At 69.3% G+C, this 226488-nt stretch carries 216 protein-coding genes, 2 tRNA genes, 1 pseudogene and 1 riboswitch (2 of these 220 running past the window's edge); of the genes and pseudogenes, 107 read left to right on the top strand and 112 right to left on the bottom strand.

Translation table 11 applies throughout. The annotated features are described in order from the left end of the window. The 3 genes from A3862_RS29350 to A3862_RS29340 all read right to left on the bottom strand — a co-directional run. Positions 1–372: the start of a phospholipase D-like domain-containing protein gene (locus A3862_RS29350; protein ID WP_100793898.1), read on the bottom strand. It extends 1035 nt beyond the left edge of the window; the window shows 372 of its 1407 coding nt (coding positions 1–372); it begins with the start codon at positions 370–372; its stop codon lies off the left edge, out of view. 210 nt (positions 373–582) lie between these two features. Next, positions 583–1245, bottom strand: a complete 663-nt coding sequence (locus A3862_RS29345) for a response regulator transcription factor (protein WP_043755526.1) — start codon at positions 1243–1245, stop codon at positions 583–585. A gap of 9 nt (positions 1246–1254) precedes the next feature. Further along, positions 1255–2595 (bottom strand): sensor histidine kinase, encoded by a 1341-nt coding sequence (locus A3862_RS29340; protein WP_111474247.1) that lies wholly within the window; start codon positions 2593–2595, stop codon positions 1255–1257. 175 nt (positions 2596–2770) lie between these two features. On the opposite strand from A3862_RS29340, the gene A3862_RS29335 reads away from it, so the two are divergent. Further along, positions 2771–3682 (top strand): MBL fold metallo-hydrolase, encoded by a 912-nt coding sequence (locus tag A3862_RS29335; RefSeq protein ID WP_043755530.1) that lies wholly within the window; start codon positions 2771–2773, stop codon positions 3680–3682. Between the two features lie 154 nt (positions 3683–3836). Here the strand turns inward: A3862_RS29335 and A3862_RS29330 are convergent, their stop codons facing one another. The 7 genes from A3862_RS29330 to A3862_RS29305 form a co-directional block, all read right to left on the bottom strand. Next, on the bottom strand, positions 3837–4292 hold the full coding sequence (locus A3862_RS29330) for a carboxymuconolactone decarboxylase family protein (protein WP_043755481.1): 456 nt from the start codon (positions 4290–4292) through the stop codon (positions 3837–3839). Positions 4293–4842: 550 nt separating this feature from the next. Then, complete coding sequence (locus tag A3862_RS31255) at positions 4843–5229, bottom strand: hypothetical protein (protein WP_124263039.1); 387 nt, start codon at positions 5227–5229, stop codon at positions 4843–4845. Between the two features lie 686 nt (positions 5230–5915). Continuing rightward, positions 5916–6941, bottom strand: a complete 1026-nt coding sequence (gene dctP, locus A3862_RS29325) for a TRAP transporter substrate-binding protein DctP (protein ID WP_111474246.1) — start codon at positions 6939–6941, stop codon at positions 5916–5918. A gap of 161 nt (positions 6942–7102) precedes the next feature. Continuing rightward, entirely contained in the window at positions 7103–9076 is a 1974-nt protein-coding gene (locus tag A3862_RS29320) for an aconitate hydratase (protein WP_111474245.1), read from the bottom strand. A 132-nt stretch (positions 9077–9208) separates the two neighbouring features. Further along, positions 9209–10687 (bottom strand): aldehyde dehydrogenase, encoded by a 1479-nt coding sequence (locus A3862_RS29315; protein ID WP_164706441.1) that lies wholly within the window; start codon positions 10685–10687, stop codon positions 9209–9211. A gap of 115 nt (positions 10688–10802) precedes the next feature. Further along, positions 10803–11996 (bottom strand): iron-containing alcohol dehydrogenase, encoded by a 1194-nt coding sequence (locus tag A3862_RS29310; protein ID WP_111474243.1) that lies wholly within the window; start codon positions 11994–11996, stop codon positions 10803–10805. 43 nt (positions 11997–12039) lie between these two features. Beyond that, entirely contained in the window at positions 12040–13692 is a 1653-nt protein-coding gene (locus A3862_RS29305; RefSeq protein ID WP_111474242.1) for an MFS transporter, read from the bottom strand. Positions 13693–14132: 440 nt separating this feature from the next. Between A3862_RS29305 and A3862_RS29300 the strand changes: the two genes are divergently transcribed. Then, positions 14133–14807, top strand: a complete 675-nt coding sequence (locus A3862_RS29300; protein ID WP_158498436.1) for a helix-turn-helix domain-containing protein — start codon at positions 14133–14135, stop codon at positions 14805–14807. Between the two features lie 276 nt (positions 14808–15083). Here A3862_RS29300 and A3862_RS32255 read toward each other — a convergent pair. Then, positions 15084–15212: pseudogene (locus A3862_RS32255) on the bottom strand (IS3 family transposase); the annotation flags it as partial. Positions 15213–15434: 222 nt separating this feature from the next. Then, on the bottom strand, positions 15435–15623 hold the full coding sequence (locus A3862_RS31250) for a hypothetical protein (RefSeq protein WP_124263038.1): 189 nt from the start codon (positions 15621–15623) through the stop codon (positions 15435–15437). Positions 15624–15957: 334 nt separating this feature from the next. Between A3862_RS31250 and A3862_RS31735 the strand changes: the two genes are divergently transcribed. Continuing rightward, positions 15958–16119 (top strand): hypothetical protein, encoded by a 162-nt coding sequence (locus A3862_RS31735; protein WP_158498437.1) that lies wholly within the window; start codon positions 15958–15960, stop codon positions 16117–16119. An 808-nt stretch (positions 16120–16927) separates the two neighbouring features. Here the strand turns inward: A3862_RS31735 and A3862_RS29290 are convergent. Next, positions 16928–17004: transfer RNA gene (locus A3862_RS29290), tRNA-Met, on the bottom strand. A 259-nt stretch (positions 17005–17263) separates the two neighbouring features. Between A3862_RS29290 and A3862_RS29285 the strand changes: the two genes are divergently transcribed. The 8 genes from A3862_RS29285 (at position 17264) to guaA (ending at position 24189) form a co-directional block, all read left to right on the top strand. Further along, positions 17264–17719, top strand: a complete 456-nt coding sequence (locus A3862_RS29285; RefSeq protein ID WP_043383623.1) for a CHRD domain-containing protein — start codon at positions 17264–17266, stop codon at positions 17717–17719. 74 nt (positions 17720–17793) lie between these two features. Then, complete coding sequence (locus A3862_RS29280) at positions 17794–18132, top strand: hypothetical protein (protein WP_043348958.1); 339 nt, start codon at positions 17794–17796, stop codon at positions 18130–18132. Between the two features lie 116 nt (positions 18133–18248). Next, entirely contained in the window at positions 18249–19154 is a 906-nt protein-coding gene (locus A3862_RS29275) for an aldo/keto reductase (protein ID WP_111474241.1), read from the top strand. Beyond that, positions 19144–19887 (top strand): NADPH-dependent F420 reductase, encoded by a 744-nt coding sequence (locus tag A3862_RS29270; protein WP_043755549.1) that lies wholly within the window; start codon positions 19144–19146, stop codon positions 19885–19887. The genes A3862_RS29275 and A3862_RS29270 overlap by 11 nt, the downstream gene beginning before the upstream one ends. Positions 19888–19993: 106 nt before the next feature. Beyond that, positions 19994–21367 carry an NTP/NDP exchange transporter gene (locus A3862_RS29265; protein WP_111474240.1) on the top strand — a complete coding sequence of 458 codons (1374 nt, stop codon included), beginning with the start codon at positions 19994–19996 and terminating at the stop codon, positions 21365–21367. A gap of 238 nt (positions 21368–21605) precedes the next feature. After that, positions 21606–22004: a hypothetical protein gene (locus A3862_RS29260; RefSeq protein ID WP_075381816.1), complete on the top strand. Its 399-nt coding sequence runs from the start codon at positions 21606–21608 to the stop codon at positions 22002–22004. After that, on the top strand, positions 22001–22420 hold the full coding sequence (locus A3862_RS29255) for a hypothetical protein (protein ID WP_043352116.1): 420 nt from the start codon (positions 22001–22003) through the stop codon (positions 22418–22420). The genes A3862_RS29260 and A3862_RS29255 overlap by 4 nt, the downstream gene beginning before the upstream one ends. A gap of 212 nt (positions 22421–22632) precedes the next feature. Then, positions 22633–24189, top strand: a complete 1557-nt coding sequence (gene guaA, locus A3862_RS29250; RefSeq protein ID WP_111474239.1) for a glutamine-hydrolyzing GMP synthase — start codon at positions 22633–22635, stop codon at positions 24187–24189. 134 nt (positions 24190–24323) lie between these two features. Here the strand turns inward: guaA and A3862_RS29245 are convergent, their stop codons facing one another. Continuing rightward, positions 24324–25016: an SGNH/GDSL hydrolase family protein gene (locus A3862_RS29245; RefSeq protein WP_111474238.1), complete on the bottom strand. Its 693-nt coding sequence runs from the start codon at positions 25014–25016 to the stop codon at positions 24324–24326. Then, entirely contained in the window at positions 25013–25510 is a 498-nt protein-coding gene (gene tsaA / locus A3862_RS29240; RefSeq protein WP_111474399.1) for a tRNA (N6-threonylcarbamoyladenosine(37)-N6)-methyltransferase TrmO, read from the bottom strand. The genes A3862_RS29245 and tsaA overlap by 4 nt, the downstream gene beginning before the upstream one ends. A 113-nt stretch (positions 25511–25623) precedes the next feature. Between tsaA and A3862_RS29235 the strand changes: the two genes are divergently transcribed. The 21 genes from A3862_RS29235 (at position 25624) to dprA (ending at position 46645) form a co-directional block, all read left to right on the top strand. Next, the gene (locus A3862_RS29235) at positions 25624–27117 is read left to right on the top strand and encodes an AMP nucleosidase (RefSeq protein ID WP_043383644.1); all 1494 of its coding nucleotides are present in this window, start codon (positions 25624–25626) and stop codon (positions 27115–27117) included. A gap of 149 nt (positions 27118–27266) precedes the next feature. Continuing rightward, positions 27267–27857 carry a hypothetical protein gene (locus A3862_RS29230; protein ID WP_111474237.1) on the top strand — a complete coding sequence of 197 codons (591 nt, stop codon included), beginning with the start codon at positions 27267–27269 and terminating at the stop codon, positions 27855–27857. A 214-nt stretch (positions 27858–28071) separates the two neighbouring features. Then, positions 28072–29373 (top strand): SLC13 family permease, encoded by a 1302-nt coding sequence (locus A3862_RS29225; protein ID WP_111474236.1) that lies wholly within the window; start codon positions 28072–28074, stop codon positions 29371–29373. Between the two features lie 129 nt (positions 29374–29502). Beyond that, positions 29503–29904 carry a succinate dehydrogenase, cytochrome b556 subunit gene (gene sdhC, locus A3862_RS29220; protein WP_111474235.1) on the top strand — a complete coding sequence of 134 codons (402 nt, stop codon included), beginning with the start codon at positions 29503–29505 and terminating at the stop codon, positions 29902–29904. A 10-nt stretch (positions 29905–29914) separates the two neighbouring features. Continuing rightward, the gene (gene sdhD, locus A3862_RS29215) at positions 29915–30334 is read left to right on the top strand and encodes a succinate dehydrogenase, hydrophobic membrane anchor protein (protein ID WP_043383655.1); all 420 of its coding nucleotides are present in this window, start codon (positions 29915–29917) and stop codon (positions 30332–30334) included. A gap of 32 nt (positions 30335–30366) precedes the next feature. After that, entirely contained in the window at positions 30367–32184 is a 1818-nt protein-coding gene (gene sdhA, locus A3862_RS29210) for a succinate dehydrogenase flavoprotein subunit (RefSeq protein ID WP_043352130.1), read from the top strand. An 83-nt stretch (positions 32185–32267) separates the two neighbouring features. Further along, positions 32268–33092 (top strand): succinate dehydrogenase iron-sulfur subunit, encoded by an 825-nt coding sequence (locus A3862_RS29205; RefSeq protein ID WP_024831121.1) that lies wholly within the window; start codon positions 32268–32270, stop codon positions 33090–33092. Positions 33093–33262: 170 nt separating this feature from the next. Next, positions 33263–33847, top strand: coding sequence for a protease inhibitor Inh/omp19 family protein (locus tag A3862_RS29200; protein ID WP_043352132.1), 585 nt, complete (start codon positions 33263–33265; stop codon positions 33845–33847). 91 nt (positions 33848–33938) lie between these two features. Beyond that, positions 33939–35804 (top strand): ABC transporter ATP-binding protein, encoded by a 1866-nt coding sequence (locus tag A3862_RS29195; protein WP_111474234.1) that lies wholly within the window; start codon positions 33939–33941, stop codon positions 35802–35804. A 197-nt stretch (positions 35805–36001) separates the two neighbouring features. After that, positions 36002–36571 carry a ubiquinol-cytochrome c reductase iron-sulfur subunit gene (gene petA / locus A3862_RS29190; protein WP_043760727.1) on the top strand — a complete coding sequence of 190 codons (570 nt, stop codon included), beginning with the start codon at positions 36002–36004 and terminating at the stop codon, positions 36569–36571. 13 nt (positions 36572–36584) lie between these two features. Next, positions 36585–37871 carry a cytochrome b gene (locus A3862_RS29185; protein ID WP_043351447.1) on the top strand — a complete coding sequence of 429 codons (1287 nt, stop codon included), beginning with the start codon at positions 36585–36587 and terminating at the stop codon, positions 37869–37871. 18 nt (positions 37872–37889) lie between these two features. Next, the gene (locus A3862_RS29180; RefSeq protein ID WP_043383665.1) at positions 37890–38801 is read left to right on the top strand and encodes a cytochrome c1; all 912 of its coding nucleotides are present in this window, start codon (positions 37890–37892) and stop codon (positions 38799–38801) included. Positions 38802–39097: 296 nt separating this feature from the next. Further along, complete coding sequence (locus A3862_RS29170) at positions 39098–39973, top strand: S-methyl-5'-thioadenosine phosphorylase (protein WP_043760730.1); 876 nt, start codon at positions 39098–39100, stop codon at positions 39971–39973. Positions 39974–40057: 84 nt separating this feature from the next. Beyond that, positions 40058–40645 carry an imidazoleglycerol-phosphate dehydratase HisB gene (hisB, locus tag A3862_RS29165; RefSeq protein ID WP_043755573.1) on the top strand — a complete coding sequence of 196 codons (588 nt, stop codon included), beginning with the start codon at positions 40058–40060 and terminating at the stop codon, positions 40643–40645. 73 nt (positions 40646–40718) lie between these two features. Then, entirely contained in the window at positions 40719–41198 is a 480-nt protein-coding gene (locus A3862_RS29160; protein WP_043760732.1) for a DUF2628 domain-containing protein, read from the top strand. A gap of 19 nt (positions 41199–41217) precedes the next feature. After that, positions 41218–41877: an imidazole glycerol phosphate synthase subunit HisH gene (gene hisH / locus A3862_RS29155; RefSeq protein ID WP_043755574.1), complete on the top strand. Its 660-nt coding sequence runs from the start codon at positions 41218–41220 to the stop codon at positions 41875–41877. A gap of 37 nt (positions 41878–41914) precedes the next feature. Then, on the top strand, positions 41915–42658 hold the full coding sequence (hisA, locus tag A3862_RS29150) for a 1-(5-phosphoribosyl)-5-[(5-phosphoribosylamino)methylideneamino]imidazole-4-carboxamide isomerase (protein WP_043755576.1): 744 nt from the start codon (positions 41915–41917) through the stop codon (positions 42656–42658). Positions 42659–42690: 32 nt separating this feature from the next. Next, on the top strand, positions 42691–43494 hold the full coding sequence (gene hisF / locus A3862_RS29145; RefSeq protein ID WP_012317478.1) for an imidazole glycerol phosphate synthase subunit HisF: 804 nt from the start codon (positions 42691–42693) through the stop codon (positions 43492–43494). After that, positions 43491–44795, top strand: coding sequence for a dihydroorotase (locus A3862_RS29140; RefSeq protein WP_043755578.1), 1305 nt, complete (start codon positions 43491–43493; stop codon positions 44793–44795). Before hisF ends, A3862_RS29140 begins: the two co-directional genes overlap by 4 nt. After that, on the top strand, positions 44795–45397 hold the full coding sequence (gene plsY, locus A3862_RS29135; RefSeq protein ID WP_043760737.1) for a glycerol-3-phosphate 1-O-acyltransferase PlsY: 603 nt from the start codon (positions 44795–44797) through the stop codon (positions 45395–45397). The genes A3862_RS29140 and plsY overlap by 1 nt, the downstream gene beginning before the upstream one ends. Before the next feature lie 36 nt (positions 45398–45433). Continuing rightward, complete coding sequence (gene dprA, locus A3862_RS29130) at positions 45434–46645, top strand: DNA-processing protein DprA (protein WP_043755580.1); 1212 nt, start codon at positions 45434–45436, stop codon at positions 46643–46645. Here dprA and ruvX read toward each other — a convergent pair. Both ruvX and A3862_RS29120 read right to left on the bottom strand, forming a co-directional pair. Further along, positions 46635–47141, bottom strand: a complete 507-nt coding sequence (gene ruvX, locus A3862_RS29125; RefSeq protein WP_043755581.1) for a Holliday junction resolvase RuvX — start codon at positions 47139–47141, stop codon at positions 46635–46637. The genes dprA and ruvX overlap by 11 nt on opposite strands. After that, positions 47138–47707, bottom strand: coding sequence for an SMI1/KNR4 family protein (locus A3862_RS29120; protein WP_043755582.1), 570 nt, complete (start codon positions 47705–47707; stop codon positions 47138–47140). Before A3862_RS29120 ends, ruvX begins: the two co-directional genes overlap by 4 nt. Before the next feature lie 172 nt (positions 47708–47879). Here A3862_RS29120 and A3862_RS31730 point away from each other — a divergent pair, with 172 nt between their 5' ends. The 5 genes from A3862_RS31730 (at position 47880) to gatB (ending at position 52027) form a co-directional block, all read left to right on the top strand. Continuing rightward, the gene (locus A3862_RS31730; protein ID WP_164706408.1) at positions 47880–48020 is read left to right on the top strand and encodes a hypothetical protein; all 141 of its coding nucleotides are present in this window, start codon (positions 47880–47882) and stop codon (positions 48018–48020) included. Positions 48021–48203: 183 nt separating this feature from the next. Next, positions 48204–48491: an Asp-tRNA(Asn)/Glu-tRNA(Gln) amidotransferase subunit GatC gene (gatC, locus tag A3862_RS29115; protein ID WP_111474233.1), complete on the top strand. Its 288-nt coding sequence runs from the start codon at positions 48204–48206 to the stop codon at positions 48489–48491. 78 nt (positions 48492–48569) lie between these two features. After that, on the top strand, positions 48570–50048 hold the full coding sequence (gene gatA / locus A3862_RS29110) for an Asp-tRNA(Asn)/Glu-tRNA(Gln) amidotransferase subunit GatA (protein ID WP_179698181.1): 1479 nt from the start codon (positions 48570–48572) through the stop codon (positions 50046–50048). Then, positions 50045–50344 (top strand): hypothetical protein, encoded by a 300-nt coding sequence (locus A3862_RS29105; protein ID WP_043354732.1) that lies wholly within the window; start codon positions 50045–50047, stop codon positions 50342–50344. Before gatA ends, A3862_RS29105 begins: the two co-directional genes overlap by 4 nt. 210 nt (positions 50345–50554) lie before the next feature. Continuing rightward, a complete protein-coding gene (gatB, locus tag A3862_RS29100) occupies positions 50555–52027 on the top strand; it encodes an Asp-tRNA(Asn)/Glu-tRNA(Gln) amidotransferase subunit GatB (RefSeq protein WP_111474232.1) in 1473 nt (490 codons plus the stop codon). A gap of 756 nt (positions 52028–52783) precedes the next feature. On the opposite strand, the gene A3862_RS29095 is transcribed toward gatB, so the two are convergent. The 5 genes from A3862_RS29095 to A3862_RS29075 all read right to left on the bottom strand — a co-directional run bounded on the left by A3862_RS29095 (position 52784) and on the right by A3862_RS29075 (position 57095). Then, on the bottom strand, positions 52784–53266 hold the full coding sequence (locus tag A3862_RS29095; RefSeq protein ID WP_043383682.1) for a DUF3280 domain-containing protein: 483 nt from the start codon (positions 53264–53266) through the stop codon (positions 52784–52786). A gap of 72 nt (positions 53267–53338) precedes the next feature. Then, positions 53339–54394 (bottom strand): efflux RND transporter periplasmic adaptor subunit, encoded by a 1056-nt coding sequence (locus A3862_RS29090; protein ID WP_043755589.1) that lies wholly within the window; start codon positions 54392–54394, stop codon positions 53339–53341. After that, entirely contained in the window at positions 54394–54588 is a 195-nt protein-coding gene (locus A3862_RS29085) for a DUF1656 domain-containing protein (RefSeq protein WP_043347071.1), read from the bottom strand. Before A3862_RS29085 ends, A3862_RS29090 begins: the two co-directional genes overlap by 1 nt. Before the next feature lie 24 nt (positions 54589–54612). Next, entirely contained in the window at positions 54613–56652 is a 2040-nt protein-coding gene (locus tag A3862_RS29080; RefSeq protein WP_043755591.1) for an FUSC family protein, read from the bottom strand. Between the two features lie 128 nt (positions 56653–56780). Beyond that, a complete protein-coding gene (locus A3862_RS29075; RefSeq protein ID WP_043347072.1) occupies positions 56781–57095 on the bottom strand; it encodes a hypothetical protein in 315 nt (104 codons plus the stop codon). Positions 57096–57335: 240 nt separating this feature from the next. Here A3862_RS29075 and A3862_RS29070 point away from each other — a divergent pair, with 240 nt between their 5' ends. Beyond that, positions 57336–57971, top strand: coding sequence for a glutathione S-transferase N-terminal domain-containing protein (locus A3862_RS29070; protein WP_043347074.1), 636 nt, complete (start codon positions 57336–57338; stop codon positions 57969–57971). 7 nt (positions 57972–57978) lie between these two features. Here A3862_RS29070 and A3862_RS29065 read toward each other — a convergent pair whose 3' ends face one another. Further along, positions 57979–58443 carry a DUF2147 domain-containing protein gene (locus A3862_RS29065; protein WP_043347075.1) on the bottom strand — a complete coding sequence of 155 codons (465 nt, stop codon included), beginning with the start codon at positions 58441–58443 and terminating at the stop codon, positions 57979–57981. Positions 58444–58711: 268 nt separating this feature from the next. Between A3862_RS29065 and ndk the strand changes: the two genes are divergently transcribed. Next, complete coding sequence (gene ndk, locus A3862_RS29060) at positions 58712–59134, top strand: nucleoside-diphosphate kinase (RefSeq protein WP_043073092.1); 423 nt, start codon at positions 58712–58714, stop codon at positions 59132–59134. A 168-nt stretch (positions 59135–59302) separates the two neighbouring features. Next, on the top strand, positions 59303–59668 hold the full coding sequence (locus A3862_RS29055; RefSeq protein WP_043383689.1) for a hypothetical protein: 366 nt from the start codon (positions 59303–59305) through the stop codon (positions 59666–59668). A 131-nt stretch (positions 59669–59799) separates the two neighbouring features. On the opposite strand, the gene purN is transcribed toward A3862_RS29055, so the two are convergent. Together purN and purM are read right to left on the bottom strand one after the other, a co-directional pair. Next, complete coding sequence (gene purN / locus A3862_RS29050) at positions 59800–60450, bottom strand: phosphoribosylglycinamide formyltransferase (protein WP_043755594.1); 651 nt, start codon at positions 60448–60450, stop codon at positions 59800–59802. Further along, positions 60450–61529 carry a phosphoribosylformylglycinamidine cyclo-ligase gene (gene purM / locus A3862_RS29045; protein ID WP_043755596.1) on the bottom strand — a complete coding sequence of 360 codons (1080 nt, stop codon included), beginning with the start codon at positions 61527–61529 and terminating at the stop codon, positions 60450–60452. The genes purN and purM overlap by 1 nt, the downstream gene beginning before the upstream one ends. Positions 61530–61668: 139 nt before the next feature. Between purM and A3862_RS29040 the strand changes: the two genes are divergently transcribed. The 5 genes from A3862_RS29040 (at position 61669) to A3862_RS29020 (ending at position 70629) form a co-directional block, all read left to right on the top strand. Beyond that, a complete protein-coding gene (locus tag A3862_RS29040; protein WP_043383693.1) occupies positions 61669–62793 on the top strand; it encodes an AI-2E family transporter in 1125 nt (374 codons plus the stop codon). A 13-nt stretch (positions 62794–62806) separates the two neighbouring features. Next, on the top strand, positions 62807–63517 hold the full coding sequence (locus A3862_RS29035) for a hypothetical protein (RefSeq protein ID WP_043350885.1): 711 nt from the start codon (positions 62807–62809) through the stop codon (positions 63515–63517). Positions 63518–63622: 105 nt separating this feature from the next. Then, the gene (locus A3862_RS29030; protein WP_111474231.1) at positions 63623–66001 is read left to right on the top strand and encodes an RNA degradosome polyphosphate kinase; all 2379 of its coding nucleotides are present in this window, start codon (positions 63623–63625) and stop codon (positions 65999–66001) included. A gap of 82 nt (positions 66002–66083) precedes the next feature. Beyond that, a complete protein-coding gene (gene ppx, locus A3862_RS29025; RefSeq protein WP_043755598.1) occupies positions 66084–67637 on the top strand; it encodes an exopolyphosphatase in 1554 nt (517 codons plus the stop codon). Positions 67638–68112: 475 nt separating this feature from the next. Then, on the top strand, positions 68113–70629 hold the full coding sequence (locus A3862_RS29020) for a methyl-accepting chemotaxis protein (RefSeq protein WP_111474230.1): 2517 nt from the start codon (positions 68113–68115) through the stop codon (positions 70627–70629). Positions 70630–70739: 110 nt separating this feature from the next. On the opposite strand, the gene A3862_RS29015 is transcribed toward A3862_RS29020, so the two are convergent. Both A3862_RS29015 and A3862_RS29010 read right to left on the bottom strand, forming a co-directional pair. Then, positions 70740–72182 (bottom strand): acetamidase/formamidase family protein, encoded by a 1443-nt coding sequence (locus A3862_RS29015; protein ID WP_043350875.1) that lies wholly within the window; start codon positions 72180–72182, stop codon positions 70740–70742. Between the two features lie 82 nt (positions 72183–72264). Then, on the bottom strand, positions 72265–74595 hold the full coding sequence (locus A3862_RS29010) for an NADP-dependent malic enzyme (protein ID WP_111474229.1): 2331 nt from the start codon (positions 74593–74595) through the stop codon (positions 72265–72267). Between the two features lie 78 nt (positions 74596–74673). Here A3862_RS29010 and A3862_RS29005 point away from each other — a divergent pair, with 78 nt between their 5' ends. After that, positions 74674–75324, top strand: a complete 651-nt coding sequence (locus A3862_RS29005) for a CatB-related O-acetyltransferase (protein WP_051044887.1) — start codon at positions 74674–74676, stop codon at positions 75322–75324. Next, the gene (locus tag A3862_RS29000; protein ID WP_043353490.1) at positions 75321–75572 is read left to right on the top strand and encodes a DUF3297 family protein; all 252 of its coding nucleotides are present in this window, start codon (positions 75321–75323) and stop codon (positions 75570–75572) included. The genes A3862_RS29005 and A3862_RS29000 overlap by 4 nt, the downstream gene beginning before the upstream one ends. On the opposite strand, the gene A3862_RS28995 is transcribed toward A3862_RS29000, so the two are convergent. Genes A3862_RS28995 through aspS form a run of 4 tightly spaced genes read right to left on the bottom strand, consistent with a single transcriptional unit; the run spans position 75542 to position 79695 of the window. Next, positions 75542–75874 carry a type II toxin-antitoxin system HicA family toxin gene (locus A3862_RS28995; protein WP_043755601.1) on the bottom strand — a complete coding sequence of 111 codons (333 nt, stop codon included), beginning with the start codon at positions 75872–75874 and terminating at the stop codon, positions 75542–75544. The genes A3862_RS29000 and A3862_RS28995 overlap by 31 nt on opposite strands. Next, entirely contained in the window at positions 75871–76947 is a 1077-nt protein-coding gene (locus tag A3862_RS28990; RefSeq protein WP_043755604.1) for an acyltransferase family protein, read from the bottom strand. The genes A3862_RS28995 and A3862_RS28990 overlap by 4 nt, the downstream gene beginning before the upstream one ends. Next, positions 76944–77816, bottom strand: a complete 873-nt coding sequence (locus A3862_RS28985) for a glycosyltransferase family 2 protein (RefSeq protein WP_053608682.1) — start codon at positions 77814–77816, stop codon at positions 76944–76946. The genes A3862_RS28990 and A3862_RS28985 overlap by 4 nt, the downstream gene beginning before the upstream one ends. 34 nt (positions 77817–77850) lie before the next feature. Continuing rightward, the gene (gene aspS, locus A3862_RS28980; protein WP_043760740.1) at positions 77851–79695 is read right to left on the bottom strand and encodes an aspartate--tRNA ligase; all 1845 of its coding nucleotides are present in this window, start codon (positions 79693–79695) and stop codon (positions 77851–77853) included. Between the two features lie 144 nt (positions 79696–79839). On the opposite strand from aspS, the gene A3862_RS28975 reads away from it, so the two are divergent. The 6 genes from A3862_RS28975 (at position 79840) to xoxJ (ending at position 86018) form a co-directional block, all read left to right on the top strand. Then, complete coding sequence (locus A3862_RS28975; RefSeq protein WP_442919049.1) at positions 79840–80238, top strand: hypothetical protein; 399 nt, start codon at positions 79840–79842, stop codon at positions 80236–80238. A 95-nt stretch (positions 80239–80333) separates the two neighbouring features. Then, a complete protein-coding gene (gene rnd / locus A3862_RS28970) occupies positions 80334–81521 on the top strand; it encodes a ribonuclease D (RefSeq protein ID WP_043383710.1) in 1188 nt (395 codons plus the stop codon). Between the two features lie 110 nt (positions 81522–81631). Next, the gene (locus tag A3862_RS28965; protein ID WP_043356694.1) at positions 81632–81919 is read left to right on the top strand and encodes a hypothetical protein; all 288 of its coding nucleotides are present in this window, start codon (positions 81632–81634) and stop codon (positions 81917–81919) included. A gap of 704 nt (positions 81920–82623) precedes the next feature. Beyond that, a complete protein-coding gene (xoxF1, locus tag A3862_RS28960; protein WP_043356691.1) occupies positions 82624–84429 on the top strand; it encodes a lanthanide-dependent methanol dehydrogenase XoxF1 in 1806 nt (601 codons plus the stop codon). Between the two features lie 132 nt (positions 84430–84561). Further along, positions 84562–85173, top strand: coding sequence for a c-type cytochrome, methanol metabolism-related (locus tag A3862_RS28955; protein ID WP_043383711.1), 612 nt, complete (start codon positions 84562–84564; stop codon positions 85171–85173). Continuing rightward, positions 85158–86018 carry a rare earth element methanol dehydrogenase accessory protein XoxJ gene (gene xoxJ, locus A3862_RS28950; RefSeq protein ID WP_043755612.1) on the top strand — a complete coding sequence of 287 codons (861 nt, stop codon included), beginning with the start codon at positions 85158–85160 and terminating at the stop codon, positions 86016–86018. Before A3862_RS28955 ends, xoxJ begins: the two co-directional genes overlap by 16 nt. Positions 86019–86064: 46 nt before the next feature. On the opposite strand, the gene folK is transcribed toward xoxJ, so the two are convergent. The 16 genes from folK to A3862_RS28870 form a co-directional block, all read right to left on the bottom strand. Next, the gene (gene folK, locus A3862_RS28945; protein ID WP_043356679.1) at positions 86065–86535 is read right to left on the bottom strand and encodes a 2-amino-4-hydroxy-6-hydroxymethyldihydropteridine diphosphokinase; all 471 of its coding nucleotides are present in this window, start codon (positions 86533–86535) and stop codon (positions 86065–86067) included. Further along, on the bottom strand, positions 86532–86909 hold the full coding sequence (gene folB / locus A3862_RS28940) for a dihydroneopterin aldolase (RefSeq protein ID WP_111474228.1): 378 nt from the start codon (positions 86907–86909) through the stop codon (positions 86532–86534). The genes folK and folB overlap by 4 nt, the downstream gene beginning before the upstream one ends. A gap of 2 nt (positions 86910–86911) precedes the next feature. Next, complete coding sequence (folP, locus tag A3862_RS28935; protein WP_111474398.1) at positions 86912–87748, bottom strand: dihydropteroate synthase; 837 nt, start codon at positions 87746–87748, stop codon at positions 86912–86914. A gap of 85 nt (positions 87749–87833) precedes the next feature. Continuing rightward, positions 87834–88196, bottom strand: coding sequence for a hypothetical protein (locus tag A3862_RS28930; RefSeq protein WP_043383718.1), 363 nt, complete (start codon positions 88194–88196; stop codon positions 87834–87836). Next, positions 88177–88902 (bottom strand): hypothetical protein, encoded by a 726-nt coding sequence (locus A3862_RS28925; RefSeq protein ID WP_043755615.1) that lies wholly within the window; start codon positions 88900–88902, stop codon positions 88177–88179. Before A3862_RS28925 ends, A3862_RS28930 begins: the two co-directional genes overlap by 20 nt. Beyond that, positions 88899–90044, bottom strand: coding sequence for a pyrroloquinoline quinone biosynthesis protein PqqE (gene pqqE, locus A3862_RS28920; RefSeq protein ID WP_043356145.1), 1146 nt, complete (start codon positions 90042–90044; stop codon positions 88899–88901). The genes A3862_RS28925 and pqqE overlap by 4 nt, the downstream gene beginning before the upstream one ends. Then, positions 90041–91123 carry a pyrroloquinoline-quinone synthase PqqC gene (gene pqqC / locus A3862_RS28915; protein WP_043755616.1) on the bottom strand — a complete coding sequence of 361 codons (1083 nt, stop codon included), beginning with the start codon at positions 91121–91123 and terminating at the stop codon, positions 90041–90043. Before pqqC ends, pqqE begins: the two co-directional genes overlap by 4 nt. Positions 91124–91475: 352 nt before the next feature. Then, on the bottom strand, positions 91476–92375 hold the full coding sequence (gene pqqB / locus A3862_RS28910) for a pyrroloquinoline quinone biosynthesis protein PqqB (protein ID WP_043755617.1): 900 nt from the start codon (positions 92373–92375) through the stop codon (positions 91476–91478). Positions 92376–92407: 32 nt separating this feature from the next. After that, positions 92408–92497, bottom strand: a complete 90-nt coding sequence (gene pqqA, locus A3862_RS28905) for a pyrroloquinoline quinone precursor peptide PqqA (protein ID WP_012317526.1) — start codon at positions 92495–92497, stop codon at positions 92408–92410. A gap of 224 nt (positions 92498–92721) precedes the next feature. Continuing rightward, positions 92722–93426, bottom strand: a complete 705-nt coding sequence (locus tag A3862_RS28900; RefSeq protein WP_043755618.1) for a response regulator transcription factor — start codon at positions 93424–93426, stop codon at positions 92722–92724. Then, positions 93423–95054, bottom strand: coding sequence for a sensor histidine kinase (locus tag A3862_RS28895; protein ID WP_043755619.1), 1632 nt, complete (start codon positions 95052–95054; stop codon positions 93423–93425). The genes A3862_RS28900 and A3862_RS28895 overlap by 4 nt, the downstream gene beginning before the upstream one ends. A gap of 66 nt (positions 95055–95120) precedes the next feature. Beyond that, positions 95121–95327, bottom strand: coding sequence for a hypothetical protein (locus tag A3862_RS28890; protein ID WP_043755620.1), 207 nt, complete (start codon positions 95325–95327; stop codon positions 95121–95123). Between the two features lie 84 nt (positions 95328–95411). Then, positions 95412–96206 carry a formylmethanofuran dehydrogenase subunit C gene (locus A3862_RS28885; protein WP_043357104.1) on the bottom strand — a complete coding sequence of 265 codons (795 nt, stop codon included), beginning with the start codon at positions 96204–96206 and terminating at the stop codon, positions 95412–95414. A gap of 3 nt (positions 96207–96209) precedes the next feature. After that, positions 96210–97157, bottom strand: a complete 948-nt coding sequence (gene fhcD / locus A3862_RS28880; RefSeq protein WP_043357106.1) for a formylmethanofuran--tetrahydromethanopterin N-formyltransferase — start codon at positions 97155–97157, stop codon at positions 96210–96212. Positions 97158–97184: 27 nt separating this feature from the next. Continuing rightward, a complete protein-coding gene (locus A3862_RS28875) occupies positions 97185–98831 on the bottom strand; it encodes a formylmethanofuran dehydrogenase subunit A (RefSeq protein ID WP_043755622.1) in 1647 nt (548 codons plus the stop codon). Further along, positions 98825–99895 (bottom strand): formyl transferase, encoded by a 1071-nt coding sequence (locus A3862_RS28870; protein ID WP_043755625.1) that lies wholly within the window; start codon positions 99893–99895, stop codon positions 98825–98827. Before A3862_RS28870 ends, A3862_RS28875 begins: the two co-directional genes overlap by 7 nt. A 445-nt stretch (positions 99896–100340) precedes the next feature. Here A3862_RS28870 and A3862_RS28865 point away from each other — a divergent pair, with 445 nt between their 5' ends. From A3862_RS28865 to A3862_RS28830, 8 genes are all read left to right on the top strand, one after another. Next, positions 100341–101318 (top strand): beta-ribofuranosylaminobenzene 5'-phosphate synthase family protein, encoded by a 978-nt coding sequence (locus A3862_RS28865; protein WP_043755628.1) that lies wholly within the window; start codon positions 100341–100343, stop codon positions 101316–101318. 86 nt (positions 101319–101404) lie between these two features. Continuing rightward, the gene (locus tag A3862_RS28860) at positions 101405–102298 is read left to right on the top strand and encodes an NAD(P)-dependent methylenetetrahydromethanopterin dehydrogenase (protein ID WP_043357114.1); all 894 of its coding nucleotides are present in this window, start codon (positions 101405–101407) and stop codon (positions 102296–102298) included. Positions 102299–102319: 21 nt separating this feature from the next. Next, on the top strand, positions 102320–103471 hold the full coding sequence (locus tag A3862_RS28855; protein ID WP_043755630.1) for an ATP-grasp domain-containing protein: 1152 nt from the start codon (positions 102320–102322) through the stop codon (positions 103469–103471). Further along, complete coding sequence (mch, locus tag A3862_RS28850; RefSeq protein ID WP_043357116.1) at positions 103468–104442, top strand: methenyltetrahydromethanopterin cyclohydrolase; 975 nt, start codon at positions 103468–103470, stop codon at positions 104440–104442. The genes A3862_RS28855 and mch overlap by 4 nt, the downstream gene beginning before the upstream one ends. A gap of 112 nt (positions 104443–104554) precedes the next feature. Further along, on the top strand, positions 104555–105463 hold the full coding sequence (locus A3862_RS28845; RefSeq protein ID WP_043383731.1) for an ATP-grasp domain-containing protein: 909 nt from the start codon (positions 104555–104557) through the stop codon (positions 105461–105463). Between the two features lie 26 nt (positions 105464–105489). Then, positions 105490–106323, top strand: coding sequence for a triphosphoribosyl-dephospho-CoA synthase (locus A3862_RS28840; protein WP_111474227.1), 834 nt, complete (start codon positions 105490–105492; stop codon positions 106321–106323). 238 nt (positions 106324–106561) lie between these two features. After that, on the top strand, positions 106562–107074 hold the full coding sequence (fae, locus tag A3862_RS28835) for a 5,6,7,8-tetrahydromethanopterin hydro-lyase (protein WP_043353182.1): 513 nt from the start codon (positions 106562–106564) through the stop codon (positions 107072–107074). 373 nt (positions 107075–107447) lie between these two features. After that, positions 107448–107777, top strand: a complete 330-nt coding sequence (locus A3862_RS28830) for a hypothetical protein (RefSeq protein WP_236961580.1) — start codon at positions 107448–107450, stop codon at positions 107775–107777. Positions 107778–107883: 106 nt separating this feature from the next. Here A3862_RS28830 and groL read toward each other — a convergent pair whose 3' ends face one another. Then, positions 107884–109524 carry a chaperonin GroEL gene (groL, locus tag A3862_RS28825; RefSeq protein ID WP_043755635.1) on the bottom strand — a complete coding sequence of 547 codons (1641 nt, stop codon included), beginning with the start codon at positions 109522–109524 and terminating at the stop codon, positions 107884–107886. A gap of 74 nt (positions 109525–109598) precedes the next feature. Next, positions 109599–109889, bottom strand: coding sequence for a co-chaperone GroES (gene groES / locus A3862_RS28820; protein WP_010682002.1), 291 nt, complete (start codon positions 109887–109889; stop codon positions 109599–109601). A 213-nt stretch (positions 109890–110102) separates the two neighbouring features. On the opposite strand from groES, the gene A3862_RS28815 reads away from it, so the two are divergent. Both A3862_RS28815 and A3862_RS28810 read left to right on the top strand, forming a co-directional pair. Further along, on the top strand, positions 110103–111089 hold the full coding sequence (locus tag A3862_RS28815; protein ID WP_043351732.1) for a CorA family divalent cation transporter: 987 nt from the start codon (positions 110103–110105) through the stop codon (positions 111087–111089). Between the two features lie 206 nt (positions 111090–111295). Continuing rightward, positions 111296–112756 carry a methyl-accepting chemotaxis protein gene (locus tag A3862_RS28810; protein ID WP_043755640.1) on the top strand — a complete coding sequence of 487 codons (1461 nt, stop codon included), beginning with the start codon at positions 111296–111298 and terminating at the stop codon, positions 112754–112756. Positions 112757–112877: 121 nt separating this feature from the next. Here the strand turns inward: A3862_RS28810 and pdeM are convergent, their stop codons facing one another. The 3 genes from pdeM to A3862_RS28795 form a co-directional block, all read right to left on the bottom strand. Next, the gene (gene pdeM / locus A3862_RS28805; protein WP_043351737.1) at positions 112878–113591 is read right to left on the bottom strand and encodes a ligase-associated DNA damage response endonuclease PdeM; all 714 of its coding nucleotides are present in this window, start codon (positions 113589–113591) and stop codon (positions 112878–112880) included. Positions 113592–113632: 41 nt separating this feature from the next. After that, positions 113633–116230: a ligase-associated DNA damage response DEXH box helicase gene (locus A3862_RS28800; RefSeq protein ID WP_043755642.1), complete on the bottom strand. Its 2598-nt coding sequence runs from the start codon at positions 116228–116230 to the stop codon at positions 113633–113635. 122 nt (positions 116231–116352) lie between these two features. Next, positions 116353–117309, bottom strand: a complete 957-nt coding sequence (locus A3862_RS28795; RefSeq protein WP_043383200.1) for an alpha/beta hydrolase — start codon at positions 117307–117309, stop codon at positions 116353–116355. Positions 117310–117596: 287 nt separating this feature from the next. Between A3862_RS28795 and A3862_RS28790 the strand changes: the two genes are divergently transcribed. Both A3862_RS28790 and A3862_RS28785 read left to right on the top strand, forming a co-directional pair. Continuing rightward, positions 117597–117950: a DUF6460 domain-containing protein gene (locus A3862_RS28790; RefSeq protein WP_043351744.1), complete on the top strand. Its 354-nt coding sequence runs from the start codon at positions 117597–117599 to the stop codon at positions 117948–117950. A gap of 130 nt (positions 117951–118080) precedes the next feature. Beyond that, entirely contained in the window at positions 118081–119439 is a 1359-nt protein-coding gene (locus tag A3862_RS28785; RefSeq protein WP_193376716.1) for an MATE family efflux transporter, read from the top strand. Positions 119440–119473: 34 nt separating this feature from the next. On the opposite strand, the gene A3862_RS28780 is transcribed toward A3862_RS28785, so the two are convergent. Further along, a complete protein-coding gene (locus A3862_RS28780; protein ID WP_043383204.1) occupies positions 119474–119815 on the bottom strand; it encodes a hypothetical protein in 342 nt (113 codons plus the stop codon). A gap of 215 nt (positions 119816–120030) precedes the next feature. On the opposite strand from A3862_RS28780, the gene A3862_RS28775 reads away from it, so the two are divergent. Beyond that, complete coding sequence (locus tag A3862_RS28775) at positions 120031–120924, top strand: HpcH/HpaI aldolase/citrate lyase family protein (protein WP_043383208.1); 894 nt, start codon at positions 120031–120033, stop codon at positions 120922–120924. A 92-nt stretch (positions 120925–121016) separates the two neighbouring features. Here A3862_RS28775 and A3862_RS28770 read toward each other — a convergent pair whose 3' ends face one another. The 4 genes from A3862_RS28770 to A3862_RS28755 all read right to left on the bottom strand — a co-directional run bounded on the left by A3862_RS28770 (position 121017) and on the right by A3862_RS28755 (position 125167). Continuing rightward, the gene (locus A3862_RS28770; RefSeq protein WP_043351746.1) at positions 121017–121292 is read right to left on the bottom strand and encodes a hypothetical protein; all 276 of its coding nucleotides are present in this window, start codon (positions 121290–121292) and stop codon (positions 121017–121019) included. After that, positions 121289–123586 (bottom strand): FdhF/YdeP family oxidoreductase, encoded by a 2298-nt coding sequence (locus A3862_RS28765; RefSeq protein WP_043755647.1) that lies wholly within the window; start codon positions 123584–123586, stop codon positions 121289–121291. Before A3862_RS28765 ends, A3862_RS28770 begins: the two co-directional genes overlap by 4 nt. Positions 123587–123743: 157 nt before the next feature. After that, positions 123744–124820 carry a quinone-dependent dihydroorotate dehydrogenase gene (locus A3862_RS28760; protein WP_043755649.1) on the bottom strand — a complete coding sequence of 359 codons (1077 nt, stop codon included), beginning with the start codon at positions 124818–124820 and terminating at the stop codon, positions 123744–123746. Further along, positions 124817–125167: a DUF952 domain-containing protein gene (locus A3862_RS28755; protein ID WP_043755651.1), complete on the bottom strand. Its 351-nt coding sequence runs from the start codon at positions 125165–125167 to the stop codon at positions 124817–124819. The genes A3862_RS28760 and A3862_RS28755 overlap by 4 nt, the downstream gene beginning before the upstream one ends. 315 nt (positions 125168–125482) lie before the next feature. On the opposite strand from A3862_RS28755, the gene A3862_RS28750 reads away from it, so the two are divergent. The 3 genes from A3862_RS28750 (at position 125483) to A3862_RS28740 (ending at position 128501) form a co-directional block, all read left to right on the top strand. Then, positions 125483–126115: a S24 family peptidase gene (locus tag A3862_RS28750; protein ID WP_043355978.1), complete on the top strand. Its 633-nt coding sequence runs from the start codon at positions 125483–125485 to the stop codon at positions 126113–126115. Positions 126116–126211: 96 nt separating this feature from the next. Further along, on the top strand, positions 126212–127309 hold the full coding sequence (locus A3862_RS28745) for a two-component system sensor histidine kinase NtrB (RefSeq protein WP_043355979.1): 1098 nt from the start codon (positions 126212–126214) through the stop codon (positions 127307–127309). A 220-nt stretch (positions 127310–127529) separates the two neighbouring features. After that, positions 127530–128501 (top strand): TIM44-like domain-containing protein, encoded by a 972-nt coding sequence (locus A3862_RS28740; RefSeq protein WP_043755653.1) that lies wholly within the window; start codon positions 127530–127532, stop codon positions 128499–128501. A 45-nt stretch (positions 128502–128546) separates the two neighbouring features. On the opposite strand, the gene rsmA is transcribed toward A3862_RS28740, so the two are convergent. The 5 genes from rsmA to lptF all read right to left on the bottom strand — a co-directional run bounded on the left by rsmA (position 128547) and on the right by lptF (position 135579). Then, complete coding sequence (rsmA, locus tag A3862_RS28735; protein ID WP_043755655.1) at positions 128547–129425, bottom strand: 16S rRNA (adenine(1518)-N(6)/adenine(1519)-N(6))-dimethyltransferase RsmA; 879 nt, start codon at positions 129423–129425, stop codon at positions 128547–128549. A gap of 10 nt (positions 129426–129435) precedes the next feature. Beyond that, positions 129436–130551 (bottom strand): 4-hydroxythreonine-4-phosphate dehydrogenase PdxA, encoded by a 1116-nt coding sequence (gene pdxA, locus A3862_RS28730; RefSeq protein WP_043755657.1) that lies wholly within the window; start codon positions 130549–130551, stop codon positions 129436–129438. 113 nt (positions 130552–130664) lie between these two features. After that, complete coding sequence (locus A3862_RS28725; RefSeq protein WP_051976088.1) at positions 130665–133244, bottom strand: LPS-assembly protein LptD; 2580 nt, start codon at positions 133242–133244, stop codon at positions 130665–130667. 77 nt (positions 133245–133321) lie between these two features. Beyond that, positions 133322–134410: an LPS export ABC transporter permease LptG gene (lptG, locus tag A3862_RS28720; RefSeq protein WP_043760753.1), complete on the bottom strand. Its 1089-nt coding sequence runs from the start codon at positions 134408–134410 to the stop codon at positions 133322–133324. Positions 134411–134418: 8 nt separating this feature from the next. Further along, positions 134419–135579, bottom strand: coding sequence for an LPS export ABC transporter permease LptF (lptF, locus tag A3862_RS28715; protein ID WP_043755659.1), 1161 nt, complete (start codon positions 135577–135579; stop codon positions 134419–134421). 287 nt (positions 135580–135866) lie between these two features. Between lptF and A3862_RS28710 the strand changes: the two genes are divergently transcribed. The 4 genes from A3862_RS28710 (at position 135867) to msrP (ending at position 141130) form a co-directional block, all read left to right on the top strand. Further along, the gene (locus A3862_RS28710) at positions 135867–137378 is read left to right on the top strand and encodes a leucyl aminopeptidase (protein WP_043755661.1); all 1512 of its coding nucleotides are present in this window, start codon (positions 135867–135869) and stop codon (positions 137376–137378) included. A gap of 49 nt (positions 137379–137427) precedes the next feature. Then, positions 137428–138162, top strand: coding sequence for a hypothetical protein (locus A3862_RS28705; RefSeq protein WP_043755663.1), 735 nt, complete (start codon positions 137428–137430; stop codon positions 138160–138162). A gap of 99 nt (positions 138163–138261) precedes the next feature. Continuing rightward, the gene (locus tag A3862_RS28700; protein WP_182591982.1) at positions 138262–140016 is read left to right on the top strand and encodes an AMP-binding protein; all 1755 of its coding nucleotides are present in this window, start codon (positions 138262–138264) and stop codon (positions 140014–140016) included. A gap of 160 nt (positions 140017–140176) precedes the next feature. Continuing rightward, entirely contained in the window at positions 140177–141130 is a 954-nt protein-coding gene (msrP, locus tag A3862_RS28695; protein ID WP_043755665.1) for a protein-methionine-sulfoxide reductase catalytic subunit MsrP, read from the top strand. Positions 141131–141254: 124 nt separating this feature from the next. On the opposite strand, the gene A3862_RS28690 is transcribed toward msrP, so the two are convergent. The 10 genes from A3862_RS28690 to carB form a co-directional block, all read right to left on the bottom strand. Then, complete coding sequence (locus A3862_RS28690) at positions 141255–141515, bottom strand: YARHG domain-containing protein (RefSeq protein ID WP_043356002.1); 261 nt, start codon at positions 141513–141515, stop codon at positions 141255–141257. A 42-nt stretch (positions 141516–141557) separates the two neighbouring features. After that, positions 141558–142448 (bottom strand): LysR family transcriptional regulator, encoded by an 891-nt coding sequence (locus A3862_RS28685; RefSeq protein ID WP_043356004.1) that lies wholly within the window; start codon positions 142446–142448, stop codon positions 141558–141560. 429 nt (positions 142449–142877) lie between these two features. Then, positions 142878–143693, bottom strand: coding sequence for an oxidoreductase (locus A3862_RS28680; RefSeq protein ID WP_043755666.1), 816 nt, complete (start codon positions 143691–143693; stop codon positions 142878–142880). Between the two features lie 110 nt (positions 143694–143803). Then, a complete protein-coding gene (locus A3862_RS28675) occupies positions 143804–144391 on the bottom strand; it encodes a TetR/AcrR family transcriptional regulator (RefSeq protein WP_043755668.1) in 588 nt (195 codons plus the stop codon). A gap of 101 nt (positions 144392–144492) precedes the next feature. After that, a complete protein-coding gene (locus tag A3862_RS31245; RefSeq protein ID WP_043755670.1) occupies positions 144493–144981 on the bottom strand; it encodes a hypothetical protein in 489 nt (162 codons plus the stop codon). Positions 144982–145020: 39 nt separating this feature from the next. Beyond that, the gene (gene trxB, locus A3862_RS28670) at positions 145021–146025 is read right to left on the bottom strand and encodes a thioredoxin-disulfide reductase (RefSeq protein ID WP_043755672.1); all 1005 of its coding nucleotides are present in this window, start codon (positions 146023–146025) and stop codon (positions 145021–145023) included. 376 nt (positions 146026–146401) lie between these two features. Next, complete coding sequence (locus tag A3862_RS28660; protein ID WP_043383257.1) at positions 146402–147451, bottom strand: mitochondrial fission ELM1 family protein; 1050 nt, start codon at positions 147449–147451, stop codon at positions 146402–146404. A 51-nt stretch (positions 147452–147502) separates the two neighbouring features. Continuing rightward, the gene (locus A3862_RS28655; protein ID WP_043356024.1) at positions 147503–148003 is read right to left on the bottom strand and encodes a hypothetical protein; all 501 of its coding nucleotides are present in this window, start codon (positions 148001–148003) and stop codon (positions 147503–147505) included. 3 nt (positions 148004–148006) lie between these two features. Beyond that, positions 148007–148483, bottom strand: coding sequence for a transcription elongation factor GreA (gene greA / locus A3862_RS28650; protein ID WP_170861838.1), 477 nt, complete (start codon positions 148481–148483; stop codon positions 148007–148009). Positions 148484–148573: 90 nt separating this feature from the next. After that, on the bottom strand, positions 148574–152047 hold the full coding sequence (gene carB, locus A3862_RS28645; RefSeq protein ID WP_043356025.1) for a carbamoyl-phosphate synthase large subunit: 3474 nt from the start codon (positions 152045–152047) through the stop codon (positions 148574–148576). A 334-nt stretch (positions 152048–152381) separates the two neighbouring features. On the opposite strand from carB, the gene A3862_RS28640 reads away from it, so the two are divergent. Next, positions 152382–152789, top strand: coding sequence for a pseudoazurin (locus A3862_RS28640; RefSeq protein WP_236952857.1), 408 nt, complete (start codon positions 152382–152384; stop codon positions 152787–152789). A gap of 35 nt (positions 152790–152824) precedes the next feature. On the opposite strand, the gene A3862_RS28635 is transcribed toward A3862_RS28640, so the two are convergent. Together A3862_RS28635 and carA are read right to left on the bottom strand one after the other, a co-directional pair. Beyond that, on the bottom strand, positions 152825–153202 hold the full coding sequence (locus tag A3862_RS28635) for a hypothetical protein (protein WP_043356030.1): 378 nt from the start codon (positions 153200–153202) through the stop codon (positions 152825–152827). Between the two features lie 162 nt (positions 153203–153364). Further along, positions 153365–154597: a glutamine-hydrolyzing carbamoyl-phosphate synthase small subunit gene (carA, locus tag A3862_RS28630; protein WP_043383260.1), complete on the bottom strand. Its 1233-nt coding sequence runs from the start codon at positions 154595–154597 to the stop codon at positions 153365–153367. Positions 154598–154789: 192 nt separating this feature from the next. On the opposite strand from carA, the gene A3862_RS28625 reads away from it, so the two are divergent. From A3862_RS28625 to A3862_RS28610, 4 genes are all read left to right on the top strand, one after another. Further along, the gene (locus tag A3862_RS28625) at positions 154790–155251 is read left to right on the top strand and encodes a GatB/YqeY domain-containing protein (protein WP_043356034.1); all 462 of its coding nucleotides are present in this window, start codon (positions 154790–154792) and stop codon (positions 155249–155251) included. 100 nt (positions 155252–155351) lie between these two features. Next, complete coding sequence (gene dnaG / locus A3862_RS28620; protein ID WP_043755675.1) at positions 155352–157244, top strand: DNA primase; 1893 nt, start codon at positions 155352–155354, stop codon at positions 157242–157244. Between the two features lie 198 nt (positions 157245–157442). After that, complete coding sequence (gene rpoD / locus A3862_RS28615; protein WP_043356038.1) at positions 157443–159425, top strand: RNA polymerase sigma factor RpoD; 1983 nt, start codon at positions 157443–157445, stop codon at positions 159423–159425. Between the two features lie 76 nt (positions 159426–159501). Next, entirely contained in the window at positions 159502–160761 is a 1260-nt protein-coding gene (locus tag A3862_RS28610) for an adenylate/guanylate cyclase domain-containing protein (protein WP_043383266.1), read from the top strand. A gap of 103 nt (positions 160762–160864) precedes the next feature. On the opposite strand, the gene A3862_RS28605 is transcribed toward A3862_RS28610, so the two are convergent. Together A3862_RS28605 and A3862_RS28600 are read right to left on the bottom strand one after the other, a co-directional pair. After that, a complete protein-coding gene (locus A3862_RS28605; RefSeq protein ID WP_111474226.1) occupies positions 160865–162019 on the bottom strand; it encodes a glycosyltransferase in 1155 nt (384 codons plus the stop codon). A 383-nt stretch (positions 162020–162402) separates the two neighbouring features. Next, on the bottom strand, positions 162403–162912 hold the full coding sequence (locus A3862_RS28600; RefSeq protein WP_236961578.1) for a TIGR02281 family clan AA aspartic protease: 510 nt from the start codon (positions 162910–162912) through the stop codon (positions 162403–162405). A gap of 233 nt (positions 162913–163145) precedes the next feature. Then, a riboswitch (TPP riboswitch) is annotated at positions 163146–163274 on the top strand. Between the two features lie 64 nt (positions 163275–163338). Between A3862_RS28600 and thiO the strand changes: the two genes are divergently transcribed. The 4 genes from thiO to A3862_RS28580 are packed head-to-tail and all read left to right on the top strand — an operon-like array spanning position 163339 to position 166218. Beyond that, on the top strand, positions 163339–164562 hold the full coding sequence (gene thiO, locus A3862_RS28595) for a glycine oxidase ThiO (RefSeq protein ID WP_111474397.1): 1224 nt from the start codon (positions 163339–163341) through the stop codon (positions 164560–164562). Next, the gene (gene thiS / locus A3862_RS28590; protein ID WP_111474225.1) at positions 164559–164771 is read left to right on the top strand and encodes a sulfur carrier protein ThiS; all 213 of its coding nucleotides are present in this window, start codon (positions 164559–164561) and stop codon (positions 164769–164771) included. The genes thiO and thiS overlap by 4 nt, the downstream gene beginning before the upstream one ends. Before the next feature lie 2 nt (positions 164772–164773). Further along, on the top strand, positions 164774–165577 hold the full coding sequence (locus A3862_RS28585) for a thiazole synthase (protein ID WP_043383279.1): 804 nt from the start codon (positions 164774–164776) through the stop codon (positions 165575–165577). Continuing rightward, positions 165574–166218, top strand: a complete 645-nt coding sequence (locus tag A3862_RS28580) for a thiamine phosphate synthase (protein ID WP_111474224.1) — start codon at positions 165574–165576, stop codon at positions 166216–166218. The genes A3862_RS28585 and A3862_RS28580 overlap by 4 nt, the downstream gene beginning before the upstream one ends. A gap of 152 nt (positions 166219–166370) precedes the next feature. On the opposite strand, the gene A3862_RS28575 is transcribed toward A3862_RS28580, so the two are convergent. From A3862_RS28575 to map, 6 genes are all read right to left on the bottom strand, one after another. Then, on the bottom strand, positions 166371–167123 hold the full coding sequence (locus A3862_RS28575; RefSeq protein ID WP_043356054.1) for a peptidase: 753 nt from the start codon (positions 167121–167123) through the stop codon (positions 166371–166373). Positions 167124–167167: 44 nt separating this feature from the next. Further along, a complete protein-coding gene (locus A3862_RS28570) occupies positions 167168–167995 on the bottom strand; it encodes a transglutaminase family protein (protein ID WP_043356055.1) in 828 nt (275 codons plus the stop codon). 21 nt (positions 167996–168016) lie between these two features. Next, positions 168017–168964 (bottom strand): alpha-E domain-containing protein, encoded by a 948-nt coding sequence (locus tag A3862_RS28565; RefSeq protein ID WP_043356057.1) that lies wholly within the window; start codon positions 168962–168964, stop codon positions 168017–168019. A gap of 65 nt (positions 168965–169029) precedes the next feature. Beyond that, positions 169030–170463 carry a circularly permuted type 2 ATP-grasp protein gene (locus A3862_RS28560; protein ID WP_043383289.1) on the bottom strand — a complete coding sequence of 478 codons (1434 nt, stop codon included), beginning with the start codon at positions 170461–170463 and terminating at the stop codon, positions 169030–169032. A gap of 96 nt (positions 170464–170559) precedes the next feature. Beyond that, a complete protein-coding gene (radC, locus tag A3862_RS28555) occupies positions 170560–171273 on the bottom strand; it encodes a RadC family protein (protein WP_051045073.1) in 714 nt (237 codons plus the stop codon). A 39-nt stretch (positions 171274–171312) separates the two neighbouring features. Continuing rightward, positions 171313–172140 (bottom strand): type I methionyl aminopeptidase, encoded by an 828-nt coding sequence (gene map, locus A3862_RS28550; RefSeq protein WP_043356063.1) that lies wholly within the window; start codon positions 172138–172140, stop codon positions 171313–171315. A 199-nt stretch (positions 172141–172339) separates the two neighbouring features. Here map and A3862_RS28545 point away from each other — a divergent pair, with 199 nt between their 5' ends. The 5 genes from A3862_RS28545 (at position 172340) to A3862_RS28530 (ending at position 174546) form a co-directional block, all read left to right on the top strand. Next, positions 172340–172597: a zinc-finger domain-containing protein gene (locus A3862_RS28545; RefSeq protein ID WP_043356067.1), complete on the top strand. Its 258-nt coding sequence runs from the start codon at positions 172340–172342 to the stop codon at positions 172595–172597. Positions 172598–172609: 12 nt separating this feature from the next. Continuing rightward, complete coding sequence (locus A3862_RS28540) at positions 172610–173803, top strand: FAD-dependent monooxygenase (protein WP_043755686.1); 1194 nt, start codon at positions 172610–172612, stop codon at positions 173801–173803. A gap of 33 nt (positions 173804–173836) precedes the next feature. Next, positions 173837–173923, top strand: a tRNA-Leu gene (locus tag A3862_RS28535). A 52-nt stretch (positions 173924–173975) separates the two neighbouring features. Next, positions 173976–174194, top strand: coding sequence for a hypothetical protein (locus tag A3862_RS31240; RefSeq protein ID WP_124263037.1), 219 nt, complete (start codon positions 173976–173978; stop codon positions 174192–174194). Between the two features lie 103 nt (positions 174195–174297). Beyond that, positions 174298–174546 (top strand): hypothetical protein, encoded by a 249-nt coding sequence (locus A3862_RS28530; RefSeq protein WP_043755687.1) that lies wholly within the window; start codon positions 174298–174300, stop codon positions 174544–174546. On the opposite strand, the gene A3862_RS28525 is transcribed toward A3862_RS28530, so the two are convergent. The 4 genes from A3862_RS28525 to A3862_RS28510 form a co-directional block, all read right to left on the bottom strand. Then, on the bottom strand, positions 174536–175234 hold the full coding sequence (locus A3862_RS28525; RefSeq protein ID WP_111474223.1) for a YoaK family protein: 699 nt from the start codon (positions 175232–175234) through the stop codon (positions 174536–174538). The two genes, A3862_RS28530 and A3862_RS28525, sit on opposite strands and share 11 nt — an antisense overlap. Positions 175235–175345: 111 nt before the next feature. Beyond that, complete coding sequence (locus tag A3862_RS28520) at positions 175346–175717, bottom strand: hypothetical protein (protein ID WP_043755691.1); 372 nt, start codon at positions 175715–175717, stop codon at positions 175346–175348. A 106-nt stretch (positions 175718–175823) separates the two neighbouring features. Then, a complete protein-coding gene (locus A3862_RS28515; RefSeq protein ID WP_043755692.1) occupies positions 175824–176057 on the bottom strand; it encodes a hypothetical protein in 234 nt (77 codons plus the stop codon). A gap of 150 nt (positions 176058–176207) precedes the next feature. Next, positions 176208–176843, bottom strand: coding sequence for a carboxymuconolactone decarboxylase family protein (locus tag A3862_RS28510; protein WP_051976090.1), 636 nt, complete (start codon positions 176841–176843; stop codon positions 176208–176210). A 163-nt stretch (positions 176844–177006) separates the two neighbouring features. Here A3862_RS28510 and hrpB point away from each other — a divergent pair, with 163 nt between their 5' ends. From hrpB to A3862_RS28475, 7 genes are all read left to right on the top strand, one after another. Then, entirely contained in the window at positions 177007–179472 is a 2466-nt protein-coding gene (gene hrpB, locus A3862_RS28505; RefSeq protein ID WP_043755694.1) for an ATP-dependent helicase HrpB, read from the top strand. 47 nt (positions 179473–179519) lie between these two features. Beyond that, a complete protein-coding gene (locus A3862_RS28500; RefSeq protein ID WP_043755695.1) occupies positions 179520–179945 on the top strand; it encodes a PaaI family thioesterase in 426 nt (141 codons plus the stop codon). A 74-nt stretch (positions 179946–180019) separates the two neighbouring features. Continuing rightward, the gene (locus A3862_RS28495) at positions 180020–181243 is read left to right on the top strand and encodes an SMP-30/gluconolactonase/LRE family protein (protein ID WP_043760765.1); all 1224 of its coding nucleotides are present in this window, start codon (positions 180020–180022) and stop codon (positions 181241–181243) included. 294 nt (positions 181244–181537) lie between these two features. Further along, positions 181538–182122 (top strand): DUF1285 domain-containing protein, encoded by a 585-nt coding sequence (locus A3862_RS28490; RefSeq protein WP_043351704.1) that lies wholly within the window; start codon positions 181538–181540, stop codon positions 182120–182122. Then, the gene (locus A3862_RS28485) at positions 182119–182790 is read left to right on the top strand and encodes a CoA pyrophosphatase (protein WP_043760768.1); all 672 of its coding nucleotides are present in this window, start codon (positions 182119–182121) and stop codon (positions 182788–182790) included. Before A3862_RS28490 ends, A3862_RS28485 begins: the two co-directional genes overlap by 4 nt. A gap of 10 nt (positions 182791–182800) precedes the next feature. After that, positions 182801–183058 carry a DUF6111 family protein gene (locus A3862_RS28480; RefSeq protein ID WP_043755696.1) on the top strand — a complete coding sequence of 86 codons (258 nt, stop codon included), beginning with the start codon at positions 182801–182803 and terminating at the stop codon, positions 183056–183058. Beyond that, positions 183055–184293: a CCA tRNA nucleotidyltransferase gene (locus A3862_RS28475; RefSeq protein WP_100793905.1), complete on the top strand. Its 1239-nt coding sequence runs from the start codon at positions 183055–183057 to the stop codon at positions 184291–184293. The genes A3862_RS28480 and A3862_RS28475 overlap by 4 nt, the downstream gene beginning before the upstream one ends. 7 nt (positions 184294–184300) lie before the next feature. Here the strand turns inward: A3862_RS28475 and A3862_RS28470 are convergent, their stop codons facing one another. The 7 genes from A3862_RS28470 to A3862_RS28440 all read right to left on the bottom strand — a co-directional run bounded on the left by A3862_RS28470 (position 184301) and on the right by A3862_RS28440 (position 191174). Further along, entirely contained in the window at positions 184301–184702 is a 402-nt protein-coding gene (locus tag A3862_RS28470) for a F0F1 ATP synthase subunit epsilon (RefSeq protein ID WP_043383318.1), read from the bottom strand. A gap of 149 nt (positions 184703–184851) precedes the next feature. After that, positions 184852–186306, bottom strand: coding sequence for a F0F1 ATP synthase subunit beta (gene atpD, locus A3862_RS28465; protein WP_043383320.1), 1455 nt, complete (start codon positions 186304–186306; stop codon positions 184852–184854). A gap of 42 nt (positions 186307–186348) precedes the next feature. Beyond that, on the bottom strand, positions 186349–187239 hold the full coding sequence (locus tag A3862_RS28460; RefSeq protein WP_043351709.1) for a F0F1 ATP synthase subunit gamma: 891 nt from the start codon (positions 187237–187239) through the stop codon (positions 186349–186351). 134 nt (positions 187240–187373) lie between these two features. Then, the gene (gene atpA, locus A3862_RS28455; RefSeq protein WP_043383323.1) at positions 187374–188906 is read right to left on the bottom strand and encodes a F0F1 ATP synthase subunit alpha; all 1533 of its coding nucleotides are present in this window, start codon (positions 188904–188906) and stop codon (positions 187374–187376) included. A 54-nt stretch (positions 188907–188960) separates the two neighbouring features. Further along, the gene (locus A3862_RS28450) at positions 188961–189533 is read right to left on the bottom strand and encodes a F0F1 ATP synthase subunit delta (RefSeq protein WP_043755699.1); all 573 of its coding nucleotides are present in this window, start codon (positions 189531–189533) and stop codon (positions 188961–188963) included. Between the two features lie 217 nt (positions 189534–189750). Continuing rightward, complete coding sequence (locus A3862_RS28445; RefSeq protein ID WP_111474222.1) at positions 189751–190440, bottom strand: DsbA family protein; 690 nt, start codon at positions 190438–190440, stop codon at positions 189751–189753. A 107-nt stretch (positions 190441–190547) separates the two neighbouring features. Continuing rightward, a complete protein-coding gene (locus A3862_RS28440; protein WP_043755705.1) occupies positions 190548–191174 on the bottom strand; it encodes a 2-hydroxychromene-2-carboxylate isomerase in 627 nt (208 codons plus the stop codon). A gap of 201 nt (positions 191175–191375) precedes the next feature. On the opposite strand from A3862_RS28440, the gene A3862_RS28435 reads away from it, so the two are divergent. Next, complete coding sequence (locus A3862_RS28435) at positions 191376–192614, top strand: argininosuccinate synthase (RefSeq protein WP_043356498.1); 1239 nt, start codon at positions 191376–191378, stop codon at positions 192612–192614. Between the two features lie 32 nt (positions 192615–192646). Here A3862_RS28435 and A3862_RS28430 read toward each other — a convergent pair whose 3' ends face one another. Further along, the gene (locus A3862_RS28430) at positions 192647–193291 is read right to left on the bottom strand and encodes a hypothetical protein (protein ID WP_043356500.1); all 645 of its coding nucleotides are present in this window, start codon (positions 193289–193291) and stop codon (positions 192647–192649) included. Between the two features lie 155 nt (positions 193292–193446). Between A3862_RS28430 and A3862_RS28425 the strand changes: the two genes are divergently transcribed. Continuing rightward, positions 193447–193680, top strand: coding sequence for an AbrB/MazE/SpoVT family DNA-binding domain-containing protein (locus A3862_RS28425; protein ID WP_100793906.1), 234 nt, complete (start codon positions 193447–193449; stop codon positions 193678–193680). 581 nt (positions 193681–194261) lie between these two features. Here A3862_RS28425 and mtgA read toward each other — a convergent pair. Continuing rightward, on the bottom strand, positions 194262–194906 hold the full coding sequence (gene mtgA / locus A3862_RS28420; RefSeq protein ID WP_043356502.1) for a monofunctional biosynthetic peptidoglycan transglycosylase: 645 nt from the start codon (positions 194904–194906) through the stop codon (positions 194262–194264). A 160-nt stretch (positions 194907–195066) separates the two neighbouring features. Between mtgA and A3862_RS28415 the strand changes: the two genes are divergently transcribed. Beyond that, positions 195067–196038: a polyprenyl synthetase family protein gene (locus A3862_RS28415; RefSeq protein ID WP_043755707.1), complete on the top strand. Its 972-nt coding sequence runs from the start codon at positions 195067–195069 to the stop codon at positions 196036–196038. Positions 196039–196343: 305 nt separating this feature from the next. On the opposite strand, the gene mmsB is transcribed toward A3862_RS28415, so the two are convergent. The 5 genes from mmsB to A3862_RS28390 form a co-directional block, all read right to left on the bottom strand. Then, positions 196344–197471, bottom strand: a complete 1128-nt coding sequence (gene mmsB / locus A3862_RS28410; protein WP_236962144.1) for a multiple monosaccharide ABC transporter permease — start codon at positions 197469–197471, stop codon at positions 196344–196346. 95 nt (positions 197472–197566) lie between these two features. Next, positions 197567–199102, bottom strand: coding sequence for a multiple monosaccharide ABC transporter ATP-binding protein (mmsA, locus tag A3862_RS28405; protein ID WP_043755711.1), 1536 nt, complete (start codon positions 199100–199102; stop codon positions 197567–197569). Between the two features lie 101 nt (positions 199103–199203). Next, entirely contained in the window at positions 199204–200265 is a 1062-nt protein-coding gene (chvE, locus tag A3862_RS28400; RefSeq protein ID WP_111474396.1) for a multiple monosaccharide ABC transporter substrate-binding protein, read from the bottom strand. 531 nt (positions 200266–200796) lie between these two features. Then, a complete protein-coding gene (locus A3862_RS28395; protein WP_043356509.1) occupies positions 200797–201021 on the bottom strand; it encodes a hypothetical protein in 225 nt (74 codons plus the stop codon). A gap of 117 nt (positions 201022–201138) precedes the next feature. Then, entirely contained in the window at positions 201139–201888 is a 750-nt protein-coding gene (locus A3862_RS28390) for an SDR family oxidoreductase (protein ID WP_043356518.1), read from the bottom strand. Positions 201889–202105: 217 nt separating this feature from the next. On the opposite strand from A3862_RS28390, the gene A3862_RS28385 reads away from it, so the two are divergent. The 5 genes from A3862_RS28385 to mutS all read left to right on the top strand — a co-directional run bounded on the left by A3862_RS28385 (position 202106) and on the right by mutS (position 208476). Next, entirely contained in the window at positions 202106–203839 is a 1734-nt protein-coding gene (locus tag A3862_RS28385; protein ID WP_111474221.1) for a patatin-like phospholipase family protein, read from the top strand. 101 nt (positions 203840–203940) lie between these two features. Beyond that, a complete protein-coding gene (locus tag A3862_RS28380) occupies positions 203941–204144 on the top strand; it encodes a hypothetical protein (protein ID WP_043356522.1) in 204 nt (67 codons plus the stop codon). Between the two features lie 70 nt (positions 204145–204214). Continuing rightward, on the top strand, positions 204215–205072 hold the full coding sequence (locus A3862_RS28375; RefSeq protein ID WP_111474220.1) for an alpha/beta fold hydrolase: 858 nt from the start codon (positions 204215–204217) through the stop codon (positions 205070–205072). 262 nt (positions 205073–205334) lie between these two features. Continuing rightward, entirely contained in the window at positions 205335–205628 is a 294-nt protein-coding gene (locus A3862_RS28370) for a hypothetical protein (RefSeq protein WP_043755719.1), read from the top strand. Positions 205629–205758: 130 nt separating this feature from the next. Then, the gene (gene mutS, locus A3862_RS28365; protein WP_043356527.1) at positions 205759–208476 is read left to right on the top strand and encodes a DNA mismatch repair protein MutS; all 2718 of its coding nucleotides are present in this window, start codon (positions 205759–205761) and stop codon (positions 208474–208476) included. A 37-nt stretch (positions 208477–208513) separates the two neighbouring features. On the opposite strand, the gene A3862_RS28360 is transcribed toward mutS, so the two are convergent. Beyond that, complete coding sequence (locus A3862_RS28360) at positions 208514–208942, bottom strand: response regulator (RefSeq protein WP_043356529.1); 429 nt, start codon at positions 208940–208942, stop codon at positions 208514–208516. A 57-nt stretch (positions 208943–208999) separates the two neighbouring features. Continuing rightward, positions 209000–210046 (bottom strand): histidine kinase dimerization/phosphoacceptor domain -containing protein, encoded by a 1047-nt coding sequence (locus A3862_RS28355; protein WP_043356531.1) that lies wholly within the window; start codon positions 210044–210046, stop codon positions 209000–209002. 234 nt (positions 210047–210280) lie between these two features. Here A3862_RS28355 and A3862_RS28350 point away from each other — a divergent pair, with 234 nt between their 5' ends. From A3862_RS28350 to A3862_RS28340, 3 genes are all read left to right on the top strand, one after another. Further along, positions 210281–211669, top strand: a complete 1389-nt coding sequence (locus tag A3862_RS28350; RefSeq protein ID WP_043356532.1) for an AmpG family muropeptide MFS transporter — start codon at positions 210281–210283, stop codon at positions 211667–211669. Positions 211670–211694: 25 nt separating this feature from the next. Further along, the gene (locus A3862_RS28345) at positions 211695–212633 is read left to right on the top strand and encodes an EcsC family protein (protein ID WP_043356534.1); all 939 of its coding nucleotides are present in this window, start codon (positions 211695–211697) and stop codon (positions 212631–212633) included. A gap of 82 nt (positions 212634–212715) precedes the next feature. Beyond that, positions 212716–213375 carry an MgtC/SapB family protein gene (locus A3862_RS28340; RefSeq protein ID WP_111474219.1) on the top strand — a complete coding sequence of 220 codons (660 nt, stop codon included), beginning with the start codon at positions 212716–212718 and terminating at the stop codon, positions 213373–213375. Positions 213376–213468: 93 nt separating this feature from the next. On the opposite strand, the gene ilvA is transcribed toward A3862_RS28340, so the two are convergent. The 5 genes from ilvA to A3862_RS28315 form a co-directional block, all read right to left on the bottom strand. Then, the gene (ilvA, locus tag A3862_RS28335; RefSeq protein ID WP_043383358.1) at positions 213469–214998 is read right to left on the bottom strand and encodes a threonine ammonia-lyase, biosynthetic; all 1530 of its coding nucleotides are present in this window, start codon (positions 214996–214998) and stop codon (positions 213469–213471) included. An 87-nt stretch (positions 214999–215085) separates the two neighbouring features. Continuing rightward, entirely contained in the window at positions 215086–215433 is a 348-nt protein-coding gene (locus A3862_RS28330) for a diacylglycerol kinase (protein ID WP_043356538.1), read from the bottom strand. Continuing rightward, complete coding sequence (locus A3862_RS28325; protein WP_111474218.1) at positions 215430–216488, bottom strand: AbrB family transcriptional regulator; 1059 nt, start codon at positions 216486–216488, stop codon at positions 215430–215432. Before A3862_RS28325 ends, A3862_RS28330 begins: the two co-directional genes overlap by 4 nt. A 110-nt stretch (positions 216489–216598) precedes the next feature. Continuing rightward, complete coding sequence (locus A3862_RS28320; protein ID WP_111474217.1) at positions 216599–218089, bottom strand: argininosuccinate lyase; 1491 nt, start codon at positions 218087–218089, stop codon at positions 216599–216601. A 93-nt stretch (positions 218090–218182) separates the two neighbouring features. Continuing rightward, a complete protein-coding gene (locus A3862_RS28315) occupies positions 218183–219118 on the bottom strand; it encodes a LysR substrate-binding domain-containing protein (RefSeq protein ID WP_043755729.1) in 936 nt (311 codons plus the stop codon). A gap of 133 nt (positions 219119–219251) precedes the next feature. Here A3862_RS28315 and A3862_RS28310 point away from each other — a divergent pair, with 133 nt between their 5' ends. Next, positions 219252–220841, top strand: a complete 1590-nt coding sequence (locus A3862_RS28310; RefSeq protein ID WP_043356544.1) for a catalase — start codon at positions 219252–219254, stop codon at positions 220839–220841. Positions 220842–220926: 85 nt separating this feature from the next. Beyond that, entirely contained in the window at positions 220927–221403 is a 477-nt protein-coding gene (locus A3862_RS28305) for a cupin domain-containing protein (RefSeq protein ID WP_111474216.1), read from the top strand. On the opposite strand, the gene A3862_RS28300 is transcribed toward A3862_RS28305, so the two are convergent. From A3862_RS28300 to A3862_RS28280, 5 genes are all read right to left on the bottom strand, one after another. Continuing rightward, positions 221355–222599 carry an MFS transporter gene (locus tag A3862_RS28300; protein ID WP_075379636.1) on the bottom strand — a complete coding sequence of 415 codons (1245 nt, stop codon included), beginning with the start codon at positions 222597–222599 and terminating at the stop codon, positions 221355–221357. The two genes, A3862_RS28305 and A3862_RS28300, sit on opposite strands and share 49 nt — an antisense overlap. Continuing rightward, positions 222596–224251 carry an apolipoprotein N-acyltransferase gene (gene lnt / locus A3862_RS28295; RefSeq protein ID WP_236961576.1) on the bottom strand — a complete coding sequence of 552 codons (1656 nt, stop codon included), beginning with the start codon at positions 224249–224251 and terminating at the stop codon, positions 222596–222598. Before lnt ends, A3862_RS28300 begins: the two co-directional genes overlap by 4 nt. A gap of 64 nt (positions 224252–224315) precedes the next feature. Beyond that, positions 224316–225449 (bottom strand): hemolysin family protein, encoded by a 1134-nt coding sequence (locus A3862_RS28290; RefSeq protein WP_043345718.1) that lies wholly within the window; start codon positions 225447–225449, stop codon positions 224316–224318. A gap of 36 nt (positions 225450–225485) precedes the next feature. Further along, entirely contained in the window at positions 225486–225965 is a 480-nt protein-coding gene (gene ybeY, locus A3862_RS28285; protein WP_043383933.1) for an rRNA maturation RNase YbeY, read from the bottom strand. Between the two features lie 2 nt (positions 225966–225967). Beyond that, on the bottom strand, positions 225968–226488 hold the end of the coding sequence (locus A3862_RS28280; protein WP_043345723.1) for a PhoH family protein. Its footprint extends 586 nt past the window's final position; the window shows 521 of its 1107 coding nt (coding positions 587–1107); its start codon lies beyond the right edge, outside the window; its stop codon occupies positions 225968–225970.

The following is a 226488-nucleotide window of genomic DNA, read 5'->3' as shown; positions in this document are numbered from 1 at the left end:
GAGCAGTTCGCGGTCGTCATCTGTACCTGGGAAGGCGCGTCCGTAACGGCTGCTCTCTGGATTCGGCCGCCAAAAAAGCACGCGCACGTCGAGCCCACGCGCCACGGCGTCATCCAGCATGTCGAAGAGGCTGCGTCCATCCGCGAATTGGAAGTCGTGCGCGTAGAACGTGACCGTCAGCCAAATACTGTGCCTTGCCGCCTCGATAGCCTCTGCGATGCGCCGAAAGGCCGGCTCACCATCCACGAGGGGTCGCACCAAGTTGCCTGCGCGCACCGGGTAAGCGCCGGCGACGGCGGGGATGTAGCCTCGACGTTCCTCGTCAGGAGACGATGGGTCGAGATCAGGTCCGATGTGGGGTGTCTGGCTCATGCGGAAACTATGCGCGCTAGGCACCGCACGTCGAGGATAATGGCGCTAACTGGTCCAATCCGGATTTACTGGCCGGCCGACGAATGACCGCTTCTGGTGAGCGCTGATGTTCGCCCGCATGGCCGAGTTGGGTCGCCACCAGAAGGGCCGTTTGGGGTGGATTTCCGCCGGTCCGCTTCTGGTCGAAAGGTCGTCAAAGCAGACGAAGTGCTAGGGCTCCTTCAGCGCCAGTTCCTCCGAGGGCGATACAAGCCCAGCTCCGATCGCGATCCAAACGAGATGCGCATCGGTGCGCGCCCCGAGCGTGGCGCGGATTACCGAAAGGTTGTTGTGCACCGTCTTGAGGCTCAGGCACAGCGCCTCGGCGACGGCCTGCGCGGTCATCCCGCCGGCGGTCAGACCTAGGATTTCAAGCTCCCGCGGGCTGAGGTCGTCTAGCGCCGTGCGCCCCCCAGCTACCTCATCCTGAGCGATAGCGCGCGCGATGTCGGCGCTCATCGCCCGCTCACCGCGGAGCACGGTCGCCACCGCCGACAGCAGCTCACGGGGTGGGCTCGCCTTGCTGACATACCCGCTCGCCCCGGCGGCGAAGGCTTGGCGCGCGATCATCGCCCCGGTGCGCATGCTGAACACGACGATGCGAGCTGACCCATCCCATTGGCGGATATGACGGATAGCCTCGATACCGCTTGGGCCCGGCAGCGACAGGTCGAGGATCACGAGATCGGGCGCGTGAGCCTTGTAGTGGGAATAGGCCATTGCCGCGTTCTCGGCTTCAGCGACCACGACCAAGCCCGGCTGTCGCTCGATCAGGCGGCGATAGCCCTCGCGCACGACTGGATGGTCGTCGACGAGCAGGATGGTTGTGGCCATGAGGCGATCTCAGCCGGCCGTCGGCACGGATGCACAGGCATGGATGCCTGAACCGGTGCCGGTGAGCGAAAAGCTTCCGCCCATGGCGGCGAGCCGCGCTCGGATGCCGACGAGCCCACGGCCCGTGTGAGAAGCTGTTCGGGACACATCGCCCCCACCGTCATCGTCGAGCGTCAGCGTCACCGTTCGTGGTCCGGCCTCCGACCGGCCGAGCCGCAGGAAGATCCGGCTCGGTTGGCCATGTCGCAAGGCGTTCGTCAGCAGTTCCTGCGCGATCCGATAGAGGCTCGCCGCCACGTTCTCGGATATGTCGGAGAGATCACCCCTGACATCGAGATGCAGGGCCGGCCCGGACCTGAGTTGTCCTCGCCAATCTGCCACGAGGCCACGCAGAGCCTCCTCCAATCCGGCTTCGGCGAGATCGGGCAGTTCGAGGCGGGCCAGGGCTCCACGCAGGCTCTCCCGCATGGTGGCGATGATGGCTTCGATACCCTGGGCGTCCTCGCGAAGATCGTCGCGCTCCGGGGGCGCAGCCAGTTCGATCGCTGCGGCACGTGCCCCCGCAGCGGCCAGGCACTGGCCGAAGGCATCGTGTAGGTCGCGCGCGAGGGCCTGCCGCTCTTCTTCTTGAACCGTGACGAGCCGCTGCATCAGGCCCGCGCGCTCGGCCTCAATGTGGGCAAGCCGGTCGGCGAGGGCGTTGCAGGCCCGGGCAATCCGGTCGAACTCGGTGGCGGCAAAGCTTGGCAGCGGCGGGCGGATGCCGGCCATATCGAGGTTTTCCAGCCCGTGCACGATCCGCCTAACCGGTGCGACGAGGCGCGTCACGGTGAGCCAGTTTAGAAGGAGCGTCGCCGCCGCCAAACCAAGGGCTAGTCCGCCTGCGAGGCGCGTGCGCCGCCAGAGACGAGCCGCCGATGCCATCGGATCGGGCCATGCCGTGACACTGCCGATGGTGCGTTCACGATACACGATCGCCCGGATCGTCGGCGCGGCAGCGGCCTCCCGGACGAGGGCTTCGCGGAACCACGCAGGGGCGGCATCGAGGCCGTCCCAGTCACCGCAAAAGCGGCGGGGCAATTCCACGCCGAGATGAATGTCGGCGCAGATGCCCGGCAGGAGCGTGACGATGGCCGGCGCGGCCTGCGGTGCGCTGGCGGGCATTGCAGCTGGTCCGGCGCTTCCGAGCCCCGGCTGACGCGCGAGCTGCGCGGCGATCCGATCTGCCGACATTGCAGCCTCCCAGCGGAGGCTCGCGTGAGCGTCCCAGGCGGCCCATGCGATCGCCCCCACTAGGCAGAGCGCGGCCACAACAAGAAGGCGCAGACCGAGATGTGTGGGCAGGCTCATGGATCAAGCAGCCGGGCTCGAAGCGAGGCTCTGATTTGGCACCGGGACCGTGAGGGTGCGCAAGCCATGGCTCACTCGGACGGGAAGAATGCCCGGGCTTCAGCGGGAGGACTTCCCTGGTCTGATCCCGCCACGATCCGGAGGATGGTGCTGTCCCCTCTCCACGGAGCCGACCATGTCGCTTCACCTGTCTCGCCGTAACCTCCTGGCTGCGTCCGCCCTGCTCCCGCTCGGATTTCACCTCCCTGCAATGGCCGCGCCCGTGAATGGCCCGTACCGGGTCGGCGCGTTCACGGTGACGCCGTTGCGCGACGGCCTCTTTCCGCTGGAGCCGAGCATGATCCCGGCCGCCGAAAGCCAGGCCGGACAAGCCTTGCTGGAGGGGGCCGGTCTTCCTGCGAAGGGCCCGTCGCCGGAGCCGGTCAACGCGTTCCTGATCCGACGCGGGGAACGGCACTGGCTGCTCGATGCGGGCTGCGGCACCGTCCTCGGGTCGGGCTTCGACAGGGTAACCGCGGCACTGGCGGCGGAGGGCGTGCGGCCGGAGCAGATCGAGACCATCTGGCTCAGCCATCTGCACGCCGACCATGCCGGTGGTCTCTTGACGCCGGACCGCCTCGCGCGGTTCGCAAACGCGGAACTCGTGCTGCAGGAGCGTGAGGTGGCCTACTGGTCGGATGCGGCTGCCAGAGCCTCCGCTCCGGCTCCATTGAGCCCGATGTTCGAGACCGCACAGGCGGTGCTGGCGGCCTATCCTGACAGGATCCGGCGTGTCTCCGGCGAGGCGGAGCTAGCACCGGGTATCCATGCGCTGCCGCTGCCCGGCCATACACCGGGACATATGGGCGTCTTGATCGCGGACGGCTCCGACGGCCTGCTGATCTGGGGCGACATCGTCCACTCGCGGATCCTACAGATGCCGCATCCGGATTGGACGGTGATCTGGGACACCGATCCAGCGGAAGCGATCACGACGCGACGGCGCATCCTCGACCGTGCGGCAGTCGACGGCTTGAGGGTGACCGGGATGCACCTCGCCACAAGTGGAAGGATCGAGCGTGCGGATACGGGTTATGCACTGGTCTAGCTGCGCCGCAACTAGGGGACCGCGGATGTCCGCTTTCGAGGTCTCTTCAATGGACAATTGGCGACCGCATTGGGTGGAAAGCTTCCGGTCTGCTCATCGATTGGCAGCCCGGGAAGCTGCCGTCGCCCCAGCCATGGTCGTGCTCGGAAGGGGCTCAGGCTTTCGCGACGACTGGAAGCCGGAAGGGCGCTCCGAGCCGATTGAATGCGTTCATCGCCGCGATGGCGATCGTGAGATCCACGAGATCCTTTGCCGTGAAAGCCGCGCTCGCGGCCGCATAGGCTTCGTCGGAAGCGTGCGTCTCGCTAACCAGTGTGACTTCCTCCGCCCACGCGAGCGCAGCTCGGTATTGGTCGGAGAACAGGTGGGGCACCTCGGCCCAGACTGGAACCAGGGCGACCTTCTCGAACGGCATCGTCTTGAGGAGATCACGGGAATGTAGGTCGATGCAATGCGCGCAGCCATTGATCTGCGACACGCGCAAGAAGACGAGGTGGATCAGTTCGTGGGGTAGGTCGGTGCCCGTGGTGATGTAGTGGTGGATGCCGAAGAGCGCCCTTGCGCCCTGCGGCGCCACCTCAGTCCAGACTAGCCGCTTGTTCTGACTCATGACGGATCCCAGTGCTCGGAACGCCGGAGATCGACGTTCGAAGCTACGACGAGCTGGCCCGCAAAGATGTGACATGCCACGCCACATTCCTGTTCGACAGGCGGACACGTGGCTCGTTCACGTTCGGACGTCCGCTTCGAAGCAGTCTCTCCGAGGCATTCGCCGACCGGATTGGGTCGTAAGCAGGATGGCCGCTTTTCCGAACGACTTTCTCCGAAGCGGACTGGCAGCTATCGGCCAGTTCCAGTCCCATCGACGAGCGCCTCTGAACGGCTGGGTTGGGTCGATAGCGGGAGGGCTGCTCAGGGTGGTTTCCCGCCAGTCGGCTTCGAAGCGACATAGGCTTCAATCCGGACGGAGCAGTTCCGCTCCCGCGAGACCGTTCTCGGATCGTGCCGTAAGCAACAGACCTTCAGCGTTGACGACGTCATCGACCAGCTTATGACAGGCTACGCTCTTTCAGAGGCACAACGGGCCTTGGGCAGTATGCATTTTTCCGTCGGAGCCGTGTTGGCAGTGGGGCAACAAGTCATTGCAACCGGCCGCAGAATTATAGGGTTGAACTACCTTCATAATCTTTTTTGGATGTGACCGCGATTAATATATTGAGGGCAAACGTAGCCAAAGCAACTGATGCACTTGCGATAACTGGATATTCAATTTTTTTAATGTTGCAATAACAGTACAAAAGTGCCACCATTCCCACGAAAGTGATCAGCAAAATGTAATTTATCAACGGGCGTTTGATGGCGCAGTTATAGGTAAGCGCCAATAAAGGCCAAACAAATGCCGCTGAAAACATCAAAGCTGGAACTATTGTTAATACGAAAGTGAGCGCATTCAGGGTATCGCCAGACCCATTTAATTTGAAAATTACTGCATACTGCATAACTAAATTGATGATAGTTAATACTGCCAGAGTTGGGCCGTTTGACATAACTAATTCGCTTTACATAACAGTTAGATGGCGCGTGCAGTTGAGTCGGATGAAATATATTCGATCGTCTTGCAAGGCAGGACGGCGAAATAGCAGCATATGGGTTTTGATCCGGCTGGGAATGAACCGTCAGCCTGAACTGAACTTTGATCATCTCCGCTTCGAGATCGGCTATCTTCTTCGCATCACATCACCTTCGTGATTGATAGTCCTATGGGCGGTGCGCCCCGTATAGCGCGAACCACGGCAATTTCCGATACCGCTCTGTAGGGCTAGCGTCCGCTTTCGAGAAACGGGCGAGAGCCGCCGAGTGGCTGAGTTGGGTCGATAGGAGGCCGTCCGGTTTTGCGGCGGCCCCTCTCCGAAGCGGACCGGCAGCTTTCGGCCAGACTGCGTCACGCCGGATCGTCAGCGCACGCAGGACCAGACATTCGGCATTGCGCCCAAACCGGTCTCTGGGTCGAAACGCGGACATCTCGAAAGCTGACCTGCGGCTTGAGCGGACATGCGGCTTGACGACCGCGCTGGGGGCCGCCGCGGAGGGCTTCGGAGGCATCCCTTCGGTCTCGACGCGCGTCGGCATTCAGGGGGTCGATGCCGCGCTCGCAGATCCCGGCAGACATCTCGGCGAGCGTCGGATATCGCTTATGCGTTCCGCAGGAGGCGGAGCCGCATCCGGGCGCACCTCACTGCACCTGCTCCGCGAGCCTGAGCAGCTCGGCGCACGAGGCGTTCTTGCCGGCGAAATCCTTCCAGGCCGTGTCGCGGGCCGCCTCACGCCATGTCTGAATGTGATCGGCCGTGAGTTCGTGGATCTTGGCACCGCGGGCGGCGTAGATCTTGGTGATCTCCTCGTCATCGGCCTTGGCGGCCGCGAAGGAGAAGACCTCCAGCTCCTGGCCGATCTCCTGAACAGCCCTCTGCTGCTCCGGCGTCAGCGCCTCGAACGTTGCCTTGGAGATGATCAGCGGCTCCAGGATGAACCAGAAGGAGCGCCCCCGGCCGGCGGTGAGGTTCTTGGTCAGCTCGTCGAGACGGAACGAGATCAGGCTCGTGGAGGCGCTCACCGCCGCCTCCAGCGCACCGGTCTGCATGCCGATATACATCTCGCTCGACGGCATGGTGGAGACGATGGCGCCGGAGGCCTGGAACACGAGGTCCATCTCGCGGCCGCCGCCGCGGATCTTTACGCCCTTCACGTCGGAGGGCACGAGGATCGGGTGGACGCGCGAGGCGACCGCTCCCGATTGCCAGACCCAGGTCACGATCATCACGCCCTTGTCGTTGAGCGTTTTGGCGAGCCGCTCTCCGACCGGGGCGGTGCGCCACCGGGCGGCCTGATCGTAGTTCGTCACCAGGGCCGGCATCAGGGCGATGTTGGCCTCCGGCAGCTCGCCGCCCGCGTAGGAGAGCGGCACGAGGCTCAGGTCGACGGCCCCTTTGCGCACCGCGCTGAACTGCGCGAGCGTCTTCACCAGCGAGGAACCCGGATAGACCTGTACCGTCAGGCTGCCGCCGGTGCGCTTCTCGAGCTCATGGCCGAAGCGGCGGCAGATGCGGTCGCGGGCGTCACCGGACTCCAGAGTGCCGCCCGGAAACTGGTGCGAGATGCGCAGCACCTTCGGCGCCTGTGCCCGCAGCACGGCCGGGCTGGTGATCAGGCCGGCGCCGATCGCCGCCGATCCGAGCAGGTTGCGGCGTGTGACGATCATGCTGAGTCCTCCATCTTTTCGTGACGGTGAAGCCTGTCACCGATAGACGTGTTCGATCTCGGGTTCTGGGGCGACCGGCCGGCGGCACCCGACCCGGGCCGGGAGCCAACGTGTGCGGCGCGCGCCTCACAGGTGCCGCTCGCCGGCCTGGTCAACAGTTCTCAGGCGACGGTGCGGGCGGGTTCGGGCTGGATGCGCCCGCGCAGCCAGTTGATCACGCCGCCCGCGAGCAGGATCTCGATCTGGCGCGGCGACAGGTCGTGCCGCAGCCGGATCGTCGCCTTGCCGCCCCGGACGGTCGCGGTGATCTCCCGGCCCGCCGCCAGCGCGTCGGCGACGCCGGTGATCTCCACCGTGTCGCCCATCTCCAGCCGGTCGTAGTCGGCCAAGTCCTGGAAGGTCAGCGGCAGGACGCCGAAATTTACGAGGTTCTGCCAGTGGATCCGGGCGAAGCTCTTGGCCAGCACGACCTCCAGCCCGAGATAGCGCGGGGCGAGCGCGGCGTTCTCGCGGCTCGAGCCCTGGCCGTAATTCAGGCCGCCGACGATGGCGTGGCCGGCGCGCTCCTTGCCGCCTTGCTTCGCCCGCTTCGGGTAGGTGTCGTCGATCGGCTCGAAGGTGAACTCGCTCGTCTTCGGGATGTTCGACCAATAGGGCATCACCCGGGTGCCCGCCGGCATGATGTCGTCGGTGGAGATGTCGTCGCCGGTCTTCAGCATCACCGGCACGCGGATGTCGGGCCCGAGCTTGCCGAGGTCGGGCAGCGTCGTGATGTTTTCGGATTTCTCCAGCCGCACCGCCCGGGCCTCCGCCTCGGCCAAGGGCGCCACCAGCATCGTGGTGTTGGCCGGCACCATCGCGGGCGGCACGATCCGCGGGTAGGGCATGTCGAGGGTGCGCGGATCGGTGATGATGCCGGTGAGCGCCGAGGCCGCAGCCGTCTCCGGGGAGCACAGGAACACGCTGTCCTCCCGGGTGCCGGAGCGGCCGGGGAAGTTGCGCGGCACCGTCCGCAGGGAGTTGCGCCCTGAGGCGGGGGCCTGGCCCATGCCGATGCAGCCGTTGCAGCCGGCCTGATGGACCCGAGCGCCGGCGTGGATAAGGTCGGAGAGCTGGCCGTCCCGGATCAGGGACTCCAGCACGACCCGGGTCGAGGGGTTGATGTCGAAGGACACCCGATCGTGGGCGGTGCGGCCCCTCACGATGGCGGCCGCCACGGCGAAGTCGCGGAAGCCCGGATTGGCCGAGGAGCCGATGTAAGCCTGGTAGATCTCGGTGCCGGCGACCTCCGAGACGGGCACGACGTTGCCGGGGCTCGACGGCTTGGCGATCATCGGTACGAGGGAGGACAGGTCGACCTCCTCGTGGTCGTCGTAAGCGCAGCCCGCGTCGGCCGCGAGCGGCGTCCAGTCGCCGCCGCGCCCGACACCGTCGAGGAAGGCCTTCGTCGACGCATCGGAGGGGAACACGCTCGTGGTGGCGCCCATCTCGGCGCCCATGTTGGCGATGACGTGCCGGTCCATGGCGGTCAGGCCCTCCAGGCCCGGCCCGTAATACTCGATGATCCGGCCGAACCCGCCCTCGACCCCGTGGCGGCCGAGCAGCGTCAGGATCACGTCCTTGGCGCTCACCCAGTCGGGCAGCGACCCGGTCAGCTTCACGCCCCAGACCCGGGGCATGCGCAGCTGCAGCGGCTCGCCCGCCATGGCGAGCGCCACCTCGACGCCGCCCGCCCCGAAAGCCAGCATGCCGAGCGAGCCGGCCGCGGGGGTGTGGCTGTCGGAGCCGACCAGCGTCTGGCCGGGCTTGCCGAAGCTCTGCATGTGGACCGGATGGCTGATGCCGTTGCCCGGCCGCGAGTACCAGACCCCGAATCGGCGGCAGGCCGAGCGCAGGAACATGTGCTCATCCGCGTTGAGCTGGTCGTTCTGGACAAGGTTGTGGTCGATGTATTGCGCCGCGAGACCGACCTTGACGCGCTCGACGCCCATCGCCTCCAGCTCAAGCATGACGAGGCCGCCGAGCACGTCCTGCAGGAGGGTTTGGTCGATCCTGAGAGCGATCTCGCCGCCCGGGGTGAGGTCGCCCTCGGCGAGGTGGGACTGGACGAGCTTCTGCGTCAGGTTCAACGCCATCGGGGGCCTCCCTCGTGATCCGTGTCGCGGGCTGCCGGGCCCTGGCCCGGGCTCCCGTCTTGTCGTCGCGTCCAGGCGCCAGGTCTTGCAGTATTGTCCAGCTTGGACCGGCGCGCTGTACCTATGGTTACATTATTGCAGAGTGAACGGGTTCGTGATGGACGATTTTGGATTGATAAAGACGCTCTTTGTCTCAAGGTACTCGTGGATCGCCGCGAGCCCGTTCTCCCGACCGATGCCGGAGTTCTTGAACCCGCCGAAGGGCGCGAGGTAGCTGACCACACGGTAGGCGTTCACCCATACGGTGCCCGCACGCAGGCGCCTGGGCAGGTTCAGGGCCCGTCCGAGATCCGTCGTCCAGAACCCGGCGGCGAGGCCGTAGGGCGTGTCGTTGGCGATCGCCACGGCTTCATCGTCGGTCTCGAACGTCATGATCGATAGCAACGGGCCGAACACCTCCTCGCGGGCGATCCGCATCTGGTTGGTCACGCCCGTGAAGATCGTCGGCTCGACGAACCAGCCCTCGCCGAGCCGGGGATCGCTCGCCCGCTTGCCGCCGAGCACGCAGCGGGCGCCCTCGGCCTTGGCGATCTCGATGTAGTCCAGAACCTTCGCGAGCTGCGGCTCGGTGGCGATCGGGCCGACATCGGTATCGGCCGCGCGGGGATCGCCGAGCCGGGCCTCCCGCATGCGCGCCACGAGCTTCTCGACGAAGGCGTCGTGGATCGAGGCGTGCAGCAGCAGCCGCGAACCCGCCATGCAGGTCTGGCCGGCGGCGGCGAAGATGCCGGAGATGACGCCCTTGACCGCCGCGTCGATGTCGGCGTCCGCGAATACGATGTGCGGGGACTTGCCCCCAAGTTCCAGCGACACGCGCTTGAACTGGCGGCCCGCGGCCTCCGAGATCTTGGCACCGCCGAGGTCGGAGCCCGTGAAGGCGATGCGCTCCACGAGCGGGTGCTCGACCAGCGCGCGGCCGGCCTCGGCCCCGTAGCCGGTCACCACGTTGACGACACCCTTCGGGAAGCCCGCTTCCGCGAACAGCCGCGCCAGCCCGAGCATGGAGGCCGAGGCGAACTCGGAGGGCTTGACCACCACGGTGTTGCCCGCCGCGAGCGCGGGTGCGAGCTTCCACACCGTCAGCAGGAGTGGCGAGTTCCACGGCGTGATCGCTCCGACCACGCCGATCGGCTCGTGTACGACGTAGTTGAACATGCCGACCTTATCGGTCGGCGGCACCGAGCCCTCAATCTTGTCGGCGAGACCGCCGTAGTATTGGAACCAGCGCGGCAGGTACTTCATCTGGCCGAGCATCTCGACCATGAGCTTGCCGTTGTCGCGGACCTCCAGATCGGCCAGCTCCTGCGCGTTCGCGGCGATCACGTCGCCGAGACGGTGGAGCAGCAGCCCGCGGTCGCTGGCGGTCATGCGCGCCCACGGACCGTCGGAGAACGCGGCGTGCGCCGCGCGGACGGCCGCGTCGACATCCGCGGCGCCGGCCTCGGGGATCCGCGCCCAGACCCGGTTGGTGTAGGGATCCTTGGTCTCAATCCATCGCCCGGTGGCCGAGGCACGCCAGTCGCCGTCGATATACATGTCCAGGTCGCGCACGCCGGCCTCCGGCCCGCGCTCCGACGCGGCGCTTGAACCCGGCTGGCCGGGGGTCGAGGACTCGTCCATCCCTGATCTCCTGATCTGTGTCTGGTTCCCGCGCGTCCCCTGGGCCTCAGCGGCCGAGGCAGCGCTCGTAGATCCGCGTCGCCTGCGCGACGGTCATCGGCCGGGCCGCCGGCGCGACGATGTGGGTATCCTCGTCGATGTGCGGCGGCGTCTGCGGCGCGTAGAGGCCCGGAACCGCGAGGCGGGCCATCTCGGCGCAGCGCTCCGGCGGCAGGTGATCCGGCGACAGATGGCGGGCGAAGCCGATGTCGTCGTAGAGGCGAAACAGGGCCGCGACGCCGGCCTCGACGGCCTGCGCGTCGGTGAGGCCGGCGACGTCGGCTCCGAGGGCCTCGGCAAGCCGTCGGCCCTTGGCGGGCACCGCCGCTGCGTTGTGGGCCATGGTCCAGGGCACGAGCGTCCCGACGCCGAGCGGGTGCGCGAGGTCGAGATGGCCTTCGAGGGGCAGCGACAGGGCGTGCGCGTGGCTGAGCCGGGCGTTGCCGCAGGCGATGTTGGACATGGCCGAGGCGAGCAGGTTGTCGGCCCGCGCGGTCTCGTCGCCGTCGAGGATCGAGGCGCGCATCGAGGCGGCCTGCAACCGGGCCGATTCCAGCGCCAGCGCGTCGGTGAGCGGCGAGGCGAGATCCGACAGGTAGGCCTCGATCGCGTGCGTCAGCGCGTCGACCGCGGGCAGGACCGCCGCGCTCCGCGGCAGCGTCGCCAGCACCGCGGGATCGAGGACGGCGACCGCCGGGAAGCTCAGCGGCCCGCCGGCGAGGAGCTTCAGGTGCCGTTCCTCGTCCTTGACGATGGTGAACTGCGAAACCTCCGACCCCGACCCCGCCGTGGTCGGCACCATGACCATCGGCAGCGCCGGCCGGTCGAAATTCCCGGCGCCCAGGTGATCGCGCAGGGTGGTGCCGTTGGCCGCGACGATCGCCACGCCCTTGCCGGTGCACATCACCGAGCCGCCGCCGACGCAGACGATGCCGTCGATCCGCTCCGCGCGGCAGCGGGCCGCCTGTTCGTCGATGTGCGCGAGCCGCGCGTCGATCCCGCAGGCGTCGAACAGCGCGGTCTCGAGCCCCGCCGCTCTCAGGCTGTCGAGGACGCGGGCGAAGAAGGCTTGCTTGCCGATCACCGGATCGGTGACGACCAGAACGTTGCGACATCCCAGGCCGTGGGTCGCCGGCCCGACGCCGTCGAGGGAACCGGGACCCCAGACGACCCGGGTCGGCATGAAGTAGGTCAGGCTCATGGCACGCTCCGCTGTGGCATCCGGCGTCAGGGCGCGGATTGGGTCAGGCCCGGGAGATGTCCGTCCCGCGCGTCTCGCGCGCGAACAGGAGGCTGAGGATCGCCGCGGCGACGGCGACGCCGATCGGGTAGTAGAGGCCGGAATAGACGTTGCCGGTGGCCGCCACGATCGAGAAGGCGGTGGCCGGCAGGAACCCCCCGAACCACGCCGAGCTGAGATTGTAGGGAAACGACATCGCCGTGTAGCGGATGCGCGAGGGGAACATCTCCAGTAACGCGGTGGTGGAGGCCGAGAAGGTCATGGTGCCGAAGCTCAGGAGGACGAACAGCAGCAGCACGATCATCGGCTTGTTGATGGCGTTCGGGTCCGCGTCGCCGAGCGGGTAGCCGGCGGCGGCCAGCGCGGCCTTCAGCTCGCGCTCGAACCGCGCCTTCTGGGTAGCCGCATCGGGCGTGTCGCCCGCGTAGCCGGCCACGCGCGCGGAGCCGACCTGCACCGTCGCCGGACCCGTGCCGCTGCGCCGGTCGTAGCTGAGGCCGAGCTTGGCGACCGCGTCCGTCACCACGTCGCAGGACGACGTGAACGTGGCGGTCCCGACCGGGTTGAACTGCACCGCGCACTCGGCGGGATCGGCCACCACGGTGATCGGCGCATTCTCCTGCGCTCGCGCCAGCGCCGGGTTCGCGTAGGTGGCGAGGGCGTGGAAGATCGGCAGGGTCAGCACCGCCGCCAGGACGAAACCCATCAGGAACACCGGCTTGCGGCCGATGCGGTCGGCCAGGGCGCCGAACACCACGTAGAGCGGCGCCGAGAGCGCGGTGGCGATGATCAGGAGCAGGTTGGCGGTCAGCCCCTCGACCTTGAGGACCTTGGTCAGGAAGAAGAACGAGTAGAACTGGCCCGTGTACCAGACTACCGCCTGGCCGGGGACGATGCACAGGGCCGCGATGAGGATCAGGCGCAGGTTGCGCCACTGGCCGAAGGCCTCGGCCACGGGGGCCTTCGAGCCCTTGCCCTCCGCCTTCATGCGCCGGAACTCCGGGCTCTCGTCGAGCATCAGCCGGATCCAGACCGAGATGGCCAGCAGGATCACCGAGACCAGGAATGGGATGCGCCAGCCCCAATCCGTGAACGGACCTGCCCCGAGGCTGAGGCGGAGCGGGATGATCACCCCGACGGCCAGCAGGAAGCCGAGCGCCGCGGTCAGGACCACGTAGCCGTTCCAGGCCGCACGACGGTCGGCCGGAGCGTGCTCGGCCACGTAGATGATGGCGCCGCCGAACTCGCCGCCGAGGGCCAGCCCCTGGATCATGCGCAGGGTGATGAAGGCGATCGGCGCCGTGATGCCGATGGTCGCGTAGGTCGGCACGAGGCCGACCACGAAGGTCGAGAGGCCCATCAGCAGGATGGTGACGAGGAAGGTGTATTTCCGGCCGACGAGGTCGCCGAGGCGGCCGAACACGACGGCGCCGAACGGACGCAGCAGGAAGCCCGCGGCGAATCCCAGAAGTGTGAAGATGAAGCCCGCCGTCGGGTTCACCCCGGAGAAGAAGGCTTTGGCGATCTCAGAGGCCAGCAACCCGATCAGGAAGAAATCGTAGAACTCGAACACCGTGCCGAGTGATGCGGCCACGATGACGCGCTTCTCCTTGGCCGTCATGCTCGCGGCACGACCCAACACAGCGGCTGTCGCCATCTCACATCCCCCCGGACGCTGAGGACAGCACTGTGAGGCCGCCCGTCCTGTTCTGAAGTTCGACATCCGAACAAGGAGGTTCGGTGGTCGAGTGCTCAAACTCCGGGGCGGAGTCGGTCTGGGTGAGGCCAGGCTTCGGACGACGTTCGGGCGAAGAGTCTCGCGCCAGCACCGCACGGCCCCGGATCTACGGATCCAGGGGGCATTCTAGGCGCTTCCTCCCCGATCGGCCGTCTCGGCCTTGTTCACCCCGCCCGCGCATTCACGGCCGGAATTGGTGATTCGCGATCACATTTTTCTTCTATAGAAGAATTCACTGGATTGATAGGGGATGATGGAACGGCCCGCGGGCTCATCTTTTCGACGACGCTTGGATCGCCGGTGTAAAGCCCTGTATGGCGGCCCGTACTGCCGGGATCCTGGGATGTGGCTCGCCTTCGATGAAGACCTCGCCCGATCGTGATCGTGCTTTGACGGCCGACATCGGTCCATCACCGCTCGGCGACGAGAGCAGCAAGCACGACAGGGACGCTGAGTCGCAGGGGCGACTGGGCGAAACGGTCTCGAAAAATCTCGGCGGGCGCGTCCGTGACCTGCGCAAGAAGCGAGGCTTGACGCTCAACGAGTTGTCCGGGCGCTCTCAGGTGAGCCGGGCCTTCCTCTCCGCGATCGAGCGGAGCGAAAAGTCGCCGACCCTGCCGATCATCGTGCGCATCGCGCGAGGGTTGAACGTTTCGATGTCGGCCCTGCTCGGCGTCGAGCCGGCGGCGACCGGGGTCGCGTCGAACCGGAGCGCGGACCAAGTCACGTTCCGCGATCCGCAGAGCGGCTTCGAGCGGACGGTGCTGTCGCCCCTGCGCGAGGGTGGGGGCGCCGAGATCGTCAAGCACTGCATTCCGCCCGGCCAATCATCCGGGCTTCTGCCCGTCTATCCGACCGCGGTCGAGAAACATATCCTGATGCAGGAAGGCGAATTGACCGCCCTGATAGATGACCGAGAGTACAAAATCTCATCCGGGGACACCCTCTCCTTCATGATCGAGTCGTCTTACCGTCTGTGTAACGAGGGGTCTGTCCCCTGCGTGTACATCGTCGTCATGGTGGAGAGGGGCTAGCGCGGGCAGCTGGGCGGGTCCGGCGGCCTGCGAGTCGTAGCGGCCTATGCGGCGGCCCATGCTTCACTTGCGCCGGGCCCGGGGCGAACCCGGCCCCGTGAACCGGCCAGCCACGACGGGGGCGGCGTTCGGGATCCGGCTTACGGCCGGATAGATCGGGTCTGCTTTCGCGGCGTGTCTCCTCCGGAGCGGACCAGCCGATATCGGCCAGACTACGTCATGCCAAATCGCCATCGCGCGCAGAACCGGACGTTCGGCTTCACGCCCATCTCGGTCGCCGGCCTCAGTAAGGCGCTCAGTGTAGCGGATGCTGACGTAGTGCGAGCTGCGGTCGGAGTGGCAGACGAGGCCACTACCAGCGGAGGGGCGGCGCTCGTGCCTGGCCTGCTCCAGGACATAGAGGAGGCCTTGCTCCGCCCACATCGTCTTGTCCGCCGACGTTCGCAGGTAGTCGCTCACCGCACAGGACGTTTCGTCCAGCCCCGCCTCGATGGTCTCGAGCTAGCGGACGAACGTAGGTCGCACGGCTAACAGGGCTTCTATGTCGCCCGGCACGGGCTTGGGAGCCAGGGAGATCAGAAGCTCCGGCAGGTTGAGCCTTCGGACGAAGGAACGGAACTGCCGCTTTTAGGCATCTCCTTCGATGATCGCCGGCCTGCCTTCGCGGATCAATTCGTCGGCCCATTCCTTCGCGATGCCGATGGCGCTTTTGGCTATGGCCAACGCGAGTTCCGGCGGAACCGTCACCTCGATGAGTTTCAGCAAAGGCGAAACGGGAGAGTGGTCGCCGTTCTCCAGACGGAACCGAGCAATCACGCATGCTCGAAGGTCCTTGTCCGCGGCTAGATATCTTTTCAGATGCGATGCGCACGCGGCGGATGTCGCGGTATTCTAGACCAGTCTTCCGACCTTCGCGTCGACCGAAGCCACCTCGTCTTCGCTGCGGGCTTCGTGAAGCGCCTGGACCAACTTTCCTGTCCGCGTCGGCACCACGTAGAGGCTGAACCGCGCCTTCAAGACGTCGATGCTGCCGCGCCGGCACCCTACAAGCCAATGCGAAGGTCTTCCAGAGATCGGCCGTCCTGTCGGGCACCGGATTCTGCCTGGGCCCGCTCTTGCATTGCTCAAGCAGTACGGAGCCGTCCGGGTAGTGAACGGCGACATCGTCCCGGTGCTCGAGCGGGACGAGCGCTCCCGGCGGAGCCGTCAGAAGGTGATGGCAGAAGCGCACCGGCTGAAGCGCGAAGCCATTATACTGGCCAGGCGCCGCATGCGCGGCTTGCTTCGAGGCGATGTCCATTTCGTACCTTGAGGAACAGTTCCGCAAGAGAGAGGGAAGGTCATCTCCCTCGAGGTGCCCGTCACCCGATTTCCGTCGTCCTCCGCAGGTGCCGATGATGAGCCGCTGCCCCCGACTCGGCGAGCTCTGATGCAAGCCACGCGGGAGCACGCTTCCGGAGAGGCGGTGGGAGGCGACGATAGGACGTCCGCCGACTTGCGATCGGATGCCTCTCCCCTCCGTCCTTTGGATGGGAGGAGGATGCCGCCTACAGGACCCGTCGTCGATGGCGACACCTTCCAGGTGCGACGGCGCAGATCGTCGCCGTTGCCGGTCACGCCGCACGGTTCCTTCCGGCCGCCTGGCTCAGGCCGGTTTAAAGGAACCACTGTTCCTTTATTTCGAGCGAATCAGTTGTGTCTCGGCGCTTGGCGGTGCGAGACCGGTGTACCTTCAGAAGCTGGAGCCGGTGCCGCCGTGGGGGGACAAATCAGGATCAAACCGCGAATCTAACTTTCGCAAAATCCAGCAACCGCAGCGACTTAGATGATGTCGAGTCATGCTGGCGGAGACGGAGGAAGTCGAACCCTCCTTCCAGCTTGGAAGATGCAACTACAAAAAGATGCCGATGCGACTCCCTTGCTGGCGCAGGACCGGTGGCCGACGTGCCACCACCATCGGCGCGGTTGCCGGTCGTTGATCGCTTGAGCTGAAAGAACGAAAGCGCCATTTTAGAGCAATGGACCTGAAGCGGTCTATGCACACAGGCGACATCGGTACCAATCCGATACGAGTTTACAGGTCGGATCGTCCGTGGCGCCGAAAAGCTCAATAAAATCAGTGGTAGCGAGGGAGGGATTTGAACCCCCGACACAAGGATTATGATTCCTCTGCTCTAACCAGCTGAGCTACCCCGCCACGCGGCACGACCGTCCGCGAGGACGATGCGTGCAGTGGCCGCGGTATAGGAAGAGCGGGCGCTCGCTGTCAACGGTTTTGGGTGCGCAAAGCGCGCGTCCGGATCGGGCTCGATCCATGTCCCGCCGATCGCGGACGGGACAGCCCGGCTGTCACCGGAAGTCGACCGTCGCCGATGCGGCGGCCATGTGCGGTCCGTCTAAGCCCGCTAGGTTGACACACGGGCCGCCTGAAGGCCCGTCACATCGCGGAGCGTTCGATGACAGCGCGCACGAACCATCGTTGGAACACCAGCCTCGCCGCCCTTCTCGTGCTGGGCGTGCCGCTCCTCGCCGGCCCGGCCATCGCGGCGGGCAACGACGCCACCTATCGCGCGGCCCTCACCGGCAGCAGCGAGGTCCCGGCGACCACAGGCGCCGGCACGGGCGAGATCACCGCGACCTTCGATCCTGCCGCCAAGCGCCTCAGCTGGTCGGGACGATACAGCGGTCTGACCGGCCCGGTCACGGCCGCCCATTTCCATGGTCCGGCCAAGGCCGGTGAGAATGCCGGCGTGCTGGTTCCGGTGACGGCAGCGAGCAGTCCCTTCTCCGGCGAGGCGATCCTCGACGACGCGAAGGCCGCCGATCTCGCTGCGGGCCGCATCTACTTCAACCTTCACACCGCCGCGAACCCGAAGGGTGAGATCCGCGGCCAGCTGGAGCGCGCGCCCTGATCCGGAACGGCGAGAGCCTCGACGTTCCCGATCGCGCCCGGTAGGCGGATCCCATCCTCCTGCCGGAGCTTTCGATGAAGCAGATCGACGCCATCATCGCCTGGACGCCCCTGCGTTGGGCAGAGCTGAAGCCGGAAACCGCCGGGCAGGTCGTCGTCCTGCCCGCACCCGACACGGCGGGCGAGGCGAAGCGCTACATGATGCGCGCCGGCGCCAGCTCGTCCGCCCTAGCCGCCCTGTCGGAAGAGGCGCGCATCGCCCGCCTCTTCATCGACTTCCAGACCCTCGTGGTCCGCGACGGGATCGACCCGCAGGCGGCCCACCGGGCGTTTCTGACGATCGACGAATATCGGTTCCGCATAGCCCCCGACACCGAGGGTGCGGAGTTCGAGGATCCGCCCGAGGAGGATTAGCCTTCTGCCCGGGGCCGGCCGTTGCGTCGTGCTCACGCAAGCGTGAGAATTATGAATGCACACAGGCCGAAGCCGCCCTATCTTCCGATGGGTCGTGATTTCGTCCGAGGCCGGCCATGCCCGTATCCCGTCGCGCCGTCATCGCCGCAGCGGCCCTCGCCCCGCTCGCAGGGCGATTCGCCACCGCGGCGGAGCCGCTGATCCGCCGCCCGATCCCCTCCACCGGCGAGATGCTTCCGGCCATCGGGATCGGCACGTCCCGACGCTACGAGGTCGAGCCGACGCCCGACGCGGTGGCGCCGCTGAAGGAGGCGGTGAAGACCTTCGTCGCCCTCGGCGGCTCGGTGATCGACACGGCCCCGAGCTACGGGACCGCCGAGGACGTCCTCGGATTGATCCTGGCGGAGCCCGGCCTGCGCCAGAAAATCTTCCTCGCCAGCAAGGTCGACACGACCGGCCGCGATGCGACGCTGGCGGAGTTCGAGCGGTCGCTCAAGCGGATGAAGGTCGATACACTCGATCTCGTGGCGGTCCACAATCTGATCGACGTGACCGAGAATCTGGCGATTCTGCGGGATCTGAAGGATCGCAAACGCATCCGCTATGTCGGCGTCACGGTCTGGCGCGACAACCAGCTCGACGCGCTCGAAGCCGTCATGAAGCGCGAGACGCTCGACTTCATCCAGGTGAACTACGCCATCGACAACCGTGCCGCCGCCGAGCGCGTGATCCCGCTCGCCGCGGACCGCGGCGTGGCGGTGATGACCAACGTGCCGTTCGGCCGCGACCGCCTGTTCAAGGCGGTCCAGGGCAAGGAACTGCCGGCTTTCGCCAAGGACCTCGGCTGCGCGAGCTGGCCGCAGGTCTTCCTGAAATACGTGCTCGGCAATCCGGCCGTGACCTGCCCGATCCCCGGCATGGCGAAGGCCGCCTATGTCGAGGACAACCTCGGCGCCGCGCGGGGCAAGCTCCCGGATGCGGCGCAGCGCAAGCAGATGGAGATGTTCATCGATGCGGTCTGATCTCACCTCGCGCCGCGCGGCGCTCGCCCTCGCGGCCGGACTCGCCGTCGCCGCGGCCATGCCCGCGCTGGCCCAGGACGGCCCGAAAAAGATCCGGATCGGCGTCATCGGGGCCGGAAATATCGGCGGTACGATCGGGACGCTCTGGGTCAAGGACGGCCACGAGGTGATGTTCGCCTCCCGCCACCCGGAGCAGCTGGCGGCGATGGTCTCGGAGCTGGGACCGAACGCCAAGGCCGGCACGCCCGAGGAGGCGATCAAGTTCGGCGATGCCGTGTTCATCGCCGTCCCCTACAAGGCCTATCCGGATCTCGCGAAGGAGATCGGCCCGGCTCTCAACGGCAAGGTCGTCCTCGACGCCGGCAACGCCACGCAGAAGCGCGACGGCGCGCTCTACGACGAGGTCCAGGCCAGCGGGATCGGCGCCACCTCGGCCAAGTACTTTCCCGGCGCCAAACTCGTGCGCGCCTTCAATGCGGCCAACTACAAGGTCTTCGCCAAGGAAGGCGCCGATGGCGGCAAGGGTCGCGCAGGCGGACGGATGGCGATCCCGATCGCCGGGGATGACCCGGAGGCTCTGAAGGTCGCCGAGGGCCTCGTCCGCGACGCCGGCTTCGATCCGGTGGTGGTCGGTCCGCTCAAGGAAGCCGACAAGTTCGCCATGGGCTCCCAGGGCTTCGGTCACGACGTGACCGCGTCGGAGATGCGCCAGAAACTCGGACTGGCGCAGTAGGGGCGTCATCCGATCCGTCGCCACGCCGTGCGGAGGCGACGGGTCGGACCGAGTCTCCGTGAGGGAGGCTTGCCCGAGGGAAAGCCCATTCCGGTGAGATCGGCCCATGTCTGAACCCGCACCCGCCCGCGGCACGCTCGCGCGCCTGATCGACGTTCAGCCCGGCGAGGGTCGGGCACTGGCATGGTCCTGGGCCTACATCTTCTCGATCCTGGCCGCCTACTACGTCCTGCGTCCGATCCGGGATCAGATGGGCGTCGCCGGCGGCATCGAAAACCTGCCCTGGCTGTTCACCGCCACCCTGGTCGGCATGCTCGCCCTCAACCTGCCCTTCGCCTACCTGGTGAAGCGGATGCCGCGGGCGCGGTTCGTGCCGATCACCTACCGGTTCTTCGCGGCCAACATCCTGGCCTTCGCGCTGACGCTCTATCTCGCCCCCGCCGAGTGGGGCGTGTGGATTGGCCGGGTGTTCTTCGTCTGGCTGTCGATCTTCAACCTGTTCGTGGTCTCGATCTTCTGGGCGACGATCGTCGACGTGTTTTCGAACGCCCAGGGCAAGCGCCTGTTCGGCTTCATCGCGGCCGGCGCGACCCTCGGCGCCATCGCGGGTTCGGCGACCACCGCGATCCTCGCCAAGAACGTCCCGACCTGGGGCCTTATGCTCTGCGCGGTGGTGCTCCTCGAGATCGCCGTATTCTGCATGCGCGGTCTCGCGGCCCTGTCGACGCAGCTGCACGAGGTGCCGGGCCGCGACCGCAGCGCCGATGACGGGCAGGATCGGACGATCGGCGGCAGCGTGCTCGCCGGCGTCACGCGGACCTTCGCGTCCCCCTACCTGCTCAACATCTCGCTGTTCCTGCTGCTGTTCTCGGTGACCTCGACCTTCCTGTATTTCGAGCAGGCGGGCATCGCGAAGCGGAGCTTCCCGGACCGGGGTGCGCAGACCGCCTTCTTCGCCAGCGTCGACCTCGCGGTGAACGTCCTGACGCTGGGAATCCAGCTGTTCCTCACCGGCCGGATCGTGAATCGCATCGGCGTCGCCCTGACGCTGGCGATCCTGCCGGCCTTCAGCATCCTCGGCTTCGCGGCGCTCGCCGTCTGGCCCACGATCGGCGTGATCGTCGCGTTCCAAGTCCTGCGCCGGGCCGGCAACTTCGCCATCGCGCGACCAGTGCGCGAGGTGCTGTTCACCGTCGTCCCGCGGGAAGATCGCTACAAGGCCAAGAGCTTCATCGACACGGTGGTCTACCGCCTGGGCGACCAAGTCGGCGCATGGTCGTTCACGGGCATCCAGGGCGTCGGATTCGGCAGCGCCGGCGTGGCGGGCGCCGCGATCCCGCTCTCGGTGGCGTGGCTCGTGAACAGCCTCTGGCTCGGGCGCGCACAGGACCGGCGCCGGGACGAGCAGGCGGCGGAGCCGGTCGGTGAGTCTGCGCGGCCCATGCCGTTCGGTCGCGGGGCGGCCTCGCCCGGCCGGTGAGCGACGCGGGCCGGCATACCGGTGCCGCATGAAGTCCCAGACCAGGTAGGCCGGGAACGGCAGCATGATCGCGAAGAAGATCCAGTCGAACATCTGAGGCATCAAGCCATCTCCCGCTCGGCCCCCTCTGGTTCTACCGGCATGGCCGTGTGAAGTTCCGCGCGGCGGCGGCGGTCCGTTAAGAGGCGGTTTACCCTGACGGGCGACGTATCGCGCTCGGTCCGGGCGGGAGAGAGACATGGCGGGACCCGCATGGTCGGCGCCGCGGCGCTGGTGGCGCACCGCCGAGCCCGCGATGGCCGTGCTCGGGCTCCTCGCCGTGACGCCGGCTCCAGTCGCCGCGCAGGAGCCGCTCTACATCCGCATCCGCCCCCTTCCGGACGCCGAGGCCGCGCGCGTGGCCCGGGAGATGCTCTGGGCGCGCCGGCAGGCCCATGCCCGTGCGGTGATCGAATCCGTCTGCACCGGCTGCCTCGGTGCCTGGAAACCCGAGACCGTCCCGGCCCCGAGCCCGGCTCCGGCGCCGACGGAGGACCGGATTGCGAACCTCACCGTTCCGATAGGGGTTGAACTGGACCCCGGCTCCGGGGCATCCGACCCGCATCCAGATCCATCGACCTCCGAGAGGCATCCATGACGCAAGCGCATCCGACCAGCGGCGCCGAGCCCGAAGTCGATTGCCCGGTAACCCTCGAGGTCCTGGGCTCCGTCTACCGGGCCGACGATTTCGACCTGCCGCTGATCCTGGAGCAGATCCCGCCGCTGAAGCGCGCGCAGCTGGCCACCTACCTCTACGGCAAGAGCCACATGCACAAGCTCGGGCTGAAGGTCGCCCGCTCCTGCGAGCGCGACGACCTCATCCGCGTGGCGGGCGAGATCGGCTCGGTGATCCACGGACAGGCGCACCTGAAGCCGTCGCGGCCGGCGCCCGAGCCGGCCCCGCAGCTGCGCGCCAAGACTCCGCCCGGCCAGAAGAAGGTGAGCCTCGCCGGCGCCGCCGCGAAGCCCGCGATCAGCCTCGGCGGATCGGCCAAGGTCCGCAACTTCGACTGAGAGCCGACGCGTCGGGCCAGCCGAGACCACGTCGCGCGCCTGACCGGATCGGCCGATTCGGGTCCCGGGTCGCGCCGCGTGGCCCCGGGACGATGCAAGAGCGTATGATCGACGGGCGGAATCCGGCATTCCGTCGGCGTCAGCGCGTCGGAAGACCGGACAACCCGGACTTGTGCGTTGCACCCGCCCCGGCCTTCGGATAATCGCCCGCGATGAACACCGACCACGACAAGATCCTGATCGTCGATTTCGGCTCTCAGGTGACCCAGCTCATCGCCCGCCGGGTGCGGGAGGAGGGCGTCTACTGCGAGATCGTGCCCTTCACGAAGGCCGAGGCCGCGTTTCGCGAGCAGAAGCCCAAGGGCGTGATCCTCTCCGGCGGCCCCGAATCGGTAACCGTCGAGGCCTCGCCCCGCGCGCCCCAGCTCGTGTTCGATTCGGGCGTCCCGGTCTTCGGCATCTGCTACGGCCAGCAGACCATGGCGGCCCAGCTCGGCGGCGCCGTCGAGGGGGGACACCACGCGGAGTTCGGCCGGGCCGAGGTCGAGATCCTGGCCGATTGCCCCCTGTTCAAGGGCGTCTGGCACAAGGGCGAGAAGTACCCGGTCTGGATGAGCCACGGTGACCGCGTCACCAAGCTGCCGGACGGCTTCACCACCGTGGCGATCTCCAAGAACGCGCCCTTCGCGGCGGTGGCCGACGAGGCCCGCAACTACTACGCGGTGCAATTTCACCCGGAAGTGGCACACACCCCCCACGGCGCCCTGCTGATCCGCAACTTCGTGCGCGACGTGGCCGGCTGCTCGGGCGACTGGACCATGGGCGCCTATCGCGAGGAGGCCATCGCCAAGATCCGCGAGCAGGTCGGCTCCGAGAAGGTGATCTGCGGCCTGTCGGGCGGCGTCGATTCCGCCGTGGCGGCCGTGCTGATCCACGAGGCGATCGGCGACCAGCTGACCTGCGTGTTCGTCGATCACGGCCTCCTGCGCCTGGGCGAGGCCGAACAGGTCGTGGCCCTGTTCCGCGACCACTACAACATCCCGCTGGTCCACGTTGAGGCGTCGGGGATGTTCCTCGCGGCCCTCGAGGGCGTCTCGGATCCCGAGGTCAAGCGCAAGACCATTGGCCGCCTGTTCATCGACGTGTTCGAGGCCGAATCGAAGAAGATCGGCGGGGCGAAGTTCCTGGCGCAGGGCACGCTGTATCCGGACGTGATCGAGAGCGTGTCTTTCACGGGCGGCCCGTCCGTGACCATCAAGAGCCACCACAATGTCGGCGGCCTGCCCGAGCGCATGGACATGAAGCTCGTGGAGCCGCTCCGCGAGCTGTTCAAGGACGAGGTCCGGATCCTCGGCAAGGAACTCGGCCTGCCCGAGGGCTTCGTCGGCCGCCACCCGTTCCCGGGCCCGGGCCTGGCGATCCGCTGCCCCGGCACGATCACCGCCGAGAAGCTGGAGGCCCTGCGCAAGGCCGACGCGATCTACCTCGACGAGATCCGGCAGGCCGGCCTCTACGACACGATCTGGCAGGCCTTCGCGGTGATCCTGCCGGTGAAGACCGTCGGCGTGATGGGCGACGGCCGCACCTACGATCATGTCTGCGCGCTGCGCGCCGTCACGTCGGTGGACGGCATGACCGCCGATTTCTACCCGTTCGACATGGCCTTCCTGGGCCGGGTCGCGACCCGGATCATCAACGAGGTGAAGGGCATCAACCGGGTCACCTACGACATCACCTCGAAGCCCCCGGGCACCATCGAGTGGGAATAAGCAGGCCCGCAGCCGTCATCGCGAAAGCCGCGAGCCGATTCTGGGGAGCGTGACGGCAGGATTCCGGGCGCTCCCGGATCGCGCCGCGTCGCGCGCCGGGACGATGCGGACGCCGTGCCGCAGACCGCGCCCCGTCACGGCCCGCAGAGCGCCGGCTCGACCGCCTTCAGCGCCGGCCGGAACGCCGCGAGATGCAGCCCGTCCCGCAGGGCACCGGGCTTGGCGTAGCCGGTGTCGCCGTCGCGCAAGGCCGCGAACGGGTCCGTGAACACGCAGCCGAGCCGGCCGCACAGGTTGCGCAGGCGCTGCGAGTAAACTGCCACCGCGCCGGCATCGACGAGCTTGCCGAGCTCACGCCCGACCGGGGGGAGGGCCGTCACCACGACGCGCGGGGTCAAGGTCTGGAGCCGCTTGACGATCGCCTCTGCGGCGGCTTCGAACTGCGCCGTCGGCTTGTCCAGCTGCGGGTTGTTCTTCACGAGGATGTCGTTGGTCCCGATCGTCAGGGCGGCGAGCCGGGGAGGGACCTTGAAGTTCAAGCGCGCGAGGTGGTCCGCATAGCTGGCCGCGGTCGAGCCGCTGATCCCGCCGTTGAGGAAGTCGAGGCCGCAGGGCCGCTGGCTGCCAGGCTGCAGCTCCACCTGGGAATCGCCGGCCCAGAACACGTAATCCGGCGGCGCCTCGTCGAGGCTGACCTGCACGGCGATCAGGCGCATCTCCGCGTAGGCCCGCGCATCGGCGGCCGGCCTATGCAGGCGCCACCCGGCGAAACCGCCGATCGCCAGCAGGGCGAGCCCACCGAGAATGAGAAGGGCGACGCGCCTCACGGCTCGGCCCCGGCCCGGTCGACCTGCGCGTCCGGCCGCGCATCCGTGGAGGCGTAGTAGGGTTTGATGTCGAGGAGCGGCGTGCCGTCGAGGCAGTCGAGCCCGCGCACGCGGAGCGTGTCGCCGTCGCGGCCGAGCAGTTCCACCACCGACAGGGCGATCGGGTTGGGACGGGCGGGCGAGCGCAGGGAGAAGGTGCCGCGGGGACCGTCGGCGTGGCGCGGGCGCTGGATCACGAGGCCGCGGGTCGCCCGGTCCATCCAGTAGAGCAGGATCAGGTGCGTGCAGCCCGTGACGTTGCGCAGGCCGGGGACGTAGGCCGGATCGACCTCCACGGTGCAGACCGCATCGGTCTGCAGGCCGTTCTTCGGACAGTCGGATCGCGCCTGCCAGGGCGTGTGCAGCCGGCCGATGAAGTGGAGGCCCGCATCGAAGGTCGTGGGCAATTCTGCCCTCACTTCGCCGGGACGGGTTCCGAACTCATCCGCGTCCATGCCGCCTCGCTCCGCGCCGGCGGGCTTGTCGGCCATGTGCCCGCGGCCCGCAACCCCGCATCTCGCCCCCGGATGGTGCGGGGTGTAGATCCGGCAGCAGGAACGGAGGCGACATGATCGAGCGGGAATTGCGGCCGATGCAGGCGGTGGCCGATGCCGGGACCGCCGTCGACCGGCTGGTCGAGCTCTACGACGACGCGGCCGGCGCCCTGCGAAATGCCCTGGAGCGCTACCTCGCCGGGGGGCCGCCGCCGGACGCCACCGAGCGGCTCGCCTTCCGCTACCCGGAGCTGCGGATCAGCTATCGCCCGGACGGGCCGCTGCCGCGCGTCCGGCGCGCCACCGCCAAGCTCCAGGCGGCCGGGACCTACGCCACGACGGTGACGCACCCGGCGTTCTTCCGGACCTACCTGACCCGTCAGCTGGAGCCGCTGATCGCGGATTACGGCATCGCCATCGAAGTCGGCCTGAGCGCGCAGGAGATCCCCTATCCCTACGTGCTGGAAGCCGGGCTCGACGCGGGCGGCCGGGCGGTCGACGGCGCGGATCTCGCCACCTACTTCCCGGTCCCGCTCCTGTCGCTCGTCGGCGACGAGATCGCCGACGGGACCTTCGACCAGGTGGCGGGCGAGCCGCTGCCCCTGGCGCTGTTCGACGGCGTGCGGGTCGATTACTCCCTCCGGCGGCTGGTCCATTACACCGGCTGCGACTGGCGCGACGTCCAGCCCTGGATCCTGCTCACCAACTACCACCGCTACGTCGACCAGTTCGTCCGCCACGGCCTGGAGCGGCTGGCCTCGGGCGCGGAGGGGTTCGAGCGGCTGGTCCTGCCGGGCGGAGTCTCCGTGAGCCGCGCCGAGGCCGCCGAGGCCGACCCCGCCGCGGTGATCGCCGCCTCGCCCTGGCACCGGCACCAGATGCCGGCCTACCATTTGGTGGCGCGCGACGCCGACGGGACCCAGCAGGGCACGACGCTGGTCAATATCGGCGTCGGCCCCTCGAACGCGAAGACGATCACCGACCATCTCGCCGTGCTGCGCCCGGATTGCTGGCTGATGGTCGGCCATTGCGGCGGCTTGCGGCAGTCGCAGACGATCGGCGACTACGTGCTGGCGCACGCCTATCTCCGCCGCGACCGGATCCTCGACGAGCTCGTGCCGCCGGACGTCCCGGTCCCGGCGCTGGCCGAGGTGCAGGTCGCGCTCCAGAGCGCCGCCGCTTCTGTGACGGGCGAGCAGGCCGATGCCCTGAAGCGGCGCCTGCGCACCGGCACGGTGGTGACCTATGACGACCGCAACTGGGAGCTGCGCTTCAGCCAGGAGCGGCGGCGGATCAACCAGTCCCGCGCGATCGCGGTCGACATGGAGAGCGGCACCGTCGCCGCGCAGGGCTTCCGCCTCCGCGTACCCTACGGCGCGCTGCTCTGCGTCTCCGACAAGCCGCTCCACGGCGAGATCAAGCTGCCGGGCGCCGCCAATGCGTTCTACGACCGGGCCGTCTCGGAGCATCTCCAGGTGGGATTGGCGGCACTCGACGTGCTGCGCGCCGACCGGCACGGTCTCCACTCGCGCAAGCTGCGCAGCTTCGATGAGCCTCCGTTCCGGTGAGGGGCGCCCGGCGCGGTCTTCATCCGGTCCGCGCCCGAGGACGGCTCTCGCGACGGACTGCCACGTCGCCCCAAATACTCAAGCTTGGATATCGGGGCGATTTGAAGTGTTGGGAGATTAATACACCTCGCTTCAAGCTGAGATTTCCCATGACTCGTATCGCACTTGTTTCGACCGCTCTTCTGGCAGCGGTCGCTTTCGCCCCGACCGGTGCGGATGCGCGCGGCTTCGGCGGGGGTGGCTTCCACGGCGGAGGCTTCGGCGGTGGCGGATTTCATGGCGGCGGGTTCGGCGGCGGCTTCCGCGGTGGCAGCGTGGGCGGCGGATCGTTCCGGAACGGCGGCTTCGGCGGCGGGGCCTTTCAGAACGGCGGCGTCGGTGGGGCGCGGGTCGGCGGCCTGGGTGGTGGCTTCCGGGGCGCGGGGCTCGGCGCGGCCGGCGTGGCCGGAGCCGGCGGGCTTCGGGGCGGCGGCCTCCGGACCGGCGGATTCAACGATGCCGGCCGGTATGGCGGAATCGGGAACCGCGGGATTGTCGGGCGTGGCTACGCCAACCGCGGTTACTACGGCCGGCGCTATGGCCGCGGCGTCGGCTACGGCCTTGCGGGGGTCGGGCTCGGCCTCGGGGTCGGCTACGGCCTGAGCGGCCTCGACTACGGGTACGACAATTGTGCCAACACCTACGGCTACGGGGCTTACGACCCGGCCGCCTGCAACGGCTACTACGGCTACGGCTACTGAGCCACGCGAAGCGGGTCCCCAAACGCTTTTGAGACAGCATTGCGCCCGGCCGGCTCTCGGCCGGGCGTCCGCGTTCGTAAGCAGGCCGGCGCGGCCCATCGCACCAAGATCCTTCGCGGTTAGCGAAGGCTCGCTCAACAAATCCCGAATTGCGAACCGTTCCAATCCGACGAGGATGCCGCCTCCGGCGTAGCGTGGTGCGGGGACGATCGCGGTGAGCGGGGAGGGGTCGATTGCGGCGACGGCGGCACTGCTCGTGGCGTGCATGAGCCTCTGGGCGACCGCCCTGCTGCCCGAGATCGTCACGGCGCTGGCCTTCTTCGGACTGGCGATGCTGCTGCGGCTCGGCTCCGCCGCGACGGTGTTCTCCGGCCTCTCGTCCTCCGCCTTCTGGCTGGTCCTGTCCGGCCTGGTGGTGGGGCAGGGCATGACCCGGACGGGCCTCGGCGCCCGCATGGCGCGGAGCCTCGCCCTGCGCCTCTCGGGCTCCTACGGCCACTTCATCACCGGGCTGGTGGCGCTGAGCTTCCTCATCGCCTTCGTCATGCCGTCGAATCTGGGCCGCATCGCCCTGATGATCCCCGTGACCCTGGCGCTCTGCGACGCCTTCGGCCTCGCGGTCGGCCGCCCGGGACGGACGGGCGCCGTGCTGGCGGTCGGCATCGCCACGCCGATCCTGTCGGCAGCGATCCTGCCCGCCAACGTGCCGAACCTCGTCATGGCCGGCTCGGCGGAACACCTGCTCGGGCTGCAGCTCTCGTACCTGTCCTACTTCGTCCTGCACGCCCCGGTCCTGGCCGCGGTCAAGGGTATCCTGCTGGTGGCTCTCATCGTCCGGCTGTTTCCGGACGACCTCGGCCCGACCGCACCGACCCTGCCGGTGCTGCCGCCGCTCTCCGCGCCCGAGCGGCGCCTCGCGGTGATCCTCGCCTGCACGCTGGTCCTCTGGATGACCGACGCCCTGCACGGGCTCGCCCCCGCCTGGGTCGGCCTCGCCGCCGCGGTGGTCTGCCTGCTGCCGCGGATCGGGGTGCTGCCGCCCGAAGCGTTCCAGCAGGTCAACTTGCGGACCTGCTTCTACATCGCGGCGCTGCTCGGTCTGGTCGCCCTGGTCAACGAGACCGGTCTGGGCGGGCGTCTCGGCCATCTGCTCCTGGCGGTCGCGCCCCTGGCGCACGACGCGCCGACACAGAACTTCGCGGTGCTCACCGGCATGGCGACGGTGCTGACCCTGCTCGTCACCGCCAACGGCGCGCCGGCCCTCTACACGGCCCTGGCGGGCGAGATGACGGAGGCGAGCGGCCTGTCATCCCTCGCGGTCGTCTCCCTGCAGGTGATCGGCTACTCGACCATCTTCTTCCCTTACCAAGCGCCCCCGATCGTGTTCGCCAGCGAGCTCGGGGGCGTCCGCCTCGGGGACGCGACGCGCCTCACCGTAAGCTTCGGCCTCCTGTCGTTGCTGGTGGCCGCGCCCCTCGACTACGCGTGGTGGCGACTGCTGGGGCAGCTGAGGTGACAGAATCGGCAAAGTGTCGCCCCAGACGGCACATTGCGCCGCACCATGGCGGATTGCGGGTTGCCCGCTCAGCCACTAGCGCTACCAGATTAGAGACGGTCCAGTTCGCAGCTGCGAGGCTTCAACCCGATGGCACCCACCGCCCGCCCGACAGTGGCACAGCCGCTATCGCCCCATCTCCAGATCTATCGCTGGACCTGGACGATGGCGATGTCGGTGTTTCACCGTATCACCGGCACCGCGCTCTATGGCGGGACTGCACTGGTCGCCCTCTGGCTCGTGGCTCTGGCTTCCGGACCGGTCGGCTACTCTTACGTGGCCGGCTTCTTCGGCTCGCTGCTCGGGCGCTTGATCCTGTTCGTCTATACGTGGGTGCTGATGCACCACATGCTGGGCGGCATCCGGCACCTGATCTGGGACACGGGCGTGGGCTTCGATCGGGAGAAGCGCCTGTCGATGGCCCGGCTAACCCTGATCGGCTCGGTCGCGCTCACCCTCGTCATCTGGGCGGTCGCCCTTCTGGTCCGCTGAGGAGGCCCACATGGCTCAGAAAGAGGTCCGGCAGGACACGCGCGTCTCGATCCGCACCCCCCGCGCCCGGGTCCGCGGCCTTGGCGTCGCGCACCACGGGGCCGGCCACTGGTGGCTGCAGCGGCTGACCGCCATCGCCAACGTCGTGCTGATGCTGAGCTTCGTGGTGATCGTCGCCAAGATGTCGGGCCGCGGCTTTGCGGAGGCGCGGCTCCTCGTCGCGACCCCCCTGGTGTCAATTCTCCTGATCCTGGCACTGCTGTCGGTTACGATCCACATGCGGCTCGGCATGCAGGTGATCATCGAGGACTATGTGCACGCCCCGGCCATGAAGATTGCGGCGGTTCTCGCCAACAACGCCTACGCGGTCGTCGTGGCCGTGGCCTGCCTCTACGCGGTGCTGCGCATCGGCTTCGGACAGCCGGCCTGAACCCCGCCAACCCCTATTTCGAGGAGCCGAACATGGCCGCCAACGGCACAAACGGCAGCGGGCCTGCCTACACCATTCACGATCACGCCTTCGACGTGGTGATCGTCGGCGCGGGCGGCGCCGGCCTGCGTGCCACGGTCGGCTGCTCGGAAGCCGGCCTGCGCACCGCCTGCATCACCAAGGTGTTCCCGACCCGCTCGCACACCGTGGCGGCGCAGGGCGGCATCTCGGCGTCCCTCGGCAACATGGGCCCGGACGACTGGCGCTGGCACATGTACGACACCGTGAAGGGGTCGGACTGGCTCGGCGACCAGGACGCCATCGAGTACCTCGTGCGCAACGCGCCCGCCGCCGTGTACGAGCTGGAGCACTGGGGCGTGCCGTTCTCCCGCACGGAGGAAGGCAAGATCTACCAGCGCCCGTTCGGCGGCATGACCACCGATTACGGCAAGGGCACCGCCCAGCGCACCTGCGCGGCGGCCGACCGCACCGGCCACGCCATGCTGCACACCCTGTACGGACAAGCGGTGAAGAACCAGACCGACTTCTTCATCGAGTATTTCGCCCTCGACCTGATCATGGACGAGGAGGGCCGCTGCCGCGGCGTCATCGCCCTCGACCAGGCCACCGGCGAGATCCACCGGTTCCGCGCCCAGATGACCATCCTGGCGACCGGCGGCTACGGACGCGCCTATTTCTCGGCGACCTCCGCGCATACCTGCACGGGCGACGGCAACGCCATGGTGCTGCGCGCCGGCCTGCCGCTGCAGGACATGGAGTTCGTGCAGTTCCACCCGACCGGCATCTACGGCGCGGGCTGCCTGATCACGGAAGGCTCCCGGGGTGAGGGCGGCTATCTGACGAATTCCGAGGGCGAGCGCTTCATGGAGCGCTACGCACCGTCGGCCAAGGACCTCGCCTCGCGCGACGTGGTCTCGCGCTCCATGACCATGGAGATCCGGGACGGCCGCGGCGTCGGCAAGAACAAGGACCACATCTACCTGCACCTCGACCACCTGGACCCGAAGATTCTGCACGAGCGCCTGCCGGGCATCTCGGAATCCGCGCGGATCTTCGCCGGTGTCGACGTGACCAAGGAGCCGATCCCGGTCATCCCGACCGTCCATTACAACATGGGCGGCATCCCCACGAACTATCACGGCGAGGTGCTGACGCTGCGCGACGGCAACCCCGATACCGTGGTTCCGGGTCTCATGGCCATCGGCGAAGCAGCCTGCGTCTCCGTGCACGGCGCCAACCGCCTGGGTTCGAACTCGCTGATCGATCTCGTGGTGTTCGGCCGCGCCGCCGGCAAGCGCTGCGCCGAGATCGTCGAGCCGAACGGGCGCGCCATGGAACTGCCGAAGGGGGCCACCGACAAGGCCCTCGAGCGCCTCGACCGGTTCCGCTACGCCAACGGCGCGACGCCGACCGCGGAACTCCGCGCCGAGATGCAGAAGACGATGCAGAACAATTGCGCCGTGTTCCGCACCGGCGAGGTTCTGGAGGAGGGCAAGGGCCTGATCCACAAGGTCTGGAACGCCGCCGCCGACGTGAAGGTCACCGACCGGTCGCTGGTCTGGAACACCGACCTCCTGGAGACCCTGGAGTTCGACAACCTGATCGGCCAGGCGGTGGTCACGATGGAATCGGCCGCCAACCGCACGGAATCCCGCGGCGCCCATGCCCGCGAGGACTTCCCGGACCGCGACGACAAGGACTGGATGAAGCACACCCTGTCCTGGCTCGACGAGAGCCGGCATCAGGTGAACATCGATTACCGTCCGGTGCACACCTACACGATGTCCAATGAGATCCAGTACATCGAGCCGAAGGCCCGCGTGTACTGATACGAACCTCTGCTCAACGACTGCGGCGGCGGGGCTTCTGCCCCGGCCGCCACGTCCTGCTCTAGCGGAAGCCGTCGAGAACCATGGCCCAGTTCAACCTTCCGAAGAATTCCCAGATCACGCAGGGCAAGTCCTGGCCGGCGCCTCCCGGCGCCAGGAACCTGCAGACCTTCAAGATCTACCGCTGGAACCCGGATGACGGGGCCAACCCGCGGATCGACACCTATCAGGTCGACCGCGAGGATTGCGGGCCGATGGTCCTCGATGCGCTCCTGTGGATCAAGAACAAGGTCGACTCGACGCTGGTCTTCCGCCGCTCCTGCCGCGAGGGCATCTGCGGCTCCTGCGCGATGAACATCGAGGGCCAGAACGCGCTCGCCTGCACGATGGGCATCGACGAGTGCAAGAGCCCCGACAACGCCCTGCCGGTCATGACCCGCAAGGACAAGGACGGGGCGATCCGGATCTATCCGCTGCCGCACATGCCGGTCCTGAAGGACCTCGTGCCGGACCTCACGAATTTCTACGCCCAGCACGCCGCCATAGAGCCCTGGCTGCAGACCGAGACGCCGGCCCCGGAGAAGGAGTGGCGCCAGACTCCGGAGGACCGCTCCCGCCTCGACGGTCTGTACGAGTGCATCCTCTGCGCGTGCTGCACCACCTCGTGCCCGAGCTACTGGTGGAACGGCGACAAGTTCCTCGGCCCGGCAGCCCTGCTGCAGGCCTATCGCTGGCTGATCGACTCGCGCGACGAGAACACGGGCCACCGCCTCGACGGGCTGCACGACCCGTTCCGGCTGTACCGCTGCCACACGATCATGAACTGCGCCAACACCTGCCCGAAGAGCCTGAACCCGGCCAAGGCCATCGCCGAAATCAAGAAGATGATGGTGGAGCGCACGCTCTGATTGCAGAGCCGGGCCACGTATTGAGGCCTGAAGGCCACACTGGGCCGAAAAGCCCGGCTCTCCGCAGCGGAGTCGTCTGAGCTTGGGAGGGCCGCCTTGCGGTCAGCGCAATTGGCACGGAGTCAGGGGCAAGCGCGTACGCGCCTCCAAGCCTGACCCAAAGTGGACCGATGCTGCGCCCGAGCCTGTCGACGTTCGCCGTTCTCTGCCTGGGCGCCAGCCTCGGCGCCTGTGCCTCGAGCCGCCTGGATGGGCCGCGGACGCGGGCGCCGTCGCCGCAGGCCTCCCTGGACACGGTGCCGGCCATGCCGTCGGGCACCGTGACCGCAGCCCCCCTGGCGCCTCCGCCCGGCGTGGCCGCGAGCCCCGACGCGCCGCCCCCGCCCGGTGCGCAGGCGGCCGCGCCGCCTGCCGGTCCAACGGTGATCGCCGAGCCGGTCGCCCCGCCGGCGCCGCCGCCGCCGGTCGCCACCGGCGGTCGCTCCTCCGTGGTCGGAAGCTGGGATGCCCGCGACGCCACCGGAGCGAATTGCAAGGTGACGCTCTCGAGCACGCCGGCCCTCGACCTCTACAGGGCGACGGCGACGGGCTGCCCCAACAAGGATCTGGCCCGGGTCTCGGCCTGGGACTTCCGCGACGGGGAAGTCTACCTCTACCAGCCGGGCGGCTCCGTGGCGGCGCGGCTGCGCCAGGGCGGCGGCGGCCTGGAAGGCGCCCTGACCAAGTCGGGCGCCGCGCTGGCCCTGAACCGCTGAGACACCGCGGCGGCGCGACCACTCCGCACGGTTGGCGCGGGGCCGGTCGCGCTTACATGAGGGGCTCCCGCCGCGTCACGCCCCCGTAGACATGTTCCTCGATTGGCTTGAACGCCGCGTCGACCCCTTCGCGCCCTTCGACGAGGCGCGGATGCCGCCGCGGTCGATCCTCGGCTTTGCCTGGTTCTACCTGCGCCCGATCCGCGCCGCCCTGGCGGCCCTGTTCGTCATCGCGGTGATCGCCGGCACGGTCGAGGCGTCCCTCTACCTCGTGATGCGCTGGTTCATCGACCTGCTCGGCTCGGCCGATCGGGCGACGGTGCTGTCGGACCACGCGGTCGAACTCGGCCTCGTGGTCGTTCTCATCGCGGTGGTGCGTCCGCTGTCGATCTGGACGCACGAGGTGCTGTCCAACCAGCTCATCGTGCCGCAATCGACCAGCCAGATCCGCTGGCGGGCGCATCTCTACACCCTCGGGCACGCGCTCTCGTATTTCCAGGGCGACTTCTCCGGCCGTCTGGCCAACCGCGTCGTCCAGGTGGGCCCGGCGGTGCGGGAACTCGCGGTCGTCTTCATCGACACGCTCCTCTACGTGGCGATCTACGCGATCACGGCGGTCGGGCTGTTCAGCGCGATCTCGCCGTGGCTCGCCGTCCCGGTGCTGCTCTGGATTGCCGTCTACGCGGCCCTGACCGCGTGGTTCGTGCCCCGGGCCCGGGCGCGCTCGCACAAGACCGCCGACACCCGCTCGACGCTCATCGGCCGGATCGTCGACAGCTACACCAACATCCTGACGGTCAAGCTCTTCGCCCGCGACCGCGAGGAGCGGGCCGCGGTGCAGGACGCGGTGGACGTCCACACAGCCGCCTATCTTCACCAGTTCCGGCTGGTGACCCTGACCACCAGCCTGCTTGGACTCCTCAACAGCACGCTCCTGATCGCCACCGGTGCCGCGTGCCTCGTCCTGTGGCGCGACGGCGGCATGACCACCGGCGAGGCGTCGGCGGGTCTCGCCCTCGTGCTGCGCCTGATCGCGATGTCGGGCTGGGTCATGCAGACCGTGCGCGGTGTCTTCGAGAATGTCGGCGTGGTCCAGGAGAGCATGCAGACGATGGCCCGGCCGCACGCCCTGGTCGACGCGCCGGACGCGCAGTCCCTCGTCGTCACCGGCGGCGAGATCCGATTCGAGGAAGTCGGCTTCCATTACGGACGCGGCGATGCCACGGTCATCGAGGATTTCTCCCTGACGATCCGCCCCGGCGAGAAGGTCGGGCTGGTCGGCGTCAGCGGCGCGGGCAAGTCGACCCTGGCGGGTCTGCTCCTGCGCCTCTACGACGTGGAGAGCGGGCGCATCCTGGTGGACGGCCAGGACATCGCCGCGGTGACTCAGCAATCGCTGCGCGAAGCCATCGCGATGGTCAGCCAGGACACGTCGCTCTTGCACCGCTCCATCCGCGACAACATCGCCTATGGCCGCCCTGGCGCCAGCCAGGCGGAGATCGAGCGGGCGGCCCAGCTGGCGCATGCGGACGCGTTCATCGCCGATCTCGTCGATCACAAGGGGCGGCGGGGCTACGACGCCCAGGTCGGCGAGCGCGGCGTCAAACTGTCCGGCGGGCAGCGGCAGCGGATCGCCATCGCCCGCGTCATGCTGAAGGACGCCCCGATCCTGATTCTCGACGAGGCGACCTCGGCCCTCGACAGCCAGGTCGAGGCGGCGATTCAGGACTCCCTCGACACCCTGATGGCCGGCAAGACCGTTCTGGCCATCGCGCACCGCCTGTCGACCATCGCGGCCCTCGACCGGCTCGTCGTCATCGACCGCGGCCGGATCATCGAGGAGGGGACCCACGCCGAGCTGGTTGCGCGCGGTGGCGTCTATGCCGGATTGTGGTCGCGCCAATCCGGCGGCTTCCTGGACGACGGGACGGCCCGATACGACAGCGCCGTCGCGTGAGCGCCGCACCGGCAGCGTTACCGGCAACATACCGCGACGATCGCGGGTCGACCTTATCGCCGCGCCGCACACAGCGGCTTGACTCGGGGGCGGCAGACGGTCTCATTGCTCAGATTAGAACCATAATGCTTTGTTCCTGGATCGAGCCGGGACGAGGGCACCTGCGGCCCTGACGCCGACGCATGGAGTTCCGAACCTTGGCGAACACATCAGCCGCCGCTCCCGCGGCCTCTGGTCATGAGGGCAGCCGCCGTGACTTTCTCTTCCTGGCGACCGGCGCCGGGCTGGCGGTCGGGGCCGCGGCCGCGGCTTGGCCGCTGATCTCCTCCATGGCGCCCGATGCGGACACGATCGCCGCCGGGGCGCCGATCGAAGTCGATCTGACGCCGATCCAGGACGGCCAGATCGTCAACGTCTTCTGGCGCGGCAAACTGATCTTCGTGCGCAAGCTCACCGCCAAGGAGGTGGGCGACATGAAGGCGGTCCCGCTCTCGGCGATGATCGACCCGGCCGCCTTCCCGACGCGGGTCAAGAACGGCCACGACCAGTGGCTGGTGGTCTACGGTAACTGCACGCATCTCGGCTGCGTGCCGATCGGCCACCAGGGCAATTTCGAGGGCTGGGCCTGCCCGTGCCACGGCTCGCAATTCGACTCGGTGGGCCGCGTGCGCCATGGACCCGCGCCCATCAACTTGCCGATCCCGCCCTACGCCTTCGAGACGGACACCAAGATCCGGATCGGCGAGGGCGGCAAGGAAGCGGCCTGAGGAGGACGGAAGCATGAGCGGAACGGCCAGCACCTACGTCCCCAAGAGCCGCGTAGCCAAATGGTTCGAAGCGCGCCTGCCCATCGCCGGGCTGGTGCACTCGTCCTTCATTGCCTACCCGGTTCCGCGGAACCTCAACTACTTCTGGACCTTCGGGGCGATCCTCGCCGCCTTCCTGGGCATCCAGATCGTCACCGGCGTCTGGCTGGCGATGCACTATGAGCCTTCGGCGACGGGTGCCTTCACCTCCGTCGAGAAGATCATGCGCGATGTGAACTATGGATGGCTGCTGCGCTACGCGCATGCCAACGGCGCCTCGATGTTCTTCGTGGCCGTCTACGTCCACATGTTCCGCGCGCTCTACTACGGGTCGTACAAGGCCCCGCGCGAGGTGCTCTACATCCTCGGCGTCGTCATCTACCTGCTGATGATGGCCACGGCCTTCCTGGGCTACACGCTGCCCTGGGGCCAGATGAGCTTCTGGGGCGCCACCGTCATCACCAACATCCTGGCGGCGATCCCGGTGGTCGGCGACACGATCCAGACCCTGCTCTGGGGCGGCTACTCGGTGGGCAACCCGACCGTGAACCGCTTCTTCTCGCTGCACTACCTGCTGCCGTGGATGATCGCCGGCGTGGTCGTGCTGCACGTGTGGGCGCTGCACGTCACCGGCCAGAACAACCCGGCCGGCATCCCGATCAAGTCGGGCAAGGACGCGGTGCCGTTCACGCCCTACGCGACGATCAAGGACGTCTTCGCCACCTGCGTGTTCATGATCCTGTTCGCCTGGTTCCTGTTCTACCAGCCGAACTTCCTCGGCCACGCCGACAACTACATCCAGGCGAACCCGGCCGTGACGCCGGCGCACATCGTGCCCGAATGGTACTTCCTGCCGTTCTACGCGATCCTGCGTGCGGTCCCGAGCAAGCTCGGGGGCGTTATCCTGATGTTCTCGGCGGTGATCATCCTGGCCTTCGCGCCGTGGCTCGACACGTCGCGGATCCGCTCGTGCAACTACCGGCCGCTCTACCGCCAGTTCTTCTGGGTGTTCATCGGCGCGACCCTGTTGCTCGGCTGGCTCGGCTCGCAGCCGCCGGAGGGGGGCTACGTGCTGGCCGCTCAGGTCTGCACCATCTACTACTTCGCGCACTTCCTGATCGTCATGCCGCTCTGCGGCCTGTTCGAGACGCCGAAGAAGCTGCCGGGCTCGATCCTCGAGAGCGTGACCGGGCCGGGCAAGCAGGTGAGCGGATCCGGCATGCCGGCGGGCGCTGCCGCCGCACCGACCACCAAAGGTTGACGGGCTGACGACAGGACCATGATGATGACCCGCGTCCTCTCGACGACCGCCGCGGCCGCCCTGGCGGCCCTGCTGATCGGCGCCGTGCCGGTCTCCGCCCAGGAAGGGCATGGCGGGCCGATCCCGGCCCGCGTGAACTGGAGCTTCGCCGGCGTGTTCGGCCGCTTCGACACCGCGCAGCTGCAGCGCGGCTTCCAGGTCTACAAGGAGGTCTGCTCCGCCTGCCACTCGATGAAGCTGGTCTCCTTCCGCAACCTCGCCCAGGAGGGCGGACCGGACTTCACCGCCGGGCAGGTGAAGGCCCTCGCGGCGACCTATCAGGTGAAGGACGGCCCGAACGATGCCGGCGAGATGTTCGAGCGGCCCGGCCGGCCCGCCGACACCTTCCCGCCGCCCTTCCCGAACGATCAGGCCGCAGCGGCGGCCAACGGCGGCAAGGCCCCGCCGGACTTCTCGGTCATCGCCAAGGCGCGGACCTTCTCCCGGGGCTCGCTCTACTTCCTGACCGACTGGCTGCCCTTCGTCGGCTACTCGGAGCAGGGCCCCGACTACATCCACGCCCTGCTCAACGGCTACGAGGAGCCCCCGAAGGACTTCGCCCTGCCGGAGGGTGGTCACTACAACAAGTACTATCCCGGCCACATCATCGCGATGCCGCCGCCGATCACCGACGGGCAGGTCTCCTACCCGAAGAACGATCAGGGCCAGCCGGTCGTGCCCGAGACGGTCGATCAATACGGCAAGGACGTCTCGGCCTTCCTAATGTGGGCGGCCGAGCCGCACATGATGGACCGCAAGGCCCTGGGCTTCCGGGTGATCCTGTTCCTCATCATCCTGTCGGCACTGCTCTACTACGTGAAGAAGAAGATCTGGGCCGATGTCGGCGGCGAGGTGCACGGCCTCCAGCCGGAGCTGCACAAGACCTACTGAGGCGCGCTGCCGCGATCGACGAGATGGATGGGCTCCCGAAAGGGGGCCCATCTTTTTTGGGCTGGATCGCCATGTTAACCCGTGGCCACCGCGACGATCGGCTGGACGGAAGCGGGTTGCTCCATCCCTCAACTTCATCCTGAGGTGCTGCGCAGCAGCCTCGAAGGACGGCTCCCAAGATCGTTGCAAGTTCTGGAGCCCTCCTACGAGGCCTCCGCTTCGCTCCGGCACCTCAGGATGAGGTGGCGGATGGATCAGGCGGCCGTTATGCGCTGCGCGACCAGGGGAATACCTTCATGACGGCAGCGGTCCTCGGAGTGATGGGCGGGTCCGGCGTCTACGACCTGCCGGGTCTCGAGGACGTGCGCGAGGAGCGCGTGGCGTCGCCCTGGGGCGAGCCCTCGGACGCCCTGCGCATCGGGCGGATCGGCGAGACCAAGGTCGTGTTCCTGGCCCGGCACGGGCGGGGACACCGGCTCTCGCCGTCGGGCATCAACTACCGCGCCAATATCGACGTCCTGAAGCGGGCCGGGGTCACCGACCTCGTCGCCCTCTCGGCCTGCGGCTCGTTCCGCGAGGAGCTGCCGCCGGGCCTCTTCGTGCTCGTCGACCAGTTCGTCGACCGCACCCACGGGCGCGCCACCTCGTTCTTCGGCGACGGCTGCGTCGCCCACGTGTCCCTCGCCCATCCGGTCGGTCCGGGGCTGCAGGCGCGGATCGCCGTCGCCGCGAAGGCCGAGGACATCGCGGTGCATCGCGGCGGCACCTATGTCTGCATGGAGGGGCCGCAATTCTCGTCGCTCGCCGAATCCCGGGCCTACAAGGCTCAGGGCTTCGACGTGATCGGCATGACCAACATGCCCGAGGCCAAGCTCGCCCGCGAAGCGGAGATCACGTACGCCACCATCGCGATGGTCACCGACTTCGATTGCTGGCACCCGGGCCACGACGCGGTGGACGTCGCCTCGGTGATCGCGGTCGCCCGGGCCAACGCCGACAAGGCGGCGCGGCTCGTCGCCCGTCTCGCCCGCGATTTCCCGGCCGAGCGCGAGCCGTGCCCGGCCGGCGCGCACCGGGCGCTCGACGGCGCGATCATGACGGCGCCCGCGGTCCGGGATCCGGCATTGCTCGCCAAGCTCGACGCCGTGGCGGGACGGGTCCTCAACGGGTAGCCGGCCGCCCTTTCCATTCGGCGGCGAGTCCCTCTAGAAGGCGCGGGCGGCCGCGGCCGCCCCAGACGCGAAGTCCAGACCGAAATGCGCAGCGCCTCCATCAGCCGGAAGACCGCGGAAACCGATATCGCGGTCACCGTCCATCTCGACGGGACCGGGCGATCCAACATCGCCACCGGGATCGGCTTCCTCGACCACATGTTGGATCTGCTGGCGCGGCACGCCCTGTTCGACCTGGACGTGAAGGTCGTGGGCGACCTGCATATCGACCAGCACCACTCGGCCGAGGATTGCGGCATCGCCCTGGGCCAGGCCTTCGCCAAGGCGCTCGGCGACAAGCGCGGCGTCACGCGCTACGCCGACATCCACCTGCCGATGGACGAGGCGCTGACCCGGGTCTGCGTCGACATCTCGGGTCGCCCGTTCCTGGTGTTCCGCACCGCCTTCCGCGTGGAGAAGATCGGGAGCTTCGACACCGAGCTGGTGCGCGAGTGGTTCCAGGCCTTCGCGATGAATGCCGGCCTGACCCTCCACGTGGAGACTCTCTACGGCGACAACGCCCACCACATCGCGGAGAGCTGCTACAAGGGGCTGGCCCGGGCCTTGCGGAAGGCCGTGGCGATCGATCCGCGGGAGGAGGGGCGCGTTCCCTCCACCAAGGGCTCCCTGTAGACCTGTTGTCGCCGGGCGCCCGGATCGGCCACGCGGCCGTCGCGGCGCACGCTGTCGGAGTTTCGCGATGCGGATGCGCAGCTACACGCTCCACCTGCCGGCCGATGCGCGGCCGGGCGAGTCGGTCGAACTCGACCGGGCCGTGCTGGTGCGGGACGGCTTTTCCTGGCCGGCCTTCGCCTTCACAGTGCTGTGGTTCCTGTTCCACCGCCTCTGGATCGCCGCCCTGGTCGTCCTCGTCGGCCTCGTCGCATTGGCCGCGGCCGGCTTCGTGCTCGGGTTGCCGACCGGTGCCGGCTTGATCGTCTCCCTGCTGGCCGCTTGGCTGATCGGCCTCGAAGCGTCGAGCCTCCGCCGCTGGACCCTGGCCCGGCGCGGCTGGCCAGCGCGTGACGCGGTCATCGCCGCGACGCCCGAGGAGGCCGAGGCCCGGGCCCTGAACCGCTGGCTCGAAGCCAGCCCGACAACGCCGCGGGCCCCGTTCCCGAGCGGTCCCAGCCGGCGGTCCGAGTCGGTGATCGGGCTGTTCCCCGCCCAGGAAGGCGCCCGGTGAGAGTCCGGGTGAGACGCGCATGAGCACCGAGACCGTCGCGATCATCGATTACGGGTCGGGCAACCTCCATTCCGCCGCCAAGGCCTTCGAGCGCGCCGCCCGCGAGAGCAGGCGCGATGCGCGGATCTGCCTGACCTCGGATCCGGAGGTGGTGGCCGCGGCCGACCGCGTCGTGCTGCCCGGTGTCGGCGCCTTCGCGGATTGCCGCCGCGGGCTCGATGCCGTCCCCGGCATGGTCGAGGCGATGACCCAGGTCGCGCACGAGGCGGGGCGCCCGTTCCTCGGGATCTGCGTGGGGATGCAGCTCCTGGCGACCCGCGGGTTGGAATATACCACGACGCCGGGCCTCGGCTGGATTCCCGGCGATGTCGGTCCGATCCGGCCGTCGGATCCGACCCTGAAGGTCCCCCATATGGGCTGGAACACCCTGCGGACCGAGCGCGACCATCCCCTGCTCGCCGGCATTCCCACCGGCGACGACGGGCTGCACGCCTATTTCGTGCACAGCTACGCGCTCAATGCGGAACGCCCGGACGACGTGGTGGCGCGCGCCGAGTACGGTGGCCCGGTCACCGCCCTCGTCGCCCGCGACAATGTCGCCGGCACGCAGTTCCACCCCGAGAAGAGCCAGCGGCTGGGCCTCGCGCTCATCGCCAACTTCCTGAACTGGCGCCCGTGAGCGCCGTTCGGCCCAGGCAAGAAGGACAGAAGCGCCCGTGATCCTGTACCCAGCGATCGACCTGAAAGAGGGGCGTTGCGTCCGCCTCATCCAGGGGGACATGGCGCAGGCCAAGGTCTTCGGCGACGATCCGGCCGCACAGGCCGCGATCTTCGAGGCGCAGGGCTTCTCCTGGCTCCATGTGGTCGATCTCGACGGCGCCTTCGCGGGCGCGCCGCGGAACGCGGAGGCCGTCGACGCCATCCTCGCGCGGGTGAAGATCCCGGTCCAGCTCGGCGGCGGCATCCGCGAGATGAAGACCCTGGAGGGCTGGCTGAGCAAGGGCGTCGCCCGGGCGATCATCGGCACCGCGGCGGTGCGCGATCCCGGCTTCGTCCGGGAGGCCGCCCGCAAGTATCCGGGCAAGATCGCGGTCGGGATCGACGCCAAGGACGGCCGCGTCGCGGTCGAGGGCTGGGCCCAGACCTCCAGCATGACCGCGGAGGAGCTGGGGCGCCGGTTCGAGGACGCGGGCGTCGCGGCGATCATCTACACCGACATCGCCCGCGATGGCATCCTGAAGGGCCTCAACGTCGAGATGACCCTGGCACTCGCAGAGGCCGTGCGCATCCCGGTGATCGCCTCGGGCGGCCTCGCGTCGATCGACGACGTGCACCGGCTGCTGCAGCCGGATTGCGCGCTGATCGCCGGCGCGATCACGGGCCGGGCACTCTACGACGGCCGCATCGATCCGGAAGCGGCCCTGGCGGCGATCGCTGCGGCGCGCGGCCCGGCCGCGTGATAGTCTGAGGCCTGCGATATGAGACGGCGCCCGTGCTGAAGACCCGCATCATCCCCTGCCTCGACGTGAAGGACGGGCGCGTCGTGAAGGGCGTGCGCTTCGAGGGCCTGCGCGACGCCGGCGATCCCGTCGAGGCCGCCAAGGTCTACGACGCGGCCGGCGCCGACGAGCTGTGCTTCCTCGACATCACGGCGAGCCGAGAGGCCCGCGGCACGCTGCTCGACATCGTCAGCCGCACCGCCGAGGCCTGCTTCATGCCGCTCACCGTGGGCGGCGGCGTGCGCACCGTCGAGGACGTCCGCGCCCTGCTGCTGGCCGGCGCCGACAAGGTCGCGATCAACACCGCGGCCGTGAAGGATCCCGACCTCGTGGCCCGGGCCGCCGAGAAGTTCGGCGCGCAGTGCATCGTCGTCGCGATCGACGCCAAGCGCGTCTCGCCGCCCGGCGCGCCGGCCGCCTGGGAGATCTTTACCCATGGCGGCCGCGACCCGACGGGGATCGACGCCGTGGCCTTCGCGCGGCTGGTGGCCGAGAAGGGCGCCGGCGAGCTGCTCGTGACCTCCATGGACAAGGACGGCACCCGCTCCGGCTACGACCTCGCGCTGACGCGGGCGATCAGCGACGCCGTCACCGTGCCGGTGATCGCCTCGGGCGGCGTCGGCGGCCTCGACGACCTCGTGGCCGGCGTGGCCGAGGGCGGCGCCAGCGCCGTGCTGGCGGCCTCCATCTTCCATTTCGGGCAGGCGAGCGTCGCCGAGGCGAAGGCGCACATGGCGGCGGCCGGCCTCGCCATGCGCCTCGACGGCCCGGCCTCTTCCGCGAGGGCGCCCCTGTGAGCAGCTATCTTCTGGCGAACGCCAACCTCCTCGATCCCGAAACCGGCCGCGAGACCGCCGGCGCGGTGCTGGTACGGGACGGCCGCATCGCCGACATCGCCGCCGGCGCGGCGCCGGGTGCCCCGGCCGACGCGAAGCGCGTCGATTGCGCGGGCCGCGTGCTGACCCCCGGGCTGATCGACATGCGCGCCTTCGTGGGCGAGCCGGGGGCCGAGCACCGCGAGACCCTGGCCTCGGCGAGCGCCGCGGCGGCCGCGGGCGGCGTCACGACGCTCGTCTGCATGCCCGACACCAACCCGGTGATCGACGAGCCGGCCATCGTCGATTTCGTGCTCCGCCGCGCCCGCGACACGGCGAGCGTCAACGTCCTGCCGGCGGCCGCCATCACCAAGGGGCTTGCCGGCCGGGAGATGACCGAGTTCGGCCTGCTCAAGGAGGCCGGCGCGGTCGCCTTCACGGACGGGCTGCGGGCCGTGGCGAACGCCCAGGTGCTGCGTCGCGCCCTGACCTATGCCCGGGATTTCGACGCCCTGATCGTGCAGCACGTGGAGGAAGCCTCTCTCGTCGCCGAGGGCGTGATGAACGAGGGCGAGCTCGCCTCGCGCCTCGGGCTGATGGGGATCCCCCGCGAGGCGGAGACCGTGATGCTGGAGCGGGACATCCGCCTCGTACGGCTCACCGGCGCCCGCTACCACGCGGCAATGATCTCCTGCGCCGATTCGGTCGAGATCGTCCGGCGGGCGAAGCAGGACGGCCTGCCGGTGACCTGCGGCGTCTCGGTGAACAACCTCGTCCTCAACGAGAACGACATCGGCCATTACCGCACCTTCTGCCGGCTCTCGCCGCCCCTGCGCCACGAGACCGACCGGCAGGCGGTGGTGCGTGCCCTGGACGAGGGTGTGATCGACGTCGTCGTGTCGGATCACAACCCGCAGGACGTCGAGACTAAGCGCCTGCCCTTCGCCGAGGCGGCGGATGGGGCACTGGGCATCGAGACCCTGCTCGGCGCAGCGATGCGCCTCGTCCATACCGGCGACCTGGCGCTGCCCAAGCTTATCGCCGCGCTCACCGTGAACCCGGCGCGGGTCCTCGGCCGCGAGGCCGGCCGGCTGGCGGTCGGTGCCCCCGCCGACTTGGTCCTGATCGATCCCGATCTGCCCTACGTCCTCGACAAGCGCCGGCTGAAGTCGCGCTCCAAGAATTCTCCGTTCGACGAGGCGCGCCTCCAGGGCGCGGCGGTGCTGACGCTGGTCGGCGGTCGGATCGTCCACGCGGTCGACGATCTCGCGGCCGCCGCATGATGCTTCCCGATCTCGCGACCCCGGCCGCCCTCGGCGGCCTCGCCCTCGGCTACGCCCTGGGCTCGATTCCGTTCGGGCTGATCCTGACCAAATTCGCCGGCCTCGGCGACGTGCGGGCCATCGGCTCGGGCAATATCGGCGCCACCAACGTGCTGCGGACCGGCCGCAAGGGCCTTGCCGCGGCGACCCTGCTGGGTGACGCCCTCAAGGGAACTGTCGCCGTCCTGCTCGCCAAGAACCTGGGCGAGGGTGCGGCGCTCGCCGCGGGGCTCGGTGCGTTTCTGGGGCACCTGTTCCCCATCTGGCTCGGATTCAAAGGCGGCAAGGGTGTCGCGACCTTCATCGGCGTGCTCCTGGCCTTCAATGCCGCGGCGCTCGGTCTCTTTGCAGCGATCTGGCTCGGGCTCGCCTTCGTGCTCAAGTATTCGTCGCTGGCGGCACTTGCGGCATCCGCGGCGACACCCTTGGCCCTGTGGGCTCTCGGCGCGCCGACCCAAGCTTTGCTGTTCCTCATCTTGGCCGTGCTGCTATGGTGGAAGCACGCGCCCAACATCCGCCGGCTCGCAAACGGCACCGAGGGGCGCATCGGCCAGAAAGGCTGAGCGCACGCGCGCCACGCGCGGACCTTGGGGAAGTGCATGCAGCTCACCGACGCGCAGCGGCTCGACTGGCTGCGGCTGATCCGGACCGAGGGCGTCGGGCCGCGCACCTTCCGGAGGCTGGTGAACCGGTTCGGCGGCGCGGCGGCCGCCCTGGACGCCCTTCCGGATCTCGCAGGCCGCCAGGGTCGGCGGATCACGCCTCCGACGCGCAGCGAAGCCGAGGCCGAGATCGCGGCGCTCGCCCGCCTCGACGGCCGCCTGATCGCCACGGGCGAGGCGGACTATCCCCGGCTCCTCGCGCAGGTCGACGCGGCGCCGCCGCTCCTGGCCCTGCGCGGCGCCGGCATCCTGAACCGCCCGGCCGTTGCGCTCGTCGGTTCGCGCAACGCCTCGACGGCAGGGCTCGCCTTCACGGAGCGGCTGGCCCGCGGCCTCGGGGAGGCCGGCCTCACGGTGGTCTCGGGCCTCGCCCGCGGGATCGACGCCCGGGCGCACAGGGCCAGCCTTCCGACAGGAACCATCGCCGTGATGGCGGGCGGCCAGGATCGGATCTACCCGGCGAGCCACGCGGCCCTGGTCGAGGCCATCCTGAGGGAGGGCGGCGCCGTCCTGGCCGAGATGCCCATGGGCTGGGAGCCCCGCGGACGCGACTTCCCGCGGCGCAACCGGATCATCTCCGGCCTGTCCTACGGGACCGTCGTGGTCGAGGCCGCCCGCCGCTCCGGCTCGCTGATCACGGCGCGCTACGCCCTGGAGCAGAACCGGGAGGTCTTCGCGGTCCCGGGCTCGCCGCTGGACCCGCGCGCCGAGGGCACCAACGACCTGATCCGCCAGGGCGCCACCCTCGTCTCCGAGGTCGCCCACGTCGTCGAGGTGCTGGGCCCGATCATCGAGCGCGGCCCGGACGCGGAGGCGGCGCCGGCGCGCGGTCGGCCGGACCTCGCCGAGCAGCCGGATTTCTGGGACGAGATCGAGCTCGACGCGACCGGCGCGGATTGCGATCCGATCCCGCTGTGGCCCGACCGCGAGACTGCCGGCCGCCCCGTCTGCGAAGACGAGCCGCCCCAGCCCGCGGATGACCGGGCGCGGATCGTCGCCCTGCTCGGCCCGAGCCCGGTGGGCACCGACGAGCTGGCCCGGAGCGCCGGAGTCGGCGCCCGGACCGTGCAAAGCGTGCTGCTGGAACTGGAACTCGACGGACGGATCGAGCGCCACGGCAGCGGCACGGTTTCCCTGGTCAGTCGCTGAGGAAATTGTCCTCGGTGTCGGCATCGGCGTCGGCGAGATTGCGCATGACGTCGAGGCAGCCCTGCAGGATGTAGGCGGCGGCGAGCTTGTCGACGAGTTCGCCGCGCCGCGCCCGGGAGGCGTCGGCCTCGATCAGCGCGCGCGTGACCACGGCGGTCGAGAGACGCTCGTCGAAGAAGACGTGAGGCAGGGGGAGGATCGGCGCGAGGTTGCGCATGAAGGCGCGGGTCGACTGCACCCGCGGCCCCTCGCTGCCATCCATGTTGAGCGGCAGCCCGACCACCAGGCCGCCGACCGCGTGCTGCCGGCAGAGGGTCGCGAGCCGCTGCGCGTCGGGGGTGAACTTCACCCGGCGGATCGTCTCCAGGGGTGTCGCGATCTGGCGGCCGAGATCCGACAGGGCGAGCCCGATCGTCTTAGTGCCGAGATCGATGCCGATCAACCGGGCGCCGCCGCGGGACTCGGCCGCGAAGGCGCGGATCGCGTCGAAGTTCATGACTCCGCCTGTTCGGTGCGCGCCAGGGTGGCCTCGGCAATACCCTCGAACCGGGCGGGGAGGGGCTCCGCGCCCGGCCCCAGAACCAGCGCCGCGGACGGCGCAGCGACACGGGTGAAGAAATCGTCGAGGCTCTCGCCGCCGAACCGCACCGTCTCCAGATCGGGCGCGAGCAGCCAGACGTCGTACTCGCCGTCCGTCCCGGAGACGTCCCAGAACAGGAAGCTGCCATCCTCGCCCGCGCCGAAGAAGCAGGCGCGCTCGACGACGCTCGCTTCGCCGCCCTCGACATCGAAGCGGTGCGGCTCCGCGCCCTCTTCCAACATGGCGACGGCGGCACCGACACTGTGGGCGATGAGCCCCGCCTGGGTCACCAGATCGCAGGCCGCGAACGGCGCCGGCACGGCGATGCGGAACTGTCCCCCCGCGAGGCCGACGCCGCAGGTTCGGCAGAAGGCGCGATAGGAGGCCGGCAGCGGAAAGCCGAGATCCACCGCCGCACGGTCGAGAGCCCCATCGTCCGGCACGAAGCCCGGCGCGAGATCCGCGAAAACCTGCTCCCACATCGATCCCGCTCCACCGTCCACAGGCTTCAGCTCCTGCGCAGATCGCCCCCGGTGCGCGCGGAGCCGTTCGCGTCTAGGTAGGTTAATGTTCCGTTAAACCACACTGTAGGGGCCCGCCTTGTCGACGAACGGCCAGCTCTCCTGTTCCGCACCGTCCGGATATCGGCGGGCGATGCCGCGCAAGCACCGCTGGATGCTGCTCCTCGCCTTCGAGATCCTGGTCGCGGGCTTCACCCAAGCCATGATCCAGCCGGTCCGGCAACCGGGAATCACCATCGAGATGTCGGTGACGCCCCACCACGTCGTGACCTGATCGGCCCCACACGAGTGTCGGCCTGCGGGTTCGGTCCCGGTGGCGTCGCCAGGGCCGGCCTTCGTCTGCTCCGGCACGTCGGCCTTCCGCCCGCTTCGACCCGCGTTGCAGCGCGTCGAGCGCCGATGCTATAGCCCGACCGACTTCGGGAGAGTGCTCCCGGGCAGGGACGAACGGGACGGCATGTCGGTCGACGAGAAGACGGTTCGGCGCATCGCGCATCTGGCGCGGATCGCGGTCACCGACGACGAAGTCGGGCCGCTGCAGGGCGAGCTGAACGCCATCCTGGCCTTTGTCGAGCAACTCGGCACGGTCGACGTCACGGGCGTCGACCCGATGACCTCGGTGACGCCGATGGCGATGAAGAAGCGTGAGGACGTCGTCACCGAGGGCGGCCGCGCCGCCGACGTCGTCGCCAACGCGCCCGAGACCGAGGACAATTACTTCCTGGTCCCGAAGGTGGTCGAGTAGGCCGAGGACGGCCCGGACCTTGCGGACCGGATTTCTGGCGGGCAGGCGCGCGACAGCGCGCGCGGGGACGTGAACAGCGTGGATCCGAACGAACTCACCCTGGCCGAAGCGCGCGATGCCCTGAAGGCGAAGCGGATCTCGGCCCGCGAGCTGACCCAGGCGCATCTCGACGCCATGGCCAAGGCCCGCGTCCTGAACGCGTATATCCGGGAGACCCCGGACCGCGCCCTGGCGATGGCCGAGGCTTCCGACCGGAAGATCGCATCGGGCGAGGCCCGCCCCCTCGAGGGCATCCCCCTCGGCATCAAGGACCTGTTCTGCACGCACGGCGTGACGACCACGGCGGGCTCCAAGATCCTCGAAACCTTCGAGCCGCATTACGAATCGGCCGTGTCGGCCAATCTGTGGCGCGACGGCGCCGTGATGCTCGGGAAGCTCAATCTCGACGAATTCGCCATGGGCTCGTCCAACGAGACCAGCGCCTACGGCAACGTGGTCTCGCCCTGGCGGCGCAAGGGATCGGACACGCAGATCGTGCCCGGCGGCTCCTCGGGCGGGTCCGCCGCGGCGGTCGCCGCGCGGCTCTGCCTCGGCGCCACGGCGACCGATACCGGCGGCTCCATCCGGCAGCCCGCCGCCTTCACCGGCACGGTGGGGATCAAGCCGACCTACGGGCGGTGCTCGCGCTGGGGTACGGTGGCCTTCGCCTCCTCCCTCGACCAGGCGGGCCCGATCGCCCGGACGGTGCGCGACTGCGCCATCCTCCTCGGCTCCATGGCGGGCCCCGATCCCCGGGATACGACCTGCACCGACCTGGCGGTGCCCGATTTCGAAGCGGCCGTGTCGCGCGGCGTGAAGGGCCTCACCATCGGCATCCCGAAGGAGTACCGGGTCGACGGCATGCCCGCCGAGATCCAGAAGCTCTGGGACGAGGGCGCCGCGTGGCTCAAGGCAGCCGGTGCGACGATCCGGGAGATCTCGCTGCCGCACACCGCCTACGCGCTGCCGGCCTACTACATCGTGGCCCCGGCGGAAGCCTCCTCGAATCTCGCGCGCTACGACGGCGTCCGCTACGGCCTGCGCGTGCCCGGCAAGGACATCGCCGGGATGTACGAGAACACCCGGGCCGCCGGCTTCGGCCGCGAGGTCAAGCGCCGGATCATGATCGGCACCTACGTGCTCTCGGCCGGCTACTACGACGCCTATTACGTCCGCGCGCAGAAGATCCGCACGCTGATCAAGCGTGACTTCGAGGCGGCCTACGCCGCCGGAGTCGACGCGATCCTCACGCCGGCGACGCCGTCGGCCGCCTTCGGCATCGGCGAGAAGGCCTCGGCCGACCCGGTGGAGATGTACCTCAACGACGTGTTCACCGTGACGGTGAACATGGCGGGCCTCCCGGGCATCGCCGTGCCGGCGGGGCTCGATGGCCAGGGCCTGCCCCTCGGCCTCCAGCTCATCGGCCGGCCCTTCGACGAAGAAACGCTGTTCGCGGTCGCGCAGGTGATCGAGGAAGCGGCGGGCCGCACCGTCCTGCCCGAGCCGTGGTGGTCATGACCGTCCCCTATTACCCCTGGACGATCTGGATCTGGGCCGGGTTCGATCCGGCGCTGATCGTGGTGGCGGTCTATCTCGGCTGGACCGCCAGCCAGTTCGGCAAGGTCTTCATCGCGGCGATCGCGGCGCTCGGATTCTCGGTGCTGTTCTCCTACGCGGTCAGCGCCGCCGGCATCCCCTGGCCGGCGCCGATCACCCGCGACGGCCCGACCTTTTTCCCGGTGCGCGCCGTCGCGGCTCTCCTCTGGGCCATCCTCGGCTACGGCGCCCGGCAGGCGGTCAGACGCCGCGCTTGATCTTTTCGCGACGCCGCCCGTAAGTGACCGGACGACATCCACGCCCACCCGCGCCCTCCCCTGAGGTGCCCGCGTGAGCGGGCCTCGACGGAGGCCTCCAGCCGGCCGCGCGATCCCTGGAGCCCTCCTTCGCGGCTGCTGCGCAGCACCTCAGGATGAGGGCGTGGATGGGGGGATCACGCCAAGCTCCTTTTCTCGGCCCGGACGACCATGAACGCACCCGTCGACCCCAAGAAGCTGATCAAGGGCGGCCTCCATGATTGGGAGGTGATTGTCGGCATGGAGATCCACGCCCAGGTGTCCAGCCGGGCGAAGCTGTTCTCCGGCGCCTCGACGGAATTCGGCGGGGAACCCAACGACCACGTCTCCCTGGTCGATGCCGCGATGCCCGGGATGCTGCCGGTGATCAATGCGGAATGCGTGGCCCAGGCGGTGCGCACCGGCCTCGGCCTGAAGGCCAAGATCAACCTGCGGTCGGTGTTCGACAGAAAGAACTACTTCTACCCGGATCTGCCCCAGGGCTATCAGATCTCGCAGTACAAGGACCCGATCGTCGGCGAGGGGGAGGTTCTCGTGGATCTGCCTGACGGTGCGTCGATCACCGTGGGCATCGAGCGCCTGCACCTCGAGCAGGATGCCGGCAAGTCGCTGCACGATCAGGACCCGACCCGGAGCTTCGTGGACCTCAACCGCTCGGGCGTGGCGCTGATGGAGATCGTCTCCCGGCCGGACCTGCGCTCCTCCGAGGAGGCGAAGGCCTACGTGACCAAGCTGCGCACGATCCTGCGCTACCTCGGCACCTGCGACGGCGACATGGAGAAGGGATCGCTCCGCGCCGACGTGAACGTCTCGGTGCGCCGCCCCGGCGAGCCGCTGGGCACCCGCTGCGAGATCAAGAACGTCAACTCGATCCGCTTCATCGGGCAGGCGATCGAGACCGAGGCGCGGCGCCAGATCGCCATCCTCGAGGACGGTGGAAAGATCGACCAGGAGACGCGCCTGTTCGACCCGACCAAGGGCGAGACGCGCTCGATGCGCTCCAAGGAAGAGGCGCACGATTATCGCTACTTCCCCGATCCGGACCTGCTGCCGCTCGAATTCGACCAGGCCTATGTCGACGCCCTGGCCGAGGGGCTGCCCGAGCTGCCGGATGCCAAGAAGGCGCGGTTCGTCTCCGCATTCGGCCTCTCGCCCTACGACGCCGGCGTGCTGGTCGCCGAGCGTGCCTCCGCCGACTACTACGAGGCGGTGGCCAAGGGCCGGGACGGCAAGGCCGCGGCCAATTGGGTGATCAACGAGCTGTTCGGGCGCCTCAACAAGGAGGGCCTGTCCATCGAATCGACGCCGGTCTCGGCGGAACAGCTCGGCGCGATCATCGACCTGATCGGCGAGGGCGTGATCTCCGGCAAGATCGCCAAGGACCTGTTCGAGATCGTCTGGATCGAGGGCGGCGACCCGCGCGCCATCGTCGAGAGCCGCGGCATGAAGCAGGTGACCGACACGGGCGCCATCGAGGCGGCGGTGGATCAGATCATCGCGGCCAATCCCGACAAGGTCGCCCAGGCCAAGGAGAAGCCGACTCTGCTGGGCTGGTTCGTCGGCCAGACCATGAAGGCCACGGGCGGCAAGGCAAATCCCGCGGCGGTGAACGCGCTGCTCAAGGCGAAGCTCGGGATCGATTGACACCCGATCGCCCGAGCGGCGCGAAGCAGGCCAGCTCTGGGATATCGCGCGTCGGCCGAGCCATCGGCGCGGCGACATCGCAGGCCGATTGACCCGGAGCGCGGACGGCGCGCCCGGGCGCTCGAACCACCGTCGGTGCAAGATCGCGTCGTGACGGCAGGCCTGCCTTCCGGGCTCCGCCACGCGGTTCCGGCCTGACCGGCGGACGAGACCACCGGTGGGCTCAGCTCCGCGCAGACAGGCGGTGAGCCGGCCACCCTCGGGGCCACGACGAAATCCCGCCACGGCGAGGCCGGGCAGGCGATGGACCAACAGCTTCTGTCTTAGGGAAACCGCGGCGGAACGGCTCAAAGTGGGGCATTTTGCGTGTTCGAAGGCGCGCCATAATTGGCCGCTTCTGCGCCCCTGGAGCCGCGTCCGTCCGGCTGTCCGTGTGCTGCCGCTAAGTTCCGGGCCGAACCTGTCCCTGAACCGTCTAGGCGGCTTTCCGCTGCGGTGGAGTCATCCCTGTCTCCTCCAGCTTCCGGCAACCGGACGTCTTACGAAACCTGACACCGTCAAGGTTTCCGTCCGGTCGGTGCCGGCTTTCGCCAAGCACAGGTGGAGACTGCGCCTGTCTTGCCGAGCCGTCAATAGCCATTTTGCCGGCACAGGGGCACCTCGCACGACATCGCGGGAGGATCGCAGTGCAGCGCCAAGCCCGTCAATCACTTGGATCGATCCTTCGGCGCTGCGAAATATCGGCTGGGGGGCGCGTTACTTGCCGGCACCCATAGTGTTCTCGACGAGAAAACGAATACCGCGGTCGAAGGACTCGTCCGTGTTACCGCGCAGGTCGACGCTGTAGGCCCGCTCGGGCGCGTCGCCGGTGAGGGGCTTCACGTAGACGTTCAGGTTGAGGATCAGGTTCGAGACCTTCTGCACCTCGCCGGTGATGGCGACGTCGGCGCCGAGTTCGCGGGCGAAGTCATCCGCACAGCCGTTGCAGCGCCGCAGGTCCGCACTCTTGGCGACCGCCGCCCGGACCGGATCGGTCGAGATCACGATGTACAGGCCCTTTCTCTCCAGCAGAGCGCGCAGTTCGGCGCTCACCCGCTTGAGGCGCGCGGCGTCCGCTGCATCGGTCGGCACCGGGGACAGGTTCGAGAACTGGAAATCGAACACCGCCGCCTTCAGGGGCGCGGCCGCGGCGGGCCCTGCGGTCAGCAGGAGGCAGGCGAGTCCAAGCCATCGGTTCATCGGAGTCTCCCACGCGGTGGTGTCTCCGGGAAACCGCATCACCGGCCATCGGGATCGCAGCGGCGCGGCGATTCACCTCTGATCGGCCGCCGCGGTGGGTCCGGCTGCCGGCGTCGTCAGGGCGGAGACCCGGTCGCGCAGGTCCATGAACCAGTTGGGCGCCGGGCCGCGGCCGCCGTTGACGAACACGGTCGCGGTCATGCCGGCGATGAGCGGGACGCCCGGCGGAACATGGTCGATGCGGATGCGGACCGGGACCCGCTGGGCGAGGCGCACCCAGGTATAGACCGGGTTGACGTCCGGCAGCCCCTGCGTGCTCGCAGCGGCATTGGCCGTGGAGATGCCCAGCGTGATGCTGTGAACCGTCCCGGTGAGATGCGGATCGAAGCCCATCAGCTTCACGTCGGCGGTGTCACCGACCCGGATGTTGGACATCTTGGTCTCTTCGAAATAGCCGTCGATCCAGAAGGAATCGGTGTCGACCACGTTGATGTTCGCGGTGCCGGTCCGGGCATAGTCGCCGACGCGCATCAGCAGGTTCGTGACCCGCCCGTTGACGGTGGATGTCACCCGGGTGCGCTCCAGGTTGACCTTGGCCTGCCGCAATTGCGCCTGGGCGCTCTCCAGCGCCGCCTCGGCGATCTTGGCCGCGCCGGCAAATTGCTGCTTCTCTTCGACGGAGGTCGACACCGTCGAGAGCGCCTGCCGCCGGGCCGACTGGGCGTTCTTCACCTGCAGGTCGGCCTCGCGGTTCTTGACCTCGGCATCCGCCGACGCGACCGCGACCTCGAAGTCGATCGGGTCGATGACGTAGAGGACGTCGCCCTTGCGCACGGTCTGGTTGTCCTGGACGCGGACCTCGACGATCTGCCCTGCGACCTGCGGCGCGATGTTGGCGACCTGCACCCGGACCGTGCCGTCGCGCGTCCAGGGCGCCGCCACGTAGAATTCCCAGACGAAGGCCGCCGCCAGGATCGCGGCGAGCAGGATCACGCCGGTGGCCGCCAGCCGGAAGATCTTGGCGGCTCGGCCCCGGCGCGGGATCGCGGGCAACGGATCGCGCCGCCCCGGCGCATCGTCGCGGGCGGCGGGCTTCGGATCGTCCTCGTCGGCGGTCGTGTCGGGCATCAGATGAACGCTATCAGGAGGGCGAGAACACAGACGTAGAGGCCGGCCTCGGCGAGCGGGGCGTTGGCGACGTAGCGGCTGAAGCGGAGGCGCGCGAAGGCGAAGCGCAGGATGATCAGGATCACGAACGCCGCCAGGGCATAGGCGACGAAGGCCGTGACCAGCACCCCGCCGACATGGATGTCCTCGTGCATGGTAACCCCGGAAGAAGTCGCCCGTCAGAAGAGCGCGATGTCGAGGCGATGGAGGAATCGCCGGTGGCGGGTGATGGTCCGTGATGCGGTGACGAGATCGCTGGCCGCGCGGGCGGTGGTGAGCCGCACGGCCCGGCCCTGGCCGGCGGCGGCCCGGATCAGGTCACGCGCCGCGGTCTCGAGCCCGCGATCGTCGCCCGAAGCCAACGCGTCCCGTGCCCGCGGGATCGCGCCACGCAGGGCCTCGATGGACCAGAGGCGGCGCAGCTCCGCGTGGGCCCGGGCGGCGGCGGCCTCCAGACGGGCGAGGGCGAAGGCGTGATGCAGGTTCGCCCGCCGCACGGCGCCGCTCCCCGAGCTGTAGACGGCAAACTGAAACAGCCGGTCGGCATTCAGGCTGGTGCGGGTGGTGGCATCGCCTCCCTGGCCGATTAGCGCGTCGGCGAGCGCCCGCCGGGCCGAATCGAGGGCGAAGCCCCGCTGCTGCGCGGGCGTGACCGGCAGGACCAGGCGGACGACGATCGACAGGATCACGGCCGCCGCGACCACGAGGAACGCGTTCAGCAGGAAGGTCAGGGCGTCGTAGGTCTGCGGATTCGAGGGGCCGAGCAGGACTGGAAAGAACACGATCAGGATGAAGCCGATGCCGAAGGTCTTCGGGTTCAGCGACAGGAAGCAGCCGAGGAAGATCACCGGCGCCATGACGATCGCCAGCATCGGGAACCCCTGGACACCGTTCAGGAGCGCGAAGCGGGCGATGCCCGCAAGGGTCGCCGCGAGCGTCATCCCGATGACGACCCCGTTGGCGAATTTCTTCGGATCCGGCGTCACGGAGGACAGGGCCGCGGTGGCGGCCACCTGGACCAGCGCGAAGGAGGCCTGCGGCAGGCCGAGCGCCACGAAGGCGGCGGCCGTCACGGCGAAGCTCAAGGCGACCCGCAGGGCGCCGCGGAGGGCGACCGGGAAGTCGCGATGGGTCGGCAGCCGGGCGTCGCGCAGGGGCTCGTGGCCGTCCGCCACCGCGCGGATGCCGTCCTGCGCGAAGGTCGCCGCACAGACGAAGTCGAGGGCGCGCTGGAGAACCACCACCTCGTCGAGGGGCCGGTTCCCGTCCCGGATCGCGGAGTCGACCAGATCGCGCAGGCGCTCGTCGTCGCGATCGAGGGCATCGGGATCGGGCGCGTCGGCCACCCTTCGGCAGATCGCCATCGCCTCCGCGACCGCCGGGCTCGGATGGCGCAGGCACGCGGCCGCGGCCGCCACGCTGCGGATCGCGGCCGCCATCGCGTACAAGGCGGCGATGCAGCTGCGCGCGCCGGCCGCACGGAACCGGCCGTCGTCGAGTTCCCCCGCGATGGCGCTGGCATCGGCCCGCATCGGCGCGATGGTGCGGATCAGCGCGGCGGTCCGCGTCGCGCCGAGATCGCCGGATTCCAGCGTCTCCCGGGCATAGCTCCGCGTGTCGTCCCAGCCCTTGCGGAGCTGCGGCAGCAGCGCCCGCCACGTGCTCGGGGAGGCGAGGGCGTCGTTGATGAAGGTGATCACGACGATGCCGAGAACGATCACGGCGACGCGGGACACGGCGGCGTCGAAGGTGCCCTGCGGGTCGTCGATCTGGCCCAGGGCGATGATCGCCACGGTGTAGCCGGACAGCATGGCGCCGTAGGCCCGTGTGTCCTGCAGGTACTGGGCGACGAAGACGCAGAGGCCGAGCCAGACGGTGAAGCCGAGGAGCAGCAGCACCCGGTCCTGCCCGAACAGGGCCATGAAGACGATCGACACCGCGGCCCCGATGAGCGTGCCGAGAAGGCGGTAGACCGCCTTGGAAATGGCCTGCCCGCGCTTGGGCTGGGCGAGGATCGCCACGCAGGTGGCGGCGGACGAGGCGCTGTCGAGCTGGAGCCAGAAGGCCATCGCCAGCGCCAGCATCATGGCGATCCAGATGCGCAGGGCAAAGGCCCAGGCCGCCGGCTTGGGCACCCAGGCATCGAGGAACGCCACCGCGCGGTCGAGAAGCGACCCGGCCGACGGATCCGCGGCGGGCGCGACCGGGGCCTCAGCCATGCCGGACCCGGCGCGATGCGCCGTCCGCCGCCCGTAGGGACGGATGAAGGTCCATCATGTCCTCGCCTTTCCCGCCGCCCCGCCGCGGATGTCTGAACAATCGAGAAGCGCTGCGGTTCGCGACCGGCTCAGGCTTTATCGCCGCCCTTCAGCCGCTTGTTGCACTTGCTCCAGTACTGCGGCCATTTCGGCCCCTGCGCGGCCTTCTGAGCGTCGGTCAGGGCGCGCCACTCGGCGCCGCAGGTCTTCTGCCGGTCGCGGGCGGCGGACTGGCCGGCGCTCGGCTGCTTCGCTGCGGGCGAGGCCGGCGCCGCCGAGGGCGCCTCGGAGGCCGGCGGCGCCTTGGCTGTCGACTCCTTGGCGGCCGGCTCCTTGGCGAGGACAGGCTGGGCGGCGAGCAGCGGCACGGACAGGATCGCGATCCTGACGAGACGATCGATCATCGGATATTCCCCCTCGGGCGTCGTTGCGACGCCCGAGACGCAGTCTCGCCGCTCGCCCCGGGAGACGGCAAGCCCGGCGCCGCAGCCGCCAACAGCTGCCGCCACGCCGTGTCGAATCCTCACGCCCGCTCTCGGGATGCCCTTGAGCGTGGCCGGGAAATCGTCTTCACTGTCGGGGTTGTCCGGAAAAGGCGGAGGACCATCGCACCGCCGACGATTGGGTCCAGGAGCAGACAGAGCATGGCAGCGGTGTCCGGGCGGCCGATCGACGTCCATACCTGGAGTACGCCGAACGGCTGGAAGATCCCGATCATGCTGGAGGAGTGCGGGCTCCCCTACCGCATCGTTCCCGTAGACATCGCCAAGAACGAGCAGTTCGCTCCCGATTTCCTGGCGATCTCACCCAACAACAAGATCCCAGCCATTGTCGATCCGGAGGGTCCCGGTGGACAGCCGATCTCGGTCTTCGAATCAGGCGCGATCCTGCAGTATCTCGGCCGGAAAACCGGGCAGTTCTATCCAGCCGACGAGCGCGCCCGCGTCCTCGTCGACGAGTGGCTGTTCTGGCAGGTGGCGGGCTTCGGGCCGATGCTCGGGCAGACGCACCACTTCAAGATCTACGCGCCCGAGAAGCTGCCCTACGCGATCGACCGGTTCACCGCAGAGGCGAAGCGTCTGTACGGCGTGCTGGAACGACGCCTCGAGGGCCGCGCTTTCCTGGCCGACGACTATTCCATCGCCGACATCGCGACCTTCACCTGGGCGAAGCTGAACTTTAAGCAGGGCGTCGACATCAACACCCTGCCGAACGTGGCGCGATGGCTCGAGAGCATCCTGGCGAGGCCGGCGGTGCAGCGCGGCCTCGCAGCGATCTGACAGGCGCTCAGTTCTTGTTCGCCGCCTGCTGGTTCACGTCCGGCACGCGGGTCCAGGTCTGGGATCCGCACAGGATCTTGAGCATGCAGCCCGAGACGTTGAGTTCGGCCTCGCTCTCGCGCTCCAGGCTGACCGTATAGATCTTGCCTTCTTCGATGTTGTAGAGCTCGCCGGTGTATTTCTCGTCGTCCGGCTTGAGGCCTTCGATGAGCTGCAGGCCGATCACCGGTCGCGCGCGCTTCTTCGGGTCGGGATTCTTCAGATCGGTGCGGGGAGCGCCGTTGTCGAAGGTCGGCGTCTTGAGCCAGACGACCTTGCCACAGACGAGCTTCTGACCGGGCCCGCAGCGATCGATCCGGATCTTGGCGCGGCCGTCGCCGGTGAGCCAGGTGCCGGACGGATCCTTCGCGGTGTCGGCGGCGGCGGCGGTGAGGCCGGCGAGAAGCAGGCTGGCGCTGAGAGCGAGTCGCATGGTTCGTCTCCGGGATTGGGGCGTCGCGGACGCCCGAGGGGTGGACGAAGTCGGTTGGTGCGCGACTAGGCCGTCGCAATCGGGCGATTTTTCGGCCGTGTTGCGGCAGAGCCACGGCTGCGCTTGGACCGGCCGGATCCGGGACGCCGCTTGAGGCACGGGGGGGCGCCCGCTATAAGCCCGGCGCCGAAGCGAAATTTTCGCTGCCGCGGCGCGTCCGGCCTCCCGGCGTGCCGCAAACCTTTTCCACAGACAGACCGGACGCACCATGGCCACCGAGCGCACCTTCTCGATCCTGAAGCCCGACGCGACGCGGCGGAACCTGACCGGCGCGGTCAACGCCGTGATCGAGGAGGCGGGCCTCCGCATCGTCGGCCAGCGTCGCATCCGCATGACCAAGGAGCAGGCCGAGAAGTTCTACGAGGTGCACAAGGAGCGCCCGTTCTTCGGCGAGCTCGTGACCTTCATGACCTCCGGCCCGGTGGTGGTCCAGGTTCTCGAGGGCGAGAACGCGGTGGCCAAGTACCGTGAGGTGATGGGTGCGACCAACCCGGCCCAGGCCGCCGAGGGCACGATCCGCAAGAAGTTCGCCGAGTCCGTCGGCGAGAACACCGTGCACGGCTCAGACAGCGCCGAGAACGCCAAGATCGAGATCGCGCAGTTCTTCAAGGATTCCGATATCGCCGCCTGAGGCGACGGGCGGTGGCGGGTTGGGCACACCGACCCGCCATCGTCACGCACCGCACCCGGCGGCATCGGGAATGCCGCCGTGTGTGACCGGGCCGTCCTTGACGGGACGGAGCCCGGAAGCGTCCAACAGCCGAGCTTAGCCAACCTCAGCCCTCGGACGACCCCGACCATGACGATGCGCCGCCTGCCCCTGCTGATCGCGACCGGCCTGTTCGCCCTCGGCGCGACCGCCGCCCTCGCGGGCGGATCCTCGGCCCCGTTCCAGCAGTACGAGCCGGATCCGGCCCTCAAGACCGCCAGCAAGGCCAATCTCGAAGGCCGCGTGCGCCACGCCTGCACGATCGTCCAGGCCCGCATGACCAGCGCCCCCGAGGCGTCCTTGGAGCGCCCCTGCGGCTGCTACGCCAAGCAGACCCTGCGCAGTCTCGATGCCGCCGAGATCGAGGCCTACCGGACCACGGGCTACTTCAACGATTCCGCCCGCGCGAAGGCCCTCTCGGCGCTGGACAGCTGCAAGCTGCAGCGCCCCGTCTGAGGACGCAGACAGGGCTGCTTCGGTAGACGTCGCCTCTGCGAGCGCAGCGAAGCAGCCCAGCGCATCGGAACGTCGGCGAGCGGGCGATGCCGGATCGCCGGGCTCCGCTCGCAGGGACGATCGGCCGCCCGCTAGAGGCTGAACAGAACGCTGTCGGGCGCCTCGTCGGCGATCACCACGCGGTCGCCGTCCAGGCGGGCGCGGCCGCCGGCCACCAGGGCGAGCACGGCCGGGTAGAGACGGCGCTCCTGCACGATCACCCGGTCGGCGAGGCTGTCGGGATCGTCGTCCTGGCGGACCGGGATCGCGGCCTGAGCGACGATCGGACCCGCATCCAGTTCCGGCACGACGAAATGCACGGTGCAGCCGTGCAGGCGCACGCCGGCGTCGAGCGCCTGCCGGTGCGTGTGCGTGCCCTTGAACAGGGGCAGGAGCGACGGGTGGATGTTGAGCATCCGGCCAGCCCAGGATGCCACGAAATCCGTCGTCAGGATCCGCATGAAGCCCGCGAGGCACACGAGGTCGACCTCGGCCCCTCGCAGGGCGGCGTCGAGGGCGGCATCGAAGCCGGCGCGGTCGGCGAAGGCCTTGTGGTCGATGGCCTGCGTCGGGATGCCCGCCTCCGCCGCGCGGGCGAGACCGGCGGCTTCCGGGCGGTTCGACACGACGAGCACGATCTCGGCCGGGAAGGCGGGATCCTGCGCCGCCTCCAGCAGCGCGACCATGTTCGAGCCGCGCCCCGAGATGAGGATGGCGACGCGGGTCTTGCGGGCGGTCGACATCAGAGGGCGAGGTTTCCGCTGAAGGTCACGGGCTCGGAGCCGCGCGCCGTGATCCGGCCGAGGCGCACGGGCGTCTCGCCGGCCCGGGTCAGGGCCTCGTCGACGTCGTCCACCGCATCGGCGGCGGCGATCACCACCATGCCGATTCCGCAATTGAAGGTGCGCAGCATCTCCGCCTCGGCGACGCCGCCCTCGCGGGCGAGCCAGCCGAAGACCGGCGGCGGGGTGACCGCGTCGAGGTCGATGGCGATGCCGACATCGTCCGGCAGGACGCGGGGCAGGTTGTCCGGGAAGCCGCCCCCCGTGATGTGAGCGAGCGCCCGGATCCCGTCCGTGGCGCCGAGCGCCGCCAGCAGGGGCTTCACGTAGATCCGGGTCGGCTCCAGCAGCGCCTCGCCGAGGCTGCGCCCGGGGGCGAACGGGGCCGGCGCGTCCCAGCCGAGCCCGGTCTTCGCGACGATCCGGCGGACCAGCGAGAAGCCGTTGGAATGCACCCCGGAGGAGGGCAGGCCGAGCACAACGTCGCCGGGCCGGATCCCCGGACGCGGCAGAAGCGTGCCGCGCTCGGCGGCTCCCACCGAGAAGCCCGCGAGGTCGTAGTCGGATCCGTCGTAGAGGCCCGGCATCTCGGCGGTCTCGCCGCCGATCAGCGCGCAGCCCGCCTGCCGGCAGCCTTCGGCGATGCCGCGCACGATGTCGGCGCCGACGCCCGGGACCAGCTTGCCGGTGGCGTAGTAGTCGAGGAAGAACAGCGGCTCGGCGCCCTGGACGATGATGTCGTTCACGCACATCGCCACGAGATCGATGCCGATCGTGTCGTGGCGCCCGGTCTCGATGGCGATCTTGACCTTGGTGCCGACGCCGTCATTGGCCGCCACCAGGATCGGATCGCGGAAGCCCGCAGCCTTCAGGTCGAACAGGCCGCCGAAGCCCCCGATCTCGGCGTCGGCGCCCGGGCGCCGGGTCGAGCGCACCAGCGGCTTGATCGTCTCGACCATGGCGTTACCGGCATCGATGTCGACGCCCGCCGCCGCGTAGGTGAGCCCCGTCTTCGGCTCGTTGCCGTCCTTGGCCGTCATGCCCGCGCCACCTCGTTCCAATCTGGCCCCGCTCTAGCGGCTTCGCGCGCGCCACGCGAGTCGGCTGCGGCGGCGCCTTGATCGGCACGCGCCGCATACCCACTCTGCCCGCGGGCGTGGTGTCTGGGGGAGCGTCGACGTGCGCGCACGGGCTGTGATCGGGCTGGCCGCCGTGGTCGCTCTGGGATTGATCATCTACCTCCTCCGGGAAGTGATGCTGCCCTTCGTGGCCGGCATCACCCTGGCCTATCTCCTCGATCCCCTGGCCGACCGGCTGGAGCGCCTCGGCCTCGGCCGGCTGGCCGCGAGCCTGCTGATTCTGGCGTTGTTCGTCGTCGTCCTCGTGGTGACGCTGCTGATCCTGATCCCGCTCACGGCCAATCAGGTCGTCGCCCTGGTCAATGCGCTGCCCGGAATGGTGTCGCGGCTCCAGGCCATCATCGCGGAGCGCTCCGGGTCACTGCTGGAACGCGTCGGCGGCGCGAATGTCCTCACGGAGCTGCAATCCTCCGTCGGAACGCTGGCGACCCAGGCGGGGACGTGGCTCCTGGCCTTTCTGAAATCCCTCTGGTCGGGCAGCCAGGCCCTGATTTCGATCGCCTCGCTTCTGGTGGTGACGCCGGTCGTCGCGTTCTACATCCTGGTGGATTGGGACCGGATGGTCGCGGCCATCGACGGCTGGGTGCCGCCCCGGCACCGCGCGACGGTGCGCGACCTCGCGCGCCAGATCGACGGCGCCGTCACCGGCTATGTGCGCGGCCAGACCCTGGTCTGCCTCATCCTGGGCAGCTTCTACGCGATCGGCCTCTGGCTGGTCGGCCTCAACTTCGGCGTGCTGATCGGCCTGATCGCGGGGTTTCTCACCTTCATTCCCTATGTCGGCACGCTCACCGGCTTCCTGCTCTCCGTCGGCGTCGCCCTGGTCCAGTTCTGGCCATCCGGGGACTGGCTGTATCTCGGCCTGACCGTGGGCGTGTTCCTCGTCGGGCAGTTTCTCGAAGGCAACGTCATCTCGCCGAAGCTCGTCGGCGATTCCACCGGGCTTCACCCGGTCTGGCTGATGTTCGCCCTGCTCGCCTTCGGCACGCTGTTCGGCTTCGTCGGGCTGCTGCTCGCTGTCCCGATCGCGGCCTCCATCGGCGTGCTCGTCCGCTTCGCCCTGGCCCGCTATCTGGAGAGCCGCCTCTACCATGCCGGACAGCCGATCTTGATCGAGCACGACGGCAAAGACGCTGCGGCCTTGACCTCCACGGGCGGGGGGTGATCCTGGGCGACACATGCGCGAGAACGCACCACCCCGACAATTGGCCTTCGACCTGCCCCTCGACCCACGCTATGGGCGCGAGGATTTCCTCGTGGGACCGGCCAACGAGGCCGCCTACGCGCTGATCGAGGCTTGGCCGGACTGGCCGGACAGTGTCCTGGTCCTCACCGGTCCCTCGGGCAGCGGCAAGAGCCATCTCGCGGCGATCTGGGCAGAGCGCGCCCATGCCTGGACCCTCCCGGCCGCCGAGCTGGGGGCCGACGCGATCCAGCACCTCATCTCGAACGGCGCTCTGGTCATCGAGGATATCGACCGGACGGAACGGCTCGACGAAGCGGCGCTGTTCCATCTGCTCAACCGGGCGCGGGAGCGCGCCTGCCCGATCCTGCTGACGAGCGGCACCGGGATCGACGCCCTCGGCCTCGCCACGCCGGACCTGCGCTCGCGGCTCCGGCTGGCGCCGCGCATCGCCATCGAGGCGCCGGACGACGCCCTGCTGCGGGCGGTCCTGGTCAAGCTGTTCGTGGACCGTCAGCTGGTGGTCGATCTCGGGGTAATCGATTCGCTGGCCCTGCGCATCGACCGGTCGCTGGGCCGCGCCCGGGACGTCGTCGCCGAGCTCGACCGCGACGCCCTCGGGCGCGGACGCCGGATCAGCCGGCCGCTCGCGCTGGCCGTCCTACGGCGCATGGGACTGGACGACGAGCCCGATCCGGCCGGCTGAACGCGGAATGCGGCGGCCGTCACGAAACTGTCGTGAAGGCCGCCGGTCTAGGGTGATACACGCTCCGCCGCCGCGAGGAGCGACGCGTAGAGACAGGGATCGGGGATGGAATCGACGCAGAAGCCCGTGGACCGCGACGCCGCCGACGAGGCAGCCGAGCCCCGTCGGCGCGCGGCGGCCAATCCGACGACGCGGCGCGCGCCCGCGACCCGGCGCACGCAGACCGACTCGATCGCCGCCGGGGCCGCTCCGGCAGCCGCCGCCGACGCCAGTGACGAGTGGCCGGCAGCCGCGGCTCCGGCGGAGCCCGTTGCCGGCGCGGCCCGCGAGCCGGTGCTGGAGGCCGGTCGGTCCCTCCGCCACTCGCCGGAGCGCTTCGTGAACCGCGAGCTGTCCTGGCTGCAGTTCAACCGGCGCGTTCTGGAGGAGGCGTCGAACCCGAATCATCCGCTGCTGGAGCGCCTCCGCTTCCTGTCGATCTCGGCCAACAACCTCGACGAGTTCTTCATGGTCCGCGTGGCCGGCCTGATCGATCAGGTGCGGGCCGGGATCACGGTCCCGTCGCAGGACGGCCTGTCGCCGTCCGAGCAGCTGGCCCGGATCGGCGTGGAGGTCTCGCGCCTCGCCGCCGACCAGCAGGCCCGCTGGCGTGAACTGCGCGCGAAGCTGCACGCCGCCGACATCGACATCGTCGAGCCCGCCGCCCTCTCGGCCGATCAGGCGGCGTGGCTGGAGGAGTATTTCCTCAACCATGTCTTCCCGGTCCTGACGCCGCTCGCGATCGATCCGGCCCACCCGTTCCCGTTCATCCCGAATCTCGGCACCACCATCGCGCTGATGCTGGTGCGTCCCAAGGACGGCCGGCTGCTGCGCGCCCTCATCCGCCTGCCCGGCGTGATCGACCGCTTCGTCCGCCTGCCGGTGAGCGACAGCGAGACCGCGGCGCGGCTGATCACGATCGAGCAGGTGATCGGGATGTTCACCGGGCGGCTCTTCCCGGGCTACCTCGTCAAGGGCAGCGGCGCATTCCGCGTCGTCCGCGACTCCGATCTGGAGATCGAGGAGGAGGCGGAAGACCTCGTCCTGCATTTCGAGACGGCCCTGAAGCAGCGGCGCCGGGGCGTCGTGATCCGGCTCGAGGTCGAGGCGGGCATGTCGGAGGATCTGCGCAGCTTCGTCGCCGACGAGCTGGAGATCGCCGCGGACGCGATCTTCATCGTGGAGGGCATGCTCGCCCTGAACGAGCTGTCCCAGGTGGTCGGGATCGACCGGCCGGACCTAAAGTTCAAGCCCTACAATCCCCGATTCCCGGAGCGCATCCGCGAGAGCGGCGGCGATGTCTTCGCGGCGATCCGCCAGAAGGATTTCATCGTCCACCACCCCTACGAATCCTTCGATTCGGTGGTGCAGTTCCTCGCGCAGGCCGCCCGTGACCCGAACGTGGTCGCGATCAAGCAGACGCTCTACCGGACCTCGTCCAACTCGCCGATCGTCGCGGCGCTCGCCGAAGCCGCGGAGCTGGGCAAGTCCGTCACCGCGCTGGTGGAACTGAAGGCGCGCTTCGACGAGGAAGCGAATATTCGCTGGGCGCGCAACCTTGAGAAGGCCGGCGCGCAGGTGGTCTTCGGCTTCGTGGAGCTGAAGACCCACGCCAAGCTGTCGCTGGTGGTCCGTCGGGAGGGCGACAAGCTGGTCACCTACTGCCACGTCGGCACCGGCAACTACCACCCGATCACCGCACGGGTCTACACGGACCTGTCCTTCTTCACGGCGGACCCCGCCATCGCGCGGGACGTGTCGCGCATCTTCAACTTCATCACCGGCTACGCCGAGCCCGCGGAGCTGGAGCGGATGGCGGTCTCGCCATTGACGCTGAAGAATCGCCTCCTCGAGCACATCGACGCGGAGGTCGCCCACGCGAAGGCGGGTCGCCCGGCGGCGATCTGGATCAAGTGCAACTCGCTGGTCGACAGCCAGATCATCGACGCGCTCTACGACGCCTCGGAAGCCGGGGTTCAGATCGACTGCGTGGTCCGCGGCATCTGCTGCCTGCGGCCCGGCATCCCGGGCCTGTCGGAGACGATCCGGGTGAAGTCGATCGTCGGGCGCTTCCTGGAGCACGGACGCATCTACGCCTTCGGCAACGGCGTCGGGCTGCCGCACCCGAAGGCCACGGTCTACATCTCCTCCGCCGACCTGATGAGCCGGAACCTCGACCGCCGCGTGGAGGCGCTGCTGCCGATCACCAATCCGACGGTGCATCAGCAGGTGCTCGATCAGATCATGCTGGCCAACCTGCTCGACAACCGTCAGAGCTGGCGCCTGCTGGCTTCGGGCGGCTGCGAGCGGATCCAGCCGGCCGATGGCGAGGAGCCGTTCAATGCCCACAAGTACTTCATGACCAACCCCAGCCTCTCGGGACGCGGCAAGGCCTCGAAGAAGTCGAGCCCGCGCGCCCTGAGCCGGCGCGCGCAGCGCAGCTGAGTTTCGCCGCGCAGCGACACTGGGCTAAACCTCCCGCACGGCGCGCCGGCAGGCGCACCGGGCTCATGAAGGACTCGGACGCTTGGGCAGCCCTCGTGCCAACCTCACCCTCGCGCATGATGCGGAGACGATCGGCAGCGCCGCGCATCAGCCGGTGGCAATCATCGATATCGGCTCCAATTCGGTGCGGCTCGTCGCCTATGACGGCCTGACGCGGGCACCGACGCCGCTCTACAACGAGAAAGTGCTGTGCGGTCTGGGCCGCAACGTCCTGACGACCGGTCGGCTGAACGAGGAGGCGGTGACCCGGGCGCTCGCCGCCCTCGCGCGGTTTCGGGTGCTGTGCGAGACGATGCGCGTGGGCCAAGTGTTCGTGCTCGCCACGGCGGCGGCCCGGGACGCCGAGAACGGTCCGGATTTCCTGCGCGCCGCGGAGGCGGCCTGCGGCCAGGAGATCCAGCTGCTCTCCGGACGGCGCGAGGCAGAATTGTCGGCGCTCGGCGTCGTCTCGGGCTTCCACGCGCCGAACGGGGTCGTAGGCGACATGGGCGGCGGCTCCCTCGAACTCGTGGACGTTCGCGGGACCGTGGTCGGTCAAGGGGTGACCATGCCCCTCGGCGGCCTAGCCCTCCAGGATCTGTCCGGCGGCTCGCTCAAGAAAGCATCGAAGATCGTCCGCGAGTATATGCGCAAGGCCGCGCCGCAGCTCGAGACCCTGCGCGGGCGGACCTTCTACGCGGTCGGCGGCACCTGGCGGGCGATCGCGCGGCTTCACCAGGCGGCCCGCGGCTACCCCGTCCACGTGATGCATGGCTACGCGGTGGAGCCGAGCGACGAGCTGAGTTTCCTGCAGGTCGTCGAGCAGACGGATGTGGCGCTGCTGCAGGACGTCGACGCGATCTCGGAAGCACGGCGCCCGCTGCTCGCCTACGGCGCCGTCGTGTTGGAGGAGATCATCCGGGTCGGACGCCCGCGGGAGGTGGCGATCTCGGCATCGGGGGTCCGCGAGGGCCTGCTGTTCGAGCAGCTCGACCGCGACACCCGGCTGCTCGACCCGCTTCTGGCCTCGGCGTCGGAGTTCAATGTTCTCCGGGCGCGCTCGCCCCGCCACGGGGAAGAGTTGATCGCCTGGACGGACCAGTTCGTCGCGACCCTCGACGGTCACGAGACCGCCGACGAGCGCCGTCTGCGCCATGCGGGCTGCCTGCTGTCGGATGTCGGCTGGCGGGCACATCCCGATTATCGCGACGAGCAGAGCATCGCGGTGATCCAGAACGCGGCGTTCGTCGGTGTCGACCATCCGGGGCGGGCCTATCTCGCCCTGGCGGTTTCCCTTCGGCATACCGGGCTCGCCCCGGAAAAGGCGAACCCGATGCTCCGGAGTGTGGCCGGTCCGCGCCTGTTCGAACGGGCCCGTCTGCTGGGCGCGTTGCTCCGCGTCGCCTTCCCGATCTCCGCCGGCATGGACGGTGCCCTCGGGCGGGCACCGCTGGCCGTCGAAGACGGCCGCGTGGTGCTGCGGCTGCCCCATGCCTGGGAGGCCTTGAGCGGCGACCGCCTGTTGAACCGCGTTCGCGGTCTCGGACGCATTATCGGGCTCGACGGGCGCGTCGAGATTACGGGCGGATCCATCTGATCTGATCCGGGCCGAGACCGGACGGAGCGACAGCGCACCTACGAGTCCGCCGCCGCAGGTCGGGTGAGCAACGCGGCGGATTCTTCGCCCTCGGGAATGCGGCGCGTCGCGTTCCTGCGCGCCCTCGTCGCGAACGCGCGATACGCCTCACCGCGACCCAGGCCTCGCAGGCAGCAGTTCCGAAGACAGGCAGACCGGCGCAGGCCGATTCTCGGACACGATGGGCATTCCCCCTGAGAACGAGCACGACACAGCGAAGCATTTCGCTAGATATCGCATCTCTTGAGATTTCATTTTTTCGTTTTCAATTTCGAATAGGCCAGAATTGCTCATAAGGCCGCTCAATAACAGTTGTAATTATCAATACGACCTCGTCAAACCAACAATGATTCATTTTTAGCGCGTGCAATCGGCAGAGCTTCCCGCTAAGAGGCTGTAATAAATTTCTCCCAAAACGATCTTGGAATAAATCGGCATGAATTTGCTCGGCAAATTTTCAATCAGAGCAATAATGCTCACAATCATAATTGTAATGGCCGTTATGCTTCTGGGCTATTCGGGAGATAATCTGGTCTCTGCACACCTGACGGTGCAGCAGGCCCGGGAAGCCGTCAGTCTGTCCCGCGCGAGCCGGCACCTGCTCAAGACGATTCTTCCAGTACGGCTCGAACGGGGCTCCTCTCTTACCCTCGGCGGTGAGGACGTCGCCGACAGTGACAGCCTCGCCGCCATCGCCACGAACCGCGAGGCGATGATCACAAACCTCAAGGTCGTCCTGGACCTGCTGCGGGACCAGAACGTGCCCGCCGTGACTGCAACGCTCAACCGTCTCCATGCGGCTCAGGAGGCCGTGAACGCGCTCCGTCCCCGCGTGGATGCCGCCCTGCGTGTCCCGAAGGCGCAGCGAGACCCCACGCTGCTGCCAATGGTCCTCACCGCCTTTCAGGAACTTCTCGACGCGCTGACGGCGACCACGGACGCCGTGGATGCGGCGATCCCGCGATCCGACGCGATTCTGCAGCGCTATCTCGTCCTCAAGCGGTCCGCCTGGACGACCCGCGTCGCGATCGGGAACGTCGCCCTGCGGGTCCAGACATCGTTGGCCGCCGGAACCTCCTGGTCGCTTCCCGAGACGGTGGCCGCGGCCGAGGAGCGGGCTCAGGTCCGGACGGCCTGGCTGAACACGAGCGAGGCTGCCGCCGACCTGTCGGAGACCGCGCGCGCGGCGTTCGAGAAGGCCAAGCACAACAATTTCGAGGGGGAGGCCGCCGCCGGGGCCAAAACGATCTTCGATGCCCTGAGCCAGCAGCGGCCCGCGCCCTACACGTTCCAGCAAGTGCGGCGACGGAACACCACCGAGCAGATGACCATCGTCAATCTCGCCGATTCGGCCCTGGACGAGATGGTCGCCCGCGCCGAGACCCTTTCGGACTTGGCGCGCCACGGTGTTCTGCGCAATGCCGCGGCCCTCCTGGCGGCCGCGCTGCTCGTCGTCCTGGGACTCATTGCCCTGGTCGGCGGCGTGCTGCGGCCACTCCGGATCGTCGCCGGCGCGATGCGGTCGCTGACTGCCGGCGAAACGACGGTCGATCTTCCCGTGGCCGCGTATCGGAACGAGTTCGCCCCGATCATGGCGGCCGTGCAAGCGTTCCGGGACAACCTGACCCGCACCCGCGAATTGGAGGTCGAGGCCGAGCGGGCGCGCCTGGATGCCGATGACCAGCGGCGGGAGAGCCTGCGCCAGATGGCCCAGCGCTTCGAGCAGGCGGTCGGCGGCATGATCGGCCAGGTCGGGACGTCAGCCTCCGCACTGCAGGTGACGGCGCAGACGATGACCGCGACCGCCACGCAGACGGCCGGACAATCGGCAACGGTCGCGGCCGCCGCCGAGCGGGCGTCCAAGAACGTCAACACCGTCGCGGTCGCCGCCGAGGAACTGGGTGCATCCGTGCAGGAGATCGGGCGTCAGGCCGATGGTTCGGCGGAGCTCGCGCAGGTGGCTGCGGCCGAGGCCGATCGGACCGCGGCGCGCGTGCGAGAGTTGAGCAGCGCCGTGGACAAAATCGGCGACGTCGTGGGGCTCATCTCATCGATCGCCGAGCAGACCAATCTGCTGGCCCTCAACGCCACGATCGAGGCCGCCCGCGCCGGCACCGCCGGTCGGGGCTTCGCGGTCGTGGCCTCCGAGGTCAAGGCACTGGCTGAGCAGACGGCCAAGGCCACGGCGGAAATCTCCGGCCAGATCGCGGCGGTCCAGGCGTCCACCGGTCAGGCGGTCGAAGCCATCGGGGCGATTACCGCCCGGATCCAAGAGATCAACGGCGTGGCGACCTCGATCGCGGCGGCCGTGGAAGAGCAGGGCGCGGCGACCCAGGAGATCGTGCGCAACGTCGGGCAAGCCGCCGTCGGAACCGGGGAGGTCACCAGCAACATCACCGGCGTCGCTCAGGCGGCGGAGAGCACCGGACAGGCCGCGAGTCAGGTTCTCGATGCGGCCTCCGTCCTGTCGAATCAGTCCGAGCACCTGACCGCCGAGGTCGGACGATTCCTGGCCAGCGTCCGCGTGTCCTACGCCGTTTCGGCCGCGCAGGTCAGGCTGGTGCAGGACAGCTTCGCGAAGGTGCAATCGCTGGGCGACACCGCCTCGGACTTGTTCTACGGGCGCCTCTTCGAGACCGCCCCCCAGGTCCGCTCGCTCTTCCCGAACGATATGAGCGCGCAGAAGCGGAAGCTGATGGCCATGCTGGCCCTGACGGTGGCGAACCTGGATAAGCCGGAAGCTTTGGTCGCGACGGTGCGCGACCTCGGGGATCGGCACGTCGGCTACGGCGCCCTGCAGGCTCATTACGAGCCCGTCGGCGCCGCGCTGCTGTGGACCCTGGAACAGGGTCTGGGCTCGGACTTCACGCCGGAGATCCGACAGGCATGGTCCGAGACTTATCGGGTCATCACCGGTCTGATGACCATGGCCGGAACCGCGAAGGCCGCATGAGCCGGTTTCCCTGCGCAGGCTCGATCGACATCGGCCTCTCCGCGCGCATGATCGCCCGGAGATGACCTGGAGAAGCGCGACGCCGTCCGTGATCGGGGCGTCGCCGCATCTCAGGCGACCCGATCGGAGAAGATCGCCTTCTTGACCACGGCGTGGACGCCCCAATTGCCGTCCACGACCTGCGTGATCCCGAAATCGACCGCCACCGACATCAGCGAGATGGCCTCGTCCTCGGTGAGCCCCTTCGCGTGCATCAGGAACTGGCGCATCTTCCGGAAGGCGTCGCGCATGGCGAGGTCGATGGAGGATTTCTGAAAGATCGCAGTCTGTGCGTCCGGGCCGAGATCGCGCAGGTAGTTCGGGTAGCTGAAGCCCGACAGCACCCAGTCTTCCCGGGTTTCGATCATCGGGAAATCGAGCGCTTCGAGCGGCGTTCCGGGCAGGTCGGCCTTCTTGTGCAGGATGAACTGAAAGGTGCCGGTGAGCGAGCACTCGATCGCGGTGCCGCACAATTCGGAATCGCCCTGGCTGGCATGGGGGTCCCCCACTGAGAACAGGGCGCCCGGCACCGCCACAGGAAAGTACAGCGTCGCGCCCTTGCCGATCCGCCAATTGTCGATGTTGCCGCCGGTATAGCTCGGCGGGATCGTGTTGACCCGGTCGGCCTCGGCCGGCGCGACGCCCATGGTGCCGAAGTGCGGACGGATCGGTACCCGGATGCCCTTGAGAACCTCGTAGGTCTTCTGCGTCTTGGAATGATCGACCGGCAGGCCGGGATAGTCGATGGTCGGGTGGGAGACGCCGAACGGATCGGTGACCCCGGGCCAGCGGAAGCTGTAGACCGCCCGGGCCCAGTCGCGCTCGCCGGTGGCGTCGACCTCGTAGATCGTGACGACCTCGCGCGGTTTATCGCCGGTGATCAGGTCGTTGTAATGATAGCCCCACCAGGCTGCCGCGTTGCTGCCGAAGGCGAGACCCTTGTATTTGGGATTGGCGCAGGGGCGGGGCGCCACGTCGAGGATCCGCACTTCCAACACGTCGCCGGGCTCGGCGCCGCGCATCGCCACCGGGCCGGTGCAGATATGAACGCCCTGACCGCCGCCGGGGCCGATCTTCGCGTCGAGGGCGCCGGCACCACGGGGCGAGACGCCCATCTTATCCTTGGTCCAGAGATAGACGCTCTCGGCGCCCGGATCGCCCTGGATCATCCGCTCGGCATCGTCGCTCGCCTGATGGGTGAGCGTCTCGATGGTGACGAAGTCCCCTGAGCCGATCTCGACCTTCGGCTTGAGGCTGCGGCTGAAGAAGCCCCAATGGACGGTCTCGGCATTCGCCGGCAGGTGATAATGCGCGGTGGCGGCGATCTTGGCCCCGCTCGCCTGGGCCAGGGCCGGGCTCACCAGCGAGGGGCCGCCCGCCGCGAAGGCCGCGGCGGCGCCGGTCGCCGCGAAGCTGCTCTTCAGGAACGCGCGCCGTTCCGGTTCCAGATCCCGCCGGAACCGGCGGCGATGCTCCTCGAAGGCGTGGCAGGTTGGATCGTCGCCCGCGCACATAGCGTCTTCTCCCGATGGTTTCGTAACCGCGGGAGCGGTAAGCAAATCGACGGCCACGCTCGCGGCCGTCGACCGGCGTTCCTCATTCGGAGATCATGCCGACGCCGCTCTCTTCGACCCTGGCCGAAACGGCCTCGTCCGCCTGAGCCTCGACGACGGCCGCAGCCGTGACGTTGACGATGCCGCGCGCGGTCACCGAGGGCGTCAGGATGTGGGCGGGCTTGGCGGGCCCGATCAGCAGGGGGCCGACCGGCAGGGCATCCGCCAGCACCTTGGCGAATTGAAACGCGATGTTGGCCGCGTCGAGATTCGGGAAGATCAGCACATTGGCCGCGCCCTTCAGCCGCGACCCCGGAAGCACGCGCTCCCGGACCATCTCGCTCAGCGCCGAATCCGCCTGCATCTCGCCGTCGACCTGAAGCTCCGGGTCGCGCCGCTGCAGAAGCGCGAGGGCGTCGCGCATCTTCATCGCGGAGGGCGAATCCGACTGGCCGAAATCGGAATGGCTCAGGAGCGCGATCTTCGGGGTCATCCCGAAGCGGCTGACATGGCTGGCGCAGGCCTGCGCCACGTCGGCGATCTCCTCGGCGGTGGGATTCTGGCGGACATGGGTGTCGGCCAGGAAGTAGGCGCCGTTATGGGTCACCACGAGGCTCATCGCCGCGCATTGCTCCACGCCCGGCGCGAGCCCGATCACATCGCGGATGATGCGCAGCCGGGTCTCGAACCGGCCCTCCAGGCCGCAGATCAGCGCGTCGGCCTCGCCCCGGCGCACCGCGATGGCGCCGATCACGGTGTTGTTGGTGCGCACCAGCGTGCGGGCCGCGTCCGGCGTGATGCCGCGCCGGCCCGCGACCTCGAGATAGGTCTGCACGTAGGCGCGGTAGCGGGGATCGTCCTCGGGATCGATCAGCTCGAAGTCGCGGCCGTGCTCGATCGACAGGCCGAAGCGCTTCAGCCGGGTCTCGACCACCCGCGGACGGCCGACCAGGATCGGCCGCGCGACCTTGTCCTCGACGATCGCCGGGACGGCGCGGAGCACCCGCTCGTCCTCGCCCTCGGCGTAGATCACGCGCTTGGGCTCGACCTTCGCCTTCGAGAAGAGCGGCTTCATGATCAGGCCGGACCGGTGCACGAACCGGTCGAGGCTGTCGACATAGGCATCGAAATCCGCGAGCGGCCGGCCGGCCACGCCCGAATCCATCGCCGCCTTGGCGACCGCCGGGGCGATGCGCAGGATCAGCCGCGGGTCGAAGGGGCTCGGGATCAGGGATTTCGGCCCGAACGGCCGGGCCTCGCCGCCATAGGCGCGGGCGACCACATCGGAGGTGGTCTCGTGGGCCAGACCCGCGATCGCCTTCACGGCGGCCTTCTTCATCTCCTCGTTGATCTTGTGGGCGCCGACATCCAGCGCGCCGCGGAAGATGTAGGGGAAGCAGAGGACGTTGTTGACCTGGTTCGGGAAATCCGACCGGCCGGTGCAGATCATCGCGTCCGGCCGCTCTTTCTCGGCCAGATCCGGCATGATTTCCGGATAGGGGTTGGCGAGCGCCATGATCAGCGGCTTCTCGGCCATCTCCTTCAGGTATTCGGGCTTCAGCACGCCGCCGGCCGAAAGGCCGATGAACACGTCCGCTCCCGGGATCACCTCGGCGAGCGTCCGCTTGTCGGTCTCCTGGGCGTAGATGTCCTTCCAGCGGTCCATCAGCTCCGGGCGGCCCTTGTAGACCACACCCTTGATGTCGGTGACCGTGATGTTCTCGCGGGTCGCGCCGAGCGAGACGAGCAGGTTCAGGCAGGCCAGGGCCGCCGCGCCCGCGCCGGAGGTGACGATCCGGACGTCCGACAGGTTCTTGCCGGCGAGTTCCAGGCCGTTGAGGACGGCGGCCGCCACGATGATCGCGGTGCCGTGCTGGTCGTCGTGGAAGACCGGGATGTTCATCCGGGCCCGGCACTGCTCCTCGACCTCGAAGCACTCGGGAGCCTTGATGTCCTCGAGGTTGATGCCGCCGAAGGTGGGCTCAAGGGCACAGACCACATCGACGAGCTTGGACACGTCCTTCTGGTCGACTTCGATGTCGAAGACGTCGATGCCGGCGAATTTCTTGAACAGGACGGCCTTGCCCTCCATCACGGGCTTCGAGGCGAGCGGACCGATATCGCCCAGGCCCAGCACGGCCGTGCCGTTGGAGAGCACCGCCACGAGGTTCTGGCGGATCGTGAGGGTCGCGGCCTCCTGGGGATCGTCGTGGATCGCCATGCAGGCGGCGGCGACGCCCGGAGAATAGGCCAGGGCGAGGTCGCGCTGGTTGCCCAGCGGCTTGGTTGCCTGGATCTCCAGCTTCCCGGGCTTGGGCAGGCGGTGGTAGACGAGCGCCCCGGCCTTGAGGTCCTCGGACATGTTATCGGCCATCGCCCACGCTCCCGCTCACCTTTTTCACCGAGGACGACGCGGTCGCGCCTCGCACGGGCTCGCGTCTTGACCGGTCTGTTGCACCGGCTGCGCAGGGGGCGCAACCCGCACAACGAGACGCGGCTCCACCTCGCCAAACTGGCGAGGACCTACGGCTTCTCCATAGGCGCCTATTCGTATGGGCGTCCAAAAGTCCGCTTCCCGGAGAGCGGGCGGCGGCTGACGATCGGCCGGTATTGTTCCATCGCCGACAAGGTCGAGATCCTTCTCGGGGGCGACCATCGGCTCGACTGGGCGTCGACCTACCCGTTCGCAGCCATGCGCGGGCTGTTCCCGGATGCCCGGGCGCCCGAGGATTACCATGCCTCCCGGGGCGACGTGGTGATCGGGCACGATGTCTGGCTCGGGTCCGGCTGCATGATCCTGTCCGGCGTCACGGTCGGGCACGGGGCTGTGGTGGCGGCAAGGGCCGTCGTGACGCGCGACGTGCCGCCCTACGCCATCGTGGCGGGCAACCCGGCGCGGGTGGTGCGGCACCGTTTCGACGCGGCCACGGTGGCGGCGCTCGTGGCGGCGGCGTGGTGGGATCGGCCGCACGACACGGTCACCCGGCTGGTGCCGCTGCTGCAGAGCGGCCGGATCGCGGATCTGCTCGCGGCGTTGCGCGTCAGCGCGGATTCCCGTACCGGCGGGGCCCAAATCGACGACGACCCGAGACCTGGACGATGACCGACACGCCTCCCGACCGCCTCGCCGCCAACCCCAACAGCCCGTTCTACGACGAGAAGGCGCTGGAGCGCGGAGTCGGTGTCCGATTCAAAGGGGTCGAGAAGACCAACGTCGAGGAATATTGCGTGAGCGAGGGCTGGGTCCGGCTCTCGGCCGGCAAGACCCTCGACCGGGCCGGCAACCCGATGACCGTGAAGCTGAAAGGTACGGTGGAGCCTTATTTCCGGGACCCGTCCGCGGAGGCCTGATCGCCCTTCCTGGCAAGAGCGCCCTGGAAGTTGCGCACGGCCTCTGCGACGAGAATCCGAAGTCGCTCCGGGGAGCGCGGTCCGTCGATGATGAGGCTTGCGAGAATATCGGTGCGGCGGGACCGTTGCTTGGCAGTGCGCGGGTGGTTCGACACGCGCAGGTGCCACGGGCCATCGGGCCGCTTCAGATACAGGCTGTCGCCGCGTTCGTTCCGGGCGACGACCGTGAAGCCGTTGGCCTCCAGCATCCGCGCCGCGAGGGCCAGCGCCTTCAGCGGCGAGAGAGGCCCGTCGGCGCTCACGATCCGGCGGGCTCGATCGTGCCGAGGCGACGCCGACCCAGCGCCCGCACCTTGAGCGCCAGGGCCGGCCGCTCGATTCCGTACCAGGACACGGCGGCGACCGGTACGGTCAGGGCGAGGGCGGGGGCCAGCAATGCGGCTCCCGAGACGTCCGGCCACAGGGCATGCAGGCTCTGCTGGATCGGCCAGCCGTAGAGATAGATCCCGTAGGACAGGTCGGCCGGCGGATCGAACGGTCCACGCGCCAACGGGCCGAGGGCGAGCCAGACCACGCCGTAAGCCTCGGCCAGGAACAGCAGGGCCGGATAGGCCGGTGTCCGCGCGAGGACGAACGCGCCGAAGGCCAGGCAGGCGAGGGCGGCGGCCGAGACCCGCAGGCGGGCGCGCCACAGATAGAGCCCGGCCCCGGCCGCGAAGATCATCGGCAGGCGCAGTGCCGTCTCGGTGCCCTTGGGCAGGTCGAGGCCCCGCAGGGCGCCCATGACGACCAGCGCCAGCGCCAGGCCCACGACAATGATCAGGGCCGACCAGCGCCGCCGGAGCAGACCGCACAGGGCGGCGACGAGAACGCCGAGATAGCACAGCACCTCGTATTTCAGCGTCCAGACCGTTCCGAGGGGCGCCCGGTACGGGTTGCTCTCGAAGACGCCGGGGAGGGCGGCGTTGCTCTTGAAGGTCGTCAGCGTCCCACGGATGAACGACCACAGGCCGGGGTCGCCCAGATACGCGGAGACGGGCAGGCGAGTCATGGCCGCGCCGAGCCCCAGCGATACGACCAGCGTCGCCGCCACGAGTCCCGGCAGGATCCGCAGGGTCCGGGCGATGGCGTAGTCGCGGATGCCGCGGCGGTCGCAGCTCATGGTGACGAGGAAACCCGACACGGCGAAGAAGCCGTTCACCGCGTGCTCCCCGAGCGTGTAGCCGGTCAGACGGGCGAGAGGTTCGTCGCCGGCCGCGCCGGTCGCGACGCTGAACGCGTGGGACACGACGACCGCCAGGGCCAGCATCAGCCGCAGGCCGGTGAAGCCGTTGCGCTGGGCTTCGAGTGCGGCCGCGATCGTCGAGGCGCTCATTCGGTCAGGCCCTCTTGGGCCAGGGCGTCACGGCCGCGCAGGAAGGCGAGGGCGCCCGCGGCCGAGCCGCCGTAGCGCTCCATGCCCGACCGGCGCAGAACCAGCGCCGACAGCAGCGCCTTCGGGACGTTGGTCATCAGGGTGGCGCGGCTCGGGTCAGGAAGGCCGTACTTGCGGCTGACATAGGCGCGCGACCAAGCCTGATGCCAGCGCGATCGGAACACGCGGCCCGGCTCCGGCGCCGAGGACCGGCCGCGACCGTGCAGCGCTTCGGCCCCGTGGACGTGGATCAGCGCTCGGCCGCGATCGGCGACGCGCCGGCAGAGATCATCGTCCTCGTAGAACAGGAAGATGTTCTCGTCGAAGCCGCCGAGATCGAGGAACAGGGCGCGCGGCATCATCAGGCAGGCCCCGGAGAGGAACGGTGCGCAGGCATCGCCCTGGGGCAGCGCAGGCCGGCCGCCGGGATTGGCGAGATAGGGCGCCAGCAGCGAGCGTGCCTGGAAGAAGAAGCGCCCATCGGATTCGACGAGGCGCGGGGCCAGAAGGCCCGCATCGGGCCACATCCGGGCGGCCTCCAGCAGGGCATCCACCGCCCCCGGACGCAGGACCACGTCCGGGTTGACGATCAGGATGTGCTCCGCCGTCTCGGCGGCCCGGACGCCCCTGTTGTTGGCGCGGCCGTAACCCTCGTTGCGGGCGTTGCGGATCACCTGCGCGCCGGCGGCTTCCGCGACCGCCGCGGAGGCGTCGCGGCTGGCATTGTCGACCACGATCGCCGGGACGTGCTGACCGGCGAGCGCGGCGAGGCAGCCGGGCAGCACCGCGGCGCTGTCGTGGGCGACGACGATCGCGACGAGGCTCGGCACCGCGCGGCCGGTCCGCGGCCGGTCTAAGCGGACCTCAGGCCTTCTTCTCGGGCAGGTTGAGGCGGATGTGCAGCTCGCGCAGCTGCTTCGGGGTCGCCTCGGAGGGCGCACCCATCATCAGGTCCTCGGCGCGCTGGTTCATCGGGAACAGCACCACCTCGCGGATGTTCGGCTCGTTGCACAGGAGCATGACGATGCGGTCCACACCCGGCGCGATGCCGCCGTGCGGCGGGGCGCCCATGCGGAGCGCATTCAGCATGCCGCCGAACTTCTGCTCCAGCACCTCGTGGCCGTAGCCGGCGATGGCGAAGGCCTTCTCCATCACGTCCGGGCGATGGTTGCGGATCGCGCCCGAGGACAGCTCCACGCCGTTGCAGACGATGTCGTACTGGAAGGCCTTGATCCCGAGGATCCGCTTGGTGTTCGCGCCGTTCTCATCCTCGCTGGCGAGGGCGTCGAGGTCGAGCGCCAGGAACTCCTCGCGGTCGATGTTCGGCATCGAGAACGGGTTGTGGGAGAAGTCGATCCGCTTCTCCTCCTCGCTCCACTCGTACATCGGGAAGTCGGTGATCCAGCAGAACGCGTACTGGTCCTTGTCGCAGAGGCCCAGCTCGTCGCCAATGCGGATGCGCGCCTTGCCGGCAAGGCCGGCGGCCTTGGCCTCGGGACCGGCGGAGAAGAACACCGCGTCGCCGGCCTTCGCGCCCGCCCGCTCGGCGATCAGCGCCTGAACCTCGGCCGGGATGAACTTGGCGATCGGCCCCTTGCCGGAGAGCTGGCCGTTCTCCTCCTCGAACACGACGTAGCCGAGGCCCGGCGCGCCCTCGGAGCGGGCCCAGTCGTTGAGCCTGTCGAAGAACGAGCGCGACTGCGCCGCCGCGCCAGTCGCCGGAATCGCCCGGACCGCGCCGCCGGAGGCGATCACGCCCTTGAACGCCTTGAACGCCACGTCATCGCGGGCGAACAGGTCGGTGACGTCGGCGATGATCAGCGGGTTGCGCAGGTCCGGCTTGTCGACACCGTATTTCAGCATCGAATCCGCGTAGGTGATGCGCGGGAATTCCTTCGTGACGCGCTTGCCGTCGGCGAACTCCTCGAACACCCCGCGCAGGACCGGCTCCACCGCCTGGAACACGTCCTCCTGGGTGACGAAGCTCATCTCGATGTCGAGCTGGTAGAACTCGCCCGGCGAGCGGTCGGCGCGGGCGTCCTCGTCGCGGAAGCAGGGCGCGATCTGGAAATAGCGGTCGAAGCCCGCGATCATCGTCAGCTGCTTGAACTGCTGCGGCGCCTGCGGGAGGGCGTAAAACTTGCCGGGATGGACCCGCGACGGCACGAGGTAGTCGCGGGCGCCCTCGGGCGAGGAGGCGGTCAGGATCGGGGTCTGGAACTCGAAGAAGCCGCCGTCGCGCATCCGGCGGCGGAGCGAATCGATGATCGCGCCACGCTTCATGATGTTCGCGTGGAGCTTCTCCCGACGCAGGTCGAGGAAGCGGTACCGCAGCCGCGTCTCCTCGGGGTATTCGAGGTCTCCGAAGACCGGCAGGGGCAGCTCGCCCGCCGGGCCGAGCACCTCGAGGTCGTCGATGTAGACCTCGACCGCGCCGGTCGGCAGCTCGGCATTCTCGGTGCCGGCCGGGCGCGTGCGGACGCGGCCGTCGATCCGCACGACCCATTCCGAGCGCACCGCCTCGGCGGCCTTGAAGGCCGGGGAATCGGAATCGATCACGCACTGCGTCAGGCCGTAATGGTCCCGCAGATCCACGAACAGCACGCCCCCGTGGTCGCGGATGCGGTGGCACCAGCCGGAGAGGCGGACACTCTGCCCGACGTCGGACGGGCGGAGCGCCCCGCAGGTGTGGGAACGGTAACGGTGCATGATGGGCTTCTTCTGAGGGAAGGCCGGCACCATTCACGCAAGGCCCCCCAAGTCAAGCGCGCGGCAAGCAGGACCGCTCCGAAAGCCGCGCCGCAATCGCCGTGCGGCCTACCGGGCGGACCCTCGAATCCCCATATGATGTCCATGAACGACAACGTTTTTTTCGCGCCGGAACGATCCGTGAGGCCCGCGCCTGGAAGCGCTCCTGCCGGGTGGCGGACCCTGCCCCTCGCAGGCCATTTCGAGCTCGTCTACGAGGACGCGGCCGGCGCCTGGAGCAACCGCTCCCTCGATGCGCGCGAGCTCAAGCTCGGTCCGGGCCGGACACTGCTCGGCGGCATCGACGCGCGACGCGGCGGCTATCGCGGGTTCCGGGTCGACCGGATCCGCCGGCTCGTCGATGGGGCGACCGGTGAGCGTATCGAGACCGGGATCCTCGACCGTCTGCTCGGTCGCGCGGAGGCGCAGCGACGGGCCGACGCCCTGCGGATCCGCCGGCAGACGCGGCTGCGCCGAAAGGCGGCTGTGGGGTCTCCGGCGTGACGAACGTCGCGCGGCGGTAACGGAACGCGCGCGAAAGATGGGGACCCGAGCGGGTGCGTCTCCCCATGTCGGCTGCGGTTGCGTATAGCCGATGCATGGACCTGATCACCACCACTGACGCGCTGCGCCAGATCTGCACACGTCTCGCCGAGCAACCCTTCGTGACCGTCGACACGGAGTTCATGCGCGAGACGACGTACTATCCGAAACTCTGCCTGATCCAGATGGCGGCCCCGGACGGCACAGGCGTCCTGGTCGATCCGCTGGCGCCGGGAATCGACCTCGAACCCTTCATCGCGCTCATGGCCGACGAGCGTACGGTCAAGGTGTTCCACTCCGCCCGTCAGGATCTGGAGATCATCTGGCTGATCGGCGGGATTCTGCCGCATCCGTTCTTCGATACGCAGGTCGCCGCCATGGTCTGCGGCTACGGCGATTCCGTCTCGTACGAGCAGCTCGTCAACGACGTCGCCAAGGCCAAGATCGACAAGTCTTCGCGGTTCACCGACTGGTCACGGCGACCGCTCTCCGAGGCGCAGTTGAGCTACGCGCTGTCGGACGTCACCCACCTCGTGAGGATCTACGAGGTTCTCGTGGCCGAGCTGCTGCGCACCGACCGGGGCGCGTGGCTCGACGAGGAAATGGCGGTGCTGACCTCGCCCGAGACGTACCGTGCCGATCCCGCCCAGGCGTGGCGGCGGCTCTCCGGGCGGATGCGCAAGCCGCGGGAAATCGCCGTGCTGATGGAAGTGGCCGCGTGGCGCGAGAGCGAGGCGCAGGCGCGCAACGTTCCGCGCGGGCGGATCCTGAAGGACGAAGCGGTCATTGATATCGCATCCGCGGCGCCTCGGAACGCCGAGGCGCTCGGCCGGCTTCGGACGATCCCGGCGGGATTCGAGCGTTCCCGGACCGGGGCCGACATCGTCGCTGCCGTGGAGCGTGGCCTCGCTCGTGACACCAGCGCCGTCCGAATGCCCGAGCGGGTGCGGCGGAGCGGGGGCAACGGGGCCATCGTCGAGTTGCTGAAGGTGCTGCTCAAAGCGGTCTGCGAGACGGAGGGCGTCGCGCCCAAGATCATCGCGACGGTCGACGACCTGGAGGCGATCGCCGATGACGATACCGCCGAGGTTCCGGCCCTCCAGGGCTGGCGGCGGACCCTGTTCGGGGACAAAGCCCTGGCTCTGAAGCAGGGACGTCTGGCGCTCTCCGTCGAGGCCGGCCGCATCGTGGTGCGCCCGCCCCAGGGTGACACCGCGCCGGACGGCGTCGAGCGGGCCGGATGACAGCGCCGAGCCGGCAACGGGACAAATGACGCGCTCGGGCGTGACTCGCAGAAGGGCCGGGATTAAATGGCAATCGGATTGCCGCTTAGTCCCGCCCTTGCGCCCCGCGTATGTTCGAATCCAACGAGATCCTGAAGACGCTGACGGGGCGCGGTCTCGTATCGGCGGAGGGCTGTGAACCGGCCCGCGTCCGCTACCGACTCGTGGTCGAGCGGCGCGAAGGCGGCATCGTCGCGTACGGCAACCTCTACGGCAGTTCAGCAGGCCTCCGGCCGATATGGCTCGAGCCGGATGCCCAGCTCAGGCTCTCCAACGGCCGCCGGCTCAACATCTCCGTGACGGATCTGGTCGGCGACGTCGCCGAGTTCGAGAGCACGGGACCGGTCGGCGCACTCTGACGCCCCGCCCAGCACAGCACTTCTGAGAGTTAGGCGCCCGGCGGCCTCGGGCTGGCCGAAAACCGATCGTTCCGGACCCGGGACGATTCGGCAATTTGTCGCGCCTGACGCAGACTGCGACGGACGGGATCCGCGAAAAATTCGGATGCGGCGACTGGGCGCAGACGGGCAAACCGGGAAAATTCGGCAATGAACGGGCATCGGACCATTCTGCAGTGCAGTTGACTCGCCGACGTCCCGCGCGTTCGTTTCGACCCGCCATGCGGCCAGACCAAGCGGGCGACGCATGCAGACACCCAGCAAAGCTTGTTCGTTTGCAAGATCCGCATGGGAGGCGCCGACGTCTCCGTCAGTTCTGCCTCAAAGAACGGCAAGCTCCTTGTGCATCGCAGCATTTCTTTTCGCAAACGCATGACATCGCCCGTGCCTTTGTCATGCGAAGAGAAGCTTTCACCGTGTGACCACAGCCCTCGAACGGCGAGTTGACGGCGCTCAAAAATCTCTTAAGGTCCATTCAAGCCTCGGTTTCGAGGGAGCCGCCTCAGGGATGGCGGTTCCTGGCTAGGGGATCAGTAGATCTCCTCGAAGTCCACTATGCCCGCTACCGAGGCGTCCATCCCTGTCGCAAACAGTCAGGTCGGAGTCCGCGTGACGCCGTTATCGCTGCGCGTCGCAAATACTCTCAAGACTTGTCGGAGGAACCCATGAGAGCGGTACATCTCCTTGCGCTCGGCGCAGGTGTCGCGGCCGTCGCCGCGCCGGCGCTGGCCAATGAAAGCGTCATGAAGGGCATCGCCAACCCGGCGGAACAGGTTCTTCAGACGGTTGATTACGCGAATACGCGTTATTCGAAGCTCGACCAGATCAACGCCAAGAACGTCAAGGATCTCCAGGTCGCCTGGACGTTCTCGACCGGCGTTCTGCGCGGCCACGAGGGCTCGCCGCTCGTCGTCGGCAACATCATGTACGTGCACACGCCGTTCCCGAACATCGTGTACGCCCTCGACCTCGACCACGAGGCGAAGATCATCTGGAAGTACGAGCCGAAGCAGGATCCGTCCGTGATCCCGGTCATGTGCTGTGACACGGTCAACCGTGGCCTGGCCTACGCCGACGGCGCCATCCTCCTGCACCAGGCCGACACCACCCTCGTGTCGCTCGACGCCAAGACCGGCAAGGTCAACTGGTCGGTCGTGAACGGCGATCCGAAGAAGGGCGAGACCAACACCGCCACGGTTCTGCCCGTGAAGGACAAGGTCATCGTCGGCATCTCCGGCGGCGAGTTCGGCGTGCAGTGCCACGTCACCGCCTACGACCTGAAGACCGGCAAGAAGGTGTGGCGCGGCTACTCCGAGGGCCCGGACGATCAGATGATCGTGGACCCGGAGAAGACCACGTCGCTCGGCAAGCCGATCGGCAAGGACTCCTCGCTGAAGACCTGGGAAGGCGATCAGTGGAAGACCGGCGGCGGCTGCACCTGGGGCTGGTTCTCGTACGATCCGAAGCTCGACCTGATGTACTACGGCTCGGGCAACCCCTCGACCTGGAACCCCAAGCAGCGTCCGGGCGACAACAAGTGGTCCATGACCATCTGGGCGCGTAACCCGGATACCGGCATGGCCAAGTGGGTCTACCAGATGACCCCGCACGACGAGTGGGACTACGACGGCATCAACGAGATGATCCTCACGGATCAGAAGGTTGACGGCAAGGACCAGCCGCTCCTGACCCACTTCGACCGTAACGGCTTCGGCTACACGCTGAACCGCGAGACCGGCGCCCTGCTCGTCGCCGAGAAGTTCGACCCGGCCGTCAACTGGGCGTCCAAGGTCGACATGGACAAGGGCTCGAAGAACTACGGCCGTCCGCTGGTCGTGTCGAAGTACTCGACCGAGCAGAACGGTGAGGACACCAACTCCAAGGGCATCTGCCCGGCGGCGCTGGGCACCAAGGATCAGCAGCCTGCGGCCTTCTCGCCGAAGACCAACCTGTTCTACGTGCCCACCAACCACGTCTGCATGGACTACGAGCCGTTCCGGGTGACCTACACCCCGGGCCAGCCCTACGTCGGTGCGACCCTCTCGATGTACCCGGCCCCGAACTCGCACGGCGGCATGGGCAACTTCATCGCGTGGGATGGCGTCAACGGCAAGATCAAGTGGTCCAACCCCGAGCAGTTCTCGGTGTGGTCCGGTGCTCTGGCCACCGCTGGCGACGTCGTGTTCTACGGCACGCTTGAGGGCTACCTGAAGGCGGTCGACGACAAGACCGGCAAGGAGCTGTTCAAGTTCAAGACCCCGTCGGGCATCATCGGTAACGTGATGACCTACCAGCACAAGGGCAAGCAGTACGTGGGCGTCCTGTCGGGCGTCGGCGGCTGGGCTGGCATCGGCCTCGCGGCCGGCCTGACCGACCCGAACGCCGGCCTCGGCGCGGTGGGTGGCTACGCGGCTCTGTCGCAGTACACCAACCTCGGCGGCCAGCTGACGGTCTTCGCCCTGCCGAACTAATCGGCCGCAGGGTTAGACGTGAAAAACGATGCCGGCGCGGGTTCCCGCGCCGGCATCCTTGTGATTAGACTTTCTCGCAAGAGGCTGCGGCTCGAGGGAGACGAAGAGCCTCGATCCAGGGAGACACATGCGTTGCTCAACCTCAGCAAGATCGTAACGCGGCCGGTTATCGCCGCCCTCGCCCTAGCGACCGTCTCGACGGTTGCCGTACATGCTGAGGATGCCAAGCCCGCCGACCCCAAGCTCGCCAATTCCTTGAACGCGAACGACAAGACCGCCGAGCAGGATCCCAAGCTGCTGAAGCAGGATGCTGCGACGAAGGTCGAGGACGGCAAGTATTTCGATGCCGACGGCCACCCGACGTTCCACGTGACCCAGGACGGCAAGATGCTCGACTGGTACACCTACTCGGGCTACCGCCGCTATCACGCCGAGTGCCACGTCTGCCACGGTCCGGACGGCATGGGTTCGACCTACGCGCCGGCGCTGAAGGATTCGCTGAAGCACCTCTCCTACGAGGAGTTCATCGGCATCCTGGCGGGCGGCAAGCAGGAGGTGAACTCCGCCGAGCAGAAGGTGATGCCGGCCTTCGGCGACAACAAGAACGTCATGTGCTACTCGGACGACCTGTACGTCTACCTCAAGGCGCGCGCCGCCGGGGCGATCGGACGTATCCGTCCGTCGGATCATGAGGACAAGCCCGACACGGCCAAGAAGGCCGAGAAGGAATGCATGGGCGGCTGATGTCGTCTCTTGCCCGGATCGCCGTCCTCTGCGCCCTGACATTCACCGGGGCGCAGGGGGCTCTCGCCCAGCATCTGCCGGATACGGTCACCACGGACGTGCTGCGCGTCTGCGGGGATCCGGGCAACATGCCGTTCTCCGAACGCAAGGAGGACGGCTTCGAGAACAAGATCGCGGCGATCATCGCCGACGAATTGAAGATCAAGGTCCGCTACTACTGGTTGACCCAGGGTCCCGGCTTCGTGCGCAACACGCTCGGGACCGGCCTCTGCGATCTGATCATGGGTCAGGCCTTCGGCAGCGACCTCGTCCAGACCACCAATCCCTATTATCGGTCTGCCTATACGCTGGTCACGCGCAAGGGTGAGTACGAGGGCGTGACCGCCCTCGACGATCCGCGCCTGAAAGGCAAGAGCATCGGCGTGATCGCCGGGACGCCGCCGGTCAACCGCATGGGAGATCTCGGCCTCGTCTCGACCATGAAGGCCTACGCCCCCTATCAGCTCGACCCGGCCCGCAAGCATCAGACGGTTGCCGCCGAGATCATCGCGGCGCTGGCCGCCAAGGAGATCGACGCGGCCGTGCTGTGGGGGCCTGCGGCGGGCTGGCTCGCCAAGCAATCGGGCATCGCGATGAATGTCGTGCCCCTGCTCAAGGAGCCGGAGCGGCCGCCGATGGCCTACCGGATCGCCATGGGCGTGCGGATCGGCGAGAACGATTGGAAGCGCTCGCTGAACACCGTCCTGCGCAAGCGTAAGGCCGATATCGACGCGGTCCTGCGCGCCTACGACGTGCCGCTCCTCGAAGAGGATGACAACAAGCTCGCGGAGCCGGCCGAGCGCTGACGCACCGTTGCGGGTCGCCGCTCGACGGCGACCCGGCCGGGTCGGCTCAGACGCGCGCGATACCGGTCCGGTCGAGCTTCGCCAAGGCATCCACCACGCGCTCGCCGCCGATCACTAGGTCGGGTGCGATCTCGGCCAGCGGCACCAGCACGAAGGCCCGTTCACGGACATAGCGGTGCGGCAGGACGAGACGCGCGTCGTCGACGGCGGCGCCCTCGTAGGCCAGGACGTCGATGTCGATCACCCGCGGCCCCCAGCGCTCCTCGCGGACCCGGCCGAGATCGTGCTCCACGCGGAGGCAGGCGTCGAGCAGGCCATGCGGATCGAGACTCGTCTCCACCGCCACGGCCCCGTTGAGGAACCAAGGCTGATCGGTCTTGCCCCAGGGCGGCGTGCGGTAGTCGGAGGACCGCGCGACGAGGGTGATGCCCGGATCCGCCGCGAGGCCCGCGACCGCGCGGTCGAGCATCGCGGCCATGTCGCCGACATTGCTGCCGATACCCAGATAGGCCCTCATCGGCCGGCTCCGCGACGACGCATGATCTCGATGCTGACACTGTCCAGAATGGCGGGAACGGGAGCGCTCGGCTTGTCGACGCGGACCGTGACGGCGTCGATGAGCGTGAAACGCGCCAGGATCTCCGCGGCGATGGCTTCGGCCAGGGCTTCGATCAGGTTGAATCGATGCTCGGTGGCGATCGCGACTGCCACCGCGGTGAGATCGGCGTAGCTCACCGTGCCGGCCACATCATCCGAGCGGCCCGCCGCGCCGAGGTCGAGCTGCGCTTCGAGGGAAATGTAGAAGCGCTGGCCCAGCACGGTCTCTTCGGCCAGCACGCCGTGTCGGCCGAACACCGCGATGCGAGTGACGCGGATCAGGTCGCCGGCCATGCTCAGCGCGCCTCCGGCCGCATCACGGCATCGACGACGCGCATCGCGTCGACATGGGCCGCAACGTCATGCACGCGCACGATGTCGGCACCGAGCGTCGCGGCGACGGCGTGGGCCGCGAGGGAGCCGGTGAGACGGTCCGCCGGCCGGGTCTCGCGATCATGCAGGCGTCCGAGAAGCGACTTGCGGGAAACACCGACCAGGACCGGAAACCCGAGGGCGCGGATCTCGGGCAGCCGCCGCAGCGCCTCGAGATGCTGGTTCCAGCTCTTGCCGAAGCCGACACCCGGGTCGAGCACGATCTCGGAATCGGCGAGACCGGCGCGATGGGCGATGGTGAGGGACCGCTCGAAGAAAGCGAGCATGTCGGCCACGATGTCGAGATCCGGGTCGATCGTCTCCCGGTTGTGCATGATGATCACGGGCGCGCCGTGCGCCACCGCCACGGAAGCGATGTCGGGCTCACGCTGGAGCCCCCAGACGTCATTCACGATCCGGGCACCGGCCTCCAGCGCGAGGCGGGCCGTGGACGCCTTGTAGGTGTCGATGGAGATCGGCACCGGCAGACGGGGCGCGATTGCCCGGATCACCGGCAGGACGCGCGCCTGCTCCTCGTCGGCCGGAACCGGGACGTGACCGGGCCGGGTGGATTCCCCACCGATGTCGAGTATCGCCGCGCCCTCTGCGACGAGGCGCTCGGCCTGGGCCACGGCTTCGGCCTCCCCGGCGAACAACCCACCGTCCGAGAAGGAATCGGGCGTGACGTTGAGGATGCCCATGACCAGCGTGCGGCCGCCCAAAGGAGGCAGCAGAGCGGACAGGCTGGAGGAGGGTGTCACGGTGCGGGTCCCGTTCACGAGCGCGGTTCGGGAGCCGGTGTGCGCGAATCGCGAGGCCGGCGCAACGCCGGCCTCGCCTCGCAACTCAGCCGTGATAGCAGCGAATCTCGGCTTCGGCTTGGGCGCGGCGCAGGTCCGCCACCTTGTCGTCGAAGATTTTGGTCGACTTGAACTCGTTCGCCCGGTTGCCGATGCCCTGCCGCATCGACAGGATGGTGCTCGCCTGGACGTACTTGTCGTACGGCAGGATCGCGGCGAGCTGGTCGAGCGAGCAGGAGCATTTCTGCAGGCTCTCGCGAGTCTGGCCGTTGGCGGCCATGCAGCCGAACACGTAATCGACCCGCGCGTCGGTCGGGTAATCGTTCTCCTCGGCGGCCCAGCCGGCCAGACCCGACAGCGTCAGGGCGAGGGCAGCCAGGGCGCCCCGTTCAGCCAGCCTTCTGATCATAGTTCAGCTTCTCCTCAAGCAGCTCACCGCCATCCGTGCTCTTCGACGACGCCTCGATCGAGACGATCTCACCCGGGACGGACGGGGCAGTGACGAAGGTATAGGTCATGTCGTCCAGGCCGCGCATGCGCTGCGCCATGGAGTCGCCCTGAAAGGGCTTCGTTACCACGCGCCAGCCGTCGACTTCGCGGCCGCCGACCGTCACCTTCGTCGGCGTCACGGTCGCCTTCTCACGCAGACCCTTGCGGATGGCGAGCTTGAGGTAGCGCGGATTGGCCTCCAGCACCTTGGCCAAGCCGCGCAGGTGGTTCTCCAGGAACAGGGAGACGATCGGGTTGCCCGCCATGTCCTCGAACGGGCCGGCCGGCACACGGTTCAGCCCGGAAAACATCACGACGCTGATATCTCGGCCTTCCGCGCTCTTTCCGGGCTCGACCTTCAGCTGGACCGTGTCTTCCAGCGGCGCCCCGAACGGCCCCTTCGCGATGCCCGAACGGCGCAGATAATCATAGGTCAGCGTCGATCCTGGCGCCGCATTCTTCATATGCGGCTGGTCGAACAGCAGATCCGCGGCGGACGGCGCAGCGACCGCATTGGCCTGGGTCACGATGGCGGGCTTCGACGCATCCTCGGCGAGGGCCGGCAGCACGGCCAGCCCGAGCGCGACGGACGTCGTAGCAAGACCCTTTACGACAAGACCTCTCACGAGTGGACTTCCTCCTTGAGCGGCGACCGAACGTTGCTGCCGATCGTCCGATAAATGTAATCCGGCGGGTTTTCCGCAGCTTCCTCCGCGGCAAGGGCCCGCACCTTGGCGTGGAGCGGGGAGAGCGAGCAGGCAGGATCGGTGGCGGCCGCGTCCCCGGCGAGGGCCAGGGCCTGACAGCGGCAACCGCCCCAGTCCTTCTCGCGCCGGTCGCAGGAGCGACAAGGCTCCTTCATCCAATCGGTGCCGCGATAGGCGGTGAAGGCGGGCGAGTCGCGCCAGATCTCGCCCAGCGAGTGATCGTTGACGTTCCAGAATTCCAGCCCCGGGATCGTCTCCGCCGCGTGGCAGGGGAGGACCTTGCCCTGGGGCGTCACGTTCATCAGCTTGCGGCCCCAGCCGCCCGCGCAGGCCTTGGGATATTTCGCATAATAGTCCGGCACGACGAGGTCGATGACGAGTTGGCCCTTCAGGCGCTCCCGGGCTGCCTCGACGATCCGGATCGACTCGTCCACCTGCGCCTTGTCGGGCATCAGCGCCGCGCGGTTGACGTAGGCCCATCCGTAATACTGCGTGTGCGCCACCTCGAGCCGCTTGGCGCCCATCTTCACCGCGAGGTCGATGAAGCCCGCCACCTCGTGGATGTTGCCGCGGTGAATGACCGAATTCAGCGTCAGGGGCAGGCCGAGTTCGACAACCTTGGCGGCGAACTCGAACTTCTGCGGCTGGGCGTTCTTAAGGCCGCCGATCTTCTCGGCATTCTGCGCGTCGACGCCCTGCACCGAGAGCTGCACGTGGTCGAGCCCGACATCGTAGAGCGCCTGGAGCTTCGCGAGCGCCCCGCCGACGCCGGAGGTGATCAGGTTCGAGTAGAGGCCGAGATCGGCGCAGGTCTTGGTGATCTCGACGATGTCGTTGCGTGCCGTCGGCTCGCCGCCGGACAGGTGCACGTGCAGGACGCCGAGGGCCGCGGCCTCCCCGAGCACGCGCTGCCACGTCTGCGTGTCGAGCTCGCCCGACCGGCGGTCGAGTTCCAGCGGATTCGAGCAATAGGGGCAGCGCAGCGGGCAGCGATGGGTCAGCTCAGCGAGCAGACCCACCGGGGCCGGCGCATCGGGCCGGTTCGGCGTCAGCGCATTCATCGCTCAAGAACCCGTTTCTCCGCGAGGCCGTCGAGCATCACCAGGATGTCGGCCTCAATGGCCCGCGGCTCGGCCGCGTACGTCTTTCCGAGCTCGTCCGCGATGTCGGCGACGCTGCGCGCGCCGTCCACGAGCTTGAGCACCGCGACGGCGTTGTCGTCGAGATCGAAGGTGCGCTCGGGGGCGAGCAGAACCCACTTGCCGCGGGTTTCGTCGTTGCGCAGCCGGACGCCGCGCGGCAGCCGCGGACGGTCGCCGGCCGCCATCTTCCGGTTCCCGCCCACCCGGGCCGGAGATGCCTCGTTCACGAGGCCTTCGCCCGGTTGCCACGCGTCCGGGGGGACCATCCCGGGGGAAACGTAGGCGAAGTACAGGGCGTCGAGCTGCGTCCAGAGGACGTTGCACTTGAACGTCAGCGCCGCCATGGCCTTCCGCTGCAGCTCCGGCGTGGTCGCGTGCTGCTTGACGTAGTCAAGGGCGAAATCGGCATCCCGCGGCGCCTGGGTGAGACGCTTGTCGAAATACGCCAGGGTCTCCTTGGTGATGAAGTCGTAGTTCTTCAGCATCCCGGCGACACGCTCCGAGATGATCGTCGGCGAGAACATCTCGGTCAGCGACGAGGCGATCGCCTCCAGGAGCGTCTTCTCGGTGACGAAGTGCACATAGGCCTCGACCGAGAACTTCGTGGCCGAGAGAATGCCGCGGGTCGATAGGACGTAGTCGCGGTCGAAGCCGACGCCCTCGGCGAGCTTGAGCCACCGCTCGATACCGCCGTCACCCTCGTGGTCGCCGTCATGGTCGACGATGCGCTGGCGCCAGATCCGCCGCAGCGACGCGTCGGTCATGCGCGCCAGCACGGCGGCATCCTTCACCGGAATCATCGCCTGGTAGTAGTAGCGGTTCAAGGCCCAGGCCCGGACCTGATCCTTCGACAGCTTGCCGTCATGGAGCAGGCGGTGGAACGGATGCAGGTTATGGTACCGGCGCGCGCCGATGTCGCGCAGGGCGGCTTCCAGCTCCGCGGGGCTCAGGAGACGCTGGCTGTCGGCGGTGTCGGGGGTCGGGAAGACTGCGTTCATGGCGTTTCCGGCGTCCGTCCTCGGGTCGCGTTTCCTGTGCGGTCGTTCCGCCCTCGGCAACGGGGCGAATGCCGTGCTTCAACGACAATATAGTGCCGGCGGCTTCCAGGCCCAACCGGATGACCCGGACGCGTGCCCCATTCGCGCGGCCAGCGCCTGCGACACAGGGCGCGTACGAAACCCGTCCGGTCTCTCGGTCGCCGAGGCACCTCACCCGATGCGACGGAGACTCAAGGCCCGACCTCAGCCTGGGGCGCGGCGATGCCGCGACGGAGTCCTCCTCGGACGCCTCAGGATGAGGATGCGGAAGGGGTCGACCGGATTCTACGTGCGCTCCACTGTCGTCACAGCCTCAAAGCGACAGGCTCAGGCCGTCATGGGCTACGGTCCAGCCGGCGGCCTCGACATCCGCCCGTTCCGGAGAGCCTTCGACCAGGACCGGATTGGTGTTGTTGATGTGCACGAAGATGCGGCGCCCGATCTCGACGGAACCCAGGGCGTCGATCGAGCCGTTCTCACCGCGCATCGGCACATGGCCCATGCGCCAGCCGGTCTTGGTGCCGACGCCCGCCCGGATCATGTCGTCGTCGTGCAGGACGGTGCCGTCGAACAGCAGCGCGTCCACGCCGGCGATGCGGGCGCGCAGCCCGTCCGTCACCCGGGCACAGCCGGGGATGTAGGCGAGGCGCCGGCCACCAGCCTCGATCAATGCGCCGACCGTGGTCTCGGTCTCGGCGCCGATCTCCAGGGTCTCGTCCTCGAGCCAGAGCGGCACCTTGCCGGGAACGGGGAAAAGGGTGACCGACAGGCCGGGCAGGGGCTCGAAACGCTGATCCATCCCGATCGGCTGGCGGGCGACCACGCCCTCGGCCATCACGTCGAACACGCGGTTGGCATTCACCGATTCGAGGATGCCGCGGGTGCCGTAGAGCGTGTAGGGCTGGCCTTCGCGGAGGGTCAGAAGACCCGCAACGTGGTCGACATCCCCGTTCGTCAGCAGCACCGCCTTGATCGGCGAATGGCGCAGGCCCTCGCGCGGGTGCATCTGCGCATTGTCGAAGAGCTGTTGCCGGATGTCCGGCGAGGCATTGATGAGCAGCCAATCAGACCCGTCGGCGGAGACCGCGATACTCGACTGGGTCCGGGGGCGTACCCGGTCCGGTTCGGACCGTGCCAGCGAACAGATGGGGCAGCGGCAATTCCACTGGGGAAGGCCGCCGCCAGCCGCAGAACCGAGGATCACGACGCGCATGTGCGGCTCCCGAGATCCCCGGTCCGTAAAACTCAGTTGAAGGTGTCGATCTCAGCCGACTCGTAGCTCGTCACTTCCATGCCGACGCAGATCTCGGACACGATCGGGGCAGCCCACTTCATGGTGTTTCTCCTCAGGCGATATCTTCACCGAGCGTCACGCGGATCCTAAGAGGACCCTAAGACACTGATGGCGCTCTCATTTCTGGCGCGGGAGAGGTATCGACGATTCAGGCGCGGGCTTCAAGCACTAAGTTGCCGGATCCTCCCAAATTTTTCGTGAGAGACTTCCTAAACGCCCGGAAACCATCACGAAACGCGCCGCCCTGCGACTAAAGTACAGTGGCTCACTGTCGAAAGTCGGGACCGCGCAGTTCGAGCATGAATCCCTTGCCACGCACCGTGACCAGGCCGGGACCGCCGTAGCGGACGAAATCGGCCATCTTCGAGCGCAGATAGCCGATATAGACGTCGACCACGTTGAGCGAGAGGCCACCCTGGCTGGCCCAGAGCCGGTCGAAGATATCGGCTCGGGAGACCGGCTTGCCGATGTTCTCCATCAACATGCCGAGCAGGTCGGCCTCGCGGGGGGTGAGGCGGGCGCTGGCCTCGCCGCAGCTGGCCTGCCGGGTCTCGAGGTCCAGCATCAGCTTGCCGACGGTGATGCGCGAACGCGGTGCCTCCGCCTGCTCGCGCCGCATCAGATGGGTCCGCAGGCGGGCGACCAGCTCGTCGAACTCGAAGGGTTTGATGATGTAGTCGTCGGCGCCGAGCGCCAGCCCTTCGGCCCGGTCACGAATCTCGTCCCGGGCGGAGAGGAACAGGATCGCCCCGGGAAAGCCGCCCTCCCGCAGGGAGCGGCAGATGTCGTGCCCCGACCCGTCCGGGAGGTTGATGTCGAGGAGCACGGCGCCGGGGGCCGGATCGTGGGCGGCCTTGAGCGCCTCGTCCACGCAGGCTGCCGTCCCGACTTCGAATCCCTCGGCTTCCAGGCCCCGAGCCAGAAGGCCGCGGATGTCGATGTCGTCCTCGACGATCAGGATCCGCGTCATGCGGCCGACTCCTTCACCTGCCCGCCGGTCGCGCCGTCGACCGGCCCCGCATCCCATGCCGGATCGAGGGCCGGGATGTCCAGGGTCACGCGGGCGCCGCGCCCGTCCGGCCCGGCACCGAGCCGAATCGTGCCGCCATGCTGCTCGACGATCCAGCGCGCCAGGGCGAGGCCGATGCCGAATCCGGTCTCGTCGGGACCCGCCCCCGATCCACGCCTGAAGCGTTCGAACAGGTCGGCTTCGGATGCACTGAAGCCCGGACCGTCGTCCGTGACGGTGATCCGCCCGACGGGTCCCGGGCCCGCCGCCAAGGCGACCTCGACGCGGGTGAGGCCGGCGGCATGACGCAGGGCGTTGTCCACGAGGCTCTCGACGGTCTGGCGGATCCATTCGCGGTCGGCGAGGCACTCGACGTCCCGGGTGCCGGGATCGAGGCCGAGGCCGACGCGACGGCGGGCCGCTTCGGAGCTCATGTTGTCCACCGCCTCCGCGAGGAGCTGAGCGAGTCCCAGGCGGCGCTTGTCGAACTCGATCTCGCCGGATTCCGAGCGCGCAACCCGCAGCAGGTCCTCGACCCGCAGCTTGAGACGCTGCGCCCGCTTCTTGATCGTCGCGAAAACCGGATTCGGGTCGGCGCCCCGGGATGCGCCGCGCAGGGCGAGGTCGCACTCGCCCAGGATGACCGTGAGGGGGGTGCGCAGCTCGTGGCTGACATCGGCGAAGAAGCGGCGCCGGGATTGGTCGACGGCTTCGAGGCGGGCGTTGGCGGCCCGCAGATCGGCCGTGCGTGCCGCCACGGTATCCTCCAGCGCCGCCCGGTCGGCCGCAACCCGCGATTCCCGCCGGGCGAGGCGGGCGGCCATGCGGTTGACGTTGGTCATCAGCAGTCCGAGTTCGTCGCGCGTGGCGACGGAGAGCCGGGTGTCGAGGGCGCCGTGGCCGATGGCGCTCGCGGCCCGGCGGACCTCCTCGATCCGCGCCAGGGTCGGCCGGGTGACGCCGCGGTAGAGGATCGCCAGCAGCACGAGAGCCGCCGCCACCGCGGCGGCGGCGGCCAGACGCAGGCGCTCCGACAGCGCCCGGGCCTGCTCGGAGCCGAGGGCCATGCTGCGCCGTTCGGCCTCGATCAGGAAGGACAGGGGCTGGCCGGTCATGGCGCCGAAGCCGTTGAGCGCCCCCTTGATGGCGTCCTGGCGCCGCTCCGGATCGGTCTGGCGGCTGATCAGCGACACCTGCCGGTCCAGGACGGCGCGGGCCGCGCGCAGCTGGGCCATGGGGCGCGTACGGGCGGCGTACTGCATCCGGTCGGCCGGGTCGTCGCTCGGCGGGAAGCTCTTGGCGAGCGCCTCATCCACGGTGGTCAGGGCGCGGTCGGCATTGTCTCGGGCGATCGCCATCGCCTCGGGCTGGCCGTCGGGATTGCCGACGGTCTCCACGGCCGCCATGCCGAACTGGGTGAGGCGGCCCGACAGCTCGGCCAGAAGTTCCAGGCGACGCTGGGCCTCGAGGGTGCGGTCGACGGTCCGTTCCGCCGCCCCGATCGCCGCCAGCGCGGCCGCGGCCGCCAGCATCACGACGATGGCGGTGCCCCCGAGCAACAGGGCGAAGCGGACCTTCAGCGAGCGCATCGTGGTCGTCGCGCCGTCAATGCGGGACCGAGCATGTCACCGTCCGGCCGCTGAGCCAAGGTGCCGTCACAGCTCCTTCGGCAGGCTGCCCTTGGCGGCGCAGCGCCAGCGTTCCACGTGCCATTCGGGATGCGCGGCCTGCCAGGTCGCCAGCGCACTCTGCGAGTTGCGCAGGCAGACGAACGGGCTCGCTTTCTCGAACGACATCTCGATCCGGTCCTCGCGGCAGGTCGAGGGTTGGGCGACGAGGCAGATCGACAGCAGCAGCAACATGGGCGTGTCCCCGGGTTGCCGGCCTCGATCGGGCCGGCTTGGCGGAGAGCATAGGACGCGTCCACGCCCCTTGCCCAGGCGGCGTCAGGCCGCGACCCAGATCTCGCCCTTGGCGATGGTGGCGAGGTCGCCAGAGTAGCGACGCAGCGGCTTGGCGAGCAGGTCGGCATGCTCGGCGCTGAGGCCGCGCAGCGCCTTCGCCAGGAGCCGGAGGAACACGAGATCGTGCGTCCCCGTCTCCACGAAGGTCGAAGCCATCCGGCCGTGCGCACCCAGGAGAAGCGTTCCGCGGCGCATGCCGAGACCGGGGTGATCGCCCACCGCGAGGGCCGCCAGGGTTCCGGCGATCATGCGCGATCCCGCGAAGGCCCCCGCGCGTCCGGCCACGATCGTCCCGCGCCGCATCCGGTCGCCGAGATGGGCACCCGCCGTGCCGCGAATGATCAGGGTCGCACCGTCGAGCCCGGCCTTGGCGGCATAGACCGCACCGCCGGCGTAATCTCCGGCATCGCCCTCGATGGTGATCGTGCCGCCGGTGGCGCCGGAGGCCGCATAGGGCCCGGCATGGCCGGTGACGGTGACGCGGCCGCCCGCCATGCCGGCGCCGAGGCGCTGGCCGACATCGCCGGTGACCCGGATCGTGCCCGCCGACAGGGAGGCGCCGACCCGGTCGAGACGCTCGTGGCCGCCCTCGAGGGTCAGGGTGTCGGAGCCGTCCAACGAGACGGCGAAGCAGTCGCCGAGGCGCACGCCGGTCCGGGTGGTCCCGACTTCCAGGCGCTCGGCTTCGCCCTGCGACAGGCGGCTCAGAGCCGCGGGGTTGATGTTGAGGAAGTCCAGGCGCTCCGGCGGAGCCGCACGCAGGGTGAGGGTGCTCACGGCTCAGCCCTCCGTCTTGGCGTCGTCGCGCGCGATCAGGTCGCGCAGATGGTAGTGGTGGCGGCCGAGATTGCCGCCGTAATTTCCGGCCGTGACCGCGATCAGCCCGTGCTTGCCGCCGATCTCGGTGGCCGCGTGCAGGCCGGCGCGCATCGAGTCGGACACGCCCTGCGAGGTCAGGGCGTCGATCACGATTTCCAGCACCACGCCGCACTCGGCCGGGAGCGCCGAGCCGGCGCGCCCCTTGAGGGTTGGGCAGTAGGCGTCGTTGGTCGAGGCCATCATGCCCTTGGTCCGGCCGCCGACCTTGGAGCCGGAACGGACGATGCCGCCGGGGAACGGCAGGATCGCGCCCGGTACCGCCTTGGCGGCCTCCACGGCGATCTCGGCGACCTTCAGCGTCTCGGCGTGGTTGCGGCCGAGGAACAGCAGGTTGCCGCCACCGACCGCGCCGTCCACGGCCCGGACCGTGTCCTCGCAGAGGAACTCGCCGTCCATCACCGGGATGCGCCAGTAGCGCCGGGCCTTGCCGGTGGCGTCGGGCAGGCGCTTGGCCACCGCGAAGCCGTCACCGAAATAGCGGATCGCGCCGCCGAGCTTGATCTTGGTCGGCCCGTCGACGCCGGCGTAGCAGGCGGTGCCCGGGCAGGTGAGGATGCACTGGCCGACCCGCTTGATCAGCTGGTCCTTAAGGCCGTTCGGCTCGAAGCCGAACAGCAGGATGCGCACGCCCGGCCGCCCGTCGGGAGTCTCCTCCGGCGACAGCTCGGCGTCGATGCCCGCCTCGGCGCCGCAGCCGATCACCGAGGTGGCGAAGCCCGTCATCGTGGTGGCGGCGATCATCGCCCACTTGGCGGTGTCGTTCGTGACGATGATGGCGGTGCCGGCCACATCGAACGCCTCCGCGAAGGTGTCGATGACCGGGATGCCGTTGAGGGAGAGGTCAGACATCGTTCTTCCCGCGGCTCGCCCCTCTGATCACACCCGGCATGGCACCGCCTCGAAATTGTCCGGACCGTCGCCGAAGGCCGCGTCGGGCACGGCGAAGCTGTCGAGGCCTTCGCCGAACCGCTCCGTCAGGTAGGTGTCGGCGCGCTTCGCCATGGCCTTGTCGGACTCGACCGTCAGCGACAGCGTCCGGCCGGCCCGCCATTCCACCACTTCGCCGTCCTCGACGATCGGCACGCCGTCCTTCAGGACGAGCTTGGCGGCGGTGAACATCGCGGTTCGGTCGGTGTCGTCCCGGTAGACCGCCACGTCCGCCCGGGCACTGGCCCGCAGATGGCCGCGGTCGTCCAGCCCCAGCAGCTTGGCCGGACCCGACCGGGTCAGCTGCGCGATTTCCGAGAGCGTGTACTCGCGCTCCAGGCCCGGAAGGCCGGAGCGCTCGCCCACGATCTTGGGCAGCGTCGCGATCTCGCGGTCACGCTCCGACTTGTCCATCAGCAGGTGGATGATGCGCGGGTACTGGGTGAACGGGCCACCGTTCGGGTGGTCGGTCGTCAGGATCGTCCGCTCCGGGTCGGTGGAGAGCAGCATGATCTCCAGGCCGATCGCCCATTGCAGCGAGCTGGTTGGGCCCCGGGGCCGGTACAGGAACGGCACCACGCCGCCGCCTTCGGCGTCGCCCGCGTTCAGCACCCACTTCTTCGGCTTCGCGCCCTTCCGGCCTGCGAACTGACGGAGGATGTCGAGGGACACCGTCACCGTCTGGCCGAACACCACCTGCCCGATGTCGAGGGTGGCGTTCGGATTGTCGGCGATCGCCTGCGCGATGCGCTCGGCGGCCGAGCGGAAACCGCCGGTGCCGGGATTGGCCGGATCGACCGCGCCGTAGGCGTAGAACTGCGCGTGGGCGAAGTGGATGCGCCGGCCCTCCGCTGCATCCAGGGTCGCCATGAAGCTGTCGTCCGCTCCGGGCAGGCCCAGGTTGTTGCAGTGGACGTGCAGCGGGTGCGGGACGCCGATCTCCTCGACCGCGTCGAGGAGCGAGCCCATGATCTGCCGGGTCGAGAGCCCGTAGCAGGGGATCTCGTCGTCCAGCGACAGGCGCAGCGCCCCGTCCTTGAAGGCGGAGGCGCCGCCCGCGTTGATGCACTTCACCCCGAGGCCGCGGGACTGGGCGACCGACAGGGCGACGAGGTCGCGCACGGCGTTGCCGCCCTGGCGCTCGCGCAGCATCTCCAGAAGCTGGTCGTCGTTGCCCATCACCGTGAGGGCGCCGCGGTCGAGCAGCGGGATGTCGGCGAGCTCGAGCTGCGTGCCCAGGGCGTGGGTCGGCGGCATCGCCGGCTCGACGGCCGTGGTGTAGCCCATCCGCGCGTAGGTCGAGCCGATCCAGGCCGCGGCCCCGCCCGCATGGGCGAAGGGATGGCCGTCGGGGGCCGCCTCGCTGACGTAGAGGTCGGGCAGGAGCAGCCGCGAGGTGATCACGTTGCCGCCGGCGATGTGCGAATGCACCTCGACGCCGCCGGCCATCACCACGCAGCCCGCCGCATCGATCACGGCGTCGGGCTCGCGGCCCGGCGGATCGATGATGCGGCCATCCTCGATCCAGACGTCACCGACAGAATCGCGGGACGCGGTCGGATCGACGACGCGCCCGCCCCGGATCACGCTCAGCATGCGGAATCACTCCTCGACGCGGCCTGCACCGTGGCCAGACGCTCCTTGAGGGCGGCCAGCACCGACGCGGCCGACGGCAGATCCGACGGCGCAGTGGCCGGCCAGAAGGTCAGGGCGGCGCGCTGCTCGTTCCACAGGACGCCGCCGTGGTCGCGGCCAGGCTGGCCGACAGAGATCACCACCTCGGCAGCCTGCGCCTCGCCTTCCGCGACCAGAGCCACGGACGGCACCGCGGACAGCCAGTCCGGGCGCTCCACCGGGACGGCACCGAGCCAGAGAACGGCGTCGGCCTCGCCGGCAGCGACCTGCCGGGCGGCGTCGAAGCGCCAGGGATCATGCTCGGGGACGCGGCGCCCGAAGCCGCTGCGCGGCGCCTGACCGGTCGTCCAGGCCGAGACCGGCACGACGGCCCGGTCCTGCCCGGCCGCACCGACCGCCAGGGTGAAGCAGCGTGTGGTATCGCTCAGCTCCATGGCGAGGCCCTGGAGCATCTCGACACCGAACTCGCCGAGTTCGGCCGGATCGTAGAGCAGCACGCCGTACTGCGCGGCCGCGAGCCGGGACGCGATCTGCCCCGGCAAGGCGTCACCGGCGAGATGCCCGCGGGCATAGGCCCGCAGCTCGGCCACGGCCTCCGGCAGCCCGCCATCGGCGGGCCAGGCCAGCGCCGCACCGGCGTTCGCACCCACCGCCAGGAGGGCCCTGTCGGATCCGGCGGCGCGCCCACGGGTCGGCTTGGCGTCGATCAGGCGTTTCATGAGCGGCGCCTGCCAGGGGGCGGCACCGACGACGAGAACCGTGTCGGCGCGTCCGACGGCCTCGGCAGGCGTCGTCGTGAGGGCACCGACCCGGCTCAGCGCTCCGAGCTCGGCATAGGTCCCGGCCGCGCCGGCGGTATCGACCGAGGCGCCGATGCGCCCCGCGAGATCATAGGCTGCGCGGATCGCAGCCACGTCGGCGCTGAGGCCGGCGATCACCGGCGCGCGCGCCTTGGCGAGCAGGGATGCGGCCGCCTCGACGGCGGTGCCCGCGTCCGTCGCGCCACCCTTCACCCAGGCTGCCATGCTCCCTCTCGCAACGTTCTTGCTTGGTTTCGGAGCGGGCGACGGCCGTAAGACCGGACGAAGCAGGTGCACCTCAGCATGAGGGTTCCCCACCGAATCGGAATGGCGCATCCGCCCGGCATGTCCGGGCAGCGGCAAACTCGGCGCGCCGTCGCAACCCCTAGGTTTGCATTCATCCGCGCACCGCGGCAAGGGGGGTCCGGCGGCGATCCGCATCGCCAGGTGGTTCGCGAGGTGGATTGCGCGGATGGGCCGGTGCCGCCCCGCGATCCTGCGGACACCTTGTGCGGACAGGCCGAGCGACCGCGGAACCTGAACCGGAACCGAGCGCCGGAATTGCCGTGACGGCGGTGCGATCCAGGCCTGTCCAAGTTGCCTGGCCCCGGGCCCCGTGTGAAAAGCGCGCCGCGCATGCGCCGGGCCTGCGGGATTCGAGGGACGTGTGTTGGGCGAGGTCCCTGAAAGGAACGAGGTGGCAGCGGATGGTGCCGTGCGGGTCGAGGCCCCGGCACGGCTGCATTTCGGATTCCTGGACCTGCACGGCGGTCTCGGCCGCCGGTTCGGCAGCATCGGGCTCGCCATCGATGCGCCGTCCCTCGCCCTGAGCGCCCGTCGGGCAGCGCGGCCTTCCGTGGAGGGACCCGAAGCCGACCGCGTGCGCGGCTATGTCCGTGCCGCCGCCGCCCATCTCGGGCGCGGCGAGGACGTGGCGGTGACGGTTGAGCGGGTCATCCCGGCCCATGCCGGTTTCGGCTCGGGCACGCAGCTCGCCCTCGCGGTGGCGGCAGCCATGGCACGGCTCAGCGGCGAGCCCTTCGCGCCGGATGCCTTCGCGGCAACCCTGGACCGGGGCAACCGGTCCGGCGTCGGCCTGCGCGCCTTCACGGAAGGCGGCCTGATCGTCGATGGCGGCCGCGGTGCGGACGGGGGCCCGCCTCCGGTCATCGCGCGTCTGCCCTATCCCGAGGCCTGGCGGATCGTCCTGATCCTCGATCCGGGCATGGCGGGCGTGCACGGGACGCGCGAGGTCGAGGCGTTCCGCGATCTGCCGCGCTTTCCCGAGGCCCAGGCGGCGGAGATCTGCCGGATCGCGCTGATGCAGGTCCTGCCCGCGGTCGCCCTGGCCGAGCCCCAGGGCTTCGGTGCCGGGATCACCCGAATCCAGACGCTGATCGGCGACCATTTCGCGCCCCATCAGGGGGGCCGCTACGCCAGCGCCGCGGTGGCGGAGGCGCTGGCGAGCATCGCCGCGCAGGGCGTGTCGGGCTACGGGCAGTCCTCCTGGGGGCCAACGGGCTTCGCCCTGATGGCGTCCGAGGCCGAGGCCCGCGCCCTGGTGGCCGGCCTCGACCGCGGCGGTCCACTCCGGTTCGTCATCGCCCGGGGCCGCAACAGTGGCGCTTCGGTAACCGGTCCGGCGTGAGCCGCCCACCCCGGGCTTGACCCGGGGCACCGCTCCGGGTTTGGACGGTGGACAGGCGCATCTGTCGCGCGCCGCATGAGGATTCCATGGCCCGCTCGATCCTCCACATGCTGACGCCGCTCCGGCACATGAGCCCGTTCGACGTGAACATGGCCGTGGATGCCGGGTTCGAGACGGTGGTGACCTACACCGAGGTCAGCCTCGCCGACGTGGTCTCGCTGACCCAGGATTCGATCTTCTCGCGGTCGCCGGCCGACGGGACGCGAACGGGCATCTTCATCGGCGGCAAGAACGCCGAGGACGCCCTCGACATGGTCGACCGCGCCAAGAAGGCCTTCGTGCCGCCCTTCGTGAACCACGTCTTCGCAGATCCGGCCGGCTCGTTCACCACCGGCGCGGCCATGGTGGCCCAGGTCTCCCGCGCCCTGCGGCAGAAGTTCAACACTGACCTCACGGGTAAGCGCATCGTGATCTTCGGCGGCGCCGGCGTCGTCGCCTACGTGGCCGCGGTGATCGGCGCCCTGCAGGGCGCCACCACCGTTCTGGTCGGGCACGACGGCGAGGAGCGGGTCTCGAAGATCGCCTTCACGATGAAGTGGCGCTTCGGCATCGAGGTCGGCGCTGTCGACGGCACGACCCCCGAGGATCGCCGCGCCGCCATCCGCGACGCCGACGTCATCCTCTCCGCCGGGCCGGCGGGCATCCCGATCCTCACCGCGGAGGACCTGAAGTCGGCGCCGAAGCTGCTCGTCGCCTCGGACGTCAACGCCGTGCCGCCTGCCGGCATCGCGGGGATCGACGTGAACGCGGTCGACGTCGCCCTGCCCACCGGCAAGGGCGTCGGCATCGGCGCGCTGGCAGTCGGCAACGTGAAGTACCAGACGCAGCGGCGCCTGTTCGACCGGATGCTCGCCTCCGACACGCCGCTCTGCCTCGATTTCCGCGACGCCTACGCGCTCGCGGTGGAGATCGCCGGCTAGTCCGATACGAGCCGGCCCCGGATGGCGGATGCGGTCCTGATCGCCGCCCAGGCCGGGCGCGCCCTGGCCGAGGCGGCGCGGCGTGCCGGGCTTCGTCCTTACGTAGCCGATCTGTTCGGGGACGCGGATACGCTCGCCGCCGCCGAGGCCTACCGGCCGCTGCCCGGCCGCTTCGGAACCGCGCCGGCCGCGGACGCGACGGTGGCCGCGCTCGATCATCTGGCCGGAGCCGCCGGCCGGCCGATCGGGCTCATTCTGGGCAGTGGCTTCGAGGACGCGCCGGACTTGATCGGGCGCCTCGCCGCGCGGCACCGGCTGATCGGCGCGTCGGCCGAGACCGTCGCGACTCTCAAGGCGCCCCTGGCCTTCGCGGCCCTCTGCACACGCCTCGGCGTGCCGCATCCCGCGGTGGCAACCGACCCGCCGCCGGATCCGCGGGCGTGGCTGCTCAAGCGCGCGGGCGGCAGCGGCGGCAACCACATCCGGGCTGCGACCCGGTCGCCGGCACCGCAGGGCCACTACTTCCAGCAACGCGTACCGGGCCAGCCGCACGCCCTGAACTTCCTCGCCGACGGCCGGACGATCCGCATCCTCGCCGTCACCGAGCAATGGTGCGCGCCGTCGCCGATCCGTCCCTTCCGCTATGCCGGGGCCCTGGCCCGCGGTGCCGGTGAAGCCCCGGCGCTCCCCGTTTCGCTCGTGGACGCCATCGCCGCCGGCACCGAGCGGATCGTCGCCGCGACCGGCTTGCGGGGGCTCGCCAGCGCCGACCTGCTGGTCGAGGGTTCGGCGTGGTGGCTCACCGAGATCAATCCCCGGCCCGGCGCGACGCTGGACATCCTCGACCGGCGCGGGATTCCGCTGCTTCCCGCCCATATCGCGGCCAGCCTCGGCACGATGCCGGACCCCGGGCCGCATCCGGCGGATGCGGCGGCCGCGCAGATCTGTTACGCGGACCGGGAGCTTGCGCCTGTTCCGGACCTCGAGTGGCCGGACTGCGTGCGCGACCGTCCGTGCCCCGGCTCGGTGGTCCGCCGCGACGCGCCGCTCTGCACGGTGCTGGCCGAAGGCGCGGACCGGGCGGAGGTGCTCGCCCTGTTGGAAACGCACACGGCGCGCCTGCGGGCCGTCTGCGCGGCGAAGAAAACTCACCCCGAGGAAGCCCTGTCATGAGTGCCAGCCAATCCTATCCCAGCATCAACGCGCTCGCGGCGCCCCTCGTCGAGCGGCTCGTGGCGGATGCCGCGACGCTGCGGCTCTCCGTGACGCAGGCGGCCGGCGGCGCCCGGATGGTCGATGCCGGCGCGCAGGCGAGGGGGTCGATCGAAGCCGGGCGGCGCATCGCCGAGATCTGCCTCGGCGGCCTCGGCACCGTCACGATCGCGCCGACCGGACCGATCGCCTCCTGGCCCTATTCGGTGACGGTCCACGCCGCCGACCCGGTCCTCGCCTGTCTGGGGAGCCAGTATGCGGGCTGGAGCCTCGCGGACGAGACCGGTGATTCCGGCTTCTTCGCCCTCGGCTCGGGGCCCGGCCGGGCGGTGGCGGCCGTCGAGGACCTGTACCAGGAACTCGGCTTCCGCGACTCCGCCACGAAGACCGCCCTCGTGCTGGAAGCGGCGGGCGGGCCGCCCGAGAGCGTCGTCGCCAAGGTCGCCGAGGCCTCCGGCCTGAAGCCCGAGGACCTGACCTTCATCTTCGCGCCGACCCAGAGCCTCGCCGGCTCCACCCAGGTCGTGGCCCGCGTCCTCGAGGTGGCCCTCCACAAGGCCCACACGGTCGGCTTCGACCTGCACGCCATCGTGGACGGGATCGGCTCGGCGCCGCTGTCGCCCCCGCACCCGGACTTCATCAAGGCGATGGGCCGCACCAACGACGCGATCATTTACGGCGGACGCGTGCAGCTCTTCGTGGATGCCGACGATGCCGATGCCAGGCAGCTCGCCGAACAGCTGCCCTCGACGACGTCGAGCGACCATGGCGCGCCTTTCGCCGACATCTTCGGCCGGGTGAACGGCGACTTCTACAAGATCGACGGCGCCCTGTTCTCGCCGGCCGAGGCGATCGTCACGTCGGTGCGCACCGGCGTCACCTACCGCGGCGGCCGTCTGGAGCCGACGCTGGTCGACGCGTCCTTCGCGTGAAGCACGCCGGGCTCCCTCTCCCCTGCGGGAGAGGGAGCCCCAACCGGATCCGGACGGCGACATCTTCCTGGCCCCCCCGCAGGCGGGTGGCAGCGTGACGATCAGGACCCCCATGCGCATCGGGCTCGCGGCCGATAACGGCACCTGGCACAAGAACCGCCTGCTGGCGGCCCTGCGCGCGAGCGGCGTGGAGCCGGTCCTGTTCTCCCTGGCGGACGTCGCCGTGGTCACGGGCGGCAGCGAGCCCCTGCGCGTGCCGGGCTTCCCGGACGCGCTGCCGGACGGCGTGCTGATGCGGACCATTGCGGGCGGCACCTTCGAGGCGACGACGATGCGGCTCGGGGTGCTGCACGCCCTTGTCGCGTCTGGTGTCACCGTCTGGAACGCCCCGACCGCGATCGAGCGCTCGGTGGACAAGGCCGCCACGTCGCTGCTCATCGACCGGGCCGGGCTCCCGACGCCGGAGACCTGGGTCTTCTCGAAGCGCGAGGCGGCGGCGTCCCTGGTCGCCGCCGAGGCACGGCCGGGTGCGCCCCTGGTGCTGAAGCCGCTGTTCGGGTCACAAGGCGAGGGACTTGCCCTCATCGAGCGCCCGGAAGACCTTCCCGACGAGGAGGCAGTGGCGCGGGTCTACTATCTCCAGCGCTACGTTCCCCGCCGGGACGGATTGTGGCGCGATTACCGGGTGTTCGTCTGCGACGGACGGGCCATCGCCGGCATGATCCGCGAGGGCGACGGCTGGATCACCAACGTCCACCGGGGCGGCCGGCCGCTCCCCTGGGCGATGCCGCGCGCCGCCGCCGAGTTGGCCGAGGCGGCCGCCGCCGCGGTCGGCGTCGATTATTCCGGCGTCGACCTCGTCGAAGACGGGGAGGGCGGGTTCTCGGTCCTGGAGGTCAATTCCATGCCGGCCTGGTCGGGCCTCCAGACCGTGTGCGAGACCGATATCGCCGCCGCGGTGGTGCGCGGCTTCCTCGCCGCGGCCCGCGGCGCCAGCCGTCCCCGGCTCGTGGTGGCATGAGCGGACCCGGCACGAGCGGAACCGGGATGAGCGGCCTCGACGCGGCGCTGATCGGCACGCTCTACCGGGCCGCCTGCCTCGCGGAGCTCGACGCCCTCAAGCCCGGCAATGTCCACGCCTACGCGCCCGGCCATCGCATGGTGCTGGCGGATTTCGTCATCAGCGCCGATGTCTCGGCGCCGGCCCTGGCCCGGGCGGGCGCCGGCGTGGGCATGCGGATCCGCGACGGCGTCGCCGCCACGATGGCGGCGGTGGGCCAGAACACCAATCTCGGCATCCTGCTCCTCTGCGCCCCCCTGGCCGTCGCGGCCGAGCGGGGCCTGACCGTCGCGACGGCGCTCAAGACGCTGAACACCACGGATGCGGACGCCGTCTTCGCGGCCATCCGCCTCGCCAATCCGGGCGGCCTCGGCCAAGCCGAGCACCACGACGTCGCCCACGCGGCGCCCGCCGCCCTGCACGATGCAATGGCGGAGGCCGCCAACCGGGACCGGATCGCTCGCGCCTACGTGACGGACTTCGCGGACGTGCCGGCGATCGGGCTCGCGGCCCTGGCCGAGGCCCGCGCTGGGGGGCTCGACCCCACATGGTGTACGACCGCGATTCATCTCGCCTTTCTCCAGGCGGTCCCCGACAGCCATGTCGCCCGCAAGCACGGCGCCGCGGCGGCCGAACGCATCCGCCGGGAGGCCGAGGCCCTTCGCGCCGGGATCGACCTCGCCGCACGGCCGGTCGACGCGCTGCTGGCCTTCGACGCGTCGTTGAAGGCGCGGGCCATCAATCCTGGCACGAGCGCCGATTTTACGGTCGCGACGCTGTTCTGGGACGCCCTTGCGGCCGCCGGCGCACGGCTGGTCTGACCGGGGCGCACGATCCGGGGATCGCGGCACCGGACAGTTGGAAATTCCTTCGTGTCAGAGCCTTGCGCGGGTTGTGAGCCGCTGGGCCCCGCTGTAGGGTCCGCCGCGCTGTCCGGCCCAACCGGCTCGGCTCATCCGGCTCGGCCGGCATGGTCGGGCGCCGATAACAAGGATGGCTTCCCGGCCGCGGCACCGCCCGGCGCGCGGCTCTATTTCGGAATCCAGGGAGAGACACCGAATGGCGAAGATCACCAAGGTTCAGGTCGGCGAAGCGCTCGTCGGCGAGGGCAACGAGGTCGCCCACATCGATCTCATCATCGGACCGCGCGGCTCGCCCGCCGAGACGGCTTTCTGCAACGGCCTCGTGAACAACAAGCACGGCTTCACCAGCCTGCTCGCGGTCATCGCGCCGAACCTGCCGTGCAAGCCGAACACCCTGATGTTCAACAAGGTCACCATCAACGACGCCCGTCAGGCCGTCCAGATGTTCGGCCCGGCCCAGCACGGCGTTGCCAAGGCCGTGCAGGACGCGGTGGCCGAGGGCATCATCCCGGCGGACGAGGCCGACGACCTGTACATCCTGGTCGGCGTGTTCATCCACTGGGAGGCGGCCGACGACGCCAAGATCCAGAAGTACAACTACGAGGCGACCAAGCTGTCGATCCAGCGCGCCGTCAACGGTGAGCCGAAGGCTTCGACGGTCACCGAGCAGCGCAACTCGGCGCAGCACCCCTTCGCCGCCAACGCTTAGATCGGGGACGGTCCTGGGCAGAGCGAGCCTCCGCCCGCACCGCGGGGCCTGCTCCAGCGACTGGCTTCGATCTTCCTTGGCCGATAGGTAAGCCTTTGAACGGGACGGCGAAAGCCGTCCCGTTTTTCGTTTGTCGCCCGCCACTCGAAACGCCGCGAGACGGGGCTTCGGGCGCCGGCGCGCTGGACGCGTCATGGTCGGCGCGCGCGACCGCGGACGCGCGGACTGAGCCCGAGACGTCGACCTCCCCTCGACCGCTGTGCGCCGTCGCGGCAGGGTAAGGCGCGGTCGCACCGGTGACGCGGCGGCGCCGCCGACGTCGCGGCTCCGCCGTTGATGTGGAAGAACTCCATCGCGGCGCGCGGATACTCTGTTGTCGCGGCCGCGCCAATCAGAGCCGCAAGGTCAGGTCATGCCAACAGCCGCCGAAGAATCCGGAGCCCTGCGCGATGATTGGATGCACGGCGGCCATCTGGTCCTCGCCGCGGATCCCGATCCGTCGGATCACGCGGCGATCCATGCCTGGATCCTCGACGTCATCGAGGGCGGCGGCGGAGACCCCGATCACGACGGTATCCGCGACCTGATCTACCACAGCCTGAACTTCGACATCCCTTTCCAGGCGACCGAGCGTGTCCGGCAATCCTTGATCGCCACTGTGCGAGCCCGCCTTCAGGCCCCGGCGTCGCGTCAAGGCCGCTGAGCCCGACCAGACTCCGCCGCGCGCGCCGAGCAGCCACGGCAGCGCCAAAAGAAAAGGGGCCGCCTCTCGGCGACCCCCTTCCTCCGTCATGCGCGGTGGCGTGGACTTAGAAGTCCATGCCGCCCATGCCGCCGCCCGGCATCGCCGGAGCAGGGCTGTCCTTCTTCGGGGCGTCGGCGACCATCGCCTCGGTGGTCACCAGCAGGCCGGCGACCGAGGCCGCGTCCTGCAGGGCGGTGCGCACCACCTTGGCCGGGTCGACGATGCCGGCCTGGATCATGTCGACGTACTCTTCGGTCTGGGCGTTGAAGCCGTAGGTCTCGGAGTCCGCCTTGTCGGTGATCTTGCCGACCACGATCGAGCCCTCGACGCCCGCGTTCTGGGCGATCTGGCGGATCGGGGCCTCGAGAGCCTTGAGGACGATCTTGATGCCGGCCTGGACGTCCGGAATGTCGGACTTCAGGGCAGCGACCGCCTTCTTGGCGCGCAGGAGCGCGGTGCCGCCGCCGGGGACGATGCCTTCCTCGACCGCCGCGCGGGTGGCGTTGAGGGCGTCGTCGACGCGGTCCTTCTTCTCCTTGACCTCGACCTCGGTCGCGCCGCCGACGCGGATCACCGCGACGCCGCCCGCGAGCTTGGCCAGACGCTCTTGGAGCTTCTCGCGGTCGTAGTCCGAGGTGGTCTCCTCGATCTGCGCCTTGATCTGGCTGATCCGGCCCTCGATGTCGGCCTTCTCGCCGACGCCGTCGATGATCGTGGTGTTCTCCTTCTCGATCCGCACGCGCTTGGCGCGGCCGAGCATCGGGAGCGTCACGTTCTCGAGCTTGATGCCGAGGTCCTCGGCGATCATCTGGCCCTTGGTCAGGATCGCGATGTCCTCGAGCATCGCCTTGCGGCGGTCACCGAAGCCCGGCGCCTTCACGGCCGCGACCTTCAGGCCGCCGCGGAGCTTGTTGACGACGAGCGTGGCGAGCGCCTCACCCTCGATGTCCTCGGCGATGATCAGGAGCGGCTTGCCGGTCTGGACCACGGCCTCGAGCACCGGCAGCATCGCCTGGAGCGAGGAGAGCTTCTTCTCGTGGATGAGGATGTAGGGATCCTCGAGCTCGGCGACCATCTTCTCCGCATTCGTGATGAAGTACGGGGACAGGTAGCCGCGGTCGAACTGCATGCCTTCGACGACGTCGAGCTCGGTCTCGGCGGTCTTGGCCTCCTCGACCGTGATGACGCCCTCGTTGCCCACCTTCTGCATGGCGTGGGCGATCATCTCGCCGATCTCCTTGTCGCCGTTGGCGGAGATCGTGCCGACCTGGGCGACCTCGTCGGAGGTCGAGACCTTCTTGGCGCGGGCGATGATGTCCTTCACCGCAGCCTGGGTGGCGAGGTCGATGCCGCGCTTCAGGTCCATCGGGTTGATGCCGGCGGCGACGTACTTGGCGCCCTCGCGGACGATGGCCTGGGCCAGCACGGTCGCGGTGGTGGTGCCGTCACCCGCGATGTCGTTGGTCTTCGAGGCCACTTCGCGCACCATCTGGGCGCCCATGTTCTCGAAGCGGTCGGCGAGCTCGATCTCCTTGGCGACGGTGACGCCGTCCTTGGTGATGCGCGGGGCGCCGAAGCTCTTCTCGATCACGACGTTGCGGCCCTTCGGGCCGAGCGTCACCTTCACCGCGTCTGCGAGGATGTCGACGCCGCGCAGCATCTTGTCGCGGGCGTCGGCGGAGAAACGAACGTCTTTCGCTGCCATTGTGTGCCTCTTATCTGGTTGGGTTGCGCCCCAAGACTATGGAAAGTCTCAAAGGGCGGTGAGAGGTGATCCGATCAGACGGCGACGACGCCCATGATGTCGGATTCCTTCATGATCAGGAGGTCCTGACCGTCGATCTTGACCTCGGTGCCGGACCACTTGCCGAACAGGACGCGGTCGCCGGCCTTGACGTCGAGCGGGTTGACGCGGCCCTGCTCGTCGCGGGCGCCGGGACCGACGGCGACGATCTCGCCTTCCTGCGGCTTCTCCTTGGCGGTGTCCGGGATGATGATGCCGCCCTTGGTCTTCTCCTCGCTCTCGATGCGACGGACGACCACGCGGTCGTGCAGCGGACGGAACTTCATGAGCTGCCCTCTTGCTTCAGGTCTGGAGTTGGCGTTGATGCGGCCGGCGGGACCGCTCGCGAACTCGACTGTTAGCACTCTGTCTCGGCGAGTGCCAAAGACGGCGGCGAGATAGGCTCGCTGCGGTTCCGAGTCAAGGCTGTCGCACCCCCGCGCGACGGTGCGATGACGCGCCGGCGGCCTTCCTTCTCGCCCCATGGATAATGCGCCGTCATGTTGAGCCTGCACGGACCCGAAGGCCCGGTGGCGTTGCAACCCGGCAGCCCGATCGCGCGCCATACGGTATGGCTCGACCTGAACGACCCGAGCCCGGAGGAAGCCAAAGCGGTCGAGGCGGCGACCGGTCTGCGCGTGCCGTCCCGGGCGGCGCTGTCGGAGGTCGAGACGTCGAGTCGCCTGCGCCGGGTGAAGGGCGGCCTGTCGCTCTCGACGCCGATGATCACCTTCGAGCAGAGCGCGTCGCAGGTGAAGCCGCTGGGCTTCCTGCTGACCAAGGACCACTTCGTCACGATCCGCTTTCACGACCTGCGCGCCTTCGACTCCTCCGCGAAGCGCATCGCGGAGGGCGATGGCAGCACGACCCCGAGCGAGATCTTCCTCGTCGTCCTGGAGGAGCTGGTCGACAGCCTCGCGGACGCCCTGGAGGACATGGGATCGGAACTCGACACGCTCTCGACCCGGATCTTCGACTTCGACGTCCGCGGTGCCGAGCGGCGGCGCCTGGAGAGCCCGCCGCCCCGGCGCCGCGACCTCGCCCTGCGCCGGATTCTGCGGGGCATCAGCAACCGCGGAAAGGTCCTGGGGAAGATCCGCGCCAGTCTGCTCGGGCTCGAACGGATCGTGCCGTTCGTCGCCGCAGCCTGCGACGGCATCGGCCTGCCGGAGGACGCGCGCTTCGAGACGATCAAGCGGGACATCGAATCCCTCGACGAGTTCGAGACGCGCCTCGCTGAGAACGTGCAGTTCCTGCTCGACGCGGCCCTCGGCCTCATCACCATCGAGCAGAACAACGTCTTCCGGGTGCTCACCGTCGTCTCGGTGGTCGGCGTCCCGCCAACCTTGATCGCGTCGATCTACGGCATGAACTTCAAGCACATGCCGGAGCTGGACTGGACTCTCGGCTATCCCTACGCGCTCGGCCTGATCCTTTTCAGCGCCATAGCGCCTATAGTATACTTTCGAATGCGCGGTTGGTTCTGATATTCAGACCGTTTTAACAGCACAAAAAGCGTCTCGCCAAGTGTTAGTGGCGCGGAAATCATCTACCCCGACCTCGAAGGCACTCCGTCATCGCGATCAAAAGTCTTCGATTGCCTGCCGCCAAACGGAGACCAGCATAACGCAGCAAGAAAGAGTTCATTAACGCTGCGATGCGATACCCGCGGGCGAGGAATGCGAGTGTCGAAATGTTCAACCGTACGACTTTCAACGAAGCCCAGGCCAAGATCGATGCCCTGGATCGTTCGCTCGCGATCATCGAGTTTTCGATGGACGGAAACGTCGTCCATGCGAACAAGAATTTCTTGAAGCTGATGAAGTATGATCTGCCGGATATTCAGAACCGGCACCACCGTCTCTTCGTGGATAGGGCTTATGCCGAGACCGCGGAGTATACGGAATTCTGGGACAAGCTGAAGGTCGGCCAGTACGTCACCGGCGAGTTCCTCCGCCTGGACAAGGACGGCAACTCGGTCTGGCTGGAGGCGACATACAATCCCGTCCTCGACGCCCGTGGCCGGCCCGTGAAGGTGGTCAAGTTCGCCTCGGACATCTCCGCCAAGAAGAAGGAGATCAACCGGCTCCTGACCATGATCGACAACGTTCCGGTGGCCGTCATGACGGCCGACCTCAAGAACGATTTCAAGATCGACTATATGAACGCCACCTCGCGCCGGACCCTCGGGACGATCGACCAGCATCTGCCGGTGAAAGTCGACGAGATGCTCGGCCGGTCGTTCGACATCTTCCACAAGAATCCGAGCCACCAGCGCACCATGCTGGCGGATGCGAGCCGGCTGCCGCACTCCACCAAGATCAAGGTCGGACCCGAGACCCTGAACCTGCGCGTCACGGCCGTGAACGACGAGAAGGGTCAGTATCTCGGGCCGATGCTGACCTGGGCCGTGGTCACCGCGCAGGTGAACATGGAGACCGATGTCAAGCGGGTGGTCGAGGCGGTGGGCTCGGCCATCCAGGAGATGCAGAACTCGGCCGAAGGGCTGATGCAGTCCGCCGAATCCGCACGGCACAAGGCCTCGTCGGTCGCGGCGAACTCCGAGCAGATGAACGGCGCGATCCAGGAGATTTCCGGTCAGGTCGGGCGCGTCTCGGAGCGCGCGCAGCAGATCGCCGCGCAGGCCGGGACCACGGACGCGACCATGCGCCAGCTCGCCGAGAATGCCCGCAAGGTCGACGCGGTGGTCAGCATGATCAAGTCGATCGCCGACCAGACCAATCTCCTGGCGCTGAATGCGACCATCGAGGCGGCGCGGGCGGGGGCCGCCGGCCGCGGCTTCGCGGTGGTGGCCTCCGAGGTCAAGGCGCTCGCAGAGCAGACCGCCAAGGCGACTGGCGAGATCACACAGCAGGTCTCGGCGATCCAGAGCGCCACCGGCGAGGCGGTGGGAGCGATCGAGATGATTACCGCGGCGGTGGGCGAGTTGTCCAAGCTGACCCTGGCGATGGCGAGCGCCGTCGAGGAGCAGGCGGTCTCCACCCACGAGATGGCGGGCAATATCGGCGGTGTTTCCGAGGCCGCCAATGCTACCGGTCAGCTCGCCCGGGCCGTCCAGGATGTCGCCGAGAGCCTCGCGGGCCACTCGGCAAGCCTGTCGGACAGCGTGACCCGGTTCATGAAGACGGCCTGAGGCCGGATCAGACCGGGCGCCTCGCCGCGGCGCCGTCCTGGCGAACGGAGCGAGGCGATCCCGTCGGCGCGGCGCATCGAAACGACGCGCCGCGCGAATTTGCGCGGGATGACGGGCGCGCTCAGTCCCGGGCGAGCTGCGCCCGGCCGATGGCGAAGACCCGACCGTCGCCGAGGAGGTGGGCGGTGAATCCCTTCGGGAACAAGCCCTCGATGGCCTTGTCGCGCACGTTCAGCCCGCCCGCATAGGCGCCGAAGGCCGGCATTACCAGCCGCGTGCCATCCGTGACGAAGCAGCGGCGGCGGACGGCCCGCCCCCGCATCGCCACCTTCCCGCAGGGATGGAGATGGCCGGCGATCTCGCCGGGAACGGGCTCCGGGCTCGGCTCGTGGCGCAGGACGAGGCCGCCGAGGGTCAGCGCGTCGGCGTAGCGCCCGCCGACGCCTTCGTTCACGGCCGCATCGTGGTTGCCGGCGATCCAGACCCAGTCCCGGCCCTCCTGCAGCGCCGCCACCAGGGCGCGGTCGCCCGGCTCCATGCGCTCGGGCCCGCGGGCATCGTGGAAGGAGTCGCCCAGGGCGACCACGCGGGCGGGCTCGTGACGCGCCACCGCCTCGTGGAGGCAGGCGAGCGTCTCACGGGTGTCGTAGGGCGGCAGGAACTGGCCGGATCGGGCCGCGTAGGACGAGCCCTTCTCCAGGTGGAGGTCGGACACGATCAGCGTCCGGTGCTCCGGCAGCCAGAGGCCGCCGCAGAGATCGAGCACCAGGGTCTCGCCCGCGAGCATCAGGGTGGGGTGCTTGTGAGTCTTCTCGAGTCTCAGGCCGGCCGCCAAGATCGCATCCTCGGTGTCGTCGGGGGAGGGCGGATCGACGGTCAGGACAGAGCCTCTTGGAGAAGCTCCGCCTCGGCCTCGGCCAGGATCTCGTCGGCGCCCTCGCCGTAGACCCGCTCGCGCCCGATCTCGAGCATCACGGATACGGAGAGCGGCGAGACCCGGTCGAGAGACCTGTGGATGATTCGCCCCTGGATGCGCTCTAGCATCATGCCGAGGCGCCTCACGTCGAGGAGTCCGGTTGCCGCATCCTGCCGCGCAGCCCGCAGCAGGAGGTGGTCGGGCTGGTGCTTGCGCAGCACGTCGTAGATCAGATCGGTCGAGATCGTGACCTGCCGGCCGGATTTCTTCTGCCCCGGATGGTGGCGCTCGATCAGCCCGGCGATGACGGCGCATTGCCGGAAGGTGCGCTTCATCATGGCCGATTCGTCGAGCCACGCCTCCAGATCGTCGCCGAGCATGTCGACCGCGAAGAGGTCGCCGATGAAGTCGGGATCGCGGGCGGCGCGTTCGGAAACGTCGCGGGTCGTCCAGATCGCGATGCCGTAATCGTTGGCCGCGAAGCCCAGCGGCCGCAGGCCGTCGCGCTCCAGCCGGCGGGTAAGCAGCATGCCGAGCGTCTGGTGCGCGAGGCGGCCCTCGAATGGGAAGGCGGTCAGATAGTAGCGCTTGCCCCGCGGGAACGTCTCTACGAGCAGATCGCGCTCACCCGGCAGGACCGAGCGGCGGCGCTGCTGGACCAGATACTCGCCGATCTGCTTGGGCAGGCGATCCCACGCGAACGGGTCGGCGATGAGTGCCCGGACCCGGGCGGCGAGGAAGGTCGAGAGCGGGAATTTCGCGCCCGCGTAGGACGGGATCGCCGGGTCGGTGCCGGGCGGTGCGCGGGTCACGAGGCACTCGTCCTCGGCGAGGCCCTCGAAGCGGAGGGTCTCGCCCGCGAACAGGAAGGTGTCGCCGACGGTCAGCGTCTCGGCGAACTCATCCTCGATCTCGCCGAGCACCCGGCCGGATTTCGGCAGGACCGTGCCGGGCTTGCCGCGCAGGGTCCGGCCCAGACGAACCCTGACCCGCGCCGCCTCCACGATGGTGCCGACATTCATCCGGTAGGCCTGCGCGGTGCGGGCGTCGCGCACGCGCCAGAGCCCGTCCGGGCCGCGCAGGATCTTGGCGAAGCGTTCGTAGGCGCGCAGCGCGTAGCCCCCGGTGGCGACGTAATCGACCACCTGCTCGAAAGCTTCCCAGGTGAGCCCGGCATAAGGCACCGCCGAGACGATCTCGTCGTAGAGATCGACCGGGTCGAAGGCGTCGGCGCAGGCCATGCCGAGCACGTGCTGGGCGAGGACGTCGAGGGCGCCCTGGCGGGCATCGGGGGTGTCCTGCGCGGCTTCCTCGACGGCGTCGAGCGCCGCCTGGCACTCCAGCATCTCGAAGCGGTTGCCCGGGACGAGATAGGCCTTCGAGGGCTCGTCCATGCGATGGTTGGCCCGGCCGATCCGCTGCATGATCCGGCTCGCACCCTTCGGCGCACCGACATTGACCACGAGATCGACGTCGCCCCAGTCGATGCCGAGATCGAGGGTCGCGGTGCAGACGATCGCCCGCAGCTGACCCGCCGCCATGGCGGCCTCGACCCGGCGGCGCTGCTGCGCGTCCAGCGAGCCGTGGTGGATCGCGATCGGCAGCGCGTCCTCGTTGAGCCGCCACAGCTCCTGGAAGGTGTACTCCGCCTGGAGCCGGGTGTTCACGAAGACCAGCGTGGTCCGGTGCTCCTTGATGAGCTCGTAGATGGCCGGCATCGAGTGCCACGCGGTGTGGCCGGAGATCGGCAGCGCCCGGCCGAGATCGAGCATGCGCAGATCCGCCTTCGCGCCGCCCGCCACCGTGACGAGATCGGCCATGGGGGGCGCGACCTGCCCCCTCTCCCGAGCGGGAGAGGGCTGGGGTGAGGGACGAGGAGTCTCGGGATCAGGCACGTCGGCGCCGGGCGTCGCGGTCGAGCCAGGTTCTGTGAGTTCTCGTTCTTCACCCTCTCCCGCTCGGGAGAGGGGACCCACGCCCGGTCCCACAACCGTGTCGGCCGTTTCGTCGTGCAAAGTGGGAGGCGCACCCGCAGACGGGGGGAAGGGAAGCGGCCCCTGCGGCACCAGATATTTCCGCAGCTCATCCGGCTCGCGCACCGTCGCGGACAGCCCGATCGCCGCGAGCCCCGGGCTCAGGCGATGCAGACGCGCCAGCGCCAGCGACAGCAGGTCGCCGCGCTTGGACGTCACCAGCGCGTGCAACTCGTCCAGCACCACGCACCGCAATCCGGAGAAAAACTCGGCCGCCTCGCGGTGGGCGATCAGCAGCGCCAGCTGCTCGGGCGTGGTCAGCAGGATGTCGGGCGGACGGCTGATCTGACGGGTGCGCTTGTGCGCAGGGGTATCGCCGGTGCGGGTCTCGACGCGCACCGGCAACCCCATCTCGGCGATCGGCGCGTCGAGGTTTCGGGCGATGTCCACCGCCAGCGCCTTGAGCGGCGAGACGTAGAGGGTGTGGAGCCCCGCCGGCTTCAGCTTCTGCGTCCCGCGCTCAGCGAGGGCGACGAGGCTGGGCAGGAAGCCGGCCAGCGTCTTGCCGGCCCCGGTCGGCGCCACGAGGAGGGCCGACCGGCCGGCGCCGGCGATCCGCAGGAGATCGAGCTGGTGCGGCCTGGGCGCCCAGCCGCGGGCCGCGAACCAGGCCTGGAACCGCTCCGGAAGGACCTCGGACAGGTCGCTCAGGCGAGCGCCATCAGGAAACGGTCGATCAGTTCCAGGGCCCTCTCGCTCATCGGGCTCGGATAGCGGGCGAACACGTGACACCCGCCGGGATAGACCGCGGTGTGGCCGCCATTGCCGGCCGCCGCCCAGCGCGCCGACATGTACAGCGTGTCGTCGAGGAGGGGATCGGCAGTGCCGATGGTGAACAGGGCCGGCGGCAGCCCCTTCAAGTCGGCATAGATCGGCGACACGTCCGGCCGACGCCGGTCGATGCCCTCGCGGACATAGCCGTCGGCGAACTTGGTCAGGTCGCGGGTGTTCACGACGAGCCGCTCCTCGCCCCAGTTCCGGACCGATGGGGTGAGGCCGAGGTCGAAGAAGCCGGCATTCAGGTTGGCGCCCCGGAAGGCCCGCGGCAGGTTGTGCTTGTCGCGCAGCCGCAGCAGCACCATCACGGCGAGGTGCGCGCCCACCGACTCGCCCCCGATCGTCAGGGCGTGAATGCCGAACTCGACCTTGCCGGGGCCGGCCAGCCAGAGGGCCGCGGCCTCGCAATCGTGCAGCGCCGCCGGATAGGGATGCTCCGGGGCGAGCCGGTACTCCACCGAGAGGGCGACGAAGCCGCAGGTGTCGGCGATCCGCTCCAGCCAGGGATCCTGCTCGTCGGCGGAGCCCCAGACCCAGCCGCCGCGATGGATGTGCAGATAGGCGCCGCGCAGCTTCGTACCGGGCTTGGGCCGGACCACGCGGAGCTTGAGAGGACCACCGGGCCCGTCGATCGTCAGCCACTCCGCCCGGGCGCTGTGCGGCATGGCCGGCGCCGCCTTGGTGCCCAGGCGGCGGCGCTCGCGGACTTCGGCGATCGGCAGCGACCAGGGATCGGGCAGGGCGGCATGCGCCGCCACGATCTCGGCGTTGATCCGGATCGTCTCGGGATCGATCGTCGCCGGGTCGAACAGGGCGTGGTCGATCATCGTGCGTATGGTCCCGTCGGCACTCGAGCCTCTCACAACACTCCCATATCCCGGGAGTTCTCCCTTTGGTCGAGGGGGCGCTGCGACAACCCGGCGTCGTGCCCCACCCCGTCCTGCATCTTGGCCCTGCATCTTGGCGTGCGCGTCGCCGCTTGCCATCTGCACGGCGCAGGAGAAACCCGCCAACGCCCGATCCGCGTTCCGGTTTCGACGCGGTGTGGTGCGCCGGCCACGGTTCCGCCCGCTTCGTCGCCGATCCGAAGGCCCTGAGGCTTCACGAGGACGCAATGCTCGTCGATCACGACCGGCGCCGGCAAGGCTATCAGCAGGGCGCGCCGCCGAACGCCCCCTACGGGGCGGAGACCTACCGGTCGCGACCCTCGGCGCTCCGGCGCTTCCTCGGCGGCTCGCCCGCCGGCGTGTTCCTGCGCCTGCTGTTCCTGTCGGTGCTGGTCGGCGCCTTCATGTCGATGCTCGGCCTCACGCCCGGGCGGCTGTTCTGGCACGTCTATGATTCGGCGCGGGCGCTGATCGATGTCGGGCTCGCCTCGCTCCACGATTTCGGCGGCTGGATCCTCGCCGGGGCGATCGTGGTCGTGCCGCTCTGGCTGATCGCGCGCCTCTTCGCCGTCTCGCGCTGACCGAATCCGAGGCCGACCGGCACGGTCAGGCCCGTCATCCCGGCGCCGCGGAGCGGAGCCTGGGAGCCTGACCCGCCGATGCCCTCGTCCGGCTTTGCACGGACGGCGCAGCTTTCCAGCGTGAGGCCTGATGCACGCCGCCAGTTCCGGCCGCCCGACGAACCGCCGCGTCCTGGCTCTGGCGCTGCCGATGACGGTCGCCAACGTCACGACGCCGATGCTCGGCTTCGTCGGGGCGGCGGTGATCGGCCGGCTCGGCGACGCGGCGCTGCTCGGCGCCATCGCCCTCGGCGCGGTGATCTTCGACGCGATCTTCTGGTCGTTCGGGGCGCTTCGCATGGCGACCGCCGGCCTGACCGCGCAGGCGGTCGGCGGACAAGACGAGCCCGAGGTCGATCGCATCCTGGCCCGGGCGCTGGCGGCGGGCGCCCTGATCGGCCTGGTCCTGGTGGTCCTGCAGGAACCGCTCGCCCAGCTCGCCTTCCGGATCAGCGGGGCGAGCGAGGCCGTGATTGCGGGCCTTGCGACCTATTTCCACATCCGCATCCTGTCCGCGCCCTTCGTGCTGGCGAGCTACGGCGTGCTCGGCTCGGTCCTGGGGCGCGGGCGCACCGATCTGGGCCTGCTGCTGCAGGTCGCGATCAACCTGACCAATGTCGCGCTGACGCTCACCCTGGTCCTGGGCTTCGGCCTCGGGCTCGCCGGGGCGGCGCTGGCGACGCTGGGCGCCGAGGCCCTCGGGCTCGGCCTCGGGCTGGTCCTCCTGGCGCGCCTCGGCGCGCGGCCGTTCCGGGTGCCGCTGCGCGATCTCCGCGACGCCACGGCGCTCCGCCGGACGCTCAGCGTCAACGGCGACGTGATCCTGCGGACGCTCGCCCTGATCACCGGCATCGTGCTGTTCTCGGCGCTGGGCGCCCGGCAGGGCGACGTGGTGCTGGCGGCGAACTCGGTCCTGTGGAATCTCTTCCTGATCGGCGGGTTCTTCCTCGACGGCTTCGCCACGGCGGCCGAGACCCTCTGCGGCCAGGCGGTGGGCGCCCGGGACGCGGACGCATTCGATGCGGCCGCCACCCTGTGCCTGCGCTGGTGCCTCGGCTTCGGGCTCGCGGTCAGCCTGCTGTCGCTGGCGGGCGGCGCGGCCTTCATCGATGCCGTGACGACGAACGGGCCGGTGCGCGAGGCGGCGCGCTCCTACCTCGTCCTCGCGGCCCTGGCGCCGCTCGCCGCCGCTGCGCCCTTCGCGTATGACGGGATCTACATCGGCGCGACCTGGACCCGGGCGATGCGCAACCTGATGGCGTGCGCGCTCGCCGCCTATTGCGCGATCCTCGTGCTGGTCGAGAGCCTGGGCCTCGGCAATACCGGGCTGTGGCTCGCCTTCGTGGGCTTCCTGGGCGCCCGGGGCCTCGGACAGGCGATCGCCTTCCCGGGCCTCGCCCGGGAGACGTTCCGGGAGCCTGCGTCCTCCGCCCGCGAACAGGCGGCCTAGGCGGATTCCGCGTCCGTGCGAGGCGAGCGGCCTGCTAGCGCGGATCCTTCCAGGTGGTGGGCTGGGCGGACGGCGCGGCGCGGGCGACGGTGCCCGTGGTGCGCGGCATGACGGCCTCCGCCCGACGCGGGTAGGACCGGCGCGGCGCCGCGGAGCCGTAGCGGCGGCCCCGGCGGACATGGCGGCGCCCGCGCTCCGTCGAGTTCCCCACGAAGCCGCCGACCACGGCGCCCGCGACGGCACCGATCGGCCCGCCGACCAGCGCCCCCGCGACCGCGCCGGAGCCGACGCCGAGGGTGGTCCGGCTCTGGGCCCGGGCCGCCTCGGGTGCCGCCAATGTCCCGAGCAAGGCCAGGGTGACCAAGACTTTGCGCATCGTCGAGTTTCCGGGTTCCAAGAATTGGTTTCGTCCGGCCTTTAAGCGGCGGAACATGACCAAACCGCGGCTTCGATCTGCGCAGAGAGGCCGCGGTATCAAACCGCCCGGGAACTCACCGGCCCCGATCGTCAAGGTGTGGCGCGGCCGGTTTCGTGCTTTAGGGTGCAGTGCAACGACAGGAGGCCGCGCGACGGCCCAGGAGGGAGAAGCCGATGGCCACGACGACCGATCTGCGCCTGCGCCGGAGCGTGCTCTACATGCCCGGCTCGAACCAGCGGGCGCTCGACAAGGCCAAGACCCTGCCGGTGGACAGCATCATTCTCGACCTCGAGGATGCCGTCGGTCCGGAGGAAAAGGAGATCGCCCGGGAGCAGGTCTGCGCCGCCGTGAAGAGCGGCGCTTACGGCAGCCGCGAGCTGATCATCCGGGTCAACGCCCCGCAGACCCCCTGGGGTGAGGCCGATCTCCACGCCGCCATCGAAGCCAAGCCCGACGCGATCCTGATGCCGAAGGTCTCGTCGCCGGCGGTGCTGGAGAGCATCGCCGACCGGCTCGAATCCCTCGACGCCCCGGAGGGCATCGCGATCTGGGCGATGATCGAGACGCCGGCCTCGATCCTCAACATCCAGGAGATCGCACGGGCCAAGCGCGATCCGCGCAACCGCCTGACCTGCCTTGTGCTGGGCACCAACGACCTCGCCAAGGACACCTGGGCCAAGATCGTGCCCGGCCGCGTGCCGATGCTGCCCTGGATGATGATGGCGCTGGCCGCGGCCCGGTCGGAGGGCTTGGCCATCCTCGATGGCGTGTACAACGACATCGCCGATACCGAAGGCTGTCGCGAAGAGTGCCGTCAGGCCCGCGACCTGGGCTTCGACGGCAAGACGCTGATCCACCCGACGCAGCTGGAGCCCGCCAACACGTCCTTCGCCCCCACCGAGGAGGAGGTGCGCCGGGCCAAGCTGGTGATCGAGGCGTTCGAGCGCCCGGAATATGCCAAGCGCGGCGCGATCAAGCTGGAGGGTCGGCTCTACGAGCGGCAGCACCTCGGCGTGAACCGCCGGGCGGTCACCTGGGCCGAGGCGATCAAGGCGAAGGGGTTCTGAACCGTCTTCCAGCCCGCAGCGCCAATCTCTGCCGTGTCGCGCAGGCCTGGGTCATCGCGCGACCCTCGTGATGACGGGTCCGCGTTTGTTCATCACGTGGCGCACCCGGCGGATTCGTAGCGCGTCCGCTGGGTGCGCCCGTCGCGCGCCGTGACCACGACGAGCCCCGCCTCCTCCAGGCCGACCAGCGACCGCAGCACGAGGGCGTGCTCCACCCCGAAGGTGCGGGCGAAGGCGCGGCTGTCGCCCGGCAGGCCGAGATCCAGCGCCGCCAGGAGACCCGCCGACAACGGGTCGAGGCCGGGATGAGCGGCCGAAACCCGGTCGAGGGCGGCGACGAACGCCGCCTCGTCGGGGCCCTGGCTCACGCGGCCACGGGCGCCTGCAGGGTCACCAGCACGGACTTGGAGGTCGGCGTGTCGCTCTTCTCGCCGAAGGTCGACAGGGGCACCAGCACGTTCAGCTCCGGATAGTAGCCGGCCAGCGATCCCCGCGGCATGTCGAAGGGCACGAGGCGGAAATTCTCCGCGCGGCGGGTGATGCCGTCGTCGTGCGTGCCCACGATGTCGACGCGCTCGCCGAGCCGGTCGCGGATCGCCGCGAGGTCGTCCGGATGGGCGAACAGGACGCGGCGCTCGCCGTAGACGCCGCGGTAGCGGTCATCCATCCCGTAGATCGTGGTGTTGTACTGGTCGTGGCTGCGGAACGTCTGCAGCACGAACGTGTCGCGGGCCTTCCGGGCGGCCTGATGTTCGGTTTCGGCCGGCAGCGCATCCGCCGAGAAATTGGCCCGGCCGGTGGCCGTCTCGAACACCCGCTCGGCGGCGAGGTTGCGCAGCATGAAGCCGCGGGGCTTACGCACGCGGGTGTTGTAGCCGGTGAAGCCCGGGATCGTGGCGGCGATCGCCTCGCGGATCCGGTCGTAATCCGCGGCGAAGCCGGCCCAGTCGATGGCGGAGGCGCCGAGAGTCGCCTGCGCCATCCCGGCGATGATGGCGATCTCGGACCGCAGCTCCTTCGAGGCCGGCTTGTTGATGCCGCCCGACCCGTGGACCATGCTCATCGAATCTTCGACGGTCACGATCTGGATCTTGCCCTCTTCGGTCCGGTCGATCTCGGTGCGGCCGAGGCAGGGCAGCAGGTAGCCGACCGCGCCGGGCACCAGATGGGCGTGGTTGAGTTTCGTGGCGATGTGGACGGTGAGCCGGCACGACGCCAGCGCCTGCGCCACCACCGGCGTGTCGGGCGTCGCCCGCAGGAAATTGCCGCCGAGCCCGATGAAGGCCTTGGACGTGCCGTCCCGCATGGCGCGGATCGCCGCGAGTACGTTGTGGCCGTGCCGGCGCGGCATGGCGAGGCCGAAATGCTGCTCCAGGGCGTCCAGAAGGGACGCGGAGGGGCGCTCGTTGATGCCGACCGTGCGGTCGCCCTGCACGTTCGAGTGGCCCCGGACCGGGCACAGGCCCGCGCCGGGGCGGCCGATATGGCCGCGCAGGAACAGGAGGTTGGCGATCTCCCGGATCGTCGCCACCGAGTGCCGATGCTGGGTCACGCCCATCGCCCAGGTGGCGATGACCCGCTGCGCGCCGAGATAGACGTCCGCCATAGCGGCGATCTCGTCCATCGTGAGGCCGGACTGGTCGAGGATCGCGTCCCAGGAAGTCGCCTCAACGGCCGACCGATAGGCGTCGAGACCGGCGGTGTGGTGCTCCAGGAAGGCCTGGTCGAGGAGCGACGGCCGGCCGGCCGCCAGGGCCTCGGCGTCGCGGGCGAACACGATCTTGGCGATGCCCCGGAAGGCCGCCATGTCGCCGCCCGAGCGCGGCTGCAGATAGTGGCTGGCGATGGGGCGGCTCGAGCCGCGGAGCATCTCGACGGTGTTCTGCGGATCGGCGAACCGCTCCAGGCCGCGCTCGCGCACCGGGTTGAGCACCACGACCTGGGCGCCGCGCTCGGCCGCCCGGCGCAGGTCGCCGAGCATCCGCGGATGGTTGGTCCCCGGATTCTGGCCGACGCAGAAGATCGCGTCCGCCTTCTCGAAATCCTCCAGCAGGACCGTGCCCTTGCCGATGCCGATCGCATCGATCAGCGCCACGCCGCTCGCCTCGTGGCACATGTTCGAGCAGTCGGGGAAATTGTTGGTCCCGTAGGCCCGGGCGAAGAGCTGGTACAGGTAGGCGGCCTCGTTGGAGGCGCGGCCCGAGGTGTAGAACTCGGCCTGGTCCGGATGGTCGAGCCCGCGCAGGGTCGCGCCGATCTCCGCGAAGGCCGCGTCCCAGCTCACCGGCAGGTAGCGGTCGCTCGCCGCGTCGTAGCGCATCGGATGCGTCAGGCGGCCCTGGCCCTCGAGGGCGTAGTCGCTCCAGTCCCGCAGCTCGGTCAGCGTGTGCTTGGCGAAGAAGGACGGCTTCGTGCGCTTGTCGGTGGCCTCCCAGGAGACCGCCTTCACGCCGTTCTCGCAGAACTCGAAGGACGAGCCGTGCTCCGGGTCGCCCCAGGCGCAGCCGGGGCAGTCGAACCCGTCGGGCTGGTTGGCCTTCAACAGCGCGCGGGCGCCGGTGAGGGGCGCGCGGCTGCCGAGCAGGTGCTTGCCGCAGCTCTTCAGAGCACCCCAGCCGCCGGCGGCGGATGAGCGCTTGGAAGACCCTTCAGATTGGGCCATGAACCGTCCTGGATTGGCTGACGCGACGTGTCTCGCAGACGCGAGATAAGCGGCTCTCCAGGTCCCTCACAATGGCGTGCGGGCGCAGGCCCCTCATGCATGGGGCACAGGCTAAGCTCCCACTCCGCAAAGCCTTTCTAAACTGGCGCGTCCTCTCTCACGCGGTGCGGGCGAGTTCCGCGGCGTCCCGTCCGACCACCGTGGCGAGGCTGGTGACGCCGGCCCGGTCCATCTGCGCCAGCAGGCCCGCCTTGATGCGCCCGACCAGTCCCGGGCCCTCGTACACGAGCGCGGAGTAGAGCTGCACGAGACTGGCCCCGGCCCGGATCTTGGCCCAGGCGGCCTCCGCCGAATCCACGCCGCCGACACCGATCAGCGGAATCGTGTCTCCGACCCGCAGGCGCGTCTGGGCCAGCATCCGGGTCGCCGGGCCGAAGAGCGGCCGGCCCGACAGCCCGCCGGTCTCCCGGGCGAGCCCCTGCTCGCGGAGGCTCGCCGGACGGGCCACGGTGGTGTTGGACACGACGAGGGCCTGGACGCCGCGCCGTTGCGCCGTTGCGCAGACCGCGTCGAGGGCGTCCAACGCCATGTCGGGGGCGATCTTCAGGAGGATCGCCGCGTCGGCACCCGCCGCGTCGCGGGCCTCGACCGTCCGGGCGAGCAGTTCGTCGAGGAAGGCCTCGCCCTGGAGGTCGCGCAGGCCCGGGGTGTTGGGCGAGGAGACGTTGACGGTGACGAAATCGACCAGCGGCGCGAGGGCGGCAGTGCAGGCCGCGTAGTCGGCGAGGCGGTCGGTGGACTCCTTGTTGGCGCCGATGTTGACGCCGACGATCCCGGAGCGGCCTTTCCGGGCACGCAACCGGCCGGCCACCACCGACACCCCCTCGCTGTTGAGGCCGAAGCGGTTGATCACCGCCCGGTCGGCGGTCAGGCGGAACACCCGCGGCCGCGGGTTGCCGGGCTGCGGTCGCGGCACCACCCCACCCACCTCGACGAAGCCGAAGCCGAGGCTCAGCAACGCGTCGGGAACGCGCGCGCCCTTGTCGAAGCCGGCGGCGAGGCCGACCGGGTTGGGGAAACGGCGCCCGAGCAGGTCGACGGCGAGGCGCGGGTCGTCCGTCGGCGGGCCAGCCGCCGGAAGGAGCGCCAGGGCGCGCAGCGTCAGGTCGTGCGCGCGCTCCGCGTCAAGGCGATGGAGGAGCGGCCGGACGAGCGGGAAGGCGGCGTCGATCATGCCGGCAGGATCCCGGCCGGAAATGCGTGCCGCCCGTCGCCGTCCAGCGGCATTTCGTCCACCGCGACCACGGCCGAGAGCGGCAGCGGACCGTAGAGGTGCGGGAACAGGTCGCCCCCCCGGGAGGGCTCGTAGCGCAGGCCGTCGCCGAGCGCCTCGGCCTCGACCGCAACGAGGAGCAGGTCGTCCTGTCCGGCGAAGTGTCGGGCGGCCGTCTCGGCGACCTGGGCGGCCGTCGAGAAATGGATGAAGCCGTCCTGGCGATCGATCGGCGCCCCCGTGAATTGGCCCGCGGCCTCGGCCTCGCGCCACAGGGCACGCGGACAGATCTTGTAGATGAGCGGCATCGAAGCTCCCCGGAACCGACGCGTCGATAGAGGCGCCGGGCGCCGGCGGCAACACCGATGCGCTCTGCCGATTCGAGGAGCGATTGCAATCTGACGCCCGTAGTTCTACTTTCCTACAACTAGGCTGGACGTCACACAGCCCTGTCCGGACCGGCAGAGCGGATCCGGAAAGTAAATTGTCAAGTATCTCCGCGCGTACCCGGCGGGTTTTGAACGGACCCGGCGGACAAACCGTCTCCGTGCCCCCGAGGCAGCCGGATCCCGGCTGGTGAGACGGGGGTGCCGGCCCGCTGAGGGTGAGCCTCCGAGTCCGCGATGCTGTCGCACGAGCAGATCTGGAACGCCATCGACCGGCTCGCCGAGCGCCACGGCTACTCGGCCTCCGGGCTCGCCCGCCGCGCCGGCCTCGACGCCACGAGCTTCAACCGCTCGAAGCGCGTGGGCGCCGACGGCCGCAAGCGCTGGCCCTCCACGGAATCGGTGTCCAAGGTCCTGGCTGCGACCGGATCGAGCCTCGACGAGTTCCTGCGGCTCATCGAGGCGCGGGAGATTCCCGCCCGCACCATGGTTCCGCTGATCGGCCTGACGCAGGCCGGCGCCGGACGCCTGTTCACCGACGAGGGCATGCCCACCGGCGGCGCGGGCTGGGAGGAGATCGAGTTTCCGGATCTCGGCGAGGAGCGGGCCTTCGCGCTGGAGATCCAGGGCGATTCCATGCTGCCGCTGTTCCGGGACGGCGACGTGCTGATCGTGTCGCCCACGGCCAGCGTCCGCAAGGGCGACCGCGTCGTGGTCCGCCTGCATGGCGGCGAGGTCCTGGCCAAGGAGCTGAAGCGGCGCACGGCCCGGACCGTGGAGCTGGCCTCCCTGAACCCCGAACACGAGGACCGGGTCCTGAATCTCGGCGAGATCGCCTGGATGGCGCGGGTCATGTGGGTGCGCCAGTAGCTGGTGCTCGCGGCGGCCGGCGCTTGGCCGTGACGCCGTTCATCGCTATCGCTGGCCCGTCGCGGACCTTCCGCATCCGCTGAGCGCGAACGCAGCATGGTGCAGCCCGGGACGGATCACAGTGCGGCCAGGGGGGAGCCGCTCGGCGGCGAGGCCCGCTCGCTCCTCGACGCGCTGCCGACGCCCAGCCTCCTGCTTGATCCGCAGGGCCGTGTCCTCCACGCCAACCCGGCCCTGGAGCATCTCGCCGGGTATCCGGCCGAGCGGCTCGCCGCGCAGGGTCTGGACCTCATGCTGGCCCATCGCACGACGGCGCTCGATCCCGCCGGCCCCGCGAGTCAGGAATTCCTGGCCGCACGCGCGGACGGGACCACCTTCTGGGCCCATCTGGACACGGCGCCGCTTCCCGGTACCCGCAACCGCATCGGCCAGATCCTCGACGTCACGGCGCGCCGCGAGGCCGAGGGGGCGCTCGCCCTCTCCCGCCAGCGCGAGGCACTGGGGCTGCTGACCAACAGCGTGGCGCACGAGTTCAACAACTTCCTGCAGATCCTGATCGGCTACATCGACGGGCTGAAACGTCGCCTCGGAGACCGGCAGGAGCCGTTCATCCAGCGGGCGATCGCCCGCTCAGCCGACGCCACCGAGCGGGCGGCGATCCTGACCCGGCACCTGCTGGCCTATTCCCGACGCATCGCGCCCGACGTCCGGGCGGTGGACCTCGACGCGATCGTGGCGGATCTCGCAGGCCGCCTCGAGCCCGATCTGCCGCCGGGCATCCGTCTCACCGTCGCGGCGACGCCGGGCCTGCCCCGGGCGATCAGCAATCCGACCCAGATTGAGTTCGCCTTGCGGCATCTCGTCGCCAATGCCTGCGAGGCCATGCCGTCCGGGGGAACGCTGACTCTGTCGACCTTTCGGATCGATCCCGGCGACCGGTCCTTGCAGCAGCCGGGCCTCGGCAGCGTCGGGATCGCAGTCGGGGATACGGGGCTGGGCATGTCGCCCGAGATGCTCACCCGGGCCCTGGCGCCGTTTCAGACCAGTCACGAGGCGGGGCGCGGCGCGGGCCTCGCGATCGTGCATGGGCTGATGAAGCGCCAGAACGGCACCATCACCCTCGACAGTCGCAGCGGGGAGGGGACCCAGGTGCGCCTCGTCTTTCCGGCGGCTCCTGAGCGCACTCTCCACTGAGCCGCCGGGTCCGACGCGCGGCGCAACGCAACCCCGGGCAGCGGGCGTTCGGCGTGCCCGGCTCGACCGGATCGCCGTTCTCCGCGTCCATGGACGGGGGGCGCTCCCGTGGAAAACGTCATCCCGGCGCCGTCGGGCAGGACTAAAACCCGAGCCGGGCCGTTCCCATATCGTCACTGGCGCTCCGCGCTCTTCGGTTCTCGTCCTCTGAGGCGTGTACATGTTTACTGAGATTTCGCGCCGCCGACGTGTGGCCGCCCTCATGGCGCTGGCCGCTGCGCTGACCGTCGCGGCGCCCGTCGTCGAAGCCCGTCCGGGCGGCGGCGGATCGTTCGGATCCCGTGGCTCGCGCACCTACACGGCCCCCTCGGCCACGCCGACGGCCCCGGGCGGCGGCATGACCATGCAGCGTTCGCAGACCGCGCCGTCCCCCGGCATGGGCAGCCCCGGCATGCAGGCTCCGGCCGCGCCCGGCCGGCGGTTCGGCGGCGGCTTCTTCGCGGGCCTGCTGGGTGCCGGCCTGATCGGCGCACTCCTCGGCGGCGGCTTCTTCGGCGGCCTCGGCGGCCTCGCCTCGATGATCGGCCTCCTGTTCCAGGTCGGGCTCGTCGTGCTCGTGGTGATGCTGGCCCTGCGCTTCTTCCGCCGCCGGAACGAGCCGGCCGGCGCCGGTGCCCCCTATGCCCGCTCGTCGCTCAACGACGAGCCCGGCGCGCGCGGCCCGATGGGCGGTGCTCCGGCCGGCCCCGCCGCCGGCATGTTCGGCGGTGGCCAGCGGCCGCCGCAGACACGCCCGGTCCAGATCGGCCCGGCCGACTATCAGGCGTTCGAGCGGCTGCTCGGCGACGTTCAGGATGCCTATTCCCGCGAGGATCGGGTGACGCTGGGCAACCTGTCGACGCCCGAGATGGTCGGCTACTTCGATGAGGAGCTGCGCAACAACGCGGCCCGCGGCGTGGTGAACACGATCTCGGACGTGAAGCTGCTGCAGGGCGACCTTGCGGAAGCCTGGGGTGAGGATCGCACCGACTACGCCACCGTGGCGATGCGCTACGCCCTCAAGGACGTGATGGTGGAGCGGGCCAGCGGCCGCGTCGTCTCGACGGATACGTCCGAGGCGACGGAGCTCTGGACCTTCCTGCGCCAGCCCGGGCGCGGCTGGGTGCTCTCGGCGATCCAGCAGACCCGCTGATTGCGCCGCGCTCCGGCCTCCGGGCCGGAGCCGCCGTGCAGGCTTTCAAGCCGGCGCCGCCCCCGCGGTGCCGGCTTTTCTGTGCGCGTCCCACCGGTTCGCCAGATCGACGAAGCCTGCCACCGGGATTTCCTCGGCCCGCGCCGTCTCGACAAGCCCGGCCGCGGCCAGCAGGATGCCGGGCTCGGGCGTCAACGCCTTGAGGCTCTGACGCAGCATCTTCCGGCGTTGGCCGAAGGCCGCGCGGGTGACGGCTTCCAGCGCACCGGCGCGGCAGGGCAAAGGCTCCGCCCGCGGCACAAGCCGCACCACGCTCGACGTCACCTTCGGTGGCGGCACGAACGCCGAAGGGCTGACGTCGAACAGGATCTCGGCCTCGGTCCGCCAGCCGCAGAGCACGCCGAGCCGGCCGTAATTGGCCCGCTCCTCGGGACTGGCGACGATGCGCTCGGCGACTTCCCGCTGGAACATCAGCACGGCCTGATCCCACCAGGGCGGCCAGGCTTCACCGTCGAGCCAGCCGGTGAGCAGCGCCGTGCCGACATTGTAGGGCAGGTTGGCGACGATCCGGGCGGGACCATCGCCCACCAGCGGCCGCGGATCGAAGGCGAGGGCGTCGGCGTCGACCACCTCGAGGCGTCCCGGATAATGGGCGGCGATCTCGGCGAGCGCCGGCAGGGCGCGCGGGTCGCGCTCGATCGCCACGACGCGGGCGGCGCCCTCGGCGAGGAGCGCGCGCGTCAGGCCGCCCGGACCGGGGCCGACCTCCACCACGGTCACACCCGCGAGGGGACCCGCTGCCCGGGCGATCCGCCCGGTCAGGTTGAGGTCGTACAGGAAGTTCTGGCCGAGCGCCTTCTTCGGCTCCAGGCCGTGGCGGGCGACGACGTCGCGCAGCGGCGGAAGACCGTCCCCGGCGCTCATGATGGCTCCTTCACAGCTCGTCCTCGGCGTCGAAGTGGTGGGCGCCCGGGGATCGCGGCCGCCCGGCATAGACGCTGAACGGGATGATTTCGGCACCGCCCAACGGACCGCGTCGCACCGCCGCGTTGGCGGCCAGCCGATCAGCGAGGCGCAAAGCCGCCACGAGGCTGTCGGGCCGGGCGATGCCCTGACCGGCGATATCGAAGGCCGTGCCGTGGTCCGGTGAGGTCCGCACGAAGGGCAGGCCGAGGGTGACGTTCACGCCGTCGTCGAACGCGATGGTCTTGATCGGGATCAGGGCCTGGTCGTGCGTGGGCGCGAGGGCGACGTCGTAGGCGGTCCGGGCGCGGGCGTGGAACAGGGTGTCGGCCGGGAGCGGCCCGCGGATGTCGATGCCCTGTGCCCGCAGCCGCGCCACCGCGGGGGCGAGGACGTCGCGGTCTTCATGGCCGATCGTCCCGGCCTCGCCCGCATGCGGGTTGAGGCCCGCGAGGACGAGGCGCGGCTCCGGCAGACCGAACCGGTCGCGCAGGTCCCGGGCGACGATCAAGGCGGTCTCCTCGACGAGGTCCTGGGTGAGCAGGGCCGGCACGTCCTTCAGCGGCACGTGGATCGTCACCGGAACCACCGAGAGCTCCGGGCTCCAGATCATCATCACAGGCCTGGGCGGCGTCTGGCCGGGCGGCACCGAGAGGGCGGCCAGGAACTCGGTGTGGCCCGGATGGGCGAACCCCGTCCGGGTCAGCACGAACTTGGCGATGGGGTTGGTGACCACTGCGCTCGCGCGTCCGGCCTTCACGAACGCCACCGCCGCCGTGATCGACTCGATGGTCGCGCCGGCATTGACGGAATCGGGCACGCCCGGCTCGGCGGCGACGCGGGCGCCGCTCGGCAGCGACACCACCGGGAGGGCGCGCGGGAACACCTCGGCGGCGGTCTCGGGATCGACCTCGGCCACCGGAACGGGGCGGCCGAGGCGGTGGGCGAGGCGCTCGACGAAGTCCGGATCGGCCACGAGGAAGAACGGCGGCAGCGGCTCCGTGCCGCCCCGTCCGAGCCACGCGCTGAGCGCCAGCTCCGGACCGATGCCGGCAGGATCTCCGAGGGTGAGGGCGAGGGGCGGCATGGGCGGTCTATAGCGCCGGCGGGGCGCGGGCGCATCCTCGACGCCACGGGTCCGAGCCGCCGGAGATCGCAGGTCCACGGATCCTGAGGCCCACAGACGCGGAGAGCGGGACTTTACCGCACCGAGGCGATGCCGTCCGCGGTGGTGGCGGTGCCGACGTTCTGGCGCAGATCCGCCTCACCCAGCGTCTTGAGTTCGACCCGCAGCAGGACGGTCTGGTTGCGCTCGCGGACGCCGGTGGCCGTCGCGATCGGGGAATTGATGTAGTTCAGCGAGACGGTGGTGCATTCGTCCTGATAGCCGCCGCCGAAGCTCGCCCCCGAGAGATAGAAGCGCCCCGGATTCTGGTAGATCGGCACGGTTCCGATCGGGTTCGCCAGATAGGAGCTCAGGGCATCCGTATAGGTGTTGCGCACGTCCAGGTAGTGCGTGAGGTCGACGAGCAGCGAGCCCGACACGAACCAGTTCGGCGTGATGTTGTAGGTCGCGGACGCCGTGACGCCTTCGCGATAATGGCTGTAGCCGAGCAGCGGCTGCGCCTCGTAGTAGGAATAGAAAGCCGACAGCGTCAGCGGCGCGAACGGCGCGAATCGTGCCGTCACGCCGGTCTCGAACCGCGCCACGTGGAAGTCGGCCTGGTTGAACCGGGCACGGCTGATGAACGTGATGTTCTGGTTCGGCGAGACCTGGAACCGGCCGACGAAGTCCGATCGCTGCGTCTCGAGCCCGGAATCCAGGCCGGTATTGGCGATGTCGCCGCGACGGAACGAGTTGACGCCCGCGAGCTGGATGGACTCGCCGAACAGCACGTTCGCGTACCAGCCGGACGGGGTCACGACGGAGTACTGGCCGCCGAGATTGGTGCGCACGCCGCCTTCGACCCGGTCGTAGCCCGAGAACTTGTCCCATTCGAACAGCGACGTGTCGTCGAAGACGAGGCTCTGCGCGTCCTCGTTCGGCAGGCGGCCGATCCGGGTCTCCGACGGGCGCGCGATGATCTGGCCGATCGGCTCCAGGGTGTGGACGCCGAGCGCGCCGAAATTGGCGACGAACGGGTAGCGGTAATCGAGGCCAATCGCCGGCATGACCCGGCCGGCGAAGCCGTCGTCGATCTTCGCCACCTGCGGCGCGAGATCGTTCTGGTAGCCGGAGAAGCTCGGATTGGTGAAGAACGCGTCCGTGCGCAGATACGCGAACGGCGTGAACTTCTGGCCCCAGTCGTCGATGAAGCTGCGGCGCCAGGACAGTTCCGCGGAGGCGCGGGTGTTGGTGCCGGCGAGCCCGTCGATCGCGCAGAGGCCGCGCTGGAAGACCGTGCAGGTCTGGTAGAGCGGGAAGCTGACGCCGTTGACGCTCGGCGAGAACAGGTAGCTCGAGGTCCGTGGCAGGCCCTGGTACTGCGTGGTCTCGCGGGTCAGGCTGGTGATGTTCGCCTGGAAGCGCACCTCGCCGCCGATCTCCGAGGGGCCATTGACCCGCTTGTCGTAGTCGATGACCGGGGCGACGATCGGCTGCTGCTTCTGCCAGTCGAAGCTCGACAGGCCCTTGAAGTAGTAGCCCCGCGCCTCGAACCACGAGCGGTCGCCCTGGCCGATCAGGTACGCCGTCGAGGTCGCCTCACGGAAATAGTCCGTGGTGATGTTCTGGTTGCGGATCCGGTAATTGTCGAGGAACCACTTGTCGGTGACGCCGACGAGGTCCCAGCCCGTACGCCAGCGCGGGTTGATGTAGAACCGGCCCTGCGACTCCACCGAGCCGCGGAAATCGCGCTCGCCGGCGCCGAGGGGGCTCGGCAGGAAGGCCGAGGGCGTCGTCTGCGAGATGCCCGACAGGCGGATGTTGTAGAAGCCGTTGTCGATCCGCTGGCGGAACTCGCCCTGCGCGAGCAGGCCCTGCCGGCTGAGCAGCGTCGGCGTCACCGTCAGATCGTAGTTCGGTGCCAGATTGATGAAGTAGGGAAGCGACACGCCGTTGCCGAGGGCGGTCGTCGTGATGAAGCGTGGCGTCAGGAAGCCGGTCTTGCGCTTCACCGTCGGATCCGGCGCCTCGAAATACGGCAGGTAGGCCACCGGGATCCCGGCGATCTCGAGCGTCGAGTCGTCGAAGTAGACCGTGTGGGTCTCGTTGTCGTGGATGATCTTCTTCGCCTTGATCTGCCACAGCGGCGGCGTCTCAGGGTTGTCCTTGCACGGCTCGCAGGCCGTGTAGCTGCCGGACTCGAAGCTCGTCTGCTCGCCGTTCAGGCGCTCGGCCCGGGGCGCAGAGAACCGGGTGCGCACGGTCTCGAACTTGCGCTGGACGGTCTGCTGGCCGCGGAAGGCATCCACGAAGCCGGTCTTGAAGTCGTCGGTGAGCTCCATGCGCGCGCCGGTCACAACGCCGCCATCGGCCTCGGTGAGGCGGACATTGCCCTCGGCGAAGACCCGGCCGGAAGTCCGGTCGTAGCGCACGCGGTCGGCCTGCAGGGTCCGCGGACCGTAATGCAGCTCGGCGTTGCCCCGCGCCGTCACGGTGCCGTGGTCGTTGTCGTAGATCAGCTCGTCGGCCTCGACGAGGAGCTTGTCGCCGGGCTTGCCGGCCGTCACGGCGGGCAGGCCCTGGGCATGGGCGGACAGGCCCCCCGCCAGCGGCGCGGCGAGCGCCAGCACAGCTCGGAAACCAGCCTTCCGCAGGATGTCGGCGACCTTACGCAACGCGCGTCCCAACCCCTGTGACGTCTGCCGCCACCAACCTCAACACCCGTCTCCCGTCCCGCGAAGGCTCGCGGAAGTCAGCCGTCTTCCTGGTACAGAAGCGTGAGCGTACCGAGAAGACTGCCTACCACGGCCGGGAACCAGGCCGCCACCGGTGCGGCGACGAGTCCGGACGCCCCGAGCCCCTCCATGACCTGTCGGACCACGTAGAGAGCGAAGCCGGCCGCGACGCCACCGAGCACGAGTTTTCCGACACCACCAAAGCGGAAGAACCGTAAGGAAACGGTTGCGGCGACGATGACCATGGCCACGAACAGCACCGGCCTTGCCCACAGGACATCGTACTGGAGCCGGTATCGGGTGGCGTCCAAACCGGCCCGCTCGGTCCGCGCGATCGTTGTGGGAAGTTGCCAGAAAGGCACAGATTCGGGGGGCGTGAACCCCTGACGCACCTGTGCGGGGTCGAGGTTCGAGGCGATCAGGTAGGTGTCGAACGACTCAGGGGGCGTGTCCGGTGTGAGAACGCGCACATCGGAGAGTTCCCAGTAGCCGTCGTGCAGCGTGGCGCGGGCCGCGACGAGCTGCTCGGCGAACTTGCCGGCCGCGTCGAAGGTGAAGACCGACACGCCGGCGAGGGTGGTCGTGCCCTCGATGGCGGTCTCGGCGCGGAGGATCGCCTCGCCGTCGAGGCCCTTCTGGCGGATCCAGAGGTCCTTGCCCGAACTCGCCTTGGTGGATTTGGCGAAGATCTTCGCCTCGATCTCGGTGGAGCGCTGTTTCAGCAGCGCCGAGACCGGGTTGTAGACGCCGACGGCCAGCGCACCGAGGGTGAGGGCCACGAAGAAGCCGGGCTGCAGGAACTGCCACGCCGAGATCCCGGCTGCCCGCGCGACCACCAGTTCCAGCTTGCGCGAGAGCTGGAGCAGGGCCGCCATGGAGCCGAACAGGATCGCGAAAGGCAGGACGCCCTCGGCCACCGCGGGGGTGCGATAGAGCGAGAGCTGCGCCATCAGCCCCGCGGAGGCGCCCTGGGCCTCGCCAGCGCGGCGGAGGAGCTCGACGAAGTCCAGGGTGTAGACCAGGGCGAACACGGTGACGAACACGCCGAGCACCGTGCGGAGGAACCGGGCGGCGAAATACCGCCCGAGGGTGGGGCCGATCAGCATCATCGGGTTCAGGCCGCCGGCGCCAGGCGCGGGCCGCGGAACAGGCCGCGCACGAAGCGGGCCAGGACGGCGTTGAATGCGCGCACCCGCGGTCCGAAGAAGATCAGGAGGCTCGACAGGACGATCGCCAGAAGCGGCACGCCGTAGACCGCCCCCACGGCCGCCGGGCTGCGCGCGGCGGCGCTGACCGCCGCGAAGCCACCGATGCGCAGGGCCACCACGGCGAGGATCGCCCCGGCGACCGCGACGCCGCGCCCCTGCCGTGTCGTGCGTGGGTCGCCCAGCGCTGCGAAGGCGATGAAGACCAGGGCCAGCGGGTAGAGACATGCGGAAAGCCGGTCGTGCAGCTCCGCCCGGAACCGGCCCTTCTGCAGCTTGTAGTAGCCTTCGGTCGTGTCGGGGAACAGGAGCTGCGCCGTCGATCGCTCCCGGGGCTTGTAGATCGTGTCGGAATCCGGGGGCGCGAAGGCGGCGAGGTCGATCGTGTAGCGCTCGAAGGTCAGGATCGACGAATCGCGGGAATCCTTCTGCTGCTGATGGACGCTGCCGTTCTCCAGGATCAGATAGCTCTGTCCCTCGACGTCGGCCGCGTTGCCGCGCTCGGCGAGGTAGACCTTCGTCTTCCCGGCTTCACGCCGGTCCTGGATGAACAGCCCCTTCAGGGTGCCCCCCGGGCCGCGCTCGCGGAAGTGGAAGGTGATGCCGTTGTCGAGCTGGGTGAACTGCCCCTCCTTGACGACGTTCGCGATGAAGTCGCCGCGGACCCGGGTGATCACGTCGCGCAGCTCCTGGAAGCTCGCGGGCATCACCACCACCACCAGGAATCCCACCAGGAAGCTGACGAACAGCGCCAGTGTCAGGAAGGGGCGCAGGAGCGAGCGGGGCGGCATCCCGGCCGCCGACATGACGATCAGCTCGGAATCGCCGTTCAACTTGTTGAGGGCGTAGATCGTGCCGATGAACAGGGCGACGGGGGCGATCACCACCACGAGGGTCGGCAGGGACAGGCCCGTGACGAAGAGGAAGACCAGCAATGTCTGGCCCTTGGCGGTCACGAGGTCGAGCTCGCGCAGGGCCTGCGTCAGCCAGATCGTGCCCGTCAGCCCGATCAGGCAGGCGAGGGTGGCGCCCAGGGCGATCCGAAAGATGTAGCGCTCGATCTGCCTCATCGGCCCGGCAGTCCCGCTTCAGCATCGTCCCGAAAGGTGGTGCCGGCTTTCGGGCAAAGACGATGCGAATCCAAAGCTCGAGCCCGCCGTGCCGGATCCTTCAAATCCGGCATGATGGTCCCATCCTCTTGCGCCCTCGGAGCGGCAGGGACCCGACAAAAGGGGCGATTCCAGGGCTGTCACGCCGCGTTGCGTTCTCCGTCTCAGCGGCTACACAGAGCGGATGGCCCGCGCCTCGGCGCGCGGGTACGTAGTACGGCTCCGGGATAACGGGCAGGGCGACGGGTATGGCGGACGGTATCGAGATCGGTTTCGGTCCCCTGGAGCAGAGCGGCCAGGGCCCCGGCGGATCCGGCGATCTCGTGGTCTTCGTCGGCGACGACCTGTCGCTCGGATCGGCGGCCCGGGAAGCGCTCGGCGCCTCCGGGGCGGATCTGGTGGCCCGCGCCGCGGCCTCCGAGAAGTTCAAGGGCCGCGCGCTCAGCGCCCTGACGCTGCCGGCCCCTTCGGGCGTCGGCGCCGACCGCCTCGTGGTCGTGGGCCTCGGCTCCGAGAAGGATCGGGCCAAGACCGACTGGCCGGCGCTCGGCGGCTTCACCGCCGGCAAGGTGGCGGGGCGGACCGCCCGGGTCGTGCTCGACTGGCCCGGCACGACGGTCACGGCGACGCAGGCCGGCGAGTTCGCCCTCGGCGCGCGCCTGCGGACCTACGCGTTCGACCGCTACAAGACCAAGAAGAAGCCCGACGCCGACGACAAGTCCGTCACCGCGCTGACCCTGCTGCTCGCCGATCACGGCGCGGCCGCCCGCGAGGGCGAGGGCGCCCGGAGCCTGTCCGACGGCGTGATCCTGGCGCGCGACCTCGTGAACGAGCCGCCGAACGTGCTCTTCCCGGCGGAATTCGCCCGCCGCGCCTCGGAACTCGCCAAGCTCGGCGTCGAGATCGAGGTGCTGGAGCCGGCCCGGATGCGGGAACTCGGCATGGGCGCGCTGCTCGCGGTGGCGCAGGGCTCGGCCCGCGAGCCGCGGATCGTGATCATGCGCTGGAACGGCGGCCCCGCGGCGGAGCCGCCCGTGGCCCTCATCGGCAAGGGCGTCGTGTTCGATTCCGGCGGCGTCTCGATCAAGCCCGGCGGCGGCATGGAGGACATGAAGGGCGACATGGGCGGCGCGGCCGCCGTGGTCGGTGCCCTGCATGCCCTCGCCGCGCGCAAGGCGCGCTGCAACGTGGTCGGCGCCATCGGCATCGTGGAGAACATGCCGGATGGCGGCTCCTACCGCCCCTCCGACATCCTGACCTCCATGTCCGGCCAGACCATCGAGGTGATCAACACCGACGCCGAGGGCCGGTTGGTGCTGGCCGACGTGATCACCCACGTCATTCGCAGCACCAAGCCGAAGGCGCTGGTCGACCTCGCGACGCTGACGGGCGCGATCATCGTGGCGCTGGGCCAGGACATCGCCGGCATGTTCTCCAACGACGACACGCTGGCGGGCAACATCCACGCCGCCGGCGAGGCGACGGGCGAGAAGGTCTGGCGGATGCCGCTGATCCCGGCCTACGACAAGGCGATCGATTCCAAGTTCGCCGACATGAAGAACACCGGCGGCCGTCACGGCGGCGCCGCCACTGCGGCCTCGTTCATCAAGCGCTATGTCGAGGACGTGCCGTGGGCGCATCTTGACATCGCGGGCGTGGCGATGTCGTCGAACGCCAGCGAGATCAACCGCAGCTGGGGCGCGGGCTGGGGCGTGCGCCTCCTCGACCGGCTGATTCGCGACCATTACGAGGCCCGCTAAGGCGGCCGCGGCGGTCCAGACGCCGCGCGCCGGTCCGGGCAATCTCAGCATGGCCGCACACGCCAACGCCGCGCGCGATCGGGCCGATCCGGGTGACGGGACGTCCGGAGGCCGCGTCGGCGGCCTCCTCCTGGCAGCCGTCGGGCCGATTCTCGCCATGCTGGCCGCCCTGGCGCTCGTCGCCGTCACCGGCCTGAGCCAGCGTGGTTTCGTGCCGGAGGCCCTCGAGCCCTGGATCTTCGGCTACTTCATCGGCCGCTACCCGCTCTTCGCCTTCGCGCTGGTCTACGGGCTGGGGCATCTCGCGCGCGTGGCGGCGGAGCCGGGTCCCGCCTCCGTCCCGCGCCGGGTCCTATTCGGCCTCGCGGGGGCGGCCGCCCTTCTCGCCGCCGGGCTCTATCCCACCTTCGGCGGCCTCATCCTGCGCGCTGCCTTCGCCACCGGCGGCATGGCGTTCCTCACGCATCAGCCCCTGTGGCTGGCTTTCGGACTCGGCGCCGCTGTGGGTGCCCTGCTGTTCGGCGGCGTCCTCGGGCTGTTCGCGGTCGCGGCCAACCGCCCCCTGCGGCCGCGCCTGCGCCGGATCGGATTCGGAGCGCTCGCCTTCCTGGCCCTGTGGTTCGGCGCGATCCTGATCGGCCTCGCTGGCGACCTAGGCGTCGGCCCCTGGCCGCGCCGGGCGATGCGACCGGAGGAGGCCGCGCTCGCCGCGGGCCTGCTGATCGCCGCTGCTCTGCCCCACACCGCTCTGGCGACATTGCGCCGGCATCGTCGGGGCGTCTGAGCCCCCTGCCTTGCGGGCCGGCCTCCGTTCCCGCAGAGTCTGCGCGACAGGCGTAGCGAGACCCGGCCACCGAGAGTCGGGCCCGCGGGAGGCATCGCGATGCACGAGGCGAACGTGATCGAGCACGGCGCTCAAGCCGCTACGGCCGGCGCGTCGCCGGCCACGCCAAGCGGCGGGTCCTCCGACCGCCCCTGGCTGGCCTCCTACCCGTCCCGGGTTCCGGCGGAGATCGACGTCGCGGCCCTCGGGACCCTGGTCGGCCTGTTCGAATCCAGCATGGCCGCCTTCGCCGACCGGCCGGCGATGCTGTGCTTCGGCTCGACCATGACCTACGCGACCCTCGGCCAGCAGGCGCGCGACCTCGCGGCCTGGCTGCGCGGACAGGGGCTGGCAAAGGGCGACCGTGTTGCGATCATGCTGCCGAACGTCCCGGCCTATGCGGTCGCGATCTTCGGCGTTCTCCTTGCGGGCGGGACGGTGGTCAACACCAACCCTCTCTACACACCCCGGGAATGCGCGCAGCAGATCAACGATTCCGGTGCGCGGATCCTGATCGTCCTGGAGAATTTCGGCGCCACGGTCGCGGCAGCCCTGCCGGACGTCGCCCTGGAGCGGGTCGTCCTCGTGGGCCCGGGCGACGGGCTCGGGCTCAAGGGCCACGTGATCACGCTCGCCAGCCGGCATGTGCGCAAGGCCGTGCCGCCGTTCCGCCTTCCGGAGGGCCTCGCGATCCCCTTCGCCACCGTCCTGCGCCGGGGCCGGTCGATGCCGCGGGCGACGGTCCGGGTCGAACCGGAGGACCTCGCCTTCCTGCAATATACCGGCGGCACCACGGGCATCGCCAAGGCGGCGATGCTGAGCCACCGCAACATCATGGCGAATGTCGAGCAGTCGCAGCTCTGGTTCAACTCGAAGGATCCGAGCGTCCCGCGCTGCGTGGTCACGGCCCTGCCGCTCTACCACATCTTCGCGCTCACGGCGTGCTTCTTCCAGTTCATGCGCAGCGGCGGATCCTGCCTCCTGATCCCCAATCCGCGCGATTGCGACGGCATGGTCAAGACGCTGAGCCGCACCCGCTTCACCCACCTGATGGGCGTGAACACCCTGTTCAACGTGCTGATCAACCACCCGAAGATCGGCACGGTGGATTTCGCCAACCTCGACTTCGTGGTCGGCGGCGGGACCGCCGTGCAGCGGGCGGTCGCCGAGCGCTGGAAGGCGCTGACCGGCAACACGATCATCGAGGGCTACGGCCTGTCCGAGACCTCCCCGGTCGTGTGCGTCAATCCGCACGGGATGCGGGATTTCTCCGGCACGATCGGCTACCCGCTGCCCTCCACCGAGGTCTCGATCCGCGACGTCGCCGGCGAACCGGTCCCGATCGGGCAGCCCGGCGAGATCTGCGTGCGCGGCCCGCAGGTGATGCGCGGCTACTGGAACCGACCGGAGGAGACGGCCCGGGCGATGACGGCGGACGGGTTCTTCCGGACGGGCGACGTGGCGATCCTGCAGGCGGACGGCCAGATCCGGATCGTCGACCGGATGAAGGACATGATCCTGGTCTCCGGCTTCAACGTCTATCCCAACGAGGTCGAGGACGTCCTGGCGGCCCACCCCGCCGTGCTCGAATGCGCGGTGGTCGGCGCACCGAGCGAGGAAACCGGCGAGATGGTGGTGGCCCACGTGGTCCTGAAGGATCCGTCGGTCTCCCCCGAGGCCCTGCGGGCGTATGCGCGCACCCAGCTCACCGGCTACAAGGTGCCCCGCCGCGTGGTGTTCCACGAGACGCTGCCCAAGACCAATGTCGGCAAGGTGCTGCGGCGGATGCTCCGCGACGAGACTCCGCCGGCCTGAGCTCGGCCGATCGTCGAGCGCCCGCCTGCGTCCAGGTGCCGCTCACCTGCGGCGTAACGCCGGGATGCGGGTCGCCGAAAGGTGAGGCTGCGGCGCTTGCGCCCCTGTCGGCTGCGGCCGATCTGTGGGTTGTGCGCGCAGGACATCCAAGGAGACGGCCATGTTGATCAAGCGCAAGCGCGGTTGGGAGATTCCGGAGCATCTGGCGACGCCGGAGGCCGTCTTCATCAACCGGCGGGCCCTGATCGGCGGTGCGGCCGGGCTCGCGGCCGGCTCGCTCCTCGGCCCCCGTCAGGCCCTGGCGGCCGCAGGCGACCCGTCGCTCTATCCGGCGCCCCAGAACCCGGCCTACACCCTCGACCGGCCCCTGACGCCCGAGCGCTTCAGCGCCGACTACAACAATTTCTACGAGTTCGGCACGTCGAAGACCGTGCTACCGGCAGCCAACGCCCTCAAGACGCAACCCTGGACCCTGAAGATCGACGGCCTCGTGGAGAAGCCGTTCGAGATCGGCGTCGACGACCTGATCCGGAAGGTGGGTCTGGAGGAGCGGCTCTACCGCCACCGCTGCGTCGAGGCGTGGTCCATGGCGGTGCCCTGGACAGGCTTCCCGCTGGCGAAGCTCGTGGCGCTCGCCAAGCCCGCCTCGGGCGCGAAGTACATCCGCTTCGAGACCTTCATGGACAAGGCGATGGCCCCCGGCCAGCGGGCCTTCTTCTATCCCTGGCCCTACACGGAGGGCCTGACATTGGCCGAGGCCGGCAACGACCTCGCCTTCATGGTGACGGGGGTCTACGGCAAGCCGCTGCCCAACCAGTTCGGGGCGCCGATCCGCGTCGCGGTGCCGTGGAAATACGGGTTCAAGTCGGCCAAGTCGCTGGTGAAGATCTCTTTCACCGCCGACCGGCCGAAGACCTTCTGGGAGGGGCTGCAGGCCTCCGAGTACGGCTTCTGGGCCAACGTGAACCCGGCCGTGCCGCATCCGCGCTGGAGCCAGGCCACGGAGCGGGTTCTGGGGACCGACCAGCGGGTGCCGACGCTGATTTACAACGGCTACGGCGAGCAGGTCGCCAGCCTCTACAAGGGCCTCGAAGGCGAACGGCTGTTCGTGTGAGGGGCTGCTCGGCGACACCCGCCGAGGCAAACCCGCCCGAGCCTCGCCCCACCGGGCGGGGCTTCAGTTCTTTGTCGTCACGCGTCTGTACGCGGTATCGGCGTCCACTGCGGCGGCGCGCACGCTAGCGCGGGCAGCCATGGGCGCGCTCGAAGGCCTGCAGCTCCGCCACCGTCGCCTGTTCCTGGCGCGAGAGCGGTATGCGGTCCATGGCGTCGTACCGGCAATCGGTATTGCCGAAGGTCCGGATCGCCCGTGGCGTGCTGAAACAATAGCCGGCCTGCTTGTAGATCAGGTTGCGCTGGTACCAAGCTTCCGCGCAGTCATCCGCCATCGCGTTGGTCGAACCCGCGACGAGGATCAGAGCGTAGAGGGCAGCGCGCATCGAATCGTCTCCGTGAGAAGACGCGACTCAAGCATCGGATGCTCAGTAGGTCCAGCGCTGCGCCTTGGAGACCAGGAAGTCGCGGAACGCCTGGACCCGGGCGACCGAGCGCATCTCCTCGGCATAGACGAGGTAGCTCTCGAGGCTCGGCATCTCGGTCTCGCGCAGCACCTGCACGAGCTGCTGGCCGCCATCCACCGCGTAGTCGGGCAGAATCCCGATCCCGGCTCCCGCCTCCATCGCGCGCTGGAGGGCGCCGATGTTGTTCACGGTCAGGTGGACCTGACGCCGGTCCCGGCCATCGCGGCCGGCATCCGCCAGCCAGTGGGCCGCGAGCAGGTACGACGGCTCGTTTCCGCCGAACGAGACGAGGCGATGATCGTCGAGTTCTTCGATGGTCTTGGGCTCACCGAAGCGCTTGACGTAATCCGGGCTCGCGAAGGCATGGTAGTGCACGGTGAACAGCCGACGCTGGATCAGGTCCGGCTGGGCCGGCCGCCGCATGCGGATCGCCACATCGGCCTCGCGCATGGCGAGATCGAGTTCCTCGTTGGTGAGGATCAGCTCGATGCGCACGTCCGGGTAGAGGTCGAGAAACTCGCCCACCCGCTGCGACAGCCAGGAGGTGCCGAGGCCCACCGTGGTGGTGACCTTGAGATCGCCGGTCGGACGCTCGGAGGTTTCCACGAGCCGGGCGCGGGTATTCTCCAGGCGCAGCTTCATGTCCCGGGCGGCGCGGAACAGGAGATCGCCCTGTTCGGTCAGCAGCAGGCCGCGGGCATGGCGGTGGAACAGAGGCGCCTTCAGCTCGCGCTCCAAGGCGCTGATCTGGCGGCTCACCGCCGATTGGCTGAGCCCGATATCGTCACCCGCCTTGGTGAAGCTCCCCGCCTCCGCGACGTTGAGGAAGATCCGGATCTTATCCCAGTCCAAGGCAAGAACCCCTACCAGCGCGCGCCCGCGGGTCGCGCCCGGGTCAGGATGGGCACGAGGCGGCGGGCAGATCACCGGGCGAACTGCGCGGCGCCGAGGGCGGATGACCGATCGCGGCACCGCGCGGGCATGCAATCGGTGCATCCCGGCGCAGTCAGCACTCCTATGCACACAGCGCATGATGCGACGCAAGCGGCGAAGGCGGGAAGTTGTTGAAATGGTGGGCGCTGCGGGCGAAGCGCCGCGGCCGGTGCCGCCGGCATTCCGCTGCGCCGGCCTGGACCGGGCTCTCGCCGATCGTGCGGCTGGCGAGGAATGTCTCGGCCTCCGGCGCCGCCCGTCAGCCCTTGCCGGCGGCGAAGAGCGCCGTCTCGCCCGCCCTGTCCGGCGGCACCGCGCGCTGCCGTCCGAGCGGAGGTGCTCCCCCTGTCATTGCGGGAGCCGCATCTGCTTGCGAAAGCTTTTATCGAAGGCGCTTGCGGGCACGAAACGACGCAGCAGGCTGACCCGCCGGGCCATCTTGCCGGCGGTGTACCGGCTCTTCGGTACCGCCGCGGTCGCCGCCGTCACGACCCTCTCGGCCACCATCCCCGGCGCGTCGGCAACCACCATGACGTCGCGCATCAGCCGCTCCTGGCCGGCGCGCGCGGCGTCGTAGACGGCGAGCGGCGCATCCGGCGTGACGAGGTTCCGGTCGAAGGCCGTGCGGGTATAGGCGGGCTCGACGAGGACGACCCGGATGCCCTGGGTCCTGACCTCGTGGTCGAGGGATTCGGAATAGCCTTCGAGCGCATGCTTGCTCGCGGCGTAGAGCGCCATGTACGGGGCCGGGACGAGCCCGAAGGCTGAGCTGATGTTGACGATGCGACCGCCACCGCTTGCCCGCATTAGGGGCAGGACCGCGCGGGTCATGCGGATGGCGCCGAACAGGTTGACGTCGAACAGGGCCTGCGCCTGCGCGGTGGTGGATTCCTCCGCGCCGCCGCTGATGCCGAAGCCGGCGTTGTTGACCAGCACATCGATCCGCCCCGTCCGGGCGAAGATCGCCTCGACAGCACCCGCGACCGAAGCGTCCGAGGTGATGTCGCAGGGCAGCATCGTGATGCCGCCTTCCACGACACGATCGACCGTTCGGCTTGTGCCGAACACCCGGTAGCCCGCGGCCTTCAAAGCTCTCGCTGTCTCGAGGCCGATGCCCGAAGCGGCCCCTGTCACGACCGCGATCCTGGTTTCGCTCTGCTGCACGATGGTCTCCTTCCGACGCGGCCTGCGTCGCAACCGCTCCCCATATAGATTATGATCATAATCTATAATGACAAGGGGAAAGCGTGCCCTGTCGCCGCGGAGGCGCGCCCCTATCCGCTGTTGGAGGGTCCCGCCGCCGTATCCCGTTCGGACACTTCGGCACCCAGCGAGACGCGAGCTGCCCCCAGTATCTCCTCGGCCAGCGCTTCGTCGTCGACCGCGCGAGCCAGGACGACGGCACCGACCAGCGTCGCGAGCGAGGACAGCGCACGCTGCCGCCTCTTCTGTTTCGGCGTCTTGGGCACGAGGGCCGCCATCAGGTCCACCATCCCGCGCACGCCTCGCGTGAAGCGGGATCGGACCGGGCTGTCCGGGGCTTCCCGTGCGACGTCGTTGGCGAGCGCAGCGACGGGACAGCCCATCCCGGGGGCGCGCACATGGGCGATCGACAGATAGTTGGACACGAGGCTGTCCAACTGTCCCCGTCCATTGTCGGTCAGCGCGGTCTCGAAGGCTTCGGCCGCCAGCGCGTCCTTGTTGGCGAATTGGCCATAGAAACCGCCATGGGTGAGCCCCGCGGCACCCATGATATCGGCGACGCCGACGCCATGGAGCCCCCGCTCACGAAACAGGGTCGCCGCGACCTCGACCACACGCTGGCGGTTGAGTTTGGCCTGCTCCTGCGAAACTCTCGGCATCCCCGGATCCTCAGTGCGCCGCGACCATGTTCAATTTAGATGTTTAGTATCATTTTTGAAGGGATCGGCTGTCGCGTTCTCTGCCCCAGCGCGGGCGCTAGCTATGCAATAGCTGGCGAACGTTTCGCCTCGATCGCGGTGCGTTCGGGGACGATCGGCGCGTGGATGTCCGGCGGAGGCTTGCCGTCGGGGACTTCACCCGGCACGCGGATGTCGGTCTCGAGCACCGCGTCCGCATTGCGGATCTCCAGGTTGGCGATCTGGGCGAGCGGCCTCGGATCGCTTCGAGACCTTCTTCCGACGCCCGCAGAACGTCCGCTTACCCACACCCGACGGCCGAGGCGGACTGACCGCCTCCGGCCAAGTTCGGTCCTCGGGGACCTGTCGGTGTCGTGGAGGCGAGGCACGCCGTTCCGGGAACGCTTCGAGCCGTAAAGGTCGGCTTGCGCGGTGCCGAGGAGCGTTTTGAGGCCGCTCCAGGCAAGAAAGGACGGGCTGGTACCCTGGGGCAAGAGCCAGAGGATGGGGCCGCCGGGCCATGCGCGCGCCAGGGTCGTGACCTCCAGCGCGTCGAAGCCCGGCGCCGCCACGTCAGTGCGGCGCTGGATGCAGGGCGCGCGTCCGCTCGCCTAGTCGTAGGCGCCGATCATCTCCGGCTCCTGCAACTCCTCGGTCCTGACCTTCGGGTCCGGGGAGTGCTCGGCGAGGAATTTCTCCGCCTCGAGTGCCGCCATGCAGCCCATGCCGGCGGCGACCACCGCCTGCCGGTAGACGAACTCGGCGCAATCGCCGGCGGCGTAGACGCCCTCGACGCTGGTCCGCGTCGTGCCCGGCACGATCTTGATGTAGCCGCCCTCCAGCAGTTCGAGTTGGCCAGCGAAGAGCTTCGTCGCCGGGTCGTGACCGATGGCGACGAAAAGGCCGTCTGCAGGCACGTCCCGCGTGGCGCCGCTGCCGGTGTCGCGCAACCGCACGCCGGTGACGGCCTTCACCGGCTCCCTTCGGCCGAGGACCTCCTCGACCACATGGTTCCAGATGACCGCGATCTTCGGATGGGCGAACAGCCGATCCTGCAGGATCGGCTCCGCCCTGAAGCGGTCGCGCCTGTGGATGACGGTGACCTTCGAGGCCAGGTTGGCGAGGTACAGGGCTTCCTCGACGGCGGTGTTGCCGCCGCCAATCACGACGACCTCCTTGCCGCGATAGAAGAACCCGTCGCACGTCGCGCAGGCCGACACGCCTGCCCCGTTGAACTCGATCTCGGAGGGCAGGCCGAGCCAGCGGGCCTGGGCGCCCGTGGCGGCGATCAGGGTATCGGCGACGTAGGTGTCGCCGCCATCCCCCTTGGCCACGAAGGGGCGCTGAGACAAGTCGACCGACACGATGGTGTCGGAGAGGATCCGGGTACCGACGTGCTCGGCCTGCAGGCGCATCTGCTCCATCAGGTCGGGCCCCTGAACGGCGGTCGCGAAGCCCGGATAATTCTCCACGTCCGTGGTGATCGTCAGCTGGCCGCCGGGCTGGATGCCCGTCACCAGGATGGGCTTCATGTTGGCCCGGGCGGCGTAGATGCCCGCGGTGTAGCCGGCCGGTCCGGCCCCGATGATGAGGACCTTCGTCTTGTGAGTGGTCATGGCGAGCCTGGACGTAGCGAGGGAGCGGAGATGTCTTGAATGTGCTCTACGCCGCAGCTTCAAGCACGGGCCGCGGACGATCATCGTTCGCCGGGCAGGTGTTAGGATCCACACACATCCGGGACGCCAGCGGTTCGGAGATCGTCACGAGCACGTTCGGGGTCTCGGATTCCGGCGGTGCCGGGCGTCTCGCTCCGGGAGCCACCGTGGCGCATGGGCAAAGACCCGTCGCCGATCGCCGTGGCCGGCTGAATGGGCGGCGCGGGGATGGGCTTCATGTCGGCCCGGGCGGGACAGAAGCCCACCGTGCCGGCGGCGTGCCCGGAGCCGACGATCACGCGTTTGGCGTACGTGTGGGCCATCTGTTTCGGCCTCCTCAGGCCGGTCCGGCCGCGCGTCGTGCGGCATAGACGTCGGCGAGCGCCTGAGCGATCACCGGCGTCGCGTCGATCGGCTTGTACGTCAGCTCCGCCAACTGACCGGTGAACGGCCGCAGCGCTCCGGCGATGGCAAGCCCGGCGAACATCCGCCGATGCCGAATATAGGTGCGCGGCAGGTCGAACAGCAGGACCGGCGCGCCGGTCGCCACCGCTTCGCTCACCATGTTGGCCGAGTCGGAGGTGACCACGATCGCCTCGGCGAGCGCCAGCATGGCGACGTAGGGATTGTCGCCGGACCCGTCCCAGAGGAAGCCGCCGGTCTCTGCCGCAAGGGCCTTCACGGCTTCGCGGAGCGGGTTGGGCGTCCGGCGGGAAATCGTCACCATGAGCCGGCAGCCCTGCGCCGCCAGCCCGCGCAGATCCTCCACGAGACGGATCATGTCGGTCTTGCGGTAGCTCAGATGCCGGCTGTCGCCGCCGACCAGGACCGCCACCCGCGGACCGTCGAGGCGCGCGAGGCGCGGATCCGGGTGGGCCCGGGCGGCGGCCAGTCGCGCGGCCGTGACGAGATGCGGAGCCGTGAGGGTCGTGAAGACGTTCGGGCCGCGCAGGTCGTCGTAATCCGGCACCCAGATGAAGTCGGCGCTGTCCGCGCCCATCCGCGGATCCTTCAGGAAGGCCGTGAAGGTCCGGCCACCCGTGGCGCGGCGCACCGCCCGCAGGTAGGGCACGGACCGGCGCCCGGACGCGATCAGGATGTCGGGGTAGGGGCCCGACAGGGCGCCGGCGCGCCGGCGCGGGCCCTCGCGGGGGTCGATCGGCCCCCACGGTGCCATCCACCCGAACGGTCCGGAGGCGGGCACCTTACGGGTCTCGAAGGCGAGCCCCAGGGTCTCGGCGATGCCGACGCACTGGTTCTCGTCGCCGGCCTTGCCGTCGGTGACGATCCAGGCGCGGGCGCGGGCGAGTTCGGGCAGGCGCCCGGGCCGCGAGTCCAAGCGGCTGAGCGGCGCGGTCTGCGACTCCGTCACGTCGATGCTTGCCATGCTCCTCACCGGAAACGCCCTACGCCGCGGGCCGGGGCGGACGGCCCTTCTCTAATCCCGCGGCAGGTCGCGGGCGAGCCACTGGGCATAAATGTCGGCGATCGCGGCCAGCCGGCGTTGCTCGAATTGCGGATCGTACCACGCGCCCCCGTAGCTGGACGGCGTCGCGGTCATCTGCGGATAGCGTCCCAGCACTTGGCCCTTGGGCCCGACCAGCAGGGCTTCGCCCTCCATGTAGTCGGTCTGGAAATTGCTGCCGAAGCCGGGCCGGTCGCCACTGCCGACATAGGGGCGCAGCGACAGACTGGTGACGACCACGACGAGGCGCGGCCCGCGGCCGCCGATGCGACCGGCGAAATTCTTCCGCAGGGCCGATGTGAGATCGGAAGCCAGCGCCTCGGCCTGCAGGCCTGCGCCCTTGTCCACGAGCGGCCGCACATCGACCCGGATGTCGGAGAAGACGGCGGTGGCGGGAAAATCGCCTGCCGCCGCGGATCCCGCGACGACACCGAGAATCAGGCCGGCAAGCCAGCCCCAGGAACGCGGGCGCATGCCTCAGCCGCCGTACTGGACGGCGACGACCTCGTAGGACTTGCCGCCACCGGGGGTGGTGACTTCGACGGTGTCGCCGACGCCCTTGCCGATCAGGGCGCGGGCGATCGGGGACGTGATCGACACGCGCCCGGAGCGCACGTCGGCTTCCGGCTCGCCGACGATCTGGTAGGTCTTCTCCTCTTCCGTGTCCTCGTCGACGAGCTTCACGGTGGCGCCGAACTTGATCTTGTTGCCCGAGAGCTTGGTGACGTCGATGATCTCGGCCCGCGCGATCATGCTCTCCAGCTCCATCACGCGTCCCTCGTTATGGGACTGCGCCTCCTTGGCGGCGTGATATTCGGCATTTTCCGACAGGTCGCCCAGGGCACGGGCCTCGGCGATCGCCTGGATGATGCGCTGACGCTCCACCTGCTGCCGGTGCTTCAGCTCCTCTTCGAGGGCTGCGAAGCCGCGCACCGTGATCGGAACCTTGTCTATCGTCATCGTCTCGCGCCACAATGAAGAGGCCCGGCCGAGAGTGGAGCACTCTCTCCGGGCCACGAGATAAAGTCAGCGGAACCCTCAGGTTCAGGCCGCGAAGTATTCCTGCAACGCGCGGACCTTGAGATCGCCTTCTAGATAGGCCTTGATCCCCTCGGCCGCGGCCATCGCGCCGGCTAGAGTGGTGTAATACGGCACCTTATGCAAGAGGGCCGCGCGCCGGAGCGAGCGCGAGTCCGAGAGGGCGCCGGCCCCCTCGGTGGTGTTCAGCACGAGGTGGATGCCGCCGTTCTTGATCGCGTCGACCACGTGCGGCCGGCCTTCGAGGACCTTGTTGATCCGCTCGGCCGGAACGCCGTTCTCGACCAGATAGCGCTGCGTGCCGCCCGTGGCCAGGATGGTGAAGCCGAGATCGGACAGGAGCTTCATGGTCGGCAGGATGCGGGCCTTGTCGGCATCCCGCACCGAGACGAACACGGCGCCCGCCTTCGGGACCTGCGTGCCCGAACCGAGCTGGCTCTTGGCGAAGGCCACGCCGAAGCTGGTATCGAGCCCGATCACCTCGCCGGTGGAGCGCATCTCCGGACCGAGGAGCACGTCGACGCCGGGGAAGCGGGCGAACGGGAAGACCGCTTCCTTGACGGCGATGTGCGGCAGGGTCTTCGGCTTCAGGCCGAAGGTGGACAGCGCCTCGCCCGCCATGAGCCGGGCCGCGATCTTGGCGATCGGCTCGCCGATGACCTTGGCGACGAATGGTACGGTGCGCGAGGCGCGCGGATTCACCTCCAGCACGTAGATGACGCCGTCCTTGATGGCGTACTGCACGTTCATCAGGCCGACGACGTTGAGCGCCAGCGCCATCGCCTTGGTCTGCCGCTCCAGCTCGTCCATGATCTCGGGCGAGAGGGAGCGCGGCGGCAGGGAGCAGGCCGAGTCGCCGGAATGGATGCCGGCCTCCTCGATGTGCTCCATGATGCCGGCGATGAACACGTCCTTGCCGTCGCAGACCGCGTCGACATCGACCTCGACCGCATCCGACAGGTAGCGGTCGAACAGGAGCGGGTTCTTGCCCAGCACCGTGTTGATCTGGCCGGTCTTGTCGTTCGGGTACCGGGCCTTGACCTCTGAGGGGATCAGGCTCGGCAGGGTATCGAGGAGGTAGTCGGCGAACTGCGTCTCGTCGCGGATGATCGCCATGGCGCGGCCGCCGAGCACGTAGCTCGGGCGCACCACGAAGGGCAGGCCGAGATCGGCCGCCACGAGCCGGCTCTGCTCCACCGAATAGGCGATGCCGTTCTTCGGCTGCTTCATCCCGAGCTTGTCCAGCAGCCGCTTGAACTGGTCGCGGTCCTCCGCGAGGTCGATGGCGTCGGGCGAGGTGCCGAGGATCGGCACCCCGGCGGCCTCAAGGGCCCGGGCGAGCTTCAGCGGGGTCTGGCCGCCGAACTGCACGATGACGCCGTGCAGCGTGCCGGCCTGCTTCTCGGTCTCGATGATCTCCAGCACGTCCTCGGCGGTGAGCGGCTCGAAATAGAGCCGGTCCGACGTGTCGTAGTCGGTGGAGACCGTCTCCGGGTTGCAGTTGACCATGATGGTCTCGTAGCCCACCTCCGACAGCGCGTAGCAGGCGTGGCAGCAGCAATAGTCGAACTCGATGCCCTGGCCGATCCGGTTCGGGCCGCCGCCGAGGATCACGACCTTCTTGCGGTCCGAGGGTTGCGCCTCGTCCACCACCGCGCCCGCGAAGGGCGCCACGTAGGTGGAGTACATGTAGGCGGTGGGCGACTTGAACTCGGCCGCGCAGGTGTCGATGCGCTTGAAGACCGGGCGCACGGACAGCGCACGCCGCGCCGCGCTGACCGCGGCCTCGTCGGTCTTGGCGAGGACGGCGAGGCGCGCATCCGAGAAACCGGCGGCCTTAAGCTGGCGGAAGGCGCCGGGGGTCTTCGGCAGGCCGTGCGCCTTCACCCGGTTCTCCAGGTCGATGATCGCCTGCAGCTGCTCCAGGAACCACGGATCGATCTTGCACGAGGCATAGACCTGCTCGTGGCTCACACCCAGCCGCAGGGCCTGCGCGACCTTGAGAAGCCGGTCCGGGGTCGGCGTGCCGATCGCCGCCTTGATGGCGTTGTGGTCGTCGCCCTTGCCGAGGCCCTCGATCTCGATGTCGTCGAGGCCGGTCAGCCCCGTCTCCAGGGAGCGCAGGGCCTTCTGGAGCGATTCGGCGAAGCAGCGGCCGATCGCCATGGCCTCGCCCACCGACTTCATGGCGGTGGTCAGCGTCGGCTCGGCGCCCGGGAACTTCTCGAAGGCGAAGCGCGGGATCTTGGTGACGACGTAGTCGATCGTCGGCTCGAACGAGGCCGGGGTCGCGCCGCCGGTGATGTCGTTGGCGATCTCGTCGAGCGTGTAGCCGACCGCGAGCTTGGCGGCGACCTTGGCGATCGGGAAGCCGGTGGCCTTCGAGGCCAGCGCCGAGGAGCGCGACACCCGCGGATTCATCTCGATCACGATCATGCGCCCATTCTCGGGGTTGATCGCGAACTGCACGTTGGAGCCGCCGGTCTCGACACCGATCTCGCGGAGCACCGCCAGCGATGCGTCGCGCATCACTTGGTATTCCTTGTCGGTGAGCGTCAGCGCCGGGGCGACGGTGATCGAATCGCCGGTATGGACGCCCATCGGGTCGATGTTCTCGATGGAGCAGACGATGATGCAGTTGTCGTTCTTATCCCGAACGACCTCCATCTCGTACTCCTTCCAGCCGAGCACGCTCTCCTCGATGAGCACCTCGTTGGTCGGAGACGCGTCGATGCCGCGCTCGACGATGTCGAGGAACTCCTCGCGGTTGTAGGCGATGCCGCCGCCGGTGCCGCCCATGGTGAAGGACGGGCGGATGATCGCCGGCAGTCCGACCTCGGCCAGCGCCATCAGCGCCTGCCCGATCGCATGCTCGCCGTAGCGCTTGCGCCGGTCGGTCTCGCCCGCGGCCCAGCTCTTCTCGAAGGCGGCCAGCGCCTTCTGCCGCGCCTCCGGCTCCGCGTTGGCGGCTTCGATGCGGGCGATCTCGGCGAGGTAGGCCTGCCGGTCGGCCTTCTTGGCCGTTGAGGCGTTGGCCAGCGCCGATTTCGGGGTGTCGAGCCCGATCTTGGTCATGGCGTCGCGGAACAGGCTCCTGTCCTCGGCCTTGTCGATCGCCTCCGCGGTGGCGCCGATCATCTGCACGCCGTACTTCGCCAGCACGCCCATCTTCTGGAGCGACAGGGCGCAGTTCAGCGCCGTCTGGCCGCCCATCGTCGGGAGGATCGCGTCGGGGCGCTCCTTCTCGATGATCTTGGCGACGATCTCGGGGGTGATCGGCTCGACATAGGTCGCGTCCGCCATGTCCGGATCGGTCATGATGGTCGCGGGGTTCGAGTTCACCAGGACGATCCGGTAGCCCTCTTCGCGCAGCGCCTTGCAGGCCTGGGTGCCGGAGTAATCGAACTCGCAGGCCTGTCCAATGATGATCGGACCCGCACCGATGATCAGGATCGAGGAGATGTCGGTGCGTTTGGGCATCTGCGGCCTTGTCGGGCCAAGCGCGCCCGATCGGGCAGGGCTGACTTCAGCCCTGCTCCCGGACGCGCGTGGCGGGATTGTCGTTGAGCCCCGCGTTTACACGGGCCACGGGCGCATTGGAAGGCCGGGACAACCGCGCATCCTCACGGTGCGTTCGACGCATGGATGCGACGCCGGTCGGCCGAATTGGAGCTCTTATAAATGAACGCCCGCGCGGGAAGATTTCTTGCTGGGTTCCGGAGCGATTTGTAGGCCTCGATCGATCGGCCGATCCGTCGATCGATACCACAACGAGTCGAGACCGAAGATGCTCTGGCCAGCCCCTATTTCCGCAATGCTTCTGATCGGATCGATCCTGGGCGCGAACGCTTCGGAAGTCGCCATCAAGACCCTGAACAGCGGTCCGGGCGGGATGATGGTCTTCGACCCGGCCTACGTGAAAATCCAGCCCGGCGACACGGTGCGGTTCGTGCCGGCCGACAAGGGGCACAATGCCGAGCTGATCAAGGGCATGGCACCCGAGGGGGCAGCGCCGTTCAAGACGGTGGTCGGCAAGGAGGAGACCGTGACCTTCGACAAGCCCGGCCTCTACGGAATCAAGTGCTCGCCGCACTACATCATGGGCATGGTCGGCCTGGTCCAGGTCGGCGACAAGCCCGACAATCTGGAGGCGGCCAAGGCGGTCCCGCAGAACAAGCTGGCCGCCAAGCGCTTCGAACCGCTGTTCGCGAAGGTCGAGTAGGCAAACGGGGTGGCGCCAGGCCGCCCCGTCCCGACTCAGAGGCCGGCGTGAAGCGCCGCGACGGCCCGGTCGATCGAGAGATAGAAAACCCCGAAGGCCACCACGGCGGCGGCCGCGAACTCGACGGCGACGTTCGAGAGCGTCTGCGCGCGGCGCAGCGCCTCGCGGCCGAAGTAGAGAGAAACCCAGGCGAGGGCGAGGACCGCCGGCAAGGCGAACAGGTAGGACACCGTGCTCTCGACGCGGTCGAGCCCGCCCGTCGGATCGATGAGGGCTCGGATGTTGCGCACCCAGGGGGCGTAGAAGGCGGCATAGACGGCGGTCAGCCAGGACAGACCCACGGCGACGCCAAGGTGGAACGTGAAACTGCGATGCAGGCGGGAGAAATCGTCGCGCGCCTCGTCGATGGTCATCCGGCAATCCCCTGCGACGGGCCGAATGCGCGGGACGCGGATGCGCCGCCGTTCAGGGGCCGTCGTGGGCTCTCTTAAGCTGCCCGATCTGGCGGATTTTATGGCCCCGCCGCGGCCCGATTGGGATCGGGCCGCGGGAGCAACGCGGGCTCGGATCCGGTCTCAGGCGCCCTTGGCGGTCTCCGGCGTGCCGGAGCGCATCAGCGTCACGAAACGCTCGAACAGGTAGTGGCTGTCGCGCGGGCCCGGGGAGGCTTCCGGGTGGTGCTGCACCGAGAAGGCCGGGCGGTCGGTGAGCGTCAGGCCGCAATTCGAGCCGTCGAACAGCGACACGTGGGTTTCCACGGCCGTCTCCGGCAGGCTGTTCGGATCGACCGCGAAGCCGTGGTTCATCGAGACGATCTCGACCTTGCCGGTGGTCTTGTCCTTCACCGGATGGTTCGCGCCGTGGTGGCCCTGGCCCATCTTCACGGTCCGGCCGCCGAGGGCGAGGCCCATGAGCTGGTGGCCGAGACAGATGCCGAAGGTCGGCACCTTCGCGTCCAGGAGCTTGCGAATCACCGGGACCGCATAGGCGCCGGTCGCCGCCGGATCGCCGGGGCCGTTCGACAGGAACACGCCGTCCGGCTTCAGCGCCAGGATTTCCTCCGCCGCGGTGGTGGCCGGAACCACGGTGACATCGCAACCGGCCTGGGCGAGGAGGCGCAGGATGTTGCGCTTCACGCCGTAATCGATGGCCACGACCTTGAGGCCCTCGCCGGGCGCGCGCTTGCCGTAGCCGTTGCCGAGCGCCCACACGGTCTCCGACCATTCAGACGGTGCGCGGCTGGTCACCGGCGGCACGAGGTCGAGCCCTTCCATGGGGGCGAGGGCCGCCGCCCGGGCCTTCAGGGCCTCGCGGTCGAACTTGCCCTCGGGATCGTTGGCGATCACCGCGTTCGGCATGCCCTGGTCGCGGATGCGGGCGGTGAGCGCCCGGGTGTCGACGCCGGTGATGCCGACGATGCCACGGGCCTTGAGCCAGCCGTCGAGATGCGACGACGAGCGCCAGTTCGACGGCTTCGTCACCGCCGAGGCGATCACCGTGCCGCGCACGCCCGAGGCCGGTGCCGCCTCCAGGCTCTCCAGATCCTCGTCGTTGGTGCCGACATTGCCGATATGCGGGAAGGTGAAGGTGACGATCTGGCCGGCATAGGAGGGGTCCGTCAGGATCTCCTGGTAGCCGGTCATCGCGGTGTTGAAGCAGACCTCGCCGTCGGCCACGCCGGTCTGACCGATGCCGAAGCCCTCCAGGATGGTGCCGTCAGCCAGCACCAGCAAAGCTGTCGCGACGGGCTCGGCCCAGGGCTCGGGCGCCCGAGTCTCGGGGGCATGCGCGGCGGCGTCTTGCAGCATGGGCTGAGTCTCGCTTATGTCCGGCCGAAGGCGGGCACCGGGTTGCGGCGCTCTCGGCTTGCAGCATGATCGTGTGCGGCGCTCTTAGCGAGCGGCCCGCGATGGGGTCAATGTGGTCCCGGCGCCCGCAGGGCTCAACACCCGCAAACCGCAGGCCAGTCCCCCGCTTCGACCGTTGGAAGGTTCACCGAGATGCTGCGCGCGCGCTTCACCACCGAGATGAAGGAGGCCATGAAGGCCGGCGACAAGGAAAGGCTCGCCACCGTCCGCATGATCCAGGCCGCCCTCAAGGACAAGGATATCGAGGCGCGGGGTCTCGGCAAGGAGCCGGCCTCCGACGAGGAGATCCTGTCGCTGCTCCAGAAGATGATCAAGCAGCGCACCGAATCGGCGTCGGTCTACGAGCAGGGCGGCCGCCCGGAACTCGCCGCCAACGAGCGCGCCGAGATCGCCATCATCGAGAGCTTCCTGCCGAAGCAGATGGACGAGGCCGAGATGAAGGCGGCCGTCGAGGCGGCGATCGTCGAGACCGGCGCGGCCGGGCCCAAGGACATGGGCAAGGTGATCGGCGCCCTGAAGGGGACCTTCGCGGGCCGGATGGATTTCGGCAAGGCGAGCGGTCTGGTGAAGGCGGCGCTGGCCGCGAAGGGCTGAGCCTCTCCCCGCAATCCTCCACCGGATTTCGAGCGCGTGAGGGACTCCGTTACGCCTCACGCGCTATAGGTGCGGGTTCACGCAACCCATCCCAGGCCCCGTGCGCTATCCGCCCCACATCCTGGAAGAGATCCGCTCCCGGCTGCCGGCCTCGTCGGTGGTCGGCCGCCGCGTGCAGTTGAAGAAGGCCGGCCGCGAGTGGCGCGGCCTGTCGCCGTTCAACGCCGAGAAGACGCCGTCCTTCTACGTGAACGACCAGAAGCAGTTCTATCACTGCTTCTCGTCCTCCAAGCACGGCGACATCTTCACCTTCCTCATGGAGACGGAGGGTCTCAGCTTCCCCGAGGCGGTCGAGCGGCTGGCGGGCGAGGCCGGCGTCAGCCTGCCGGCCCCCACCGAGGACAACCGCGCCAGCGAACGCAAGCGCGCCGGGGCGATCGAGGTCATGGAGATGGCCGCGCGCTGGTTCGAGGACCGGCTTCTCGCGGGCCAGGGCAGCGAGGCCCGCGCGTATCTCGAACGCCGCGGGCTCAAGGACGAGACGCAGCGAGCCTTCCGCCTCGGCTACGCGCCGAACGATCGTTACGCCCTGCGCGACCACCTCGCCGGGCAGGGGGTCGACAAGGCGCTGATGGTCGAACTCGGCCTCATCGCGGCCGGGGAGGGCGTCTCGGTCCCGTACGATTATTTCCGCGACCGGGTGATGTTCCCGATCACCGACACACGCGGCCGGGTCGTGGCCTTCGGCGGGCGGGCCCTCGCCAAGGAGGTGCGCGCCAAATATCTGAATTCCCCCGAGACGCCGCTCTTCCACAAGGGCCGCACGCTCTACAACCTCCACGGCGCGCGGAAGGCCGCGCACGAGCGCGGGTCGATCATCGCGGTCGAGGGCTACGTCGACGTCATCGCCATGACGCTCGCCGGCCATCCCGAGACCGTGGCGCCCCTCGGCACCGCGCTGACGGAGGATCAGCTCGGCCTGCTCTGGCGCCACGCCGACGAGCCGATTCTCTGCTTCGACGGCGACAAGGCCGGCCAGCGGGCGGCCTTCCGGGCTCTCGACATCGCGCTCCCGCTCCTCGCGCCCGGCCGCTCGCTCCGAATCGCGCTGCTGCCCGGCGGCCAGGATCCCGACGACCTGCTGCGGTCGGGCGGCCCGGCGGCCATCGATCAGGTGCTGACGGCGGCGTTGCCGCTCTCCGAGCTGCTGTGGCGGCGCGCCCTCGAAGCGGGGCCGGTCGACACGCCCGAGCGGCGCGCCGGCCTGACGCAGACCCTGCGCACCACCGTCGCGACGATCCGCGACGAGACCGTGCGGCGCTATTACCGCGACGATATCGAGGAGCGCCTGCGGAGCCTGTCACCCCGCAGCGCGCGAGCCGCCGCCGGCGGGGCTCCGCGCGGACGCCCGCGCTTCACCCGGCCCGGCGAGCCCGTTTCGCCGCGCATCACCGGGAGTCCGAGCCCCTCCATGACGGCCTCGGCAGGCTTCACGGGCGCCGCTTCGGTGCGCGAGGCGGTCATCGTGGGCACCCTGCTCGCCCATCCCGAGATGATCGCGGAGTTCGGCGAAGAGACCGCCGATCTCGATTTCGAGGATCCGGATGCGCGGGGGATTCTATCGGTCCTCCTGGCCTGCGCCGCCGAGGACGAGCATCCGGTGCCGGAAGTGTTGCAGAATCGCATCAATCGCGCCGGACTTGCTGCGGCTGCCGAGAGAATCCTCGCCCTGGCCCGCTCTCGGGACCGCACGACCCTGGCCCCGCACGCTGATCCCGCACACCGCGCAGACGCCCTGAGACAGGCGATGATCTTGCACCGGCAGGCAGGAGCGCTACATAGCGAACTTCGCGAAGCACGGCAGGCGTTTGAAGACGATCCGACCGATGCCGGATGGGCATGGCTCTGCGAAGTGAAGGCGAGGCTGGAAACCGTCATCGCCGCCGAGGCGGAGGCCGATGCACCGGTGTCGAGCGACTCGACGGCCGCGTGATCCCTGTGTCATGGCGGTGGCGGCGGGCGGAGTCTCGCCATAGTTAACAATCGGTCAAGCCTCAGGCTTGCATACGGAAACCGACGACTCAAGGCGACTGGAGCAATCCGGCGCCGATCTCATACAGCGGCGCCGACGGCGTGGAGCGGCCCCATCGGGGCCTCCGCAACGCGCCGCGTGCGAAACAATAGGCTGATCATGGCGACGAAGGCAACGGAACGGGACGAGACGGACGCTGCCCCCGAGCAGCAGACCGACGGGCCGCTCCTCGACCTGACGGATGCTTCGGTCAAGCGGATGGTGAAGCTCGCCAAGAAGCGCGGCTACGTGACCTACGAGGAGGTCAACGAGGTTCTGCCTGAGGGCCAGTCCGATCCGGACCAGCTCGAGGACGTGCTGTCGCAGCTCTCCGAGATGGGCATCAACGTCGTCGAGGCCGAGGAGACCGACGAGGCGGCCGGCGAGAAGGCCGCCGAAGGCGAGGAAGAGGAGGCCGAAGGCGGCGAGGTCGCCGAGGTCGCGCCGGCGCGCGCCGTCACCGTCGCCACGACCACCAAGGAGCCGACCGACCGGACCGACGATCCGGTGCGGATGTACCTGCGCGAGATGGGCTCGGTGGAGCTCCTGTCCCGCGAGGGCGAGATCGCCATCGCCAAGCGCATCGAGGCCGGGCGCGAGGCGATGATCGCGGGGCTCTGCGAGAGCCCGCTGACCTTCCAGGCGATCATCATCTGGCGGGACGAGCTCGTGGAGGGCAAGGTCCTCCTGCGCGACATCATCGATCTCGAGGCGACCTACGCGGGGCCGGACGGCAAGAACGCGCCGCAGCTCGGCGAAGGCGAGGAAGGATCCGAGGACGGCGAGCCGCCGGCGCCCCCGGAGGGCGGCGACGACGAGGACGACCTCGAGAACAACGTCTCGCTGGCCGCCATGGAAGCCGAGATCAAGCCGCGGGTCCTCGAGACCTTCGACGCGATCGCCGCGAACTACCGCAAGCTGCGCAAGTTCCAGATCGAGGGCACCGAGCGCAAGGCGGCGGGGGAGCAGAACACCCCGGCCCAGAATCAGAAACAGGCCGAGCTGAAGGACATCGTCGTCGCCGACGTGAAGTCCCTGTCGCTGAACAACAACCGCATCGAGGCGCTGGTCGGTCAGCTCTACTCGATCAACAAGCAGCTGATCGGCCACGAGGGCCGGCTGATGCGCTTCGCCGAGAGCCACGGCGTGGCCCGCGACGAGTTCCTGCGCCACTATCAGGGTTACGAACTCGATCCGAACTGGATGGAGCGCGTCGGCACGCTGGGCGGCAAGGGCTGGAAGAACCTAGTCGAGCGCGGCTCGAAGCAGGTGGCGGAGCTGCGCGCGCAGATCCTCGATCTCGCCTCCGAGACGGGCTTGGAGATCGGCGAGTACCGCCGGATCGTCAACATGGTCCAGAAGGGCGAGCGCGAAGCCCGGCAGGCCAAGAAGGAGATGATCGAGGCGAACCTGCGCCTCGTGATCTCCATCGCCAAGAAGTACACGAACCGCGGCCTGCAGTTCCTGGACCTGATCCAGGAGGGCAACATCGGCCTGATGAAGGCCGTGGACAAGTTCGAGTACCGGCGCGGCTACAAGTTCTCGACCTATGCCACGTGGTGGATCCGGCAGGCGATCACCCGGTCGATCGCCGATCAGGCCCGCACGATCCGCATCCCGGTGCACATGATCGAGACGATCAACAAGATCGTCCGGACCTCGCGCCAGATGCTGCACGAGATCGGCCGCGAGCCGACCCCGGAAGAGCTGGCCGAAAAGCTGGCCATGCCGCTGGAGAAGGTCCGCAAGGTCCTGAAGATCGCCAAGGAGCCGATCTCCCTCGAGACGCCCATCGGCGACGAGGAGGACAGCCACCTCGGCGACTTCATCGAGGACAAGAACGTCGTCCTGCCGATCGACGCGGCGATCCAGTCGAATCTGCGCGAGACCACGACCCGGGTGCTCGCCTCGCTCACGCCCCGCGAGGAGCGTGTGCTGCGCATGCGCTTCGGCATCGGGATGAACACCGATCACACCCTCGAGGAGGTCGGCCAGCAATTCTCGGTGACCCGCGAGCGCATCCGTCAGATCGAGGCCAAGGCACTGCGCAAGCTGAAGCACCCGTCGCGCAGCCGGAAGCTCAGGAGCTTCCTGGACAACTGAGCCCACGCCGCGGATTACGCGGCGCTTTCCCGTCGACCGCGTTGCTTCGGCGCTGCGCGGCATCCACTCTGGCGCCATGCTCGAACGCCGCCCGCCACCGCCCGGATCCCCGACGGCCTTCGCGGACGGATCGGAGGCCGACGACGTGCCCTTCGGCGCGCTCCAGCCCTCCGTCGGCATCCGCGACTGGCTGCTCGGCGAGGGGGCGCGGATGCCCAACGCCGAGGAGATGCTCACCGGGCTCGCAGAGCGTCTGATCGCCGTCGGCGTACCGGTGGACCGGGCATCGACGGCCATCGACACCCTGCATTCGGAATATGCCGGCGTTGGCCGGATCTGGACCCGGGACGGCGGCACCACCGTGCGGCTGTTCCCGCACGGCGCCCGCTCGACGGATGCCTATCTCAACAGCCCGTTCCATACGGTCCACGCCACCGGCGATTGGCTGATCCTCGACCTGTCCAAGACGCCGGACGACGCCTACGCGATCGTTCCGGACCTGAAGGCCGGCGGCTACACCCACTACGTGGTGGCGCCGTTGTTCTTCACGAACGGCACCCAGAACGGCATCACCTTCGCCACGCGGGCCCCTGATGGGTTCCGGGACGACGACATCGCGATCCTGCGCTTCGTCATGCCGGCGCTGGCGGCCGTGATGGAGATGCGCGTCCTCAACAAGCAGCTCGACCACGTCCTGCGGCTCTATGTCGGCGACGAGCCGCACCGGGCGATCCTGGCCGGCGACATCCGCCGCGGACAGGTGACGCGGATCCGCTCGGCGATCCTGTTCGCCGATATGCGCGACTACACCCGGACCTCCGCCGACATGACGCCCGAGGAGGCCGTCGGCCTGCTCAACGTGTTCTTCGACTGCCTCGTGCCGCCGATCGAGCGGGAGGGCGGCGAGGTCCTGAAGTATCTTGGCGACGGTCTGCTGGCGATCTTCCGGGAGTCCGGTGACGACCTCGGCGGCGCGGCCAAGGGTGCGCTCACGGCGGCCCAGCACGCCCTGGCGGCCCTCGACGAAGCGAACGCCCTGCACCAGTTCCCGGTACCGGTGGCCGCGGGCATCGCGCTCCACCACGGCGAGGCCGCCTACGGCAATGTCGGGTCCGGCTCCCGCCTCGACTTCACGGTGATCGGCCGCGACGTGAACCTCGCGAGCCGCATCGCGCAGCTGAATCGCACCCTCGGCGAGCCGCTGCTGATGTCCAAGCCCTTCGTGGACTTCCTCTGGGGGGATCCGATCCCGCTGGGCGAGCACCGGCTCAACGGGTTCGACGAGCCCATGGCGGTCTTCCGGCCAAAGTTCCTGCGCCCGCGCAAATCCAGCTGAGCCCCTCTCCGATCGCGTCCTCGATCGGCTCTCGGCGTCAGGAAGCCGTCCCACCCGTCCGCCGTGAACCCTGCCCCGCAGCCGATCCGTGCGCCGCTCGGACTCACCACGTCGGCACGAACGGCAGAGTGTAAGGGTTGTGTCGGCAACCCCAGACCGGGTCGATCATCCTCGCCATCACCTCCCGGGCCAAGGCGCCGGCATGTATGGCCACCTCCTTCGGGACATGCCTCCGTTCGAGGATCTTCAGGCAGGCATGTCCGCACGCGCTGTACTGGCCGATATGGTACGCGTTGATGGCGAACTCTTCGAGTATGCCGTATTCGTAGACCCACGGATTCAGGGAAATCCCCTCGCTCGGAAGTTCGAGTGCCAGGCCCGCCTCCGCGTATCGATATCCGTCCGCGAACCGCTTCCTCAACCGGCAGAACCGACTGGCCCCGTGGCGCGCTTCCGCCCGCGCGGGGCGGACGGAGGTCGCGCGCTCGTAGAGCTGCAACACCCTGTCCTCCGGCTCATCGAGGCGCTCCGCGTTCACAGCGGCCATCAGCAGATTGTAATAGATCTCCTCGTCCCATCCGCCCAGCTCTGCTCGTTTCAGAAAGCATTCGAGAGCTTTCCTGTATTCTCCAGCAGCATTATACGTTGTCCCGAGGTACATCGTGTATCGGGCGATCATGTGGGGATCGGTCTCGACCGCCAACGCCTTCTTGAGAACGGCGATATCCCGCGCGTCCGCCGTGGTGTCGCGGTGACGGGCGCCGTCATCACCCCGGCGCATCGCGAGGGGAAGGACCGGTGTCTCGGAGACGCCGGGGCAGCTGAGAAATTCGTGCAGGACGCCCCGGTAGCGCCAGTTTTCCCGGCATCTGACCAAATGGGTGCGCCAGTATCGCGTCTGCTCGTCGATGATCTCGAACCGATAGCCGGGCGCATGCAACTTCGGCATCGTGAAGTCGGCCGGGATGACCAGCTCATCATCCGCATCGATGATCAGAGCGTACTGCGCGTGACGCCGCGCGAGTTTCAGGGCCTCGTTCCGATTGAAGGCAAAATCGACCCAGGGGCGCTCGACCAGGGCCCCCGGTATGTCCGCGAGCGCGGCACGGACAATATCCTGTGTTCCATCCGTCGATCCAGTGTCAACGATGATCCAATGATCGATAATCGGACGAACAGAGTCGATGCACCGACGGATCACGTGGGCTTCGTTTTTCACAATCATCGATAAGCAGATCGTGGATTCGCGATTCTTCATCCTGAAGCCGCCCCGTCATGCACTCACGCCTCGAACGCGCAGTCATCACGGCTACTAGCACCACATCAGCGCATTCACAAAACGACCGATTGCTCCATGACAATTCTGATTGATCGGCGTATTTGCAGCTTTATCGGGGTCAAACTCAGAAATATTCAAACACAATAACCTAATATCTATAAATTAACCGGGAAAGATTGAATTATTCAACCGGTCGGGGACCATCCATCATCGGGCCGTCCGTCGCCTGCGCACCGAATATTTTCCGCGCAGGATCGGCCGCGTGATCGACCTGGTCCCGCAGCCGATCCCGGGGAGACGGGCCGCGCCAGCCGCCGTTGGCGCACCGCGACCCTAGAGATCGGCATGGGCGTTCGGGCGTTTCAGCCCCTCAGAGTCATCGTGCTGCCGGACACGCCGAAATCGCGCAGGCGTCTGAGGAATGACATGCCCAGCAGGCTGGTGGACAGGAGCCCGCGCGGGATCACGACCGCATCGACGTCTCGCACCGTGATCGATCCGATCTGCACGATCGCGATCCGGATCGGCGCCACGCGAACCGTCCCGTTCGCGGTGTTCCAGACGCGCGTGAAGTCGGACGCAGCGACCTGGATCCCGATCCGCGCGGCATCCTCCTCGGAGAACGCGCAGGCGCTCGCCCCGGTATCCACCATCATCGGCAGTGAACGGCCGTCCAGCAGAGCGTTGACGAAGAAGTGGCCGTTGCGGCCAGCCTGGAGGGCCACACCGGCGGCGGCACGGCCTGCGAGATCCGGCTCCGGCGGCGGTGCGACGGCGAGCGCGACCGGCGCCGCCCGCATGCCGTCGCGCACCTTCAGGACGGCCGTGACACCGAGAAAGCCGAGCATGCAGATCAACAGGATTGTGCGCACGCAAATTCGCCCGTGACGTGGAGTGCCGGCGCCCGGAGGAGGTCCGGGATCCCGGCGATCAGATCCCAGACGCGTGAAGGGATGGTGCGCGCCGCCTATCGCGACCGCTGTCCGCGCGCCGATTCCGGTCCGCTTGGTGTCTGGACTGTCACCGCGACCCGCGGATTGTCACGGGAATGATGCAGGGGCGGCGGCGCGGGGTTGACCGACACAAGCCGTGACGCCACATCTGCGTCTGTTCCAGGGAGATCCCCGGCAAGGGGCTGAGAAACCGCTGGCACGTCCCTCAGGACCTGCGGCGCGGAAATCCTTCGAACCTGATCCGGCTCATACCGGCGTAGGGATTGGACCGCGGCCGCCCGAAAGGCAGGCCACAGCTTCTGGCAGAAGCGCACGGCCCGCTCCCCGCGACGGCAATCCGCGGAGATGCCTGTGCCCTTCGACCGACCTGCCTCACCGATCGGCCGCCGCCGCAATCCCGAGGGCGTCGTCGCGCCCGCCGTCCTGCCGGCGCGGACCGACGTCGCCGTCATCGGCGGCGGGCTGATCGGTCTGTCGATCGCGTGGCGGCTCGCGCGGGCCGGCCGTACGGTGACCGTGCTGGAGCGGGAGACGATCGGCGCGGGCGCGAGCCTCGCGGCCACCGGCATGCTGGCTCCGGCCGCCGAGCACGAGCCCGGCTCGGACCCGCTTCTGCCGCTCGCCCTGGACTCGCTCCGGCTCTGGCCCGGCTTCCGCGACGCCCTTGAGGCCGAGTCCGGCCGAACCATCGACTATCGGGCCGACGGCACCCTGGTGCTGGCGGTCGGCCGCGACGAGGTCGAACGCCTGCGCTTCCGCTACGACCTGCAGCGCCGCTCGGGACTCGACGCCACCTGGCTGCCGGGCAGCGAGGTGCGGCGCCTGGAGCCCGGCCTGCGCCCCTCCGTCACCGCCGGGATCCACTGCCCGCTGGACCATCAGGTCGATCCCCGTCTGGTCATGGAGGCCCTCAACGAGGCTTGTCGCCGGGCCGGCGTGATCCTGGTGGAGCGGACCGCCGTCACCACCCTCGACTGGTCGGGCGGCCGCGTGACCGGGATCCGCGCCGCCGACCGCGTCGTCGCCGCGGAGACCGTCATCCTGGCCTCCGGCGCATGGAGCGGGGAGGGCGGTCTGCTCCCCGACGCGCTCGCCCTTCCGGTCCGCCCGCTGAAGGGCCAGTCCCTGGCGCTGCGCACCACCGCCCGCACCGGCACCCTCGCGCGGATGGTCTGGACCGAGCAGGTCCACATGGCGCCGAAAAGCGACGGCCAGCTCATCGTCGGCGCGACCGTGGAGGATTGCGGCTTCCGGCCCGGCGTCACCGCGGGCGGGCTCTACGCGCTGCTGGAGGGCGCCCGCCGGGTGCTGCCCGGTATCGAGGAGATGGAAATCGAGGCCGTCTGGAGCGGCTACCGCCCGACCTCGGACGACGACGCGCCGATCCTCGACACCATCGCACCGGGCCTCGTCGCCGCCACGGGGCATCACCGCAACGGCTACCTGCTCGCCCCGGTCACCGCCGAGGCGATCGCCGCGCTGGTGTTGCACGGCGCGCTGCCCGAGGTCGCCCGTCCCTTCACCCGCCTGCGCTTCGGCCAGCCGGACGCGCTGAGGGCCTCGGCATGAAGCTCGTCGTCAACGGTGAGCCGCGCGACTGCGCGGCCGAGACGGTGGACGCGCTGTTCCGCCTCGAGGCCGCGGAGAGCGGCATCGAGAGCCCGCAGGGCGTCGCCATCGCGCTGAACGGCCGGGTGCTGCGCCGCCGCGACTGGGAGGAAACCCGGATCGCGGAGGGCGACCGCGTCGAGATCGTTCGCGCCATGCAGGGAGGTTGAGCATGGATCAGACCCATACGCCGCTGCGTCCCGAAGGTGGGGATGACAGCCTGACCATCGCCGGCGTGAGCCTGTCGTCGCGACTGTTCATCGGCACCGCCGGCTATCCGACGCAGGCGATCATGCGCGACGCCGTCCAGGCGAGCGGCGCCGAGGTGGTCACCGCCTCGATCCGCAGGGTCTCGCTGCAGGGCCACGGCTCGGACACGGTCAAGATCTTGAAGGGCAAGCGCTTCCTGCCGAATACCGCCGGCTGCGAGACGGCCCGCGACGCGATCATGACCGCCGAACTCGCCCGTGAGGCGCTCGACACCAACTGGATCAAGGTCGAGGTGATCGGTGACCGGGAGACGCTCTACCCGGACGTGATGGAGCTGATCGAGGCCTGCCGCCATCTCGTCGATGACGGCTTCGTGGTGCTGCCCTACTGCAACGACGACCCGATCGTATGCCAGCGCCTGGAGGATATCGGCTGCGCCGCCGTGATGCCCATGGGCTCGCTGATCGGGTCCGGGATGGGCATCGCCAACCCGGCCAATCTCGAACTGATCTGCCGCAGGGCGAAGGTGCCGGTCGTGGTCGATGCCGGGATCGGCACCGCCTCGGATGCGGTGATCGCCATGGAACTCGGCGCCGCCGCCTGCCTGATCAACACCGCGGTGGCCAAGGCCGACGATCCCGTGCGCATGGCCCGCGCCATGGGCCGGGCGGTGGAGGCCGGACGCGACGCGTATTGCGCCGGGCGCATTCCCCGCCGCGGCCGGGCCGAGCCATCGAGCCCGCAGCTCGGCCTCGTCGGCTCGTGAGGGCGCTGCCGTCGCCGCTGCTCGCGGTGACGGACCGGCACGGACATCCACGGCCGCTCGCCGAGACGGTGCAGGCGATCCTCGATGGCGGCGGGCGCTGGATCTGGTTCCGGGATCGCGATCTTGAAACGGACGCCCGTCGGCACCTCGGCGAGGCCGTGGCAGAGCGCGTGCGCGCCGCGAAGGGCGTCCTGACGGTCGGCGGTGACGTCGCGTTGGCGCGCGCCCTCGGGGCCGACGGCGTCCATCTCGGCGGCGGCTCGGGACCGGAGGCCATCGCGGCGGCGCGGGCGGCGCTGGGAGAGCGGGCGCTGATCGGCGTGTCGGCCCATGCGGCGCACGAGGTTGCCCAGGCGGCGTCGGCCGGTGCCGATTACGCCACCCTCAGCCCGATCTATGCGACCGCCAGCAAGCCGGGCTACGGCCCGGCGCTCGGCCTCGCGGGGCTCGCGGCGGCCTGCGATCGCGAGCTTCCGATCGTGGCGCTCGGCGGTCTCGACGCGGACCGAATCGGCGGATGCCGGGCCGCCGGGGCGGCGGCGGTCGCCATCATGGGTGGGCTGATGCGAGCGCGCGAGCCGGCCGAGGCCGCGCAGGCCGTCCTGAAGGCCTGGAGCTTGGCCCATCGCGCCCCCGCGTGAGGGGCGCAACCTGGTCGGCGCACGGGCCTCGCGACCGGCACGGACCCGGGGCCCTTTGCTCCGCTCGGAACGACGGGCGGGGCGATATCAGCCGCGAGTCCGCGCGGACACGGCGCCGGATTGGATCCTCGCGCAAGCCCTACGCGCAAGCCCTATTTGTCCGCCGGCCCGTAAGGCGGCCGCGGGATGGCCCGATGCGCGGCCCGGAGCGCCGCCGACCAGCGCTCGCGCAGGTCGTGGAAGTAGCCCTCACCAGCCTCGATCCGGTGATTCACTTCCAGCGTCAGCGCGTTCCGGCGAACCAGGGCGATGTCGATCGGCAGCCCCACGCCGAGATTCGACCGCATGGTCGAATCCATCGAGACGAGGCTGACCTTGAGGGCGTCGTACAGCTCGGTCGTGTATCTCACCGCCCGGTCGAGGATCGGCTTGCCGTACTTGTGCTCGCCGATCTGAAGGAAGGGCGCATCGGTGCTGCACTCGATGAAATTGCCGGCCGAATAGATCAGGTACAGGCGCATCTCGCCATTCCCGATCTGGCCGCCGAACAGCAGCGAGATCGAGAACCGGATGTTGGCCGCCTCGAACCCGTCCTTCTCGATCGCCCGCACCCGTCGGATGGCCCGGCCGATCAGCTGCGCGGCCTGGAACATGGTCGGCGCTTCGACGAGCTTCTGCGGCGGCTCGTCGTCCTCCTCGCCGGGCACGCCCTCCTGGAGCATGCTGAGGACAGACTGGGTGATCGAGAGGTTACCGGCCGAGGCGAGCATCATCACCCGCTCGCCCGGCACGTTGAAATGGTGCAGCTTTCGGTAGGTCGAGATATCGTCGAGCCCCGCATTGGTACGGGTGTCGGCGACCATCACCAGCCCTTCCTCGACCAGGACACCGACGCAGTAGGTCATTGTCTTCGGATTCTCCTACGGCCGGCGGACCGGTGTCTGAACGATCAGGATTGGGCGGCGGTCCTGCCTTGCTCGACCCGGAGCTTCACGTCCAGTGTTTCCGTGCCACCCCCCGTGCGGCTGCCGCGGATCGGGGCTGCGCCGAGATAGTCCAGGCCCGTTGCGACGCGGATGTAATTGTCCGAGGGGCTGACGTCGTAGCACGGATCGAACGCCACCCAGCCGAGATCCGGCACCAGGGCCTCGACCCAGCCATGGGGCGCCTCGACATCCGCCTGCCCGTCGTCCCGGGCCCGGTAACCGGCCACGTAGCGGGCCGGGATGCCGATGTGGCGGGCGGCGGCGAGGAAGACGTGGGCGAGATCCTGGCAGACGCCGCTCCCGGCCGCGAAGGCCTTGGCGGCTGGAACCGCACTGGAGGCGGGGCCGGGCTCGTAGGTCACCGCGCCGCGGACGGCGCCCATCAGCCTGTGAAGGAGAGCCAGAACCGCACCGTCGCCCTCCGCGGCGACGCGTTCCGCGAAGGCGTGCAGCTCGGGGCTCGCCGCGCACAGGTCCGTGTCGCGCAGGAAGAACTGATCCGGCAGGCGCTCCACAGTGCCGCGCACGACACCGTTCGTGTCATCGGTATCGACCTCGCCGGTCACGCGGATGGTGAGGGCGTCGGCCGGCTCGTCCGGGGTGAACCAATGGACGACATTGCCGAACCCGTCCTCGCGGGCGGTGAGCCGCCCGTCGATGGTGGTGTCGATCCGCCACGTGCGGACGTATTGGCCGTCATGATCCCGGGGCGTCAGCCTCAGGACCTGCACGAGCCCGCGGGCCGGCTGCTCGTAGGTGTAGATGGTCTCGTGAACCACGCGGATGCGCATGCGCTGTCCTGTCCGTCTCGTTCAGCCGACCAGATACTGCTTGGCGATCGCCTCGCCCACCCTGTTGTTCTCGGCAATGAACGCTTCGACGAATTCGTGCAGCCCTGAGGCGAAGACTCGGTTGATATCCTCGCCTTCCAGTTTCGCCAGCATGTTGCCGGCGAGCCGCTGGCTCGGGCCCCGGCGCCCGTAGGCGTCGGCGATGAGATCCAGGTACTCGACGATCACGCCGTAACAATTGGCGAAGGAGCGCGGCATCTGCTTGTTGAGCATCAGCAGGTCGGCCACCAGCAGCGGCTTGACGCTCTCGCGATACACCCAGTGATAGGCATTGAACGCCGAGACTTCGCGCAGGATCGTGGTCCACTGGAAGTAGTCGAGGCTGCCGCCCACCGTCTCGTCGTGCGGCAGCAGGATCTGGTACTTCACGTCGAGGATGCGGGCGGTGTTGTCGGCCCGCTCGATCGCCGTGCCGAGCCGTGTGAACCAGAAGGCGTCGTTGCGCAGCATCGTCCGGAAGGCCGAGCCATCGAAGGTCAGCGAGACGGTCTTCACCCAGTCGAGGAAGCGGCCGAACTCGTCGCGGTTGAGGTCCTTGCCGGCGTAGTTGCGCAGCTCCAGCCACGCGCCGTTGATCGCGTCCCACATCTCGGTGGTGAGCGCCGTGCGCACCGAGCGGGCATTCTCGCGGGCCGCCTCGATGCAAGAGCGGATCGAGGACGGGTTGTGCGGGCTGAAGGCCAGAAAATCGCAGACCGTGTCGGCGTTCACCGCACTGTAGTGCGTCTTGAACGCGTCCGGGTCGCCGGCAGAGGCGAGGGCGGATTCCCACTCGTTGCTCCCGCCGCCGCCGTAGCTCGTCGGCAGCGAGGCGAAACGGTGGGCCGCATCGAGGATACGGGCGACGAAGTCGGCCCGCTCCACGTAGCGCGAGAGCCAGAAGAGATTGTCGGCAGTCCTGGAAAGCATCGGTCTTCAGCCAAGTCGTGCGGACCACGGTGTCCGCGCCTCGGAACGTCCGGACGTCGCGGACCTTAGGCGTCGAGCACCCAGGTGTCCTTCGTGCCACCGCCCTGGCTGGAATTGACCACCAGGGACCCTTCCTTCAGCGCCACCCGGGTCAGACCGCCCGGCACGATCCGGATCTTGTCCGCCCCGCACAGCACGAAGGGCCTCAGGTCGACGTGACGGGGCGCAACGCCGGAGGCCACGAAGGTCGGGCAGGTGGAGAGCGAGAGAGTCGGCTGGGCGATGAACCCGTCGGGCGCGTGCTTGAGCTTTCGGGCGAAGTCGTCCAGCTCGCGCTTGCTGGCGTGCGGGCCGACCAGCATGCCGTAGCCGCCCGAACCGTTGACTTCCTTGACCACCAACTCGGAGAGGTTGTCCATCACGTACGCGAAAGCGTCCTTCTCGCGGCAGCGATAGGTCGGCACGTTGTGCAGGATCGGCTCCTCGCCGGTGAAGAATTTCACGATCTCCGGCATGTAGCTGTAGACGGCCTTGTCGTCCGAGATGCCGGTGCCGACCGCGTTCGCCAAGGTGACGGAGCCGCGCTCGTAGGCGTTCATCAGGCCGGGCACGCCGAGCACCGAATCGGGCCGGAAGACCAGCGGGTCGAGGAAATCGTCGTCTAGGCGGCGGTAGATCACATCGACCTTTCGCGGCCCCTCGGTGGTGCGCATGTAGACCACGTCGTCCTTGGTGAAGAGGTCGGATGCCTCCACCAGCTCGACGCCGAGCTTATCGGCCAGGAACGAGTGTTCGTAGAACGCAGAATTGTAGCGGCCTGGCGTCAGCAGCACGACCGTGGGGTCTCGGGTCGTCGAGCCCGGCGCGAGGCTGCGCAGGGTTGCGAGCAGGGAGTCCGGGTAGTTCTCCACCGGCGCGACCCGGTGCTTGGAGAACAGGTCCGGGAACAGGCGCAGCATCACCTCCCGGTTCTCCAGCATGTAGGAGACGCCCGACGGGATCCGGGCATTGTCCTCCAGGACGAAGAAGTCGTTCTCGCCGGTCCGCACGATGTCGATGCCGGCGATGTGGACGTAGAGGTCGTGGGGGACCCGGAAGGACCGCATCTCCATGCGGTAATGGGCGTTCCGGTAGACGAGATCGGCCGGGATGATGCCGGCCTTGATGCACTCCTGGGCGCCGTAGATATCCTTCAGGAACAGGTTGATGGCGGTGACCCGCTGCTTCAGCCCACGCTCCAGGAAGGCCCATTCCGGCTTGGTGATCACTCGGGGAATGATATCGAACGGGATCAGGCGCTCGGTCGATTCGTTGTCGCCGTAGACCGCGAAGGTGATGCCGATCCGGCGGAACAGAAGCTCGGCCTGGCTGCGACGGGTGTTGAAATGCTCGGGCGGCGTGGATTCCAGCCAGGCCTTGAGCTGGCCATAGGCGTCACGGACGGCAGCCGGATCGGACGCGCCGATCCCGTTCATCTCGTCGAAGGCCGTCACCGCCATCTCACTCCTCCCGTACGCTCCCGCTTCTGAGGCAAGAGGCGCGCCATTCATTCATGGCTATATCCGCAGGCGATAACGCTCAAGGCGGCCGGAGGATCAGATGAGCTTCAGGCCTTTCAGGCTAGCGTGACCGTTGCGGCCGAGGATCACGTGATCGTGCACCACGATCTTCAGCGGCGCCAGGACGGTCACGATCTCGCGGGTCATCGCCACGTCGGCGGCGGACGGGGCCGGATCGCCGGACGGATGATTGTGGGCCAGGATGATCGCAGTCGCCGACAGTTCCAGCGCCCGGCGGGCGACCTCGCGGGGATAGACCGGCGTGTGGTCGACGGTGCCGCGCCCCTGCACCTCGTCCGCGATGAGGTGGTTGCGCTTGTCGAGGAACAGGATGCGGAATTCCTCGCGCGGCGCGAACGCCATGGTGGCGCGCAGGTACTCATGCAGCGCGCTCCACGATGCCAGAAGCGCGCGCTCGCGGATCGCACCGCGGGCAAGCCGCCGGCCCGCGGCCTCGATCACCTTGAGGTCCGAGGCGACCCCGGCGCTCACCCCTTCCACCTCCAGGAGCCGCGCCGGCTCGGCGCTGACCACCTCGGCGAAGCTGCCGAACCGGGCGACCAGCGCCTTGGCGAGCGGCTTCACGTCGCGCCGCGGGATCGCCCGGAACAGGACGAGTTCCAGCAATTCGTAATCGGGGAGCGCGTCGCCGCCGACCGTCGCGAACTTCTCCCGCAGGCGGTCCCGGTGGCCGTGGTAGTGCGGCGGCTCCTTCTCCACGGACGACGGGACGGCACTGTCAGCGAACAGCCCCGCCTCACCCTCGTCCGGCCCCGGCGCCACGGCCGGTCAGGCCGCCGGGTTGACGGGCTGGTGCAGCCCCTTCGGCGAGACCGTGAAGATCTCGACGCCGGTCTCGGTGACGCCGACGGTGTGCTCGAACTGGGCGGAGAGCGAACGGTCGCGGGTCACGGCGGTCCAGCCGTCGCCCAGCACCTTCACGGCGGGGCGCCCGAGATTGATCATCGGCTCGATCGTGAAGAACTGGCCGGGCTTGAACGGCACGTCGTAGCTCGCCTCGACGTAGTGCAGGATCGTGGGCGCGTCGTGATAGGTGCGTCCGAGCCCGTGTCCGCAGAAGTCGCGCACCACCGAGCACCGCTCGCTCTCGGCAAAAGATTGGATCGCCCGGCCGATGTCGTTGGTCGAGCCGCCGGGCTTCACCGCCGCGACGCCGCGCATCAGCGCCTCGTAGGTGATCTCGCACAAGCGCTGGGCCTTGCGCGGCACCTCGCCGACATAGGCCATTCGGCTCGAATCACCGTGCCAGCCGTCGAGGATCAGGCAGATGTCGAGATTGACGATATCGCCCTCGCGCAGGGGCTTGTCGTTGGGGATGCCGTGGCAGACCACGTGGTTGATCGAGGTGCAGATCGACTTCGGATAGCCGCGATAGAGCAGCGAGGCCGGATAGGCGCCGTGATCCATGGCGAAGGTGTAGGCGAGCTTGTCGAGTTCCTCGGTGGTGACGCCGGGCTGCGTCGCCTCCATGAGCAGGTCGAGGGCCTCGGCGGTAAGGCGCCCGGCCCGGCGCATGCCCTCGAAGCCCTCGGGACCGTGAATCGGCGGTTCCGGGGCGCGGCGCGCACCCTGCGCACTGGCCTGTTCCTGCTGCATGGTCGGGACTTTTTCGCGGCGTCGTCAATCGGGCGTCGCTCTATGTACGGTGCGGCGCGCTGGAGGCCAAGCCGCGTCCGATGCAGGAGGAGCGAGGCTTGCGCCGGCTGCGGGGCTGGCGGCATAAGCGGCCGCGAGGCGCCCGGGCGCGCGCGGGCAGATTCGCCGCGCGATCGGTCACGGGGCAGGCGAGGGCCGGATGGCAGGCAAGGCGGTACCGCACTTCCACAACGAGCCGGGCGTGCCGGTGATCACCGTGGGCGTGAAGGAGTTCATGTGCATCGGCGCGCTGCCGCCGTTCGACCACCCGCACGTGTTCCTCGACATGGGCGCCGACAACGAGATCATCTGCCAGTACTGCTCGACGCTCTATCGCTACCGGGCCGGCCTGAAGGCCGACGAGGCGGAGCCGCAGGCCTGCGTGTGGCGGGACGACGCCAAGCTCGCGGCGGAGTAGGCGCCGCCCCCCGTGCCCTCTGACAGGCCATCTCTGCGGATCGGGATCGTCGGTGCCGGGATCGGCGGGCTGACGGCGGCTTTGGCGCTGTCGGATGCCGGCCATGCCGTGACGGTAATCGAGCGCCGGACCGGCTTCAGCGAGGTCGGGGCCGGGATTCAGATCTCGCCCAATGCGAGCCGGGTTCTGGCCGGCCTCGGTCTCTCGGCCGCCCTGCGCCGGGCGGCGAGCGAGCCGCCGTCGGTGGAGATCCGGGCCCTCGACAGCGGCCGCCGCATCGGCAGCGTGGCGCTCGGCGCGCAGGCGCAGGCGCGCTTCGGCGCGCCCTACTACGTCATCCACCGCGCAGACCTGCAGACCCTGCTCCTCGACGCGCTGCGCAGTCGTTCGGCGATCCGACTGATGATGGGCCGCACCGTGACGGCCGTCGCCCAGACACCGTCCGAGGCCGCCCTCACCGTCGAGGGCGCGAGCGGTGCCCAGGATGTCGCCTTCGACCTCGCGATCGGTGCGGACGGGATTCGGTCGCGCCTGCGCGCCCATCTCGATTCGGCGCCGCTTCGCCCGAGCCAGGCCGCAGCGTGGCGGGCACTGATCCCCACGGAGGCGGTACCGGAGGAGTTGCGCGGCGCCGCGACCGGGCTCTGGCTCGGCCGCGGCCGGCACGTGGTGCATTACCCGGTGCGGGACGGCCAGTTCCTCAATGTCGTGGCGGTCGTTCCCGAGGCGGTGAGCGACGAGGGCTGGGGCCGCCTCGGGGAGCCGGCCGTCCTGCGCGGGCATCTGCGCGGCTGTGCCGGGCCGCTGCGCGACCTTCTGAGCCTTCCGGATTCCTGGCTGGTCTGGTCGCTCGCCGACCGGGCCGTGGCGCGTCCGCTCGCTCGCGACCGGGTCGCGCTGATCGGCGACGCCGCCCATCCGGTCCTGCCCTACCTCGCGCAGGGGGCGGCCCTGGCGATCGAGGATTCCGCAGTCCTGACGCGTGCCCTCGCGGACCATGCGGATGTGCCGGCGGCGCTCGCCGCATTCTCGGGCGCGCGGACCGGCCGGGTGCGACGCGTCCAGAAGGCGGCACGGAGCAACGGCCGCACCTATCATGCCGGCGGCGTGGTGGCGCTCGTGCGCAACGCCGTGATCGCCCGGCTCGGCCCGGACGGCATGCGCGACCGCTACGCCTGGCTCTACGGCTGGACGCCCCCCGCTTGATCGGGCCCGCCGCCCCCGCTACCGAGGGCGCATGCGGACGTGGCGGAACCGGTAGACGCACGAGACTTAAAATCTTGCGGCCGCAAGGCCGTGCGGGTTCGAGTCCCGCCGTCCGCACCACCCCGCCATCGCGACGCGCCCGTCCGTGCGGTCGCAACCGGTTCGCAGCCCCGTGAAACCCAGCCCGCGCACCGCCCGTCGGACCGGCGCGCCGGAGGAGAATGGCGTGGTCTACGTGCTCATCATCATGCTCGCCGGCTCGGGCTCCGCGATCGGATCGGTCGAGTTCAACAGCAAGCAGGCCTGCGAGGCCGCCGCGAAGCAGATCGCCGAAGCGGAGCGGCCCTATGGCGGGGCCTCCCCGGTCACCGTGTGTGCGCCGCGGGGTTGAGACGCCTGCGGCGCGGGTCGGCCGGGATCGTTCGCATTTGAGCGATCACCGAAACCGGCTCTTGTCGTCTCCCTGCCAGGATCGCCCGCGGGGAGATTCCGGCATGATCGACGCCCTTCAGACCGCCACGACCGGCATGACCCGGGCCACCGACCGGCTCGGGAAGGCGGCCGAGACCATCGCGGCGAGCGGTGCCCCGGTCGGCGACACGGCTCTGCCGCCCGCCGCCCAGGTGGATCTCACGAGTGCCGCCGCGGATCTGGTCGGGTCCAAATCGGCCTTCGCGCTCAATGCCGCGGTGGCGCGCACCGCCGACCGCATGATGGGCCAGCTTCTCGATATCAGCGCCTGAGGGCGGGCAGGGCGAGGCAGGCCAGGATCGCGGCCGCCGCGAACAGCAGCGCCACGCCGACGAGCCGATAGGCGACCACACCCACCAAGCCGCCGCCCAGGAAGGCGCCGACGGTCAGCAGATACAGCCGTAGCCGCACCGGATCATGCGGCTTCAGCCGATCGGACGCGGATGCGTCGCGGTCCAGCCAACGCGCGAGCTCGATCCCGATATCGGTGATCATGCCGGTCACGTGCGTGGTCCGTACCCGCGCCTCGGAGATCTTGGTCACCGCCGCATTCTGGAGACCCAGGATGAAGCTCAGGCCGAGGACCAGGCTGTGGCTCCGGACCGGCTCGGCAAGCGGCAGGACGAGCAGGCCCACGGCGACGAGGAGGAACGCCTCCGCGCAGACGCTGTAGGCATATGCGCCGGGACCGGCCTTCCGGCGGCGGCACCGGATCATCAACGTCGAGGTCGTTGCCCCGAGCACGAACAGGACCACGAGCAGGCAGGCCTGCGCGGCGAGGACGAGATCGCCCGTGCCTGTGCGGTCGGAGATCGCCGAGACGTTCCCGGTCATGTTCGAGGCGTAGAGGCCGACCGCGTCGAACCCGGCGGTGTTCAGCGCGCCGGCCACACCCGCGAGCGACAGGGCGAGCGCCCTGTCGGCCGCCGGGCTGCGCGTCTCGCCTTCGTGGACCAGCATGGAAGCGTCGGTTGAGTGTCGCAGGCCGAATCGGCCCGATGCCGCCGCCGTCTTAAGCCACGCGCCCGGGCGCCGTCACGGCACCCGGAGCGCCCCTGGGCTCACTAAAACTCACCAGCCGCGATAACCGTAGCCGCCATCCCAGTCACCGTGCCAGTGGCGGGCGGGGCCGTAGCCGACAGGAACCCGCTCGTACGTCACGGTCCGGCGTGTGGCGTAGACCGGCGCATCCTCCTCGTAGACGCGGTAGACCGGGGCCGGCCGTACCGCCACCGGGGCGGGGGCGTAGCCGTAATCGGCATAGCCATAGCCGTAACCGGGCGCCGCATGGGCCTGAGTTGCGGCGCCGATCAGCGCGCCGGCCGCGAGGCCGCCGATGATGCCCGCCGCGATGGCACCGCCGCCGCGGGCTTCGGCGGTCGTGGAGGCCAGGGAGCCCGCGCCGATCAGCGCGGCGGCCGAGAGCAGAGCGATGCGTGTCATGACCTGTCTCCAGAAAACCGGGGACCGCCTGCGGCGTCCCGGATCACGAGAGAGACAGTGCCAGACCCGCGCTGCACCGAAGCTGAAGCCGCCCTGCAGCAACTGTTCAGCTTGTCGGCGCGCCCTCCGGATCCGGGGCGGTCCGGATGTACCCGCGGGAGATCAGGCGGCTGCGCTCGCGGGTGCGCCGCTCGGCCTCCATCAGGTCGGACAGAGCGTCGGCGATCGCGCAACGCAGGGCGATGCCGGCATCGCCGCCGGCAAAGCCGAGATACGCGGTGCTGATCACCTCGACGGGGCACACGTGATCATCGCGCTGGGCCAGGACCTGGGTCAGCATCGGGTTCTCCTTCGTTGCGTCCGGGAACGAAAAGAGAACAAGCCATAAGGGTTAACGTTCCGTCAACGTCGCCCCGGCCGTTCGCGCAACGCCCTCCGAACCCTGTGGAAAACACCGATTTTCCAGCTGACGGGCTGTGGATAAGCCGGATCACTCGGGCAGGCGCGGCAGGGGCTTGCCGTCCGCGGGAATCGCATAGCGCGCCGCGTTCAGCTCCATGGCCAGGAACGTGTAGTAGCCCGAGATCGCCGCCAGATCGACGACACCGGGCTTGCCGAACCGGGCCTCGGCCCGCGCGAAGGTCGCGTCGGAGACGCGCTTGGTGTCCTGCAGTTCCGCGGTGAAGTCGTAGACGATGGTCTCGTCGTCGCTCATCTTCGCAGGCCGGCGGCCGTCGCGGATCGCCGCGATGATCTCGGGGGCGATACCCGCCTTCTCGGCGATCGGCGCGTGGACGTACCATTCGTAATCCTGCGTCCAGCGGCGGGCGGTCATCAGGATCACCAGTTCCGAGAGCGTGGTGCCGATCTTCGGCTTGAAGCGCAGGTAGTCGCCCATCGACCGGGCCAGCGTCATCACCTCCGGGGAATACATGAGCGGCTCGAACGGCCCGAAGGGCGGCTTGCCCCGGGCCTGCGCGAAGGCCTCGGCCGCCTGCTTCTGCTCGGGGCTGTAGTCCTTCGGCGGGATGGTCGGCAGCCGGTCCTGCGCCTGCGCGGCGGCCGTCGCCAGCGGCAGGGCCAGGGAGAGGGCGGCGAGCGTCAGCGCGCGGCGGAAGGGGTTCATCGGTTCTCTCATTCTGGGTGTTGTGCCGTCAGGCCGCACGATCGCGGCAGCGCCGTCCATATGCCAGGGTCCGCACGGCGAAGACCGTGTCGAAACCCGCGCGGCGTCACGGACCGGCCAAGCCGGTTGCGCTCGACGCCGCGCCGCGCCATCAGCGGCCGCGATGGCCGGCTCCGCATCCATGCTGCCGATCGAGGCGGCGCTCCCCGATCTGCGTCGCGCGCTCGCCACGCGGAATGCCGCCGTCCTGGTAGCCCCTCCCGGAGCCGGCAAGACGACCCGCGTGCCCCTGGACCTGCTGGGGGCGCCGTGGCTCGACGGGCGCAGGATCATCCTGCTCGAGCCGCGCCGCCTCGCCGCCCGGGCAGCGGCCGCCCGGATGGCGCAGACGCTCGGCGAGCCGGTCGGCGGGACCGTCGGCCTTCGGGTCCGCCTCGGCTCGAAGATCTCGGCGCGGACGCGGATCGAGGTGGTCACCGAGGGCGTCTTCACCCGCATGATCCTGGACGATCCGGAACTCTCCGGGATCGGCGCTGTCCTGTTCGACGAGTTCCACGAGCGCTCCCTGGACGCCGACCTGGGCCTCGCGCTGGCACTCGACGCGCAGGCCGGCCTTCGGGAGGATCTGCGGATCCTCGTCATGTCGGCGACCCTCGACGGCGCCCGGGTCGCGCGGCTGCTGGACGACGCGCCCGTGGTCGCCTCCGAGGGCCGCGCCTTTCCGGTGAAGACCCGATACGCGGAGCGCGATCCGAACCGGCGGATCGAGGATTCGATCGCCGAGGTGACGCTGCGGGCCCTGCGGGCAGATCCCGGTTCGATCCTGGTGTTCCTGCCCGGACAGGCGGAGATCCGCCGGACCGTCGACCTGCTGGCCGAGAAGGTCGGACCGGACGTGCAGCTCGCGCCCCTCTACGGGGCGCTGACACCCGCCGAGCAGGACCGCGCCGTCGCCCCGGCGGCCGCCGGAACCCGGAAGGTCGTTCTCGCGACCAGTATCGCCGAGACCTCGCTGACCATCGAGGGCGTCCGGATCGTGGTCGATTCGGGACTGGCTCGGGTTCCGGTCTACGAGCCGGGCCTGGGCCTGACCCGTCTGGTCACGGCCCGCGCCTCCCGCGCCTCGGTGGACCAGCGCCGCGGCCGCGCCGGCCGCACCGAGCCGGGCCTGTGCTGGCGCCTCTGGTCCGAGGCCGGCACCAACGCCCTCGAACCGTTCACGCGGCCGGAGATCCTGTCCGCCGACCTCGCCGGGCTGCTCCTCGACTGCGCCGCCTGGGGCGTGACCGATCCGGGCACGCTCGCCTTCCTCGACCCGCCCCCCGCGCCGGCCCTGACGGAGGCCCGCGCCCTGCTGACCGAACTGGGGGCGCTCGATGCCGATGGGCGCCTGACGCCGGTCGGCGCGCGCCTGCGAGCCCTGCCGCTGCCGCCGCGGCTCGCCCGTATGGTGACGGTCGCGGCCGGAAACGGCCACGCACGGGCCGCCGCCGACCTCGCCGCCGTGCTGGTGGAGCGCGGCCTCGGGGGGGACAGCCTCGACCTCGACGAGCGGGTCGAGCGGTTCCGCCGCGACCGCGGCGGACGCGCCGCCGACATGCGCCGGCTCGCCGACGGCTGGGCCCGGATCGCCGGGGCAGGCAATTCCGCGCTCCCGGATGCCGGCCCGGTCGCCGCCGGCCCGCTCCTGGCGCTCGCCTATCCCGACCGGGTGGCCCGGGCGCGCGGCCGCGACGGCGAGTTCGTGATGGCGAGCGGACGGGCCGGTCGCCTCGACCCGGCGAGCCCGCTCGCCCGCGAAACCTATCTGGTGATCGCCGATCTGGCGGGATCGGCCGCGAGCGCCCGGATCCTGGCCGCGGCGGCGATCGGGGCCGAGGCGATCGAGCGCCTCTTCGCCGACCGGATCGAGTTGCGCACCGAGATTGCCTTCGACCAGCAGGCCGCCGCCCTGCGGGCGCGGGCGGTCCGGCGACTCGGCGCGGTCAGTCTCGGGTCACGGCCGCTGCCGGTGCCGTCCGATCCGGAGAGCGCCGAGATCCTGGCGCGGGGCATCGCCGATCTCGGGATCGAGCGACTGCCGTGGACGCCGGCCCTGGCGCAATGGCGCGCCCGGGTGATTTTCCTCCACGCCGCCGAGGGCGATACCTGGCCGGACCTGTCGGACGCGGTGCTGGCCGGAACCGCGGAGACGTGGCTGGCGCCGTCCCTCGTGGGGCGCGCCACCCTCGCGTCGGTCACCGCGGACGATCTCGCCGGCGCCCTCCAGAGCCTGGTGCCCTGGGCGCTGCGCGCCCGGCTGGACGCGGAGGCGCCGACCCACGTGGAGGTCCCGACCGGCTCGCGCATCCCGGTGGATTACACGGCCGAGGAACCGGCCCTGGCCGTGCGGGTCCAGGAGCTCTTCGGCCTCGACCGGCATCCCCGGGCCGGAGGACGGCCGCTCGTCCTGCACCTGCTGTCGCCGGCCCAGCGGCCGATCCAGATCACCCGCGATCTGCCCGGATTCTGGCGCGGATCCTGGGCGGCGGTGCGGTCCGAGATGCGCGGCCGCTATCCGCGCCATCCCTGGCCGGAGGATCCGCTCAGCGAGGCGCCGACCCGCCGGGCCAAGCCGCGCGGAACCTGACGGCCGCAACGCCCTTCCTCCGCATCGACACCAACGGATCGGATGCGATGACCACGGACACGACCGCTTTCGACCCCGCAGCCGCCGGCTGGGCGCTGGTGGAGGACAAGGGCTTCATCGCCCATGTCGGTCCGCTTCATGTCCGCGGCACCGACGGCGCCTACGCGTTTCGAGCCGAGCAGAAGCACGCCAACCTGATCGGCGTGGTCCATGGCGGCATGCTCATGAGCTTCGCCGACCGCGCGCTGGGCGAGACCGCGATGCAGGCCGCGGGCGGCGCCAATTGCGTGACGATCCAGCTAGAGATGAAGTTCATCGATGTCGGCCGCCTCGGCAACTGGATCGAGATCCGGCCGCAGGTGGTCAAGCGCACCGGCTCCCTCGTGTTCATGCGTGGCGACGTCCGCGACGACACGCGCCTTCTGGCCTCGGCGGACGGCGTGTGGAAGATCCTGCGCCGCCGCCCGGATTGACCGTCTCAGGACACCTGTCCTAGCTTGCCGCCGCGCGTCGCGGCGTTCCGACCGGGTGCGCAATGGAGGATCGCATGCGATCGTCGCAGACCGATACATCCGGCGTCGAGGCGAAGCGCGGTCCGGCTCGACCCTCCCGACGCGCGATCCTCGCGGGGTTGGCGGCCTTCGCCGCCACGCCCGACGGAGCGGCGGCGCAACCTGAGCCGCCCAGCACGGTGACCAATCCGCCGCGCGACTTCCGGCCCGGCGCGGCCCCCACCACCTACTTCACCGATCCGGACATCGTCGCGGTCGACCCGGCCTTCGAACCCTACATCGTGCCGAACAGCGCCATCCGCCGGCTCTGGACCGGCGCCCTCTGGGCGGAGGGGCCGGCCTGGAACGCCGTCGGCCGCTACCTCGTCTGGAGCGATATCCCCAACAACCGGCAGATGCGCTGGCTGGAGGAAGACGGGCACGTCTCCGTCTTCCGGATGCCGAGCAACAACGCGAACGGCAACAGCTTCGATCATCAGGGGCGGCAGATCAGCTGCGAGCACGCCACCGGTCGGGTCGTGCGCTACGAACTCGACGGGGCGGCGACGATCCTGGCCGATGCGTTCGACGGCAAGCCGCTCAACTCGCCCAACGATGTGGTCCAGCATCCGGACGGCGCCTACTGGTTCACCGATCCGCCCTACGGCGCGCTGCTCTACGAGGGGCTGCCGGACGCGGCGGGCGGCCCGAGCAATCCGCAGGGCCATCTCGACCCGCGGCTCGGCCAGCCGGCCGGGACAGCGCCCCGGCGGCGGGTGCTGCCCAATGCGGTCTACCGCATCGACCCGTCGGGGCGGATCGACCGGGTGCTCACCGACGATGAGGTGCCCGATCCGAACGGCTTGTGCTTCTCGCCCGATCACCGGACGCTCTACGTCTGCTCCACGGGGAAGGGGCCGGGGGATACGGGGCCCGGCGGCAAGGGCGAGATCTACGCCTTCGATGTCGGAGGCGGGGCCTTACTCTCGAACAAGCGCCTGTTCTCGGATTGCATCGTGGACGGCGTGAAATGCGGCCCCGACGGCCTGCGGGCCGATGTCGACGGCAATCTCTGGGTCTCGAGCAATGCCGGCCGGGCCGTGGGCTACAACGGCGTCACCGTCTGGTCGCCGAAGGGCAAGCTCATCGGACGGATCCGCCTGCCGGAGGTGTGCGGGAACCTCACCTTCGGCGGCCCGAAGCGCAACCGCCTGTTCATGGCGGCCAGCCAGTCGCTCTATGCGCTGACGGTGAACACGCAGGGTGCAGGGCCGGCCTAAGGATTCGGGTGCGCCCCGCAGCGCTCCGCGGCGGCAGGCGACCCACCTCTCACGCCCTCTCGCTGGGGTGCCCGCGGCAGTGGGCCTCGAACGAACAGCCCGCGTGTGATCCCAGAAGCCCTCCGTCGAGGCATCCCCGCCGGGGCCTCAGGACGAGGGCGCGGATCGGTGAGCCGGCCTTCGCGCATGCGCGCGTCGGGCCGGACAACGCGGCCCTGCGATCGGGACCGGATCCGGCGGGATCCTTCGGCCGGCCATGGCTGACGGCGCACCGGCACGCTATCTGTCATGGGTATGAGCGTGGATCCCGCCCCCGACCCGACCTTGAGCCGCCTCAGCGCGGCCCTCGGGGACCTTCCCAAGCGCGGCCTGCCGCCCGTGGAACGCTGGGACCCGCCCTATTGCGGCGCCATCGACATCCGCATCGCCGCCGATGGAACGTGGCACCACAACGGTTCGCCGATCCGGCGGGACAAGCTGGTCAAGCTGTTCGCCAGCATCCTGCGGCGCGAGCCGGATGGCCGGACTGTCCTGGTCACGCCGGTGGAAAGCGTCGGGATCACCGTCGAGGATGCGGCCTTCGTGGCCGTCGAGATGGCCGTCGACGGCACGGGAGCGGACCGGCGCCTCTCCTTCCGTACCAATGTCGACGATCTGGTGAGCGTCGACGCGGAGCACGCCCTGCGCTTCGAGGAGGGGCCGGACGGGGCCCTGAAGCCCTACCTCCATGTCCGCCGCGGGCTGTGGGCGCGCGTGACCCGGGCGCTCACCTACGACCTTGTGGATCTCGCCGAGGAACGCCTCGTCGACGGGAGGCCCTGGCTCGGCCTGTGGGCCGGCGGCACCTTCCACACCATCGCACCGGTCGCCGCCGCGTGAGCGACCCGCTCGCCGAGTTTCTCGCCCGCGCTGCGGCCGGCCTGTCGCCGGATCCGCCGGGACCGGACGATCCGACCTCCAATCCCCGCGGCGACCACAGCCTCGATCCGGATGGCACGGCCGTGATGCCGCCGCCGCCCCATCGCCGGGCCGCGGTCCTCGTCCCGGTCGTGCGCCGCGCGGACGGTCCGAGCCTCATCCTCACCATGCGGGCGGCCAACCTGCGCGACCATTCCGGACAGGTCGCGCTGCCGGGGGGTAAGATCGATCCCACCGATCCCGGCCCCGCGGATGCGGCCCTGCGGGAGGCCTTCGAGGAGATCGGGCTGCTGCCCGCGGCCGTGCGGCTGCTCGGCTATCTCGACCCGTACCTCTCGGGCACCGGATTCCTCGTGACCCCGGTGATCGGCTTGGTCGATTCCGAGGTAACCCTGACGCCGAACCCTGCCGAAGTGGCCGACGTCTTCGAGGTGCCATTCCCGATTGTCATGGATCCGGAACGCTATCGCCTGCGCTCCCGCGCCTGGCAGGGCCGCGAGCGCTGGTTCTATGCCTTGACCTACGGCGAGCGGCTGATCTGGGGTGTCACCGCCGGGATCCTGAACAATCTCCGGGAACGGCTCTATCCGGAAACGGAGTCGGGCGACGTCGGTCGCCCGGCGCGATAGGCTGCCAGGCATGCTGCGCCGCGTCCTCGAAGAGTTTGGCCTCTTCCTCGTCCCCTTCGCCCTCTTCCTGGTCTACCTGCTGCTGTCCGGCCGCAACCCTCTGCGCCGGGTGCACTGGGACCCGCACCTGTTCCGCCTCGTCCTGGCCGGGCTGGCGGTGGTGATCGGCACGCTCGTCTACGAGGGGCTGTTCTCCGAGCGTCGCCCGGCGGGCTACGTGCCCACCCACATGGAGAACGGCCGCCTCGTGCCCGGTGGATTCCGGTGAACCAAGCGCTCGACCAAGCCGGTCTCATGGCCCTGCTCGACCGCCCGGGCGTGCGCCGCGTGCTCGCGGCCCTGGATGCCCCCGGTGCCGAGACCCGCCTGGTCGGCGGCTGCGTGCGCGACGCGCTGCTCGGCGTGCAGACCGCCGACATCGATATAGCGACCACCCTGCTGCCCGAGGCGGTGATGCATGCGGCGCAGCGGACGCGCGGCCTCAAGGCAGTGCCGACCGGGATCGAGCACGGGACGATCACCCTGGTGACCGAAGATGGGCCCATCGAGGTCACAACCCTGCGCGAGGACGTCGAGACCGACGGACGGTACGCCGTCGTCCGCTTCGGCACGGACTTCCTCCGCGATGCCGAGCGCCGGGACTTCACGATCAACGCGCTCTCGCTCGGTGCCGACGGAACGCCGCACGATCCGGTGGGCGGCCTGCCCGATCTCGAAGCCGGACGGGTGCGCTTCATCGGCGATCCGGCGACCCGCATTCGCGAGGACGCCCTGCGGATCCTGCGCTTCTTCCGGTTTCAGGCGCGTTTCGGCGCCGGGGCGCCCGATGCGGCGGCGCTCGCCGCCTGTGTGGCCGCGCGGGACAGTCTGGACCGGCTCTCCCGCGAGCGCGTGCGCGCGGAGTTCCTGAAGCTGCTGGCGGCCTCCGGCGGTCCGGCCATGGTGGCGACGCTGAGCGCGACCGGCCTGCTGCAGCGGATCACCGGCGGCGTCGGTGAACTCGGGCGGCTGGAGCGCGCCGCCGCTGCGGGATTGTCTCCGGTGATGCGCCTCGCGGCCCTCTCGGTCGGGGCTCGGCACGACGCGGATCGGCTGCGCGAGCGGCTGCGTCTCTCGAAGAGCGAGCACGGACAGCTCATCGGCTACGCGGAAGCGCTGGCCGATTTCCACGGACGTGCGGTGCTGGATGGGGTCGCGGCGCGGGCGCTTGCGGCCGGGCACGGCCTGTCGCGGCTGGCAGACGTGCTGGCGATCCTGGCGGGAGAGCCGAGGCCTGCCGTAACCGAGACGGCGATCAGCGCCTTTGAAACCCTCAAGGGGGAGGGGGCGTCGCCGGCCTTTCCCCTGGCGGGGGCGGATCTGGTCGCGGCCGGTGTGGCGCCGGGTCCCGCGATCGGGCGTGGGCTGGCCACGGCGCGGAAAGTCTGGCTGGAGTTGGGCTGCCCGACGGATGCCGAGGCGCGGGCCGACCTCCTGGCGCGGGCGCTGGAGGGCGCCCGCTGAACGAGGCTCAGAGCTTCAGGAGCGCCTTGGTCTCCTGGAGCTGGACGATCTGGCCGTTCAGCTCCTCGCGCTTCTGCAGGTCCTCGGTGGCGTCACGCTGCATCTCGATGGCCTCGATGTCGCGGTCGAGGGATTCGTGCGTCAGCTCCTCGATCGGCGCAGCACGCTCGGCGAGCACGGTCACGGCCGTCGGGCCGATATCGGCGAAGCCGCCGCGAACGTAGATCCGCTTGCCGCTGCCCTGGCTCTCGGTGACCACGATGACGCCGACCCGCAGGGAGGTCAGCACGGGCGCGTGGCCCGGCAGCACCGTCATCTCGCCCTCGACGCCGGGCAACTGCACGGCGCTCACCTCGCCGGAATACAGCGTCCGCTCGGGGCCGACGAAATCGAAGTGGAAGGTGGCCATCTCAGGACGATCCCGGATCCGCAACAAGCTCTCCTCCCCGTGCGGGGAGGAGTTGGAGGTGGGGGTGGTTCAGGATGGAGCGCAGCGGCTTCGCCTGCACCATCCCCACCCCCGATCCCTCCCCGCGAGGGGGAGGGGAGGGCGTCGTCTTACGCGGCCTTCATCTTCTTGGCCTTCTCCTGGGCCTCCTCGATGGTGCCGACCATGTAGAAGGCCGCCTCCGGGAGGTCGTCGTAGTCGCCGTTCACAAGGCCCTTGAAGCCCTTGATGGTGTCCTCGAGGGCGACCTGCTTGCCCGGCGAGCCGGTGAACACCTCGGCCACCGAGAAGGGCTGCGAGAAGAAGCGCTCGATCTTGCGGGCGCGGGCCACGGTCAGCTTGTCCTCCTCGGACAGCTCGTCCATGCCCAGGATCGCGATGATGTCCTGGAGGGCCTTGTAGCGCTGCAGGGTCTGCTGCACCCGGCGGGCGACGTCATAGTGCTCCTCGCCGAGGATGGTCGGCGACAGCATGCGCGAGGTCGAGTCCAGCGGATCCACCGCCGGATAGATGCCCTTCTCGGCGATCGAGCGCGACAGCACGGTCGTGGCGTCGAGGTGGGCGAACGAGGCGGCGGGCGCCGGGTCGGTCAGATCGTCGGCCGGCACGTAGATGGCCTGCACCGAGGTGATCGAGCCCTTGGTCGTGGTGGTGATGCGCTCCTGCAGGGCGCCCATGTCGGTGGCCAGCGTCGGCTGGTAGCCCACCGCCGACGGGATGCGGCCGAGAAGCGCCGACACCTCGGAGCCCGCCTGCGTGAAGCGGAAGATGTTGTCGACGAAGAACAGCACGTCCTGGCCGTCGTCGCGGAACTGCTCGGCGATGGTCAGGCCGGTCAGGGCGACGCGCGACCGGGCGCCGGGCGACTCGTTCATCTGGCCATAGACCAGGGCGCACTTGGAGCCCTCGGCGGAGCCATGCTCCTTCGGGTCCACGTTCACCTTGGACTCGATCATCTCGTGATAGAGATCGTTGCCCTCGCGGGTGCGCTCACCCACGCCGGCGAACACCGAGTAGCCCGAGTGCACTTTGGCGATGTTGTTGATCAGCTCCATGATCAGCACGGTCTTGCCGACGCCGGCGCCGCCGAACAGGCCGATCTTGCCGCCCTTCGCGTAAGGGGCGAGCAGGTCCACCACCTTGATGCCGGTGACGAGGATCTGCGCCTCGGTCGACTGCTCGGCATAGGAGGGGGCCGGCTGGTGGATGGCGCGGTAGGTGTCGGCCTGGACCGGACCGGCCTCATCGATCGGCTCGCCGATGACGTTCATGATGCGGCCGAGCGTGTTCATGCCCACCGGAACCTTGATCGGCTCGCCGGTGTCCGTGCATTCCTGACCGCGGGTCAGGCCCTCGGACGTGTCCATGGCGATGCAGCGGACAGTGTGCTCGCCGAGCTGCTGGGCGACCTCGAGGACGAGGCGGGCGCCGTTGTTCTTGGTCTCGAGGGCGTTCAGGATCTCGGGCAGGTGGCCCTCGAACTGCACGTCGACCACAGGGCCGATAACCTGGGTGATCTTGCCGACCTTGTTGGAGCCGGCGCCGGGGAGTGCGGTGTTCGCCATCGTTAACCTACCCTTCAAGCTGTGCGTTCAGGTGGCGGAGCCTCAGAGGGCTTCCGCACCCGAGATGATCTCGATGAGTTCCTTGGTGATCATGGCCTGACGCGTCCGGTTGTAGATCAGCGTCTGCTTCTTGATCATCTCGCCCGCGTTGCGGGTGGCCGAATCCATGGCGCTCATGCGCGCGCCCTGCTCGGAGGCGGCGTTCTCCAGGAGCGCCCGGTAGATCTGCACCGTCAGGTTCTTCGGCAGCAGCGTCTCGAGGATCGCCTCCTCGGAGGGCTCGAACTCCAGCGCGGCGTTGCCGGCCGCAGCCTTCGCGGTCGTGTCGACCGCGGGCAGCTCCGCGGGGATCAGGCGCTGCGCGGTCGGGATCTGCGAGATGACCGAGCGGAACTCGGAGTAGAACAGGGTCGCGACGTCGAACTCGCCGTTCTCGAAGCGGGTCAGGATCTTGTCGGCGATCCCGGCCGCGAACTCGTAATCCACCGGGCGATTGCCACGGATGTCCATGCTCTCGACGATCTGGTCGCGGTACTGCCGCCGCAGCGCGTCGAGGCCCTTCTTGCCGACCGTCATGATCTTGACGGTCTTGCCCTCGGCGGCGAGCTTCTGCGCGTATTCGCGCACCGCGAGGCGGACGATCGACGAGTTGAAGGCGCCGGCGAGGCCGCGGTCGCCCGTGCACACGACGAGCAGGTGCGTCTGCTCGGAGCCGGTCCCGGACAGGAGCCGCGGGGCGCCGACGCCGCCGACGAGATTACCCGCGAGATTGCCGAGCACGGCCGACATCTTCTCGGCATAGGGACGGCCCGCCTCGGCGGCCATCTGCGCACGGCGCAGCTTGGCGGCGGCGACCATCTGCATGGCCTTGGTGATCTTCTGCGTCGCCTTCACCGAGGTGATGCGGTTGCGCAGGTCCTTCAAACTCGCCATCGGGTGAGGTCCAGGTCCGTTCTATGGGCCTCTCCTTCCCTCGGCGGGAAGGAGCCGGAAGTTCGGGCGGTGCAGCGCGGATCGCAATCCCCCTGCACCACCCAAGATCCCTCCCCGCGGGGAGGGGCCTCACATCAGCCGATCGACTTGGCGACGCTCTCGACGACGCTCTTCAGCTTGCCGGCGTTCTCGTCCGACAGGTCCTTGGAGGCGGCGATCGAATCCAGCAGGTCCTTGTGCTTCGAGCGGAGAGTGCTGAGCAGCGCGTCCTCGAACGGGCGGACCTTGCTGACCGGCATCTTGTCCAGATAGCCGTTCACGCCGGCGTAGATCACCGCGACCTGCTCTTCCATCTTCAGCGGCGAGAACTGCGGCTGCTTCAGGAGCTCGGTGAGCCGCGAGCCGCGGTTCAGGAGCGCCTGGGTGGAGGCGTCGAGATCCGAGCCGAACTGCGCGAAGGCGGCCATCTCGCGGTACTGCGCGAGCTCGCCCTTGATCTTGCCAGCGACCTTCTTCATCGCCTTGGTCTGGGCCGAGGAGCCCACCCGCGACACCGAGAGGCCGACGTTCACCGCCGGGCGGATGCCCTGGTAGAACAGGTCGGTCTCGAGGAAGATCTGACCGTCGGTGATCGAGATCACGTTGGTCGGGATGTAGGCCGACACGTCGTTGGCCTGGGTCTCGATGACCGGCAGCGCGGTCAGCGAGCCGTTGCCGGCGGCGTCACCCATCTTGGCGGCGCGCTCCAGCAGGCGGCTGTGGAGGTAGAACACGTCGCCCGGATAGGCCTCGCGGCCCGGCGGGCGGCGGAGCAGCAGCGACATCTGGCGGTAGGCCACGGCCTGCTTGGAGAGATCGTCATACACGATCACGGCGTGCATGCCGTTGTCGCGGAAGTACTCGCCCATGGCGCAGCCGGCGAACGGCGCGATGAACTGCATCGGGGCCGCATCGGACGCCGTGGCTGCGATGACGATGGAGTATTCCAGGGCACCCTGGTCCTCCAGCACCTTCACGAACTGGGCCACCGTCGAGCGCTTCTGGCCGATGGCGACGTAGATGCAGAAGAGCTTGGCCTTCTCGTCGCCGCCGGCGGCATGGCCGGGCTTCTGGTTCAGGATCGTGTCCAGGGCGATGGCGGTCTTGCCGGTCTGGCGGTCGCCGATGATCAGCTCGCGCTGGCCGCGGCCCACCGGGATCAGGGCGTCGATCGCCTTCAGGCCCGTGGCCATCGGCTCGTGCACCGACTTGCGCGGGATGATGCCCGGAGCCTTCACGTCGACGCGGCGACGCTCGGTGGAGACGATCGGGCCCTTGCCGTCGATCGGGTTACCGAGGGCGTCGACCACGCGGCCGAGCAGGCCCTTGCCCACCGGCACGTCCACGATGGCGCCAGTCCGCTTGACGGTCTGGCCTTCCTTGATCTCGCGGTCGGAGCCGAAGATCACGATGCCGACGTTGTCCTGCTCGAGGTTCAGGGCCATGCCGCGCACGCCCGACTCGAACTCGACCATCTCGCCGGCCTGGACGTTGTCGAGGCCGTAGGCGCGGGCGATGCCGTCGCCGACGGACAGGACCTGCCCGACCTCGGAGACCTCGGCTTCCTCGCCGAAGTTCTTGATCTGCTCTTTCAGGATCGCGGAGATCTCGGCGGCGCGGATGTCCATACTCGGGCCTCTGTCGCTGATGCGTCTATGCGTGTTCGGATCGGATGGGGGCGCTTAGCGCGCGGCCCGCATCGCGAGGCGGATACCGTTGAGCTTGGTCTTGAGGGAGGCGTCGACCATGCGCGAGCCCATCTTCACGACGAGGCCGCCGATCAGGCTGGGATCGACCACGAGATCAACGTCGACCTCGGCCTTCGCGATGTCGCGCAGCGACGCCTTGATCTCCTCGATCACCGCGTCGGAGGGCTTCTCGGCCACCCGCACCTGAGCGCGGACGATCCCCTTCGAATCCTGAACCAGGCTCCGGAAGGCGCTGATCATGTCCGGGAGGGCGAAGAGCCGCCGGTTCGCGGCCGCGAGGCGGATGAAGTTGCCGGCGAGACCGCCGATTTCCGCCTTGTCGAGCACGGCGCCGATGGCGGCTGCCTGCTCCTCGGCGCTGAAGACCGGGCTGCGGATGAGGCGGCGGAGATCCGCGCTCTCCTTCAGCAGCGTGTCGAATTGATTGAGGGATTGGGCGACCGCGTCGACCTGGCGCTCGTCGCGCGCGAGCTCGAACAGGGCGGAAGCGTACCGGCCCGCCACGCCTGCGACCAGGGGACCAGCCTCGGAACCGTTCTGCGCCACCCGTCGCTCTCTTCTCTGGTTGCCCGCCCGCTCCGCGCGCTCCGGCAGGAGCGCGGTGCGTGACCGTTCGGGACGTGGGATCGTGCCGGCAACGGACAGGGTCAAGACCTGTCCTCGCGGCGCGGCGACCGCCTAGCATGCCAGCATGGCCGCACGCAACACGGCAGGCGCACCGCGCAGCGCGTGACGACGGCGGAAGTGTGACGCCGGAGCTGCCTCAGCAGGCGAGCCGGTCGCAGCGCCGGACGCTCGCGATCATCTGCGCCATGGCGCGCGCGCCCGGATGGCCCAGGATGCCGTTGTTACCGAGCACGTAGGAGGGCGTCGCGTAGAGGCCGAGATCCGCCGCCATGCGCATCTGGCTCTTGAGCGCCGCGCGCACCTCCTCGCTGTCGGCGATCGCCTCGACCTCCGCCTGCGGGATCCCCAGCGCGGCCGCGGCGGCGAGCGCCCCGGGCCCGTCGATGCGGCCGGGCTTGGCGAGCAGCGTCTGATAGAAGCGCCAGGCGGCGTCCGAGCCGAGCTTGCGCTGCACGGCCAGCATCACCTTGGCGGCCTGAGCCGATTGCGGCGACAGGATCGGGTTGTGGACAAGCCCGATGCGCAGGTCCGCATCGCCGGCATGCAGGGCGACCACGTCGGCGGCGGCCTTCCGGCAATACGGGCAGTTGAAGTCGAAGAATTCGTAGAGCGTGGTCGCGGCGTCCCGCGGTCCCACATAGGTGACCCCGCGCAAGGCCGGAATCTGCCCGGTGATCTCGCCCGGCAGGATCGAGTTCGCCACCGCCTTGCCGTCATCGCCCGTGACCGCGACGCGCTGGCCATAGGATTGCGCAGCCGCCCGTCCGAAACCCGAACCCAGCAGGATGCCGGCGGCGGCGAGGATCAGGCGACGGGAAACAGGCATGGGACACGTCCAAAGCATCGGGGTTCCGCTCCGGTCGCGCCGAAGCGAAGCCGGACCAGAATCAGGGAGGCGAGTCGGTTTGATGGCGTATCGGCGTGACGGTGGCGCTACCGCAGCCCCTTCGGCCGGTCGCCGGTCGCCCAGGCCAGCGCCTGCTCCAGGCGGTCATTGCCCCAGAACAACTCGCCGTCATCGGCCAGGAACGTGGGCGCCCCGTAGATCCCACGGGACCGCGCCTCCTCGACGCTGACCCGCAGCTTCGTCTTGTTGGCCTCCGCGGCGGCGGCGCGCACGGTCTGGGTCCCGTCGAGCCCGAGCGAATCGACGATCTGGGTCACGGCCGCGGGCTCCGCGATCGAGCGGCCCTCGGCGAAACTCGCGGTGAACACCGCCTTCGAGAACGGCACGAGCCAGTCCTGGTCCTGGCCCAGGATCGCCACCCGCACGGCACTGAGGCTGTTCTGCGGAAACTGCGCGGGGCGCGTCACCGGCGGCAGGCCGAGCCGTGCAGCCTCGCGCTCGACGTCCCGCCACATGTTCTTGCCCTTGGCCGGGTAGAGATTGAAGGGCGAGGTCGTCCAGCCCTGCGCCGCGAAGAGCGGCCCGACCAGGAACGGGCGCCACCGGATCGCCACGCCCGCCTCGGACGCCGCCGCCTCGACGCGCATCGCGGCGAGGTAGGAGTAGGTGGAGGCGAATTCGTACCAGAACTCCAAAATTGGCTGGCGCGCCATAGACTTCGCTTCTCCGATGCACTCTTGCGGCGATGACGACTGGCAACGCCCGCGCCATTTCTCGCACGGCCGCAAGGCCACCGTGAGGCGAAACGCGGCCGATCTCTCGCCATCAGAGCTACGCGCGAGACGGCGCGCCGGTTGCAGGCCGGTGACACCCGCGATAAGCCGCTGACGCCCCGCCTCAGTTCCGGAAGTCGCATGTCCGTTCCCGCGAAGAGCCCCGTGAAGAAGGTCGTGCTGGCCTATTCCGGCGGCCTCGACACATCGATCATCCTGAAGTGGCTGCAGACCACCTACGGCTGCGAGGTCGTGACCTTCACGGCCGATCTCGGCCAGGGGGAGGAGCTGGAGCCGGCCCGCCGCAAGGCGGAGCTGCTGGGCATCAAGCCCGAGAACATCTTCATCGAGGATCTGCGCGAGGAGTTCGTCCGCGATTACGTCTTCCCGATGTTCCGGGCGAACGCCGTCTACGAAGGCGTCTACCTGCTCGGCACTTCGATCGCCCGGCCGCTGATCGCCAAGAAGCAGATCGAGATCGCCGAGAGGGTCGGGGCCGACGCGGTATGCCACGGAGCGACCGGGAAGGGGAACGATCAGGTCCGCTTCGAACTCGGCTATTACGCCCTGAAGCCGGATGTCACGGTCATCGCGCCCTGGCGCGAGTGGGACCTGCGCTCCCGTGAGCAGCTCATCGCTTTCGCCGAGCAGCACCAGATCCCGATTGCCAAGGACAAGCGCGGCGAGAGCCCCTTCTCGGTGGACGCGAACCTCCTGCACGCCTCATCCGAGGGCAAGGTGCTGGAGGATCCGGCGATCGAGGTGCCAGACTACGTCTACTCGCGCACCCTCTCCCCCGAGGAGGCCCCCGACCAGCCGACCGTCGTCACGATCGGCTTCGAGCGCGGCGACGCGGTCTCGATCGACGGGGAGGCGCTGTCGCCCGCGAACCTGCTGGCGAAGCTCAACGAACTCGGCCGCGCCAACGGCATCGGCCGGCTCGACCTCGTGGAGAACCGCTTCGTCGGCATGAAGAGCCGCGGCATGTACGAGACACCGGGCGGTACGATCCTGCTGCCGGCGCACCGCGCCATCGAATCGATCACCCTCGATCGCGGCGCCGCGCACCTGAAGGACCAGCTCATGCCGCAATACGCGGAGCTGATCTACAACGGCTTCTGGTTCTCGCCGGAGCGCGAGATGCTCCAGGCGCTGATCGACAAGAGCCAGGAAAAGGTCACCGGTACGGTGCGGCTGAAGCTCTACAAGGGCGGCGTCCACGTGATCGGCCGTGAGAGCCCGCACTCGCTCTACGACCAGGATCTCGTGACCTTCGAGGAAGGCGCCGTCGCCTACGACCACCGCGACGCGGCGGGCTTCATCAAGCTCAACGCGCTCCGGCTGCGCACCCTGGCACAGCGCAAGAAGCGCGAGGGCTGAGGCTCGCCGGGGCCCGCCGACGCCGCAGCGCGTCAGGCGGGCTGCCAGCCCGCAGCCGACCGCCGGAAGGCGCCGGGCCCGAGATCGGCGTAGCGCAGGAAGATCTGCAGGGCCGGCTGCAGCTCGCGATGGAGGCGCACCAGCCGCGCCTCCGAATCGTCGTCGTCGTTCGCGGCCGCCCCGGCCACCGCGGCGAGATGGCGTGTCATGGCGGCGGTGTAGGAGGCGTCTTCGCCGTAGGGCCGCTGCGGGTCGACGTGCGGAACACCCTGTGCCGCGTTCCAGCCGACATTGAGCCGGGGGATCAAGGCCAGGTGCTCCGGAGTCACCGCGAAGGTGATGACGTCCGGCGTCTCGCCGGTCGCCGCATCCCGGAAAACGTCGCCGACCGCGCCCGGATCGAGCTTCGCCAAGCCATTGTGGTACTGGTATCGACCCGGCTTCAGCTGCGCGTTCTGAACGAAGACGGCGAGGCCGTCCTCGAGCGACCGGTGCTCCTCCTCGGCGCCCTCGTCGTCCCCGGTGACGTTGGCGATGTCGCCGTCGCGATCCAGGCTGCCATAGGGCGCCGCCGGGTGAACGGTCGGCGCCCCGGGCTCGGCGCCATCCCAGGCAACGACCATCCGGCGGATGAGGGCGATGCGCTCCAGGCTCAGGTCGTAGACGGCATCGCTCATCGTGTGTGGGTCCGCGTCCTCAGGGGGTGACGCTCCTCTTACAGACCGGATTCGGCCGTTGCTACCGCTGCCGACTCCGATGCTCTTTGAGTGAGCAGGCCCGGCCGAGGGATGTACCAAGCGGCTCTCCCAACTCTGCGAAGGCGGCTCCGCGTATGATCCGCTCACCGGTCCTCACCAGCGATCGCAGCCACGCCGTTCGCCTCGTGAAAGCGGGCACAGTTCCGGCCGACGTCCATCCAGCCGATATCGTGGAGATCGGGCGTTCGCGGGCGATTGTGCCGGAGGGGCACCAGTGGAAAGATCTGTTTCGAAATGAGCCGCGCGCCGGCGACGAATCGATTACAGAACCCGATAAATTGCCCACGAATTGGCGTAAGATTTTCTGATTTTTGAGATATATACGATACAAATATTTGCATTAAATCCGCAATGTCATATTGCTCGCCGCAGAATATCGACTTAATATAATGGCATAGTAATTCCTTTTCTTGAGCTTAAGCCGAGGAAGCACCCTTGCGACGCAGGGAAATTCTTACGCCAAGCTGAGAGTCCGACGGCGATCACGCATTTCAGTGCTCGGCGCGAGGCAGCGCCCTTCGCCGACAAGGCAACGGCCGATTGTGGACACGTTCGCGCCGAGCTGCAGCGGGGCGGCACGCCCCGCAACGCGTACTTTACACAAAGTGACGCGCCCGGCGCGAACCCTTCAGACTTCAAACGGGCACGCAGCGCGCCCGGATTGAAATCGGGATCGGCTATGGTTCGATCCGCCGCCGCTGAAAACCGGATTGCGGACGGCGCGGCTGTCAGGGCGCACGGCACGGACGATGCCGCAACGCTCGGTCCGGGGCTCTGGACTCAGCCGGATCCGCACGACTGTAGCTCACCCGCTGTTGGCCAGGCATCCATCCCGTCAGCGGCGGCCCCGAAACAGCCGACGATCGCGACCCTGACCGGGACCGGGCCGCTATCGCCGCACGCAGCCGGTGAGCCCATCGATCTGACCCATCATGGCCTGGATCCGCGCTGCGCGGCGGCGCACGCCCGGAGAGGGGCGACCGGCGCTGCGGGTGATCGGATTGGGCAGGACGGCGGCGAGGAGGGCGGCCTCGTTCCGGGTCAGCCGGCTCGCGTCCTTGCCGAACCAGTGCCGGCTCGCCGCCTGCGCCCCGTAGATACCGTCGCCCCACTCGGCGACGTTGAGGTAGATCTCCATCATCCGGCGCTTGCCCCAGAGCGTGTCGAGCGCCAGAGCCAGCGGGATCTCGACCGCCTTGCGGATGTAGGACCGGCCCGGCCACAGGAAGACGTTCTTGACCGTCTGCATGGCGATGGTCGAGGCGCCGCGGCTCGGCGAATCCTCATCGTCGACCACGTCGCGGATCGCCCCGAAATCGACGCCGTGATCGAGGCAGAAGCGCTGATCCTCGGAGGCGATCACCGCCAGCGGCAGGACGGGCGCGATGCCCGAGAGCGGGACCGGATCGCGGCTCACCGGTTGAAGCGTCAACCACCGCCCGAGCATCAGGGTCGACGGCGGCATCACCGCGCTATAGACGAGCGCCAACGTCAGCGTGAGGACGAATCCGATCGCGGGGAGCAGGAGCAGCATCCCGACGATCCGGCGGACCGGGCGGGAGCGCCGCGGGCGCGCGAGCGGAAGGTCACGACCTGCCGTCTCTCGCCTGCGTCCCGCCCCATCCACCGTGAGTTCGTTCCCGCTCAACTGACGCTCGATTGGTTTCTAAGGCCAGGACCGGACGTAGCGCCCGATGACCCCGACCCCCTCAACGCAGGCACCGACCGGTTCGGTCAAGGCAGGCACGCCAGCTGTCGATTTTACCCACAGGTTGACGGAGGTCGCCGGGAAGGTCGAGACCTTCCTGGTCGGGCGCCTCGGACCGGACGTCGGCCCCGGCGAGATCGCACGGCCGTCCCGCCTGATGGAGGCCATGCGCCACGCGGTGCTCGGCGGCGGCAAGCGTCTGCGGCCGTTCCTCGCCATCGAGACGGCGCGGATGCTGGGCGGCTCCGAAGCTGCGGCCCTCGCGGCCGGTGCGGGGGTCGAGTTGATCCATTGCTACAGTCTCGTCCACGACGATCTGCCGGCCATGGACGATGACGACATGCGCCGCGGCAAACCGACGGTGCACAAGGCCTATGACGAAGCCACCGCCATCCTGGTCGGCGACGCTCTGCAGACTTTGGCCTTCGAGATCGTGGCCGATCCGACCTGGCAGCCGGAGGCGCGGATCCGCGCCGACCTCGTCCTCGGCCTTGCCCGTGCCTCGGGCCTGGGCGGCATGGTCGGCGGCCAGCTTCTCGACCTCACCGCCGAGGGCCGGTTCGGCGTTGCCAACATGGACGTGGACGACACCCTGCGGATGCAGGCGATGAAGACCGGGGCGATCCTGGCCTTCTCGGTCGAGGCCGGCGCAATCGTCGGCGGAGCCGACGAGAGCCAGCGGGCCGCCCTGCTGCGCTACGGCCTCGCCCTGGGCCAGGCCTTCCAGATCGCCGACGACATCCTCGACCGGGAGGCCTCGCCGGAGGCCATGGGCAAGGCCACCGGCAAGGACAAGGATGCCGGCAAGGCGACGCTGGTCGATCGTCTCGGCATCGACGGCGCGCGCGCCGAATGCGACCGCCTCGTCGGCGTCTGCGAGGACGCGGTCTCGTCCTGGGGCGAGGGCGCGCGCATCCTGCGTGACGCCGCCCGCTTCACGGTGGCGCGCAAGACCTGAGCGTTTCGGCAGTGCCGTCCCCTATCGGCGTCGATCCGGTGGGGGGCGGAGGAAGGCCGGACGGGTGAAGCCGCCCGGATCAGGCGCGGCGGCTTCGTGGGTCCGGTGCGCCGCCGCGAGAGCCGCAGGGCGGCGCTGGCCTGCGGGACATGGGCGCCCGCGGGGCTGCGGGCCTTGCGCCCGCAGCGCATCGGCACAGATCGGCACCGTTCCATTCGGATCCGGGGGAAGCGGACCCGCGCGGGCCGATCGCCGCTTGCGCGGACGTGGTCCGGTCTCGGTCTGTCGCGGCGCGGACCGGCTGTTCAGAGCCGGTTGTTTTTGTTGTGGACATCCAGGCACACGGCGGCGAGCAGTACGACGCCCTTGATCACCTGCTGCCAGTCGACGCCGATTCCCAGGATCGACATGCCGTTGTTCATGATGCCGATGATGAACGCGCCGATCACCACGCCCGACACCTTGCCGATGCCGCCGGCCGCGGAGGCGCCGCCGATGAAGCAAGCCGCGATCACGTCGAGCTCCAAGCCGACGCCGGCCTTCGAGTTCGCGGTGTTGAGCCGGGCGACGAAGATCATGCCGGCGAGGCCGGCGAGCGCACCCATATTGGCAAAGGTCAGGAAGGTGAGGCGCTCGGTCTTGATGCCGGAGAGGCGGGCCGCCTTGATATTGCCGCCCAACGCATAGATCCGGCGCCCGATCGTCGTCCGCGTGGTGACGAAGCCGTAGAGCATCACCAGCGCCAGCAGGACGAGCAGGACGTTGGGCAGGCCCCGATAGGCACTCATCTGCCACGCGAAGGCAAGGATGAGGACGGCGGTGACACCGTTGCGGCCGATGAAGCTCGCCAAGCTCTGCGCCGCCTCTCCGGTCCTCACCTGCGCCTGCCGCCGCCGCCAGTTCAAACCGACCAGCGAGGCGACGAAGACAAGCGCGATCAGGAGGGACGTCGCAGGTCCGGCGAAGTTGGAGAGGAAGCCCTTGGCCAGCAGCTGGAACACTTCCGGAAAGGGGCCGATGGAGGTGCCCTGCAGCAGCACCTGGGTCAGGCCTCGGAACACCATCATTCCGGACAGGGTGACGATGAAGCTCGGTATGGCGAGATAGGCCACGAAGTAGCCCTGCAATCCGCCGATGACCGCGCCGACCGCGAGGCACAGAAGGGAGGCGGAGAGCGGGTCGAAACCGAAGCGGACCATCAGCAGCGCCGCGAGCGCGCCGACGAAGCCGACCACGGATCCGATCGACAGATCGATGTGGCCGGCCACGATGACGAGCAGCATCCCGAGCGCCATCACGACGACGTAGCTGTTCTGCAGGATGAGGTTGGTCAGGTTCAGCGGCTGGAACAGGACGCCGCCGGTGGCGACTTCGAAGAACACCGTGATCACCGCCAGCGCGAAGAGCAGCCCGTAGGTCCGCAACTGCGCCATCGGCAGCCGGCCGGGTCGGCCCCGCGGCTCGCTTGCGGCCGTGTCGCCGCCAACGTCGCCGCCGGGAAGCATGGACTTGCTCATCGTGATGTCGGTCATCCGTTCAGGCCCTTGGAGCGCATGATCGCGCGCATGATCGCTTCCTGGCTGGCCTCGGCGCGCGAGAACTCGGCGACGAAGCGTCCCTCGTTCATGACGTAGATGCGGTCGCAGAGGCCGAGCAGCTCCGGCATCTCCGAAGAGATCATCAGGACACCGCGCCCGTCTTCGGCCAGTTCGTTGATGATGCTGTAGATTTCGTACTTGGCGCCGACATCGATGCCCCGGGTTGGCTCGTCGAGGATCAGCACCTTGGGCTGGGTGAACAGCCACTTGCTCAGCACGACCTTCTGCTGGTTGCCGCCGGACAGATTGACGGTCTGCTGCGTCACCCCGAAGGAGCGGATGCGCATCTTGGTGCGATAGCCGCCGGCGACCCGCTGCTCGGCCTCCTCGTCGATCACCGTCGCGGTGGAGATTCCCGGAAGGTTCGCCAAGGTCGTGTTCCGGGCGATGTCCTCGCCCAGCACGAGCCCGAGCTGCTTGCGGTCCTCGGTCACGTAGGCGATGCCCGCAGCGATCGCCCGGTCGATCGTCGAGACGTCGACTTCGGCGCCAGCGATCCGGACGGTGCCGCGGATGCCCTGACCGTAGGAGCGGCCGAAGAGGCTCATGGCGAGTTCCGTTCGGCCCGCGCCCATCAGGCCGGCGATCCCGACGATCTCGCCCCTGCGCAGGGTCAGGCTGACGTCGCGCACCACCGCGCGATCGCCGTGAAGCGGGTGGTGAACGGTCCAGCCGCAGACCTCGATCAGAAGGTCGCCGATCCGCGGCGTCCGCACCGGATAGCGGTTCTCCAGCGTGCGACCGACCATGGCCCGGATGATGCGGTCCTCATCGACAGCGCCGCTGCGGCAGTCGAGGGTCTCGACGGTGGTGCCGTCGCGCAGGACGGTAATCCGGTCGGCCACCTTCGCGATCTCGTTGAGCTTGTGGGAGATCAGGATCGAGGCGATGCCCTGCGCCTTGAAGCGCAGCAGAAGCTGCAGCAGGGCTTCGCTGTCCGTCTCGCTGAGGCTCGCGGTCGGCTCATCGAGGATCAGCAGCTTGACCTCCTTGGAGAGCGCCTTGGCGATCTCCACGAGTTGCTGCTTGCCGACACCGAGATGGGTGACAAGGGTGTCGGGGCTCTCATCGAGGCCCACCATCGCCATCAGCTCACGCGCCCGAGCGGAAACCCGGCCCCGGTCGATGATCCCGAAGCGGGCCGGCTCGTTGCCGAGGAAGATGTTCTCGGCGATCGACAGATAGGGGACCAGGGCCAGTTCCTGGTGGATGATGACGATTCCGAGGCGCTCGCTGTCGGAGATGTTCCGGAACTGGCCGGGCCGGCCCTCATAGGTGATGCAGCCCGCGTAGGATCCGTGGGGATAGACGCCGCTCAGAACCTTCATCAGCGTCGATTTCCCGGCACCGTTCTCGCCGACGAGGGCGAGGATCTCGGCGGGCTCGACGGTGAGGTTGACGTCGTCGAGGGCCTTCACGCCGGGGAAGGTCTTGGAGATTCCCCGCATTTCGAGGACGGGCTGCATGCGACGCCTACCAGCTCGGACTGCACCTTCGGCCCCCGCGCCGGCTCGTGCGGCGCGAGGATGGGAATCGCCGGAGCCGGCGGGCTCCGGCCAGGCTTCGATCACTTGAGCTGGTCGAGGCTGTAGTAGCCCGTATCGACGAGGGCCGATTTCCAGTTGGCCTTGGTGACGATCACCGGCGTCAGCAGGTAGGACGGGACGATCTTCTTGCCGTTGTTGTAGGTCTTCACGTCGTTGACCTCGGGCTGCTGGACAGCCTCGATGGCGTCGATCATCGCCACCGTCACTTTCGCCAGATCCCGGGTGTCCTTGAAGATCGTGGCCGTCTGCTCGCCCGCGATGATCGACTTGACCGATTGCAGCTCGGCATCCTGGCCGCTGACCACCGGCAACGTCACACCGCCGGACCCGTAGCCCACGCTCTTGACCGAGGAGAGGATGGCCGTGGAGATGCCGTCATAGGGCGACAGCACGGCATCGAGATGCGCGGTGCCGTAATAGGCCGAGAGCAGGTTATCCATCCGGGCCTGGGCAGTCGCCGGATCCCACCGCAGGATCGAGACCTTGTCCATGCCGAACTGGCCCGAGAGGACCACGAGCTTCTTCGAATCCAGGTAGGGTTTCAGCACCGACAGGGCGCCGTCGTAGAAAAAGTATGCGTTATTGTCGTCGGGCGAACCGCCGAACAGCTCGATGTTGAAGGGCCCCTTGCCCTCCTTCAGTCCGAGGGCGTCGACAATCGACGTGGCCTGCTGAACGCCTACCTTATAGTTGTCGAAAGTCGCATAGTAATCAACGTTCGGCGTTCCCTTGATCAGCCGGTCATAGGCGATGACGGTGACGCCCCGTTCATGCGCCTTGGCCAGGACATCACTCAGGGTCGTGCCGTCGATGGAGGCGACCACCAAGATCTTTGCCCCCTTGGTGAGCATGTTCTCGATCTGGGCGAGCTGCGTCGGGATGTCGTCGTCCGCGTATTGCAGGTCGGGTTTGTAGCCTTTGGCCTTCAGCAATCGGACGATGTTGTTGCCGTCGTCGATCCAGCGCTGGGAGGATTTCGTCGGCATGGCGACACCGATGGGATCGCTGCCCGCGGCCTGTGCCGATGTCACGGCGAGCGCCCCCAGAAGCGCAGCACTCAGGATTGACGGTCCGGAGCGCAATTTCTTCTTGGCTATCCCGGAAATCCACTGCTTGACGATCATGATTTTCCCCCTTCTTATCATTATATTTATCCGATCAAATTGACGATCTCGCTTTGCCGAGATCGCGAAATACGAACTCAACGAACCGTTTTATTGTCACAAACGCCGATGCAACCGGACGTCCACTGCGATACAGCCGACATGTGGCGCGAGAAACGGCTGCACATATCTATTCGCCGGGCCCATTGAGACTTTTTAACTGGACATCGGGCTCTTCAAAAGGTCGCCTCCCGGAACCGCCGACGTCAGCGCGCGAGACGCGCGATCTCCTCTCCTATGGAATTGGCTGCATCCAACCCGTTTTTCGTGACCGATTTGTATGAGTTATGAATTGGGCCGTCAATCGGCCCGCCTGGCTTTGCGCGTCAAAAATACGTGGCTGTGCCGGGCGCGAGAGCCTTGCGCGGCAGGTCGAGTATCAGGGCGCTGACGGCCGCCTCTCGGCCGCGATCGGGCGACCATCGGACACGACGAGGTCGCCTGTCGGGGTCACCGCTTCGCTGTCGCCGTGCTGGGCGGCATCCCGATCGGACAGGAGAAGATTGCGACGACGTGATCGGCCCGGCCGGCTCGCCGGATCGATTCAGGGTTCGCCTTCATGCGCAACGCGCTGTGCGTGCTTCGCGCGATCAGCGACGTTCCGGCGGCCGCGATCGCGATCCGCCCCTGGAACGAGGCTCGACCATGGGGCCGCGGAGCGACCGGCGCGACCATGTCCGGTCGGTTCCGGGCGTAGCGCTGCAAACGCACCGCAGGAGGCGTACCTGGACAGCACCGGCATGACCGGGGCCGCCCATCGACGGCGGCCGACCGTCGCGAATCCGGGGCGGCTCAGCCGCGCCCGACGAACGGCATCTTGGTGGCCATGATCGTCATGAACTGCACGTTCGCCTCCAGCGGCAGGCTCGCCATCGAGAGCACCGCCTGACCCACATGGTCGGGATCCATCACCGCCTCGGCACGCAGGGAGCCGTCCGCCTGCGGGACACCGGCCTTCATCTTTCCGCCCATGGGCGTGTCGGCATTGCCGATGTCGATCTGTCCGCAGGCGATGTCATAGGCGCGCCCATCGAGGGAAGTCGCCTTGGTCAGCCCCGTCACGGCGTGCTTGGTCGCCGTGTAGGCGATGGAATTCGGCCGGGGCGCGTGCGCCGAGATCGAGCCGTTATTGATGATCCGCCCGCCCCGGGGATTCTGATCGCGCATGATCCGAAAGGCATGCTGCGTGCACAGGAACAGGGCGGTGAGGTTGGTATCGACCACCTGCCGCCAAGTCTCGAGCGGCAGATCCTCCAGCGGAACCGCCGGGGCGCCGATGCCGGCATTGTTGAACAGCAGGTCGAGGCGGCCGAATTCCGCCCGCGTGCGGGCGAACAGGGCGGCGATCGAGTCGGGATCGGTCACGTCGGTGGGCACCGCGAGAGCCCCGTCGCCGATCTGCGCCGCGACGTCGTCCAGGGGCTCCCGACGCCGCCCCGAAAGCACGACGCGCCATCCGGCGCCGGCGAGGGCCAGGGCGGCAGCCTTGCCGACCCCCGTCCCAGCCCCGGTCACGATCGCGATTCGCTCAGCCGTCGACATGCGTTCCTCCCGGTTCCGGCGTTGCTCCGCCTGTAGCGGATGGCCGGCGCGGCGCGAAGAGATCAGCGTTTCAGATGCGCGCCGCGGTCACGGTGCGGAGCGACGGGACGCCTGCTCTATGGTGGCGCGTCGCGCGCCGGACGGGGAGGGGGGACGGAACGATGGGGCTCAATGTGTCGCCAGGGCTGCGCCAGACGATCGCCGCGGCGGTGGCAGGGTGAGCGCCCCCGAGATCCCGTTCCTGGCCGGGCTCGACGCGGCGGCGGTCGCGGCCGTTCGGGCCCGCATGGTGCCGGTTGCGGTTCCGGGTGGCCGGATCCTGTTCGAGCAGGGCGAGACCGGAAACGCCCTCTACACGCTCGTCTCCGGCGTGGTCGGCGTCTCCACCCGCGACCACGCCGGGCGGCCGACCCGGATCGCGCGCCTGCGCCCGCCCGAAACCTTCGGCGAGATGGCCCTGCTGTCGGACGCTCCGCGGGCGGCCACCGTGGTGGCCCTGCGCGATTCGCATCTCCTGCGGCTCACCCGGGATGCCTTCGAGGCGGTCATCGCCGAGCATCCGCATACGCTCCTCTACTTCGCCCGGATGCTCGCCGACCGCCTGCGGGCGATCTACGACGGCCATTCGGTCCACCATGCGCCGCGAATCTTCACGATCCTGGCCGTGACGGAGGGGCCCGATCCGGCCCATGTTGCGCGGCAACTCGCCGGCGCCTTCGACGCCCTGCTGCCCGGCGCAACCGGCTGTCTCACCGACTGGCCGGAGGGGGCTGACGAGGCCTGGTTCCAGGCCTTCGAGGGCGGCCATGCGCGCACGATCTTCGCAGCGCACGACATCGACTGCCCCTGGTGCCGGCAGAGCCAGCGGCGCGGCGACCACGTCCTGCTCCTGGCCGAGCCCGGCGCGCCGCCGCGGCCCAGCGCGGCGGCCTATCTCGACCGGGTCCGCTCCGATTGGATCCGGATGGATCTCGTCGTCCGCCAGGATCCGGCGGCCCGGCGCCCGAAGCCCCTGCATCCGGAGGTCGCCGCCCTGCCTGCGGCGATGCGAATCCAGCTCCGAGACGGCAATCGGGGCGATCTGCATCGCCTCGCCCGGCTCGCCAGCGGCGCCGCACGGGGCCTCGTCCTCGGCGGGGGCGGAGCGCGCGGGCTGGCCCATCTCGGGGTGCTGAAGGCCCTCGACGAGGTCGCCTGCACGCCGGATTTCGTCGGCGGGACCAGCATGGGCGCGATCATCGCGGCGAGCCTCGCCATGGGCTGGAACGTCGCGGAGATCCAGGCGCAGATCGAGGCGTTCTTCGCCACCAGCAATCCGATCAACGACTACACGCTGCCGCTGCACGCCCTGACCCGCGGCGCCAAGGTCGATACCGGTCTCGCGGCGCGTTACGGGGGGGTGTGTATCGAGGATCTCTGGCTGCCGTTCTTCTGCGTCTCGTCGAACCTGACCACCGGCAGCACCATGGTGCATCGCTCGGGCGACCTGCCGAAAGCCCTGCGGGCCAGCATCGCGATTCCCGGCCTCCTGCCGCCGGTGCTCTGCGACGAGGGCGTCCTGGTCGATGGCGGCATGATGAACAACCTGCCGGCGGATGTCGCCGCCGGGCTGGAGCGCGGACCGGTTCTGGCCGTCGATGTCGGGACCGACCGGGCGTTCCAGGACATGCCGCAGCGCGGCTGGAGCGGCCGGCTCGTACGCAAGCTGATCGGCTCGCCGCTGGCGATGCCGGGTCTGGCACCGCTGCTGCTGCGCGCCGCCACCGTGTCGAGCGACGCCCAGAGCCTGATGGCGGCGGCGCACGCGACCGCCGTGCTCAAGCCCCAGCTCTCCGGCATCGATCTGCGCGCCTGGTCGCGCTTCCGCGAATCGGCGGAACTCGGCTACCGGGAAACCCGCGCCGGCCTTGCGACCGGGAGGCTCGCGCGCTGGCTGGACCCGGTGCGCTGAGATGTCCGCGTGCGGCGGCGCACGCGCGGGTCCCTCGGTCCTGTAACTCCGGGCATTCGGTGACGATGTCTCCTGCAGGATGTCCTTTGGAGATCAGAGCCATGCCCCACACTGCGACGCCTCCGACCGACACCGTGACCGGTTCCGAGCGGGACCGGACCGCTCCGGACGATCGCTCCGCACCGCACGCCCTCCTGCACGGGGCCGCCTTCGTCCTCCTGTGCCTCTGGACCCGGACTGCGCCGGAGCGCCTGCGCGACCAGCTCTCGCCTGAGGCGGAAACCTGCGGCGCGCTCGGCTTCTGAGCGGATCGGATCTGGACGCGGAGGCGTTTCCCGCCGCCGGCAAGGCGGGCAGGACGGAGCGCACGAGAACATGACCGTCGCGGGTGTGAGGTTGCGCCGGGTCGAGTTGCCGGAGGTGGGCCTGAACGTGGCCGAGGCGGGTCCCGAGACAGGACCGCCGACCATCCTGCTGCACGGTTTTCCCGAATTCTGGTTCGGCTGGCGCCATCAGATCGGGCCTCTCGCCGAGGCGGGTCTGCGGGTGATCGCGCCGGACCAGCGCGGCTACGGCCTCAGCGACAAGCCCGCGGGGATCGCCGCCTATCACCTGGATCGTCTGGCAGGCGACGTTCTGGCCCTGGCTGACGCCTATGGCGCTCCCACGGTCCGCCTGGTCGGACATGATTGGGGCGGCCTCGTCGCGTGGTGGGTGGCGAGCCGCCATCCCGAGCGGATCGACCGGCTGGCGATCCTCAACGCGCCGCATCCCGCCGTGGTCGGCACCTACATGCGGCACCATCCGGGCCAATGGCTGCGCAGCACCTATGTCGGCCTGTTCCAGATCCCGCACCTGCCCGAACGGCTGCTCACGGCCGATCGCTGCCGGGCCCTGCGCCGCGCGCTGACGACCACAAGCCGCCCCGGCGCCTTCGCGCAGGCCGACCTCGACCGCTACGTCGAGGCGTGGCTGCAGCCGGACGCGATGACCGGCATGCTGAACTGGTACCGGGCCCTGGTGCGACTTCCCCGGGAGCGGCCGCCCCGGGTCCGCGTCCCGGCGTTGATCCTCTGGGGGCGACGGGACACCGCGCTGCAATCCGGCTTGGCGGAAGCCAGTCTCGCTCTCTGCGACGCGGGGCGCATCCAATGGTACGCGCAGGCCAGTCACTGGCTGGCGCATGAGGAACCCGCTTCGGTCAGCGCCGACCTCCGCACCTTCCTGTGCTGAACCCCTGTGCTGAACCCGTGTTCTGAACCACCGAGCGAACACGGCTTCTCGCCCGCCGCCCGGGCTGAGGTGAGAGCCGAAATCAATGCACGGACGGGTATCGCCGATCCCGGCACCGTCCCGCCCGGAGACGCGACGGCTGCCGCATCGGTCCGCACGCCGTCCAAAGAACGGGTATTATTTTTAACGCCCTGATCCGGAACATTACGATCACTTGTTTCTTAGCTGGTGGCTCATAGAAGCTGATCGGAGCTACTCCACGATGTCTGTTCGTTCTTTTCTAACCGCGGGTGTGGTCTTCGGTGGCCTTCTGGCCGGAACCGTCGCGTCGCAGGCCGCGCCGGCGATGGCGCAGCCCGGTCTGGCGGGATCTGATATGGTCGAGACCGTTGCGATGCATCGGCATTACCGCATGCACCGCCATCACTCGGCCCGGCACCACCGCCGGATGCGGCGCATGAACACGATGCGCCACGGCGACCCGAACGCCCGCAATCCGTCGCGCCCCGGCTACCAGCAGCAGCTCGGCAACACCACGGGCGGCCCGCGCCACTGAGTTCCTAACGGCGCTCGGACCCGCGCTGCGTGCGTCGGATCCGGGCGCCATCCACCGGCGATACGCCTTCTCCCCAGCTGCGTCGGCTTGAGCGGCCTGATTCGCCGTCGACGCTCTGCTAAGAGGCGGCATGGCCCGAACCGCCGTCCGCCCCGCCGCCGATACGACGCCCACGCCCGGTCTGGACCCGGCCGGCGCCACGCCGATGATGGCGCAATACATCGAGATCAAGGCTGCGAATCCGGACTGTCTCCTGTTCTACAGGATGGGCGACTTCTACGAGCTGTTCTTCGAGGATGCGGAGATCGCGTCCCGGGCGCTCGGCATCGTCCTGACGAAGCGCGGCAAGCACGCGGGCAGCGAGATCCCGATGTGCGGCGTGCCGGTCGACCGGTCCGACGACTATCTGAATCGCCTCATCGCCCTCGGTCACCGGGTGGCGGTCTGTGAGCAGACCGAGGATCCGGCCGAGGCCAAGAAGCGTGGGCCGAAATCCGTGGTCCGCCGCGAGGTCGTGCGGCTCGTCACCCCCGGCACGATCACCGAGGATCGGCTCCTCGACCCGGCCCGGGCGAACCTGCTCCTGGCGATCGGCCGCCGGAAGACCGGTGAGGGTGCCGTCGCCTACGGCCTCGCCGCGGTGGACATCTCCACCGGCCGCTTCTCCTTGAGCGAGGTCGCGGGCGGCGACCTGTCCGGTGCCATTGCCCGGCACGACCCGCGGGAGATCGTCCTGTCGGAGGCGATCCACGCCGATCCGGCCCTCGCGCGGATCTGGCAGGAGAGCCGCGCCGCGATCGTGCCCCTGGCCCAGGCCGAGCTTGAGCCCGCGGCCGCCGAGCGGCGCCTGCGCGAGCAGTACGGGGTCTCGACCCTGGAGGGGTTCGGCCAATTCACCCGGGCCGAGATCGCGGCGGCCGGGGCCGCGCTGCTCTACATCGGCCGCACGCAGCTCGCCGCGCGACCACCGCTCACGGTTCCGACCCGCGAGGATGGCGGCGCGACCCTGGCGATCGATGCGGCGACGCGCGCCAATCTCGAACTCACCCGCACCCTGTCGGGCGAGCGGACGGGAAGCCTGCTCGCCACGATCGACCGGACCGTGACGGCAAATGGTGCCCGGCTGCTGGCCGAGCACTTGGCCGGCCCGCTCACCCATCTCGACGCCATTACCCGGCGGCACGCGGCGGTGGCCCATCTGGTCGAGGACGGCCGCCTGCGCGGCAGTCTGCGCGACGCCCTTGCGCGGGCCCCCGACCTCGCCCGGGCGCTGTCGCGAACCGGCCTCGGCCGTGCGGGACCGCGCGACCTCGCGGCCATCCGCGACGGCCTCGCCGTGGCGGCGGATCTCGGCGCCCGACTCGCTGCGATTCCCGACCTCCCGGAGGATCTCGCCCGGCTGGCCGAGCATTTGGCGGAGGCCAACCCGGACCTCATCGCCACCCTGGCGGCGGCGCTGGCCGACGATCTGCCGCTGAGCCGGCGCGACGGCGGCTTCGTGCGGGCGGGGTATCATCCGGAGATCGACGAGGCGCGGACCCTGGGTCAGGATTCCCGCAAGGTGATCGCCGCCTTGCAGGCACGCTACGCCGAGCAGACCGGCTGCCGCACCCTGCGGATCAAGCACAACAACCTCCTGGGCTTTTTCATCGAGGTTCCGCAATCCGTCGGCGAGGCCTGCCTGAAGGGTCTCCAGAGCGAGTTCGTCCACCGCCAGACCATGGTGGACGCCATGCGCTTCACCAGCGTCGAACTGGGCGAACTCGAGTCGAAGATCTCGGGCGCCTCCGACCGGGCGCTCGCCCTGGAAGCGGCCGTCTTCGACGACCTCGCGGCCCGCGTCTTGGCTCAGGCCGAGGCCATCGCCGAGGTGGCCGAGGCCCTCGCGGGTCTCGATGTGGCGGCGAGCCACGCCGAACTCGCCGTCGAACTCGACTGGCGCCGGCCCGTCGTCGATGAGTCCTTGAGCTTCGTCGTGGTCGGCGGGCGCCATCCGGTGGTCGAGGCGGCTCTGCGCCGGGCGGGCGAGCCGTTCATCGCCAATGATTGCGACCTGTCGGGCGATACCCGCGGCCGGATCCGCCTGATCACCGGCCCGAACATGGGCGGCAAATCGACCTTCCTGCGCCAGAACGCGCTGATCGCCGTGCTCGCCCAGATGGGCGCCTTCGTGCCGGCTGCGGAGGCGCGCATCGGCCGGGTCGACCGGCTGTTCTCCCGGGTCGGCGCCGCGGACGACCTCGCCCGTGGCCAGTCGACGTTCATGGTCGAGATGGTCGAGACCGCCGCGATCCTGAATCAGGCGACCCGGCGCTCCCTGGTGATCCTGGACGAGATCGGCCGCGGCACCGCGACCTTCGACGGCCTGTCGATCGCCTGGGCGTGCCTGGAGCATCTCCACGAGGTGAATGCCTGTCGGGCGCTCTTCGCGACGCATTTCCACGAGTTGACCGCCCTCGGTGACCGGCTGGCGCGGCTGGACAATGCGACCCTGAAGGTGGCCGAGCATCGGGACGGCGTCGTGTTTCTGCACGAGGTCGTGCCCGGCGTCGCCGAGCGCAGCTACGGCCTGCAGGTGGCGCGGCTCGCAGGTCTGCCGGGCAGCGTCGTGACCCGGGCCGGGGCGATCCTCAAGAGTCTCGAGAAGGCCGAGATGGGCCGCCCCGCGCGCGCGCGGATCGACGACCTGCCGCTCTTTGCCGCCCTGGCGCCACCACCGCCGCCGGAGCCGCCGCAGGAGGACCCGCTGGGCGCGCTCCTCGACGCCATCGACCCCGACGCCCTGACGCCGCGGGAAGCGCTGGATGCGCTCTACCGGTTGAAGCGCGAGCGAGCGACGCGAAGCTGAGACGGCGAAGCCCCGTAGCGACGCGCCTCGACGCGCGTCAGACGGGCGCGGGCGAGAACCCGTCCGGACAGGCCGGCCCGTGGCGACCGGCCCGGCGATCGGCCACGTAGTCGAGGGTGCTGGCCACGACGCGCTCGGAATAGGGTTTCGCGATCACGCCGATCGCCCCGGCGAAATCCGCCGGAATGCGCTTGGCGTTGGCGGTCATGAACACCACCGTGGTGCGTCGGTCGGCCGAGAGCGCCCTGGCGACGTCGATTCCGGTCGGACCGTCGACGAGGTGGATGTCCACGAGCGCAACGTCGGGCGCGGTGGAGCGGCCCATGGCGATCGCCTCGGTGGCGTTGCCGGCGACACCGACCGTGACATGCCCGAGATCGTCCAGCAGGCATTCCAGCTCGAGGGCGATCAGGGCCTCGTCCTCCACCACGAGGATGCGGAGCGCGGCGGCGTTCCCGGTCCCCATGCGTTCATCGTCCTCCGGCCCCGTGGCCGCCGAGCTTGAAGCCTGCACGTCGATTTCTCAAGCCGGCTGCTGGAGCGGGATATCGATGTCGACGGTCGTGCCCGGACCGGCATCCGCCCAGGCGATGGTCCCGCGCATCTGCCGGACCACCATCTCCACCAGATTTCGCCCGAAGCCGGCCGGATTCGGAGCCGCCGCGGCGACACCGACGCCGTCGTCGCGAATCGTCATATGCATCCCTCTCTCGGTGCGGCGGGCGACGATCGACACGCGTCCCTCCCGCTCGCCCGGGAAGGCGTGGCGCAGGGCGTTTGCCGTGAGTTCGTGGATCATCAGGGCCAGGGGCGCCGCCATCGCGGCAGCTACGGCGATCGACTCGACGTCGGCCTCGACCCGGCGCCGCTCCGGATCCAGGCCGGCATTCATGTCGGCCAGGAACTCGGCCGCGAAGTCGCCGAGGTTGAAATGCGTGCAGTCGCCCTCGGAATACAGCATCCGATGGGCTGTCGAGAGCGCGCCGATCCGCTCGGCCATGCCTTGGAGCGCGTCCCGCGCCTCGCCCTCGGGCGTTCGCCGGGCCTTCAGCAGCATCAGCGAGGAAATCACCTGAAGATTGTTCTTAACCCGGTGATCAACCTCGTGCAGCAGGGCCGTCTTCTGCTCAAGGGCGGTGGTCAGATCCTGGGTCCGCGCGTTGACGAGGCGCTCCAGCTCGTCGTTGGTGCCGCGCATCGACACTTCCATCTGGTGGACATAGGTCATGTCCGCCTGGGCGGCATAGAAGAAGGCGAGACCCTCGGCGTCGTTCACCGGCGTGATGGTCATCGCGTTCCAGAAGGTCGTCCCGTCCTTCCGGTAGTTGAGCAGCTCGACGGAGATCGGCTCCGCGGCCTGTACGGCCGAGCGGATCCGCTCGACCGTGAAACGGTCGGTGGCCGGACCCTGCAGCATCCGGCAGTTGCGCCCGACGATCTCGTCAGCGGTGTAGCCTGTCACCTGCAGGAATGCGTCGTTCGCCCAGGCGATCGGGTTGTCCGGAGCGCGGGCATCGGTGATCACCATGGGCGACGGGCTGCGCGCGAACGCGTCGACGAGCGTCGCCAACGGCGGAGCGGACTCGGATCGGAGACTCAACGCATCATTCCACGACTGGGCGGCGTGCCCGTTCGTCCGGCGGCGCCTCCAACACGCCGCGATCCGTGGGACGTGGACACCGCGTTAAGCAAGCTTCTACCAAGATTGAGGCGCAACACATCACGATCCAGCGAAAACCGGTGCGGCGTAAGGCTGCCACGATTTCGCGAGATCAAGGCCACGAAGGCTCAGGAGTTCCATGCCATGGCGAACCAGCCACAGGCGATGCGTCGCTTCCGGCTCCGCGACATCGTCGAGGACCGGCGGATCGTGCTCATGCTGGCTCTCGGATTCTCCTCGGGCCTGCCGCTGCTCCTGGTCCTCGGCACCTTCACGCTCCGCCTCGCCTTCTCGGACATCGACGTGCGGGCGATCGGCCTGTTCAGCTACGTGGCGCTGCCTTACTCGCTGAAGTTCCTCTGGGCGCCCGCGATCGACAGGCTGAACGTTCCGGTGCTGAGTGCCCGCCTCGGGCGCCGCCGGGCCTGGATGGTGACCACGCAGGCCGCGGTCGCCCTGTGCCTGACCCTGATGGCCTTCTCGGATCCGAAGACCAACCTCGCGCTCCTGGGACTCGGGGCCTTCCTGGTGGCCTTCTGCGCGGCGAGCCAGGATGTGGTGATCGACGGCTGGCGCATCGACGCCGCCGGCAGCGACTTCCAGGGTATCCTGGCGGCGACCTCGAACCTCGGTTACCGCCTCGGCCTGATCACCGCCGGCGCGGGCGCGCTGTTCATCGCCTCGGCGGGGGGCTGGACGCTGGCCTACCTGATCATGGCGGCGCTCATGCTGGTCGGGATGATCGCCGCCCTGCTGGCCCCGGCCTTCGACAGGCCTCGCACGGTTCAGGCGGAGACGCCCGGCCGCTCCCGGTTCTGGTCGATGCGCCGCGCCGTGCTGGAGCCGCTCACCGAGCTGCACGGCCGGTTCGGCGGCGCGCTCTGGGGCATCCTCCTGCTGGTGGCTTTGTTCCGGCTCCCCGATTTCCTGTCCGGCGTGATGGCGAGCCCGCTCTACCGGACGCTGGGCTTCGACCTGAAGGCGATCGCCACCGTCACCAAGCTCTACGGCATCTGGGTCGGCATCGCGGGCGGGTTCGCGGGCGGATGGGCCCTGGCCCGGCTCGGCCTGTTCCCCACGCTGCTGCTGGGCGCCTTCCTGGCCGCGTCCTCGCACCTCGCCTTCGCGTGGCTGGCGGCCGGCGCGCCCGAGATCTGGCGCCTGACGGTCGCCATCTCGATCGAGAATTTCTGCGGCTCCTTCGCCGGCATCGTGCTCATCGCCTACATGTCGAGCCTCACCAGCCCGGCCTACGCGGCGACGCAGTACGCGCTGTTCTCCTCGCTCTACGCGCTGCCGGGCAAGCTGATCGCGGGCTCGTCGGGTTTCGTGGTCGCGGCGATCGGCTATCCGGCCTTCTTCGTCATGACCTCCCTCGTGGGTATCCCGGTCCTGGTGCTCTGCGTCGCGGTCGGGCGCAGGACCGGGCAGGCGGAGGCCGCGGCGGCACCGGCGCGGGATGCGCAGGAGGCGGGGAACCGCATCCCGGGGCCCGAGCTTCCTACCACGGCGCGCGCGCCAGGGGCGGCGTGAGCACGACAGATCCAGGGATTCACGGATGAGCACGAGCGACCTCACCTTAGCCGGCGAGACGCTGCCGGCGGCGACTCCAGAAAAGACGCTGAGCGACGCGGACCTCGCCGCCCTGCGCCGCGCCGTGCAGGTGCTGGAGCGTCCGAGCCTCGCGGGGCGGCTCTCCGCGGCGGCCGGCGCGCCCCTCGACATCATCGGCCGATCGCTGCCGGCTCCGGTCACCGAAGCCGTCAGCCGCAGCACCGAAGCGGCCATGCGGGGGGCGCTGCGCGTCGCCCTCGCGACGCTGCCGCGCCGGGAACTCGTTCCGGCCGAAGGGGAGGGCCTCGGTTCCGTCGCCGCCAAGGCCGAGAGCCGGTTCGCGCAGCTCCTCGGCTCGGGCGACGCCAAGCACAAGGCGATGGCGGCACTGTCCGGCGCGGTCGGAGGCGCGTTCGGCCTCGCGACGCTGGCCGTCGAGCTTCCGGTCTCGACCACGCTGATGCTGCGCTCCATCGCCGAGATCGCCCGGGAGGAAGGCGAGGATCTCGAGACCCCCGAGGGGGCGCTCGCCTGCGTCCAGGTCTTCGCCCTCGGCGGCCGGGCCACGGCAGAGACCGAGGCGGGCGCGGCGCTCACCGAGAGCGGCTATTTCGCCGTCCGCGCGGCCCTGGCCAAGACGCTGTCGGAGGCGGCCCGCTATGCCGGCAGCAAGACGCTCCTCGACCAGTCGGCCCCGGCGCTGATCCGCTTCACCGCACAGATCGCCGCGCGCTTCGGTCTGGTCGTGTCCCAGAAGGTCGCCGCGCAGGCGGTGCCGATCCTCGGCGCCTTCGGCGGGGCGGCGGTCAACACGGCCTTCATGAACCATTTCCAGTCGACCGCCCGCGCGCATTTCACGGTGCGGCGCCTGGAGCGGTCCTACGGGGCCGCCACGGTGCGGGCCGCTTACGAAGTCGAGAAGGCGGCCCTCGGGATCGCTTGATCCGCCCACGGCAAAGCCGCAAGGATCCGCGCCATCCGCACGGGGCGGAGAAACGGAGGCGGCTCTGATCGGCAACGGCGAGATGGTGGCCCGGCTGGCACTGGCGGCCCTGTTCGGCAGCGTGATCGGCCTGGAGCGCGAGCGCCTGCTCTGGGCCGCAGGCCTTCGCACCCACATGCTGGTCTGCGTCGGCTCCTGCCTGATCATGCTGGTCTCGGCCTTCGGATTCGCCGACGTGCTGGGCACCGCCCACGTGGTGCTCGACCCCTCCCGGATCGCCGCGCAGGTGGTCTCCGGCATCGGCTTCCTCGGAGCGGGGACGATCCTGCTGCGCGGCGAGGTGGTGAAGGGTCTCACCACGGCGGCCAGTCTCTGGGGCGTGGCGGCGATCGGGCTGGCGATCGGCAGCGGCCTCTACGTGCCGGCCCTGGCCGCGACGGCACTCATCGTCGGCATCCTGGCGGGTGTGAAGCCCTTCGAGCAGCGCTGGCGCGACCGGATGCGCGCCCAGACCCTTCGGCTGACCGCCCGAAAAGGCGCGATGTCGCTCGACACCGTGCAGGCGGCGACGGGCGAGCGGGCCTCACGGGTCCGGACCTTCACGGTCCATCCGGGTCCTGATTCGGACCACGAGGAGGTGACGATCACGTTCGTGCGTCTGTCCCGGACGAGCTTCGAGGCCATCGCGGCAAAGCTTCGGGCGATGCCCGATGTCGCGTCGGTGGAGGTGGCCGAGGAATGACCGTGCCCGACGCTGCCCCTCGATCATGAGAACAGCGAGGTGGCTCGAAGGCGCGCGACGAGAGCCCCCAGGGACAACCTGGGCTGAGGGGGCTCAGGCCGCCCCGGCGCCCTCGCCGTCGAGGAACAGGCGGTAGGCCGGGTTCTCGGTCTCGTCGGTGGCCGGGTAACCGAGGGCGTCGATGGCGGCGTCGAACCGGGCGCGCTCGGGCGGCGGCACCGCGATCCCGGCGAGCACCCGGCCGTAATCGGCGCCGTGGTTGCGGTAGTGGAACAGCGTGATGTCGAAATCCGGCCCGAGGGCGTCGAGGAACTTCATCAGCGCACCCGGCCGCTCCGGGAACTGGAAGCGGAACAGCCGCTCGTGCGCGACCCCGACGGCACGGCCGCCGACCATGTAGCGGACATGGACCTTGGCCATCTCGTTGTCGCTCATGTCGAGGACGCGATAGCCGGCCTCGCGCAGCGAAGCGATCAGCGCCTGCTTCTCGCGCTTGCCGCCGCTGACGTTGATGCCGACGAAGATCTGCGCCTCCGAGCCCGGCGCATGGCGGTAGTTGAATTCCGTGATCGCCCGCGGTCCGAGGGCGTTGATGAAGGCGCGGTAGGCGCCGGGGCGCTCGGGGATCGTCACGCCGATCAGGACCTCGCGCTGCTCGCCGATCTCGGCGCGCTCGGCGATGTGGCGCAGGCGGTCGAAATTCAGGTTCGCCCCCGAGGAAATGGCGATCAGCGTGCCGTCACCGCCCTCGCGCTCGGCATACAGCTTGGCGCCGGCGAGGCTCAGCGCCCCGGAGGGTTCCGACACCGCGCGGGTGTCGTCGAAGATGTCCTTGATCGCCGCGCACATCGCGTCGGTGTCGACGGTGATGACCTCGTCGAGATGCGCGCGGCAGAGCCGGAAGGTCTCCTCGCCGGCCTGACGCACGGCGACGCCGTCGGCGAACAGGCCGACACTGGGCAGGCTGACCCGCGTGTCGGCCGCCAGTGCCGCGGCCATGCAGGCGGCGTCCTCCGGCTCGACACCGATCACCTTGGTGCCCGGCCGCAGATACTTCACGAAGGTGGCGACGCCGGCAGCGAGCCCGCCGCCGCCCACCGGCACGAAGATCGCCTCGATCGCGCCGGTATGCTGCTCCAGGATCTCCTTGCCGATGGTGCCCTGACCGGCGATCACGTCGGGATCGTCGAAGGGGTGCAGGAAGGTCAGGCCCTGCTCGGCCTCAAGGGTCTTGGCCTGTGCGAGCGCCTCGTCGAAGGCGTCGCCGTGCAGAACGACCTCGGCCCCCCGGGCCCGGCAGGCATCAACCTTGATCGACGGGGTGGTGCGCGGCATCACGATCACGGCGCGCGCCCCTAGCTTGGCGGCGGCCAGCGCCACGCCCTGCGCGTGGTTGCCCGCCGAGGCGCAGACGACGCCGCGGGCGATCTGGTCCGGACTCAGGCCGGACATCTTGTTGTAGGCGCCGCGCAGCTTGAACGAGAAGACCGGCTGGAGATCCTCGCGCTTCAGCAGGACCGGCCGCCCGAGCCGCTGCGTCAGCCGGGGCATCGGGTCGAGTGGGCTCTCGATCGCCACGTCGTAGACGCGGGCGGTGAGGATCTTGCGGATGTAGTCCGTCACGGTGTGGAGTCTCGGCCGATGCGCGGGGCTGTGCCGGCCAGATAGACCCTCCGGCCCGCGGATGCGAGCGCGCCCACGCGCGGCAGGTCAGCCCAGCCGCTCGACCAGCGCCGCCACCCACACGAGCAGCGCCGCCATCTGGGCCATGAAGGTGCCGGCGGAGGCGAGGTCCTTCACCGTACCGATCATCGGGTGATGCCCCGGATGGACGTGGTCGCAGAGCTTCTCGACGGCGGTGTTGAGGAATTCGGCGGCCAGCATCAGCAGCAGGCTGACCATCAGGGCGACCCGCACCCAGAGTGTCGCGCCGAGGAACAGGGCGACCGGCACGCCGAGAGCCAGGAGCAGGAGTTCCTGCCGCACGGCCCGCTCGGTGCGCGCGCCGTGGCGCAGGCCGCGCCAGGAATTCAGAAAGGCGAGAACCAGGGCGTTCATCGGATGGCGGTCTCCGGCACGGACCGGCTGATCCACTTGGCGAGCAGCGGACCGGTGAGCAGCACCACGAACAGGCGCAGGGTCTGGACCGCCAGCACGAAGGAGACGTCCGCCTTCGAGCCGACAGCGATGATCGCCACCGAATCGAGGCCGCCGGGACTCGTGGCGAGGACTGCGGTGAGCAGGTCGATGGGCAGCAGCAGCGTCAGCCCCCAGCCCCAGGCCGCGCAGAGGGCGATGACCGAGAAGGTCGCCGCCAGGATGCCGGGCAGGGCGGTGAATGTCAGGCGCAGCGTCTCCCGGGTGAAGCGCAGGCCGACATAGATGCCGATGCAGGCATAGGCGAGTTCGAGGAGGGGCACCGGCAGCGCCATGCGCACGAGCCCGGTGGCGTGGAGGAGGCTGCCGAGCACCATCGGGCCGATCTGCGCGCCGGCCGGCACCCGCAGGGCGAGCGCCGCGCCCGCGCCCACGATGGCGACGGCCAGCGTCGCGAAGACGGAGAGCGGCCCGGTCACCTCGGCGACGCCAGCCGAGGCCCCGGGAACCGGCGTCTCCATCAGGAAGCGGGCGGCCAGCGAGGCCGAGAACACCACGGCGGCGACGCGCACGTATTGCATGAAGGCCACGAGGCGCGGATCGGCACCGAAATCCTCGGCCATGGCGACCATGGCGGAGGCGCCGCCGGGGGACGATCCCCAAGCCGCGGTGGTCCCGGGCAGCACGCGCAGGCGGGTCAGGATCCAGCCGACCAAGCCGCTGACCGCGACGGTGACCAGCACGACCGCGACGATGAGCGGCCCGTCCTCCACCAGGGTCTGGGCGATCTGCCCGGTGACCGCATGCGCCACGAGGCAGCCGATCGCCGCCTGGGAGGCCTGGAAGGCGGCCCGGGGTACGCGGAGGCGCGAACCGCCGACCCCGAACGCGATGGCCGCGATCATCGGCCCGAGCAGCAACGCGGCCGGGAACTGCGCCTGCATCAGGCCGTATGAGACGGCCGCGGACGCGGCGGCGAGGGCGGCCCAGAGGCCGAGGATGCGGAGAGAAAGCAAGGCGACCGATCGGGAGAGGCCCGCTTCAGACGGCAGGCGTCAGGCGCGCGCTATAGCGCAATATTGGCCCTGTCACGGCAGAGTTTCGACACGGCCGCCCCGCGCAATCGTCAGGGCTCGTGGGTCAGCGCGGCGAAGGCGGTGTCGAGGCGTGCCCGGGCATCGGCCAGGCCCTTGCGGCGGTCATCGCGCCATGCCCGATCGGCCTCAAGCCGCTCTCGGGCACCGGCCAGCATGCGCCGGACCTCCGCGGGCTGCGGGCCGCCGAGCCCCGCAGCCGCGTCGATCATGCCCCGGGCCGACAAGGCCGCCCGGAAGCGCGCCTCGTCGAGGGGCAGGTCCGGCTTCAGGCCCGTCCCGGCGGCGGCCTCGGCGTAGATCCGCCGCACCTCCGCGAACGGGAGATCGGCGGGCCGCAGATCGTGGCTGCGGCCGTAGCTCACCAACTCGGAGGCGAAGTGGTGGCCGAGCCGGAACGGCACGTCCGCCTCGCGCTGAAGCGTGTCGGCGAGTTCCGTGGTGGTCGAATAGTCGGCGGCGACTTCGTCGGCGGCCCGCGCCCGGTCCACGACCAGCCCGTCGAGCACGCGGGTCCAGCGCCGGCACAGCTCGGCGGCCTCGGCGAGCGTCCGGCCCGGCGGCTCGGCCTGGTTGCGCTTGTAGTCCGGCATCCCGGAATCGACGTTGTGCGCCATGATGACGAAGGCCTGCGCGGCCCCGACCACGTCGCTCGCCTTCATGCGCAGGCCGTAGAGGGCGACGGGATTGCGCTTCTGCGGCATGATGCTGCTCGGCCCGGTCAACGCCCCCTCCCGCAGCAGGATCCACGGCCGGGTCTGGTGATACTGGGCGTAGAGGTCCTGCGCGAAGCTGCCGGCCGTGGTGGCGAGTGTCGCGGAAAGCCCGGTCAATTCCAGGCCCATATCCATCGGCGCGAGCTGGCCGGCATCGTAGCTGTTCTCCACGGGCGCATCGAATCCGAGCAGCTCGGCCAGGCGCTTGCGGTCCACCGGGAAGCTCGACGTCCCGAGGGCGGCCGCGCCCAGGGGTGACAGGTTGAGCCGCGTCCAGGCCTCGCGGAGGCGCTGCGCATCGCGGGCGAGCACGGCCGCGTAGCCGAGATAGAGGTGGCTGAGCGTCGTCGGCTGGGCTTGCACGCCGTTTGTATAGGCCGGAATGATCGTGTCGGCCTCGCGGTCGGCCACGGCCAGCAGGGCCCCCCGGGTCTCGTCCAGGGCCTGGGCGAGGGCGAGAAGGCGGTCGCGCTGCTCAAGCTTCAGCACCGTCGGGATGATGTCCTGGCGGCTGCGCCCCGAATGCATCCGGGTGGCCTCCGGGCCGGCAATGGTGGTGATCAGCGGCTCGATCCGGAGATAGTCGTCCGGCCGTTCCGCGCCGGGCTTGGCGGCGTCGGCGGCGACCTGATCGAGCGCGCGGGCGATGGTCGCGGCCAGGGGGCGCGGGACGATACCGGTCTCGGCTGTCATCACCAGGGAGGCCCGGTTGATCTGATCGATCCGCGCGAAGCTGTCCGTCGGCGCGGCGTGGGCGCCGAGGGGGGCGAGCAGCGCCAGAATTGCCCCGATCATCCTGCGCCGCATCGGCCCGTTCCTCATGCCCTGATCAGTCCTGATAGACGCGCCAAGCGTGACCGTCTTCATCACAGCGGGGCCAGGTGCCCGCGACACCGCCGCTCACGCCACAGCGTCGTCGCCCCGGCAGGCCGCGGTTCCGGGCGGCGCGTGCGCCCGGAAGAAGGCGGCGAGGTTCGCCAGTCCCGCGGCGCGGGGATCGCTCGCCCGCCAGACCAGCGCGATGGTCCGGCCGGGACCGTCGACATCGAAGGCCCGGGTGACCGTCAGGCCGCTGGGATCGGGGCTGGCGGGAACCGCGAGGGCCGGAAGCAGCGTGTAGCCGGCGCCGGCGGCCACCATCGAGCGAAGCGTCTCCAGGCTGGTGGCATGGCGGCCGACCGACGAGCCGGCGCCGCAGGCCGCGATCGTCTGGTCGCGCAGACAGTTGCCCTCATCGAGCAGCAGCAGGTCCGGCCCTGCGATCTCGGTCGCCGAGAGCGCGCCGCCCCGGGCCAGGGCGTGCTCGGCCGGGCAGGCGAGCCAGAACGGCTCGACGAACAGCGGCGAGACCGCGAGACCGTTGGAGGGCAGCGGAAGCGAGACCAGGGCCGCGTCGATGCGGCCGTCGCGCAGGCCCTCGACGATGTCGGCGGTCCGCGATTCCGACAGAGAGAGCGTCAGCAGCGGGTACTGCTCGCGCAGCGGTCGCAGCACCAGCGGGAAGAAATAGGGACCGAGCGTCTGGATCGCCGCCAGGATGAGGCGCCCGGTGAGCGGCGAGCCGCGGCCCTCCCTGGCGAGCGCCAGAAGCCGCTGCGCCTCCGCCAGGACGACGCGTGCCTGCCGGATGATGGCTTGGCCCGCCTCGGTCAGCAGGATCCGCCGGTTCGACCGCTCGAACAAAGTCAGGCCGAGCGCGGTTTCCAGCTTGCGGATCTGCACGCTCAGCGTCGGCTGGCTGACATTGCAGCGTTCGGCGGCCCGGCCGAAATGCCCCTCGTCGGCCACCGCGACGACATATTCGAGATCCCGGAGGGAGAGGCCAGCCAGATTCATAGGCTGTATCTATCAGAACCTTTGTGACGATGCATTTGCCTCGGGGTCATGCCGGGGTCATAACCTTTTTCCAGAACGGTTCCAGGCTGGCCTCGGCCTCCGAGAGCCTTCGCTGAACGGAGAGACGATACGCATGAGCGATCAACGCCCGATCCTGACCACCCGCCAGGGCCATCCGGTCCGGGACAACCAGAGCACCCGGACGGTCGGTGAGCGCGGCCCGGCGACGCTCGAGAACTACCAGTTCATCGAGAAGATCACGCACTTCGACCGCGAGCGTATCCCCGAGCGCGTCGTCCACGCCCGCGGCGCCGGTGCCCACGGCTGGTTCGAGGCCTACGGTAAGATCGGCGACGAGCCGGCCTCCAAATACACCCGCGCCCGCGTGCTCACCGAGACCGGCGTGAAGACGCCGATGTTCGTGCGCTTCTCCACCGTCGCCGGAGCCAAGGAGAGCCCGGAGACCGAGCGCGACCCGCGCGGCTTCGCGGTGAAGTTCAAGACCGTCGACGGCAACTGGGACCTCGTGGGCAACAACCTCAAGGTCTTCTTCATCCGCGACGCGATCAAGTTCCCCGACATGATCCACGCGTTCAAGCCGGATCCGGTGACGAACCGCCAAGAGGCGTGGCGCTTCTTCGACTTCGTGGCCCAGCACCCCGAGTCGATCCACATGGTGACGCACCTGAAGTCGCCCTGGGGCATCCCGGCCAATTACCGCGAGATGGAAGGCTCGGGCGTCAACACCTACAAGCTGGTCAACGACCAGGGCGAGGCGGTGCTCTGCAAGTTCCACTGGATCCCCAAGCAGGGCGTCCGGAACCTGACCTCGCAGCAGGCCTCCGAGATCCAGGCCAAGGATGTCGGCCACGCGACCCGCGACCTGTACGACAACATCAAGGCCGGCAACTTCCCCGAGTGGGAATTCGCCGTGCAGATCATGCCGGACGGCCCGAACGACCACCTGTCGTTCGACCCGCTGGACGACACGAAGCTGTGGCCGGTGGACCAGTTCCCGCTGCTGCCCTGCGGCCGGATGGTGCTCGACCGCGTGCCGGACAACTTCTTCGCTGAGGTCGAGCAGTCGGCCTTCGGCACCGGCGTCCTCGTCGACGGCGTCGACTTCTCGGACGACAAGATGCTGCAGGGCCGGACGCTGTCCTACTCCGACACGCAGCGCTACCGCGTCGGGGCCAACTACCTTCAGCTGCCGATCAACGCGCCGCAGCCCGGCGTGAAGGTCTACTCGAACCAGCGCGACGGCCAGATGGCCTACACAGTGGACGGGACGGGCCCGAACAAGCACATCAACTACGAGCCCTCGACCCTGGCCGAAGGCCTGCGCGAGGCGCCGAAGCCCGCCAAGGACTATCACCAGCCGGTCCAGGGCAATCTCGGCCGCTACCAGACCTCGCGCACCGAGGACGACTACACGCAGGCCGGCGTGCGCTACCGCTCCTTCGCGGATTGGGAGCGCGACGACCTGATCGCCAACCTCGTCGCCGACATGAAGCAGTGCCCGGAGCCGATCCAGCTGCGGATGGTCTGGCACTTCTGGCACGCCGACGAGGATTACGGCCGCCGCGTCGCCGAGGGCGCCGGGATCGACCTGGAGAAGGCCAAGGCGCTTCCGCCGCTGCCGGGGCGCGCCGCTCCCGGCAAGCGCCTGCAGTCCGAGACCTACACGGACGGGTCGCAGGCCCACCGGGTCGCCGCGGAGTAAGCGTCGCGGACCCGCCGCCCATCGAAGCCCCGCGCGGTCATCCGGCCGCGCGGGGTTCTTGTTTGAACCTCCGGCGGGGACGGCGATGGCGAGTGTCGTGCACCGAGGGCTTGGCCCGAACGCCGTCATCGGCGGCATGCGGATCTTTCATCTGGCGCGCAGCGACGAGACGGCCGACGCCATGGGTGTCTATCGGGTCGAGATGGATCCACGGACGCCGGGAGCCGGGCTGCACCGCCACGCCCGGTTGACCGAGACCTTCTCGGTCGAGGCGGGCCGGCTCGCCCTTCATGTCGACGGCGCGGATCACGACCTCGGGCCGGGCGACTTCGCGCTGATCCCGCCCGGCATTGCCCACGCCTTCGCCAATCGCAGCGACCGGCCGGTGCGCTTCACGCTGAGCTTCGCGCCGGCGCTGGGCCGCGAAGGCTTCTTCGAGGGGCTGGCCCGGCTGGCCGCGGCGGGGCGTCTCTCGGATCGGGCGGCAATGGCCGACCTGATGGCGCGCTACGATCAGGAACCGCTGGCCGGTTTCGCGGCCTGGAGCGAGGTCAGCGGCTGAGCCGCAATGTTCCGCGCCTGGGGTTCGCCCGCGCAGACCTTGCGGTCGCGGCCAGCGGCTTGACCGATCAGGATCGCCGCGACGGCGATGGCGACGAACAGGGCACCCGGCACGCCCCAGCCGCCCGTGGCCTCATGGGCCAGGCCGAAGACCAGCGGCCCCAGGCAGGCGCCCGTATAGCCGATGCCCTGCGCCATGGCCGAGAGTCCTGCGGCGCTCGCCGCGTCGGCGGCGCGCAGGACGATCAGGGTGAGACCCAGGCCGAAGCAGCCCCCGATCCCGAAGCCGAGTGCGCCGGCGGCGGGAATGCGCAAGGATTCCGCGCCGAAGGCCAAGACCAGGAACGCCACGACGGTGAGGCCCGGGATGGCGACGATCCAGGCCCGCTGATCGCGGGCGCGGGCGGCCAGCATGGCGGTCAGGAGCGCGCCGGGCGCCTGAACCAAGGTTGTCAGCGAGGCGTAAAGCCCGGCATCCAGCGGCGTGAGACCACGGCCCTGCAGCAGCAGCGGCAGCCAGCCGAACAGGATGTAGGCGAGCGACGATTGCAGGCCCATGAAGCCCGTCACCCACCACGCCAGCGGGTCGCGGAGCAACCGCCCGGCGGAGGGCGCGGCGGTCGAGGTCGTCCGGCGGGCGAAGGGGATCCACACGAAGGCGGCAGCGAGCGCCGGCAGGGACCAGATCGCCAGGGCGGAAGGCCAGCCGCCCCCGAGGGCGTGCTCCACCGGCACCGCCGCCCCGGCGCCCGCGGCCGCGCCGAGGCACAGGGTCATCGTGTAGAGGCCGGTCATCAGGCCGCCGCTGGCAGCGAAATCACGCTTCACCAGAGCCGGCAGCAGGACGTTGTCGAGGCCGATCCCGATCGCGGCCAGCGCCGTTCCGGCGAAGAGCGGCACGAGACCGCCCAGGCCGCGAAGCGCCAAGCCGGCGACCAGGATCGTCGAGCCCGCGAGCACGGCGAGGTCGGGCCCGATCCGGCGGATCAGCGGCGCGGCCAGCGCACAGGCGATGCCCAGGCACAGGACCGGCAGCGTGGTGAGGATGGCGGCGCCCCCGGCACCGAGGCCCGTCCCGTCCCGGATCGTCGCCAGCAGGGGGCCGACCGTGCTGAGCGCCGGACGCAGGTTGAACGCCACCAGCATCAGCGCGAGTCCGAGCAGGAAACGATTCGCGGTGGCGCGCTCCGCGCTCACGGCCGCCGCCGCGCGACCACGGCACCGCCGAGGCAGGCGGCGAGCATCAGCGCGAAGGCGGCATCGCCGAACCGACCGTAGGGCGTGCCGCCGACGATGCGTGCGGGCAGATCTGCGTCGAGCCACGTCTCCTCGTCCAGCCGGGTGCGGGCGACGATGCGGCCATGCGGATCGATCACGGCGGAAATCCCGGTGTTGGCATCCCGCACGAGGGGCATTCCCTCCTCGACGGCGCGCAGGCGCGCCTGGGCGAGGTGCTGGCGCGGACCGGGCGTGTCGCCGAACCAAGCGTCGTTGGTGACGTTCAGGATCAGCCCCGGCGGCTGCGGCGACGGCGCAGCACGCCCGGCCGGTAGGATCGCGCCCGGGAAGATCGCTTCGTAGCAGATGGTCGCCGCCACCGGCGGCAGACCCGGAACCGCCAGGATCCGCTGCCCGGCGAGCGTCCCGGCCGAGAACCCGCCGGGTATCGCCACGAACTGGCGCAACCCCACGGCCCGCAGGGCGGCGTCGAGGGGCGCCGGAAGGTACTCTCCGAAGGGGACGAGGTGGACCTTGTCGTAGCTGTCGGAGATCTTGCCGTCGGACCCGATCACCATGACGGCGTTGAAGTAGCGCAGGCGCTCGCCCGGCAGCGGCTCCTCGGCGCGGGCCGCGCCGGTGATCAGCTCCTGCCCAGGCTTCAGCCCCGCCGCGACCTTGGCCAGGGCGTCGGGATCGCGCTGGATGAGGAACGGGAAGGCGGATTCCGGCCAGACGATGTGGGTCGGCTCCGGCGCTCCGGCCTCCGTCGGACGCTGGCTCAGCTCGATGTAGCGGTCGACGATGTCGGTCCGGTTCTCCGGCCTGAACTTGGCATCCTGAGGCAGGTTGGGCTGGACGAGTCGCAGCCGGACACCGGCCACCACCGGATCGGGCGGGCCGAGACGCTCGGCCCCGTAGAGCGCCAGACCGGCGAGCAGGATGGCGGCCGCGGCGCTCGGCCCGAACCGGCCGCGGAGCCCCCCGCCGTTGGCGAGCGTCGCGGGTGCGGCGCAGACGAGCACGGCCAGGATGCACAGGCCGTAGAGCCCGATCACGGCAGCCCATTGCATCAGCCAGAGATTCTGGGCCAGCGCCATCCCGAGGGTGTTCCAGGGAAAGCCCGTGAACACGTGGCCGCGCAGCCAGTCGGCGGCGCCGAGCCCGAAGGCGAGGGCGGCGATCCGCGCCGCGCCCCGGCTCCACAGCAGGCCCGCGGCGCCGAACCCGGCGCCGTAGAACAGGCCGAGGGCGAAGGGCAGACCGACAACGCCCAAGGGCAGGGCCCAGAGGAACTCGTCGGCCTCCACCAGGAAGGCCTGGCCCAGCCACCAGAGTCCGGCGGTGAGGTAGCCGAAGCCCCAGGCCCATCCGACCAGGAAGCAGGGCCAGAACCGCCGGAGGGTGGTCCGCCCGGAGGCGGCCCCGTCCTGCAGCCAGACCGCGACCGTCAGGGACAGGGCAAGGGCCGGCAGGATCCCGTAGGGCGGCATGGCCAGCGCGCCGAACGCGCCCGCGAACCACGCCAGCCCGAGGCGGCGCCAGCCGGTCAGATGCGTGATCGCCAGCACGGCGCCCGGCACATGCGCGCGCTCCGGATCGGGCAGGGGATCCCGCATCGGCCCGCGCATGGATGCACCGGCCGCTGCAGGCGACCGGGCGAAACCGTCCGCCAGACCCGTCACGCCACGACCGTCACGGGTGCGGCGTCTCGGCGACCGGGGGGCTCGATGGCGGGGGCAGGGCGAGCGGCACGACGGTCCCGATCCGCGCCGCGCCCTTGTGGAACCGCAGGCGCTTCAGACGCCGCGGATCGGCGTCGAGCACCTCGAATTCGAGATCGCCCGGACCGGCGATCAGCTCGCCCCGCGACGGGACGCGGCCCGCCAGCGTCACGATCATGCCGCCCAGCGTATCGATCTCCTCGGCCATCTCGCCGACCGCCGCCACGAGGTCCACGCCCGTCACCTCGGAGACCTCGGCCAGCGGCGTGCGCGCGTCGGCCACGAAGACCTCGCCCTCGCCGTCGACGCGCTGGACGAAACTGTCCTCCGCGACGTCGTGCTCGTCCTCGATGTCGCCGACCACGACCTCGATCAGGTCCTCGATGGAGATCAGCCCGTCGGTGCCGCCATACTCGTCGATGACGAGCGCCATATGGGTGCGGGTCGCCTGCATGCGCACCAGCAGGTCGATCGCCGGCATGGAGGGCGGGACGAACAGGACCGGCCGCTGGATGCGCGTCGCCGCCAGGGTCGTCGTCAGGTCGACCTTTCCGAGGTCCAGGCCCCGCGGCACCCGCGGAGCCGGCCGGCGCGGCCGCGGTGCGGCCGCCGCATCCGCGGTACCGTCGGCCACGGTCTCCGCGGGCTTCACGACCGCGGCGGCACTGCGCCGGGCCGGCTCGGCCTTGGCGGCGATGTGATCGACGAGGTCGCGGATGTGGACCATGCCGCGGGGGTCGTCGAGGGTCTCGCCATAGACCGGCAGCCGGGAATGACCGGCCGTGCGGAACAGTTTGAGCAAGTCGCCGAGACTCGTGTCGTTCGACACGGCGACGATGTCGGCTCGGGGGACCATCACGTCGTCGACGCGCACCTTATGCAGGCCGAGGACATTCTTGAGCATGACACGCTCAAGCGGCGTGAGGCCGCTCTCGCCGGCATCCGGCTCCGCCAGCGCCTCCTCAAGACCCTCGCGCAGCGAATCGCGCGGCTTGAGATGAAGTGCCTGGAGCAGGCGGTCGTACCAGGGCTCCCGATGCGGGGATTCACCCTCGGTGGAACTGGGCGCGGCCAGGGCCGCGCCGCGACTTCGATCGTTGCTCATGTCTCTCGGGTCTGGGGTCGATCGGGCGTCGCGCGCTCAGGCATAGGGATCCGGGATGCCCAGCGTCGCGAGAGCCGCGACCTCAAGGGCTTCCATGGCATCGGCCTCGGCCTCGCCGATCTCGTGGTCCTGACCGAGACAATGCAGGATGCCATGGACGAGCAGATGGGCGAGGTGATTCTGGAGCGGCTTCGACTGCTCCGCACTTTCGCGCACCAGGGTCTCGTAAGCAAGGACCACGTCGCCGAGGGGCGTCGGAACGCCGGGATGCACCGGCTGCGGAGCGGCGGGGAAGGACAGGACGTTGGTCGGCTTGTCCTTGCCGCGCCAGGTCCGGTTGAGGTCCTGCACCGCGGCATCGTCGGCCAGCAGGATGCTGACCTCGACAGGTCCGTCCGGCCGGTCGGGGGCGATGGCGAGGCCGGCTTCCACGGCGCGCGTGACCCGGGCTTCGAGGTCCGGGATCGCCGTCTCCCAGCGCGCGTCCTCGACGGCGAGATCGATCGCGTGCGGCATGCTCACGCCAGCGGCCGTCGGCGGGGATTGGGATTGCGGTCGGCCTCGGCGCTGCCGTGGGCGGCGCGCTCGTAGGCGGTGACGATCCGGCGCACGAGGTCGTGGCGGACCACGTCGACGTCCTTGAACCGCACGCGCCCGATCCCCTCGACGCCGTCCAGGACGCCGACCGCTTCCACGAGGCCGGATTTCTGGCCCGGCGGCAAGTCGATCTGGCTGGGATCGCCCGTGATGATCATGCGGGAGCCCTCGCCCAGGCGGGTGAGGAACATCTTCATCTGCATGGAGGTCGTGTTCTGCGCCTCGTCGAGGAGCACCACGGCGTTGGTGAGGGTGCGGCCACGCATGAAGGCCAGCGGCGCGATCTCGATCGTGCCGGTCTGCAGGCCGCGGTCGACGTGACGCGCCTCCATGAAGTCGTAGAGGGCGTCATAGATCGGCCGCAGGTAGGGATCGACCTTCTCGCGCATGTCGCCGGGCAGGAAGCCCAGGCGCTCCCCGGCCTCGACCGCCGGACGCGACA

The organism is Methylobacterium sp. XJLW (assembly GCF_003254375.1).
In the GTDB taxonomy this organism is placed as follows: Bacteria; Pseudomonadota; Alphaproteobacteria; order Rhizobiales; family Beijerinckiaceae; genus Methylobacterium; species Methylobacterium fujisawaense.
This window is presented reverse-complemented; position numbering and strand designations above follow the sequence as displayed.

Coding starts and splice junctions, on each gene's coding strand:
- sdhC (WP_111474235.1), top strand. CDS start 29,503: ATGGCACCCACCGCCCGCCCGACAGTGGCACAGCCGCTATCGCCCCAT.
- pqqA (WP_012317526.1), bottom strand. CDS start 92,497: ATGAAGTGGGCTGCCCCGATCGTGTCCGAGATCTGCGTCGGCATGGAA.
- fae (WP_043353182.1), top strand. CDS start 106,562: ATGGCGAAGATCACCAAGGTTCAGGTCGGCGAAGCGCTCGTCGGCGAG.
- sdhD (WP_043383655.1), top strand. CDS start 29,915: ATGGCTCAGAAAGAGGTCCGGCAGGACACGCGCGTCTCGATCCGCACC.
- A3862_RS29235 (WP_043383644.1), top strand. CDS start 25,624: ATGATCGAGCGGGAATTGCGGCCGATGCAGGCGGTGGCCGATGCCGGG.
- A3862_RS29260 (WP_075381816.1), top strand. CDS start 21,606: ATGGCGGGACCCGCATGGTCGGCGCCGCGGCGCTGGTGGCGCACCGCC.
- A3862_RS29035 (WP_043350885.1), top strand. CDS start 62,807: ATGCGCGAGAACGCACCACCCCGACAATTGGCCTTCGACCTGCCCCTC.
- A3862_RS29180 (WP_043383665.1), top strand. CDS start 37,890: ATGATGATGACCCGCGTCCTCTCGACGACCGCCGCGGCCGCCCTGGCG.
- A3862_RS28510 (WP_051976090.1), bottom strand. CDS start 176,843: ATGAACCCCTTCCGCCGCGCGCTGACGCTCGCCGCCCTCTCCCTGGCC.
- A3862_RS28895 (WP_043755619.1), bottom strand. CDS start 95,054: ATGCGCTCGCTGAAGGTCCGCTTCGCCCTGTTGCTCGGGGGCACCGCC.
- A3862_RS29070 (WP_043347074.1), top strand. CDS start 57,336: ATGGCAGCGGTGTCCGGGCGGCCGATCGACGTCCATACCTGGAGTACG.
- A3862_RS28495 (WP_043760765.1), top strand. CDS start 180,020: ATGCGATCGTCGCAGACCGATACATCCGGCGTCGAGGCGAAGCGCGGT.
- A3862_RS29010 (WP_111474229.1), bottom strand. CDS start 74,595: ATGGCCGATAACATGTCCGAGGACCTCAAGGCCGGGGCGCTCGTCTAC.
- mmsA (WP_043755711.1), bottom strand. CDS start 199,102: ATGCAGCCCGTCCTCGAAATGCGGGGAATCTCCAAGACCTTCCCCGGC.
- A3862_RS28690 (WP_043356002.1), bottom strand. CDS start 141,515: ATGCGCGCTGCCCTCTACGCTCTGATCCTCGTCGCGGGTTCGACCAAC.
- aspS (WP_043760740.1), bottom strand. CDS start 79,695: ATGCACCGTTACCGTTCCCACACCTGCGGGGCGCTCCGCCCGTCCGAC.
- fhcD (WP_043357106.1), bottom strand. CDS start 97,157: ATGTCTGACCTCTCCCTCAACGGCATCCCGGTCATCGACACCTTCGCG.
- purN (WP_043755594.1), bottom strand. CDS start 60,450: ATGTCGACCGCCCGCAAGACCCGCGTCGCCATCCTCATCTCGGGGCGC.
- A3862_RS28795 (WP_043383200.1), bottom strand. CDS start 117,309: ATGATCGACCACGCCCTGTTCGACCCGGCGACGATCGATCCCGAGACG.
- A3862_RS28655 (WP_043356024.1), bottom strand. CDS start 148,003: ATGCGCCCGCGTTCCTGGGGCTGGCTTGCCGGCCTGATTCTCGGTGTC.
- A3862_RS29095 (WP_043383682.1), bottom strand. CDS start 53,266: ATGAACCGATGGCTTGGACTCGCCTGCCTCCTGCTGACCGCAGGGCCC.
- gatC (WP_111474233.1), top strand. CDS start 48,204: ATGTCGGTCGACGAGAAGACGGTTCGGCGCATCGCGCATCTGGCGCGG.
- A3862_RS28570 (WP_043356055.1), bottom strand. CDS start 167,995: ATGCGCATCCGCGTGGTTCACGAGACCATCTACACCTACGAGCAGCCG.
- A3862_RS28345 (WP_043356534.1), top strand. CDS start 211,695: ATGAGCACGAGCGACCTCACCTTAGCCGGCGAGACGCTGCCGGCGGCG.
- A3862_RS29285 (WP_043383623.1), top strand. CDS start 17,264: ATGACAGCGCGCACGAACCATCGTTGGAACACCAGCCTCGCCGCCCTT.
- ybeY (WP_043383933.1), bottom strand. CDS start 225,965: ATGCCGCACGCGATCGATCTCGCCGTCGAGGACGCGCGCTGGGAGACG.
- mtgA (WP_043356502.1), bottom strand. CDS start 194,906: ATGCTGCTCCTGCTCCCCGCGATCGGATTCGTCCTCACGCTGACGTTG.
- rpoD (WP_043356038.1), top strand. CDS start 157,443: ATGGCGACGAAGGCAACGGAACGGGACGAGACGGACGCTGCCCCCGAG.
- atpA (WP_043383323.1), bottom strand. CDS start 188,906: ATGGACATCCGCGCCGCCGAGATCTCCGCGATCCTGAAAGAGCAGATC.
- A3862_RS28445 (WP_111474222.1), bottom strand. CDS start 190,440: ATGCCTGTTTCCCGTCGCCTGATCCTCGCCGCCGCCGGCATCCTGCTG.
- A3862_RS29020 (WP_111474230.1), top strand. CDS start 68,113: ATGAATTTGCTCGGCAAATTTTCAATCAGAGCAATAATGCTCACAATC.
- A3862_RS29305 (WP_111474242.1), bottom strand. CDS start 13,692: ATGGCGACAGCCGCTGTGTTGGGTCGTGCCGCGAGCATGACGGCCAAG.
- A3862_RS28565 (WP_043356057.1), bottom strand. CDS start 168,964: ATGCTTTCCAGGACTGCCGACAATCTCTTCTGGCTCTCGCGCTACGTG.
- lptG (WP_043760753.1), bottom strand. CDS start 134,410: ATGCTGATCGGCCCCACCCTCGGGCGGTATTTCGCCGCCCGGTTCCTC.
- folK (WP_043356679.1), bottom strand. CDS start 86,535: ATGAGGGCCTATCTGGGTATCGGCAGCAATGTCGGCGACATGGCCGCG.
- ndk (WP_043073092.1), top strand. CDS start 58,712: ATGGCCACCGAGCGCACCTTCTCGATCCTGAAGCCCGACGCGACGCGG.
- rnd (WP_043383710.1), top strand. CDS start 80,334: ATGGACCTGATCACCACCACTGACGCGCTGCGCCAGATCTGCACACGT.
- pqqE (WP_043356145.1), bottom strand. CDS start 90,044: ATGAATGCGCTGACGCCGAACCGGCCCGATGCGCCGGCCCCGGTGGGT.
- A3862_RS28845 (WP_043383731.1), top strand. CDS start 104,555: ATGCGCATCGGGCTCGCGGCCGATAACGGCACCTGGCACAAGAACCGC.
- A3862_RS29015 (WP_043350875.1), bottom strand. CDS start 72,182: ATGTGCGCGGGCGACGATCCAACCTGCCACGCCTTCGAGGAGCATCGC.
- A3862_RS28500 (WP_043755695.1), top strand. CDS start 179,520: ATGACCACGGACACGACCGCTTTCGACCCCGCAGCCGCCGGCTGGGCG.
- A3862_RS28460 (WP_043351709.1), bottom strand. CDS start 187,239: ATGGCGAGTTTGAAGGACCTGCGCAACCGCATCACCTCGGTGAAGGCG.
- A3862_RS28435 (WP_043356498.1), top strand. CDS start 191,376: ATGTCCGTTCCCGCGAAGAGCCCCGTGAAGAAGGTCGTGCTGGCCTAT.
- A3862_RS28750 (WP_043355978.1), top strand. CDS start 125,483: ATGCTGTCGCACGAGCAGATCTGGAACGCCATCGACCGGCTCGCCGAG.
- carB (WP_043356025.1), bottom strand. CDS start 152,047: ATGCCCAAACGCACCGACATCTCCTCGATCCTGATCATCGGTGCGGGT.
- A3862_RS28790 (WP_043351744.1), top strand. CDS start 117,597: ATGCTCGTCGATCACGACCGGCGCCGGCAAGGCTATCAGCAGGGCGCG.
- A3862_RS28425 (WP_100793906.1), top strand. CDS start 193,447: ATGATCCGCTCACCGGTCCTCACCAGCGATCGCAGCCACGCCGTTCGC.
- A3862_RS31255 (WP_124263039.1), bottom strand. CDS start 5,229: ATGTCAAACGGCCCAACTCTGGCAGTATTAACTATCATCAATTTAGTT.
- A3862_RS29160 (WP_043760732.1), top strand. CDS start 40,719: ATGCGCAGCTACACGCTCCACCTGCCGGCCGATGCGCGGCCGGGCGAG.
- A3862_RS28890 (WP_043755620.1), bottom strand. CDS start 95,327: ATGTTGCTGCTGCTGTCGATCTGCCTCGTCGCCCAACCCTCGACCTGC.
- A3862_RS28765 (WP_043755647.1), bottom strand. CDS start 123,586: ATGGCCCAATCTGAAGGGTCTTCCAAGCGCTCATCCGCCGCCGGCGGC.
- carA (WP_043383260.1), bottom strand. CDS start 154,597: ATGCTGCAAGACGCCGCCGCGCATGCCCCCGAGACTCGGGCGCCCGAG.
- A3862_RS29170 (WP_043760730.1), top strand. CDS start 39,098: ATGACGGCAGCGGTCCTCGGAGTGATGGGCGGGTCCGGCGTCTACGAC.
- A3862_RS29085 (WP_043347071.1), bottom strand. CDS start 54,588: ATGCACGAGGACATCCATGTCGGCGGGGTGCTGGTCACGGCCTTCGTC.
- groES (WP_010682002.1), bottom strand. CDS start 109,889: ATGAAGTTCCGTCCGCTGCACGACCGCGTGGTCGTCCGTCGCATCGAG.
- A3862_RS28470 (WP_043383318.1), bottom strand. CDS start 184,702: ATGGCCACCTTCCACTTCGATTTCGTCGGCCCCGAGCGGACGCTGTAT.
- A3862_RS28640 (WP_236952857.1), top strand. CDS start 152,382: ATGCTTCTGATCGGATCGATCCTGGGCGCGAACGCTTCGGAAGTCGCC.
- A3862_RS29330 (WP_043755481.1), bottom strand. CDS start 4,292: ATGAGTCAGAACAAGCGGCTAGTCTGGACTGAGGTGGCGCCGCAGGGC.
- A3862_RS28415 (WP_043755707.1), top strand. CDS start 195,067: ATGACCCCGACCCCCTCAACGCAGGCACCGACCGGTTCGGTCAAGGCA.
- mmsB (WP_236962144.1), bottom strand. CDS start 197,471: ATGGCGCAGTTGCGGACCTACGGGCTGCTCTTCGCGCTGGCGGTGATC.
- A3862_RS28635 (WP_043356030.1), bottom strand. CDS start 153,202: ATGACCATCGACGAGGCGCGCGACGATTTCTCCCGCCTGCATCGCAGT.
- A3862_RS28840 (WP_111474227.1), top strand. CDS start 105,490: ATGAGCGGCCTCGACGCGGCGCTGATCGGCACGCTCTACCGGGCCGCC.
- A3862_RS28710 (WP_043755661.1), top strand. CDS start 135,867: ATGGCGGACGGTATCGAGATCGGTTTCGGTCCCCTGGAGCAGAGCGGC.
- xoxJ (WP_043755612.1), top strand. CDS start 85,158: ATGCATGGGCGGCTGATGTCGTCTCTTGCCCGGATCGCCGTCCTCTGC.
- thiS (WP_111474225.1), top strand. CDS start 164,559: ATGAAGCTCGTCGTCAACGGTGAGCCGCGCGACTGCGCGGCCGAGACG.
- A3862_RS28320 (WP_111474217.1), bottom strand. CDS start 218,089: ATGCGGCGCAGGATGATCGGGGCAATTCTGGCGCTGCTCGCCCCCCTC.
- A3862_RS28390 (WP_043356518.1), bottom strand. CDS start 201,888: ATGTCGACGGCTGAGCGAATCGCGATCGTGACCGGGGCTGGGACGGGG.
- folB (WP_111474228.1), bottom strand. CDS start 86,909: ATGGCCGGCGACCTGATCCGCGTCACTCGCATCGCGGTGTTCGGCCGA.
- A3862_RS29055 (WP_043383689.1), top strand. CDS start 59,303: ATGACGATGCGCCGCCTGCCCCTGCTGATCGCGACCGGCCTGTTCGCC.
- A3862_RS28755 (WP_043755651.1), bottom strand. CDS start 125,167: ATGCCGCTCATCTACAAGATCTGTCCGCGTGCCCTGTGGCGCGAGGCC.
- A3862_RS28395 (WP_043356509.1), bottom strand. CDS start 201,021: ATGGTCGCGCCGGTCGCTCCGCGGCCCCATGGTCGAGCCTCGTTCCAG.
- A3862_RS28380 (WP_043356522.1), top strand. CDS start 203,941: ATGCCCCACACTGCGACGCCTCCGACCGACACCGTGACCGGTTCCGAG.
- groL (WP_043755635.1), bottom strand. CDS start 109,524: ATGGCAGCGAAAGACGTTCGTTTCTCCGCCGACGCCCGCGACAAGATG.
- A3862_RS28610 (WP_043383266.1), top strand. CDS start 159,502: ATGCTCGAACGCCGCCCGCCACCGCCCGGATCCCCGACGGCCTTCGCG.
- A3862_RS29230 (WP_111474237.1), top strand. CDS start 27,267: ATGACTCGTATCGCACTTGTTTCGACCGCTCTTCTGGCAGCGGTCGCT.
- A3862_RS29300 (WP_158498436.1), top strand. CDS start 14,133: ATGAAGACCTCGCCCGATCGTGATCGTGCTTTGACGGCCGACATCGGT.
- sdhA (WP_043352130.1), top strand. CDS start 30,367: ATGGCCGCCAACGGCACAAACGGCAGCGGGCCTGCCTACACCATTCAC.
- A3862_RS28760 (WP_043755649.1), bottom strand. CDS start 124,820: ATGATCGACGCCGCCTTCCCGCTCGTCCGGCCGCTCCTCCATCGCCTT.
- A3862_RS29030 (WP_111474231.1), top strand. CDS start 63,623: ATGGAATCGACGCAGAAGCCCGTGGACCGCGACGCCGCCGACGAGGCA.
- A3862_RS28545 (WP_043356067.1), top strand. CDS start 172,340: ATGGCAGGCAAGGCGGTACCGCACTTCCACAACGAGCCGGGCGTGCCG.
- A3862_RS28375 (WP_111474220.1), top strand. CDS start 204,215: ATGACCGTCGCGGGTGTGAGGTTGCGCCGGGTCGAGTTGCCGGAGGTG.
- A3862_RS28340 (WP_111474219.1), top strand. CDS start 212,716: ATGGTGGCCCGGCTGGCACTGGCGGCCCTGTTCGGCAGCGTGATCGGC.
- ruvX (WP_043755581.1), bottom strand. CDS start 47,141: ATGAACTTCGACGCGATCCGCGCCTTCGCGGCCGAGTCCCGCGGCGGC.
- A3862_RS29340 (WP_111474247.1), bottom strand. CDS start 2,595: ATGAGCCTGCCCACACATCTCGGTCTGCGCCTTCTTGTTGTGGCCGCG.
- lnt (WP_236961576.1), bottom strand. CDS start 224,251: ATGCGCGGGCCGATGCGGGATCCCCTGCCCGATCCGGAGCGCGCGCAT.
- hisB (WP_043755573.1), top strand. CDS start 40,058: ATGCGCAGCGCCTCCATCAGCCGGAAGACCGCGGAAACCGATATCGCG.
- A3862_RS28965 (WP_043356694.1), top strand. CDS start 81,632: ATGTTCGAATCCAACGAGATCCTGAAGACGCTGACGGGGCGCGGTCTC.
- A3862_RS28745 (WP_043355979.1), top strand. CDS start 126,212: ATGGTGCAGCCCGGGACGGATCACAGTGCGGCCAGGGGGGAGCCGCTC.
- A3862_RS28560 (WP_043383289.1), bottom strand. CDS start 170,463: ATGGCGGTGACGGCCTTCGACGAGATGAACGGGATCGGCGCGTCCGAT.
- A3862_RS29195 (WP_111474234.1), top strand. CDS start 33,939: ATGTTCCTCGATTGGCTTGAACGCCGCGTCGACCCCTTCGCGCCCTTC.
- pqqC (WP_043755616.1), bottom strand. CDS start 91,123: ATGAACGCAGTCTTCCCGACCCCCGACACCGCCGACAGCCAGCGTCTC.
- A3862_RS29080 (WP_043755591.1), bottom strand. CDS start 56,652: ATGGCTGAGGCCCCGGTCGCGCCCGCCGCGGATCCGTCGGCCGGGTCG.
- A3862_RS28515 (WP_043755692.1), bottom strand. CDS start 176,057: ATGCTGACCCAGGTCCTGGCCCAGCGCGATGATCACGTGTGCCCCGTC.
- trxB (WP_043755672.1), bottom strand. CDS start 146,025: ATGACCACTCACAAGACGAAGGTCCTCATCATCGGGGCCGGACCGGCC.
- A3862_RS29270 (WP_043755549.1), top strand. CDS start 19,144: ATGCGGTCTGATCTCACCTCGCGCCGCGCGGCGCTCGCCCTCGCGGCC.
- msrP (WP_043755665.1), top strand. CDS start 140,177: ATGTTGATCAAGCGCAAGCGCGGTTGGGAGATTCCGGAGCATCTGGCG.
- A3862_RS28785 (WP_193376716.1), top strand. CDS start 118,081: ATGCACGCCGCCAGTTCCGGCCGCCCGACGAACCGCCGCGTCCTGGCT.
- mch (WP_043357116.1), top strand. CDS start 103,468: ATGAGTGCCAGCCAATCCTATCCCAGCATCAACGCGCTCGCGGCGCCC.
- dctP (WP_111474246.1), bottom strand. CDS start 6,941: ATGATCGTCACACGCCGCAACCTGCTCGGATCGGCGGCGATCGGCGCC.
- A3862_RS28370 (WP_043755719.1), top strand. CDS start 205,335: ATGTCTGTTCGTTCTTTTCTAACCGCGGGTGTGGTCTTCGGTGGCCTT.
- pqqB (WP_043755617.1), bottom strand. CDS start 92,375: ATGCGCGTCGTGATCCTCGGTTCTGCGGCTGGCGGCGGCCTTCCCCAG.
- A3862_RS29275 (WP_111474241.1), top strand. CDS start 18,249: ATGCCCGTATCCCGTCGCGCCGTCATCGCCGCAGCGGCCCTCGCCCCG.
- A3862_RS28575 (WP_043356054.1), bottom strand. CDS start 167,123: ATGACCTACTGCGTCGGTGTCCTGGTCGAGGAAGGGCTGGTGATGGTC.
- A3862_RS28810 (WP_043755640.1), top strand. CDS start 111,296: ATGTTCAACCGTACGACTTTCAACGAAGCCCAGGCCAAGATCGATGCC.
- A3862_RS28705 (WP_043755663.1), top strand. CDS start 137,428: ATGGCCGCACACGCCAACGCCGCGCGCGATCGGGCCGATCCGGGTGAC.
- A3862_RS29205 (WP_024831121.1), top strand. CDS start 32,268: ATGGCCCAGTTCAACCTTCCGAAGAATTCCCAGATCACGCAGGGCAAG.
- A3862_RS29200 (WP_043352132.1), top strand. CDS start 33,263: ATGCTGCGCCCGAGCCTGTCGACGTTCGCCGTTCTCTGCCTGGGCGCC.
- A3862_RS29335 (WP_043755530.1), top strand. CDS start 2,771: ATGTCGCTTCACCTGTCTCGCCGTAACCTCCTGGCTGCGTCCGCCCTG.
- A3862_RS28330 (WP_043356538.1), bottom strand. CDS start 215,433: ATGAACGCCCTGGTTCTCGCCTTTCTGAATTCCTGGCGCGGCCTGCGC.
- A3862_RS29105 (WP_043354732.1), top strand. CDS start 50,045: ATGACCGTCCCCTATTACCCCTGGACGATCTGGATCTGGGCCGGGTTC.
- A3862_RS28605 (WP_111474226.1), bottom strand. CDS start 162,019: ATGAAGAATCGCGAATCCACGATCTGCTTATCGATGATTGTGAAAAAC.
- A3862_RS28290 (WP_043345718.1), bottom strand. CDS start 225,449: ATGAGCAACGATCGAAGTCGCGGCGCGGCCCTGGCCGCGCCCAGTTCC.
- A3862_RS28315 (WP_043755729.1), bottom strand. CDS start 219,118: ATGAATCTGGCTGGCCTCTCCCTCCGGGATCTCGAATATGTCGTCGCG.
- A3862_RS28990 (WP_043755604.1), bottom strand. CDS start 76,947: ATGAGCGCCTCGACGATCGCGGCCGCACTCGAAGCCCAGCGCAACGGC.
- A3862_RS28855 (WP_043755630.1), top strand. CDS start 102,320: ATGGCGGATGCGGTCCTGATCGCCGCCCAGGCCGGGCGCGCCCTGGCC.
- A3862_RS28525 (WP_111474223.1), bottom strand. CDS start 175,234: ATGCTGGTCCACGAAGGCGAGACGCGCAGCCCGGCGGCCGACAGGGCG.
- A3862_RS28625 (WP_043356034.1), top strand. CDS start 154,790: ATGCTGCGCGCGCGCTTCACCACCGAGATGAAGGAGGCCATGAAGGCC.
- A3862_RS28775 (WP_043383208.1), top strand. CDS start 120,031: ATGGCCACGACGACCGATCTGCGCCTGCGCCGGAGCGTGCTCTACATG.
- A3862_RS28815 (WP_043351732.1), top strand. CDS start 110,103: ATGTTGAGCCTGCACGGACCCGAAGGCCCGGTGGCGTTGCAACCCGGC.
- mutS (WP_043356527.1), top strand. CDS start 205,759: ATGGCCCGAACCGCCGTCCGCCCCGCCGCCGATACGACGCCCACGCCC.
- purM (WP_043755596.1), bottom strand. CDS start 61,529: ATGACGGCCAAGGACGGCAACGAGCCGAAGACGGGGCTCACCTACGCG.
- A3862_RS29065 (WP_043347075.1), bottom strand. CDS start 58,443: ATGCGACTCGCTCTCAGCGCCAGCCTGCTTCTCGCCGGCCTCACCGCC.
- dprA (WP_043755580.1), top strand. CDS start 45,434: ATGCAGCTCACCGACGCGCAGCGGCTCGACTGGCTGCGGCTGATCCGG.
- A3862_RS29120 (WP_043755582.1), bottom strand. CDS start 47,707: ATGTGGGAGCAGGTTTTCGCGGATCTCGCGCCGGGCTTCGTGCCGGAC.
- lptF (WP_043755659.1), bottom strand. CDS start 135,579: ATGAGGCAGATCGAGCGCTACATCTTTCGGATCGCCCTGGGCGCCACC.
- A3862_RS28740 (WP_043755653.1), top strand. CDS start 127,530: ATGTTTACTGAGATTTCGCGCCGCCGACGTGTGGCCGCCCTCATGGCG.
- A3862_RS28780 (WP_043383204.1), bottom strand. CDS start 119,815: ATGCGCAAAGTCTTGGTCACCCTGGCCTTGCTCGGGACATTGGCGGCA.
- A3862_RS28430 (WP_043356500.1), bottom strand. CDS start 193,291: ATGAGCGATGCCGTCTACGACCTGAGCCTGGAGCGCATCGCCCTCATC.
- A3862_RS29310 (WP_111474243.1), bottom strand. CDS start 11,996: ATGAGCCTGACCTACTTCATGCCGACCCGGGTCGTCTGGGGTCCCGGT.
- guaA (WP_111474239.1), top strand. CDS start 22,633: ATGAACACCGACCACGACAAGATCCTGATCGTCGATTTCGGCTCTCAG.
- A3862_RS29075 (WP_043347072.1), bottom strand. CDS start 57,095: ATGATCGATCGTCTCGTCAGGATCGCGATCCTGTCCGTGCCGCTGCTC.
- A3862_RS29090 (WP_043755589.1), bottom strand. CDS start 54,394: ATGCCCGACACGACCGCCGACGAGGACGATCCGAAGCCCGCCGCCCGC.
- A3862_RS28360 (WP_043356529.1), bottom strand. CDS start 208,942: ATGGGGACCGGGAACGCCGCCGCGCTCCGCATCCTCGTGGTGGAGGAC.
- thiO (WP_111474397.1), top strand. CDS start 163,339: ATGCCTGTGCCCTTCGACCGACCTGCCTCACCGATCGGCCGCCGCCGC.
- A3862_RS29185 (WP_043351447.1), top strand. CDS start 36,585: ATGAGCGGAACGGCCAGCACCTACGTCCCCAAGAGCCGCGTAGCCAAA.
- A3862_RS28870 (WP_043755625.1), bottom strand. CDS start 99,895: ATGGCAGCCTGGGTGAAGGGTGGCGCGACGGACGCGGGCACCGCCGTC.
- rsmA (WP_043755655.1), bottom strand. CDS start 129,425: ATGAGCGCCGGGGACGGTCTTCCGCCGCTGCGCGACGTCGTCGCCCGC.
- A3862_RS28875 (WP_043755622.1), bottom strand. CDS start 98,831: ATGCTGAGCGTGATCCGGGGCGGGCGCGTCGTCGATCCGACCGCGTCC.
- A3862_RS28700 (WP_182591982.1), top strand. CDS start 138,262: ATGCACGAGGCGAACGTGATCGAGCACGGCGCTCAAGCCGCTACGGCC.
- A3862_RS28585 (WP_043383279.1), top strand. CDS start 164,774: ATGGATCAGACCCATACGCCGCTGCGTCCCGAAGGTGGGGATGACAGC.
- tsaA (WP_111474399.1), bottom strand. CDS start 25,510: ATGGACGCGGATGAGTTCGGAACCCGTCCCGGCGAAGTGAGGGCAGAA.
- A3862_RS28530 (WP_043755687.1), top strand. CDS start 174,298: ATGATCGACGCCCTTCAGACCGCCACGACCGGCATGACCCGGGCCACC.
- A3862_RS28490 (WP_043351704.1), top strand. CDS start 181,538: ATGAGCGTGGATCCCGCCCCCGACCCGACCTTGAGCCGCCTCAGCGCG.
- A3862_RS28860 (WP_043357114.1), top strand. CDS start 101,405: ATGGCCCGCTCGATCCTCCACATGCTGACGCCGCTCCGGCACATGAGC.
- A3862_RS29265 (WP_111474240.1), top strand. CDS start 19,994: ATGTCTGAACCCGCACCCGCCCGCGGCACGCTCGCGCGCCTGATCGAC.
- hrpB (WP_043755694.1), top strand. CDS start 177,007: ATGGCCGGCTCCGCATCCATGCTGCCGATCGAGGCGGCGCTCCCCGAT.
- A3862_RS28520 (WP_043755691.1), bottom strand. CDS start 175,717: ATGACACGCATCGCTCTGCTCTCGGCCGCCGCGCTGATCGGCGCGGGC.
- map (WP_043356063.1), bottom strand. CDS start 172,140: ATGCAGCAGGAACAGGCCAGTGCGCAGGGTGCGCGCCGCGCCCCGGAA.
- A3862_RS28930 (WP_043383718.1), bottom strand. CDS start 88,196: ATGATCAGAAGGCTGGCTGAACGGGGCGCCCTGGCTGCCCTCGCCCTG.
- A3862_RS28480 (WP_043755696.1), top strand. CDS start 182,801: ATGCTGCGCCGCGTCCTCGAAGAGTTTGGCCTCTTCCTCGTCCCCTTC.
- A3862_RS28310 (WP_043356544.1), top strand. CDS start 219,252: ATGAGCGATCAACGCCCGATCCTGACCACCCGCCAGGGCCATCCGGTC.
- hisH (WP_043755574.1), top strand. CDS start 41,218: ATGAGCACCGAGACCGTCGCGATCATCGATTACGGGTCGGGCAACCTC.
- atpD (WP_043383320.1), bottom strand. CDS start 186,306: ATGGCGAACACCGCACTCCCCGGCGCCGGCTCCAACAAGGTCGGCAAG.
- A3862_RS28975 (WP_442919049.1), top strand. CDS start 79,840: ATGAACGACAACGTTTTTTTCGCGCCGGAACGATCCGTGAGGCCCGCG.
- A3862_RS29255 (WP_043352116.1), top strand. CDS start 22,001: ATGACGCAAGCGCATCCGACCAGCGGCGCCGAGCCCGAAGTCGATTGC.
- A3862_RS28350 (WP_043356532.1), top strand. CDS start 210,281: ATGGCGAACCAGCCACAGGCGATGCGTCGCTTCCGGCTCCGCGACATC.
- A3862_RS28900 (WP_043755618.1), bottom strand. CDS start 93,426: ATGACGCGGATCCTGATCGTCGAGGACGACATCGACATCCGCGGCCTT.
- A3862_RS28305 (WP_111474216.1), top strand. CDS start 220,927: ATGGCGAGTGTCGTGCACCGAGGGCTTGGCCCGAACGCCGTCATCGGC.
- A3862_RS29280 (WP_043348958.1), top strand. CDS start 17,794: ATGAAGCAGATCGACGCCATCATCGCCTGGACGCCCCTGCGTTGGGCA.
- xoxF1 (WP_043356691.1), top strand. CDS start 82,624: ATGAGAGCGGTACATCTCCTTGCGCTCGGCGCAGGTGTCGCGGCCGTC.
- A3862_RS28440 (WP_043755705.1), bottom strand. CDS start 191,174: ATGGCGCGCCAGCCAATTTTGGAGTTCTGGTACGAATTCGCCTCCACC.
- gatB (WP_111474232.1), top strand. CDS start 50,555: ATGAACGCACCCGTCGACCCCAAGAAGCTGATCAAGGGCGGCCTCCAT.
- plsY (WP_043760737.1), top strand. CDS start 44,795: ATGCTTCCCGATCTCGCGACCCCGGCCGCCCTCGGCGGCCTCGCCCTC.
- A3862_RS28660 (WP_043383257.1), bottom strand. CDS start 147,451: ATGGCAAGCATCGACGTGACGGAGTCGCAGACCGCGCCGCTCAGCCGC.
- A3862_RS29000 (WP_043353490.1), top strand. CDS start 75,321: ATGACCGACACGCCTCCCGACCGCCTCGCCGCCAACCCCAACAGCCCG.
- pdxA (WP_043755657.1), bottom strand. CDS start 130,551: ATGCCGCCCCTCGCCCTCACCCTCGGAGATCCTGCCGGCATCGGTCCG.
- A3862_RS29345 (WP_043755526.1), bottom strand. CDS start 1,245: ATGGCCACAACCATCCTGCTCGTCGACGACCATCCAGTCGTGCGCGAG.
- A3862_RS28675 (WP_043755668.1), bottom strand. CDS start 144,391: ATGCCGAGAGTTTCGCAGGAGCAGGCCAAACTCAACCGCCAGCGTGTG.
- A3862_RS31730 (WP_164706408.1), top strand. CDS start 47,880: ATGCCGCGCAAGCACCGCTGGATGCTGCTCCTCGCCTTCGAGATCCTG.
- A3862_RS29320 (WP_111474245.1), bottom strand. CDS start 9,076: ATGGCGTTGAACCTGACGCAGAAGCTCGTCCAGTCCCACCTCGCCGAG.